The sequence below is a fragment of the Dyella terrae genome, from assembly GCF_022394535.1.
Taxonomy (GTDB): domain Bacteria; phylum Pseudomonadota; class Gammaproteobacteria; order Xanthomonadales; family Rhodanobacteraceae; genus Dyella.
In genome coordinates, this window is record NZ_CP089414.1 from 4,374,962 (window position 1) to 4,605,647 (window position 230,686).

The window sequence follows — 230,686 nt, forward strand, 5'->3', positions numbered from 1 at the left end:
ATGGCCATGATCAGCAGGCTCGATGCCTTGCCGGTCAGGGGGCCCATGCGCTCGATGCCCAGCGCGAAGATGGTCGGGAACATGATGGAGTTGAACAGGCCAATGGCGATCACGCTGACCATCGCCACGTTGCCCTGCGTGAGCATGGTGGTAAGCACCAGCAGGCCCGCGACGGCGGCAAAGGCGGCCAGCAGCTTACGGGGGTTGATGTAGACGAGTAGCGCCGAACCGGCCAGACGTCCCACCATCGCGCCACCCCAGTAGTACACGACGTGGTCTGCGGCGGTCTGTTCGCTCATGTGGCCGATTTCCGGCAGCGACAGGTAGTTCACCAGGAAGCTGCCAATGGAAACTTCCGCGCCGACGTAAAAGAAGATCGCGAGCACGCCGAACAACACATGGCTATGCCGCAGGGCATCCATCAGCGTGTGGTGCGAGGAGTCGGCCTGCTCGGTGGATTCGGTCAGCGGCGGCAGGCGGAACAACCACACGCCGACGGCAAGGACGATCAGTGCAACGCCCAGGCCGAGATAGGGCTTCTGCACCAACTGTGCCTGTTTCTGGCGGTAGTCGGTGAGCTGTTGCTGGGTTTCTGGCGAGAGGCTTGCGCGCACGCTGGTCAGTTGCGCGGCGTCATGCGTATCCAGTCGCGAGGACGCGAGCTTGTCCAGGGCGGTGGTGAGCGTTGCCGAGGGCAGTGCCGCGAGTTGCTGTGGCGACAGTGCGGACAGCGTGGCGAGCAGGGGAGCACCGGAGAGGCTGTCCAACACCTGCGCCATCGGTCCAGCGGGCAACTGGACGAAGCTCGCGGCTACGTCCTGAATCGGCAGGCGATCCAGCGCGGTGGCCGATGCATCGTTCAATGCGGCCACGAGCCGTTCCGGCGGCGCCTGGCGAATCGCGTCGATGGTCTGCACCGCCGGCGCGTTGTTGAGGGTCTGCACCAGTTGTGCGGTTTCCGGCGCGTTGCGTATGGCCGGCGGGATGACCACGGCCGCCGCGGAGAGAATCAGCAGGCCACCAAACTTCGGCCCAATGGTGGTGCCCAGCGAGTTCATCGCCTGCGCCAAGGTGAGTCGGCTTGAGCTGGTGCGCTCGGGGCCCAGTAGCGCCACGTAGGCGTTGGCGGCCACCTGCAGCACAGTGATGCCCGTGGCGAGCACGAACAGCGCGGCGAGAAAAGCGCCATACGAATGCAGCAACGCGGCTGGCCAGAAACCAAAAGCGCCTACCGCCGCGATCGCCAGTCCGGCCACGATGCCTTTCTTGTAGCCCAGCAAGGCGACCAGCCGACCTGCGGGCAGTGACATCAAGAAGTACGCACCGAAGAAGGTGAACTGCACGAGCATCGCCTGCGCGTAGTTCAACTCGAAAACGGTCTTCAGGTGAGGGATCAGGATGTCGTTGAGGACGGTCAGGAAACCCCACATGAAAAAGATCGTGGTGGTTACCGCCATGGCCATCGGGTAATCGGTATAGCGCGTCTTGCCTGAGGCCGGCGACGCAGTCGCCGACTGGATGGGTGGAGCTGCAAAGGCCATGCGTAATCCGAAAGGTCAGGAAAGAGGGCAGCTGCTTTCGCGCACGACCAGTTCAACTGGCGCGACGATGGTGCCCGAAGGCGCCTGCGGATCCCGCAGACGGGCGAGAAGCATGTCGGCCGCCTGCCTGCCCCGTGCGCGTGGCGCCGTGGATAGCGTGGTCAGCGTAGGCATGCTCATGGACGCTTCGGCGATGTCGTCGAAGCCGGTGACCGCGAAATCGCGGCCGGCTTGTCGCCCGTGCTGGTGCAGGCCGAGCATGAGGCCCAGCGCGACCGCGTCGTTGTAGCAGACGGCGGCGGTGGGCACCTTGCCCGCTCCCTGAAACAAGTCCCCGGCGGCGCGCGCGGCGTCCGTGCGCGTGGGCGTGCTTTGCACGCGCCAGTGTGCCTCGACCGTCAGGCCGGCAGCCTGCATGGCCTGGCGGTAGCCGGCATGGCGCTGGCGGGTGGAGCTGGCGTGGTCATGCCCGCCGAAAAAGGCGATGTGCCGGTGACCCTGGGCAATCAGATGCTCAGTGGCCTGGCGTGCGCCGCGCTCGTTGTCGAGCATCAGGCGGTCCCAGTGCGCGTATTCCGGCAGCTCGCCGCCGAGTTCGCGGTTGAACAGCACCACCGGCGTATGCGTGCCGACCGCGGCCAGCACCTTGCGCGCCTCGCTGTCTTCCGCGGGGGACAGGATGATGCCGCCGGGTCCGTGCTCGATCAGCGAGCCGAGCACGGCGTGCTCTCGCTCCGCGGAATCGCCGGTACTGCCCAGCAGGGTGACGAAACCGGCCGCGCCCAGCGTCTCGTCGACGCCAGCGGCGAATTCGGCGAAGAACGGGTTGGCCAGTTCGTTGATGACCAACGCCACGCTGGAGGACGTACGCCGCCGTAGGTTGGCTGCGGCCCGGTTGTAGACGTAGCCCTGCTTGCGCAGTTCTTCCTCTACCCTGGCCCGGGTGATCTTGTTGACCAGGGGACTGCCTCGCAGCACCAGTGAAACCGTGGCGCGAGACACGCCGCAGCCGGCTGCGATGTCGTTGAGAGTGATCTTTCTACCGACCGGGGTCTGGCTTTCCATCGCAGGCCTAGGTTAATTGGAACGATCTAAAGGTAGCTGCCTCCGCCATGGAACGGAACCGTTTTCGATGGCGCGACGCAGCATGCAACGATGCCTGCATGGATGTTAGCGTCAGGCGAAATTAGAACGATTCAAATCTACTACTTTGGGGAATTCTATGCGTTGCTCCTCTTTCCGCGCCTGCCTGCCGGGTTTACTGGCCGTCGCAGTGAGCTTTGCCCTGGCCGCGCCGGCCTCCGCATGGGCTGCCGAGGGGCATTCCGCCGACGTCGACCCCCGTATTGGCACGGGCGGCGACGGCCACACCTTCCCCGGCGCCACCGTCCCCTTCGGCATGATCCAGCTGTCGCCCGACACGGCCATGCCGGATTTCAAACATGCCTACAAGTACGCCGCCGGCTATCAGTACGGCGACAGCAGTTTGCTGGGCTTCTCCCACACGCATTTCTCCGGCTCCGGCCATTCGGACATGGGTGATGTGCTGGTCATGCCGATCGCTGGCGACGTCCGTCTTGAGCCGGGTGACCCGGCCAAGCCCGGCAGCGGCTACCGCTCGCGCTTCAGCCATGACACCGAAGTGGCCCAAGCGGGCTATTACGCCGTGACCCTGGGCGACTACGGCGTGCGCGCCGAGCTTACGTCCGGACGCCGCATCGGCTGGCACCGCTATACGTTCCCGGCCGGCAAGCCGGCGCACTTGTTGCTGGATCTGCGCCCAAGCATCTACGACTACCCCGGCAAGGTGCTGTGGTCCAGCTTGCGAGTGCAGGAGGACGGCACCGTCACCGGTTGCCGCACCACGCGCGGCTGGGCGCCGGGGCGCGAGCTTTGTTTTGCCATGCGCTTCTCGCAGCCGATGACCTCGCGCACGCTCTACAACCGCGAAACCGACGTGGTCTACAAGGGCTTCAAGGGCCCGGGCAACCAGCCGGAGGACCATGACGGCCAGAGCGGCCGCGCCCTGGAAGGCGTGTTCGACTTCGGCAACCTCAAGCAGCCGCTGGGCGTGAAGGTGGCGATTTCCTCAGTGAGCGAGGCCAACGCCATCGCCAACCTCGATGCCGAAGGCAAGGGCTGGGACTTCGATGCACGCCGCGCCGAAGCACGCGCGGATTGGGACAAAGCGTTGGCTTCCATCGACGTGGAAGGCAGCAAGGATCAGCGCGTAGGCTTCTACACCTCGCTCTATCATGCGCTTCTGTCGCCGACGTTGAGCATGGACGTCAACGGCCAGTTCCGCGGGCCGGACGGCGCGGTGCACGAGGCGGTCGACAAGAACGGCAAGTTCGAATTCCACTCCACCTGGTCGCTATGGGATGTCTATCGCGCCCAGCAACCGCTGATGGCACTGCTGATGCCCCAGCGCAGCACCGACTTCATCCGCTCGCTGATCGCCTCGCGCGAAGCCAGCCCGTTCGGCATTCTGCCGGTGTGGGCGTATCAGGGCATGGAGACGTGGTGCATGATCGGCTACCACGCCGTGCCGGTGATCGCCGATGCCTACGTCAAGGGTGTACGCGGTTTCGATGCGGACGCGGCGTTGAAGGCGATGGTCGCCAGCGCGACCTATGCGCCGTACGGTGACCTTGGCGATTACATGAAGCTCGGTTACGTGCCGATCGACAAGGAGCCGGAGGCCGCGTCCAAGACGCTCGAATACGCCTACGATGACTGGTCGCTTGCCCAGATGGCGAAGGCCATGGGCCGCAAGGACATCGCCGCCACCTTCGACAAGCGCGCCGGCAACTGGCGCAACGCGTACGACCCCAAGACCGGCTTCATGCGCGCACGCAAAACCGACGGCAGCTTCCGCGAGCCGTTCAATCCGGATGTGGCGGGTTACGGTAGCGACTACACCGAAGGCAACGCGTGGCAGTACTCCTGGTACGTGCCGCAGGACGTCGCCGCGCTGGTCAAGGCGATGGGCGGCGACCAGACCTTCGTCACCAAGCTGGACAGCGTGTTCGAGGCCAAGGTCGACAAGTCGCACTTCGCCAACGTGGAAGACATCACCGGCCTGATCGGCTGGTACGCGCACGGCAACGAGCCCAGTCACCATCTGGCGTATCTCTATGACTATGCCGGCGCGCCGTGGCAGACGCAGAAGCGCCTCAAGCAGATCATGGACAGCCAGTACGCCACGCGCCCGGATGGCCTGGCTGGCAATGATGACCTCGGCCAGATGTCGGCGTGGTACATCTTCACCGCGCTGGGTTTCTATCCGGTGACGCCAGCCAGCGACGAGTACGCCTTCGGCCGACCGTTCGTGTCACGGGCGATCTTGCATCTGCCCGGCGGCAAGACGTTCACCGTGACGGCCGAGCCGCTGGATGACGCGCATCCGTACGTGGGCTCGGTGACCCTCAACGGCAAACCGCTGAATCGCGTCTTCCTCCGGCATGGCGAAATCGTCGCCGGCGGCGAGCTGCACTTCACCATGCAGGCCGAGCCGAACCGGGCGTGGGGGCAGGGCGCGGATGCCAGGCCGTCATCGATGAGCACCTCTACGACCAAGGTCGCGGCTACTTCCGGGGAAAGTGGTAGCAAATCGTCCAGGTAAGTGGTGGTAAACGCCAGGGTGATTCTGCAACCATGCAGGACATGTTGCGCTCATCCTGGAAACTGGCGTCGACACAACGGCCCTCGATGAAGGACCGCATTGCCCTGCGCTGGCGCCTGGGCGGTTTGCTGGCCGCCGTGTTGGTGATCGTTGCGTTGCCGTATGTAGTCACGCGCTCCGGTGCCAGTCAGGCGATCCTGGCCAACGAGCGTGTGACGCATTCCAGTGAGGTGAAATCGCTCACCTACCGGATCGCCTATGTCACCCGGGACAGCGAAGCGGCAATCTACCGCCTTATCCATGGCGACCAGGATACGCAAGTGCGCAAGCGGGCGGAGCGGGCCGCGCACGAAACTCCCGGGCTGATGCAGCAATTGCGCGAGATGACGCGCGATAGCCCGGATCAGCAGGCGTTGATCGGCTCACTCAGTTCCGTGGTCAGCGGGCGGCTCGCACTCAGCGGGCAGGCCATCATGCGGCATGACCACGGCGATGAGACCGGCGCCACCGATGCCATGCGGGACTCCGGTACGCTGTTCCGGATGGACGGTCTGATCGACGAGATCGTGCACAACGAGGACGGCAACCTGATCAACCGCCGCGACGCGGCTAGCCGTGAATCGTTCAATAGCGAGCTGGCCCTGACCATCACCGCCATTGCGCAGGTGCTGCTGCTGGCCATTGTGGTCGTCGTGTCCGAGCGCCAGATCAGCCGCCGCCTGCGCGCCGAGGTGCGCGAGGGGCAGGCGGTACAGCGCTCGCAGCTCATCGTGCAGGCGGTGCGCGAACCGATCGCTCTGCTCGATGCCAGCCTCGGCACGCTGCTGGTGAATGCAGCATTCGGCGAGCTCTACGGCCTGCCGCCGGATTTCCGCCAATCGCTGCCGCTCACCGAGATCGGCGACGGAGCCTGGAAGGACAGCGCATTGCTGCAACGGCTCAACGACGTGCTGCTGCTGGATCGCGAGCTGTGGGACTACGAACTGATCCAGCGCACCGTGGACGGCGTGGACCGCCACGTGGTGATCAATGCACGCCGCCTGGAGCAGGACAGCGGCGGCGATCCAGTGCTGCTGCTCACCCTCAGCGACGTCACCGCGCGTGCACTGGTCGAGCAACAGGTGAAGGAACTGAACCGTCAGCTCGAAGGCAAGATCGAACAGGTGTCGGATGTGAACCGCGAGCTGGAAGCCTTCAGCTATTCGGTGTCGCATGACTTGCGTGCACCACTGCGCCATATCAGCGGCTTTGCCGGCAAGCTTCAGCAGCACCTGGGCGACAACGCGGACGAGCGCTCGCGCCACTACATCGAAGTGATCAACGATGCTGCCAAGCGCATGGCGCTGCTGATCGAGGACCTGCTGGTGTTCTCGCGCCTGGGTCGCGGCGCGCTGCGCCTGCAGCCGGTGGACATGCAATCGCTGGCGGATGAGGCGCGTGCGCTAGCCGAAACCGATGCCCATGGGCGCCACATCGTGTGGTCCATCGCGCCGTTGCCCATCGTCATCGGTGACGAAAACATGCTGCGCACCGTGTGGCAGAACCTGCTTGGCAACGCGGTGAAATACACAGGCAAGTGCGAGGTGGCGCGTATTGACGTGGACGTGCAGCGCCACCGCGATGGTAGTTACGAATTTGTGGTGAGCGACAATGGCGCCGGCTTTGATATGCAGTACGCGGGTAAACTGTTTGGTGTGTTCCAGCGACTGCACCGTGCCTCGGAGTTTCCGGGCAACGGCATCGGACTGGCCAACGTGCGTCGCATCGTGACGCGACACGGCGGACGCGTCTGGGCGGATGCTCAACCGGGGCAAGGAGCGCGTTTCCATTTCAGCCTGCCGTCTTCGGACCTCGCAGAGAGCTTCTCGCAGAGGCGCCCATGAAACATCGAGACTTCCGTACGATCCTGCTCGTCGAGGACAGCCTTGCCGACGCCGAAATGGCGCTCGATGCGCTGGCGGGTGCGCACCTGGCCAATCCCGTGGTACACGTCGAAGACGGTGTGGATTGCCTGGACTACCTTTACTGCCGTGGCGAGTGGGCAGGTCGCGAACCCGTCGACCCCGCCGTGGTGCTGCTGGATATCAAGATGCCGCGCATGAGTGGCATCGAAGTGTTGACGCAGCTACGGGCGGACGAGCGCTTTCGCCGGGTGCCGGTGGTGATCCTCTCCTCGTCGCGGGAAGAAAGCGATCTCGCGCGTAGCTGGGACATCGGTGCGAATGCGTATGTGATCAAGCCGGTCGACGTGGATCAGTTTTTTGAAGCGGTGCGAACCGTGGGGCAGTTCTGGGCCGTGCTCAACCAGGCACCGGACCACGGCTGAGAACAGCGAACGGGACGGCAAGCACCACAACGGGGTGGCTGAACGTGGAAAGGCAGCAGTGGGCGTTACCCCGAATCCGGGTGTTGCAGATCGAGGACAGCCAGCTTGATGCCGAGTTGGTGTTGTCCGAGCTGGACGCCGATCACATCGACTACGACGTGCGGCTGGTGGACGCTGAGCGCGATTACCTTTCCGCGTTGGAAGAATTCCAGCCGGATATCGTGCTATCGGACCTGAGCATGCCGGGTTTCTCCGGCCAGCGCGCGCTGGACATCCTGCGCGAGCGCGACACGGACCTGCCCTTTATCTTCGTCTCCGCGACGCTGGGTGAAGAGGCAGCTATCGAAGCACTGCGCAACGGTGCGACCGACTACATCCTCAAGCAAAATCCCGCGCGCCTGGCGTCTGCTGTGCGGCGAGCCATGCGTGAGGCCGAGGCGCAACGCTTGCGCCGCCGCGCGGAAACCGAGCTGATCCGCGCGCAACGCTTCGAGAGCCTGGCCATGCTGGCCGGTGGCCTCAGCCACGATTTGCGTAACCTGCTGCAGCCACTGCTGCTGGCGGGCGATAGTTTGCAGGACTATCAAGACGACCCGCGCCTCGCGCGTTTGGGCCACCTCGTGCGCGATTGCGGCAAGCGCGGCCTGGACATGGTGCAGTCCATGCTTTCGTTTGCACGCGGTGCACGGCGTGCCGAGCAGGTGCGCGTGGGTGCGCTGCTCGATGCGCTCGGTTTGCTGCTGCAAGGCAGCGTGCCTCGCAACGTGACGCTGGAGCTGAATGCCTACGACCCAGAGCTCACCTTCGACGGTAATCACACCGAACTGCAGCAATGCCTGCTCAACCTGAGCCTCAATGCCATCCAGGCCATGCCTGATGGCGGTGAGCTACGTATCTCGGCATCGCTGGCGTCCTTGCCGGAGAGTTTCTTCCAGCCAGATGAAGAAGCACGCGAAGGCAATTACCTATGCCTGACCGTCAGCGATACCGGCACCGGCATGGACGAGTCGGCCCTGCTGCACCTGTTCGAGCCGTTCTACACCACCAAGGAAAGCGGTACCGGCCTTGGTCTCGTGTCGTGCAAACGCCTCATCACCGCGCATGGCGGTGTGATGCGAGTGGATAGTCGGCCGGGAGTGGGCACGCGCTTCCACATGCATATCCCGTTGACACGGCAAGTCGTGGAGGTGGCCGGGGAACTGGATACCGTCAATCTCCAGGGCGAAGCCGAACGCGTGTTGGTGGTGGTGGAAGAGGCCGGCCAGCTATCGCTGTTGGTCGACACACTCGATTCCTGGGGTTACCAGGCCCACGCGAGCCAGAGTGGTACAGCGGCACTGCAATGGCTGGAGGCACAGGGCGTGCCCGACCTCGTGGTGCTCGATTCGGACATGAATCTGTTTACCGGCGTGCGCACGTTGTCAGCGCTGTTCGATCACGGTTATCGCGGCGCGGTGATTTTGCTGGCGCGGCCGGATGCGCCGCCAGATATGGATGAGTTGCCGGTGATGGAGCATTTGTATCTGGTGGATAAGCCGATCTCGACGGTGAGGTTGTTGAGGACGGTGAGGGAGGCGCTGGAGGAGAGTGCTTCAGGGTTGGGGCCGCTGGGGCCGGTGTAAGGGGAGCTGTTGCGGTGGGTTTTGCTTGGTTGATGGTGTGGTACGGGGTTGCAAGGGTTTTTGCTCCCGCTCCCCTGCGGGGAGAGGGTTGGGGTGAGGGGAGGGTGCTCGCCTCACTGTTTCATCTTTAGCCGTCACCCCGGCGGAGGCTGGGATCCAGAGCCCCTGTGTTTGATTGTCGCGTGGTCGCGAGCTGGCTCGCCTACGCGGCGGGCGTTTCGACCTTCTGCCGAAGGCCGAGTCACTTTTCTTTGCATGCCAAAGAAAAGTAACCCGAAGAAAGGGCACCCCCACTTGGCGCTGGCCGGTGAAGCCGGCCAGTTCGTGAGAGGCGGCCGGGCTTTTCGACAGGGCTCCTGCCCTGGCGAAAAGGGATCGGCATCCTTGCCGATCCCCCCTGCGGGCCTTCTCGTCCACCCCTCACCGCCGCACAGGGGGCCGAAGGTCAAAAGCGCCGAGCCGAAGGCTCGTGCAGCGGAGCTGCACATCGCGTCGGGGCAGGTCGCGCTGCTCCTGCCTTAGAGCGCAAAGTCGAGGCAGACTCCCCGGAAGGGAGAGGGAGCCGACGGCGACTGCACCCGTTCACCCATCTGACCAACCGCCAAAAACAAAAAAGGCCGGACAAAGTCCGGCCCTTCGCGTCATATCGACAACCCTCAGTCGATACCCAACTTCTTCAACTTGTAGCGCAGCGCCCGGAACGTAATCCCCAGCTTCTTCGCCGCCGCAGTCTTGTTGTACCGCGACTCCTCCAGCGCCTTGATGATCGCCGTGCGCTCCAGGTTGCTGATGTAATCGTCGAGACCGCCGCTGGCGGTGGGCGATGCAGCCGGGGGCGGTTCCGCGTGTGAAGCCATGCCGGTAGGTGCCGCGGCTGGAACCGCCTCGGTGTGGGAGCGCGGCATGCGCTGCGGCAGCATCAGGTCGCTGACGTCGACCTGGTCGCCGTCGCACATCGCCATCGCACGCTCCAGGATGTTCTCTCAGTTCACGCACGTTGCCGGGGAAGTCGTAGCTCTCTAGCGCCTGCTGCGCGGCCGGCAGCAGTTGGCCGGGTGCGCCGCCGCTCTTGGTGGCGAGTTGGCGCAGCACGAAGTTGGCCAGTTGGGGCACGTCACCGCGGCGTTCGCGCAACGGTGGCACGCGCAGTTCGATGACGTTGATGCGGTAGAACAAGTCCTGGCGGAACTGGCCCTGCTCGACCAGCGCGGCGAGATTCTTGTGAGTGGCCGAGAGGATGCGCACGTCGACGGGCACTTCCTCACGCGCGCCAATCGGGCGCACCGCCTTTTCCTGGATCGCACGCAGCAGTTTCACTTGCATGTGCAGTGGCAGTTCGGCCACTTCGTCGAGGAACAGCGTGCCGCCATGGGCGGCCTGGAACAGGCCTTCCTTGTCGCCCACCGCGCCGGTAAAGCTGCCTTTGCGGTGGCCGAAGAATTCGCTCTCCATCAGCTCGGACGGAATCGCGCCGCAGTTCACCGGCACGAACGGCCCGGTAGCGCGGGGACCCTGCTCGTGGATGAGGCGGGCGACCAGTTCCTTGCCCACGCCAGATTCACCGGCGATGTACACCGGCGCCTGATTGCGCGCGAGCTTGCCGATGGTGCTGCGCACTTGCTGCATGGCTGGCGAATCGCCGATCAGGCGCTCGTTGCCGTCCGGCTTGGCGGCGGCTTGGCCGCTGCGCTTCTCTTCGGCCAGACGCAGAGCGGTACGCACGAGGCGGCGCAGCATCTGGATGTCGACCGGCTTGGATACGAAGTCGAAGGCGCCCGCCTTGAGCGCGCTCACGGCCGCATCGACGTTGCCGTAGGCGGTGATCATGGCAACCGGCGTGTCCGGATGCTCGGCGGAAATCACCTCGACCACCTCATGGCCGGTGCCGTCGGGCAGCCGCATGTCGGTGAAGCACAGGTCATAGTGCTTTTCGGCGAGGGCGCGCCGTGCTTCCGTCACGGTGCCCACCGCATCGACCAGCAAATCCATGCGGCCGAGGGTGATGGTGAGGAGTTCGCGAATATCGCGTTCGTCGTCGATGACCAGGACGGTCTGTTGGCTCATGTCGTCAGTTTGCGCTGTGGACGAGGGCTAGGATAACCGTCGCCCAGGCAGGGGGCAAAGTTTTACTGCGGGGAGATCGGGTCACTTAGGCGCCAAATGGTGGTCGAAGAATCTCACGATGGTCTCGTAGGCGGCCCGCGACTCAGGCAGATCCGGATCCGAGAAGAACGAATGCCACATACCTTCCCACACATGCAGTTCCGTCGCTACGCCGGCTTGGCTCAACAAGGTCTGACTGCGGATCACCGAGCTCATGGCCATGTCGCGCGTACCGGTAATCAGCAAGGTAGGAGGGAACTTGGCCAGCAAGGTCGGCGAAAGCCCCGGGAACACCATGGGATCAGTGGCGCTGGCGCCTTTGAAGTAAGGCAGGTCACCCAGGTGAAGCGGATGGTCCGGCACGGGTGCGCCGTTGAGCAATGGTGCCACGTAGGCGGAGTCGCCCTCCATGTCCACCAGTGAGCCGCAGAAGGTGCCAATGGCGCCCGGTGCCGGGAGCTTGCGGTCGATCAGGCGCGCCACGGCCTCGCCGGTGAGTATGCCGCCGGCCGAGCAGCCGTAGATGCCGATGGCGCCGGGTTTGTACTGCTTGAGCAAGGCTTTATACACGGCCTCCACATCTTCGCTGGCGGCGGGGAAGGTGTGCTCGGGGCCTTGCCGGTAGTCGACGCTGATGACTTTGATGCGGCCAAGACTGGCGATGGGGATGGATTCCACCAGCCCGCCGCTGTGCGCGCCCCACAGGAAGGCGCCGCCGTGCAGGTTGATCAGTACGCGCTCGCGGTTCTTCGGCGAGATGCCCTGCGCCGGTTCCACCACATCGGTCACCACGCCCGCGATGGTTTCGCGATGCGTCTTCACCGGGTAGATCGCCATCATGCGCTGCGCACGATCGGTGTTCATGCGGTCATAGAACGCCCGGCTCTGCTCGATAGGGGCCGTGATCGGCGGCGCCTTGGACCCGGCGGCGAGCATCTTGGGAAAGAACGCGCGCGCTTCGGGCGATGCGGCCGACGAATAGGGCAAGGTCATGCTGCCAGCATGAATGCTGCCGTCGGCGGCGACCCCGGGTGCGGCGTCCTGAGCATGCAAGGTGCCGCAGAGCAGCGAGGCAGCCAGGGTGAGGCGGGCGAGGGTACGTGTGCTCACGGCGTCGTTTCCTTCTGGGCGGTGGGTGCGGCTTTCTTCGCGGTGCCGTCGAGCAATTCGTGTAGTTTCAGGTAGACGCCATTAGTCCAGCCGAAGCCCACCACGTTCTCGCTGTAGCCGGCGTTTACCTTCACGTCGGCATTGCCCAGCGCCATGTTGTATTTCTCGCGGATGGTGCCGTCGTCGGCCAAGCCTTGGTCCACCGTAGTGGCGAACTTGGCTGCGAGGCGCCGCGCATCGTCGTGGAAGCCGTAATCGTCGAGCCCCTTGATCGCGAGCCAGTTGGTCGGCGCCCAGCCGAATGGATCGTCCCACTGCACGGCCATGGGCCGGTTATCCATGCTCAATCCGCCCTTGCGTTCGAACACGCCGAGCTTGCCGCGCACCGCGGCTGCTTGTTGCGGCGAGGCGACGCCGGCCCATAGCGGGTAGTACGTCGTGACGTAGGGATATGGCGAGGGCTTGGCAGCCACGAAGTCGTAATCGCGGTACATGCCGTCCTTGTCGCTCCATAGGTACTTGTCCATGGCCGCCTTGCGCGCATCGGCCGCCTTTGCCCAGCGGTCGGCGTCGCCTGCCTTGCCAAGCTGCAGCGCAAAGTCGTGCAGGTCGCGCTCATAGCGATAGAGCAGGCTGTTGAGGCTGGCGTCGGCGTAGTGATGGGTGGAGCCGCCGAAGGGGCCAAAGTGCGAGTTGGTGTCGAAGCCCGATTCGCGCATGGCGCGGTCGCCGTGGAAATAGTCTGCCGTGAGGCGATAGCCATCGACCCATGCGCCTTCGCACACCTTGGAGGCGCGCACGTCGCAACTCGCTTCCTTCAGGCGCGCGGCTTCGGCGTCGTCGGGATGCTCGGAGCCTTTGATGAGATAGCCCGGATCGTCCTTCGGATGCGCGATCAGCCAGCGCATCACGCCCTTGTAGAACTCGCTGTCCTTGGCTTCCAGCACGGGGCCGTTGCCGAGGTCGTAGTAGCGGGCCAGGCCGGTGTTGCCTGCGCGATGCTCAGGGCGTGTCCAGATCTCGTAGTTACGCACGGCGAGTGGATAGGCCTTGGCGAGCCATTCGCGACGTGCGTCTGCGCTGGGGAAGCTGGCGGGGTCATCCAGTAGTGCGGCGATCATGGCCGTGAGGAAAGGGGGCTGCGATCGGCTGAGGTAGTAGGTGCGGTTGGCGTTGAGCACGCCGCCGTAGTGCGCCACTTCATAGAGCGCGTTGTCGACCATGTCCTTGGCCAGGTCCAACTTGTGATCAGCGACCAGCCCCAACAGGATGAAGTAGCTATCCCAGCCGTACATCTCGTTGAAGAAGCCGCCGGGCACCACGTAAGGGTGTGGCAGATACAGCAGGCCCTGCTGCGGCAGCTTCGTGGCGTCGATGTCACCTAGTTGTTCGACCTTGCGCGGCAGTGGCCGCACATCGACGTTGCAGCGCTTGCCGATGGCAGCCACGTTCGCCGGTACCGGCTCGCCGGCGGGGACGTAAAGCACCGGATGGCCAACCACCTTGGTGTCGGCCAGCGCGGCGCAGTCTTCCTGCGAGCGCGTGAGTGTCGTCCATGCTTTGTCGATATAGGTGCGCGTCTTCGCTGGATCGGGCGTGCCCGAGGCAACGGTCGTACTCGCAACGGCGCACGACAGCGCGATGGCCAGCCATCGGAAGTGAAGCGAATGGGCGTGTCGAGTCATGTCTGCTCCCGGGTCGATGCGTGATCGTTGGCGGTCGTCGCGGCGGCGTTCAAGCCCTGCCTTGCCGCCGATCCATGGCGCAAGCCCCGGGCATCGTGCCCGACGTGAAGCATTACTTCGTGGAAAGGCCCATCGCGGCAGGTTCAGCCGCGCCGACGCGATCCGTCTCGCGCTTGAAATAGAACAGCGTCACCAGCACCAGGCACATCGGTACCAGCGAAAAATAGAAAGCGTGGATGCCGCCGAAGCTTGAGAACACGATGGCGGTGATGCGTGAGCCCAGCGTGCCACCCAGCGCGGAGAAAATCACGATGAGGCCGGTCATCGCCGCGTGCGAAGGCTTGGGCAGCGAGCTGAGCGCCACCGAGTTGATGACCGGGTAGATCGGCGCCATCAGCAAGCCAATCAGCGGGATCAGGTACGCCGCGATGGGGGCGTTGAACCAGTTCACGTTCGCGCCGACGTGCACCTCGCGCGCCAGCGGCAGCACCAGCAAGATCAGTGCACCCATGCCGACCACGCACAAGTTCAGCAGCAGATGCCAGGACATGCGGCGCAGCAGTTGCCCCGCAACGATGCGTCCCAGCGCGGTGGCACCGGCGAGGATGCTCGCCATCTGGATGCTCATCGCGTTGGGTAGCTTGAGGATCTCGTTGTTGAAGGTCGGCAGCCAGGTGCTGAAGCTCTGCTCGATCAGCACGTAGAGGAAGGCGGAAAGCAGGAACACGTAAACCAGCGTGCGCATCAACAGGCGATACATGTCACGCATGGCCTGCCCGAGCGAGTGTGCCGTGCCGCCGTGCGCGGCGGATTCGTCCAGCGTGGCGCCCCACAGCAGCGCTATCGTGCCAAAGCACATCGCGGCCAGCACCCAGTAGACGTTGAACCAGGATGGGTTAGCCGGATCCGCGTGATCGATGAACGCACTGAAAAGCCAGCCGCTCGCCAGCACGCCCAGCATGAACAGGCCTTCGATGGTATTGGTGAGTCGGCCGTGTTCGGCCTTGTTGCTGGTGAGCAAGCCAATCGACGAGTAGACGGCCACCTTGGCTAGCGCGAACGACACGCCGATACAGGTGAACAGCAGCTCGGTGGTGTGGAAGCCGGGAAACAGCGGCATGAGCATGCAGGCGCTGCCGACGATGCACAACGACAGCATCATGGCCCGGCGATAGCCCAATTTGGGCAGGAAGGACGCCACCAGAAACGAGGTGATGGCAATCGGCAGGTCTTTAAAGAGTTCGAGCAGGCTTGCCTGCGGCTTGTCGATGCCAAACGTGTGGATGGACTGCAAGATGACCGTGCCCACACTGTTGAGCAGTATCGCGAACACCATGTAAATCGTCGCCAGCGCAACGATCATGCGGTAACGGCCCATCCCCACCTCCCACGTCCGGTTTGCAACCGATCCCCCCCGGAGTTGGTTCCGGGCCGCCGACCCACGTGCGGCCCGGAACCGGGGGGGAACACTACATCAGAACTTATACTTCACCTGGAAATTGACCTCGCGGCCTTCCATTGGGCGGGCCAGGATGACGCCATTGCTGCCCGCAGCCGTACCGAAGATGCGTGAGTTGCTCTCGGTGAGGCCCAGCTGGTTGGTCACGTTGGTGCCCTGCATGCGCAGTTCCCAGTTCTGCTGGATGTTGGCCACCACGCCGAAGTCCAGCGTGTAGTACGTGCCCAACTGCTGCAGGCCCGACTGATCCTGCGTATGCGGACCCACATAGGTGTAGGTCACGAACGCCATGATGTCGCCCCACGAGAATGGGATCTTGTAGCTCGGCGTGAACATATAGCGGTACTTCGGCTGGCGCTGCAGCTGTACGCCGTCGATGAAGGCGCAACCGTTGCCGGCGACCTGGTTCACGTACGGGATACAGGCCGAGTAGTGCGAGTAATGGCCGTCGAGATAGTTGGCCACCAACTGCAACTTCAGGTTGTCGATCGGTGTGACGGCACCGGCCAGGTTGACGCCCTTGGAGTCCGAGCCGTACAGCAGCGGCGTACCCACCGGCACACCTTCGCCGTTGGTCGGCTGGTAGGGCAGGCCGTTGAACTGGCGGTGATAGACGCTGATGTCCGCGTACAGGTACTTGGACTGGTACTTGAAGCCGCCTTCGAAGTTCTGGATCTTCTGCAGCGGCGGCGTATTGCCCGTGGTGTTGCCGCGCAGCGCGTTGTCGAAGTCGCCGAAGTGCGCACCCTTGTTGGCGCGGAAGTACACCGACATGTTGTCGGCCAGCTCGTAGTTCACACCGAACGTCCACGACGTATGCGTCTTGTTGTAGTCGGTGGTGGCGAACGTGCCATTGCAGACCGGCACGGCGTTGTCGTACAGCGTGAGCGGGTTACCGTCCAAGTTGACGTTGGTCAGATTGCACACGCGCAGCGAGGAATCCTGGTTCTCGACGCGCGCCGAGGCGTCGATCAGCCAGCGGTCGATGCGCCAGGAGTCGGACAGGTAGAACGCCTTGTTGGTCGAGCGGCCGCTCTCGGTGATGTTGTACGAGCCGTAGTCCAGCAGGCCCTGGTAGTCGGTGAGCTGGTAGGTCTGGCCGTTCTGCTGGTAGCTGACCTTGATCGGCTTGGCGTTCGGCGTGTTGGTCATCAGCATCTGGTTGCCGAGATTCCACGCGTCGTCGTCGGTGTAGTGCGCCAGATAGAGGCCGGCGGTCAGCGTGTTGCCCTCGAACAGCTCCTTGCTGATGCGGAAATCGTTGTTGATGTTCTTCAGGTGCTTGTGGATGTACCACCAGCCCTGGTGAATTACGCTCTGGTTCGGATCGACCGCACCGCCGCCGTTGACGTACGTTGCCGTGGCGGAGCCGGCCGGCAGCTTGAACCCGCCGAAGTCGGTGCCGAGGTTGTACAGCTCGTCGTTGAGCGAGGCCGGGTTGGTGCCCGAGAACAGCGCATTGGTGTTGACGTCGCCGCCGTCGATCAGGAACTTGTCCGACAGGTTCCAGCCGTCACCGAGGTCGTAGTCGAAGTTGAAGCCGAAGAAGCTGAACTTCGCACCGCGACCATTCGCCAGGTTGGCGCTGGTGCCGCCGCCCGGATAGCCCGGCAGGTTTACGTGCTGGATATCCTTGCTGTAGTACGTGCTGGTGAGCGGATCAAAGCCGGGATAGGCGCTGAAGTTGTCCGAGCCGCTCTGGATCAGCGGGATCGGCGTGATGAACTGGTTGCGGTCGTTGAGCTGGCGCGCATAGAACACCAGCGAGCCGTTATCCATGTCGTGCGATAGCGTGGCGGTGAACTGGCCGCCCTTGTCAGCCGAATAGCCCGGGCTGCGCACGCCGTCCGAATCGCGGTAGAATCCGCCGATGCTGCCGTACCACTTGTCGGCGATCTTGAAGCCGAGGAAGCCTTCGTAGCGCCACAGGCCTTCGTTGCTGTAGGTCACGCCGAAGCTGCCGCTGGGCACGTCGGTACCCTGCTTGAGGATGAAGTTGGCGGTGGCGCCCATCTGGCCGTCGCCGTACACCACCGACGGACCACCCTGCAGGATTTCCGCACGCTCAACGGTGTCGTCGAGGCGGAAGATCGAGGTGGTTTCGAAGAACGAAAGCGTGGGCATGCCGTACAGCGGCGAGCCCATCATCTGCGTGGTGAAGAACGGCGCGTCACCGCCACCGGGGAAGCCGGCGATTTCGATGTTGGCGCCGGTCTGGCCGCCGGTGGATTCCGGCCACATGCCTGGCGAGATCTTCAGCAGGTCCGCCGTGCTCTTGGGATTGGCTTCGCGGATCTGCTCGGCGTTGGCGCTGACGATCGAATAGCTGGCGTCGATCTTGCGGATACCGCCAGCGGAAGAGGTACCCGTGACCACGACCTGATCCAGCGTCTTGGCTGCTTTCTGATCGCCCTGTGCCGGAGCAGGCGCATTGTTCTGCTGGTTAGCCGGTGCTGCTGGCGCTGGTTGCGCTTGCGTCGCGTCCTGCGCCTGCGCCGCACTCACCGCCAAGGCGGTGACGATCGCAGCTGCCAGCAGCTGTCGAGTGATGCCTTGCTTGTTCATGTCGTGCCTCCCCGCCCGAAACCGGGCCACTTACGCGTTGATGTTTATGGCTTCGGCCGTGCCAGCCGTCGCACCGTTCTTGTTGTTCAGAAAATCACCGATACGAAACACGCTCAGACCTGGCAGCACGATGTCTGCCTCCCCTAGGTCTTCGCGCCGACCAATGCCGATGGCGACCATGCCCGCGGCGTGGATACTGGCGACGCCTGCCGCAGCGTCTTCGACGCCAAGGCAGGCTCCAGGGGCAACGCCGAGTCCTGCAGCGGCCGCCAGGAAAATTTCTGGATCTGGTTTGGAGCGGTCGATGCGCGCGGCATCGACGACGTAATCGAAGAGGCGGGCGATGCCGAGCCGTTCGAGCAGCAGCGGCGCGTTGCGGCTGGCCGAAGCCAGGCCGACACGCAGCCCCTTCGCGCGGACGGATTCCACCGCTTCCCGCGCACCGGGTAGCAACTGGTCCGGGCCAAACTGTTCGATGCGTTCGACGTAGTAGCTGTTCTTGCGCGCTTCGAGGGCACGCTTCTCATGCTCGACATAGGCACGCGGCGCACGTTCAAGCAGGATCTCAAGCGAGCCGCGGCGATCGACACCCTTCATGCGTTGGGCGATCTGCTCGTCGAACGGGGCGCTGATCTCGTGCGCGAGTTGTTCCCATGCGGCGCGGTGAACCACCGCGGTGTCCGCGATGACGCCATCCAGGTCGAAGATCACTGCCTGCAATGGTGCCTTGAGCGAAGTCGTTGCATGCGCCATGGCGCGCGACTCGCCGCCTGACAGCTGTATAGGCTGGCCGGCGTGGTGGAACGTCACCGAATCGCCGCGCGTGACGGTATAGCGCACGCCCTCCGCATCCACCTCCACACGAAGATGTGCATCGCGCCAGGTGATGCCGAAGCGGTAGCTGCGCCATGCGCCAGGCAATTGGGGGTGAAGATGCAATTGGCCATCGATCACGCGCATGCCGCCGTAACCCCAGGCAAGCGACAGCCAACTGCCTGCCATGGCCGCCATGTGCAGGCCGTGTGCCGCGTTGCCGTGCAGGTCGTCCAGGTCCACGCGCAATGTGTCCTGGAAATAGCGCAATGCTTTTTCCGTTTCGCCGACTTCAGCCGCCATCACACCAAAGGTGGAGGCCGATAGCGTGGAGTCGTGGACGGTCACGCCTTCGTAGTAGTCGAAATTGCGACGCTTGGCGGCAAGCGACACGTCGTCGCCCGCCAGCATCAGTGCCAGCAGGGTATCGGCCTGCTTGCACACCTGATGGCGATAAATGGTGAGCGGGTGCAACTCCAGCAGCAGTGGACGCTTGCCCTCGTCGGTGTTGCGGGCAGACATGCGCGGCTTGTCGAGGAAGGTGTCGTCCTGCGGGAAGACGCCCAGTTCCGCGTCTTCCGCGAGATACATCAGTTCGGCGGCGCGCTGCCACTGCATGATCTCGAACGGTTCCAGGTCAATGCGGTGCGCGATCTCCGCATAGAGGTCCGGCGCCGATTCGGACAGCCAATGCGCCACGGTCGCGGCATCGCGCAAATGCCGTTGCGCCATGCGATTGGTGTAATGGTTGTTGTCGACCAGCGCGGTGTATTCGTCGGGGCCGGTGACGTCGTGGATGCAGAACGCACCGCTACGACGGGGATTAAAGTGGCCGATGTCCAGCCACACCCGGGCAGTCTCGAACAGCATCTCCGCACCGGCATCACGCAGAAAGGCCTCGTCGCCCGTGGCATCCACGTAATGGCGGATCGCCCAGGCTACGGCCGCATTGATGTGGTACTGCGCCGAGCCGCTGGGAAAGTAAGCGGAGCATTCGTCGCCGCTGATGGTGCGCCATGCGTAGAGCGCGCCGCGTGCGTGGTTGAGCTCGCGTGCATGCGCACGGGCTCGAGCCAGCGTGCCATGGCGGTACATGAGCATGCTGCGCGCCACGTGCGGCGCGAGCGCGACCATTGCCGGCAGCATGAAGACTTCGGCGTCCCAGAAGTAGTGACCTTCATAGCCTTCGCCGGTCAGCCCCTTGGCCGCCGTGCTGCCTTGTCCGTCGCGGCTGCTGGACTGGAAGACATGGAAAAGGTTGAAGCGCAGCGCCTGCTCAGTGGCCGCATCGCCCTCGATCGACAGGTCGGCGTTCTGCCACAACTGGGCCAGCTCGCTGCTCTGGCGGGCGAGCAGTTCGTCGTGACCCAGCTCGTGCGCTTTGGTCAGTTCGCTGGCGGCATGCGCGATCAGCGCATCGTCGGTGTCGTGACCGCCGGGCTGCGTCCAGGCATAGGCGACGTATTTGTCGAGCGTGACCGCCTGTCCCGGCGACAGCTCGCCTTCGAACACCTGCATCACGCCGTGCTGTGCGAGGTTGGCAAGACGGAAGCGCAGGCTGTTGTCGACCACCGCGTGCTGCTGCATGCAGGCCACACGGATGTCGCTATGGGTGGTGCGCTGGAGCACGTGAGCCTGGGTGTCGCCGGCCAGCGCATCAGTGGTCACCAAGCCACCGTCGATTCGCGTGCCGATGCGTGGGTCGTCGCCCTGTTCGGCGGCGTTGCGCACGGTACTGATGGAGGACTCAAGCGTCACCGGGCCGGTGTAGTCGACCGAATGCACGCGATAGCGGATGGCCAGCAGGGCGGGGCGATCCAGGCTGACGATGCGCTCGGCTTCGATCAGCAAGGTGGCGCCTTCCGGCGAACGCCAGCGCAGTTGGCGCCGGTAGCAGCCGTTGCGCAGATCCAGCGCGCGTTCGAAATGCAGCCATTCCCCTTCGCTCAGGCGTACAGGGGTATCGCCTAACCGCAGGTGGATGCGCGTGCCGTCAGCAACCGGGATGCGTGTGTCGGTGTGGGCGGCGAAACCCGGGAAGCGCTCGTGGTACTCGATGGGCGTGCGTTCCCAGGCGCCGGCGAGGAAACAACCCTGACTGGCGCTGTCGCCTTCTTCCAGTCCGCCGCGCACGCCCAGGGCGCCATTGGACAGGGCGAACAGGCTTTCATCCTGAGCGAAGGCGGCGGGGTCGGCGTTGTGGCTGGTCACGACCCAGGCGTCGCGCAGGGCATGACCGTGGGGCGGCAAGATCTGCGCCGTTTCTCGATGATCCAACGTGTCCTCTCCCCACCTTTTGATGTTTCCGGTAGGCCGATAAATCGTGTGGGCCGACCGTAGGTTCTTATGTGGGGCGGAGCTTCGCAGCAATTGATATCGATATCAAGACATCGATATCAATTGCTGCGACACAACATAGTTGCGTATGATATCGATATCATGCACGGACGTTGTGCCATGAGACGTTGGCGACTTGCGGCACAAGCTTGCGGTATCGGGGCAATGGGCTTCCATTCGTGATTCCGTGCGGCGTTGGACGTTGAAGAGGCAAACCGCGACACTGTCCCGGTTTGCCAGGATTGGCCGGCGTGCGAAGCCCGCGCGACCGTTCACAAGACACCGGGGCCAAGTCTTGAGTCGTCACCAAAAGAACCGCCAGGGCGCCACGCCTTCCGTCAGTCTCACGATGGCGGATCTGGCGAAGGTGGCCGGGGTATCCAAGATCACCGTTTCGCGGGCGCTGAGCGACAGCCCGTTGGTCAATCACGAGACGCGTGAGCGCGTGCAGCAGCTCGCCCACGAGTTGGGCTACAAGCTCAATGTCAGCGCGCGCAACCTGCGCCTGCGCCGCAGCCATACGGTGGCGGTGATCGTGGAGATGAAACCCTCACACGATCGCACCATGTTCGATCCCTATCCGCTGGTCTTGCTGGGCGGTATTTCCCAGGAGCTGACAGCGCATGGCTTTAGCGTGCTGCTGACCACCCGCCAGGGCGCCACCGCCGCGGCCGTGCAGGCGGCGGACGGGCTGATCCTGCTGGGCCAGGGCTCGCGCCAGGACGCGGTGCGCCGATTCGACAAGCTGGGCTTGCCAATGGTGGTGTGGGGTGCGCCGGGCGACGAGCATGTCGTGGTGGGCAGCGACAACCGCCAGGGCGGCAACGCGGTGGCGGAACACTTCATCCGTCTCGGACGTCGTCATCCCGTGTTCGTCGGCAACCCCAACCATCCGGAAATCTTCGAGCGCCTCACTGGTTTCGTGGATGCGCTGGCCGCCCACGGCATCAAGCCGCTGCTGATTCGGCGCGATGAATTCACCCTGGCCTCCGGCATGGACGCCATGCATTCGCTGATGGATCGCGGCGTGCCGTTCGACGCTGTGTTCGCGTGCAGCGACTTGCTGGCGATGGGCGCCATCCGTGCACTCAATCAATTGGGGCGTGATGTGCCCGGTGATGTGTCTGTGGTGGGTTACGACGACATGCCGTTGGCTGCGAGTTTCCTGCCGCCGTTGAGTTCGGTACGACAGGACTGGCAGGAGGGCGGCACGCTGCTGGCGCGCAAGGTGTTGGCGATGATCAACGACGAGCCCGAGCAATCGGAAACTTTGCCGGTCGAGCTGATCGTTCGCGAAACCTGAGTTGCGGAGCGGCGATTTAGAGCCGCTAACAAAACGTAGCGAGCGGCCGTCAGGTGGGTGCGGACGGCGCGGAGGAGCCGGAGTGTACTTGTCGTACATGAGGATTCCGAGCACCGGCCGCGCCCGCCTGACGGTCGCGCAGTAGTTTTGTTAGCAGCTCTTAGCCAGTCGCCGCCGTGTCGCCCGTTGCCTTGCCCATCCGCGCCGGTGTCAGTACCAAGCGAAAACAACTGCCACCACCGGCGACGCGCACGTATTCCAGCGATGCCTGATTCGCTTCGCTCATCTGACGTGCCAGGTAGAGGCCCAGGCCCGTGCCGTACTCATGCGTGGTGTAGAACGGCTCGAAAATCTGCGCCGCGACCTTCGGTGCGATGCCCGGGCCGCGATCGATCACTTCCAGAATCGGCACGCCGTGCTCGCCATGGCGCGCCACCACCATCACGCGGGCGGGTTCGCCCGGCATGCGGCCGTAGCGCAGGGCGTTCTGCACGAGGTTCCACACCACCTGCTGCAACTGTTGAGGGTCGGCCACGGCCGCCACCGGCGTACTGGCCTGGATGACGCGCAGGGAGTCTTCGCCCAGGTCGTTGCCTTGGCGGTACTCGTCCACAAACTGATTGGCCCAGCTGCCGAGATCCAGCGTTTCCGGGCGTGAGCGCTCGCGCCGCGACAGTTGCAGGATGTTCTCAATGATCTCGTTCAAGCGCACGCAGTGGTTGTTGATGATCTCCACCATGCGTTGGTCGGTTGGCGGGAGGTCTTCCGACTCGGCCAGCAACTGCGCCGAGTAACGGATCGCGGCCAGCGGGTTGCGGATCTCATGCGCAATGGAGGCGGACAGGCGCCCGAGCGAGCTGAGTGTCAGCTCCTCGGCGCGGCGTGACACCAGCGAGGTGTCGTCCAGGAAGATCAGTACGTGCGAGTCGTCATTCGGCGCCAGTCGGCTGAAGCGAGGCACCACTTCGGGCACGCCGTCGGCCAATTGGGTGGCGGATTCGTCGAGCTTGCCGGAGGTTATCCAGTGGTACAGGCGGCGAGAGAGCTCCGATGCCACGCGGCCCAGGTCGCGTTGGTCAGCGGCAGGGTTGCCCAGCAACATCCACGCCGATTCGTTCATCTGATGGATGCGGTTGGCGTCATCCACCAGCAGCACACCGGTCTTCATGCGGCGGATGATCAGCTCGTTGACCTGCGCCAGGTTGGCCAGGTCCACGCCGCGCTGTTCGGCTAGCGCCTCGCTGGCGCGGATCTGCCGGCTTAGCACGTAGCACAGCACCGTGATGGCGAAGTAGGCGAGGCCGAACAGGCTCGATTCGAGCAGCTCCCGGTCCATGCCGGCCTGCCCGTGTTGCACTTCGAGGACCGAATGGCCGATCACGCCCAGGGTGGCCAGTGCCGCGAAGAAACAGGACAGGCGCAGCGGCAGGATCAGCGCGCCGGCCGCCAGGTTCACTGCCAGCATCATGGCGATGCCGATGCGGGCGTCGTGCATGGTGATGATGGCCAGCACTGCCGCGATGATGTCCACCACCAGGGAGGCCGACACTGTCCAGCGGATCCATGGGGTGGCTCGCCGGGTCAGCGATAGTGTGCCGAGCGCGAACAACAGGAACAGTACGGCCACACCCCGGGCCAGGCCGACATCGGCCAGTTTGGGCCAGCCGAGAGTGGTCGGGCTCAGGGCCAGGCCGGTGTAGACCAGGGCCTGGGCCAGGCGGAAACAATTGAGGAACAAAAGCTCATGGCGCGCCGCCTCAGGGGCTGGGCGGGCGGTGGGGTAGGCAGGCTGCACGGTGCTAGACACCTGGCGGGCTCTTATTGGTCTGAGGGCAGTCTGAACCAGTATAGACGGGCCTTTCACAGTCTGTGGGAGACGGCCGTCAACCGGCGTCGGAATCCCCCTCTGGTGGCCGGCCCCTTTCCATCGGGGGCCGCTGCTGCGAAAATACCGGGCCGTATTGCGCGGTTTTCGTCATGTCGACAGGCCTGACGGCGGCGCACTGCATCCGGCAGCGCAGCTTTACTCCGCCGTCGTTCCCCTGACCGTCAGGCCCCCACAGCCCGACGGCCACCATGTTTCCCCGTACCCTCGAGGTATCCATGAATTTCCACGAGTACCAGGCCAAAGAATTGTTCGCGAAGTACGGCATTGCCGTGCCCCCGGGCAAGGTCGCCAACTCTCCCGATGCCGCTGTCGACGCCGCCAAGCACCTTGGTGGCACGCAGTGGATGGTCAAGGCACAGATTCACGCAGGCGGCCGCGGCAAGGCCGGCGGCGTCAAGTTCTGCAAGAGCCTCGACGACGTGCGCGCAGCTGCCAAGGGCATGCTGGGCACCAACATGGAAACCTACCAGTCTGCCGGCCGTGCGCTGCCGGTGAACCTGGTGCTGGTCACCGACGCGACCAACATCGCCAAGGAACTGTACCTGTCGATTCTGACGGACCGTGACAGCAAGTCCATCTCGTTCATCGCCTCCAAGCACGGCGGCGTGGACATCGAGCAGGTCGCCAAGGACACCCCGGAAGACATCCACACCATCGTGGTGGACTTCGTGGAAGGTTTGCAGCCGTACCAGTGCCGCGAGCTCGGCTTCGCCATGGACCTCAATGCGAAGCAGGTCGGCCAGCTGACCAAGATCATGCTGGGCCTGTACAAGCTGTTCAACGAGAAGGACCTGGCCCTGGTCGAGCTGAACCCGCTCGCCATTCTCGAAGACGGCAACCTCGCCGCCCTCGACGGCAAGGTCAACTCCGACGACAACGCCGAATTCCGTCACCCGGATCTGGCCGCCATGCGCGACCTGACCCAGGAAGACGCGGCTGAGGCCGCTGCCGTGCAGCACAACCTCAACTACGTGACGATGGACGGCACCATCGGTTGCATGGTCAACGGCGCAGGCCTGGCCATGGCCACCATGGACGTGATCCAGCTGGCAGGCGGCGAGCCGGCCAACTTCCTCGACGTCGGCGGCGGCGCCACCAAGGAACGCGTCACCGAGGCGTTCAAGCTCATCCTCTCCTCCGACAAGGTGAAGGCCATTCTGGTCAACATCTTCGGCGGCATCGTGCGTTGCGACCTGATCGCCGAAGGCATCATCGCGGCCGTGAAGGAAGTGGGTCTGAAGATCCCCGTTGTGGTTCGCCTGCAGGGCACCAACGTGGAGCTGGGCCGCGAACTGCTCGCCAACTCCGGCCTGGCGATCACGCCGGCCGACGATCTCAACGATGCGGCGCAGAAAGCCGTGGCTGCGGCCAAGGCCTGAGGAGCAACTGAACCATGAGCGTTCTCGTCAATAAGAACACCAAGGTCCTCGTGCAGGGCTTCACCGGCCAGCAGGGCACCTTCCACGCGCAGCAGGCGCTGGACTACGGCACCAAGGTTGTAGGTGGCGTGACCCCGGGCAAGGGCGGCACCGAGCACATCGGCCTGCCGGTCTTCAACAGCATGTCCGAAGCCGTCGATCAGACCGGCGCCGATGCGTCTGTCATCTTCGTGCCGCCGCCGTTCGCGGCCGACTCGATCCTCGAAGCCATCGATGCCGGCATCAAGGTCATCGTGGCCATCACCGAGGGCATCCCGGTGCTGGACATGCTACGCGTGAAGAACGTGCTGGCACAGCATCCGGAAACCGTGCTGATCGGGCCGAACTGCCCCGGCATCATCACCCCGGGCGAGTGCAAGATCGGCATCATGCCGGGTCACATCCACATGCCGGGCAAGGTCGGTATCGTCTCGCGCTCCGGCACGCTGACGTACGAGTCGGTGTTCCAGACCACCAACGAAGGCCTGGGCCAGTCCACCGTGATCGGCATCGGCGGCGACCCGATCAACGGTCTGAGCTTCATCGACTGCCTGAAGATGTTCCAGGACGATCCGCAGACCGAAGGCATCATCATGGTCGGCGAAATCGGCGGAAGCGCTGAAGAAGACGCCGCCGAGTTCATCGGCGAATACGTCACCAAGCCGGTCGTGTCGTTCATCGCAGGTGCCTCGGCTCCTCCGGGCAAGCGCATGGGCCACGCAGGCGCCATCATCTCGGGCGGCAAGGGCACGGCAGCGGCGAAGTTCGCTGCGCTGGAGAAGGCCGGCGTCACCACGGTGAAGTCGCCGGCTGACCTCGGCAAGGCCCTCGCCGGTCTGATGAAGAAGTAATTCGGGTTTTTACAACCGATATGAAGAGGGCCGCAGCGATGCGGCCCTTTTTCTTTGCTTGGAAAAGTTGCGCTGCATGAGGATGTCCGCGTACCGCATTACCCGTCGCTTCTGTCATCGCGGCCACATGATCAGGCCGAGGAAGAAAGTGCCGGCCTTGCAGATTGATCTCATGGAAATGCACGGTTGATGCCTGGAAAATCGCTGTCTCCCTGATGGCTGCTGGTCTCGCGCGAGTTCGATGCGCGAGACATGGCCTTGCCTTTCGTTGGGACAAAGCAAATTCATTTGGAATTTCAGGCGTATGTTGCAAGGTTTTCGTTACTGGTTCCTGGCTCCAGCGTTCATGGTTGTGGGCCTCGTGTTTGCCTATATGGGCTATGTCCACGCGTCGCCTTTCTCGATGGCGAAACCGCGGATCCGCATAAGCACTTTTGGCCGGCAAAGACGAGCTGCAGTCGTGCTGTCCGTTTTCTTTGCTGATCACGCATGGCAAGCCGGACGGAGGCAATGACATGAAAACGCTGCGTGGAATTCTGATGGCTGGCCTCACCCTAACGGGGATGGCGTGGATGTCGGCAAGCGTTGCTACCGAGTTACCTGACAAGACGGCCGAGGGCTGGTATTGGAAACTTCAATCCGCGGGCAAAGCGAATTCGAGCAACGACTTTGAGGTCGCCGCCCGGCGCGGCGAACAACTCCTGGTGTGGGATGACGGCAAGCAGGCTCAATATGCCGACTATGTGATCTTGTTGGTGCCCGCTTCCTTCGAGCAGGTGCAGCCAGTCGTGCAGGCGGCATTGGCGCCGCTGGGAACATTCCGGAGCGATAGCGCAGGGTCAGTAGAGAATCTTTCAGCATCCTGGAAGAAGCTATGGATGTCTCGGCATCCCGAACTGAAAGCTTCCGCAAGCGATGTCCTGGGGCAGATCACGTACGCTTCGTGGAGTGCGCACCAGGTACGGAAGAGCGGCTTCGCCAACAGGCACACGAGCGAGCTCTACGTGGGTGTGGCGGATCGGACCATGGTGTTCGACCATCCTGCAACGATCGTCGTCCTGAGTCAGCGAGATGTACGACCCGATCCGGAATACAGCTTCTTCAAGGAGTGGCGCAGTGACATCGGGGGGGCTTGGCATGGACTCGGGAGCAGCAGGAGATGGAACGACCTATGTCGACGTTGTTCCGGGTCCGGTATTTACGGCACTGCAGAATGCCTTGACTGCGCTTCAGGTCGACCTGGAGATCGCAGCCATGCCCAGCGCCTGGCTGCAGGGCGAAGACCGTTACCCGATGCTACTGCCGCTGGTTGGGACCATTCATCGCGAATACGAATGACCTGCTGCTGCGCATGGATCGCATGACCGTTAGCGATGCTCGCGAAGTCCCTTGTGTGCGGCATCTAGCCGGGTGTTCGTTACCGTCGACAACGTGGTCGGATAGCTGGTAGGCGTATTGCTTGCCCTTGCCTTGCCATGGCCCCAGCGGTTCCACAGTGGCTTGACCGGGCGTGATCTCAGCAGCCGCTGACAAACGGTCGCAGCGGCATGATGGGCGCGAAGCGCTTTCCTTCCGGGATCGTCGTGTTTTGAAGAGCCTAATAGTGTTGCCGCAATCCACTGTGCGCTGCTGTCATCAGCGCCTTGGTGACTAAGGCCAGCGTGTTTGAGCGGATCGACCAATGCTGCCAATACAGCGGCACGTCGAGCCATCGCTTCGGAGCAATCGCTTTGAGCGTGCCTGCGGCGAAGTTCCTCTCCAGCATTGATTCGGGGGGCCATCGCCCAACCGAGTCCCAGTTCAGCGCCCTCCACGAAGGCCGTGGAGGAGGGCACGTAATGTCTGGGCGGTGCGAGCTTTGCCCGCGTGATGCTGTGCATGAAACGCCATTGCAGAGCGTCCTTGCGATTGAATACCAACATGGGCGCTCTGCCGAGCGAGGCTGCGCTCACGCCGTCGGCGAAATAGCGGTCGACGAAGGCGGGTGAAGCGACGGGCAGGTAGCGCATCACGCCGAGCTTCCTCACGCTGCAGCCTTGCACCGCTTTCGATTCGGCCGTGATGGCGCCGAGCACCGAGCCGTCGCGCAGAAAGTTGCTGGAATGGTCCTGGTCTTCCACGCGGATGTCGAACAGCAGTTGATGGCTGTCGTGGAGTTGCGCCAGTGCGGCGAGGAACCAGGTGGCCAGCGAGTCGGCATTGACGCCGATGGCGACCGTGGTGGGTCCGCTGTCATCCGGGCCGACGTGGAAGTCGTTCAACGTTTCCGCTTCCAGCAGCCGCATCTGCTGCACGGTACGCAGCAGCCGTTCGCCTGCTTCCGTGGCCTCGCAGGGGGAGCGTCGCAGGATGAGGATCTGGCCGAGGCGATCTTCGAGCGCCTTAATGCGTTGCGAGATTGCCGAGGGTGTAAGCGAGAGGCGCTGCGCCGCGCTGTCGAAGCTGCCTTCATCAAGCACGGCAGCAAAGGCAGCGAGCTGGGGATTGAGCAGGCTCATGGGTGTCTCCCGCCGCGCATGCGCGCGACACATTAGTTGAACTTAACCATCTTTAGGATAATTAGTTTTACTGAATAAGACGTCCACGCCAGAGTAGACGTCTTTTTCGAGGTCATCCCATGGATTTCACACCTTACCTGGCCGGCCTTGTCGCCGGGGCGGGCCTGATCATTGCGATCGGCGCGCAGAACGCGTTCGTGCTGCGGCAGGGCTTGCAGCGGCATTACATCGGCTCGGTGGTGGCCGTGTGCATTTTTGCGGACGTTGGCCTGATCCTGCTGGGCGTGGGCGGCATGGGGCTGGTGGTGAAAGAGCAGCCGGGCTTGATGCAGTGGTTGCGCTATGCCGGTGCCGCGTTCCTGGCGACGTATGGCCTGATGGCGTTGCGTCGCGCATGGCAGGGCGAGAGCGGGCTGCAGCCGGCGGGTGACGGCATGCTCAGTCGTGGTCGCGTCGTCGTTGCCTGCCTCGCGTTCACCTTACTCAACCCGCACGTGTATCTGGATACCGTAGTCCTGCTTGGCAGTCTATCCACCCATTACGAAGGCGATGCACGCTGGATCTTTGCTGCTGGCGCGTCCACCGCAAGCGTGGCGTGGTTTCTGTCGCTGGGCTATGGCGCGCGCCTGCTGTTGCCGGTGTTCCGCAGCCCGTTGGCATGGCGCGTGTTCGATGTAGCGATTGCCCTGTTCATGCTGACGCTGGCGGTGGTGGTGTTGCGGCAACCCCTGGGCTAAGCCGGGCGGCGGATCGACAAGAACCGGTCATCATGCGAGCGTATGGTCTTGCTCACGTTTCCGGGGGGGAATTCGCATGGCAGCACCGTCGTATCCGCCGTTCCTGTATCCGCCAGGTTCACCCTTGATGCATCCGCCGCTGGCACTCACGCAGGCCCGCATGTACGGGTTCTGGGTGCCAGGCAATGCACATGCTCTGCAAGCCAGCGTCGACGCTACGCTCAACGCGGGCGGCGGCGGACAGATGCCGTTCTTCGTGGTGTCGCCTTATGTGCTGATGACGTTCACGGATATCGCGCGCGCTTACAGCCTTTGGCCGGATGATCGGGCCAAGGGATGGGGGCGCGAGGTCGATATCGTGGCCTGGGTACTGGTCGCAGGCTTTCCGCCGGGGCAGGCGTTGCCCTCGTTTTATGCCTATCCGCTGCATATCTGGGTCGATGACTGCATGGCCTTGATCGTGGGGCGCGAGGTGTTCGGTTATCCGAAGTACCTGTGCAGCTACACCATGCCCGGGCCGAATGAGTCGCCGCTTGCGTTCACGCTGGCCGCCAAGGGTTTTCAGCCCTACGCGCCCGAGAGTGAGATGAGCGTGCATCCGCTGCTGGAAGTAACGGGTGAGGCGCTACTTGGTGGCGGGCGCCCCGTGGGCGATGTGCAGAGCTGGCGATGCGATCTGCTGGAAGGCCTCCATCAAGCGCCGGATTTCTGGTGCGGCGAATCCTCCTGGCGTGAATCGTTCGACCAATGGTTCATGCAGTTCCCGGCGATGTCGCAGATCTTCCTGAAGCAATTCCCCGATGCAGCGGGCGAGCGCGCGGTCTACCAAGCCATCGTGTCGGCTAATGCGCAGGTGGACTCCATCCATGGGCTGTGGCTGCTGGGTCACGATTACAGCCTCAATCTGCATGACTTCGCGAGCTTTCCGCTTGCGCAGACGCTGGGCTGGTCGCTGGGCGCGCAGAAGGCGTGGTTCGGTTATCGGATCGACTTCGATTTCCACGTCGAGCCCGGCGTGGAGCTGGTGAACAACACTCAGGCCACGGAGGCCCGCTGATGTCCACTCAACCACGTCGCATCGCCATCCTCGGTGGTGGCGTCGGCGCCATGACCGCTGCGTTCTGGCTGACCAACCGTGATGGTTGGCAGGACGACTATCAGATCGACGTCTATCAGATAGGCTGGCGACTCGGCGGCAAGGGGGCCAGCGGCCGCAATGCGGACATCGCCGAGCGCATCGAGGAGCACGGGCTGCACATATGGTTCGGCTTTTACGACAACGCTTTTCAGTTGATGCGTGAGGTCTACGCGAAGCTCGATCGCCCGCTGGGTAGTCCGCTGCGTACATGGGACGAGGCGTTCAAGAAGCACCGACTGGTGTGCCTGACCGAAGCCATCGACGATGCGTGGCGTGTCTGGTCCATCCTCACGCCGCTGATGCCGGGCGAGCCGGGTACGCCGCGTATCGAGGCAAATGTCTCCTCGGCGCTGGGGAGTTTGCTGGATCAACTGAGCGACTGGGCTGGTGCGTGGAACGCGACGGCAGCGAGGCCGCTGGTCGTGGATAACGTCGAGCCACAAGCCATCGCGATTGGTGTCTCGTCGAATGCGTTGTCTGATGCCCCTACGATCCTCGCGCGGGCTCGTGACGTCGCACACACTGGGGCGCTGGTCGGCCTCGACAGTCCGGCGCAGACGGTGCTGTCGCTGCTGCAACGGTTGCAGGTCGCGTTGCATGAGATAGGTGCGTGGTTGCAAGCGGCTGGATTGTGGCCTGATGACGTGCGACGCCTTTACCTGTGCATGGATCTGGCACTCGCCGCCGCCATCGGTATGGTCGCCGACGATGTCGTAGGCAAAGGTTTCGAGGTCATCAACAACGTCGACTTTTGCGCATGGCTGCTCTCGCATGGCGCGCAACCGGCCAGTGTGGACAGCGCGCCCGTGCGCGGTTTCTACGACCTGATCTTTGCCTATCGGGACGGTGACCCGGCGCGGCCGGAGATCGAGGCGGGCACCATGCTGCGCGGCATGCTGAAGGTGGGCCTCGGTTACCGTGGCGCCATCATGTACAAGATGCAGGCGGGCATGGGCGACGTTGTTTTCGCGCCCCTGCACGAATTGCTGGAACGGCGCGGTGTGCGTTTCCACTACTTCCACAAGTTGCTCGCGCTGCAGCCGGACGCAAGTGGTACCGCCGTGCAGGAAATGGTGTTGCAGGAGCAGGTCGCCCTGCGTGGCGATGTCACCGTCTATGAGCCACTCAGGGACGTAAAGGGATTGCCGTGCTGGCCGTCCGAGCCGCGTTACGAGCAGTTCGATGCGGAGCAGGCCGATGCGCTCAAGCGCTACCGCGTCAACCTGGAGTGTCATTGGTCGGATTGGCCGCAGCGCTATGAGGCACTGTTCCATCGGCCGCTGCCGGTGAAGACGTTGCTACGGGGCGTGGACTTCGATGACATCGTGTTTGGTCTCTCGGTAGCCAGCCTGCCCGTGGTGGCGCCTGCGCTGCTCGAGCGCAGTTCTGCGTTGCATCAATGTAGTGACCACGTAGCGGCGGTAGCAACGCAGGCGTATCAGGTATGGACCCGCCGTAGTCTGCAGGACATGGGCTGGAGCTGCGCCGTGGCGGATGGCGAAGAGCCTGTGCTGTCGGGATTCACTGAGCCGTTCGACACATGGGCATCGATGGATCAACTGCTGTGCCGGGAAACCTGGCCCGAGGGTGAGGAGCCGCTCAACGTCTCGTACTTCTGCAACGCCTTTGCGGTGAGTGACTATCCACCGAGCAGCGACCATGGCTTTCCTGCGCGGTGCGCCGACGTGGTGAAAGCATCGGCGATCCAACAGCTCAATCAGGATATCCGTGTGCTGTGGACGAACGTCAGCGTGCAGGGTTTTGATTGGACGTGGCTGGTCGATGCTGAGGGTGGCGAGGGCGTTCTGCGCTTTGATAGCCAGTACTGGCGCGCGAATGTCGATCCATCCGAACGCTACGTGCAGTCACTGGTCGGGACCACGGCGTTTCGCCTGCATGCGGATGAAAGCGGCTTTACCAATTTGTTCCTCGCGGGCGATTGGCTGAAGACCGGGTTGGACGCGGGCTGCGTGGAGGCGGCTGTCATGGGTGGCATGCAGGCGAGTCGCGCGATCAGTGGCTGGCCGACATCGATTCAGGGCGAGCACGGCTGGTAAGCGCCGCAGGGGCCCTGGCGACCTTGCGTTGTCAGGTCTCCGTTTCCACCTGCGTTTCGCGATCGCTGGCGGGTGGCGTGCGACGACCTGATTTGTGCTCGTACATGATGCGATCCGCCTCGCGCACGAGTTCGGCGAAATCGCCGCTGTCCAGCGTCTGCCCGGTGGGCGCGCCGCATACACCGAAACTCAGGCCGGCGCCCTGGAAACCGTAGGCCTGTAGTTGCTGGTCGAGTTTGCCCAGTGCCCGCGTGAGTCGGTGCAGGCTCAGTTCGTCGCCGAAGGCGATGACCGCGAATTCGTCGCCGCCAAGGCGATACGCATGGCCCTGGCAGGGCAATCGGCTCAGCCCGCGGCCTGCCGCCTGCAGCAACGCATCGCCGCGCTCGTGGCCTTCGTTGTCGTTGATCTGCTTGAGGCCGTCCAGGTCGATCATGGCGACCTGCCACGCGCCTTCCACGATGGGTGCCGGGGTGTGCTGGTGGCGGGTGATTTCTTCAATCTTCATGTTGAAGGCAAGACGGTTGCCGAGGCCGGTCAAGGTGTCCGTGGACGCGCGCGCAATGGCGTCGAGCATGCCCTGGCGGAATCGTTCGCGCGCCGCCTGCACCAGCTTCATGTGGTCGGCGAGCGCAAAGGCGAGCAGCATTGCCTCGGCGCTGTTTCCTATCAGGGTGAGCAGGTCGGCGTTGTCCAGCGGACTGGGCATCAAGCCGAAATTGACCGGCAGGATAATGGCGCCAGGAACAAGTACGCACACATAGGCAAGCACAAAAAAGCGCGCCTGACGGACGCCGCTGAGCAACGCCCAGATGCTCACGCTGACAGAGAACAGCACCACGGAAGTGACCGCGATGGTGGCGATCAGGAACGCCAGTGACGGCATCAGCAACGCCATCGGCACGGCCGGCGCGCAGGCGATGGCAATGCCATAGCCGATGCGCGCAGCAAGCGGCGCGTGGCGCTTGAGTTCGAGGAAACGGATGGTGAAGGGCGCATGCACCAGCGGCACCAGGATGAACCACAGCGTGAAATTCAGCGTGCCACCACCGATGCCCAACCAGTCATCCGGCAGGCCGAAGAAAGAAGCCCAGCCGGCCATCAGGATCAGCGACTGGCAGCCGTACAGCGTGTAACTCAGCACGCGCGTCCACAGGCCGACGAACAGAATGAATAAGCCCAGCCCGCCGAGTACACCCAGCGCCATCAGCATCAGCGCGGATTCGTTGGTAAGGCGGCGACGATGGGCATCGCGCGTCTGCAGGTCGATGCGCGGGAGCGCGGTGAAAAACGGTGTGGAGACGCGGATCACCACGGCATAGCGATGCCCCGCGCGGAGCGCCACAGGCACGGTGCCGCGCAGCATGAAATTGGTATCAATACCGCGCCCGGCCTCCAGCCGCTGGCGTGAGCCGTCATCGCCGAGAATCAGCAAACTGGCGCGCTGGTAGTAAGTGTTGCCGAAGGTTACGACCCAGTTGGGCGCGTCATCAGGTGTTTGCAGTGGTGCGACCAACCAGTAGTCGCCACCGAGCATGCTTACCGAGCCTAGTTGCTGGCGCGCAGCGAGCCACGTAGGAAGCTCGCCGTAGTCATGCGGGGGCAGGTCGCCGGAAAAGGCACGATAGGTCGTGACTGGCGGTTCCAGCGGCGGCTGGCCGAACAGGGACCAAGGCTGGGCAGCGTGTGCAACGGAAGTGCAGGCGCATACCAGCAGGAGCAGCGCGACCCACCGCCAAGCACCCGCGCGCAGGCGCACGGCAAAGGCTACCCCAATGGATCGCGAACGACGCAACGCTGTCCCCTGTCAGTTTGCGTCCGAGAATCGTAGCACCGCCCCTGAGCAACAAAGTGAAGGCCCGCTGGGGCTTCCGGCGGGTGCCCCGGGACGGTGCTCGGGTACAATTTCAGGCCCCAGGCAACGGATTCCGATGGCATGTCTTCCCTACGCTTCGCGCTTGCTCAGTTCGACTTCCCGGTAGGCGCGGTTGCGGCCAATGCGGCCAAGGTGGGCGACCTGCTGGCGCAGGCGCGCGATGGCGGCGCGGCGCTGGTGGCGTTCCCCGAATTGACCCTGAGCGGTTATCCGCCGGAAGACCTCTTGCTGCGACCGAGTTTCCTCGTCGCATGCCAGTGTGAGCTCAATGCGCTCGCGGGCGCCACCAACGGTGTGGCCGCGCTGGTGGGGCATCCGCACAGCGAAGGCGAGGTGTACAACGCAGCCAGCCTGCTGCGTGGCGGTGCCATCGAGCTGACCACGCACAAGCAGGCGTTGCCTAACTACGGCGTGTTCGATGACAAGCGCTATTTCCGCCCGGGTAGCGACAGTGCCGTGGCGATGATCGACGGCGTGCGCGTGGGCATGATGATCTGCGAAGACATTTGGGAGCCCGAGCCCGCCGCTAAGGCGGCCGCTGCTGGCGCCGAGCTGATCGTGGTGATCAACGCCTCGCCGTGGGACGACGCCAAGCAGTCCTCGCGCGAGGAAGTGTTGACCGCCCGCGCCCTGGAAACCGGCTGTGCCATCGCCTACGTCAACATGGTCGGTGGGCAGGACGAAGTGGTGTACGACGGCGGCTCCATGCTGGTAAATGCCGACGGTACCGTCGCTGCGCGTGCGCCGAGATTCGTCGACGCCATGCTCTGGGCCGAGTTCGATAGTGAAACGCGCACGTTGCTCGCGGACAACTGGCCGACGGTGCCCGATGCGTCCAATGAGGCGACCTTGTATGCGGCTTTGGTGCGCGGCATCCGCGATTACATCGACAAGAATGGTTTTTCTGGCGTGCTGCTGGGGCTGTCCGGTGGCATCGATTCGGCGCTGACGCTGGCGCTGGCCGTCGATGCGCTTGGCGCAGATCGCGTCACTGCTGTGATGATGCCCACGCGCTACACCTCCCAGCTGTCGCTGGACGGCGCGCGTGCGCAGGCCGAGCAGTTGGGCGTGGACTATCACATCATCAACATCGAACCGATGGTGGATGCCTTCCTCGGTGCGTTGGCTCCCGCCTTTGCAGGCAAGCCGGCCGACACCACGGAGGAAAACCTGCAGTCACGCACGCGCGGCGTGACCCTCATGGCCTTGTCCAACAAACATGGCCGCTTGCTGTTGGCCACGGGCAACAAGAGCGAGATGGCGGTGGGTTACGCCACGCTCTACGGCGATATGTGCGGTGCCTATGCACCGCTGAAGGACGTCTACAAGACCGTCGTCTACCGCTTGTCGCGCTGGCGCAACGAACATGCGGCGCGCGTAGGTGAGCCGGAGGCGATTCCATCCGCGGTGATTGAACGACCGCCGTCGGCGGAGCTGCGCGACAACCAGACCGACCAGGATTCGCTGCCTCCCTATGACGAGCTCGACGCCATCCTGACGCGCTTTATCGAAGGCGAGCAGTCGCAGGCGGAAATCGCTGCGCAGGGCTTCCATGCGGACACCGTGCGCCGTGTGGTGCGACTGGTGTTGCTGAACGAGTTCAAGCGCCGGCAGTCCGCACCGGGGCCACGCGTGACCACGCGTGCGTTCGGACGCGAGCGGCGGTATCCGATTACGTCCGGCTGGAAGTAACCAGCGGCGCTTCTGTAGGGGCACAAACAAAAAAGCCGGTGCTTGCGCACCGGCTTTTTTTCATGCCGCTCGGAAACCCGGGCGTTGGATCAATGGTGACCCGAGAACGGAATCGCCTTGCGCAGCAGGGACGGTGCATGCGGCCACTTCGGATCCTTCAGGTACGGGTGATCCGGGTAGTTCATGGCCAGCACCTGGCGCGTCTGGTCGGCGAGGTTCTTCTGGTCCATGCCGATGTAGCTACGGGTCAGGATGGCCAGCGCGTCGCCGGTCTGCGGTGCCTGCTGGTAGTGCTCGATGACGTACTGGGCACGGTCGGCCGAGGCCACGTAGGCCTTGTTGCGCAGGTAGTACTCGGCCACGTTGATCTCGAACTGCGCCAGCACGTTGCGCAGATAGATCATGCGCTGGCGCGCATCGGCGGTGTAAGCGCTGTCCGGGAAGCGGCGCGACAGCTCCGAGAAGTCGTCGAACGACTTCAGGTTGTAGCCTTGGTCACGACGCGATTGGGCCTGGTCGCCACGCTGCAGCAGACGCTCCATGGCGCCGCCGGTGCGATCAAAATTGATCAGACCGCGCAAGTAATAGGCATAATCCACATGCTTTTGGGTCGGATACGTCTTGATGAAGCGATTGATCGTGGAATAGGCGTCGTCCGGCTGGTTGTCCTTGTACTGCGAATAGGCCAAGTCGAGCTGGGCCTGCTCGTTGTAGTTACCGGACGGGAAACGAGCGATCAGTCGCTGGTACGCTTTGGCGGCTGCCGAATAATCGGCGTGCTCCATCGAGTCGTGCGCCTTCGCATACAGCTTGTCTACCGGCAGCGTATCGTTGGTCTCCCTCTTGTGGTGGAACATCGAGCAAGCGTTCATCGAAAGAGCGATGGCGAGCACGACAAAGACTTTGAAAGCCTGCAGCTTAGTTACGCGCATGAGAAGGGTTCAGATGTTTGAGCGAAAAGGGATGATAGCCGAAACCACCGGGTGCCCGGGGAGCCGGTCATGACGACGATCCGTCACGACGCCACGGTACCCCTGTCGGCCGCGGGTCGGAGGTTCGACCAAGCGTTGGCCGAGATGTTCCCGGACTATTCCAGATCACGCCTTACCGCGTGGATCAAGGCCGGTGCGGTGACGCTGGACGGTGCGCTCGCGCCGCCCCGGCAGTTGCTGCGTGGCGGGGAAAAAGTCCTGTTGGAAGCGGAACTTGAGACCGAAGTGGAGCTGGAGCCGGAGGCCATTGCCCTGGACATCGTCCACGAGGATCCGCACCTGCTGGTGGTGAACAAGCCGGCCGGGCTGGTGGTACATCCTGGCGCAGGAAATAGCGCCGGCACGATGCTGAACGCCCTGTTGCACCACAATTCGGAGCTGGCCCTGCTGCCCCGCGGCGGCATCGTCCACCGCCTGGACAAGGACACCTCGGGCTTGATGGTGGTGGCTAAGACCCTGCCGGCCCATACGGCGCTGGTGGACATGCTGTCCAGGCACGATGTGGAGCGGCAGTACGAGGCCGTGGTGCTGGGCACCCTGGTAGCCGGTGGCACGGTGGATGCCCCCATCGGCCGCCATATGGGCGACCGCCTGCGCCAAGCCGTGCGTGACGAGGAAGATGGCAAGCATGCGGTGACCCATTACCGCCTACGCGAGCGCTTCCGGGCCCACAGCCTGATTCAGTGCAGCCTGGAAACCGGCCGTACCCACCAGATCCGCGTCCATATGGCCCATATCAACCATCCGCTGGTGGGCGATCCGCTGTACGGCGGCGGGTTGAAGCTGCCCAAGCGGGCCACCCCTGAGCTGGTAGCCGCTTTGCGCGGCTTCCGCCGGCAGGCGCTGCATGCGGAGCGCTTGGCTTTCGAGCACCCGGTGACGCATGAGCCGATGTCCTTCAGTGTCGAGCGCCCAGCCGACCTGCAGGTCCTGATCGACGCCCTGCGTGTCGATACTGCCCAGGCGGATCCGGACGATTGGTCGTGAGCCCAGACGGGGCCTGGATCATCCCGGACTGGCCAGCGCCCGCTGGTGTTCGGGCAGCGGTCAGTACCCGCCAGGGCCCTGGTGTTTCGACAGGCCCTTGGGGGCGCTTCAATCTGGGAGCCCGTTGCGGCGATGTCCCCGAGGCGGTCGCCGCCAACCGGACCGCCGTGCGGTCGGCCTTGGGTCTGGGCCGCGATCCGCGCTGGCTGCAGCAGGTTCACGGCGTTGACGTCGCGGATGTGGACCGACTGACCGACGCGCAGGAGCCACGCGCCGACGCCGCGGTCACCGATCAGGCTGATCAGCCTTTGGCCATCCTGACCGCCGATTGCCTGCCGGTGTTGTTCTGCACCGCGGATGGTCAGAGCGTTGCCGCCGCCCATGCGGGCTGGCGGGGGCTGCAGGCCGGCGTGCTGGAGGCGACGGTGAATGCGTTGAAGGTGCCGCCCGCGCAGGTCATGGCGTGGCTGGGGCCCTGTATCGGCAAGGCCAGCTACGAGGTGGGTGGCGAGGTGCGTGACGCCTTCATGGCACTCGACGTCGACGCTGGCGAGGGTTTCGAGCCCACGCGTCCGGGGCATTGGTTGTGCGATCTCGCCTGGCTGGCACGGCGTCGACTGCAGGTCGCAGGGGTCCCCGCCATCTACGGTGGTGGCTTTGATACGCGCACCGATGACCGGTTCTATTCCTATCGCCGCGATGGCGCGCAGAGCGGGCGGTTCGCCAGTTTGATCTGGCGAGATGGCTGACACCGTCCCTGCTGATTCGCTCTAAGCGATATCAGCGCTATTTTCACGCCAGTGAGCCATCAGAATAAATCGCGACAGTTCGATCACTAAAATTAAAAAAGGAGCTTTTGATGACGATCCAACTGCACAACCCCGCTGGTATCGCGCCGCCGTTCTCCTGTTACAGCCATGGTGCTTCCGCACCGGCGGGAGCTCGCTGGCTGTATGTTTCCGGTCAGGTGGGCGTCACGCCTGATGGTGTCGTGCCGGATGATCCGGCACAGCAGATAGCGTTGGCCTGGGACAACCTGCTTGCGGTGTTGGCTGACGCGGGTATGCAGGTGACCGATCTGGTCAAGGTGGATGGCTTCATCACGCGGCCCGATCTCGTGCCCTTGTACCGCAAGGAGCGCGAGCGGCGGTTCGCAGGCCACGCCGCCGCGACAACCATGGTCATTGTTGCCGGCCTCGCTGAGCCAAACCTGCTGGTCGAAATCCAGGCTGTTGCCGCGCGCTGATCGTCGTGGCCATTCTCTTCCAGTGGCTATTCGGCTAACCGTCGCAGGAACGCATTACGCCATGCTGTGACGTCCTGCTTCTCCAGCACGTCCATCATGCGGCGCCAGCGGCGGCGACGTTCCTGCAGCGGCATTTCCAGCGCAACGCCCAGCGCTTCGGCCAACTCCTCTGTATCGGCGGGGTTCACCAAAAGGGCATCGCGCAGCTCCTCCGCGGCGCCGGCGAAACGCGAGAGCACCAGCACGCCAGGGTCTTCCGGGTCTTGGCTGGCGACATATTCCTTCGCCACCAGGTTCATGCCGTCGCGTAACGGCGTTACCAGCCCCACGCGGGCGCTGCGGTAGTAGCCGCTGAGCAGGCTGTGCGGGAACGAGTTGTTGACGTAGCGGATAGGCACCCAATCCGGCGCGGCATACATGCCGTTGATGTGGCCGGCCATGCGTTCGAGCTCGCGGCGGATCTGGCGATACTCCGGCACGCCGCCGCGGGAGGGCGGGGCGATCTGTAGAAAGGTGACTTTGCGATGCAGTTGCGGCGAGCGTTCCAGTAGCCGCGCGTAGGCGTGGAAGCGCTCGGGCAGGCCCTTGGAGTAGTCCAGGCGATCGACGCCGATGATCAACGCGCGGCCTTCCAGGCTTTGCCTGAGGTCGTGGATTTCCTCATGCTCGTCGGCGTGGCTGGCGGCTTCCGCGACTTCGGCGGTGTCGATGCCGATGGCGAATGCCTCGGCGCGAAAGAGCCGCCCTTCCGGCGTGCGGATGCGTCCATCGCGGCGCATGGTGGCGCCTACCTCGTGCAGAAAGTATTCCTCCAGCGCACGCCGGTCGCGCGGTGTGTGCAGACCGACGAGATCGTAGCTCGCCAGCGTTTCCAGCAATTCCATATGGTGCGGTAATGCAATCAGCAGGCCGGCGGCCGGAAGCGGCGTGTGCAGGAAGAAGCCGATGCGGTTGCGTACACCGCGCTCGCGCAGCATCGCGGCGAGCGGGATCAGGTGGTAGTCATTGATCCAGACCAGGTCGCTCGGTCGGATCAATGGCATCAGCCGTTCGGCGAACAGATTGTTGACACGCAGATAGCCGGCCAGATGCTTGCGGTCGTAGTCCACCAGATCGGGTCGGTAGTGCAGCAGCGGCCACAGCGTGCGATTGGCGAAGCCGTCGTAGAAGTCGTCGTGGTCGGCGCGGGAAAGGTCGATGGTCGCGTACTCCACCGGGCCATCCCTTTGTTTGTGCACCTCTTCGGCGGTCTGGCGGGCGATCTTGCCGCTCCAGCCAAACCACAATCCTCCGCGTTCCTGCAGAGCTGCTCGCATGGCGGAGGCGAGTCCTCCGGTGGCGGTCTGGTCGGGCAGTGCCACACGGTTGGAAACCACGATCAGTCGTTCCTGGCCGCCGTTTCCTTTTCCAGCCATCCTCACAGTGCGTCCTCCCAGCGCCGCGACAGGCGCATGGCGGCTTGGATCAGGCCCACCATTGAATAGGTTTGCGGGAAATTGCCCCAGTGCTCGCCGTTGGCCGGTGCGATGTCTTCCGACAGCAGGCCTAGCGAGTTTCGTTGCGAAAGCATGTGTTCGAACATGACGCGGGCGCGCTCCTTGCGACCCGTGGCGGCGAGCGCCTCGATGTACCAGAACGTGCAGATGTTGAAGCTCGTCTCCGGCGCGCCGAAATCGTCCGGCGCGATATAGCGGAACAGGTAGTCGCCGCGCCCCAGCGCCTCGCCGATGGCGTCCACAGTGGCGATAAAGCGTGGGTCCATCGCATCGATGAAGCCGATGTCGGCCAGTAGCAACAGACTCGCGTCCAGATGCTCCCCGTCGTAGGCGTCGACAAAGGTGCCGAGCTTGGTGTTCCACGTGCGCGCTTCGATCCGGGCATGTAGCGCCACTGCCTCGTCGTGCCAGTGACGGGCACGCTCGTCCAGGCCGAGCTCCGTGGCGATGTGCGCCAGGCGATCGCACGCAGCCCAGCACATGGCGGCGGAATAGGTGTGCACGGCTGAGCGGCCGCGGTACTCCCACAATCCTGCGTCGGGCGTTTCGGCCACGCGCAGTGCCATTTCGCCCATGCGCTCCAGTCGGCGGAAGGTGAGCTCGTCGCCGGGGTGTTCCAGGCGGCGGTCGAAGAACACCTGAGACGAAGCGAGTACCACTGAGCCGTAAACGTCGTTCTGGCGTTGGCGCCACGCGTCGTTGCCCACGCGCACCGGCCCCATGCCGCGATAGCCGGCCAGGCTGTCGACCTGGGTTTCCGGCAGTTCGTGCTCGAAGGTGATACCGAACACGGGGCCGATTTCGTTGTCGCCGTCGGAGGCGACCAGGTTGAAGACGTAGCGGATGTACTCCTCCATGCTGCGGGTCGCACCCAGCCGGTTGAGTGCACGCACGGTGAAGGCGGCGTCGCGGAGCCAGCAGTAGCGGTAGTCCCAGTTGCGCCCGGAACCTGCCGACTCGGGGATGGAGGTGGTGAGCGCGGCGACGATGGCGCCGGTCGCTTCGTACTGGCATAGCTTCAGCGTGATGGCGGCGCGGATGATCGGTTCCTGCCATTCGTAGGGCACCGAAAGGTTGCGCACCCATTCGCGCCAGTAAGCCAGCGTGCGTTCCAGCGTGTGGTGGATGAAATCCGCCGGGCTGTGCGTGAGGGTTTCATCGGGGCCGAAGACGAAATGCGCCGGCTTTTCCAGGAAGAATGGCAGTCCGCGTTCGATCATGATGGACGCCACATCGCTGGTCAGGCGCTGTACGACGCCATCGAGCAGGAAGCGGATGTGGTTGCTGCCGGATGTTGTCTGCGGCTCATCACTGCCGTACTTGCAGAGCGGTCGCAGCAGCACGCGGATACGCGGCGAACCGCCGATAGGCCTTACGCGGCGCGCCACTAGCACGGGATGGTAGAAGCGCCCGCGCGAACGAAAACGGGGCATGTAATCCACGATCTCCACGCCTGCACCATGTTGGTCGTACAGGCGTGTCACCAGTACGGCGGTGTTCGGCATGTAGTGTTGCTCCGAGCGGTCGAGATCTTCCAGCTCGATCGTCCAGTCGCCACCTTCACGTTGTGGCGACAACAGCGCGCAGAAGCTCGCGTCGCCGTCGAAGCGCGGCAGGCAACACCAGACGATGCGACCGCGCCCGTCGATTAGCGCGGCAACGCTGCCGTTGCCGATGACACCCAGTTCCAGACTGGACAGGGTGTCAGTGCTTTCCTCCTGAGGAGTGGGCATGTGAGAGTGCTCCATGCTTGAGCGCGTGCAGCACGCGGAAGAGCCAGGCCCGCGCAGCAGCGGGGTCCGACAGGGAATAGCGGGCAAGGCTCGGTTCGCGGGAACCCACGCGAATGCTCAGTCCGCCCTCGAGATTGGCCATGGCAAAACCATGCTCATCCGTCAGGTCGTCGCCGACATACACGGGCTGGCGCTCGCGGAACGGCCACGCAGACATCAGGGCGGCGACGGCCGAACCCTTGTCCATGCCTTCGGGCTTCAGCTCGATCACCATGTTGCCCGGCTGCATTTCATAGCCGGCCAACGACGGCAGCACGCCTTGCACCTGTTCACGCAGACGTTCGAACAACTGCGGCGACGTGCGGCAATGCAGGGCGACCGCCATGCCCTTGTCTTCCATCATGACGCCGGGCAGGGCAGCGGCAACGGTGCCGGCGATGTCCCGCACCAACGAGCGACGGCTGGCGCCAATGTGCACGCCGCGATAGCGACCGTCGGCGCCCCGCAGTTCCAGGCCATGCAAGCCGGCCATGGCCCAGGGCGGATGGCCAAACAGATCGTCCAGATCGTCCAGGCTGCGACCGCTCACCAAGGCCAGCGCGCCATCGAGCGCGCCGTAGAGGTCTTCGATGAGTTCACGCAGGCGCGAATGCACGCAGACCTGGTCGGGATGGTCGACAAAGTCGAGCAGCGTACCGTCGACATCGAGAAACAATGCCCAGCGATCATCCACGCCTGGCAGGGGCGGAGCCGGGAGGGGCGGTTGGGCGGACATGGCGGCTAAGGGCACGAGGGATGGCACGTGCAGCAGCCTATCAAGGCGAATGTGAAGGCAAGCTATGGATGTGCCCAACAACGACTGAAGAAACGACGTACACCTGACGTTGACGTGGCTTGAATCATGCGCGGGCGAGCCGCATCTCTTTGCCCAGTGGCGGCGGGGCCGCCAGATCCTATTGATCGAGGGGAAATCCCATGAGGATGGACAAACTCACGTCGCGTTTTCAGCAGGCGTTGGCCGACGCCCAATCGCTTGCTGTCGGACGCGACAACAACATGCTTGAACCGGTGCATGTCATGGCCGCATTGCTCGACCAGCAAGGTGGTTCAACGGCACCGTTGCTGACGCAGGCGCACGTCAACGTGCCAGCGCTACGCCAGCGCGTGAACGAAATGGTGGATCGCCTGCCGCGCGTCAGCGGGCAGGAGGGCAATGTGCACGTCGGCAACGAGCTGACGCGTTTGCTCAACCTTACCGACAAGTTGGCGCAGCAGCGGGGCGACCAGTTCATTGCCAGCGAACTGTTCGTGTTGGCGGCGGTGGAAGACAAGGGCGAGCTAGGCGCCGCGCTCAAGGCCGCTGGCGCGACCAAGGCAAACGTCGAGACCGCCATCGAGAAGATTCGAGGTGGCGAAAAAGTGCAGAGCGAAAACGCCGAAGACCAGCGTCAGGCGCTGGAGAAATACTGCGTCGACCTGACAGCGCGCGCGGAGAGCGGCAAGCTCGATCCGGTGATTGGTCGCGACGAGGAAATCCGCCGCACGATTCAGGTGCTGCAGCGTCGCACCAAGAACAACCCCGTGCTGATCGGCGAGCCGGGCGTGGGCAAGACAGCGATTGTCGAAGGGCTGGCGCAGCGCATCATCAAGGGCGAGGTACCCGAAGGCCTGCGCGATCGTCGCGTGCTGGCACTCGATATGGGCGCGCTGATCGCTGGCGCCAAGTTCCGTGGTGAATTCGAGGAACGCCTCAAGGCGGTGCTCAACGATCTATCCAAGAGCGAAGGCCAGATCATCCTGTTCATCGACGAGCTGCACACCATGGTTGGTGCGGGCAAGGCCGATGGTGCGATGGATGCAGGCAACATGCTCAAGCCTGCGCTCGCGCGTGGTGAACTGCATTGCATTGGCGCCACCACGCTCGACGAATACCGCAAGTACATCGAGAAGGACGCCGCGCTGGAGCGCCGCTTCCAGAAGGTCTACGTGGGCGAGCCCAGCGTGGAAGACACTATCGCCATTCTGCGCGGCCTGAAGGAGCGCTACGCCGTGCACCACGGCGTGGAGATCACCGATCCTGCCATCGTTGCCGCGGCCACGCTGTCCAATCGCTACATCCCTGATCGCCAGCTGCCGGACAAGGCCATCGACCTGATGGACGAGGCGGCGTCACGCATCCGCATGGAGATCGACTCCAAGCCCGAAGAGCTTGACCGCCTGGAGCGCCGCCTGATCCAGCTGAAGATCCAGCGCGAAATGCTGAAGAAGGAAACCGACGACGCGTCGAAGAAGCGCCTTGCCGATCTCGATACGGACATCCAGAAACTGGAGCGGGAGTTCTCCGACCTCAACGAGATCTGGAAGTCCGAAAAGGCTGCGCTGCAGGGCGCGACCAAGGTAAAGGAGCAGATCGAGGCCGCCCGCGTGGAGCTGGAATCCGCGCAGCGTCACCAGGACTACGCCAAGATGAGTGAGATCCAGTACGGCAAGCTGCCGGAACTGGAGAAGCAGCTCGCCGCCGCGCAGGCCGCCGAGAAGCAGGACTTCAAACTCGTGCAGGATCGCGTCACCGAGGAAGAAATTGCCGAGGTGGTGTCGCGCTGGACAGGCATTCCCGTCAATAAGATGCTGGAAGGCGAGCGCGACAAGCTGCTGCACATGGAAGACGCGCTGCACAAGCGCGTGGTCGGTCAGGACGAAGCGGTGCGTGCGGTGTCCGATGCGATCCGTCGTGCGCGTGCGGGCCTGTCCGATCCCAATCGTCCCAACGGCTCGTTCCTGTTCCTCGGCCCCACCGGCGTGGGTAAGACGGAGCTATGCAAGGCGCTCGCCGAATTCATGTTCGACACGCAGGATGCGATGGTGCGCATCGACATGAGTGAGTTTATGGAGAAGCATTCCGTGAGCCGCCTGATCGGCGCACCTCCGGGCTACGTGGGTTACGAGGAGGGCGGCTACCTCACTGAGGCGGTGCGTCGCCGTCCGTACAGCGTGATCCTGCTGGACGAGGTGGAGAAAGCGCACCCGGACGTATTCAATATCCTGCTGCAAGTGCTCGACGACGGCCGGCTTACCGACGGCCAGGGGCGCACGGTGGACTTCCGCAACACCGTGATCGTGATGACCTCGAACCTTGGCTCGCAGATGATCCAGGAGCACTCGGGCGATTCGGAAGCCGATTACCTGCAGATGAAGGCGGCGGTGTTGGGCGTGGTGCAAGCGCACTTCCGTCCGGAGTTCATCAATCGCCTCGACGAGTTGGTGGTGTTCCGCCCGCTGGAGAAGAAACAGATCCGCAAGATCGCCCTGATCCAGCTCACCTACCTGGAGAAGCGCTTGGCTGAGCGCGAGCTGCGCATGGAGATCAGCGAGAAGGCGCTGGACGTGCTGGCCAATGTGGGCTTCGATCCTGTGTACGGTGCACGTCCGTTGAAGCGGGCGATCCAGCAGCAGTTGGAGAATCCGCTGGCGAGGGAGATTCTGGAAGGGAAGTTTGTTGCTGGTGCGACGATTGTGGTGGATGCGGAGCAGGGGCATTTGACGTTCCGCAAGCAGTAACGTTGGGGTTTAAACATGGCGCCCGTTCTGTGGATGCAGGGCGGGCGTTTTCTTTTTCTGGGTTGGTGTCGATCTCGCGAGACTCTGCTCCCTCTCCCCTTCGGGGAGAGGGTTGGGTGCCCGCCTTATGGTTTCGATGAAATCGTCATCCCGGCGCAGGCCGGGATCCAGTTTCTGTATCGCTTGGTTGTCGCGACCTGGCTCGCCTGCGGCGGGCTTTCGCCCTCCTACCGGAGGCCGAGTCACTTTTCTTTGCTTGCCCAAAGAAAAGTAACCCGAAGAAAGGGCACCCCCACTTGGCGCTGGCCGGTGAAGCCGGCCAGTCCGTGAGGGGTGGCCGGGCTTTTCGACAGGGCCTCCTGCCCTGGCGAAAAGGGATCGGCATCCGTGCCGATCCCCCCTGCGGGCCTTCTCGTCCACCCCTCACCGCCGCACAGGGGGCCCGAAGGTCAAAAGCGCCGAGCCGAAGGCTCGTGCAGCGGAGCTGCACATCGCACTCGCAGGTCGCGTTGCGCCTGTTCTAGTGCTGAAAGCCAAGGCAGAAGAGAAAGACGATGCCGTTACGTGGCGAGTTCTCCATAGCGGTCGGGAAGCGTAGCGAAGCCTGCTTTAAGTCCTCTCCGCGACGGTGCGTTGCGAAGCGCGCCCACGCGTTCGGGCTTATCCCGTCGACATGCTGCGGGCGTTGGCCTGTCAGGCCATTTCTTTGGGTTACTTTTCTTTGGGCCAACAAAGAAAAGTGACTCGAGCGTCCCACGGGACTAGCTTCGCGTCCTCGGCAGACGATCGAAACGCCCGCTGCGTAAGCGGCCAGATCGCGGTTACGCACGAGGCGACAGCCGACCACTGACGACACTGGATCCCTGCCTTCGCAGGGATGACGGCATAAACGAAACGTCGAAGCGAGCACCCACCCCTCACCCCAAAAGGGAGAGGGAGCAGAACTGAGGCGCTATGCGCACTCCCAGCCTGCCCAAGCGACGACCTCAACAACGCAGCGAGACCAGCTCCAGCTCCCCCATCCCGCAATGCCACAGCCATCCATCCCCCCCATCCGAAGACCAGCGACAACACCACCAACCTCCAGCACAGTCCCCACCTTCCCCCGTCTGCTACCATTCGCCCCGCCTGAGGTGACCATCGGCCAACCAGCCGATAGTTGAAACGGGAATCCGGTGCGGCGCCAAAGTGCCTATTCCGGAGCTGCCCCCGCAACGGTAGGCGAGTGCGATCCAGGGGATCGACGGAGCGACAGGAAGCCACTGTGCCGAGCGCATGGGAAGGCGTCGTTCTGGAAGACACATGTCTTCACCCGCGAGCCCGGAGACCGGCCTCGAGGTATGACCAGACTGGCGGTGGGCCATGTTGGGGAGCCGTGCATGCTGCACGGGTGCCTAGCCTTCTTCCGCCTGCTCTTTTTTTCATGCAATCCGCGCGGGCAGGCGCGGTTGAGGAGCTGTGTTTTGGCCATCCGAATTTCCACGATCCGTCGTTCCGTGCTGGCGACGGCGCTGTTGAGCGTCATTTTTCCTGCGTTCGCTGACGACACGACCAACCTGGACGGCGTCGTTGTCACCGCTACGCGCACCGAACAGACCCAAAACCAGACACTGTCGGCCGTCACTGTGATTGATCGCGCCGATATCGAGCGTCTGCAGCCGGCGTCGCTGGGCGACTTGCTGCGCGGTACGCCGGGCATGCAGATCGCCAACAACGGTGGCCCGGGCAAGTCCACCAGTGCGTTCCTGCGTGGTACCGAGGCGGACCACGTGCTGGTGATGATCGACGGCGTCAAGATCGGCTCGGCCACACTGGGCCAGGCGGCGCTGCAGGACATTCCAGTCGATCAGATCGAGCGCATCGAAATCGTGCGCGGCCCGTTCTCCAGTCTTTACGGCTCGGAAGCGATCGGCGGCGTGATCCAGATCTTCACCCGTCGCCCGGAAGGTGCTTTCGTGCCGTCCTTCAGCCTGGGCATAGGCAGCTACCGTGACCTCAACGGTTCGGCGGGTTTCGCTGGTAAGAGCGGCGATGGCTGGTATTCGCTGGAGGTGTCGCACGACCAGACCCACGGCATCAATTCGTGCCGTATCGGTGCGGCCGAAGTGGGCGCTGCGTGCTTCGCCGACCAGCCGGACAAGGACGGCTATCGCAATACCGCGCTGACTCTGCAGGGTGGTTACAAGTTCGATGAGCAGTGGGATGCGGACGTGCGCCTGTTCCGCAGCGAAGGTCACAATTGGTATGACGGCAATTACACCGACTCCGACAAGAGCGCCACGCAGGTGGTGGGTGGCCGCGTGCACTATCGCCCGGCCAGCAACGTCAAGCTGACGCTCAGCCTCGGCACCAGCGACGATTTCGAGAAGGATTATCTCCAGGGTGCGTACGTCAGTCGCTTCGACACGCATCGCGACCTCGGCACAGCGCAGGCGGACATTGGCTTCTGGGGCGGCCTGCTCAGCACGGGCTTCGACTGGCAGCGCGATCAGGTGGACAGCACGGCGGGTTACATCAACCCATTCACGCAGGCTCCAATCGACAGCCGCATCAACCGCGGCGTGTTCGCGCAGTGGCAGCAGACCTTCGGCAGCCAGTCGGTGCAGGCCAGCGTGCGCCACGACGACAACAGTCAGTTCGGCAGCAAGAACACCGGCAGCCTGCTGTGGGGTTGGGACTTCACCCAGACCCTGCGCCTCACCGCCAGCTACGGCACGGCGTTCAAGGCGCCGACCTTCAATGACCTGTACTACCCGTATTACGGCAACCCGGACCTCAAGCCGGAAACGGCGCACAACATTGAGCTCGGTCTGCGCGGTAGCTACGGCTGGGGTTACTGGTCGTTGAATGCGTTCCGCAACAACGTGAACAATCTCATCACCTACGACGCTGCTACCCAGGCGGCAGCCAACGTGGACAAAGCACGTATCCGTGGCGCGGAAGGCCTGGTGAGCGGCCATGTCGCCGGCTGGCTGGTGACGGGTACGGCCACTTGGCTGGATCCGCGTGATGAATCCACGGCCTACGAAGGCAACCTGTTGCCGCGCCGTGCGCGCCAGACGGGTAATGTCGATATTGATCGCACCTTCGGCGATTTCAGCGTGGGTGGTACCTGGTTCGTGTCGGGTCGCCGTTACGACGATCTGGCCAACCAGCACCCGCTGGGCGCCTATGCGATCACCAATCTGCGCGTGGCCTACGCCATCTCTCGGGACTTCAAGCTACAGCTGGCGCTCAATAATGCGTTCGCCAAGAACTACGAGACCGCCTGGTACTTCAACCAGCCGGGTCGTAACTACATGTTGACCCTGCGTTATCAGCCTGCGCAGTAAGCCTTGACACCGGGCCCCGCATGGGGCCCGGTGCTGTTCCACGATGCATCGATCAGGAGAGCTTCCGTGAAAGCACTGTCGGTTTCCCGTTTCAACGCGCTCTGGCTGGTGCTGATGGCGGTGATGATCGCCACCCGCTTCAAGCACTTCGGCGATGTGCTGCACCTGCCCGATGCGTCGATGGCGGTATTCTTTCTCGGTGGTCTGTACTTGCGTCACCACTGGACCTTCGTGGTGATGGTGCTGCTTGCGGTCGCGCTGGACTGGGTGTCCATCAGCTTCGCGGGAGTGAGTGATTTCTGCATCACTCTCGCTTACTCGTTCCTGCCGTTGGCGTACGCGGTGCTGTGGTACGCAGGCCGTTGGTACGCACCACACATGGATCGACGCATGCTGTCGCTACTGGGTGCATTCGGCGTATCGCTTGTCGCTGCCGTGTTGTCGTTTGCCATCTCCAACGGCTCGTTCTATTGGCTGGGCGGCCGCTATGCGCAGCCGCACATGACCGAATACGTGTCGCGCTTGTGGCTGTGGGGGCCGCTGTTCGTGCGTACCACCCTCATTTACGTGGCTGTGGCGCTGGTGCTGCATGCGCTGATCGAGCGGCTCGCGTCGTCTTCCTCTGAACACGGGAACGCAAAGATATGAACGAGCACCACGACGCATCGACCCCAGAAGAGCGCCACCGCGAGCGCATGCAGCGGAAGAAGGAGCTGGTGGATCGCAAGATCGCCCGCGCCACCATCGAACGCGGCGTGTTGGTAGTGAACACGGGCAACGGCAAGGGCAAGAGTTCATCTGGCTTTGGCATGCTGGCGCGTTCGCTGGGGCACGGCTTCCGTTGCGGCGTAGTGCAGTTCATCAAGGGCAGCTTTTCCACCGGCGAAGAAGCGTTCTTTCGTCGCTTCCCGGAGGAGCTCGATTACCACGTGATGGGCGAAGGCTATACGTGGGAAACGCAGGACAAGGCGCGCGACATCCAGGCGGCGGAAGCGGCCTGGGCCGTGGCGGCAGGGATGCTCGCTGATCCCTCGTACGACTTCGTGCTGCTCGACGAGCTCAATATCGCGCTGGTGAAAGGCTACGTCGATGTGGCGAAAGTATGCGATGCGTTGCGGGCGAGGCCACCGCAGCAGCACGTAGTGATCACCGGGCGTGGCGCGCCGGACGCGCTGGTCGAACTGGCTGATACAGTGACGGAAATGCGCGTGGTAAAGCACGCGTTCCAGGCGGGCATCAAGGCACAGAAGGGCATTGAGCTCTGACGCGCCGTCCGGGCGTGTCGAGTGGGTAACGATCAGGAGTCATCGATGAGCGGCCAAAGCGTCTCGTGTCCGGCATTGCTGGTGTCTGCACCGGCGTCGGGGCAGGGCAAGACCTCGGTGACGGCAGCCCTGGCGCGCTGGCATACCCGCAACGGCAAGCGGGTGCGTGTGTTCAAGACGGGGCCGGATTTCCTCGACCCGATGGTGTTGGAGCGGGCGAGCGGCACACCGGTGTACCAGCTCGATCTGTGGATGAATGGCGAGGATGATGTGCGTGCGCGGCTGCATGAAGCGGCTGGCGCGGCGGACCTGATCCTTATCGAAGGCGTGATGGGCCTGTTCGATGGCGGCCTGTCCAGCGCCGATCTCGCGCAGCGCTTCGATGTGCCCGTGCTGGCCGTGATCGACGGATCCGCCATGGCGCAGACGTTCGGCGCGCTCGCGCTCGGGTTGGCGCGTTATCGCGAAGGCCTGCGCGTGCATGGCGTGGCCGCCAACCGGGTGGGCAGTGCATACCACGCACAATTGCTTGCCGGCAGCCTGCCGGGCGATTTGCATTGGCTCGGAGCATTGCCGCGTGACGCGGCGATGGCGCTGCCGGAGCGACACCTAGGCCTGGTGGCCGCCGCGGAGCTGAGTGATATCGATGCGCGGCTGGACGCACTGGCCGACGCATGGGCGGCGCATGCCTCCGCCGAACTCCCTCCACCAGTGTCGTTTCCAACCGCCTCGCGCTCTGCCGTGCCGAAGACGTTGCATGGAGTCCGCATTGCTGTTGCACGCGATGCAGCCTTCTGTTTCCTCTATCCGGCCAATCTCGACTTGTTGCGCGAGGCCGGTGCGGAGTTGCGGTTCTTCTCGCCACTGGCGGGCGAGGCGTTGCCTGCTTGCGATGCGGCATGGTTGCCGGGGGGGCTACCCCGAGCTGCACTTGCTGACGCTTTCGCAACAGGACGCCTTGCGTCACGAGCTGCACGCACACGTGGAGGCCGGCCGCCCATTGCTTGCTGAATGTGGCGGCATGCTCTACACGCTCGAATCGCTGGCGAGTGTCGACGGCTCCGCGTTCCCCATGGCGGGGTTGTTGCGGGGGCGTGCGCAGATGCAGTCGCGTCTGGGCGGTCTTGGTATGCAATGCGTGGCACTGCCTGAGGGCGAGCTGCGCGGGCATACCTTCCACTACGCCTTGGCGCAGATCGACGAAACACCTCTGGCCATGGCGAGTAATCCCGACGGCGGACCGAGCAGAGAAGGTGTGTATCGGCGCAAGCGTTTTACGGCGAGCTTCATGCACCTCTACTTTCCTTCCAATCCTGACGCAGCAGTAGCCTTGTTCCGACCATGATGACCGCGCTGGCCATGGTGTTGGCGGTACTGCTGGATGCGTGGCTCGGCGAACCACGGCGATGGCATCCGCTGGTGTGGTTTGGACGTCTGTCACGTTTCATCGAATCTCGCTGCCACGCCGATCGGCGCATCGCCGGTGTTCTGGCGTGGGCGTTGGCCGTACTTCCGCTGACAGCGGTGACATGGTGGCTGGATGTCTGGTTTCTGCATGGGGCCTCGTGGCTGTCGTTCGCTTTCGAGGTGTTCGTGCTCTATCTCGTCATCGGTTTGCGTAGCCTTGCCGATCACGCCATGCCTGTCGCACGTGCGCTTATCGATGGCGACCTCGTTGGCGCCCGCGCTGCGGTGGGGCGCATGGTGAGCCGGGATACCGGTGTACTGGACGATGCGCAGGTTGCCGCGGCGGCGACGGAATCGGTGCTGGAGAACGGCAACGACGCGGTGTTCGGCGCGCTGTTCTGGTTTGCCGTGCTCGGCGCGCCCGGTGCTGTGCTTTACCGGTTGGCCAATACGCTGGATGCGATGTGGGGTTATCGCATCGCACGTTACGAGCGCTTCGGCTGGGCCGCGGCGCGCATCGATGACGTACTCAATTTTCTTCCGGCGCGGCTCACCGCGTTGAGCTATGTGCTGCTGGGTGATGCGACGCGTGCATGGCGCTGCTGGCGTACGCAGGCACCGCAATGGGATAGCCCCAATGCCGGGCCGGTGATGGCGTCGGGCGCAGGTGCGCTCGGGGTGTGCCTCGGCGGTGCGGCGCCTTACGACGGGGTGTGGGAACTGCGTCCAGCGCTTGGTGAGGGTGAGCCGCCTGACGCGCATGCCATCGTGCGCGCGTTGCGGCTGGTTCGGCGCAGCGTTGCCTTGTGGCTGGGCGTGATGGTGCTGCCAGGACTCGTGCGATGGGGCGCTGGCCATGCTTGAGCATGGCGGACGCCTGCTGCAAGCGGCCCGTACCTACGGCATCCCACCAGATCGCTGGCTGGATCTTTCCACCGGCATCAGCCCGTTTGCATGGCCTGTGCCGTCGGTGCCCGCTTCGGTGTGGCAGCGTCTGCCCGAAGACGATGACGGACTGGTGGAGATCGCCTGTGCGTATTACGGCGCGTTGCACGTACTGCCTGTCGCCGGTTCGCAGGCCGCCATCCAGGCCTTGCCCGTGTTGCGTCCGCCGTCGCGTGTGGGCGTGATTGCGCCCGGCTACAACGAACATGCGCATGCGTGGCGCCGTGCCGGTCACATGGTGGATACGCTGCCTGCAAGCGCCTTGCTGGCTGACGTGTCGCGTTTCGATGTGATCGTGCTGATCCATCCGAACAATCCCGGAGGCGATCGGTTCGATCCGGCGGCCTTGCGCGCCTGTCATCAGGCGCTGGCATCGCGTGGTGGCTGGCTGATCGTCGATGAGGCTTTTATGGACGCGACGCCGGGCGAGAGCTTGTGCGGCGAGACGTGGCGCGAGGGTCTGATCGTGCTGCGCTCCGCAGGCAAGTTTTTCGGGATGGCCGGTGCGCGCGCGGGATTCGTCGCGGCGCACCCCGAGTTGCTCGAGGCGTTGCGCGACCGGCTGGGTCCATGGACGCTCAGCGGGCCGACGCGTTTCGTGTTGAAGCAGGCGCTTGCCGATGTGGCCTGGCATGGCGAGGCACGCGAGTGGTTGCGCTCGGCCAGCGATCGCCTGGCGTCGATGCTGTCGCGTTATGAGATGGTGCCCACCGCAGGCTGCGCCTTCTTCCAGTGGTGGCAGAGCATGGGTGCAGAATCCGTGCACGTGGCTTTTGCGCGGCAGGGCATCCTGACCCGGCTGTTCTCGACACCGGCCAGCCTGCGTTTTGGCCTGCCCGCCGATGCCGAGGCTTTCCAGCGACTCGACGAGGCGCTGCAATCACTCAAGCGGGAGAAGCCGTCGCTATGACTGCCGGTGTGCTGATGGTGCAGGGCTGCACGTCCGATGCGGGCAAGAGCACGCTGGTCGCGGGCCTGTGTCGATGGCTGTATCGGCGCGGCGTGTCGGTGGCGCCGTTCAAACCGCAGAACATGGCGCTCAATTCCGCGGTGACGGTGGATGGCGGAGAGATCGGTCGCGCCCAGGCCGTGCAGGCGCAGGCTGCAGGTTTGCTCCCGCATACCGACTTCAATCCCGTGCTGCTCAAGCCCAACAGCGATATTGGTGCGCAGGTGATCGTGCATGGGCATGCCATAGCCACTATGGATGCGCGCCACTATCACGACTACAAGCGCATCGCGATGGACGCCGTACTGGCCTCGCACCAGCGGCTGGTGGATCGCTACCAGGCGGTGATCGTCGAGGGCGCCGGCAGTCCCGCCGAGATCAACCTGCGCGATCGCGATATCGCCAACATGGGCTACGCAGAAGCGGTGGACTGCCCGGTCATCCTTATCGCTGACATCGATCGCGGCGGCGTGTTTGCACACCTGGTCGGCACGCTGGCGCTGCTCTCGGAAAGCGAGCGGGCACGTGTGGGCGGCTTCGTGATCAATCGCTTCCGTGGCGACATCGCCTTGCTGCAGCCAGGGCTGGATTGGCTGGAGCGGGAGACCGGCAAGCCGGTGCTGGGCGTGTTGCCCTATCTGCATGGCCTGCAATTAGAGGCCGAGGACGCCCTGCCACGCGAAGCCGCCGTCAAGGCGAACGCCCGGCTGCGCGTGGTAGTGCCGGTCTTGCCGCGCATCAGCAACCACACCGATTTTGATGCGCTGCGTGCGCATCCGGATGTCGAGTTTCAGTTCGTGGGTGCGAATGAATCGCATCCAGCGGCGGATTTGATCGTGTTACCCGGCTCCAAGAACACGCGCGCCGATCTTGCGTGGCTGCGTGAGCACGGGTGGGACGAAACGCTGGCGAGACATCTGCGCTATGGCGGCAAGGTGATTGGCATCTGTGGTGGCTTCCAGATGCTGGGGCGATTCGTGCATGATCCACAGGGTATCGAGAGCACGCCGGGCTCGAGCAATGGACTGGGTTGGTTGCAGATGGAGACCACGCTGGAAGCACGCAAGCAATTGCGGCGCGTGGAGGGAAAGCTAGTCCTGGAGGGTGCAAAGGTGAGTGGCTATGAAATCCACTGCGGCGTCAGTCGCGGCGAGGCGCTAAGCCGACCGGCGAGCGTCCTCGGCTCGGGCGAACTTGACGGTGCGCTGACGGATGACGGCCAGATCCTCGGCACCTACCTCCACGGGCTGTTCGACGAGCCGCAAGCGCTTGCGGCGCTGCTCAGCTGGGCGGGCCTGCGGGATGCCGCTCCACTGGACATGCATAGGCTGCGCGAGGCGAGCATCGACCGCGTGGCTGACGCCGTGGAGGCTCATCTGGACACGACGGCCTTGTGGCAATGGCTGCAGCCTTCAGGGGAGCCCTTGCCATGCGTACGTTGATTCTTCGGGGCGCCCGTTCCGGCAAGAGCGCGCTGGCTGAGCGTATGGCTACCGCATCGGGGCACGAGGTGGTCTATATCGCGACGGCGCAGGCGCACGACGCGGAAATGGCCGCGCGTATCGCGCACCACCGCGCACAGCGTCCCGCGCACTGGCTGAGCGTCGAAGAACCCCTGGCGCTGGCGGCCGCGCTGGAGGCGCATGCGCGCCCAGGCCGCTGTGTGCTGGTGGACTGCCTCACGCTGTGGCTCAGTAATCTGCTGGGTGACGCCGATAGCGAACGTTTCAAACAAGAGCACGATGCATTGCTGCACCTGCTGCCTTCGTTGAAGGGGCAGGTGCTGATGGTCAGTAACGAAGTGGGGCTGGGCGTGGTTCCCATGGGCGAGCTATCACGCCGTTTCGTCGATGAAGCCGGTCGTTTGCACCAGGCGCTCGCCGCCCAGTGCGAAAGGGTGCTGTTCGTGGCCGCCGGATTGCCGTTGCCCCTCAAAGGAAGCCTTGCATGAGCCAAGACTGGCTGACCGAACCGTGCTTTGCCATTGATGAGGCGAGCCGTCAGCGCGCGCTGGAACATCAGTCGCAGCTAACCAAGCCGCCGGGTTCGCTGGGCACGCTGGAGACCCTGGCCGTACGCCTGGCCGGCATGCAGCATGTGGTGACGCCTTCGGTGCAGTCGGTGTGGATCAGCGTGTTCGCGGGCGACCATGGCGTGGCGGCCGAAGGCGTGTCCGCGTTTCCTCAGGTGGTCACGGGGGAGATGATCCGCAACTTCGCCAATGGTGGCGCGGCCATCAGCGTGCTCGCGCGCAGCCTTGGCGCCATGCTTGAAGTGGTGAACCTGGGCACGGTGAACGATCCAGGCGAGCTGCCCCATGTGCGCCGCGCGGTTATTGCCTCGCAGACGCACAACTTTTGCGAGCGCCCTGCCATGAGCGCGGTGCAGTTGGAGCTCGCGTTGCGTGCCGGCGTCGAGAGCGCACAGGCAGCGCAGGACGCTGGGGCAAAACTGTTTATCGGCGGCGAGATGGGCATCGCCAATACCACCTCTGCCGCGGCACTGGCCTGCGGCCTGCTGGGCGATTCCCCGGGTGCGCTGGCCGGCGCCGGCACGGGCCTCGACGCCAAGGGCATCCAGCACAAAGTGACGGTGATCGAGCGTGCGCTGGCGCTTTATCCGTCGGACGATGACGACGCGTTAGCCTGGCTGGGGCGCGTGGGCGGCTTCGAGATCGCCGCATTGTGTGGCGCGTACATCAGTGCGGCGCAGCGGGGTATTCCCGTGCTGATCGATGGCTTCATCACCACCGCCGCGGCGCTGGCGGCGGTACGCATCAATCCGTCGTGCCGCGCGTGGATGTTCTTCGCGCATCGTTCGCGCGAGCGCGGCCATGCGCGCCTGCTGTCCGTGCTGGAGGCCGATCCCTTGCTCGACCTTGGCCTGCGTCTGGGCGAGGGCAGTGGTGCGGCGATGGCGGTGCCGCTGATGCGGCTGGCCTGCGACCTGCACTCCCGCATGGCGACCTTCGCACAGGCGGGGGTGAGCGGCACATGATCGGCAAACATGTCGGTATCGATCTGTTGCGGCATGGCGATACGGGGCAGCGAAGTTATCGGGGTCAACTCGACGATCCGCTCAGTGCGCTCGGCTGGAGTCAGCTGCGGGCGGCCATCTTTGGGCGCAGTTGGGATGCCATCGTGACTTCGCCGTTACGTCGCTGCGCGGAGTTTGCGCAGGATTTGGCGCGAGCGCGCCGCGTGCCGTTGCGCGTCGATCCGCGCCTGGTCGAATACCACTTTGGTAAATGGCAGGGCGTGCCCATCGAGACCCTGGCGAAAGACCAGGGTGACGCGCTGGGCCGTTTCTGGAGCGATCCGGTGGCGCATCCACCGCCGGGTGGTGAGGCGTTCGCCGACTTCCGCGATCGCCTGTGCGCGGGTTTGAACGACGTGGCTGAGGCGGCGCAGACGCAGCGTGTTTTGGTGGTGACGCATGGCGGAGTGATCCGCTTGCTGCGTTGTGAAGCGGAAGGCCGTGATTTCGGCGAGATGGCCAACATCGACGTGCCGCATGCATCACTGCATCCACTGCACTGGGCCGCGCCATCCGGGGCGCAGGCTAGCGCCTGATGCGCGGTTTGTTCGCCGCCATCGGCTTCCTCACGCGCGTGCCGGTGCCGGCGCGCGTGTTTGATGGTACGGCTTCGCCGTCGGCGCAACTGGCGTGGTACCCGGTCGTTGGCTTGTTGATCGGTGGCGTGCTGTGGTGCCTGGGCTGGTTGTTGTCCGGGGCGCCGCCGTTGCTGGCAGCCGGCCTGCTGCTTGCCGCCTGGGTGGTGCTTACCGGAGCGTTGCATCTGGATGGCCTGGCCGACAGTGCGGACGCATGGGTTGGTGGTCTGGGCGACCGCGAGCGCACGCTGACCATCATGAAGGACCCGCGCAGTGGCCCGATCGGCGTCACGGCCGTCGTGTTGGTTCTGCTGTTGAAGTTCGCCGCGCTGGCGAGTCTTCCGCATCCTTCGGCGGCTTTGTGGCTGGCGCCGCTGCTGGGGCGTGCCGCGCTGACGCTGGCCTTCATGACGACGCCCTATGTGCGCAGCGGTGGGTTGGGTAGCGGCCTCGTCGGTGAGTCGCGGGGTGCCTGCACGCTGGCTGTGTTGTTGACGGTGGTGTGCTGCCTGCTTGCCGGCTGGCTTGGCTTGCGCGCACTTATCGTCGCCGGGGTGGTTTTTACCTGGTGGCGATGGGCGTGCTGGCGTCGCCTCGGCGGCATGACCGGGGACACCTGCGGAGCGCTCGCCGAATTGAGTGAAATGGCCGTGCTGGTGGCGTTGGCGCTCTAGGTATCTGCGCAAATCGTTGAATTCGAGCCGTTCGCCTCGATAATGGTGGGCTGTCGCCGGTAAGTGATCTGGCGCGCGGCGACCGAGCCTCCGGAGTTTCCATGCCTGTTTACGAATTTGAATGCAGCAGCTGCGGCCATCGTTTCGACCGCCTGCAAAAGATGTCCGATCCCGATCCGTCGGTGTGCCCTGCCTGTGATGTGGCCGAAGTGAAGCGCCGCCTGAGCGCGCCGGGTTTCCGTCTGGCCGGCAGCGGCTGGTATGAGACCGACTTCAAGAAGGACGGCGACAAGAAGCGCAACCTGGCTGGCGACGGCGGGGCAGCTTCGTCGGGGTCGTCCGGCTCTTCCGGTTCGTCGAGCTCGTCCAGCTCATCAAGTTCCTCTGGCACATCCAGTTCTTCAGGGTCATCCAGCTCATCCAGCGATAGCTGATCGGGCGATCTGCCTGAACGGCGGATAGCCGTCCGGCATGTTTTTGCGATAAGTCGCAAGATATTCAAATCCGGTTGAAGATCCGCCCACTAGCGTGATGCCCCATCACAGCAAGGAGTGGGTGGATGTTCCGGACAAGAACGGGCTTGATGGGCGTGGCGGCGGGCCTGTTGGCCGGCCTGATGTGGGTATCCGCACCGGCCGTGCATGCACAGGGGCGGGACTCGATACGTTGCGGCAGCAACGACGGGCGTTTTCAACGTTGCCAGGTGCCCTGGCGCGACGCCGAGATCATCCGGCAGGAATCGAACAGCCCGTGCACGCGCGGCCAGACCTGGGGCGTCGATCGCGGCGGCCTGTGGGTGGATCGCGGTTGCCGTGGACAGTTCGTCGAGATGGGCCGGGGCGGCGGCTATCGCCCACCGGATGGTGGCTACTACCCGCCGGATGACGGTCGCTACCCGCCGCCGGGCTATCCGCCGCCGGGTTACCGTCCGCCGGACAACGGCTGGCGGCCGGGCCCTGACTGGGATCGCGAGATCCGCTTTCAATGCGAGAGCAATAGCCACGAGTACCAGTTCTGCCAGGTAGACGTGGGCGGGCGCGGTGACGTGCGCCTGGTGAGGCAGCTTTCCGGCACCGGTTGCCAGGAGGGTTACAACTGGGGCTGGAATCGCGCTGGCGTGTGGGTTTCCAAGGGCTGCCGCGGCCTGTTCTCGGTCAATCGTCGCTGGTAAGCGGCTAAAAACGGGCATCGGACGCGGTTGCACGCCGCGTTCGATGGCCGCCCCTGGGCATGCCGGTGTTAACATTCCGGGTCTTCTTGTCCACGCATCACGCCGCCCAGACGGCCCGGAGTTCCAAGCGCATGCGCACGCATTTTTGCGGCCTCATCGATGAGGCACTGGTCGGTCAGACCGTCACCCTGTGTGGCTGGGTCAATACGATTCGCAAGCAAAGTCACGTGGCTTTTATCGACCTGCGCGACCATGAGGGCCTGGCCCAGGTGGTGATCGAACGCGAGAACGACGAAGCTTTTACCCTGGCGGACCAGATCGGCAACGAATACTGCCTGCGCGTCACCGGCACCATTCGCAAGCGCCTGTCGGTGAACGACAAGTTGCGTACCGGTACGGTGGAACTGTTGGCCGACAAGGTCGAGATTCTCAACGCCGCGAAGGATCTGCCGTTCGCGATGCACGAGAACCCCAACGAGGACATGCGGATGACTTACCGCTACCTCGACCTGCGCCGCCCCGACATGCAGAAGATGTTGCGCACGCGCATCAAGCTGGTGCAGGCGCTGCGCCGTTACCTCGACGCACGTGGCTTCCAGGACGTCGAAACGCCCATCCTCACCAAGGCCACGCCGGAAGGTGCGCGCGACTACCTCGTGCCCAGCCGTGTGCATCCGGGTCAGTTCTACGCGCTGCCGCAGTCGCCGCAGCTGTTCAAGCAGATCCTGATGATGGCCGGCTTCGATCGCTACTATCAGATCGCTCGCTGCTTCCGTGACGAAGATTTGCGCGCCGACCGCCAGCCGGAATTCACCCAGCTCGACCTCGAGTTCGCCTTCGTCGAAGAAAAGGACGTGCAGGATTTTGTCGAGGCGCTGATCCGCCACGTGTTCAAGGAAGTGGTGAACGTCGAGCTCGACGAGGCGTTCCCGCGCATGACCTGGGCCGAAGCCATGCGTCGTTTTGGCTCGGACAAGCCGGACCTGCGCATCGCGCTGGAGCTGGTGGATGTGGCCGATGCGCTGAAGCACGTCGAATTCAAGGTGTTCGCCGAACCGGCCAACGCCCCGAACTGCCGCGTTGCGGCGCTGCGGGTGCCGGACGGCGCCAACCTGAGCCGCAAGGACATCGACGGGCTCACCGAGTACGTCGCCAGGTACGGCGCGAAGGGTCTGGCCTGGATCAAGGTGGACGATCTCGCCAAGGGCCGTGACGGCGTCAACTCGCCGGTTGCCAAGTTCCTCGACGACAAAGCGTTGGACGCGGTGCTCAAGGCTACGGGTGCGCAGTCGGGCGATATCGTGTTCGTGGGCGCCGGCACGTGGAAGGTCGTCACTGACTTCATGGGCGCGCTGCGCCTGAAGGTCGGCAAGGATCGCGGCCTGGTCGAAAACACCTGGAAGCCGCTGTGGGTCACCGACTTCCCGATGTTCGAGTACGACGAGGAAGAAAAGCGTTTCGTCGCGCTGCATCATCCGTTCACTGCGCCGAAGGTCGATGACATCGCCGACCTGCGCGCCAATGCTGCCATCGCGGTGAGCCGCGGTTACGACATGGTGCTCAACGGCAACGAGATCGGTGGCGGCTCCATCCGTATCCACCGCCCGGAGATGCAGAGCACGGTGTTCGATCTGCTGGGCATCGGTCCGGAAGAGGCCGAAGCCAAGTTCGGCTTCCTGCTCAAGGCGCTGAAGTTCGGCGCGCCGCCGCACGGTGGCTTGGCCTTCGGCATCGACCGCATTGCGGCGCTGATGGCGGGCACGGAATCGATTCGCGACGTGATCGCCTTCCCCAAGACCACCAGTGCGCAGGATCTGATGACGGATGCACCGTCGACGGTCAGCGACGCGCAGCTGAAGGAGTTGCACGTGAAGGTGGCGGCGGAATCCAAGTCGGCTTGATCAAGGCATGGGTGACGTGCGAGTCGCACGTACCTGACCCGCTAGTCGCGGGTCTGCGTCGCGGTCGCGCCGCAACTTTTCTTGCAGAATGGACTCTTCAGAATGACCGGGTTTTCAAGCCCGGTCATTTCTTCCTCCATCGATGAATGCCCCGCACACCCCATGACCGATCACGTCATTCTCCTGCACGGCCTGTGGATGCGCGGCTTTGCGCTCCTCATGCTGCACCGGCGGATGATGGAGGCCGGCTTCCGTGTTCATCGCTACGACTACATGAGCGTGGCTGCCACCCAGTCGCGCATCCTGGGCAGCCTGCAGTCGCGCGTCCAGGAACTCAGGGCAGGACGGACACACCGTGCATCTGGTGGGCCACAGCCTTGGTGGCCTGCTGGCCTTGCGCGCCTGTGCGGAGGGCGAACTGCCTCCCGGGCGCGTGGTCTGCCTCGGCTCGCCGCTCAAAGGCAGTGCGGCTGCGCGCCGTTTTGCCGGGATGGGGCGCGGCGGTGAGGTCTTGCTTGGGCACAACCGCGAATTGCTGGAATACGGTTTCGACCGCTGGGACGGTGAGCGCGAGGTTGGCGTGATCGCCGGCCGGGTGCCGTTGGGCCTGGGGGCGATGATGGGCCAGTTCGACAGCGACAATGACGGTTGCGTTACGGTGGACGAGACCTGCTTGCCGGGCATTGCCGATCACTGTGCCATCGAGACCAACCATACGGGCCTGCTGTTTTCGCAAGAGGCAGCGCGACAGGTCACGCAGTTCCTCCATAAGGGCTGTTTTGACCACCCGGAAGCCTGAGAAGGCCGCCATCTGGCGTGCTTTGGGATGGCGCTTGCCCGTCTGACACCCTGAAGCGATAGAATTCGCGGCTTGTCCGTCCACCAGCTTTGCAGGAAGTGTCATGGGTAGAGGCCCGTCCATCGAAGGTCGCAAGAACGCCGAAGACGCCAAGCGCGCCAAAGTGTTCACCAAGCTGATCCGCGAAATCACCGTCGCCACTCGCGCCGGTGTGCCCGACCCATCGCTCAATCCGCGCCTGCGTTCGGCCGTGGACAAGGCGTTGTCGGCCAATATGCCCAAGGACACCATTGAGCGCGCGGTCAAGCGCGGCTCGGGCGCCGACGGCGGCGCGGCGATGGAAGAACTGCGCTACGAGGGCTACGGCCCGGGCGGTATCGCGCTGATCATCGACTGTTTTACCGATAACCCGACCCGTACTGTCGCCGATGTGCGCCACGCGCTGACCAAGCATGGTGGCAACCTGGGCACCTCCGGCTCGGTGGCTTTCCAGTTTGCTCGTCTGGGTGAGTTGGCGTTCGCCACCAACGGCGACGAGGCCGCCGAGGAAAAGGTGCTGGAAGCCGCACTTGAAGCCGGCGCCGACGACGTGGTGAACGAAAACGGCGAAAGCACTGTGCTGTGCGCGCCAGAAAACTTCGAAGCCGTGCAGCACGCGCTGACCGCTGCGGGTTTGAATGCGCAGCATGCTGGCGTAGGCATGCGCCCCAGCAACCGCGTGCCGGTGCCGGAAGAGGCACTGGAGCCGCTGCTCGACCTGCTGGAAAAGCTGGACGGGCTGGATGACGTCAGCGACGTCTCACACAACGCATTGCTGCCGGCCGAGGCCGCCAGCTAAATCACCGAGCCGTCCAGGCCCGGTGATACTTCGTCCATGACCCGCATCATCGGCATCGACCCGGGCAGCCAGCGCACGGGTGTCGGCATCATCGATGTCGACGCCAGCGGCAAGCTGTCCCATGTTTTCCATGGCGCGCTGGTGGTGGCTGGCGAGGCCACCTTTCCGCTGCGCCTGAAACGCATATTTGACGAGCTGTGTGACATCATCGCCGCCCATCGACCGGACGAGTGTGGCGTGGAGCGCGTATTCATGGCGCGCAACCCGGACTCGGCATTGAAGCTGGGGCAGGCGAGGGGCGCCGCGATATGCGCGGTGGTCAGCCAGGGGATCGCGGTGCACGAGTACGCAGCGACGGAAGTCAAACAGGCGGTGGTCGGCAGCGGCCGCGGCGACAAGACCCAGGTTCAGCACATGATTGGTGTCCTGCTTGGACTCAAGGGCCCGTTGCAGGCCGACGCGGCGGACGCACTCGCCATCGCGGTGACTCACGCCCACACCCGCGCAAGCCTTGCGCGCGTGGGCATTCCCCGTACCGCCTGGAGGCGTCGATGATTGGTCGTTTGCGTGGCACCCTCATTTCCAAGCAGCCGCCGTGGCTGATGGTGGAAGTGGGTGGGGTGGGCTATGAGCTCGAAGCGCCCATGTCTACCATTTACGACCTGCCGCCCACCGGCAAGGAAGTCATCCTGCTCACGCATTACGCTGTAAAGGAAGACAGCGTGGCGTTGTACGGCTTCATGCACGAAGCCGAGCGCAGCTTGTTTCGCAACTTGCAGAAGGTCAGCGGCATCGGCGCGAAGATCGCGCTCGCCGTGTTGTCGGGCGTGGCCACGAATGATTTTGCACGCCTGGTGCAGGCTGGCGATGTGGTGGCCCTGACCAAGATTCCGGGTATCGGCAAGAAGACGGCCGAACGCATGGTGGTGGAGCTGCGCGATCGCGTGGACGGGCTGGCTACCACCTTGCCCGGCGCTCACCCCATGACAAACGGCGCGCCGCTTGACCCGGCTGGCGAAGCCACCGTGGCGCTGCAGCAGTTGGGCTACAAGCCGGCGGAAGTGACCCGTCTGGTGCAAAAAGTCGCCGCCGAAGGCGACACCGCCGAAGCTATCATCCGCAAGGCGCTGCGCGCCGCACTAGGGAATTAAGACGTGACCCCGGATTCCGCACAAGGCATGTCCGACGCTGAAACCAAACGGCGCCTGGCCGCGCTCGCGCTCGGCGCGATCGGCGTGGTGTACGGCGACATTGGTACCAGCCCGCTGTACACATTGCAGACCACGCTCAGCCACGACGGCATGAAGCCGACACCGGAGAGCATCTACGGCGTGCTGTCGCTCATCTTCTGGGCGCAGATCATCGTGGTGTCGCTGAAGTATGTGGTCTTCATCATGCGCGCCGACAACAAGGGCGAGGGCGGCATCATGGCGCTGCTCGCGCTGGCACTGCGCAGCGTGCGTGGCGATGCGCGTCAGCGCTGGCTGCTCGCCATCATCGGCATCTTCGGCGCCTCGCTGTTCTACGGCGACGGCGTCATCACACCAGCGATCTCGGTGCTGTCGGCGGTGGAAGGCGTCAAGGTTGCCGCCCCGAACCTTGGTCACTGGGTGGTACCAGTCACGGCCGTCATCCTGTTCTTCCTGTTTGCGCTGCAGCGCCATGGCACGGAGCGTGTAGGCAAGTTGTTCGGCCCGGTGATGGTGGTGTGGTTCATCGTGATCGCGTTGCTTGGCCTGCGCATGGTCGCTCACAACCCGCATGTGCTCTGGGCGATCAATCCCTACTACGGGGTGAAGTTCTTCTTTACCCATGGGCTGCAGGCGTTCATTGCGCTCGGCGGCGTGGTGCTGGCATTGACCGGTGCAGAGGCGCTGTACGCGGACATGGGGCATTTCGGCAAGCGGCCGATCCGTCTCGCGTGGTTCAGCTTTGTGCTGCCCGCCTTGGTGCTCAATTATTTCGGTCAGGGTGCGCTGCTGCTCGACCACCCGGAAGCGATCGATAGCCCGTTCTTCAAGCTCACGCCCGAGCCGCTGCTGTATCCCATGATTGGCCTGGCAACCATTGCCACGGTCATTGCCTCCCAGGCCGTCATCTCCGGCGCGTTCTCCATGACTCGCGAGGCGATGTCGCTGGGCTACTCGATGCGCATGCCGGTGGTGCATACCTCGCGCGAGATGTCCGGCCAGATCTTTGTGCCGTGGGTGAACAACTTCCTGCTCATCATGGTGCTGGTGGCGGTGGTTGGCTTCCGCAGCTCGGATAACCTGAGCGCGGCCTACGGTATTGCGGTGACGGGCACGATGACCATCACCACCATCCTCGCGCTGATCGTGGCTCGTCGCCAATGGCACTGGAATCGCCTCACTGTCATCGTTGCGGGCGTGTTGCTGCTCGCCATTGACCTGTCGTTCCTGGGCGCCAACCTGATCAAGATCGAGTACGGCGGTTGGTTCCCGTTGGTGCTCGGCGTTGGCATCTTTATCGTGATGACCACCTGGCGTCGCGGTCGCGAGTTGGTGGTGCGCGAGATCAAGCAATCCGGCCTGGCGCTGGAGCCCTTCATCGAGAACATTGCCGAGCATCCGCCGCTGCGGGTGCCAGGTACGGCTGTGTTTCTTACCGCCAACCAACATGCTGTGCCACATGCGTTGCTGCACAACCTCAAGCACAACAAGGTGCTGCACGAGCGCAATGTGCTGCTGACCGTGGAAATGCTGGAGACGCCGACGGCCGATCCGGGTGAGCGCATCGAGATCACTGAACTTGGCGGCGATTTCTACGGCCTGGCGTTGCGCTTCGGCTTTGCGGAAGATCCGAATATCCCAAGCGCGCTGACCAAGTGTTCCAAGAAGGGTCTGCCGTTCGACATGATGGATACCACCTTCTTCCTGTCGCGCGAGAACATCATTGCGGATGCAAAGCGACCGGGCATGGCGTTGTGGCGCGACAAGCTGTTCGCCTTCATGGCTCGCAATGCGCTGCCTGCGACGGCGTTCTTCCAGATACCGGGCAATCGTCTGATCGAGTTGGGCGCCCAGGTAGAAATCTGATGAAAAAGGCGTCTTCGGACGCCTTTTTCTTTGCAGGGCAAGGCGGGACGGGCTTTTTTCCATGCCTGCGTCATCGTGCTCTGCCATAATTTCGCCTATGACCGAACACCGCATCGTCACCGCCGCCGCCCAGATGGACGACGAGGCCCTGGAAGCCTCGATCCGTCCCAAGCGGCTGGCCGAGTACCTGGGCCAGCAGGCGGTGCGCGAGCAGCTGTCGATCTACATCGAGGCCGCCAAAAAGCGTGGCGGCGCACTGGACCACGTGCTGATCTTTGGCCCTCCGGGCCTGGGCAAGACCACGCTCAGTCATGTGATCGCCAACGAGCTGGGCGTCAACCTGCGTTCCACCTCTGGCCCCGTGCTTGAAAGGGCAGGGGACTTGGCCGCGCTGCTGACCAATCTCGAGCCGCACGACGTGCTGTTCGTGGACGAGATCCATCGCCTTTCACCCGTGGTGGAGGAAGTGCTCTACCCGGCGATGGAAGACTTCCAGATCGACATCATGATCGGCGAGGGCCCCGCGGCACGCTCGATCAAGCTGGACCTGCCACCCTTTACCCTGATCGGTGCTACCACGCGCGCCGGCCTGCTGACGGCGCCGCTGCGTGACCGCTTCGGTATCGTGCAGCGTCTGGAGTTTTATTCGCCCGACGAGCTCACCGCCATCGTGCGTCGCTCGGCGCGCATCATGGGTATTCCCTGTGAGCTTGAGGGCGCGCAGGAAATAGCCCGCCGTTCGCGTGGCACGCCACGCATCGCCAACCGCCTGCTGCGTCGCGTGCGTGATTACGCCGAGGTGCGGGCGGATGGTCAGATCACCCATGACGCCGCGCGTGCGGCGACGAACATGCTCAAGGTCGACGCCGAAGGGTTCGACGAGCTGGATCGTCGCCTGCTGTCCATCATCATTGAAAACTTCGATGGTGGCCCGGTGGGCGTCGAGTCGCTCGCGGCTGCCCTCAGCGAAGACCGCGGCACCCTCGAGGACGTGGTCGAGCCCTACCTGATCCAGCAAGGCTTCCTGGTGCGTACCGCGCGCGGTCGCATGGCCAGCGCCAAGGCTTGGCGTCACCTGGGCCTGACCCCGCCGCCGCGGCAACCCGTGGCCGCCGACCTTTTCATCGGCGATAACTCCGATGTCTGACGCTATGCCAGCCAACGCCGGCAACCCGTTCCAGTGGCCGGTGCGCGTCTACTGGGAAGATACCGACGCGGGCGGGGTGGTCTACCACGCCAGCTATCTGCGTTTCATGGAGCGTGCCCGCAGCGAATGGCTGCGCGCCATGGGTATCAACCAATCCCTGGTCAAGGAAAGCTCGGGGTTGGCCTTCCTGGTCCGGGAAATGCAGATCGATTTCCTCAGGGCGGCCCTGCTGGATGATGAACTGTCGGTAAGCGTGGAAATCAAAGAACGGCGGGCAGCCAGTATCCTTTTCGCCCAGACGATCCGCCGGGCGGACGGTGCGGAGCTGATCCGCGCGAAAGTACGCGTGGCGTGCGTCGACATCCACCGCATGCGTCCGGTGCAGATTCCGGCCGACCTCATCCCCGGCCTTCCCCCTAAAAATTAAGCACGTGCGCTGGAGAACCTTCAAGCAATGAACGGTGGACTGAACATTTTCAAACTGATCGCGGAAGCGAGCGTTCTGGTACAGGCCGTCCTGCTGGTCTTGCTGGTGTTCTCCTTCCTCTCCTGGGTGATCATCATCCGCAAACACCAGCAGCTGAAGAAGGCGATGGAAGAGGCGGAGGGCTTCGAGGAGCGCTTCTGGTCCGGCGCCGATCTCGCCCAGCTGTTCCGCGAAGTCAGCAACCGCGGCGCGGAAAACGGCGGCATGGAGAACGTGTTCGAGTCGGGTTTCCGCGAGTTCGTGCGTCAACGTCAGCGCCGCGTGCATGACCTGCGCATCGTCATCGAAGGCTCCGAGCGCGCCATGCGCGTGGCTGGTACCCGCGAGATTGGTCGCTTGGAGCGCAACCTGGAATTCCTCGCCAACGTGGGCTCGATCAGCCCGTACGTCGGCCTGTTCGGCACCGTCATCGGCATCATGGGCGCCTTCCAGGGCCTGGGTGAAATGAAGGACGTGACCATCGCTGTGGTCGCCCCGCACATTTCCGAAGCGCTGATTGCGACCGCCATGGGTCTGTTCGCGGCCATTCCGGCGGTGTGGGCGTACAACCGTTTCGCCAACAAGGTTGAGCGCGTCGCCTCGCGCTACGAAGTGTTCCAGGAAGAGTTCTCTTCGGTGCTGCAGCGCCAGATCCAGACCGACGAAGCGGCCTGAGCAGAGGAGCTAAGCGATGCGTAGCTCTATGCGCCACAAGCGCTTCAAGCTGAAATCCGAGATCAACGTCGTTCCCTACATCGACGTGATGCTGGTGCTGTTGATCATCTTCATGGTCACCGCGCCCATGATCAACAAGAACGTCGACGTCAATCTGCCGCAAGCGAACGCGAAGTCGCTGCAGGACAAGAAAGATCCGGTGATCGTCGTGGTCGACCAGAACGGCCAGTTGTACCTGACCATGGGCACGGAGAAGCGTCAGCCCGTCGATGCCGCCACCATGCAGACCAAGGTTGGCGCGTTCGTGAAGGCCAACCCGGAGGTCAGCGTGCTCGTGGCTGGCGATCGTGATGGCAAGTACGAAGGCGTGTACCAGGTGCTGGCCCAGTTGCAGCAGGCCGGCGTGGCCAAGGTCGGTCTGATGAGCGCGCCGGAGTCGGGCACCAAGAAATGAGGGCCGACTCCCCCAAGGGCACGTCCAAGGCGGTTGTCCTTTCCGCCGTTCTCCATCTAGGCATCGTGGGCTTCCTGGCCCTCGCGGTGGTGCCGTGCTCGTTCTACGAAAGCCTGTTCGAGACGCTGCACCTGCCGGCCGACTGGAACCCGATCACCTGCACCAAGCCGGTGTCCCTGCAGGGTGAAATCATCGAGGCCGAGCTGGTGGGTGTCACCGGCGCGCCGCCCCCGAAGTCGGCGAAGGTCAATAAGCCCGTACCGGTCACCGTGCCGCCGCCGCCGAGCGTGCCGCCACCGCCCTCGGAAGAAACGCCGAAGATCAAGACCTTGCCGCCTCCGCCTGAGCATCCGGATACGAAGGATCAGGAAAAGGTCGTGGCCGAAGGTATCCAGAAGGCAGAGGACGCCAAGAAGGAACAGGAAGAGAAGCAGCGCCAGCGCGCCGCCGAATTGGACGCCCAGGCGGCCAAGCACAAGGAAGAAGAGCAGAAGAAGGTCGACGAACTGTTCGCCAAGATGGACGCGGCCGACAAATCCGTGAAGCAGGCGCAAAGCAAGGCCAACCAGGCCAAGCAGCAGATGCAAGATCTGAAGAACGCGCAGGACAACGGCGTCGACAACGTGCCTTATGCAGCCCAGAAGCAGACCGGCAGCAATGGTCCAGACGCCGGGTTGCGCGCGCAATATCTCGCGGCGATTCAGAATTCGCTCAAACAGAACTGGGTCGGCCCGGATAACATGCCGACCAATCAGCAATGCCTGCTGCATATCGTGCAGTTGCCGGGTGGTCAGGTCGTCAGTGCCAAGGTCGACTCGAGCTGCCCGTTTGACGACGCAGGCCGCAAATCCGTCGAAGACGCGGCCATGAGGGCCAACGAGTTGCCATACAAGGGATTTGAAAGTGTCTTTAGCCGCACTGTTGATATGTACTTCAAGCCATAGGTGATGACCTGATGAAAAAGACTTCCCGTTATCTGGTCCTCTTGCTTGGCATCCTGGGCCTGCTGTTCGCGGGTCTGGTATCCGCGCAGACCTCCACCCTCACCGGCACAGTGGAAGGCGTGACCAAGTCGGCCACGCCGATTGTCGTCGTGCCGTTCGCGCAGGCGGGTGGGGCACCGCTGCCCACCGACATCGCCGATGTCATGCGCAACGACTTCAACCGTTCCGGCAAATTCCGCTCGCTCGCCAAGAGCGAAATCGTGGAAACGCCGTCGAAGGGTGCGGACATTAACTTCGCCACCTGGCGCCTGCTCAAGCAGGACTACATCACCGTGGGCCGCATTAGTGATGCTGGCGGCGGCATGATGCGCATCGAGTACGAGCTATGGGACGTCAACCGTCAGCAGAGCCTGCTTGCCCAGGCGTATACCGCACCGGCCGGTGACCTGCGCGGCGTAGCCCATCAGATTGCCGATGCGATCTACGAAAAAATCACCGGCGTGCGTGGCGCGTTCTGGACCCGCATCGCGTACATCACCGCCGTGGGCCTGGGCAATAACACCACCTACTCGCTGATAGTGGCCGACTCGGACGGTTACAACCCGCAGGTCGTGGCCCGTTCGCGCGAGTCGCTGTTGTCCCCCTCCTGGTCGCCGGACGGTCGCAAGATCGCCTACGTGTCGTTCGAAAGCGGCAACTCGGCCATCTACGTGCAGGACATCACCACCGGTTCGCGCCAACTGGTCTCGGCCCGCGCCAAGGGCATCAATGGTGCGCCGAACTTCTCCCCGGACGGCTCGAAGCTGGCGTTGGCCCTTTCCTATCAGGGCAACCCCGAGATCTATTCGATGGACCTGGGCTCCCGTGCGGAGACCCGCCTGACTAACAACCTGGCCATCGACACCGAGCCGCGTTGGACCCCGGACGGCCAGAGCATCATCTTTACCTCGGACCGTGGCGGTAAGCCCCAGCTCTACCAGATGTCGGCGGGCGGCGGCGGTGCCGAACGCATCACCTTCCAGGGCCAGTTCAACGCCAACGCCTCGATCAGCTACGACGGCAAGCAGATCGCGATGGTGCAGGGCAACGGGAACGTGTATCGTATTGCTATCATGGATCGCAGTCTGGGTGGGCAGGTGCGCTTCATCTCGCCGGGTCCGATCGACGAAACACCGAGTTTCGCGCCGAACGCGAGTATGTTGCTGTACGCCGCATCCGAAGGAAGACGTGGCGTGCTGTACGCAGTGTCCGCAGATGGTCTCGTCCGTCAGCGCTTGGTACTGGCCGACGGTGACGTTCGCGAACCGGCTTGGGGTCCCTATCGTCAGCGATAAGCAGTTCATGTCGAGGCGCGAAAGCGTCACGGCAATGTGATCCGAGCGTGAAGGTTTAGGCCTCACGCCGGATCAAACAGCTTGCCCGCCGCGGCAATCCGTCGCGGTAGGCGGGGCAGGCGGTTGCGAGACAGCGCACTGCCGGCAGCAAAATGTCAAAATAACAGCCGGTTCACCGGCGAACACTGTCCCGAAACCGCAATCATCATTGACTGTCGGAACTCAAACCTGTTTGAAGGAACGTCCACCATGAATAAGACCGTTCGCGTCGCCCTGGTCGCCCTGCTCTGCGTTGGCGCGGCCGCATGCTCGAAGAAGCAGGAAGTCAAGCCGCAGCCGCAGCCGGAAGCGCCGATGACCACCCCGGCTCCGTCGACCGCTGGCAAGTACACCCCGGCTGATCTCGATACCGATGCCTGCCTGCGTCAGCGCGTTGTGTACTTCGATTTCGACAAGGACGAAATCAAGCCGGAGTTCCAGCAGATCATGGCGTGCCACGCCAAGTACCTGCAGGATCGCCCGATGGCGCAGATCCGTCTGGAAGGTAATGCTGACGAGCGCGGCACCCGCGAGTACAACCTCGGCCTCGGCGAGCGCCGTGGTAACGCGGTGTCCAGCGCCCTGCAGTCGAACGGCGGCTCGGCCAGCCAGATCAACGTGATCTCGTATGGCAAAGAAAAGCCGGTGTGCCGTGAGCACAACGAAGACTGCTGGAGCAAGAACCGTCGCGTCGAGATCGTCTACACGGCGAAGTAATGAAGAAGCGACTGGCTAATAGCTTCACGGCCAGGATGGGCATGGCGGGCGCAATCGCGTCCGCCATGCTTTTTAGTATCCCGGTCCACGCACAGGATTCCCGCCTCAGCCTCGCCGACCGCGTGTCGCGGCTAGAGCAGCAGGCGCAGAATCAGAACGGCACCACGCTGGTCAACCAAGTGCAGGCGCTGCAGTCACAAGTGCAGCAGATGCAGGGCCAGATCGAGGAACTGCAGCACCAGTTGCAGGAAGCCAACGACAAGAACAAAGCGCAATCCACGGATTTTGATTCGCGTCTGGGCCGCCTTGAAAGCGGTGCCGGTGCTGCGGGCGCCAATCCGGGGAATGCCGTTGCGCCGAATACCCCTGCACCCACAGTCATTGCCGCCCCGGTTGCTCCGCCGCCGCCAGCGGCAGGCACAGGCAAGGCTGCTGCAGGTGCGCCACCGGTTGCGACGGGCAAGGGCGCCGCGGGTGCCAACAATGCCACGGCGCAGGCCGCCTACGACGACGCCTTCAAGTCGCTGCGTGCTGGCGACTACGTGAAGTCCTCGCGTGATTTTCGCAATTTCATCCAGCAGTATCCGGACAGCTCGCTGCTGCCGAATGCGTTCTACTGGCTGGGCGAGTCGTATTACGCCACCAGCAATTACCAGGTGGCGATGGAAGCGTTCCAGCATCTGGTCAGCCAATTCCCGCAGAGCGAGAAGGTGCCCGACGCGCTGCTCAAGGTGGGCTACAGCCAGATCGAACTCAAGCAGCTCGATGCCGGTAAGACCACGCTGAAGAACGTGACTGCGAAGTACCCCGGCTCCCGGGCTGCAGGCCTAGCCCAGGAGCGCTTGCGCCGCCTGCAGGCCCAGCCGGCCAACTGAGGCTGTTGTCGTGACTGGCAGTAACACGAACGTGGCTCCCACCACGTCGACGCAGGCGCCCGCTGAGCGCCTGCGCATTACCGAGATCTTCCACTCCATCCAGGGCGAGGCGGATGCCATCGGCTGGCGCACTGTCTTCGTGCGTTTGACCGGCTGCCCGCTGCGTTGCGTGTGGTGCGATACCGAATATTCTTTCTACGGTGGCGACTGGCGCGCGATCGACGACATCGTGGCCGACGTGGCCTCGCATGGCGCCAAGCACGTGTGTGTGACGGGCGGCGAGCCGCTGGCGCAGAAGCGCTGTCTGATCCTGTTGAAGCGGTTGTGCGACGCCGGCTACGACGTATCGCTGGAAACCTCCGGTGCGCTGGACGTGTCGCCGGTGGATCCACGCGTTCGCAAAGTGATGGACCTCAAGGCCCCGGATTCGGGCGAGGCCGCTCGCAACCTGTGGTCGAACCTCGAGCATCTGTTGCCGCATGATCAGGTGAAGATCGTCATCGCCAGCCGCGCGGATTACGAATGGGCGCGCGACGTCGTCGCCGAACACCGGATCACCGAGCGCTGCATGGTGTTGTTTTCACCCGTGCACGGCGCCATCAAGCCCTGTGAGCTGGCGGAATGGATCATTGAGGACAAGCTCGACGTGCGTTTCCAACTGCAGCTCCACAAACTGCTGTGGAACGACGAGCCGGGGCACTGACGCGCATCTGCGCGCAGCACGAGGCTGCTTGGCCCCGTCGCTGACGTCCCCCTAGAATTTCCGCGTGCCGGCCTGTGTTGCTGGTGGCGCTTGTCGGCCGGATCACCGGCCTGAACCTTTGAGTGGAAGTCATCCCATGTCTGAAACCTCTCCCCGCAAGGCCGTCGTGCTCGTTTCCGGCGGCATGGACTCGGCGGTCACCATCGCCATCGCCCGCGAACAGGGCTATCAGGTGCATGCGCTTAGCGTGGCCTATGGCCAGCGGCACAACGCCGAGTTGGCGGCTTCTGAGCGGGTGTCCGGCCTACTGGGCGCCGTCGAGCACAAGACGGTGTTCGTGGATCTGCGCACCATCGGTGGTTCCGCGCTCACCGCGGACATCGACGTGCCGCTCGATCAGACGGGCGAGCAGGGCATCCCGGTGACCTACGTGCCTGCCCGCAACACCATCATGCTGTCCATCGCCCTGGGCTGGGCTGAAGTGCTGGGTTCCGCCGATATCTGGTGCGGTGTGAACGCGGTGGACTATTCGGGCTATCCCGACTGCCGTCCCGCCTTCATCGAGGCCTTTGAGCAGCTGGCGAACGTCGCGACCAAGGCCGGTGTGGAAGGGGCGGGCATCCGCATCCATGCGCCGCTGATGCGCATGAGCAAGGCTGATATTGCCCGCGAAGGTCAGCGACTGGGCGTGGATTTCTCCGAGACGGTCAGCTGCTATCAGGCGGATGCCGAGGGCCGCGCCTGTGGCCACTGCGACGCCTGCCACCTCAGGGCCCAGGGATTCAGCGCCGCCGGCCTGCCCGATCCCACGCGCTATGCCTGAACGGGCCTCGCTTGTGCCGTGAGCCTCCAGCCCATAAAATATCGGGCTAGCTTTTGAAGTGTGGGCCGTTAGCTCAGTTGGTAGAGCAGTAGACTTTTAATCTATTGGTCGATGGTTCGAATCCATCACGGCCCACCAAATAAACGAAAAGACCCGCGGAAACGCGGGTCTTTTTTTGTTTCGAGATAGTGTGGGCGTAGCTCAGCTCGCTTGCCGCCAGGTGGCGGGCGCCTGTTTCTGCGGGCTGGTGGAGTGGCGTTCCATGACCGGCATGCGTGGCAGGTCGAACCAGAAGGTGCTGCCGCGTCCGGGTTCCGAGCGCAGGCCGATGCGAGTGCCCAGCAATCGGGCGAGGCGTTCAGCGATGGCGAGGCCAAGCCCGTAACCGCCGCGCCGTTCGCTTTCACCGGCCTGCAATTGCACGAATTCCTCGAAGATGCGCTGCTGGTGGATCACGGCGATGCCTGTGCCGTTATCCCGCACTTCAATACGGATGGATTGGCCGCGGCGGCGCGCGGCGATAAGTACGCGTCCTGCCGGGGCATTGGCAATGGCGTTGCTGGCCAACTGATAGAGCAGGCTGGCTGCGACGTCTGCGTCACCGTGCAACTGGTGACGGCTGCCTCGCCATGTGAGCGTGACTTGCTGCTGCACGGCTTCGTGATTGAGCGAGGTGCGATCGCGCATGAACAGCTCGGCGGCGGTGAAGCCGACGGGTTTCACTGCGATCACGCCGGCGTCGAGCCGGGAGATTTCCAGAAGCGCATCCAGCAGGCGCGTCATCGATGCAATGCTGCCGCGCATCTGCTGGAACAGTGACTGCTGCTCCTGGCTGGCATTCTGGTCGAGGCCAGCGGCGAACAGTTCCAGCGCCTGCAGCGGCTGCCGGAAATGATGGCTGACCAGGGCGATAAACTGCGATTTGCTGCGCGTGGCGGCCTGGCTCTGGCGCAGGCGATCCAGCGCCTCCACGGCGTTGTCGTGCTGCATCGCGCTCCAGTCGCGGCGTTGCTCCTCCTGCAGTTCGGAAAGACGTTGCAGGCTCTTGCGCAATTCAATGAACTCGGTGGCGGCCGGCGTATTGTCGAGCTGCGGGTGTCGTGCATTGACCAACTCGTGCACCGCATAGCGCACCTGTGACAGCGGCTCGAGCACGCGATGGCGAATGGATACACGCGCCAGCCAGGCGAGCACCAGTACACCTGTCGCGCATAGCGCGCCTAGCAACCAGACCATGGCCTGTGCCTGGTGCAGGGGGTGCGTATCCACCTGCATGCTCACCCATGACGAGGCGCTGCCATGGGGTTGAACCTCACTGCGGTAGGTAGCGCCGTTGCCGGCGGTGCCGCTGCTCCACAGGGTGCCGTCCGAACCGTGCCACTCCACCCGCACGACCCGATCTTCCTTGCCCTCCTGCAGGGTCCGGTCCAGCGCGGCCTGGGATGGGGCGCCGCTGGTGGCATCCAGTTCGCCCGCAAGCCGTGCCAGCCGCAGGCTGGCCGTGGCATCGACGCGTTCGGCCAGGTTGTGGGTCTGCTGCACGCACAGCGCCAGGATCAGCGCCAGGGCGGCGATGGTGCTGGGCAAAACCACATCGATGAACAGGCGGGGCAACACATGTGCGCGCGGTTCCATGCGTCATCCCTCCCCGACACAGCCGCACGCCGGCGGCAGGGGCGTACATCGCTCCTGGGGCCTTCGGTGCTGGCACATGCAGATTGAAGACATGATGGCGCGGAATTCCGGCAGTCAGGGGATGAAAAAAACCATGAGGCGCGCCGCAGCGCGGAGTCGCCCTGATTGGCACTGTAAAGAAACGCTGCGAACCCTTCGATACCCACTTCGTTCTAGCGCGAGGCGCCATAGTGCGAATGGTCTATGGGGCCCTGAACGAGGGGGCATGTTGCGATGCGAAATGCGCCGGCATGACGCCGGACGCATTTGGCGCTACCTTGCCACCCGCATGCCCACCCCTGGGCGAATTGGAGAACCCCATGTCCTCACGTTGTCGCTGGTTGGTCGCCGTTTCCTTGCTGGGTATGGCCAGTGTCGTTCTGGCGCAGGATATCCCCGCCAACATGCCCAAGCGCAAACCGGGTCTGTGGGACATGCAGACCTCCGGCATGGGCGGCCAGCCCCAGACCACCAAGTTCTGCCTTGACGCGGACACCGACACGGCGATGTACAAGATGGGCACGCACATGAGCGGCCAGATGTGCAGCAAGTTCAAGATCGACGTGCAGGGCAGCAACAAGGTCGTGACGGACGCTGTCTGCAAGATCAATACGCCCAACGGTGCGGTCAACATGACCAGCCATAGCGAAACCACCTACCAGGGTGACAGCGCCTATTCGACCCAGGGCCACATCACCTACGACCCCGCCATCATGGGCCACGCCGACATGACCGTGACCAGCACGGGCCGCTGGGTGGGGCAGTGCGCGGCTGGCCAGAAGCCGGGTGACATGATCATGGCCAACGGCCAGACCCTCAACATCAAGGACATGCCGGGCCACTAAGGGGCGCGACAGTCACGGAGAGCTGGGCGCCATCAACTGGCGCACCAGCGCCTCGTGCTCGGCATCGATCTTCTTGAGGCGAGCCTGCATGGCGGCGTCGCTGACCCATTGCGCACTATAAGCGCGCCGGCGGTCGAGGTTGAATTCGATATCGGCGAAAGGCACTAGCGTCTCGTTGCCGGTGGGTGTGAAGCCGCTGATGTCGTGGATGAGGTGCAGCTTCGCCAGCTCCGCCTGGGCGTTCTTGCCCTTGGCATACGAGGTGAGCGCTGCGGCGACACGCTGGCGCAGGTCGGCGGGAAGGTCCGTGCGGATCACCACCACGGCATGGGGAATCAGGCTGGACGTCCATAGCACGCGCAGGCGTGCGTACTGGTCGGGAAACCGTTCCGCGAATCGTTCGAGATCAGCGGTATTGTTGGTGGCGACGTCGGCCTCGTTGTTGGCGACGGCGAGTGCATTGTTCTGGTGGTTGTCGACGGTGACGTTGGCAAAGAAGGTGTCCGAATCCAGCCGGCGGTTGGCGAACACCTGGGTTTCGGGCACGAGATAGCCGGAGACCGACAACACTTCCCCGCGTGCATAGCGCAGCTTGCCCGGCTGCTTGAACAGGTCGTCCAGGCTGCGCAGCGGCGAGTCCCTGGGCACGAGCAGCACCGAGTAGTAGCCACGCGAGCCGTTGCTGCGCGTGAGCTGGGCGATCACCTGCATGCGATCGTGGATCACCGCGTCCAACGCGAGTCGGCCGGAGACAAAGGCGAAGTCCACGCGCTCCTCGGCCATGGCCTCGCCCAGTCCTTCATACGTGCTTACCGACAGGCTGCGGATGGGCAGGTGCAGCGTGTGGCTGAGGTCGTCGAGCATCGGGCGCCAGGCGGCCAACGACTCGGAGGGGCCGCCGATGGGCAGGATGCCGAAGGTCAGCCCGTTGATGTGCCCGGTGGCATGCGCCGGATCGGCCCAGGCGGACGTACCGCCAAGCAGAGTGAGCAGGAGCAACACCGCGACCCGCGCGCAGGCCAAGCGCACGCGGTTGGCGTTTCTGCGATAGCTTGCGATCCTTTCCTTCGACACGGCGTGATCCCCGAATAGATCAGAGCATCCCGGCGAACATGGGCTGGCGCTAGCGATAGTCCGTAAGGTGGAAGTACCCGGTCAGAGGCCGCTGATGCGTCGCGAAGCGACCACGGCTTCGACCCGGTTGCGTACATTGAGCGCCCGGAAAATGGCAGCAAGGTGAATTTTCACCGTGCCCTCGCTGATGCCGAGATCCCGTGCGATGAGCTTGTTTGGCTTGCCTTGCGAAAGCAGGCGCAGCACATCGATCTGCCGCTCCGTGAGCAACTTGCGGAGCCGTTCTTCCAGAGAGTCGGCAGCGCTGGACGCTGTTTGTGCGGCCACGGCAGCGGGTGCGGAGACCGGTCCATCGGCGCGCTCCTGCAAGAGCAGCGGAGGCACGTAGACGCCGCCCGACAGCACCAAGCGTACGGCGGATAGCATGATATCCGGCGAATAGGCCTTGGGAATGAAGCCCTGCACGCCCATGGCCAGCAGGCTTTTCATCAGCGCGCCGTCTTCGGAACCGGAGAGCACCATCACGGGAACCTGCGGGAGGTGCTCGATCACCTCGGCCAGATGCTCGCTGCCCTGCACGCCGGGCATGGCCAAGTCGATGAGCGCGAGGGATAGCGACGAGGCCTCCGGCGCATGAATCGCTGCGCGAAGTTCCGCCATGTCCATGGCAGTGACAAAGGACGTATCCGGCCCAAGCTCGGTCAGCTTGAGCTTGACACCTTCGACAATCAGTCGATGGTCGTCTGCGATCAATATACGCATGTCGTTCCCCATGGCGCCCGCGGCTCTTCCATTGCCGCACATCCGGCCTGCGCAACATAGCCCCACGCTGTGTGCGCGGCAACCTCAAAGAGCGTACGAACGACATAGTCTCAACGAGATATGGCCGGCCTGACGGTCGATCGCGAAAATTTACTTACCGCGATGGGGGTGTTGCTCAACGGGCGTCGTGCTTCGGTGAAGGTGAAAAACGGGTGGAGCGTGCAGGCTGACCTGTCGCATACCGAACACCGATTATCCCGGCACGATATGCGCGTTGCGCCACGTGCGACCGACCGGCCTGTGCCGGCGGCGTACTGCACTTAGCCCCTTTCCAACGTTTTGGAGCCTCTGGCATGCCGGGCATGATGCTCGTGCCGGTCGGTGGTTTGCCATGGATGGCCTCTTCTCCCCCGCACGGAGCGGGTTCCCCATTTCCATGCGGGTTGGCGCCCGCATGCTCCCAGGTCGGCACGACGGCGTATATCGTCGTAGACTTCGGCGGGCATCCCCGATCGGCACAGGGAGTTCCGCTCGGGGCCATGGAGCAACATGCAACAGGCTTTGACGGCTATCGACGCCATGCGGCTGCTGGAATGTTTCGCACCTTTGTTCGCCTATGGCTTACTGATCGACGAGCAGGCGGCAAGCCAGAATCTCTCTGACGACGAATGGCCGTCCGTACACGCTCGCGCACTCGCGCTGGTGGACCAGGGGCGTGGCGCGGCCTTCGCACGCGGCAAGCCGTTGGCCGAAGTGGAGTTGGCGGCGTTCGCCGCCGTGGCTTGGCTGGACGAGATCGCGGCCCGGCGCGGCGGATGGGGCAGTGGGGTTGGCCCGTTGCAGCAGGTGCTATTCCGCACGGGAAGTGCGGCCACGGAATTCTTCGATCAGCTCGGCCGGCTGGACAGCGGCGAGGAAGAAGTGCGCGAGGTCTTCAGCATGGCCCTGCTGCTCGGGTTCTCTGGCCAGTACTACTACGAACAAGGTGACGGCGGCGAACTCGGCCGCATCAAGGCGCTGTATTGCCCGGCGGGCGCGAATGCACTGGTCGTGTTGCAATCGCTACAGCGCGAGTCGGTGACGCCGCAGCCCTACATGACGCCAGGGTCGCCAGTGCTGCGCCTGCCGGGAACCTGGCTGGGGCGCCGGCTGGCGCAACTGGTGGCCACGCTCGTCGTGTTGTTGGTATTCGTCGCTTTCGTGGCGCCTGTTTTCAGCCAGGGTGTATCGGAGCAGGCATGGTTCATGGGCGGCATCATCGTGGCCGTCCTCGGTGTGGTCGGCTGGATAGGCGCGCTTGCCTGGCAATCGCTGGTGATGATGCGGGCGCATACACGCGTGGCGGACAGCACCGACTCCGGCTATGGCATCGGCAGTTTTTCCGCCGCGGTGAAGGATGCCGCTCGCCGTCTGCGCGGCGCGATTCTCCATCCGTTTCGTCGCAGCGGCCGGTGGCGTCAGTTGTCCCGCCATCCCTGGTTGCTGTTCGTTGGCGACAGCGCCGCCGACGTACGCTCGTTGTTGCAGGCCGCTGCTGCTTCACCCCACGCGCGCGAACTGTCGCGCGCCAATGACACGCGACCGTGGCATTGGTGGGTGTTTCGCTCGCTGGTGGCGATCGAGCCTGGCCCGCGCCTGTCTTCTCCCCATGCGGCCATCGGCGACGGTGATGCGCCCTGGTCGAAGGCTCTGTTGCTGCTGGCGAAGGAGCGTCGCAAGTTGCCGCTGGATGGTTTGGTCATCTGCATGGCGGCACAGAGCCTGCGCGAATCGGAGGCTGCTGTCGCTATATACGCGGATCGCCTGCATCGACTGGCGGTCGAGGCCACGCGGCGTCTCCAACTGCAGCTTCCGGTCTACGTGGTGGTGACCGGCCTCGAGGCATTGCCTGGTCATGCTGCCTTTCGTTCCATGCTGCCTGCTTCGGTATTCCGTCGCGTGCTTGGATGGCGGCATGCCAGCTCTGTGCGTGATGGTGTGCTGGATGGACGCATGGAGGTGCAAGCAGACGCGGTGACTGAGCGACTGATATCCGCGGCGCTCGCCGTGCTGGCGATGGAGCGTGATCCGCACAAGCGGCGCGAGGCGTTTGCCTTCCTGCAGTCGCTGCATGGCGTGCAGCGTGGGCTACGCGGCTTCGTCGAGCGCTTGCAGGCCAACGAAGCCGGCGGCGAGCGTCGCCTGCACTGGCAGGGCCTGTACGTTACGGGCGGCTCGCGCAACGACGCACCGGGCGGCGATTTCGTCGACGATCTCTTCAATCGCTTCCTGCCGGCTGACCGCGTGCTTGCCCGGCGCGTCGCTCCGAAAAGCTGAGCCGGTCAGGCTGTGGCGCGTGATCCGCTCCAGGCATCCATCAGCGCTTCGCGCAACTGCTCCGGCGACACGGGTTTGTAAAGCACGGGAATGCGCGCCGCCATGATTTCACGCAGCCGGTCGCTGCGCGTTTCGCCGGTGATGAGCAGGCGCGGGAAGGGCGGATTGCCGTCGATCTGGTAATGCGCGTCCAGGGCGGCGAGCACATCAAGGCCGCTTTCACCGTCACGCAGACGCAGGTCGGAGATCACTATATCCGGCGGTTCATTCCATTCCTCCGCCGCCTGTAGCGCCTGTATGCGATCCTCCGCGACCGCTACTTTGCATCCCCAACTGGTAAGCAGATAGCGAATGCCGGAAAGGATGGCGGGTTCGTCATCGATCACCAGCACACGCATGCCGGACACGTCGGGCGACGATGGCGTGGCAGTTGCCGCCACGATTTGCTGCGCGGGGACTTCCGGCAGGTGAAAACTGAACACGCTGCCACGCCGCGGTTTGGACTTCAGCTGCACGCGCGTGTCGAGCAGTTCGGCCAGTCGCTGCACCGTGGCCAGGCCCAAGCCTAGGCCCCGGCGCCGGCTGACATCGTGTTCGTTGCCGTGGCACTCCACGCGGTAGAACTCATCGAACACGCGTACCTGGTGCTCCGGCGCGATGCCGATGCCGGTATCCCATATGTCCACCCGCACCGTGCCGTCTTCGCGGCGGCGCGCCACCACCAGCACGCCGCCTCGGCTGGTATAGCGCAAGGCGTTGCTCACCAGGTTGTTGAGAATGCGCGAGAGCATCGTGCGGTCGCTGCGCACCCACAGGTCGGTCGTGCGCATGATCAGGCGCAGGCCATGCTGCTCGGCGATCATGCGGAAATTGCGGCTGACTTCCTGGAAGACTTGATCCAGTGGGAACTCGGCGATCTCGATCTGCATGGCGCCGGTTTCCAGGCGTGACAGGTCAAGCAGTTCGCTGAAGAGGTGGTCCAGTGCTTCCACGCACTCCTGGATATGCGCGATGCGATCCAGGCGGATAGGGTCGCGTTCGTCCTCAGCGAGCGCCGAGGAGAACAGCGTCAAGGCATAGAGCGGCTGGCGCAGGTCGTGCGATGCGGCGGCGAGGAAGCGTGCCTTGGCGACGCTTGCAGCTTCGAGCGCGGCATTCTTGCGCGCTAGTTCAACGGTGGCATGTTCGATCTCGCTCTCCATGCCGCGCTGCACGTCGAACAAGGCCATCGCCGCGCTGTTGAAGCCTCGTTGCAGTTCGCCAATCTCGGTCAGGTCAGTGACTTCCACTTCGACGTGGCGGTCGCCGCGACCGAGCTGGTGCACGGCGTCCACGAGCCGCCGTAGCGGGGCGCTGATCCAGCGAGCGGCCTGCCAGGCAATGATCGCCGCCAAGAGCAGGCTGATCGCCAGCGCCACCATGGCGTGACGCAGGCTGGCCTGCTGCATGGCGATGGCGTCGCGCAGGCTGACGTCCACCACGACGGACCCCAGCACGGGTTGGCCCGGGCGATCCGTATCCACGACGTCACGTACCACAGTCAGGCTTTCGCTGTTGTCGGCGCCGCTGCGTCCCAGGCTGTCAGCCAGGATTTCGCCATCAGCGGCGCGGATCTGCACGCGGGCGACGTGGGGCAGGTCACCGATGGATTCAGCGATACGTACGAGTTCGCGTCGTTGCATGTCACGCAGCGGCGCGGCAGTGACGGAAGCCGCCTGGGTCGCAATGGCATCGGCGGTGTTTTGCGCCATGCCGCGCAGGGTCATCAACTGCTGCGGCGCAAGCATCGCGACCAGCAGTGTTGCTGTCGCCAGGGTGGGCACGAGGGCGACGAGCGCAAGCCGCTGCATCAGCGACGTGCGACGCCACCATTGCACCGTACGGGAATTGGCCCCTGTACCCATTGGATCCCCTGAGGATGCTCTGATCTATTCAACGTGGGTGTCACCGGTTCTATTTGCCTGCCGCTGTGTGCTGCGTTGGTGAAGGCAGGCTGGTGGCCTGTCGATACAGCGCGGCGCGCAGCGGCAGGCAAACAGAGCCGGCCCTGCGGGTGATGTCCAGAAAGCCCCCATGCCGCAGTGCGCAACTTGCCCAGGCAACCAGCCTGGGCTGCGTCACGCCCTGCACCCTGCGGGCTTTCTGGACATCATGCCACCCGCGTTGAATAGATCAGAGCATCCCTTACACCCATCAAGCGTCAGGCGTGGTCAGCCTAGCGCGATTCACCGGGCCAGGCAGCAGGCCGACTGGTGTAGCCCGTCGGCTAGGGCGATGGGCTCAATCCTGCGAATGAGCCGGTGCGTTGCCTAAAGCGTTCCGATGCCGACGACGCACAATACGCTCCACCAGCAGCGGGAGCAGGGCCAGCAGCGCGATGGCGGAGATCGGCATCCATACGCGGGGTTGCATCAGCAGGCCCAGCCCGAAGTGCCCATGGCTTTGCGCCAGCGCGTCCCCAAGACCTGCACCGATCGATGTCTCGAAGATCAGGGAGACCGTGCCGCCCAGCCAACTGGCGCCCAGGAATAGCCACAGCGGGCAACGTAGCCAGGCCAGTGCCACCGTGATGAGGCCGAACGGCGCCACAGGCACGAAGCGCAGGAACATGGTGTAGGCCACCGGATGCCGCTCAAAGCCGTGATGTAGTTTGTCCACCAGGGCAGGAGGGTGCTTGCTGCCCGCGCCGAAGGCGTAGCGGCTGGCCAGGAACAGGATCAGCGTGCCCAGCGTCAGCCCGATGGACGAGTAGATGCTGCCTTCCACCACCCCGAAAGCAAAGCCGCCGGCCATGATGATGATGACGGTGCCCGGCACGCCGGTGGACATGGCTAGCGTCAGCAGGCCGATGAAGGTGATCCGGCTAAGCCACGGGGCGGTGGCGATGTTGGCGCGCATCTGGGCCTGATGCTGCACCAATTGCTCGGGGTGCAGGCGATCCATCAGGCCTGAGCTGAACAAAGCGATGCCGGCGATGACCAGCAGAATCAGCGGCAGGGCGGCACGCAGGCGGCTCAATAGTGCTGTCCGCTCTGGCCATAGGCCGCCAGCACGCCGCGCGCCTGCTCGCGCAGGATGTCGCGCCGCACAGCAATGCCGCGCTTCTCGAGTTCGCCGATCCAGTCTGCGGGCAGCGGACCTTCGTCAAACTCCGTGAGTTCTTCCACGTCCTCGGCGCGCGCGCCGATCAGCAGTTCATCCACGCCGGCCCATACGGTGGCGCCGTAGCACTGGCAGCACGGCTGCGCGCTGGTGGCCAGGGAGTAGTGGCCACCGTCCGCATTGAGGCGGAACGCTGCGAGGCGCTGTTGGGCGCTCATGTAGGCCATCATTTCCGCGTGCGCGACGGAGCACGTCTGCGGCACCACGCGATTGACGCCCACGGACACGACGCGTCCCTGTCCATCGAACACCGCCGCACCGAACGGGCCGCCGTGGCTCCGCTCGACGTTCAGGCGTGAAAGTTCGATAGCGAGAGCCACGCGTTCCTCGTCAGTGACGTAGCGCTTGTTGGTGTCGACCACATCGCCGATCCACGGCGGCAGGGTCAGGTGAATTTGTTGAGGGAGCATGCAGCCTTCCTTGTGATGCAGATGTCAGCCGGCCTGCTTGGTCCACGCGTCACGCAGCGTGACAGTGCGGTTGAAAACAGGCTTGCCGGCGGTGTGATCGATACGGTCGGCGACAAAATAACCCAGGCGCTCGAACTGGAATCGCTGTTCCGGGTCGACGTTTGCCGCTGCCGGCTCCAGCCATGCCGTGACGATGCGCTTGGCCTCCGGGTTGATGTGCTCTATCCACGTCTTGCCGTCGGTCTCGTCGTCCGGGTCCGGCACATTGAACAGGCGGTCGTACACGCGCACTTCGGTGGACACGCCATGCTTGGCGCTGACCCAGTGAATGGTGCCCTTCACTTTGCGATCGGCGCCCGGCATACCCTGGCGCGATTCGAGATCCAGCGAGCAGCGCAGTTCGATGACGTTGCCGTCGGCATCCTTCACCATCTCCTCGCACTTCGCGATGCCGACGCCACGCAGGCGTACTTCGCCTTCGGGCTTGAGACGATGAAAGCCCTTCGGCGGCACTTCGGCGAAATCCTCGCGCTCAATCCACAGCTCGCGCGAGAACGGCACGCTGCGCGTGCCGAAGCTCTCGTCCTTCGGATGATTGGAGAACGTGAGCTGTTCTTCGTGGCCTTCCGGCAGGTTGGTGATCACCAACTTGAGCGGATCGAGCACAGCCATGCGGCGCGGCGCGGAAGCGTCGAGATCTTCGCGCACGCAGTTCTCAAGAATCGAGTAATCGATGATGCTGTTCTGCTTGCTCACACCCAGTCGTTCGATGAGCAGGCGCAGGCCACCAGGCGTGAAGCCACGGCGACGCAGGCCGCGCAGCGTGTTCATGCGCGGATCGTCCCAGCCGTCCACCAGATTCTCGTTCACCAACTGCGCGAGCTTGCGCTTGCTGGTAATCGAGTAGGAGAGGTTGAGGCGCGAGAACTCGATCTGTCGCGGCTTGGCCGGTTCCGTGCGGAAACCGCCTTCGCGCAGGTGCGTCCACAGCTCCGGATGATTGACCAGGTCGACCTTGTCGACGAACCAGTCGTACAGCGGGCGATGGTCTTCGAATTCCAGCGTGCACAGCGAGTGCGTGATGCCTTCCAGCGCGTCAGACAAGCAGTGCGCGTAGTCGTACATCGGATAGATCGGCCAGGCGTCGCCGGTGTTCTGATGGGTCACTTTGCGGATGCGATAGATGGCCGGGTCGCGCATGTTCATGTTGCCCGACGTCATGTCGATCTTCGCGCGCAGTGTCTTGGCGCCGTCGGCGAATTCGCCCGCGCGCATACGCTGAAACAGATCGAGGTTCTCCTCCGCGCTGCGATCGCGGAACGGCGAGTTGCGGCCGGCTTCAGTGAGGGTGCCGCGATAGGCGCGCATGTCTTCCGGGCTCAGGTCATCCACATAGGCCACGCCATCCTTGATCAGCTTGACGGCAGCGTCGTAGAACACCTCGAAATAGTCGGAGGCGTGGCGCAGGTCGTGCCACTCGTAGCCGAGCCAGCGCACGTCGTCCTTGATGCCCTCGACGAACTCCGGGTCTTCCTTGCCGGGATTGGTGTCGTCCAGGCGCAGGTTGCACCAGCCGGTGAACTCGCGGGCGATGCCGAAGTTCAGGCAGATCGCCTTGGCGTGGCCAATGTGCAGGTAGCCGTTGGGCTCGGGCGGGAAGCGCGTGCGGATGGCGTGATGCTTACCGGTAGCCAGGTCCTCGCGGATGATCTGGCGGATGAAATCCCTTTGAACATCGGCGCGTTGTCCGTCGGCCTGCGGGGCAGCGGGCGAGGCGATGGGTTCAACGGCGGCGTTTTCGGTAGACATCGGAGCTAGGCTCGTGCGCGGTAGTGGAAACAGGTGAGTTTACCCTTTCCTTAGGTGGGGGTGTCCCGTCGACTTTTCAGTTGTCTGATCGGGCAGGAACTGGACGGCAAATGGCTGCGAACGGCTGTCTTCACCCCGACAACACACCTCAAACAAGAACTTGCCCATGTGCCTCCGTGGAGCTAGCTTGAGCCCATGCGCATCGCCTACCGAGCCGAAAGCCTGATCGACGCCCATCTGGTCAAGGATGCGCTGGAGCGCGCTGAGATCCCGGCCTTCGTCTCAGGCGAGTATCTGACCGGGGCCGTGGGGCAACTGCCCGCCCTGGACTACGTTGCCGTGTTGGTTCCGGAGTCCAGCCTGGCTGCGGCGGAGCAGGTCGTGCGCGAGGTCGAGCAGGATCTCCGGGAGGCCCGGCTGGCGCTCAACGATCCCGACGAAGATCCCGACGCGCTGCAACCGGCCTTTTGCTGAGTAACGTCGCCCGGTAGCTATCCCCCCCTGCATGGATCCATGCCCGTCGCCGGTACGTCCGGGGATGCGCGTTATCCTGCCGCATTGTCCTCGACTTATCGGAGCACCGACTTTGGACGCCTCACTGCAACCGATTGCCTCGCTTATCCGCGCCGTTCCGGATTTCCCTAAGCCGGGGGTGATGTTTCGCGACATCACGCCTTTGCTGGCCGATGCGGGCGGTTTCGCGCGATGCATCGACGCGCTGGCCGAGCCTTGGCAGGGCAGTGGGGTGCAGGCTGTGTGTGGCATCGAATCGCGCGGGTTCATCTTCGGCGCTGCGTTGGCGCAGAAGCTGCACGCCGGCTTTGTCCCGCTGCGCAAACCCAACAAACTCCCGCCGCCGGTTGTGTCGGTGGATTACCAGCTCGAATACGGCATGGATCGCCTGGAGGCGCGCAATGACGCGTTGCGGCCCGGTGAAAGGGTATTGATCGTCGATGACGTACTGGCGACAGGCGGAACGCTCGCCGCCGCGCGCGCACTGGTGCTCAAACTGGGCGCGCAGTTGGTGGGCGCGAGCGTGGTGATCGAACTGGCCGAACTGCAGGGGCGCGAACGCTGGCAGCAGGACAGTACACCGCTGCACGCCTTGCTGCGTTACTAACGCAAGAGGCTCCACGCCTCGTTGGTTTGCTCGCGGGCCGCCATCGCGGGCAAGTCGAACCGCCACGGGGGGCGCATGCTCGGTACAGGCACCTTCAAGCAACGGATGCCGCAGCACGCCGATGCGTTGCCCGGCCGTGCCCATTCCATCGTGCCCTCCGCGTCGCATCATGTGCTGCACACATCGTTGCAACCCGAGGCCTTTCCGGGGGCACACGTGCTTGTCGTCGGCATGGGGTGCTTCTGGGGTGCGGAGCGCCTGTTCTGGACCGTCCCCGGCGTGTTGAGCACGTCAGCCGGTTATGCGGGTGGCTATACCGCCCATCCTACTTACGACGACGTGTGCTCGGGGCGAACCGGGCACGCCGAGGTGGTGCGTGTGGTGTACGACCCACATAACGTCGATCGCGACGCCTTGCTACGCGTGTTCTGGGAAAACCACGATCCCACGCAAGGCATGCGCCAGGGCAAAGACGTGGGTACGCCCTACCGTTCCGCTATTTACGTCAGCGACGTGCGGGAGTTGGCCGACGCCGAAGCGTCGGCACAGCGCTTTCAGAGAGAGTTGGCGCGTGCCGGTTACGGCCTGATCACCACGGAAATCGCGCTGACTAGCCCGTTCTATTTTGCCGAAGATCAGCATCAGCAGTATCTATCCAAGCACCCGGAGGGTGACTGCGGGCTGGGCGGTACCGGCGTGACGTATCCCAGGCTCTAGGCGATGGCGGCGGGCACCTGTCGTGTTACTGCGCAGGTTCCACGCTTTCCACGTAAACCAGCTCACAGGCGCCATCGCCGGTGTCGTCGCGCGTCATTGACGTGTGCCAGCGCCAGCCGCCGGGCCGGCTGGCATCGACCAGAAAGCCTTCCAGGTGGATGACTTCACCGGAGCGCACGCGCTCCAGCTCGCGACGCGCAGCGTCATCGGCAGGAATCATGTGCATGTTGGCGCTGGACTGCTCGATCTCGCGTCGTGGAATGGGAAAGTGATCCACGTGCCAGTGATAGAACCGGTTCTCCTGGCTGATCTGCACTTGCGATAGCACCGCGCTGTCGGACATACGCCCCCAGCCCAGCGCCAGATCAAGCGGAGCAAGTGAGGCGCCGGCGTCGAAGTGGTAATCCTCGCGAGACAGTACGCGCGCGGTGAGCTCGAAACGGGCACGCGTGACCAGCGTGATATCACCGCGTTGGAGAGTGGTGCCTTCGTCCAGGTCGACCTGCGTGGGCGCATCCGGCGCGAGCACACCGGGACCATGCGCGATCGGGCGGTGGTGCCACCAGTGCACGCCGCCCAGCAGGGCGATCAGCAGCAACCCGATCAGGACAACGCGCTGCATGGACCCGTCAGCGCCCCGATGAGCGTGCAGGCTTGGCGTCGGTGATATTCGGCTGCAGCAGCCCGGCGGGCAAGTCGCGGATCACCTCCGCAAAACGCTGCAGGAACGTCCCCATCGACGAGCTCTTGCGCCAGGCCAGGGCGATACGGCGGCTGGGCGGATGGCCGGCGAATTCCAGCAGGTGCACGTTGTCCGTACGGGCCACCGGCGGCTTGATGGCGAGTGTCGGCAAGAGCGTAATGCCCACGTTTGCCGCCACCATCTGGCGCAGCGTTTCCAGGCTGGTGGCGCGAAAGCCCGAGCGCTCGCCCGCGCCGGCAAGCTGACAGACTTCCAGCGCCTGGTCACGCATGCAATGGCCGTCTTCGAGCAACAGCAGGCTCTCGTCTTCCAAGTCGTCGAGCTTCAGCCGCTTCTGCTTGTGCGCGAGAGGGTGATTCTCCGGCACGGCAAGCACGAAGGGCTCTTCGAACAGGAATTCCGTGTGCAGACTTTCTTCGTGCAGCGGCAGTGCGAGGATGCCCACGTCCAACGAACCTTCGCGCAGCAGGCGGATGACCTGTTCGGTCTTTTCTTCGACCAACAGCAGCTCGAGCCTGGGGAACTGCTTGCGGACCTGCGGCACCAGATGCGGCAACAGATAAGGCCCCAGCGTAGGGAAAATCCCCAGGCGCAACGTGCCCGATTCCGGATCGCGCGTGCGTTGCGCAATCGCCTTGATCTCTTCGATCTCCGACAGCACGCCGCGCGCGCGGCGGGCGATCTCGCGTCCCGTTTCCGTCAGCAGCACCTTGCGCGGCGTGCGCTCGACCAGCGCCACGCCCAATTCGTCTTCCAGCTTCTTGATCTGGGTGGACAACGTAGGCTGGCTGACGAAGCTCGCTTCGGCTGCGCGGCCGAAATGGCGGTGTTCGGCCAGAGCCACGAGGTAGTGCAGGTCGCGCAGGTTCATGGGTGGAACCTTCCATCAGATTGATAGTTGATACCTATCATCATGGGGCTATTCATCGATCAGGGCAATGTAAAGCGGTTGGCGTGCTCAGCCGGGTCGCAAAAGGGCGCGCTCATGCCTTCTGGCACTGTGTCCAAAGTCATGGCTGCACCTAGCGTGGAGGTTTGTCTTTCCCCAGGGGAGCTCCCTCGCATGCGTCGTTTCGTCCGCCCACTCGTTCTCACCGCGCTGGCCGCCTGCTGTGGCGCCGCCCTGGCCGCTCCCGCCGCCGATGATCAGCCCCACGGCCGGTTGCCGGGTTGGGCGCAGCCCGAGTCCTATCAGCTCGACTTCAAAGTCGATCCGCGCCAGCAGGATTTCTCCGGCACCACCGTCATCAAGGTCAAGCTGACGCAGGCGTCGGATCATCTGTGGCTGCATGGGCGCGAGCTGAAGATCGGCAAGGTCACCGTTACCGACGCAGCGGGCAAGGCACACGCGGCGAAGTACGTGGAAGTGGCCCCGCAGGAAGGCGTGGTGCGCATCGATTTCGGCAGCACGCTCAAGCCGCAGGAGCTGACGCTCGCCTTTGACTACACCGCGCCGCTCAACCAGCAGTTGCAGGGTTTGTACAAGGTCAGCCACGAGGGCCAGCCCTACGCGATGACGCAGATGGAACCCATCAGCGCGCGCTTCGCTTTTCCGGGCTTCGACGAGCCCGGCTTCAAGACGCCGTTCGACATTCGCCTGACCATTCCCGACGACGAAGTGGGCGTAGCCAACACCAAGCAGGTGAAGGAAGAAGCCGCCGGCAAGGGCTGGAAGAAGCTCACCTTCTCCACCACCAAGCCGCTGCCGACCTACCTTGTCGCCTTTGGCGTGGGTCCGTGGGACGTGGTGAAGGGCCCCGACATTTCGCCGACCGCGTACCGCACCGATACGCTGGAATTGCGTGGTATCGCCGCCAAGGGCGAAGGCCATCGCATGCAGCACGTGCTGGGTGAAACGCCGAGCATCATCCACACGCTAGAGGACTACTACGGCTTCGGTTATCCGTGGGACAAGCTCGACCTGCTCGCCGCACCGGATTTCTCCGCAGGCGCGATGGAAAACCCCGGCCTGGTCACCTTCCGCGACTGGCTGCTGTTGATCGATCCGGATTCCTCGGCCAGCTACGTGCGCGGCTCGTTCAACGTCACTGCACATGAGCTGGCGCACCAGTGGACGGGCGATACCGTCACGCTCGCCTGGTGGGACGACCTGTGGCTCAACGAAGCCTTCGCCACCTGGATGCAGCAGAAGGTGACGCAGAAAGTACATCCGGAATACCGCGCTGACCTCGACCGCGTGCGCGGTGCGCAGGGTGCGATGAACGGCGACAGCCTGGTTACCACGCGCAAGATCCGCCAGCCGATCACCGGCAACGGTGACATCGAAACCGCGTTCGACGGCATCACCTATCAGAAGGGCGCCGCCGTGCTCGGCATGTTCGAAGGCTACGTGGGTGAAACCACGTTCCAGAAGGGCATGCGCGCGTACATCCAGGATCACAAGTTTGGCAACGCCACCGCTGATGACCTGATCGACGCCATCGCGAAAGCCGCCGACAAGGGCGACGACTTCAAGCAGGCTTTCAAGAGCTTCCTCAACCAGCCGGGCGTGCCCTACGTGCAGACCGAGCTGAGCCAGGACGGTGGCAAGACCGTGCTCAAGCTCAGCCAGAGTCGCTACCTGCCGGTGGGCAGCAAGGGCGATACGAGCCAAGTATGGGGCGTGCCGATGTGCGTGCGTTACGGCACGGCCAACGGCAGCAAGGTGAGCTGCGAGCTGCTCGACAAGGCCACCGGTTCCATGGTGCTCACGGACGCGAGCAAGGGCACGTGGGTGCTGCCCAACGCCAATGGCAGCGGCTACTACCGCTTCGCCATGGCGAAGAGCGACCTCACCAACCTCGGCAAGCAGATCGGCAAGCTCGACGACGCCGAACAGCTCGCCTACGCCGACGCTGTCTACGCCAGCTTCAAGCACGGTGACCTCGATGCGGGCGACATGCTCGTCGCGCTCAAGCCGCTGACGGCGTCCAAGACGCGCGAAGTGGCTGTCGCGCCGCTGGGCAGCTTCAACTGGATCTACCGCAACCTTGCACAGACCGATGCGCAGCGCGCCAAGCTCACCGCATGGGCCAAGGCCGCCTACCTGCCGCGCATGACCCAGCTCGGCTATCACCGCAAGGCGAACGAGGCCGACAGCGACTCCCTGCTGCGCAACACCCTCGCCGACGAACTCGCGTTGGTGGTCAAGCTGCCGGAAGTGCGCGCCGAACTGCTCAAGCAGGGTGACGCCGCACTGAAGCGCAAGGCCGATGGCCGCCTCGACCTCGCCGCCGCCGACCCTGACCTGATCGGCAGCGCGCTTGCCGTGGCCGTGCAGGAGCGTGGTAAGCCGGCGGTGGACGCACTCATCGCCGAACTGCCGCAGACCAGCGACCCGGCGCAGCGCAACGCCATCCTCGACGGTCTCTCGGAAGCGAACGATCCGGCACTGACCCTGCAGGTGCGCAACTTCGCCCTCGACAAGAAGGTGAAGGTGGGTGAGATGGGCATGCTGCTGCGCGGCGGCCGCGATACCCGCACCGAACGCGATGCGGCATGGCAGTGGGCTACCACCAACTACGACAAGATCGTGGATCGCACCGGCAGCTTCTCCGGCGGCAGGCTTCCCGATCTCGTCGGCGGTGGCGGTTGCTCGCAGGACGAAGCCGACCGCCTGCAGGCCTTCTTCAAGGACCGCGCGAAGCAGGTGAGCGGCGCCGAGCGCGGCCTCGCACAGGCAAGCGAAACCACCGTGCTCTGCCACGCGCTAGTACAGAAGCAGGACGCCGCAGCGATCCTGCGTTGAGTTAAGGGCTCCTCAAAGGCAGTGGAACCCCCCCGGCCGGGCGACGCAAGTCGCCCGGTTTTTTTATGCGAGCTCAACCCTTTTTCCCTCTGACACCGTTGCACTAAGACAAGGCCGCTTTTCGCGACCTTTCGCCGGCCCCTACACTGGGACGGCCCACCCGGGTAGTCAGGGAGAAAGACATGCGTCGTCCGTGGGGTTGGTTGTGGCCGTTGATGCTGTTGATGGCGCCAGTGCTGGCGCAGGACGTACCGCCGGCACTAAAGGATTGGCAAGACTGGGTACTGCATGAGGCGCCGCTCCATGCCTGCCCAGTACTGGTGACGAATGGCAAGACCATGGGCGCAAAGGAATGCACGTGGCCAGGCCGGCTGGCGCTCGATGCCGGCAAGGACGGGGCACGCTTCGTGCTGGACGTGCACGTGGATGCTCGCAGTTGGGTCAACCTGCCAGGCGACGGCCGGAACTGGCCGCAACAGGTCACGGCTGGTAGCAAACCGCTGGTTGTGCTCGACCACTTCGGAACGCCCTCGCTGCAACTGGAGCCGGGTGACTACAGTGTGCACGGCGTGTTGCCATGGGACAGCCGTCCGGCGCGCCTGCGCGTACCCGGCTCCATCGGTCTGGTGACGCTCACGCTCGACGGGAGTCCAGTGGCGCGCATCGAGCGCGACGCGGACCAGCTCACACTGGGCGAAGCCGCCGCCGCGCAACGCGCGGCCGACGCATTGTCGTTGCGTGTCTTCCGCAAGCTGACAGACGGCATGCCTGCCATGCTGGAAACGCAGTTGCAGTTCAACGTGACCGGCAGCGCGCGCGAGCAGTTGATCGGGCCCGTGCTGCCCAAGGGATTCACCGCCACATCCCTGCAGGGCGGATTGCCCGCACGGTTGGAGAATGACGGACGGCTGCGCGTGCAATTGCGCCCCGGCCATTGGGTGATCTCGCTGGGCGCGCGCGGTGGCGATGTGCTCGAGCATATGGGCGTGACCCTTCCGGGCGATCCCTGGCCGAAGCAGGAGATCTGGAGCTATGCCGACGCCCCGACCCTGCGCACTACGCGCGTGGAAGGGCAGGCCGTCGACGCCGGGCAGGCTGACGTGCCATCCGACTGGAACGACCTGCCCGCCTATGCGCTCGATAACGCGAACGGCCTTTCGGTCGAGCAGGGCACGCGCGGTGGCGAAGGCGGGAAGGGCGACCAGCTCGCTTTGAATCGCGATCTGTGGCTGGATTTCGACGGGCGCGGATTCAGTGCCGAGGACAGGCTCAGTGGAACCCTCACGCGCAGCCAGCGCCTGGATGTCGCTGCGCCCTGGCAATTGCTGAATGCATCACAAGGTGAGCTTCCGATGCTCATCACCGAGGGCGACAAACACACCAGCGGAGTTGAGGTGCGCGATACCAACCTCGAGCTGTCCGCAGGCCTGCGTATGCCTCGCTCCGGGGAGATGCCGAGCGGCGGTTGGCAGTTGCCGCTGGAACGCATTGTGGCGACGCTGCATCTCCCCTACGGTTACCGGCTGATTGGTGCGCCGGGCGCGGATAGCTCGCCCGATTCGTGGATCGCCAGATGGAGTCTGCTCGATCTGTTCGTGGTGGCGTTGATTGCCTTGCTGGCCGGCCGTTTCCTGGGCTGGCCATGGGTGCTGGTCGCGGTGGTGTTCCTCGCGTTGTCCTTGCACGAAAGCGGTGCGCCGCGCTGGACGCTCGCGGTGTCATTGGCGCTGGCGCTATTGATGCGCGCCTTACCGGAGGGCCGCTTGCGGCTTGTTTCACGCCTCGGCGCGGGCGCGTTGTTGTTGCTGGCGACCCTATGGTCGCTGCCGTTTGCTGCGACGCAGATGAGCTACGCCTTGCATCCACAACTGGAGGGCAGCACGCAGTTACCTGTGGAGCAGGAAAACTCAGAGCTGAAGCAGGAGGTTAAGGCAATGCCGGCACCTGCGCCGGCCGTGGAAGAGGCATCGACGAATGCTGCACCGATGCCGCCACCGCCGGCACCGCCAGCGGACGTGGTGGCTGATCAGCCCGTGGCGGGCTATGCGGCGCCGAAGGAGAAGAAGCTGGAGACCGTGACAGTGACAGGCAGCGCCATGCCTGCCTCCATGACCATCGGCCAGGAAATGGATGCTCATAACCCGTTGCAGGCGGGGCGCGGCACACCGCACTGGGATGTCGGCAATAACTATCATCTCGAATGGTCGGGGCCGGTCACGATGGAGCAGAACACGCGACTCGTGATCGCACCCGCGTGGCTTGTGCGGATTCTGCGCGTGATCATGCTGGCCGTGTTGGTGGGTTTGTTCGCGCGACTGGCTCGAGCCTTGTTGAATCCGATACAGGCGCGCTGGCCCGGCTGGGGCCTGCGTGGCGGCACGGCAGCATTACTTGCGCTGGCCTTGTTGCCACATGGCGCCCACGCGCAGAACACACCAAGCGAGCAGATGCTCAATCAGCTCCGCGCGCGATTGACCGAGGCACCCACTTGCACGCCCGATTGCGCGACAGTGGTGCTGGCCCAGCTCCAGGTGGGTGATGACAACGTGGCAGTGGATCTGGAAGTGCATGCGGGCACTCCGATTGCTGTGCCGTTGCCGCAGGGTGACGATGCGCTGGCGTTGCTTGCCGTGTCGCTGGATGGGCGCGACGCCACACTTTCCCGCAAGCCAGATGCCACCTTGGTCAGGATCGATCGCGGTGTGCATCACATCACCTTGCGTTATCGCGTGTCGGCGGTTGATACCGCCAGCCTGCACTTCGCCCTGGTTCCGCAGCGCGTGGTGTTCCATGGCGATGGCTGGGCACCGAATGGCCTGGACGAAGGTCACCTGCTGGGCGATAGCCTTGCGCTCAATCGCGTACGCAGCGCTAGCGGTGGCGGCGCGCTGACAACGGTGGAACAGATTTTCCCGCCCTATGTGAAGTTGACCCGCACGTTGCAGCTAGGCAACGAATGGACGGTCACCAACACGGTCGAGCGTATCGCGCCACTTGACGGTGGCTTCAGTCTGGATCTGCCTTTGCTGCCGGGCGAGCATCCCTTGGGGGACAACGCACGCGTGCACGATGGGCGCATCGGCGTTACCTTCAGCGGTGGGCAGAACGAAGTGCGATGGATAAGCCGGCTCGATCACAGCGACAAGCTTGTGCTCCAGGCACCGGCGCTCGCCGAGCGGGCGGAGCAGTGGGTGCTGCAGTCTGCGCCCATCTGGCACTTCGACGCCAAAGGCGTACCAGGCACTCTCAGTGTCAATGGCCTGACCTACCAGCCGTTGCCGGGCGAGAGTCTGCAGGTCGGCATAGACAAGCCGAAAGCCGCGGCAGGCGACAGCCTGGCTTTTGACGAGGTGGGCGTGAACAGTCACGTAGGCGACCGCGCGACCGAAACCGAACTGTCGCTTGTGCTCCGCAGTACACGCGGCGGCGAGCACCAGATCGGCGTGCCAGCGGGAACGGAGTTGCTGGAAGCCCAGCGTGATGATGCCGCCATCAGCGTTGCCATCCGCGATGGCAAGATCAGCCTGCCGGTCCTGCCTGGGGTGCATCACTATGCGCTGCGCGTACGCGAGCCGCACGGCGTGTCGCTGTTCTCGCGCACGCCGGCATTCACCCTCAACGCACCAGCGGCGAACATCAACTTGAACCAGCTCATGCCGGAGAGTCGCTGGGTGTTGTGGATATGGGGGCCGACGTCTGGGCCGGCTGTCATGTACTGGTCGCAGCTGATTGTGCTGCTGTTCGCCGCGTGGCTGCTGGCGCGTTACGCACCGACGCCACTGAAGTGGTATCAGTGGCTACTGCTTGGCCTGGGCTTCTCCGCGTTTGCCTGGGGTGCCTATGCGATGGTGGTGGCTTGGCTGATCGTGCTCGGGCTGCGCGCGCGCTATACCCTGCCGACGCGCTACAGCGCCCTATTCAACATCTCGCAGGTGGCGCTGGCGCTAGTCACCCTCATTGCCATCGCGGTACTGGTTTCCGCAGTTCCCAAGGGCTTGCTGGGATTGCCCGACATGCATGTGGCCGGCAACCCATTTGACGCGTGGAACCTCCATTGGTTCGCCGACCAGGCTGACGGCGCGTTGCCGCAGGGGGGGCGTGTTGAGCGTCTCGCTGTGGGTCTACAAGATCGCCATGCTGCTGTGGGCCTTGTGGCTGGCGAATGCGCTGATTGGGTGGATACGTTGGGGTTTCGAGGCATGGAGCCAGGGCGGCTATTGGCGCAAGGGTAAGCCAAAGATGGCAGAGCCACCGCCGGTGTCTGAAGCTGCGGAGTAAAAAGAAGGGCGCCGCAGGGCGCCCTTCTTTCTTGCGGGGATGGATCGAATCAGGCGTCGTCCGCCACCTTCAACACCAGCTTGCCGGTGTGACTGCCATCGAACAGACGGTTGAGTACGAGCGGTGCGTTTTCCAGGCCATCCGCCACGGTTTCGCCGGCTTTCACCTTGCCGCTTATGACCCAACCGACCAGGTCCTGCACGGCACGTGCCTGGTCCTTGTAGTCGAAGGCGAGAAAGCCGCGCACGGTGAGGCGCTTGACGATGATCACGCCGTAATCGTCGGAAGACTTGCTGCCGCTCGCATAGTTGGCGATGAGTCCGCACAGCGCGACGCGGCCGCCATTGACCATGCGTGACAACACTGCACGCATCACGGGGCCGCCGACATTCTCGAAGTTCACGTGTACGCCATCGGGTGTCGCTTCGGCGAGTTTCTGCTTGAAGTCGTCGGCCTTGTAATCGACGGCGGCATCGAAGCCGAGATCATCGACCAGATGGCGACACTTCTCTGCACCGCCTGCGATGCCCACGACGCGCGCGCCGCGCAGCTTGCCGATCTGCCCCGCGATAGAACCCACCGAACCGGCGGCTGCCGACACGACGAGTGTTTCACCGGCTTCGACGGGGGCAATTTCGGTGAGGCCGTAATACGCCGTGATGCCACTGAAACCGCAGGCGCCCAGCAGCGTGGGCAGCGCGACGGGCGGCTTAGGTGGCAGCTTCACCCAGTAACCCATCTTCTTCTCGTCGATCAGGGCGTAGTCCTGCCAACCCACCAGACCTTGCACGAGATCACCCACCGCATAGTGCGTCGACTTCGACGCCACCACACGGCCGATGCCTATGCCACGCATCACTTCACCAATGGCGACGGGCGGCATGTATTGCGGAATATCGCTCATCCACACGCGATTGGTGGGATCCATGGAGATGTACAGCACGCGCACCAGCGCCTGGCCGTCAGCCAGTTCGGCTACGGGCGTTTCGCGCAGGTCGAAGTTATCCAGGCTGACAAGCCCTTCTGGGCGGGTTTTCAGCAGCAGTTGGCGATTCATGACGCTCATGGTGTTCTCCGGATCAGACGGCGCGCGCGCCGCCGTCAATGACGAGTTCCGCCGCGGTGACGAAGCGGCTTTCATCGGAAGCAAGATAGAGCACGGCGTAGGCGATATCGTCCGGGTCGCCCAGGCGGTGCATGGGAATGCCGCGTGTGAGTTTCTTCGTGGCCTCTTCTTCGCCCAGCTTGTCGAAGAACGGCTTGACGATGCCGGTGCGGATAAAGGCGGGATGGATCGAGTTACAACGCACGTCGATCCGCTGCCGCGTGCAGTCCATCGCTACCGATTTGCTCAGGCTTGCGACGGCGGCTTTCGAGGTGTTGTACGCGGTGTAGTCCGGATCGATTTTGAAAGCGGCGAGTGACGAGATATTCACGATGGAGGCGGGCTGGGCGTCGCGTAGATAGGGCAGGGCGTGCTTGCAGCCCAGCATCACACTGTCCACGTTGACTGCCATTACCCGATGCCATTCCTTCAGCTCGATGCGCTCCACACCGCCGAGCGAGCCGATACCGGCGTTGTTGACGAGTACGGACAGGCCGCCCATGGCTTTTGCCGCATCGGCCAGCGTGCGCTGCCAGGTGGCCTCGTCGCTCACATCCTGCACGGCAGACCACGCCACCGTGGCGCCGTTCTCGCGGTTGATTTCAGCGGCGACGGCAGCCACGCCATCGCCGTCGATATCGGTGAGGAACACCTTGGCGCCATGACGCGCAAGCATGCGGGCGGATGCAGCGCCAAGGCCACCCGCGGCGCCGGTGACGAATGCGCGCTTGCCAGCGACGCGTGGAGCAAGAGTTGACGCCATGCCATGTTCTCCGGGATCAGACACTGAGATAGCCGCCATCGACGTTCAAGATCGCGCCGGTGGTGTACGACGCGGCGTCGGATGCCAGGTACAGCGCTGCACCCGCCATTTCCGAGGGTTGCGCTACGCGGCGCATTGGCACGTGTGCCAGCGCCTGCTTGAGGATGGCTGGCGTATTGACCAGCACCGAGGCAAATTTGGTATCGGTCAGGCCCGGAAGCAGTGCGTTGCAACGCACGCCTTGTTCGGCGCATTCGACGGCAAACGCCTTGGTCATGGAGATCACGGCGGCCTTGGTGATCGAGTAGATGCCTTGCTGGAACCCCGGCACCACGCCGTTCACCGATGCCACGTTGACGATGGAGCCACCACCGCTTTTCGCCATGAGCTTCGCGCCATAGGAGGACATGTAGAAGTAGCCGCGAATGTTCACATCCACCGTCTTCTGGAACACCGATGGGTCCGTGTCGGTGATGTGGCCGAAATAGGGATTGGTGGCCGCGTTGTTGACCAGGATGTCGAGGCGGCCATGCTTGACTTCGACCTGTGCATAGAGCGATTCGATCTGTTCCATCTCGCCGATATGGCAGGCGATGGCCTCGGCCGAGCCGCCTTCGGCAACAATGCCGTCGACCACGGCCTGGCAGTCGGCCTGCTTGCGGCTGGAGACGATGACGTGGGCGCCGTGCGTGGCGAGCAGCTTGGCGATCTCGGCGCCGATGCCACGGCTGGCGCCGGTGACGATGGCGATCTTGCCGGTAAGGTCGAAAGTGACGGGTTTGCTCATGGATAGCAGAGTCCGGTGGAGTGGAAGTTCGGCACGGTCATATGGGCTTCAAGTGGCGGCTTGGGATGCGGCCTTACCGCAACGTCACCAGTTGTTCGTCGCGCACGCGTTCAAGATGTGGCCACGCGTTGTAGGTCATCAGGCTTGGCCCGCGCGAGCCTAGCCGGAGCCGCGTCACGCCCGTGTTCACGAGCGACCAGCTGAGTTCAAACGCCTTCGACGGATGCGCTTGCAGCAGGGCGCTGGCCATGACGGCAATGGGGCCGCCCGAGGTGAACGCCCAGATCGTGTTCGCGTCGCTTTCGGTCAGTTTCCGCAGAGCATCCAGTACGCGCTGGCGGAAGCTGTCCCAGCTTTGGATGTAGTCCGCGTCGTGTTCGCCGCTGGTCCATCGATCGAGTGCATCGACGAACAGTTGCTGGAAGGAACGATAGGGATCAGCTTCCCGCTTCATGGCGTCACGCAGCGCGCCGGGCGCAGCGAGTTCGGGCCGCAGACGGGCCAGCAGTTCGAGATGATCGACTTCGTCCAGGCCGGGCATCACGATGGGTTCTGCGTCCACGCCTGCGGCTTGTAGGCAAGGTATCGCCGTGTCGCGATGACGGACGCGTGGCCCCATGGTGACGAGGTCGGGTTTGGCGCCGCACTCGGCAAACCATTTGCCCAGCAGTGTGGTTTGCCGTTCGCCCAGTGGCGACAACTGGTCGTAGTCCTCGGCATGGAAGCTGGCCTGTCCGTGCCGGATCAACAGTAGTTCGCGCATGCATCAGTCCTTGGCGCGCATCAGTCGGCGGCAACGCATGCCCATGTACTTCGCTGCATCACCGAAACCCGCAAATTGCGGGTTGGTGGTCTGACCCAGCGCGTAGCGGCGATAGATCTGCTGGATGATCACCATCAGGCGGAACAGGCCGAAGACTTCGTAGAAGCGCCAGCACGAGACATCGATGCCAGTGCGTTCGCCGTAGTAATCCACTACCTCGCGACGGGTGAGCATGCCCGCTTCGTGCGTGGGTTGGCGGCGGAATGACTGGAACACCGGATCGTCGTCCGCTTGCACCCAGTAAGCGAGCGAACTGCCCAGATCCATCAATGGATCGCCGATGGTTGCCAGTTCCCAGTCGAGCACACCGACGATATCGAGCGGGTTGTCCGCCGCGAGCACGACGTTGTCGAAGCGGAAGTCGTTGTGGATGACGCAACTGCCGTTGTCGTGTGCTGGCTGCTGGGCGTCAAGCCAGGCGATAACGTCGTCGCAGGGGTCTGAGCCTTCCGTTGCGGCCTGTCGCCAGCGTTCGCTCCAGCCGGCGAGCTGTCGAGCGATATAGCCCTCGCCTTTGCCGAAGTCCTTGAGCTCCGGTTGCGTGGCATCGACCTGATGCAGTTCGATCAGTCGGTCGATAAAGCCTATGCACAGCGCACGCACACCCTCGCGGTCGAGGCCTAACTCGTGCGGTAGGTCACGGCGCAGGATGGTGCCATTCAATCGCTCCATCACGTAGAAATCCTGCCCGATCACGCTCTCGTCGTCGCAGCGCGCGAGGATGGCCGGTACGTAGGGATAGCTGGCCTCGAGGGCGCCCATGATGCGTGCTTCACGCATCATGTCGTGCGCGGACTTTGCCTTGGCACCGCGCGGCGGGCGACGCAACACGAGTTCGCGATGGGGGTAGTGCAGGAGATAAGTGAGGTTGGATGCCCCGCCGGGGAACTGCTTCACGGCGGGCGTGCCCTCCAGCCCGGCGATGTGCTGCTTCAGGAAAGCATCAACATGGGCGACATCGAAAGCATCTTCGTCGCGCACGGCGCGTGCCTGATCGGGGATAGCCGTCATGCGTGATTCTCCGTGGACAACTGCGCTTTGGCTTCGAGTTTGGCGACCACGGCGCGATGGACTTCGTCAGGACCATCGGCCAGACGCAGCACGCGTGCATAGGCGTAGAGCCGCGCCAGCGGGAAGTCGTCGGTGAGCCCGGCGCCGCCATGGATCTGGATGGCCGCCTCGGCGGCTTGCTGAGCGACGGAGGGCACCACAACCTTGATCTGCGAGATCAGGCTGAGCGCGGCCTTGGGGCCGTATTGGTCCAACGTCCAGGCAGTTTTCAGCGTAAGCAGCCGTGCTTGCTCGATGGCCATGCGCAGGTTGGCGACGATGTCGGCGTTGCCGCCTAGCTTGATCAGGGGCTGCCCGAATGCCACGCGCGACTGCGCGCGTTTGCATAGCAACGACAACGCCCGTTCGGCCGCGCCGAGTGCGCGCATGCAGTGGTGCACGCGCCCCGGACCCAGCCGCCCCTGTGCGATCTCGAAGCCGCGCCCAGGGCCCAGGATCACGTTGGACGCGGGCAACCGTACGTTGGCGAAATGCAGCTCGCCATGGCCGGATGGCTCGTCGTAGTCGTGGAACACCGGAAGCATGCGCTCGATGTGCACACCCGGCGCGTCGAGGGGGCAGATCACCATGCTGTGGCGCTGGTGCGGTTCGGCGTCCGGGTCGCTCAGCCCCATGAAGATCACGAAGCGGCAGTGCGGATGACCAAGGCCGGTCGTCCACCACTTGCGGCCGTTCAGCACGATCTCGTCGCCTTCCAGCATGGCGGTTGCCCGCATGTTGGTGGCGTCGGAGGAGGCCACCTCAGGCTCCGTCATGGCGAACCCTGAGCGGATGTCGCCACGCAGCAAGGGCTCCAGCCATTGCTCGTGTTGTTGGGCAGAGCCATAGCGATGCAGTACCTCCATGTTGCCGGTGTCTGGCGCGCTGCAGTTGAACACCTCGGGCGCGATAAACGAATGGCCCATGATTTCCGCGAGCGGCGCGTATTCCACGTTGCTCAGGCCGGGGCCACCTTCCAGATCGGGCAGGAACAGGTTCCACAGACCGGCGTCGCGCGCTCGCGTCTTCAACTGCTCCATCACAGCCGGCTGCCGCCATTGGCGATGATCGGTGCCACCGGCAAGTTGCGAGGTGTAGACCGACTCGGCGGGGAGCACTTCCTCGCGCATGAAACGTTCCAGGCGTTCGGCAATGACGCGGGTGCGTTCGGAAGGGGCGAAATCCATGGTGGGTCTCCTTGAGGACGCTCTGATCTATTCAACGCGGGTGGCATGACGTCCAGAAAGCCCGCAGGGTGTGGGGCGTGACACAGCCCAGGCTGGTTGCCTGGGCAAGTTGCGCACCGCACCCTGCGGGCTTTCTGGACGTCACCCGCAGGGCCGGCTCTGTTTGCCTGCCGCTGCGCGCCGCGCTGTCTCGACAGGCCACCAGCCTGCCTTCAACAGCGCAACACGCAGCGGCAGGCAAACAGAACCGGTGACACCCACGTTGAATAGATCAGAGCGTCCTTAACTTCCCATGGAGCGTACGCTTCAGACAGCTGATAATTGAAATGAATATGCTTTATGGGTTGGCATTAGTCTGATGAATGGGTGGGAAGTTATGGAACGTGATGGCCGCATCGACCTGAATCTGTTCCGCGTCCTGGACGCGATCTACACGCAGGGCGGCGTCAGCGCAGCGGCACGCGTGCTACACCTGACCCAGCCGGCGGTGACGCATGCCTTGCGTCGCCTGCGCGACCAACTGGGCGATCCATTGTTCGTCCGGCAGGGCAATCGCCTGCTGCCCACGGATAAAGTGCGAGCGATGATGCCCGCGGTGCAGGCGCACCTGAAAGGGTTGCTGGCCAGTACGCATGCGCAGCCCGTATTCGACCCGTCGCAGTTGCAGATGGAATTCGTCATCGGTTTTCGCGACATCCTCGAGTCGATTGCGCTGCCGCGATTGATGGCGAGTATCGGGAGCGAAGCACCAGGCGTGCGTGTGGTGAGCCGGCGCGTGGCGGCCGAAGATGTGGAACGCGACCTGGGCACGGGTGCGCTGGACTTGGCGGTAGATCGCCCCTTGCGCGCAGGGGAACGCATCTCACATCGGCGCCTGCTGGATGAGACGCTGGCGGTGGTGATGCGACGCGATCACCCACTGGCGAATCAACTGCGACGAAGCGACTACCTGGCGGCGCAGCACGTCACCGTGTCGCCGCTGGGCGAATCGAGCGCGCTGGATACCTTGCTGGGCCAGAACGGCATGTTCCGCGAGGTGCGCATGGTGGCGCAGCACTACTTTTCGGCATGTCAGATCGCTGCCGCCAGCGACCTGCTGCTGACCGTGCCCAAGGCGTACGCTGACCATCTCGCGGCGCTGCTGCCCATCGCGTTGCAGCCGTTGCCGGTTCGTATCCGTGCCATTCCCATCCTTGCCTGTTGGCACGATTCCAAGGACGACGACCAGCCCCATCGCTGGTTTCGTGAACGTCTCGTCAAGTCGATCACCGGCGCGATGCAATCGACGCCGCGATGACTTGCGGGTGCCACGGCAGCGGGCGCAGGATGAGCAGTACGGCGCGGCGCCTTCCCTGCGACCCGCGCTGATCTGACTCCAGGACACGCCCGGCGGCTTTCCGCCGGGCGGTCCCCATGACGAGGTGTCCTTGCATGTCCGAGCAGTTGCCAGCCCCTGAGGTCGTCTACGACCCGACGGATCCGATGAATCGCAAGGAGCAGATGTTCCCGCGCCTTGACCCCTCCATGGTCCGGCGCATCGCCGCCTACGGGCAGGAGGAACACGTACCGGCTGGCACGGTGCTGTTCGAGCGCGGCCAGCGCGGCGTCGACTTCTTCCTTGTGCTGGACGGCATCGTCGAGATCTTCGATGTCGACAAGTACGGTCAGTCCAATGTCTTCACGATGTACTCGTCGCGGCAGTTCAGCGGCGAGATGAACATGTTCAACCGCCGCGCAGTGATGGCGTCCGCGCGTGTGGCCATGGACAGCCACATACTGCGCGTGCACTCGGATGATTTTCGCCGCATGGTGGCCGCGGAAGCGGACATCAGCGAAATCATCATGCGTGCCTTCATCCTGCGGCGCGTGGGTTTGATCCGCGCTGGCTTCGGCGGCGTGGTGCTGGTTGGGCCGGGGCACAGTGCCGATACCTTGCGGCTGGAGCGCTTCCTTGTGCGCAACGGCTATCCCCATCGCCTGATCGACACGGAGAGCGAGCCCGAAGCCGACGGCTTTATCGAGTGTTTCCAACTCGCCCACGAGCAGCTTCCCGTGGTGATTTGCCCGGAGCGCTGCTTCCTGCAAAACCCGACCACCGCGGAGCTTGCCGACGAACTGGGGATTACCGAAACCATCGATCCGGATTTTGTCTATGACGTAGTGGTGGCCGGTGCGGGCCCCGCGGGGCTGGCCGCTGCCGTATACGCGGCGTCGGAAGGGCTATCGACCCTGGTGGTAGAAGGCGTTGCGCCGGGCGGGCAGGCGGGCACCTCGTCCAGAATCGAGAACTACCTGGGCTTTCCCACCGGCATCTCGGGACAGGCGCTGGCGGGGCGCGCGCAGGCGCAGGCGCAGAAGTTCGGCGCGCGGCTGGCGATTTCGCGACAGGCCTCCGGTATCGACTGCTCGGTGCAGCCGTATCGCATCGCCCTGGACGACGGCCAGAGCGTGCAGGCGCGCGTCGTGATCGTGGCGACGGGTGCGCGGTATCGCAAGCTGGATGTTCCTGGCTATGCACAGTTCGAAGGCGCGGGCATCCACTACGCCTGTACGGCGATGGAGGGCCAACTGTGCAAGGGGGGGCGAAGTGGTGGTGGTCGGCGGCGGCAACTCGGCGGGGCAGGCGGCGGTATTTCTGTCGCGCATCGCCTCGCATGTGCATGTGTTGGTCCGATCGTCAGGATTGGCGGCCACCATGTCCGATTACCTTGTGCAGCGTATCCTGCGCTCTTCGTCGATCAGCTTGCATACGCACAGTGAGATCGTCGGGCTTGAAGGAGAGGGGCGCCTGAGCCAGGTGACATGGCAGCAGCGCGACACTGGCGAGCTGACCACGCGCCACGTCAACAACGTCTTCGTGATGATCGGCGCGGAACCCAATACGGATTGGCTGAAGGATTGCCTGGCGCTGGATGACAAAGGCTTCGTACTCACCGGCCGCTGTACTCAGGGCCATTTGCTCGAATCGCCTTATGCCACCACCAAGCCCGGCATCTTTGCGGTGGGCGACGTGCGTTCCGGCTCGGTCAAGCGCGTGGCGTCGAGCGTGGGCGAAGGTTCGGTGGTGGTCCAGGCGGTCCATCACTATCTGGTGCCGACGCCGGTTTGAGCGTGTGCCCAAGGACGGCAAGGGGTATGTCCAGGCCCTACACTGTGGCTTTCTATCAGCGGAAAGCAGCGATGTCGCTTCAGTCGTGTCCATCGGTTCTCGTTTGCCGTGCAGGGCGCCGCGCGCATGGCTGAAGTGCGTGAGGCCATCCTGGACGCTGCGCGTGTACTGGGCGATCGACTGGAGGCGGAGTTGCTGCTCGTCCACGTTCTGGACAAGCCGCGTAGCTGGTTGATTGCGCATGCCGACGATGTATTGGATGAAGCCCAGTCTTCCGCTTTTTCCGAGCTGGTAGAGCGCCGTCGCGGCGGCGAACCGGTGGCGTATATCACCGGGCATCGCGGCTTCTGGACGCTGGAGCTGGAGGTCACACCTGCCACGCTGATTCCGCGCCCCGAAACCGAACTGTTAGTGGAACTCGCGCTGGCGCGGATGACGCCGCGCGCACGTGTCGTGGACCTGGGCACAGGCAGTGGCGCCATTGCGTTGTCCATTGCGCGCGAAAGCCCTGCGGCCAGCGTCGTCGCCACTGACGCGAGTGCCGACGCGCTCGCCGTGGCGCAGCGCAACGGTGAGCGTCACGGCATTCGCAACGTGCGTTTTGTGCAGGGCGATTGGCTCGCGCCATTGGCTGGCGAGCACTTCGAGTTGATCGTATCCAACCCGCCCTACATCGAGGCGGACGACCCTCATTTGGGACAGGGCGATCTTCGCTTTGAGCCGTCGTCCGCGTTGGCGTCCGGTGTGGATGGTCTGGAGGATATTCGCCGCATCGTCGCGCAGGCGCGTGATCATCTGGCGCCGGACGGGTGGCTGTTGATGGAGCATGGCTGGAATCAGGGCGCTGCCGTGCGCGAGATACTTTCGTCGGCGGGCTATCACGACGTTCTTACCGTGCAGGATCTGGAGCAGCGCGATCGCGTGAGTGGTGGCGTCTGGGGACGTGACGTCTAAGAGCCGGTTCAAAATCTCCAGGCTTGTTGCTCGTCATTCCGGCGTAGGCCGGAATCCAGTGGCCCTGCCGCATGGTTTTCGCGAAACAGCCAAACGCTTTGATGGCACGCGACAATCGACTGCGTTCGACACTGGATTCCGGCCTACGCCGGAATGACGGTGAGGAAAAATGGGCCCTCGGTCGAGACCATAAGCAGGCTCTAAGCAAACAAAAACGCCGCGCTAAGCGCGGCGTTTTCGCAGTACTTCAGGATTCTGGCAAATCAGGCCGTGACCTGACTGCGCGTTTCCACCTGCGGAAAACGGGCATGGATGGCGCTGCGAATGCTGGGCAGGTCCAGACCGGCCATGGTGAGCACTTGCTCGCGGCTGCCGTGCTCCAGGTATACGTCCGGCAGGCCCAGGTGCAGGATCGGCTTGACGATGCCGTGCGCAGCCAGGCACTCCGCCACGCCACTGCCCGCACCGCCGGCGACGGCGTTGTCTTCCAGCGTGACGAACGCATCGTGTGTACGCGCCAGCTCGAGGATCATCGCCTCATCCAAGGGCTTCACGAAGCGCATGTTCACCAGCGTGGCATCCATCTCGGCGGCGATTTCCGCGGCCGGGGCGAGCATGGCGCCGAAGCTCAGTAGGGCGAGACCATGGCCGCGACGGCGCAGCTCGGCCTTGCCGATGGGCAATGTTTCCAGCTCCTGCTGTAGCGGCACACCGGGGCCGGTACCGCGCGGATAGCGGATGGCTGCCGGGCCAGGATGCTCGAAGCCTGTGGTGAGCATCATGCGGCACTCGTTCTCGTCCGACGGCGCCATGATCACCATGTTCGGCAGGCAGCGCAGGTAGGTGAGGTCGAAGCTGCCGGAATGTGTCGCGCCGTCCGGGCCGACCACGCCGGCGCGGTCGATGGCAAATGTCACGTCCAGGTTCTGGATCGATACGTCGTGGATGGCCTGGTCAAAGGCACGCTGCAGGAAGGTGGAGTAGATCGCCACCACCGGCTTGGCGCCTTCGCAGGCCATGCCGGCGGCCAGCGTCACCGCGTGCTGCTCGGCAATCGCCACGTCGAAGTAGCGCTGCGGGTATTCCTTGGAGAAGCGCACCAGGCCCGAGCCTTCGCGCATCGCCGGGGTGATGCCCAGCAGGCGCTCGTCGGCGGCCGCCTGGTCGCACAGCCAGTCGCTGAAAATGTCGGTGTAGGTCGGCTTGGACGGGCCGGACTTTTTCGTCAGGCCGGCCTGCGGATCGAACGGACCCACCGCGTGGTATTCGATCTGCGCCTGTTCGGCGGGAGCGTAACCCTTGCCCTTGGTGGTGATCACGTGCAGCAGTTGCGGGCCGGGCAGACCCTTCACCGTACGCAACGCAGCGAGCAATTGCGGGATGTTGTGGCCGTCGATCGGGCCGGTGTAGTGGAAGCCCAGTTCCTCGAACAGCGTGCTGGGCACGATCATGCCCTTGGCATGTTCCTCCCAGCGCTTGAAGAAGCGGCCGAAGAACGATTGCCGGGGAATCGCCTTTTTCGCGCGCTCGCGCAGCGCGTTGAGGCGACGGCTGGACATGGCGCGTGCGGCCATCTTGGTCAGCGCGCCGACGTTCTCGCTGATCGACATGCCGTTGTCGTTGAACACGACCAGCATGTCCGGCTCTACGTCGCCGCCGTGGTTGAGCGCTTCGAAGGCCATGCCGGCGGTCATCGCGCCATCGCCGATCACGGCGACAACCTTGCGGTGGTCGCCCTTGCGCTGCGCGGCGATGGCCATGCCGAGCGCGGCCGAGATCGAGGTGGACGAATGGCCCACGCCGAAGGTGTCGTACTCGCTTTCCTCACGACGTGGGAACGGCGCCAGGCCATCCTTTTTCTTGATCGTCGTGATGCGGTCACGGCGACCGGTGAGAATCTTGTGCGGGTAGCACTGGTGGCCCACGTCCCACACCAGGCGGTCGTGCGGCGTATCGAATACGTGGTGCAAGGCCACCGTCAGTTCCACCACGCCCAGCCCGGCGCCGAAATGGCCGCCAGAACTGGCAACGGCTTCAATCAGGTACTGGCGCAGCTCTTCGGCGACGGCCGGAAGGTCGTCGTCGGCAACTTTGCGCAGGTCGGCTGGCGTCTCGATGGGCGCCAGATGGGGGTAGCGGGACAGGTCGTTCATTTGCGTATTGTTGGCCCTGTCAGGAAGCGGAGCAAGGGCGGCCGGATGAAAACTTGCGGACCCGTTCGTGCCGTGGCGCCGACATGGTTGTGGGAGTGCTTCATCACGATGGTTCAGCCAGGGCCCTCACGCAAGTGAGGGCAAGGCTTTCGTCTACTTGCAGCTCAGGTGGATTGCCGCTCGCCTGCCGATGGGCGGGGCGGCTGCGGTATCGGTGAGTATCGTCGCGCGGTGATACGCAGGACGTGTCGCGGTCAGGTCATATGCTCGCGGCGGTCGCGCGGCAGATGGTTGACCAGGAATTCCATCTGGTCGGCCAGGATGTTGCGGTTGGACAGGATCAGGTGCTCCACCCAGCTTGGGCGGTAGGGCACCGCCAGCAGCGGCATGTTGGCTTGCTGGGGCGTGCGGTTGCTCTTCCGCAGGTTGCAGGCGAGGCAGGCGCTGACCACGTTCTCCCAGGTGTCCTTGCCATGCTTGGAAATAGGCAGGACATGGTCGCGAGTCAGATCGCCCCGGCTGAAGCGCTGCCCGCAATACATGCACAGATAGCGGTCGCGCGCGAAGAGGGCGCTATTGGTCAATGCGGGCGAGGGGTCGATCGCATGGTCGCGGCAGTGGCCGGTGCTGGCGACGATGGGGTGCAGCGAAAGCATGCTTTGCAGGCCGCTCAGACGGTTCTGCCCGCCGTGGACGGTGATGCAGGGATCGCCCAGCGTCCAGGCGACGGCGTCGCGGACGTAGAGGCAAACCGCTTCCTGCCAGCTGATCCAGTCAAGAATTCGGCCGGCGGCATCCAACGACAGCACGCGGGTCGAATGTAGGTCGACAACGCGGCTAGGTACTTCCATCAGCATGCAAAACCGTCCTTCAACCCAGGGGAATGAACGTGCGGGCGCAGCAAATGCTCGTAACAAGGCCGAGGATAGACCAAATCCATGACAGAACACACGCAAATGACTGTCGGGGCAGGAGATAGGGACAGACTTTCGGGTGTTCTCGCGCCAGCGGGAGCGCTGATATAGTGGTCGTTCATCTGTAGACCCGAGGCCGGGTTTGGGAGGGGGAGCCTAGGTGGCTACCCCGGCGCGGCTGGGCAGAGGTAGTCAACGTGGCTGAAGTACTTTTCTACGAGCGTCCTGTTCCGCTCAACCGCACGGAACATAAGGATCTGCGCATCAAGCCGATCCCGAACCTGAAGTTCGCGAGCACCGTGCATTCGGTGCCGCTGACCGGTGTCGAGTTTCCTGCAGCCGCGCGCGACTTGCCGATCCTGTTCGGCGGCCTGACGGTCGACAGCGCCGGTCCGCTGGCCCTGCTTGGCCTGCGCGAGAACGAGAACCTGTTTATCAATGCCGATGGCCACTGGGAAGCGAATGCGTACATCCCGGCCTTCGTGCGCCGCTATCCGTTCGTGTTGGCCGAAAAGCCGGCTGGCGCGGAAGGCGACGATTTCACCGTGTTCCTCGACGAAGCCTATGAAGGTTTCAACACGGCCGAAGGCGAAGCCCTCTTCAAGGACGACGGCAGCGAAACCGAAGTGCTGAACAACGCCGTGCGTTTCCTCGGCGAATACCAGCAGCACGTGTCGCGCACGCAGTGGTTCATGGAGCAGCTGCGTAAGCACAACCTGCTTGAGCCGCGGAACATCCGCCTCGAGAAGGACGGCAAGAGCATCAACCTCAATGGCCTGTTCGTGGTCAACGAGGAAAAGCTGCGCCAGCTCGACGAGAAGACCGCCCTCGAATTCCTGCGTGAAGGCGTGTACGGCTGGATCTACGCACACCTGTTGTCGCTGGCCAACATTGATCGCGTGTCGCAGCGCCTTAGCGAGCGCGAGCAGAGCCTGGAAGCGATCCCCGCTTTGAAGAACTGATGGTCTTGACGCCACGGCGCCGACAGGTGCCGTGGCGTCCTTCGCCGGCGCGCCAGCGTCGGGCGGCTCCCTTCCCCCATGGTCCGGCAGGCCCGGACATCCTCACGTCGCCCACGCAGGGGCGAGCGATATGCTTGAACGTGGCGCCGGGTGTGCACTGTCATGGGTGCAATCCTCCATGCCGGGGCAAGCATGTCCGAGCAGAACAAACGCGTAGTGTTGTCCTATGTCGACGCGTTCAATCGCGCCGACCTCGATGGTGTGTGCGCCATGTTTGCGCCAGACGCGCTGATCTACGGAGCGCTGGGTTGGGGCGGCCTCGAGCGGGCGCGCCCGGTATGGGATCAGCTGATGCGTTGCTTTCAGATGAGCCTGGAAGTGGATGCGGTTGCCGCCGAAGGTGATCATGTGGTGGTGCGTTACACCGAGCGTGGCCGCTCGGTGCAGTCGTTTCTCGGCGGCCCCGTCACCGGCAGGGACTATGAGTTGCCGACCATGGAATGGTTCGTGGTGAAAGAAGGCCACATCGAACGCCGTTGGGGCGTTCGCGATACAGCGGCGATGTTTCGACAGATGGGATTACCGCTGCCTTGAACGCGGCCATTTAGTCCTCGTAAGTGAGGTGGGGGCGCCAATCGGCGCCACGGCCTTCGGGCAAGCAGTCCAGCACGTTCCACAACGGCCAGATCGGATCGACATGGCGTTGGTCCTGGCCTTCCTCGGCGGGTGCGAACATCAACTCACTGCACCAGGTGTGGTGGATCTGCCCATCGCGCCGCAGGAAGACGTTGAGTGCGGGTAGCTGGCTGCCATCCGCGGTCTCGCCGTGATAGTCCGCGTTGTACGTGTTGTGCGCGGACGACAGCAGGTGCAGGTAGCGCCAGCCGCGTTCGCGTGCGAAATGGCGGATGCGTTGGATAGGCGATTTGGCAACTACTGCCACGTTCACGCGTTGGCGCAGGTGTGGCATCTCGCCGTCGAGCGCATCGAGGATCGACGAGCACGACGGGCATGGCGCCGACATCGCCGGGCCAAACATGAAGCTATAGATGGCCAGTGTGTCCTTGCCCTCGGCGAATAGATCCGACAGGCGCGTCTGGCGCTCGATATCGGTGTCTAGCGGCGTGTCGCCTTCGTCGTCGAAGTGATAGTCCACCGGAATCACGCCGCCCAGGGGTAGCGCGCGCCGCAGGGCGGCGGTGGCTTCGGTCTGCCTGCGCAGCTCCATTTCGGCTCGCAGCAGCCGGTTCCGTGCGACGCGATAGGCATGGGTTTCGCCGGGAAATCGCACGTTGTGCAATGACTCAGTCATGACTGTCTCCCGTCATGCGGTGGCCGCGCTCCGTGCGGCCGAAGATGTGTCTCAACGTACAGGCTTGGCCAGTCGCAACAGGTCCGCGGCGTAGCCCGCGCTTTCGTAGACGGCCCGTGCGCGTTCGTTACCTGGAAACACGGCCAGCGTTACCAACTGGCAGCGATGTTCGCGCGCCCAGCTTTCCGTGTGATCGAGCAGCGCCCGACCTACGCCGCGCCCTTCGTAAGCTTGGGCGACGGCAAGATCCGAGATATGGCAGTTGCTGCGGCCGGTGAAGTAGTCCTGCGTCTTTTGCAGATGGACGAAGCCGACCGGCTCGCCATCATCATCCTCGGCCACGAACAGAAAGCTGTTCGCCGGTTGTTCGTCCAGATGGCGGCGGAGCTCGTTGCGAATGCCTTCGATGCACTCGTGGCGTCGTCGCCACGGCGGCAGGGTGAAATCCACGAAGCGGGGCACCAGGCTGAGAATGAAGTCGTCGTCGTCCTCGGCCAGACGAATCATGTACGTGGCATCGCTCATGCGGAAACAGCCGGCTTAGTGAGAGAAGTTTGTCGTTTCTACACCCAGTTGCAGAGCAGTGGTAGTCCCGGAGACGCGAAAAATGTTGGGCGCGGGGAGTGCTTGCCCCAAAGAAAAAGGCCCCTCCGTCAGGAGGGGCCTTTTCGGTGCATCACATCACGCAATGGCGGGGAGGGTATCCACGCCGGCCTCAATGGCGGCCTTGTGGGTCAGGCTGCGCGGCAGGATGCGGGCGAAGTAGAACTTTGCCGTGTCGCGCTTGGCCTGCTTGAACGCTTCCTGCTGGCTGCTGTTGGCCAGCGCGGCCACGTTGCGGGCCCACATGTAGGCGAGGGTGACGTAACCGGAGTAGTACAGGTAGTCCATCGCGGCGGCGCCCAGCTCTTCCGGGTTGGCCAGTACGCGCTGGGCCAGGGCCAGGGTGAGGTCCGCCCATTCCTTGGTCTGCTTGGCGAGCGGAGCGATCAGGCTGGCCATGGCAGCGTCCTGCGCGTGCTGCTGGCAGAAGGCCTGGATTTCCTGCAGAAACACCTTGAAGCCAACGCCCTGCAACTGGAGGATCTTGCGGCCCAGCAGATCGGCGGCCTGGATGCCGGTGGTGCCTTCGTACAGCGTGATGATGCGGGCGTCGCGCACGAACTGTTCCACGCCGTTCTCACCGATGTAGCCGTGGCCGCCGTACACCTGCAGCGCTTCCTTGGTGCATTCCTGCGCCAGTTCGGTGACCACGCCCTTGGCGATCGGGATCAGGAACGCGACCAGATCGCTGGCCTGCTTGCGGGCTGCTTCATCGGCACCGCGCGCTTCCACGTCGGTCTGCAGCGCGGTGTAGAACAGCAGCGTGCGCGAGCCTTCGACAAAGGCGCGCTGAGTGAGCAGCATGCGGCGCACGTCCGGCTGCACCAGCAGATTGTCGGCTGGCTTCTCCGGGAATTTCGGGCCCGACAGCGAACGACCCTGCAGGCGCTCGCGCGCATAGTTCAGGCTGTTCTGCAGCGCGCGCTCGGACAGCGCCAGACCCTGCACGCCCACGCCCAGGCGCGCGGCATTCATCATGGTGAACATGGCGGCCAGGCCCTTGTGCGGCGCGCCGATCAGGTAGCCCTCGGCGGCGTCGAAGTTCATCACGCAGGTAGCCGAGCCCTTCAGGCCCATCTTGTGCTCGATGGCGCCGGCCGCGACCGCGTTGCGCGCGCCCAGCGAGCCGTCGGCGTTCACCTTGAACTTCGGCACGATGAACATGGAGATGCCACGGCTACCGGCCGGCGCATCGGGCAGGCGAGCCAGCACGAGATGGATGATGTTTTCGGCCAGGTCATGCTCGCCGGCGCTGATGAAGATCTTGGTGCCGGTGATCTTGTAGCTGCCATTCTCACCGGGTTCGGCGCGGGTCTTCAGCAGGCCGAGGTCCGAGCCGGCCTGCGGCTCGGTCAGGCACATGGTGCCCGTCCAGCGGCCTTCGACGATCGGCTTGAGGTAGGTGTTCTGCTGCTCCTCGGTGCCGTGCAGCTCCATCGCGTGGCAAGCGCCTTCGGACAGCAGCGGGTACAGGCTCCACGACAGGTTGCCGGACTGGAAAATCTCGGTGGTCGCCGTACCCATCAGGTTCGGCAGCGCCTGGCCGCCGAAGTGCTCAGGCTGGGTCAGGCCGGTCCAGCCGCCTTCCGCAAACGCCTTGAAGGCTTCCTTGAAACCCTTCGGCGTAGTCACCGCGTGGGTGTCCTTGTCGAAATGGCAGCCTTCCTCGTCGCCGCTGGCGTTGAACGGTGCCAGCACTGCTTCGCTCAGGCGACCGGCTTCCTCCAGCACGGCGTCCAGCAGGTCACGAGTGTGGCCATCGCCACCCTGCAGCTTGGTGAGCACGGCTTCTGCGCCCAGCACGTCGAAGAGGGCAAAACGCTGGTCGTCGAGGGGAGCCTTGTAGATCGTCATGGCGAAGTTCCTTCGTGGGTCATGCAGGCGCTGGGGTCAGCGCCAGGTATTGGGAATTCCCGGCACCGGCGACAGCCAGTCATTGCCGTGGAAACTGAAATCGCGGACTTCCTTTTCCTGCTCGGGCTTGGCGTTTGCGCTGCCGATCACGCTGTAGGGCACGCTGCCTGCGCTGCCTTTCACGGCAGCCGCCTTGATCGCTGCCGTCATGTCGGGGGTGGGCAGGATGTCGATCTGGGTCACGTCAGCCGCAAAGGCCGGGATATCGAGGTCGAAGCGGGTGTGCAGGCGCACCGGCACGCTGTCCCCGACCTTCAGCTGGCCGTCGATGGAGTGGAAATCCATCGAGCCGTAGCTGTTGTTCTGAATGCGCAAGGTCATGCGCCACTGGCCGTCGGGCCGGGTGGTCATTTCCTGGATGCTGACGGTTGGCGGGAACACGCTCTTCTTCGGCGGCCCGCAGGCCACCAGGCCCGCCACCAGCACGAGTAGCGCCAAACCACCGAGCAGTCGTTTCATGGATGCACCTCAAACGATTGTTTGAATATTAGCAGGAGGACGCCAGCGTCTGTCCACGGGGCAGATGCCGACACCGAGATCTCAACGTGTATGCGATCACGCCTGCGTGACAGAGTTCTGTTTGGGCAGGAGGTTCCCATTGCGCAGCGCAGCAGGCATCATCGCGGGCTCGTTCCCTACAGCATGCTGCTCATGACCCGACGTATCGTTGCCCGCCGTTCCCCCATCCATGGCAATGGCGTGTTCGCCGTTACCCCGATCAAGAAGGGTGAGGAAATCATCGAGTACAAGGGCACGCTGACGACCCATGACGAAGCGGACGTCATGTATGGCGATGGCGGCGAGACGGGGCATACGTTTCTGTTCACGCTCAACGACGAGTACTTGATCGACGCCAACCGCAAGGGCAACACGGCGCGCTGGATCAACCACAGCTGCGATCCGAACTGCCAGGCGGTGATCGAAGAAAGCGCCAATGGCAATCCGCGCAAAGATCGCGTGCTGATCGAAGCCATCCGCAACATCAAGCCCGGCGAAGAGCTGACCTACGACTACGGCATCACGCTGGACATGCCGCACACCGCGCGCCTGAAAAAGCTGTGGAAGTGCCTGTGCGGGTCGAAGAACTGCACAGGCACGTTGTTGAAGGCGAAGCGCTGAGGCGTGTCATCGTCGCCCTGTAGGAGCGCACGCCTGCGCTCCTACAGACGCTCCACGGCGCATCGCCGTGTACGTCAGGCATCGTCGGGATAATCGATCCCGACCACCTCGACATTGAGATCCCCTGCTGGCCTTTGCCAAACCACCTCGTCGCCCACGCGCGCGCCGAGCAGAGCCTTGGCCACAGGCGAGACATAGCTGACTCGCCCGTGTTCCACGTCGGCTTCGTCTTCGCCGACGATGCGGTAGCGGGCTTGTCCCTCGTTGCTGTCGACGGTCACCAGCGCGCCGAAGGCGACACGTTCACGCGATTGCTGAGCCGGGTCCACCTCGATGGCGCTGCCCACGCGTGCGTTGATCCATTTGAGCTCACGTTCTACCTCGGCCAGTTCGCGTTGCTGCAGCAGCGTGTCCGTTGCCGTGCGCAACGCGTCGCGTCGCTCTCGTAGCGCCACGAGTCGCTCACGCAGCTGCACGATGCCGCGTGGCGTCACGTAGTTGGGGTGTTCGCTCAGCGGGATATCCGGCAGCCGTTCGCCGACGGATTCGTCCGCATCCTTCACGAAGGAGCGGCTCATCGCATGCCTCCAGCGCGCCGTCGTTTCGGCGCGTCTACGCGGAAATACATGGCGGCGTGTCTGCCGCGCCTCAAGTGCAGGCGCACGGGCGCGACGCCGGTCGCACCCGTTCAGGCGATGGACGAACCGGATCAGTCGTCGTCAACGTGAGGCTTCCATGCTTCGCTAAGCTGCTTCTGCACCGGCGCAGGCACGGGCTCGTAGTGGCTCAAGTCCAGACTGTAGCGGCCGCGCCCTCCGGTCATTGCCTTGAGCTCAGTGGGATAGTCGGTCAGCTCCGCCAGTGGCGCCTGCGCCTTGATGACGATTTCGCCGCCACGCAGGGAGTCGGTGCCCATGATGCGTGCGCGCTTGCCTGCCAGCCCACCGGTCACATCGCCCACGTTGGCCTCGGGTATGGCCACCTCCACATCAACGATAGGCTCCAGCACGACCGGCCTGGCCTTGCCTACGGCGTCGAGAAAAGCCTTCTTGCCTGCGCTGATAAAGGCGACTTCCTTGGAGTCGACCGGGTGGTACTTGCCGTCGTAGACAGTGACGCGTACGTCCTGAATCGGATAGCCCGCAACCGCGCCCGCTTCCAAGGCCTGCCGGACACCCTTCTCGATGGCCGGCAAGAACTGGCCGGGAATGACGCCACCCTTCACCGCATCGACGAATTCGAAACCCGCGCCGCGATCCAGCGGCTCCACGCGCAAGAAGACCTCGCCGAACTGCCCAGCACCGCCCGTCTGCTTCTTGTGGCGGTGATGGCCTTCCGCACGCCCCGCAACGGTTTCTCGATAGGCGATGCGCGGCGGATGCGTGGTCACTTCGACGCTGTAACGGTCCTTCATGCGTTCGAGCATGATCTTCAGGTGCAGGTCGGACAGGCCGCGCACCACGGTTTCGTTGAGTTCCTTGTGGTGCTCCAGGCGAAAGCAGGGGTCTTCCTCTGCCAACCGACCGATGGCCTGCGAGAGCTTCTGTTCCTGCCCCTTGTGCTTGGGTTCCAGCGCCAAGCCAAACATGGGTTGCGGGAAGCGCACGGGCGCCAGGTGAATTCGATCCTCGTCGTGTGAATCGTGCAGCACGGCGTCGAAATGGATCTCCTCCACTTTCGCCACCGCGGCGATGTCGCCGGGAATGGCTTGATCGATTTCCTCATGCGTCTTGCCGCGCAATCGGAACAGATGCCCCACCTTGAACGGCTTCTTGGTGTCGTCGATGAACAACTGCGTGTCGCGTCGCACGGTGCCTTGCCATACGCGGAACACGCCGAGCTTGCCCACGAATGGGTCGTTGACGATCTTGAATACGTCCGCGATGACGTGTTGCGACGGATCGGCGTTGACGGTGATCTCTTCGCCATCGCCATTGAGAAACGGCGGCGGGTTGCCTTCGGCTGGATTGGGCAGCAGACGGTCCGCTAGTTCCAGGAATTCCTTTATGCCCGCACCGGTGCGGGCGCTCACGAAACAGATGGGCACGAGGTGACCTTCGCGCAGGCATTGCTCGAAGGCGTCGTGCAATTCCTGCGGGCTCAGTTCCCCTTCGCCCGAGTCGAGGTAGTGGCCCATCACGGTTTCGTTGATCTCTACCACCTGGTCGAGAATGCGCTGGTGCGCTTCGGTCAGCGATGAGATGTCAGTGGCGCCTTCGCTATGGAAGAAACAGTCGAGCACCTGCTTTCCGCCATCGGCAGGCAGATTCACCGGCAAGCACTGCGTGCCGAATTCCTCGCGCAGCGCGTCGACCAGCCCGGCTAGCCGTGCACCTTCGGTGTCGATCTTGTTGATCACCAGCACACGCGCCAGCTTGCGTTCGGCTGCGCGCTCCATCATGCGGCGCGTGCCGTACTCAATGCCGTTAGCGGCGTTGATCACGATGGCCACGGTTTCCACGGCGGCGAAGGCGGACAGCGTGGGGCCGCGGAAATCTGCGTAGCCCGCGGTGTCGATCAGGTTGATGTGGCTCTTGTCGAACGGAATGCCGGCGATGGCCGTGTCGATCGAATGGCGGCGGGCCTTCTCCTGCTCGTCAGTGTCGGACTGCGTGGAGCCGCGCTCTACCGAACCTTGGTTCTGGATGACGCCGCCCGTGTGCAGCAGTGCTTCGAACAGCGTGGTCTTACCGACGCCGGCATGTCCGGCGAGCGCGATGTTGCGGATGTTTTCCGTGGTGTACGACACGATGCGACCCTCCCATGGCTGGGCGCGGAATCGTGCCGACGTGACCTGCGGCGCCGCACGAAGCCGCGCAAGCGGCTGACGATGGCGGGCCGTCATGGTCGTCCAGGCGTGCAGGACGCGGGGGCGGTCATGGCGGGTACGGCCGGGGTGGCCGTTTGTGTAGATTTTCGCGATCGGCCGCCTGGGTCAAGTTGCAGTGCGGTGGAAGGGGAACCCTTAAGGCTGGCGCTTGTCTGCAGAGGTCTCCACCCCGCATGGTGGGTCGCATCCGACCTGCGCATACCCCCGAGTTGAGAAGAGAATCCCCCCCATCGAGCACACCGAGCAGGTCGAACACCATCGCTGGACGCCACCGGACACCACGTCGCGTGGGCTGGCGCCACTCGATGGACCCACGCGCGCGTTGCTGCATCAGTTGCGCTGGCGAAAAGCCCCACCTAACCGTGGGCGTCGCTGGCTGGCTTTGGGCATCGTGCTGGCGTTGCATGTGCTGTTCGGATGGTTTACCTGGCATGAAATGCAGGTGAGGAAGGCGTCTGAAATCGCCCGCTATGAGCGTGCGGGCGCACTGCAGGTGCGTCTGATACCGCGTGCGGTAACCCCTTCCGGCCCGCCTGCGCCGGCGGAGTTGGTGCCGCCGCCACCACCGGAACCTGCACCGCCACCGCGCCCGGTCAACCGGCCGGTGATACATGAGCCGCCGGCGAAGAACGCTATGACGGTGAGCCTGCCGCCCGAACCACCCGCGCCTGCGACGTCCAGCCCGCCCGCGCCGCAGCCCACTCTTTACAACCCGAACGGGCAGGCCGCATTGCCTGCCGCGGCGAGCACCGCACCATCCGTTCCGGAAGCGGGCTACGTGCAGAAGATGCCGCAGGGTGATTCGACGATCATGCAGCACTCCACGTCGGTGCCGTACAAGGCCACGCGGTTCGACAAGGATTGGGAGAAGACCAGCGGCAACGTCGTCCAGGATGCGCTCAAGCGGGCCAAGGATGACACCACCGTAAAGCACACCTTCCACGTCGCGCCCGGTGTGCGCATCCACTGCTCGATCTCCTTCGCCGCGCTTTCCGGTGGCTGTGGCGGCGATCCACCGGCACCACCGCCGCCCAATGACGGCGATATACGTATGAGCATGGCGCCCGCCAATCAGCTGGCGCCGGGTTCGCCTGCGCCCAAGGTGCCGAGCGTGGAGGAGTGCATTGCCATCTATCGCGCCGAAAAGCCTTTGCCCTATGGCTGCCCCGTCGATACGCCGACGCGTTCGGTCGATGCGGAAATGCAGGAGCGCGCGGCGCATCCGGCAAATCAGGAGAGTCACTAAACCGGACTTCTCAGAATGGCGGTGTCGCCCGTTACACTTCCGCCATGGAGAGGGAATCCGCAGGCCGCCTGACCGTGTCATTACCATCGCCCAGGTCGGCGGCGGAGAGTGCGGCCGTCTATCGTCGGCGTCGTGCTGAGCGTCCCCGCGATCGGTGGTTGCGCATTCTGGCGCTGGCCAGCGCGCTGCTGGTGCACCTCGTGTTTCTGTTTGGCGCCGTCCTTGGTTCGGCCTACGAGATGGAAGAGGTCAACGACGAATCGCCGCCGCTGGTCGTGCGCCTCATCGAAAAGCCCAAGGAGGAACCGCCTCCGCCGCCGCCCGTGCGCGGTACGCCGCCGAAGCAGGTGGGGCCGGTGCACAAGGGCAATGCGAGCAATGTGCCGCACACGGCACGCCAGAGCCGGTCCTCCACGCGCACCAGCAACGACTTGTCGCCCGTCCCCGTGCCTGCGATGCAGACGCCGGTGGTGACCGATATGCCCAAGGCGACGGCACCGAAGCCGGAGATCACCGCCGCGCCGCTGCCGCCGGTGACCGTGCCCAAGCCTGCGCCGGCCGAACAGTTGCAACCCGTGCCCGTTGCGCCGGAGCCGCCGCAGGTGGCTATGGAAACGCCCGCCATCGAAAAGCCGGTGCCGCCGACGTTCCAGCCCGAGCCGGTGCGCAAGCCCCAGGCAGAGGGCAACCAACCCATGCCGCCACCGGCGTCGCTGGCCATTCCGGAGGTGCCTGCGCAGTCGGCCCCCGTCGTGACACCGCCGACTATCGCGATGGAAAAGGCCGTGCCGACGGAAGCGCGTCCGAGCATCGCGCCGGTGTCACGCCCGGAAGCACCTGCCTCGCCCGCTGAGCCCGAACTGCAGGCCGTGCCCCTGCCAGCACAGGCCGCACCGACCGTGAATCTGCAGCCGCAGCCGACCCCGATTGCACCGGTGGTGCCGAAAGAGCAGCCGACCATTGAGTCGCCTGCCATCCGCGTGGCGGAAGAGCCTCAGTTGGAAGCGGTGCCGTTGCCGCCCAATCCTCAGCCGACCGTCGAGCATCCACAAGCCCCACATCTGGATGTCGTTGCGCCCAAGGCCGTTGCCTTGGACAACAAGCCGTCCATCGAGCGACCGCAGTTGTCGGAGACGCCGGCGGAGTCGACGCTAACACAGAGCGCAGCGTCCGCATCGAGCGCGCAGGCATCGTCCCAGAGCGCATCGAGCGCGCAGGCGAACACGGCAAGTAATGAGTCCAGTCCAACGTCCAGTGGAAGCGGTGAAAGCAGCGCGCCGAACGCAACGCCGCAAGGCAGCCGCAGCGGCACGCCAGGGCAGCCCAACGGCGTGAGCCAGTCGCCCGGCATTGCGGGCGGCAAGGGCCTCAATCTTTCGCTGCCGCCGGGCAATGGGAATGGCAACGGACAAGGTGGCAAAGGGCAGGGCGAGCAAGAGGGCGCGTTGGGTACCTACGTGCAGCTCAAGCCGCACGGCAATACCGAGGTCATGTCGCACGGCACGCCCAACATCGGCTACCAATCGACCCGCTTCGAAAAGGACTGGACGCCCGAAGGCGAGAGCTCCATCGACACGGCGCTTCGTCATGCTGTCGAGAAGACCACGATGCGGCACACCTTCCACCTGCCACGCGGCGTGCGCGTGGAGTGCGTGGTAATGCCGTTGTTCCCCATGGCGCTGTTTGGTTGCGGCAACGGGGATGCACCGCCGCAGCCGGTGGACGATGTCGTCTACGACAAGATGAAACTCGCGCCGACCAATCCGCTGGTTCCGCCTGCGTCTGTCAGTGCTGCACCTACGATGGCGACAGTGAAACTAGACAATGCGGCTCAGTGTGCGGCAGCACGTGTTGCAGGCGGTCCGCTACCGCCGGGTTGTCCGGCGGATACCATCACGATTCCCACCGGGCCTGCGCGCAGCAGTACGACGTGGGTTCCGGCGAGCGACCAGTTTCACTGACGCCATCGACATGCGCTGTTGTCTTACGTAGTTCGTCGGCAGTCGCCGCGGTAGAAGTTCGCTGGCGGCCCCTGTCGTCAATGATCAGGCTTTGGGCTTATTTGTTCGAGAGCCCACCTAGTGAAGAACCATCTGATCGCCCTTCTGCTGCTAGCCAGTCTGACGTCTGCGAGCACCGTCGCGCATGCCAGCGATGAACTGAGCTGCAAGCTCCGTTTCGACCTGAGCAGTTGGTCGTTGATCTACAAGCACGTGAGTGGCAAGGGCATGGTTACGTGCAACAACGGGCAGTCGATGAGAGTGAAGTTGGAGGCCCGTGGCGGCGGACTTTCGGTGGGCAGCTCGCGGGTCGATGACGGCAATGGCGAATTCACCGCCCTGCATTCGATCAACGAAGTGCCCGGAACCTACGCCGACGTCAATGCGCATTCGGTCTTCAAGAGTGGTGATGCGCAGGTGCTTACCAAGGGAGTGGTGTCGCTGGCCATTGCCGGCGTCGGGCACGGCTTGGAAATGGGCATCACCGTGGGTGAGCTGACCATCAGCAAGGACGAATAGGCGCGCCACGAACACGCGCGATGGCATGCGTGCCTTTCGCGTGGCACGCGGATATGAGCGGTGTTAGGTAGATCTACCTAAGCGTTGCTCGAAGATTTTCGCTATCGAGCCTCCGTATCGCACCGCATGCTCACATGGCGCCGCGCAGCGATGACAAAAGCACTCCCCCTTCGAGGTATTTATGCAAGCAGTACGCTGGTCCTGTCTGGTGCTCGTGCTTGGTCTGGTCATGAACGACCCCGGCCAAGCCCAGCAGAACACCCCCGCCACATCCTCCTCGTCGCAGGCCACGGGCGACTCCCGTGCATGGCCGCACAGTTTCGACATCGATGGCACGCATCTTGTGCTCCATCATCCGCAGCTCGAAAGTTGGAATGGCAACCAGCTCAAGGGGCGTCTCGCCGTTTCGGTGAAAACCGGTACGCAGGTGGGTGCGGACGGCAAGTCGCATGATGTGCTGGACTACGGCGTGGCATGGTTCACTGCGCGCACCGTAGTCGACAAGACGCTGCGTCAGGTGACGCTGTCGAACGTCACCATCGACAAGGTGTCGTTCCCCACCGCGACGGACCAGCAGGCGCGCTATCAATCGTTGCTTCAGAACATCTCCCGTCGCGGCAATCAGGTGGCCGACCTGGACACCATGGAGGCATCGCTGGCGATCAGTCGTGCGCAAGGCGAGGTGAAGAACGTCGCCGTGAGCAACGATCCACCGCAGATCATCTTTTCCTTCAAGCCCGCCTTGCTGGTGCTCATCGACGGCACGCCGGTAACGCGTCCCACCGGTAAGGGCGGCGTGACCCGCATCGTCAACACCCGCTCCCTGCTGTTGCAGGACAATGGCCATTACTACTTTTTGTTCGCCAGCCATTGGATGAGGTCAGCGGCGCTGGATGGCCCGTGGACGCCGATGAAAGCACCTCCTTCGTCGGTGCTACAGGCCGCCGAAGCCGCCGAGAAGGCCAAGCAGGTCGATACGCTGGACAACCCGTCCGATGCGCTCAAGCAGGCGCTTGCTTCGGGCCAGTTGCCGGACATCGTGGTGCGCACGCAGCCGTCCGAGCTGATCATGGTGGACGGTGATCCGCAGTTCGAGACCATCCCAGGCACGCAGCTCGCATATGTCACGAATACGTCGGAGGATGTCTTTGTCGACCAGACCCAGGACTCCACCTGGTACGTGCTGATCTCGGGTCGCTGGTTCACCGCCAATTCGACCAATGGCCCCTGGCGTTACGTGGCAGGCAAGGAGCTGCCTGCGGATTTCGCCAAGATTCCGACCGACAGTCCCAAGAGTGCGGTGCTCGCATCCGTGCCGGGAACGCCCGAGGCGCGCGAGTCGCTGATCGCCAACAGCATTCCCCAGACGGCGACGGTGAACACGCGCTCCACGCAGTTGCATCTGTCGTATGACGGCCCGCCGCAATTCAAGCCGATCGACGGCACCTCGCTGTCGTATGCATGGAATACACCGGTGCCAGTGATACGCGTCAGCCCGGATGCGTATTACGCCGTGCAGAACGGTGTGTGGTTCACCGCGGCAACGGCGAACGGGCCGTGGTCGGTGGCGTTGGATGTGCCATCGGTGATTTATTCCATTCCGCCAAATTCGCCCCTGCACTACGTCACCTATGTGTACGTCTACGGCCACGCTGACGATCAGGTCTACGTGGGCTGACTCACCGGGCTACTACGGCACGGTGAGCAGCGACGGCGTGGTCGTCTACGGCACGGGTTACGGATGCAACTCCTGGGTGGGTGACGTGTGGTACGGCTGTCCGGCCACCTACGGATTCGACGTGTCCTTCGGTTGGACGCCGTGGGCTGGCTGGGCGTTCGGTTATGCCTGGGGCGCGGCGTGGGCATCGGCTTGGTATGGTCCGTGGTGGGGACCGTGGGGCAATTGGGACGGCGGTTTCTATCCCGGCTACTGGGGCGGCGCCATCTCAGCGGCGAACGTGTACGGCCGCTGGGGCAACAGCGTAGTCGCGGGGCGCGGCGCGGCATGGTCCAACCCGTGGACGGGCAACTATGGCGAAGCCGGGCGCGGCGGCTACTACAACACTGCAACGGGCGGTCATGGTTACGGTTATGCGGGGCGCAACACCAACGCTTACACGGGTATCACAACGGGGCAGGCGGGTGGCGTTCGCTACAACCCGCAGACCGGCCGTGTCGTGGCCGGGCAGGGCGGCGCTGCGGTGAATACATACACGGGCAATGCAGTAGCGGGCGGACAGCACACGGCCGTGAATACGAACACTGGTCGTGTCACGCAAGCCGGTGGTGTGGCGGGTCGCACCAATGAGGGTGCGGGTGCGGCGGGTGCGTTCAACACCCAGGGCGCCGGCGGTGATGCACGTGGCGCGGGTTATGCGAACTACAACCGTGAGACGGGGCAAGTGAACCACGGGGGCGTGGTCAACACGGACGATCATGTCTATGCGGGACACGACGGCAACGTCTACCGATACGATCCGGGCCAGGGCTGGCAGAAGGCAGGCCAAGGCGGCAACTTCGATCACGTCGCCACGCCGGATAGCGTCAATACTGAGCAAGACCGGATGGCGCGCGATCGGGGCGGGGATGGTCAATCGTTCGATCGCTCACAGCATCAGCAGTTCGACCGAGGCAACTACGACAATCGTTTCCACGGCCAGATGGGTGGCTTCCGCCCATCCTTCGGCGGAGGCCACTTCGGCGGCGGTTTCCATGGAGGAGGGTTCCGGCGCTAAGCCGGAACCCCTGGGCGGCATCCTGTGCCTAGCGCAGGATGCCGTCAGTCTTGAGTTTCGGAATCAGCGTCTGTGCCAATTCAGTCGTGGCCTTTGGGATGTTCTTGGTGCCAATGCCCTGCGTGGTCACGGTCCAGATGAGCTTCTCGGAACGTGGATCCCACACGCTGGTTTCCAGCGTCACCACATCGTACTGCTGCACATCGGGCACCGAAGCCCACGCGCCGCCATACCAGCCATAGAAGCCGCCATACATTGGACCGCTGGGCGTCACGCTCACCTTCTGCTCCACGCGCTGCACACGTGTCACGAGCACAACCTGCGCGCCGCTGGATTTGACCAAATCACGCAGCCCGATGGCGCCGGTGGTGCCAGCGGGGATCTGCGTGTAGCTCGGTGCGGCCTGTATGCCTGCCGCCTGCAATTGCTGCGAGAAGGTGTCTTCGAAGACGTGGCGCATCGTGTCACTGCGAGAGATGCCCACAACCACCACGTTGGTAGCCGGCGGTCCCGGCCATGCCGGGTCGCGCCACTGATTAGTAATGCTGACGCTGGAACAGGCACACAGCACAAGACCGGCGGCGATGGCGAACAGACGCAACGCTTTCATGGCGATGGCTCCCTGGTGAAAGGCCCACCCCGACGGGTGGGCGGCAACAGGGATTGTGCGGCGACGATCGTGGAGACTTCGCGATAACCGCGAAATCACCTCAAGGTGATGGCCGCAGCAACGAGCCGAACGTCAGATAGACCGAACTGTGGCCGCCCTGGGCGTAGCCGTAGCCCAGGAACAAGGGACCGAGCGGGGTCTGGATACCCAGGAACATGCTGCCGGCGTAGATCAGCGAATCAAACCGCACCTGACTCTTGCTCTGCCAGGTATTACCGGCCTCCAGGCTGGCGCCGATATAGACGGGAGTTGAGAAGATCGCGTCCATCTGCCCTGTGCGCCGGTACAGCACGGCGCGGCCAAGGAAGGATTGATCACCGTGCAGAGATCTCTCCGGATAGCCCGACAGGTTCAGGAACCCACCCAGGAAGCTCTGCGCTTCGAAGAACTGGTCCATCTGCTTGTCATGGTCCAGCGCGCTGCTTGCCCACATGCCAAGCAACAGGTGGTAGCGGGTCTCGGCCAGTCCGAAATCCGGTACCCAGTCGGCCTTCAGTTGCGCCACGTCGCCCGTCTGGTTGCCGCCCAGCCAAGGACGGTACATGTTGTAGGAGAAGTTGACGCGGGCGCCCTTTGACGGGAACTGCGCATCGTCCAGGCTATCCCAGTCCATGCCGACCTTGGCGAGGCTGTACTGCTGTTGTTCGCTGAAGAAAGCTTCCGGATTGCCGATGCGCAGATCGCCCTTGTCAGTGCCACGCGTATACGAGGCGAGTACACGCCAGTAGGGCAGTGGCGACCAGCCCGTTTCGAAACCTAGGTAATTGCGTTTGACGCGGTATTCGGCCAGTTGCTTGGAACCATCCGGCGTGAAGACGGGGAAATCTTCGTTGCGCACCAGGCCGTAGGGCATCACATACGTCGATGCGCCCTGGCCGAACGGCTGGTAGAACTCGGAGGCCAAGCCACCGATGCGACCCATCCATAGCGTGCTGCGCCATTCGGCACCAAGTTTGTTGATATTGGTGGCGTTGACTTCGCCGGAAATGAGGTACTCGCTGCGCCCGGCGAAATCATCATCCAATTCGAAACCCAGCTTTCCATAGACAGGCCCCCAGGGCTTGTCGCGTGGAATGATCAGCAGGCCACGATTGCCGTTGTCATCCTGAAGGCGATAGTCGATCTGCTGGTAATTGCCTTGTCCATAGATGCTGCCGATCTGCGCTTCCAGCTTGGTCGGATCGAAAGGTTTGTCCACGTCTTTCGCCAAACGTTCGCCGACATACTGAGCGGTGTCGGTGTGGGTGCTATCCACCTTGAGGAAAGCCACCAGGCCAGGATCGAAGTTGCGGACACGATGTTGCGCGATGAATGCCGACCATTGCTCCGGGCTGACCGACAACGCTTTCAGGCGTGGCAGCGCGGCCTCGGCAGCGGCCTTGCCAATAGCGATGGCTTCTGCGCCACGGTTGAATTCCGCCGCACTCATGTTGCCCAGCGCTGGGGTGATCAGGATGTCGTCAGGGCTCAGCGTATCCAGCTGTCGCTGGGTCTTCTCTTCCATGAGTGCGCTGACCATTTGGTTGAGCACAGCCACTGGATTGCTCAGTTCCGCCTTCGTCGCGAGGGGGGAGCCGACGTTGACGACGATGAGTTGCTGCGCACCCATGTTGCGGGCGACGTCGATGGGCACGTTGTCCATCAGGCCGCCGTCGACCAGTAACTGGTCATCGATGCTGGTGGGCGCAAAGGCACCGGGCACCGACATGCTCGAGCGAATCGAGAGCGCAAGGTCGCCGGAGCCGAACACGACGGGCTTCCCGGCCACAATGTCTGTGGCCACAGCCCGGAACGGGATCGACAGCTGGTCGAAATCGTGGACGTTCCAGGTGGAAATCAGCAGGCGGCGCAGCAGCAGTAGCAGCTTTTGTCCCTGCACCACGCCGGCGGGCGTGATGATGCGGCCATTCTTGTAGCCGACTTCGAAGTTAAGCAGATAGCGATAGTCGGCATCCTTGCGCCGCATGGGCAATTCCAGGCGCGCAGGGTTATCCGAAAACAGGTCGCTCCAGTCCAGCGTGGTAACGATCTGGTGCAGTTCCTCCGGTGTGTAACCCGCCGCGTACATGCCGCCGACGATGGATCCCATGCTTGTGCCGGAGATGCGACAAACGGGTATGTGTTCGCGTTCGAGGACTTCGAGTACGCCGATGTGCGCCGCGCCGCGTGCGCCACCGCCGCCGAGGACGAGGCCGATGCAACGAGGAGTGGAGGCGGCTGGCGCAGATTGCCCCAAGGCGGGCACGGCGATGCACAGAGACAGCAGCACGACCAACGCGAACGCGCAACGCATCACCACCCCCAGTCAAGAGAACGGCGTTACCGTGGGGTAGCGCCGAAGTCAGGGCATCCTAAGTCAGAAAGCGGATCTGTGCGTCGGTGAAATTACTCAAGCGCGCCGACATGACGCCGCATCAAACGCCTATACGATTTCGTCACAAAGCTGTCTGCATGTGAGGAACGATAGGGCACTCCAGGCATGAGTGCCCAAAGAGAAACGGGGCCGAGCCGGCCCCGTCTGTTACAGCATGCGCAGCATTTCTTTCAGCAGCGGCAGGCGCCGCACGCGCACCGCACTTACGCGGAACACGGCGTTGGCGAGGGCCGGTGCCGCCGTCGGCATGCCAAGGAAGCTCGCACCGGTCGGGGCGCGGTCGCCGGGCACGAGGATCACGTCGGTGGTGTCGGGCAGCTGTGCCATGCTCGCCAGCGGATAGTCTTTCCAATTGTGCTGCTGGACCTGGCTGTCCTTGTAGCTCACCGAAAGGTTGAGCGCTGTGGACAATGCGTCGAGCGTGGCGCCAGCGACCTGGCCTTCGAGACCGGTCGGGTTGACCACGCGGCCGACGTCGACCGCGCACACCACGCGTTCGATGTTGAGCTTGTCGCCTTGCAGCGATGCCTCCACGGCATGCGCCACGTAGGCACCGTCAACGTGCCAGCAGGCGATGCCAAGACCGTTCACCGTGCGCAGCCAGTTCTTCCACTCGATGCGATCGGCCACCAGCTTAAGCACGTTGATCAGGCGACCAGTGTCGAGCGTGCGCCCATCACCCAACGGGATCATGCGCGGCTCACCGATCAGGCGCAGCCGGGTGACCAGCGGGTCTTCCTTGAGCGAGTGGGCGATCTCGTCGACAAAGCTCTCGACGGCGAAGGCGTTGCTTATGTGAGACGTGCCACGCGAGGGGCCGCGCAACATCGCCGAAGGCAGGGAATACCAGTCGCTGCGCAGGTTGGGCACGAGCCCCGCCGGCAACTGATGGGCGTCCACTTCAGACGTCCACAGGCGATTGTCGGGCACGCCACGCTGCGCCAGTGCCGAGGCGCTGGCCATGCGCTGATTCCAGGTGAGAATCTGGCGCTTGCCATCCAACGCCGCGCTGAACTTGTGCACAGTGGCGGAGCGGTAGTAGTCCTGCGTCAGGTCTTCGTCACGCGTCCACATCAGCTTGACCGGCTTCTCCACCGCCTTGGCGAGCATGACGGCTTCGGCGACGTAGTCGTGGTCCAGGCGGCGGCCATAGCCACCGCCGACACGCGGCACGCGGATGTCGATCTGCGCGGGCGACAGGCCCGTAAGGCGCTGGACGACCGCCCATGCCTGCTGTGGCGCCTGCGTGGGCACGACGAGGACAGCACGGTCCTTGTCGATCTTCACCACGCAGTTCATGGGTTCAGGTGTGGCATGGGCGAGCCATGGCTGCACGTAGGTGGCTTCGATGCGCCGCGCCGCTTTCTTCGCAGCACTATCGACATCGCCGTCGTTGCGCACACGTGCGGCCGGTTGGGCGTCCTTGTCGTTGACCACGTCGGCAGCCTGTTGCTCGAACCAGGCGCTGTTTTCGCTTTGTGCGCCGGGCTTCCAGTGCAACTTCAGCTTGGCGCGGCCCTGCAAGGCGGCCCAGGTATTTTCAGCGAGCACGGCCACGGCGGGCGAACGCACGGTCTGGCCGAGTGGAACGCCCGCTTCGGGCTTGATCTGTACCACCTTGACCACGCCCTTCACGGCGAGCGTGTCGGTGGTGTCCAGGCTGTCCACGCTGCCATCGGGCCATGGGCAATGCGACAGCACGGCCACCAGCGCTTCCGCCACGTAGGTGTCGAGCGCATAGGCGGTCTGACCGGTGACGATGGCGCGTGCGTTGATGTCGCCGGCAGGCTGACCAATCAGGGTGTAGTGGTCGGGCGTCTTCGGCTGCACGGGTGAATCGGGCGGCTGGATCTTCGCCGCGGCATCGACCAGGGTGCCGTAGCCAAAACGGCGGCCGTCCGGCGCGACGACGCTGCCTTCCTCGCAACGCAGGCGATCGGCGGGCACGCCAAGGCGACGCGCGGCGGCCTGCATCAGCAGCCAGCGTGCGAGCGCACCAGCGCCGCGCAGGTCGGCCCATGCGGCCGGGATGGAGTCGCCCAGACCGCTGGTCTGGTGGCCATACACCCAACGCGGCTTGCCGTTGTCGTCGTCCACACCAAGGCCGAGCGGCACCACGCTGACGCGCGTCCAGTCGGCATCCAGCTCGTCGGCGATGATGCGAGCGAGCGAGGTGGAGGTGCCGGTGCCGGTGTCCGGATCACGAATACCGATGACCACATTGCCGTCCGCGTCGATACGGACGTACGCGCCGAGGCCATAGAGCGTATCGCCCAGCATCGATGGCGGAATCGGCGCGTCGGCTGCCTCCGCAAACGGAATGCCGACGATCAGTGCGCCGGCCGCACCGGCGAGCACCTTGAGGAAATGGCGGCGCGAAAGCGGCATCTTGGATTCGTTGGCGTCGCTCATGCCTGGGCTCCCTTGGCGGCGCGCTTGATGGCGAGACGCACGCGGGTCTGGCAGCCGCAGCGGCAGAGATTGGGCAACTGGTCGATATCGTTGTCGCTCGGTTGCGGATGGCGATTGAGTAGATCGAGCGAAGCCATCAGCCAGCCTGGTGTGCAATAGCCGCAGCCGATGGCGTCTTCGTCGACGAAGGCCTGCTGCAGCGGATGGAGCTTGCCGTCGGCGGCGGCGAGGCCTTCGACGGTGGTCACCTTTTTGCCGGCCAACTTGACGACCGGCAGGCTGGTGGCTGACGCGAGCTTGCCGTCGACCAGCACGAGGTCATAGCCACCCTCGCCATGCTCGCCGCTGTACTTGGTGCCGGTGAGGCGCAGCACATCGCGCAGATACCACAGCAAGGGCATCTGGTCGTCGCCGGTGTGGCGATAGCTCCTGCCATTGATCTCCAGGTCGACTCCCTCGCGCACCTTCTCGGGCACGACGGTGTTGCTTGTTCCGGGTGTCGGCATCTGGTCTTGCGCGTTCGCCATCGGTTCGGAGCTCCTTCGGAATCCACTCATTGTGGCATTGCAGCGCGGTCCTTAGGAGGCAGCCCGGCTGAACAGGCGTCGCCACACCAGGTAGACCGGGATGCCCGCGGCCATGATCAGCAGGCCGATACCGGTGTTTTCGGGGCTGTTCTGCAGGCTCTGTACCACCACCAGGCCCACCGTGCCGATGAAGATCAGCGGAAGCACCGGGTAGCCGGGTACGCGGAAACTGGCCTGGTTACCCTCGCGCCGGCGATACCAGAACAGCGTGGCGACACCCACCGCGCAGGCGAGCCAGTCGCCAAAGGTGGCGTAATCGAGCAGTTGGCCGTAGCTGCCGGATAGCACCAGCACAATGGCCCAGCCCGAGAGCAGCAACAGGGCGACGTTGGGCGTGCGGTGCACCGGGTGCAGGCGCGCGACGCTGCGGAAGAACAGGCCATCGTCGCCCATCACCTGCAGCACGCGTGCACCGGATACCAGGGTGATGTTGCAGAAGCCGAGCGTGGAAATCGCAATGCCGATGGCCATGACCTTGGCGCCCATGCTGCCGAACACGCGCTGCATCACGTCGGCTGCCGGGGTGTGGCTGGCGGCGAGACCGTCATGGCCAAGTACGGCGAGGTAGGCGAGGTTCACCAGCGCATATGCGGTGATCACCAGCACCATGCCGATAAAGAGCGCCCGGGGCAGGGTGCGCTGGGGTTCGGCCACTTCACCCGCGAGATTGTTGAGGTAAGTGAAGCCGGAATACGCAAACAGCACCGGCAGGGCTGCACCCATGAAACCGACGCCGGCGAATGCAGGATCCGGGGCCAGTACATCCTTACTGCCGGCACCGGCGAGGAATAGCCCGCACACCACCAGCGCTGCGACAGCCAGCAGCTTCAGCACGGTGAACAGGTTATGCACTTGTGCGCCGAGCTTCAGGCCGAACAGATTGATCAGCGCCACGAAAGCCAGGGCGCCTGCGGCCAGCGGCGTGATCATGCTGGTCGGCAACCCGAATACCGCGGCGGCATAGCTGGCGAAGATGGTGGCCACCGCCGCGCTGGAGCCCGAATAGATCACCAGCAGCATGGTCCAGCCGAACAGGAACCCGGCCAACGGCCCGAAGGCCTCGCGCAGGTAGACGTAGCTGCCGCCCGCATGGGGGCGACGGGCACCCAGTTCGGCGTAACACAGGGCGCCGATAAGGGTCAGCACGCCTGCGCCCACCCACACCAGCAGCAGAGCTAACCCGGATTCCGTGCGCCCTGCGGCGATATAGGGATTCAGGAAGATGCCGCCGCCGATCAGTCCACCGACCACGATCAGGGCTGCATCCCACGGGCGGAGACGACGGACGTAGCCGCCGGACGTCGAGATGTCGCTCATGAATGCTTCGCTGCGGGAAAGTGCAGCGAGCATGGCAACTGGGGCCTCCCGCAGCAAGCCCTCTCGGTTTGTGTTGGCCCACGCAGGATCACCATCAATAAGTCACGGTGGCGATGACGGTGTCGCTGTAAAGGCCGGGCGGCACCGACGCCGGAGCCATCAGACTGGCGTAAATCGTCAGGTTCTGTGCTGAGCCGGTACCGATGCCGGACGCGGTGCTCGTACCCGCCGAGCCATCGCCCCAGGGGCGCGAACGCGCGGCATCGGTATACAAGGCGTAGGTCAGTGTTTCACTGCCGCCGTTTCGGGTGAGTTTGCGTGCCCCGACATTGGCGCCGGCCCCTTGCCCCGCGTCGAGCGATACGCTGTATGAGGTAGTGCTGGGACAGGTGACGGTGATGGTGCCATTGCTGGTCACCGGTGCGGTGATCTGGCCAACCTGGCCGAAATCGATAGTCGTGGCGGATATCTGGCAGTCGGACACGACTTTGGCCGTGACCGCGAACGGGAATGTCCCCGATCCCGTAAACGAGGTGCTGCAGGCCGGTGGATTCGACGTAAAGCCGGAGACGGTAATCAAGGTGTCGACAGTAGCAAACGTGGTCGTATAGGTGCCGGGTGCAGCCGGCTGATTGCCCGTAATCTTCGCGTAGTAGGGCAGCACGGCGAAGCCGGCCCCGGAGGACAGCGGAATATCAACGATGTTTGGCTGGGGATTGGAGTCAGAAAAAGAGGTCCATGGTTTGGTATATGTGGCATCCGTATAGATGCTCCAGTGCAATACCGCACCGGAGGGACCCGGCAAGGTGCGATCGCTCCATGTGCCCGAATTGCTGGGTAGCCCGATATTCGCGCATGCGCGGACGTACGGCGTGGCGAATCCAGAACAGGAGATATTGAGGCTGCCAGAAACGGTAGAGCCATCCTTCGCGCTGACCGAACCGAAATTGACGTTAGCTAACGTACCGCTGCAGCTTTGTGCTGCCGCGCTGCCGCTCCCCAGCACCAGCCACAGCAACCCCAGCAGGATAGGCAACCACACCCATTTCGCGCGGTTGGGCCTCGGGCCGACCTGATCGACGGAATCGTCGACTTCAGTGGACGTCGAAGAAAATGGGCGGTTGCACATGGGCGTCACCGTAGGGCGATGGGAACGAAACAGGTCGCCATGGCCGGCATTCATGGTGTGCCCCCTGGCTTGCAGGTATAGGGACCCATGGTTTGCATGGTGTTCTTCGTACTGAACTCGATGTGCGCCATGCATAGAATGTCGCCCACCTTCGCCGAAATAACATTGCCGCCCGGCTGCAAGTGTGGGAAGAACACCTGGCCGTCGTAGCCCAGCGTATAAGTCGCGGTATCGCCTTGAAGGGTGATGGCTGTGCCCACCGGCAAGGGGCGGCCTTGCTCATCCTGCAATACCACCACAGCCCCCTGATAGCGACTAACGGGAAAGCGCGCCAATACGCCGGAACGTCCACGCGGAACGACGTCCAGATGATCGGTTTCCACCTCCGCATCCACGGGCAGGTTCAGGGTATCGATGGCCAAATGGTTGGCGTTGTACGACAGCAGATCCGGAATAAGCAGATGCCCGCCGCTACTCGTGTCGCCGACCACGCGATTTTCTCGCAGCACCGGCACGTCGGGCGTGCCATTTGTGGTCACGACGGCGAAGGCATCGCTGATGGGGCGCGACGCCAACAACGCGCCATCCATCAATACCAACGAACCCGTCGCGTACAGCGAGCGCGTGGTGAAGCTGCTGCCCGCTGCCGTGGATGAATGCTCGACCTGCGCCGATACGTCGCCATAGCTCCCCTGGTAGTCCAGGCGGCCCAGGTCGTGGCGGTAGCCTGCGTTGCCACCGTCGGCGAGCACGTTCCAGCCGAAGCCGCCCTTGTCGTAATCGATCGATTGACTGGCCGATGCCGCCAGCGTGTTTGCGTCGCCATAGCGGCTTGCACTCAGCGAGACGCTGATGCGGTGGTCCAGGTTCACAATGACGCCTAGATACAGGCCGAGCGACTGCGCCTGGTCGCGGTCGCGGAAGGCATTGGCAAACAGGCTCACACGGCTGCCGAAGCTGGCGTTGTAGCCTAGTGACAGGATGCGCGATCCACCCAGGATCGAGGCGTCCTGTCGCGCATAGGTGAGTGACACACTTTGACGTGGCGTCAATGCCACACTGACGGAGGCATGCAACTGACGCTTGGGTAACGTGACGCCGCGAACGCTGCCCAGATCAAGGTAGTCGCCATAGGTCCGCATGCCTTGCAGGTCGAAGCTGACGATGGGCGAGATGTATTGATAACCAAAGCTTGCCTGCTCGCCAGAACTGTCGCCGCGATGCACCGTGTACGAACCGTTGAGCACGCCGAAGCGCCCCAGCGCAACAAGGCCCCCCCGCGCCGATGTTGTGCAATCCGCTCATCATTTCCATGTGCGCTTCGGCAGTGAACGCGTTGTCGACGCCGTACCGCCACGTGCCATTCGCGGCCGGCTTGGAAATGTAGTCGAACGAGCGACTGCCGTAGTCCATGCGCGGATAACCCATTTCGAACGACCATTCCGAGAGGCCTTGACTCAAAAGTCGTGGGTCAACATAAAGCGCTTGATTGACGTTCACTTCGCGGCCCAGCGCGTCGCGATAAACCAGCGTGGCGTGGCCTGCGCCCGTGAGTGACGGTGGCGTATCGATCAGGAACGGTCCGCCGTTGGCCAGGCCCGAAAATTGGCGCAATCCATTGATGTACAGATCCACGGTGGTCGGTACCACCGCGCTCCCACCGAGCGCGGGAACGGGAAAGGTCACCAGGTCTGGCCGGACGGTGAAGTTGTACGCGATGCCGAAACCACCCAACCGTATCGATCGCGACCATGGCAATGACGACGACACCTGATCGCCTGCGGTATAGGTGATGAGCGACGTCGTGGACGCATAGTTCCAGTACGTATCCTGGCGCAGGTATCGGCTTTGGCCGCCTTCCACAGTGGTGTAGCCCGAGTTGACGAAATCGCCGATGGGCGAGAACAGGCGCAGTTCGGTGCCCACGGCTAAAGTACGATTTAGCGCGTTATAGGCTGCCGTTGCCTCGCTTTCGCTGAGAGGTGGACTACTGCCATAACTACCTTCGCCCTGCGCGGGCGCGAGCAGGCGTTGAGCGTCATTGCGCTGGACATAGCTGATGCGCGTGCCCTGCGCGTTCACGGCATAGTTCAGCAAAAGGCCTGTGCCGGAGGTTGGTGAGGGGGGTGGCGCGCGGTAACCCAGTTGCTCTGGTTGCAGTTGACTATCCGGCAACTTGAAGTCGATGCGCTGTGCTTGCGCGTCGTAGTGGTATGTCAAATCTGGAATGGCATCGAGCGCCACGCAGTTGCGGTTGCTGGTGACGAGACGTTCGGTTCGCACGCCGAGTTCGCGCAACTCGTCGACACTCACGCAAAAGCCGCCGGCGACACGGTCTACGCGCACGATCAGTTGCTGGTCCCGTCCGTTAACGGATGCCGCAAGGTAATAGGTGCCACTTATCGAATCAGGCGACGACGTCTGCGCGAACACGGACGTCGCCGGCTCCAGGCCGAACACGCTGCACAGGCCGCACGTCACTCCCCAGCGGCGAAGCACGGAGGCCATCGTAGATTCCATGGATAGGCAAGCCTCCACATCGCGGCCTCCACTGCATGACCGACGTGGGTGAGGCTGCCGATGTTTTGGTTGGCCTTGCGGGTCAAGTTACGCGGTGGCTAGAGGGTGACGTCGAACGGCTGCCCATTGAAACTGGCCGTGACACGGCTCGGTTTCGCGGCAGTCCCTGCGCTTGGCGGCAAGGGAATGGTCCACTGCATACTCTTGCCGGGGAGTACGTAGCCAAGCAGGCCGTTGGTGAGAGGACTGCTGCGTCCGCCCTCGTAGCCCAGCGTAACGTTGGTTGCCTGTGCATGGGCCTGGCCGGTGTTCTGCGCCGTCAGTACCAGGTTGCTGCCCTGCACTTGCGCGGCGATATGCATTTGAATCGCGCCGGTCTGGTTTGCAGGCTGGACGAAAACAGGGAGCGAGTAGCGCATCTTTACCTGCACGCCTACTTGTTGCGTCGAGGTTTTGTCGGGGATTTCATCGACCACCACCCGGTAGGTTTCCTCGCGTGTCACAGGCGACTTGTCCACACGTACCACGCGAATGGACTGGTTCTGCCCCGGTGCCAACGCAGCCATGGGCGGGCTGGCTACCAAGGTGCTCGTCTCAGTGAGTTCATCGTGATTCTGTGCCTGGTCCCAAGCGAACACGCGGACCTGCGCATTCACCTTCACACCACCTTCGTTGCTGATGGTGATGACTGCGGCGTTCTGGCCGGGCGCAAGAATGATCGTGGTGGGCTTGACGTGAAGCGTTACCGTTTCGGCGGCCATGGTCGCCGTTGTCGTGCAGGCGAAGGCACTGATTACACCGAAAGCAAGCGTAAGGGCTTTCATGGGCTTCTCCATGAGAACGTGGTCGGGGAACTGCGCTGTGCCACGCGCATCAGTAGGTGATGGATGCCGTCACCGTGCTTGAGTACAGGCCGACCGGTGGCGTCGACTGCGGCGGCAGGCGCGCGTAGATGGTGTACAGGGTGTTGCTGCCCGTGCCTGTGCCACCCTGCGTGTCGGTGCCTGGTGTCATCCCCCATTGGGTGCGCCCGCTGTCGCTATACAGCTGGTACTGCAAAGTGTTGGCGCCCTGGGCCATCAGGCGATTGCTCACCGTTGACCCCACTGCCGATCCGGCATCCAGCGACAGCGTATAGCTCGTGCCGGGTGTGCAGCTGACGGTAATCGAGCCGGTGATGTCGAGGTTGGCCGTCATAACACCGACGCTGCCAAAATTGATATCGGGCACGCTGATAATGGAGCAATCGCTGATGACGGTGGCCATGACTTTGAACGTCGCCGTCTTGGTGGCACCGTGCGCAGGCGGCGTTAGCGTGGCTGCCAGCGAGATGATAGTGGCGGTGATGATCGTACGAATGCTGGACATGGTGGTGGCTCCTTGGCAGACAACGAAATAGCGCGTTGGTAGACACTCAGAAGACGATGGTGGTCGTCTCCGTCGCAAGGCCGCTTCTGAAGGGTTGGGTATCGCCGTTTACGCACGCTGGCGTGGCGGAGGCAGCATCAATGCCGAAAGACGGCGCAATCGAGCGATGCTTTCCGGCTGACGGCGAGTGCTGGGAGCTGATGCATCGCCTGTTTGCGAAGCATTGCGAGTAAAAAATGTTGGTGATGACACATGCGGCGACGGCCGTCATGCGTACGGCGAAAGACAGCGTTTGCACCATGACCGCAGCTGTGCTCGCCCGGAGCAAGACCGCTTCGCTGATCAGGCTTATGCCGATCAATCGGTGCGCCATGTCACCCCTTTGCGATCGTATTTTCTTTAGCTATCGAACGGCTAAATGCCGACCCCTTGGCAGATATAAGATCTGAGGCGTGCTGGAAACGTGAAGCACGTCATAGCAGCATTCGGACGGCTAAAGCGCTTAAGCAAGGCGCGCCGACGCGGTTGGCGTCGGCGCGCCTTGGTGGCTCAGAACACAGTAAGGAATAGCGCCAGGTTGGTCACGTTGAGCGTGCCGATGCCCGCGCCAGGCTCGTACCCAGGTACGCCCTGGTAGAACCAGTTGTCGCCCGCCTTGATGTCATTGAAGGGCGAGAACGGTCCGTAGCTGAAGATGTTCTGGAATGCGTAGATTTGCGGATTCCACAGACCGACGCGACCATACGTTGCCTGCTTCAGCAGGGCGCTGATGCCGTTGAGCTGAGGCGCCACGAAGCTGGTGCCACCTTCGCCGGTCAGCAGGCCGCTGCCATCCGTCGACGACACGAAGCTGTAGCCCGTCTCCGGATCGGCATTGAGCGAGATGTCCGGTACGTTGCGACCTTTGAAGTTCGCCGGCAGCGTGTAGTTGAAGCCGTTGGCCGGCTGGTACAGGGTCTGCTGCTTCTCGCTCTTGCGGATGCCTGAGGTAAACGCCTGGTAGCGCGGCCGTGACCAGAACACGCTCACGCCACCACCGCCGCCCGTCGAGAACACTTCGCTGGTGATATCCGCGCCGAAGTTGGTCTTGAAGTAGCTGACGATGTAATCCCAGCCCCAGATGCGCTCCTTGTCGAGCGTGGCCTTGGGGCCGCCGCTGAAGCTATAGGTGAAGGGTACGGTGGTGCCGCCGGCCGTGGTGATGAGCGGATCGGAGCCTGGTGCGTCCGCCGTCAGCGGCGGCGGTACGGCGTCGGTCGGCAAGCCACCCAGGGCGCGCACGGTGTCGTAAGCGCCGGAATCGCCTGCCGTCGCGAACATCGAGATGCCCTGTGCGGCCGCTTCCAGGAACACCTGATGGAAGGCGCGCAGCTCGTCGGTGTAATCCACGCCGCCATTCAACTGCGGGAAGTAGAAGATCTCCGGCTCACCCCAGCTCACCGACAGGCTGTCGACCTTGTTGTCGGACACGGCTTGGTTGAACACGTCGAAGAAGCCGGAGTCGGTGTTTGGCGCGTCATAGACGATGATGTCCGCCCACGGCGCCAAGCCACCTGACTGCTCCACGTCCAGCGAGGTTTCGCCCGAGCCCGCGGCGGAGCCGAGCACGCCGCCACCGTCCACGTGTACCTGGGTGATGCGGTTAGGTTTGACCGGGAGCCCGATGGTGCTCCAGTACGTATATGCGTCGGCCGGCACGAAATCCGCCAGCGTGGCGATACCGATGGTGGAGCCCTTGCCGTTCACGCCCGCTTTGTAGAGCGGGTTGATGTTGTAGCGGTTGGCCACATCACCCACGGTAAACGAGCCGGGTGTGCAGGTCGCCGTCGGGTTGCCGGTGCAGGGTGTTGTCGCTGGCGCGGTGGCCGCGGCCGTCCTGGCCATGGGGCTCATGGTGGAGGCGGAAGCGGGAGCCGACGGCTTGAACGCCGACACACGACGCGAGTGATAACGCGCCTCAGTGCTGAGGCCGGAAGCGACGATCAGCGTGCTCGACAGGGACGAGGGCAGCGTTGGCGTGGCGTTCGGTCGATGGAACGTGGTGCCATCGGCATTGCGATAATCGTGAATAGACGTCTGGAAGGCCTTATTGAACTGGCCAACCGTGCCGCTCACCTTGATGGCCAAATGGTTGGGCAGCAGTTCCACCTGCTGCAAACCTTGCTGCTTGGCGAATGCCTGCACCTTGGCGATGTCGTCGGCCGACGCGCCGAAGCGGTCCGCGAACTGCGCCGTGGTGAGGAAGCGGCGGAAGGAGGGATTACCCTGGGTGACCGTGCTGTAGACGAAATTCTCTAACGCGTCCTGATTGCGAAGTCCCAGCACAAGCGTGACGTTGACCGTCTCGTTCGTGTTGCTGGGTCCAAGGTCTGCTGATGACGAATTGCCCGCGGCCATCGCCACTGAGGTGGCGCCGCCGAAGAACAGTAAGCCGAGAGAGGCTGCGAGCGACTTGCGTTGCAACGTCGAGAGCATTGTGTTTTCTCCAGGGTGGAAAGGGCCCTGACCGCGGCGCTGTGACGACGGCCCTGTGCGTCGGCACGCTTTTCGGCATGGCCATAGAAGGACGACATTGGACTCCCCAAAACCCAGTGCGCCCCCTGGAAATACATCCGCACTGGCGTTTCGAACTTAGCGCCGTCGACGTCATTCCGTGAAGTGTCCAGCGATTCGTAGGAATTGGCGAAAGCCGCACGGCAGCTCAATGTGGGCCGCAAAAAAATACGCCTACACCTTTTGGCCTATATGCCTGTCTTAGCCGGAAAGAACGCCCGTTTGAAGCCGAAGGGGCGTCTGCGCGTCTGAATCGCAGCTAACGTCAAGCCCTGGTCTGTCAGGAACTAGCCCGATATCGTGAAGTCCTTCGAATCGACGGGGCTGAGACGCAACAATCTGCGCCGTTGTGCGCCACAGGCGCGCCCAACCCATTGCACAAGGAAGAGTCGTTCATGAAAAGCATCAAGTTAGCCGCGGCTGCCGTGGTCTTCACTGTTGTCCCGGTTTTGGCAGAAGCGCAGGACGGGCAATTCTTCGTCAACGGAAGTGCCGGTCAATCCAACTACAGCGTTTCCGGGTGGAGTGGTGGTCATCGGGACAACACGGACACCCAGGGTGCGTTGCGCTTTGGCTACCTCTGGCACGCCGGTGCACTCGATTACGGGGTAGAGACGGGGTACGCCAATCTGGGCGAAGTGACGGCGCACGGGAGTTATAGCTACCTGGATGTCAGCGGCTCGCCGTCACAGGTCAACTATCGCCAGTCGTTGTCCACCAAAGGCTGGTTGCTCGGTGGCAACCTCAAGTACAACTTTGGATCGTCCTGGTACCTGTCAGCGCGCGGTGGTTGGTTCCGGGCCAAGACCACCGGTACGGTCGACTCCACAGGTTTCAGCGGGGCGCGCTACTCCCAGACAGACACCCGCGGGTATGTGGGTGTGGGCGCTGGCTACAACTTCTCCAAGTCCTGGAGCCTGGGAGTGGGCTACGACTATTACGACCTGGGCGGCAGGTACTCGGACGCGCACGTTAATACGTACTCGGCTACTGCTGAGTTTCGCTTCTAACCTCGGGCGGCCGCGTGAGCGGCCGTCTTTTGGGCCGGAGAGCCATTTGCGGCACAATGAAAGGGTTGTGCGTCGTGGACAGCCCTGTTTTCGACGCCCCGATCCCCCGGAGTCGAAGCCATCGCCATGACCACCATCAAGCAAGACGACCTGATTCAGTCCGTAGCGGACGCCCTGCAGTACATCAGCTACTACCACCCCGTCGACTACATCACCAACCTCGCCGCCGCCTACGAGCGCGAGGAGTCGCCGGCGGCCAAGGACGCGATGGCGCAGATCCTGATCAACTCGCGCATGGCCGCCGAAGGCCACCGTCCGCTCTGCCAGGACACCGGCATCGTCACCGTCTTCCTCAAGGTCGGCATGAACGTCCGCTGGGACGCCACCATGTCGTTGGACGATATGGTCAACGAGGGCGTGCGCCGCGCCTACAACGACCCGGACAACAAGCTGCGCGCCAGTGTGCTGGCCGATCCGGCTGGCAAGCGGACCAATACCAAGGACAACACGCCGGCCGTCATCAACGTCTCCATCGTGCCGGGCGACACCGTCGAGGTGATCGTCGCCGCCAAGGGCGGCGGTTCGGAGGCCAAGTCCAAGTTCGCCATGCTCAACCCGTCCGACTCCATCGTGGACTGGGTGCTCAAGACCGTGCCGACCATGGGCGCGGGCTGGTGCCCGCCGGGCATGCTGGGTATTGGCATCGGCGGCACCGCCGAAAAGGCGATGCTGCTGGCCAAGGAATCGTTGATGGAGCACATCGACATCCAGGAGCTCATCGCTCGTGGCCCGCAGAACCGCGCGGAAGAGTTGCGCATCGAGCTGTACGAGAAGGTCAACGCGCTGGGCATCGGCGCGCAAGGCCTGGGTGGGCTCACCACCGTGCTCGACATCAAGATCAAGGATTACCCGACCCACGCGGCCAACCTGCCGGTGGCGATGATCCCCAACTGCGCGGCCACCCGCCATGCGCACTTCACGCTGGATGGTTCGGGCCCGGTCGCGCTCGATCCGCCGTCGCTGGAGCATTGGCCGAAGCTCACGTATGACTCCAGCAAGGGGCGTCGCGTGAACCTCGACACCGTCACCCGCGAGGACGTCGCAAGCTGGAAGCCGGGCGAGGTGCTGCTGCTCAATGGCAAGCTGCTCACCGGCCGCGACGCCGCGCATAAGCGTATGGTCGACATGCTCAACAAGGGCGAGCCGCTGCCGGTCGACTTCAAGAACCGCTTCATCTACTACGTCGGCCCGGTTGATCCCGTGCGCGACGAAGTCGTGGGTCCGGCCGGCCCGACCACGGCCACCCGCATGGACAAGTTCACCGAGCAGGTGCTGGCGCAGACCGGCCTGCTGGGCATGGTCGGCAAGGCCGAGCGCGGCCCGACCGCCATCGAGGCGATCAAGAAGCACCAGTCGGTGTATTTGATGGCCGTGGGTGGCGCCGCCTATCTTGTGTCCAAGGCGATCAAGGCCTCGCGTGTCGTGGGCTTTGCCGACCTGGGCATGGAAGCCATCTATGAGTTCGAAGTGCAGGACATGCCGGTGACCGTGGCGGTCGATTCGGCTGGCACCTCCGTGCACCAGACGGGCCCGAAGGAATGGCAGGCGCGTATTGGCAAAATCCCTGTGGTTGTCGCGTAAGAACCACACTTCTCCTTCTCCCCTCCGGGGAGAGGGAGCTATTCGTGCTATCCCATACGCTCCCGCATTTAGCCATCCAAACGCCCATCGCGGCCCAGCGGTTGCATTCCACCTGCTGCGGCGCAACACTGGCCAGATTGTTTTCCCCAACCACCAACGTAGGTACTCGTGAACCCGCAAAGCCCCGCGTCGCTTTCTGCTGACGCATCCTGGATCGTGATGAAGTTTGGCGGCACCAGTGTCGCTACCCTGCCACGCTGGCAGAACATCCGTGAGCTCGTTGCCAGCCGCCGCGCCGAAGGCGCCCGCGTGCTGGTGGTCGTGTCCGCGCTCACCGGCATCACCGACGCACTCAAACAAATGTGCGCGCAGGAAGACAAGGGCAAACGCATCGAGGCTGCCAAGGCGATCGCACAGCGTCATTACGACCTGCTCGATCACATGCAGCTGGTGGTTCCGGATACCCTCGGCGCTCGGCTTTCCGAGCTGGCAAAGCTGGCCGATGAAGGCCCCTCGCTGCTCGGCGAACTGGCCTGGTCGGCGCTGGTGCAGGCGCACGGTGAGCTGATGTCCAGCGCGCTCGGCGCGGCGTTCCTTTCCCACAGCGGCTTGAGCACGCAGTGGGTGGACGCGCGGGATTGCCTCTCGGCGATTGCGCTGCCCAACCAGAACGAGCGCACCAAGCTGCTCTCCGCCATGGTCGAGGCCAAACCGGATCCGGCATTGAACGCGCGCCTCGCCGCGCTGGGCGATGTCTTCATCACCCAGGGCTTCATCGCGCGTGAATCGCAGGGGCGCACGGTGCTGCTCGGCCGCGGCGGTTCGGATACCTCGGCCTCGTACTTCGGCGCGTTGCTGAAGGCGCAGCGCGTGGAAATCTGGACCGACGTGGCGGGCATGTTCACCGCCAACCCCCGCCAGGTGCCCAGCGCCCGCCTGCTACAGCGACTGGATTACGAAGAGGCCCAGGAAATCGCCTCCACTGGCGCCAAGGTGCTGCATCCGCGTTGCCTTTCGCCACTGCGCGAGCCGCGTGTCCCTTTGTTGATCAAGGACACCAACCGGCCTGAGCTGGAAGGCACGCTGATCGGCCCGGAAGTCCGTGAGCATGCGCCCAGCGTCAAGGCGATCAGTGCGCGCAAGGGCATCACGCTGGTGTCGATGGAATCGGTGGGCATGTGGCAGCAGGTCGGTTTCCTCGCTGACGTGTTTGCGCAGTTCAAGCAGCACGGCCTGTCAGTGGACATGATCGGCTCCGCCGAGACCAACGTGACGGTGTCGCTGGACCCCACCGAAAACCTGCTCGACTCCGATGCGCTCGCCGCGTTGGCCAGCGACCTGGCCAAGGTGTGTCGGGTGAAAGTGATCGCGCCGTGCGCGGCGATAACGCTGGTCGGTCGCGGCATGCGTTCGATGCTGCATACGCTGTCCGCTGTGCTGGCTGAATTCGGCCAGTTGCGCGTGCACATGATTTCGCAGTCGTCCAACAACCTCAATCTCACCTTCGTGGTGGATGAGAATGTGGTCGACGAACTGTTGCCGCATCTGCATGAGCTGCTGATCACGGCGGGCGCATTGCGTACTGACGACAGCGCCCTGTTCGGTCCAAGTTGGCAGGCGCTGTATGGTACCGGCGAGATATTGCCGCCGGCTGCGTCGTGGTGGCGCGAGGAGCGTCGTGCCGATTTGCTGAAGATCGGTGCGGGCGCCACGCCGCGCTACGTCTACCACCTGCCCACGGTGCGCCAACAGGCACGTGAGCTGAAAACGCTGGCCGCGGTGGATCGTCTGCACTACGCGGTGAAGGCCAATACGCATCCGGCCATTCTCAAGGCGCTGGCCGAAGAGGGCTTTGGCTTTGAGTGCGTGTCGCCGGGCGAACTGAAAGCCGTCATGGCCGTAGTGCCCGAGTCGGCACCACTGTTGTTCACGCCCAACTTTGCACCGAAGGAAGATTACGCGTGGGCACTCACCACGCGCGCCACGCTGTCACTGGATTCGCTCTATCAGTTGGAACAGTGGGGCGAGCTTTTCCGCGGCAGGGAAGTGGTGCTTCGTCTCGACCTCGGTCGCGGCCTGGGCCATCACGAGAAGGTGCGCACAGGCGGCAGTGGCAGCAAGTTTGGCCTGCCGGTGGAACAGCTGGACGCGTTCCTGCGCCTTGCCGATACACACGGTGTTACCGTGCGCGGCCTGCATGCGCACCTTGGCTCCGGCATCCTCGATGACGCGCATTGGGGCGAGGTCTACGGTCAACTGGCCAGCCTGGCCGAACGCATCGGTAGCGTCACTTTCCTGGATATCGGCGGTGGCCTTGGCGTGCCGTCGCATCCGGGCGAGGCGCGGCTCGATATCGGAGCACTCGACAAAGTGTTGCGCGACGTCAAGGCGGCCTATCCGCACTACAAACTGTGGATGGAGCCCGGTCGCTACCTCGTGGCCGATGCCGGCGTGCTGATCACCAAGGTCACCCAGACTAAGGGCAAAGGTAACGGCCAGATCCGCTACCTTGGCGTGGATACCGGCATGAACAGCCTGATCCGCCCCGCGCTGTACGAGGCCTGGCACGAGATTGTGAACCTCACGCGTTTGGACGAGCCCGCCACCTCGCTGTTCCAGGTGGTTGGCCCGATTTGCGAAAGCGGCGACGTGTTGGGTACCGACCGCCGCCTGCCGGAGCCGCAGGAAGGCGACGTCGTACTTGTGGCTCAGGCGGGCGCGTACGGCAAGGTAATGTCCTCGCCGTACAACCTGCGGGATGAGGCGGAAGAGATCATCCTGGAGTAAGCCTCGTGCTCCCTTGCCGTTGCGGGCGAGGGAGTTTTTGATCGTCATTCCGGCATTGGCCGGAATTCAGTAACGACAAGGCGTGATCCTTGTCGCTCGTACTGGCACTACGGCGCTGGATTCCGGCCTGCGCCGGAATGACGAGTATTAGACGGCGAGGTTCATTGCCTGTTTACGGCTTCTTTGATGGAGCCGGTACGCCGAAAGTATGGCGATTAGATGATTCATAGTGAGCGCGGCGTCCTTGAGCCTGAATCGGTGGGCTACAGACGCGGCGTTTCTGGAACAATGGCGTACTAGAAGAATCTCGATGGGATGCTCGAGGTCGTTCGGGAGGCTTTGGCCGACCCTGACCCTGCACCCTGATCCCCTCCAGGGGGAGTAGCGTCGACGGAGACTTGAGCGTGACCACCAACATCAACCCCCGCCTGACTCAGGTATTCCGCTTCGTGCGGTGCAGCTACGCCGATGGCGTGGCTGAGCTGGTCTACGCATTCGACCACGGCGAGGAGCTGGTCGAGCGCGTGCGTTTTCCGAACGCACCTGCGCTGCCGGTCAGCCATCAGGCTGCGTTCGACCAAGCGTTGAAGATGCTGCATCTCATCGCGGGTGTGAGCTACTACAAGGCCGGTGTGCCGCCGCGTATCGACGTGGCCGCCGGCCCTCTGGACGACGCCACGGCTGACCTGCTCGATGCGCTGTATCTGCATGGCCTCGCCGAGTTTGCCTATCGCAATGGGCTGGATCTGCGTGGTCGGATCAACTTCCCGCGCGGCGGTGCAGTGCTGCCCGAGGCCAAGGCACTGGGCCTACCGCATCGCACGCTTGTACCCATCGGCGGCGGCAAGGATTCGCTGGTCGCGGTGGAAGCGATCAAGTCCATCAGCGGTGACGCGACGGCCGTATGGGTCGGCAATTCGCCGCTGATCGCCGCCTGTGCCGAGCGCACCGGTCTGCCCATGCTCAACATCCAGCGCGAACTGGCGCCCGGCCTGTTCGAGCTCAATCGCCTTGGCGCGTGGAACGGCCATATCCCGGTGACGGCGGTCAATTCCGCCATCCTCGCGGTGGCGGCGATCCTCTACGGTTTCGACAGCATTGCTTTCGCCAACGAGAGTTCCGCTTCCGCCGCCACGTTGGAATATGAAGGCCAGCAGGTGAACCACCAGTGGAGCAAGGGCTACACCTTCGAGCAGTTGCTCAGTGACTGGCTGCATCAGCACGTCGCGGCTGATCTCGATTACTGCTCCCTGCTGCGGCCGTTCTCCGAACTGGCCGTGACCCGCGCGTTCTCGAAGCTGACGCCGTATTTCGACGTGTTCTCCAGCTGCAACCGCAACTTCAAGATTCTTGGCCCCAAGCCGGCGGATCGCTGGTGCGGTCAGTGCCCGAAGTGCCACTTCGTGTTCCTGGCGCTGGCGCCATTCCTTGCCAAGCCGCGCCTGCTGTCGATCTTCGGCCGCAATCTGCTGGACGACGAGAACCTCGCGCCCGGTTTCGATGCGTTGCTCGAGTATCAGAACCACAAGCCGTTCGAGTGCGTGGGCGAGGGCGCCGAAGCGCGTGCGGCGATGTATGCACTGAGCCAGCGTTCGGAATGGCAGGAAGATACGCTGGTGGCACGTTTTATCCGTGACATCCTTCCGCAGCTCGACGTGAGCGAGTTGGCGCTGGAGCCGTGGCTGGAGCCATCCACTGAACAACGCATTCCCAAGCGTCTGCAGCCGGCGCTGGCGTTCTTCGCGTGACCCATTCGTCGCCGTTGCGTATCGCCGATCTCGCCGGCAAGCGAGTGGCGATCTGGGGATTCGGGCGCGAGGGCAAGGCGGCTATCGCCGCCATTCGCTCACGTCTCCCCGCGTTGCCGCTGACGTTGTTCTGCAGTGATGCGGAGGTCGCTGCCGCGAAGGCGTTCGATGCGACGCTGACGGTGCGCGGTGAAGAGCCCGACGCGGCGGCACTTGCCGTGTTCGATGTGGTAGTGAAGTCCCCCCGGCATTTCAGCGTACAAGCCCGCACTGCTGGCTGCGCGCGAGGCTGGCATCCGCGTGACGTCGGGAACCGCTCTATGGTTTGCGGAGAAACCGGACGCGCGCGTCGTCGCCGTGACGGGCACCAAGGGCAAGAGCACGACGACGGCCCTGCTTGCGCATCTCGCGCGCAGCCTAGGCGTGCGTACCGCGCTGGCAGGCAATATCGGCATGCCACTGCTGGAATTGGTCGATGAGTCCGCCGATCTCTGGGCTATCGAGCTGTCGAGTTTTCAGACAGGCGAGGCCGGTCCGGTGGAGCTCGGTGTCATCACCAGCCTCTACGAAGAACACCTCGACTGGCACGGTACGCGTGAGCGCTACATCGAAGACAAGCTCAAGCTCAGCGACGTATCGAAGCAGTTGTTGGTCAATACCACGCAACCGGCGCTGCTCGAGCGCACATCGGGTCATCCCCATCGCGTCGTGTTCGGCAATCCAGAGGGCTGGCATGTTGCGGACGGTTTCATTTGTCGTGGCACGCAGCGGGTGTTCGATGTGGCCAAGCTGCGCGCACCGGGCGAGCACAACGCGCTCAATGCCTGTGCGGCGCTTGCGACGCTGGAAACCATGGGCTTCGATGCACTGCAAGCCGCACCGTCGCTTGCGACCTTCCGCCCGTTGCCGCATCGATTGCAACCGCTGGGTGAACACGATGGTTTCCACTGGATCAACGACTCCATCAGCACCATGCCCCAGGCTGCACTGGCTGCACTGAGATAGCCTGAAGGGACAGGTCGTGACCCTCATCGTGGGCGGGCATGATCGTGGGCTGGACTGGAGCGAGTTCGTTACGGCGATGAAGGGGCAAGCGCCGCATGCACTCCTGGCGCAAGGCGCCAATGGTCCGCGCATCGCGCGAGCGTTGCGTGAGGCCGCTGTGGCAGTGGAAGAGGTAAGCGATCTTGCAGCGGCCGTTGCACGCGCACGGGCATTGACGCCTGCCGGGGGAACCATCTTGTTGTCACCCGGTGCTCCCAGCTTCGACCAGTTCCACGACTATGCCGATCGCGGTCGCCAATTCGCTGAGATGGCGGGTTTTGATGCGCATGAGATCGTTGGCATCGAAGGGCTCGGTGTGAGCTGAGTGGGTTGCACGTGCGTGGCCGTGCACCACGCGCTTGAACCGATGAAATATGAAATGACCTGCACAAACTGCGCGGAGCTGACCACGTGCTTGAGATCCGACGAGATGACCTGACGAGCCGTGAAGTGGCGGCCCTGTTGCAAGAACATCTCGATGAGATGGCCGAATACTCGCCACCGGAAAGCATTCACGCGCTCGATCTGGATAGGCTCCGTCGACCGGAAATTACCTTCTGGACAGTTTGGCAGAACGGCGGCCTGATGGGCTGCGGCGCCATCCGTGAACTCGATCCCACGCATGGCGAGATCAAATCCATGCGAACGTCGTACCGGCATCGCCGCAAGGGTGTGGCTGCGGTGATGTTGCAGCACATCCTCGATGAAGCCGCGCAGCGCGGCTATCAACGCCTGAGTCTGGAAACCGGCTCGCCTGCTGCCTTTGAGCCGGCGAGGCAGTTGTATGCGCGGTTTGGCTTCACGTATTGCGGGCCGTTCGGGGATTACGTGGAGGACTCGTACAGCGTGTTCATGACGCGTGTGATCCAGCGTAGCTAGCGGGACCGGAACCGCTCACACACAGGACATCACGCATTCGGAGTTACAAAAAAGCCACGCTTCTTGCGAAGCGTGGCTTTTCGTTTTCGTCGCGTCGGTAACCTGTTACCAGATCTTCACGCGATCCGCCGGAGCGAGATACAGCGTTTCCCCCGGCTTGGGCTGGAACGCGTCGTACCAGCCGTCGAGATTACGTACGGTCTGCGCGCGGAAGCGGCCAGGCGAATGCTCGTTGCCGATCACGCGCTGGCGCATGGCGGCGTCGCGGACCTTCTCGCGCCAGCTCTGGCCGAAGGCGAGGAAGAAGCGCTGGTCGCCCGTCAGGCCATCGACTACCGGAGCCGGCTTGCCGCCAAGGGACTTGTGATAGGCGATGTACGCGACGGTCAGGCCCGATACGTCGGCGATGTTCTCGCCCAGCGTCTGCTGGCCGTTCACATGCAGGCCCGGCAATGCCTCATACGCGTTGTACTGCGCGACCAGCTTGTCGCCGGCGGCCTTGAAGTGCGCTTGGTCTTCCGGCGTCCACCAGTTGGCCAGATTGCCCTGCGCGTCGAACTCGGCGCCGAGGTTATCGAAGCTGTGGCTGATCTCGTGTCCGATCACTGCACCGATGGAACCGTAGTTCGCTGCGGCGTCGGCCTTCGGATCGAAGAACGGCGCTTCGAGGATGGCAGCGGGGAAGTTCAGCGCATTCTGCAGCGGCAGGTTCACTGCGTTGACCGTCTGCGGTGTCATCCACCATTCGCCGCGATCCACGGGCTGGCCGAGCTTGGCGAGCTGATGGTCGTACTCGTACTTTTCGGCGCGCTGCTGGTTGCCCAGCGCGTCATCGGCGCGGATGTCGAGCTTGGTGTAATCACGCCATGTTTCCGGGTAGCCCACGCTCACTCGGATGCTGGCGATCTTGGCCTTGGCCTTCTGGCGGGTGGCCGGCGTCATCCAATCGAGACGGTCCACACGCTCGTCGAACGCGGCGAGTATGTTCTTCACCATCTGCTCGACCTGCTGCTTGGACGAGGCGGGGAAGTACTCCTTCACGTAGATCTGGCCGACCGCGTCGCCCAGTGCGCCGTTGGTGCTGGCCACGGCGCGCTTCCAGCGATCACGTTGCTTGGGCGTACCGGACAGGGTCTGGCCGTAGAAGCCGAAGCTGAGATCGGCATACGCCTTGGGCAGCAGCGACGCGCTCTCGTTGAGTTCGTGGAAGGTGAGGTAATCCTTCCATGCCTGCAGCGGCTCGCTGGCGGTCAGCGCGGAGAGTGCCTCGATGGCCGGCACCTGCCATACGTCGACGATCTTCTGCTGATCGAGGCCCGCTGCCTTGAAGTAGGCTGCCCAGTCCAGGCCCGGCGCGTTCTTGGCGAACGAGGCCAGTGTCCACGGGTTGTTTGCCTTGTGGATGTCCTGGCTGTCGACGATATCGACCTGGGCCTTGGCGATCTTGGTTTCGAGATCGAGGATGGTCTTGGCCTTCGCGTCGGCATCGGCCACGCCGGCCTGCTTCAGCAGGGCAGTGATGTATGCCTGGTACTTGCCGCGCGTTTCCACCATCGCCTTGTCGTCGGACAGGTAATAGTCGCGCGTGGGCATGCCCAGGCCGCCCTGCAACAGGTACGGGATGTTGCGCGAGGCGTCTTGTAGGCCGTGCGAAATGAACAGGCCAAACAGGTGCTCGGTGTGGAAGTTGGTGGCATTCACCGGATCCACGTCGGCACGCAGGCCATCACCCAGCACGCGGGCGAGGTCGGCCTTGCTGTTGATGGCGTCGATGGCCTTCAGTTCGGGCTGCAGCGGTTCGAGGCCGCGCTTCTCGATAGTGCCTTCGTCCATAAACGCAGCGTAGTAATCGGCAATCTTGCGCTCGTTGCTGCCCGCTGCCGGCTTGCTCTTGCCCGCCGCCTGGATCAGGTCAGCGTTGCGCTTCTCGGCCTTCTGGAACACTTCCAGAAAGATGCCCGTGCTGGAACGGTCGGCAGGAATCTCGGCCGTCTTCTTCCAGTTGCCGCTGGCGTAGTTGTCGAAGTCATTGCCCGGCAACACGCTGTGGTCGATGCCAGCCAAGTCGATGCCGCTGGCGCTGCGCGCCGCCGTGTGGGCCGGGGCCGGCTGGGTCGCCGTGCCCGCTGCGGCGCAGGTGGTGGCCATGGCAGCCGCCGTGAAAATCCAACGAAGTTGCCGCATGGGCGGTCTCCTGGGTGGGGAAAATAACAACGATAGTCCCAATGGGCACCCGGCAGGGCATGACCTTTGGCCTAGGAATGGAGTTTCCAGCACTGCAAGAACTTGCTGGCGATGGGTTATTCTTTGCGTTCCCCCTGGGCCCACTGGGCCCTGACACCAGCCAAGGAAGGCCGCTCATGGCGAACTCCGGTTCGATCGTCAATTCGCACGTGCTCGCGCAAGTGGCGCAGTGGCGAGATGCTTTTGCGTCGGCAGAGCCGTTTCGTCATGTGATCATCGACGACTTCCTCGAGCCTGCGTTTGTGGAAGCCCTGCTGACCCAGTTTCCCGATTTCGAACAGGGAAACTATGTGGGCGACGACGGTCGCCCCGGCGGAAAATCCACGATGGACCGCGTGCGTGGCCTCGGGGACGCCTACCGGCGCCTCGATGAGGTGATCCAGACGCGGCAGTTTCTTGATTTCGTCGGCAATATCACGGCTATCCCGGACCTGATCTACGACCCGTTCTATCTTGGCGGCGGGACGCATGAGAACCGCCATGGGCAGGGTCTGCAGGCGCATATCGATTTCAACTATCACCCCAGTGAACGCTGGCATCGCCGGCTCAATCTCATCGTGTACCTCAATCACGAATGGGACGAGGGCTGGGGCGGCATGTTTGATCTTTACCGCGATCCCTATGCGGACCCTGCACCCTTGGTTCGCGTGGCGCCGCTGTTCAATCGTTGCGTGACCTTCGAGACCAACGAACATAGCTGGCATGGCTTTGACACGATCCTCCTGCCGGAGGACAGGCGTGACCTCAGCCGTAAATCGATCGCCTTGTACTTCTACAGCGCGGAACGCCCTGCTGTGGAAACGGCGGGCCGCCACACCACGCACTATGTCAACGCGCAATTGCCAGAGCACCTGCTGCCGGGCCATACGCTAGCTGACTCCGACGTGTCGACGCTCAAGCTGCTGATTGCACAACGCGACGAACAATTGCGAGGGCTCTACGCAGAGAACTCGAAGCTTTTGCAGGCTCAGGACCAAGGCTTTGGCGGTCACTTGCTGTATCTGCTCAAGCGCTTGTACGTGCGCTATCGCCGCTGATTCCGGGGAGACGGTGTCTCCCTTGCTCCGATGGACTCAGCGCTCGATGCGGTAGTTGAGCGACGCACGATTGAAGTCCGTTGCGCTCTGCGCCTCGAAATTCCAGCGCGCGTTGAAGTGGTAGCGCAGGGTAATGACCTGGCCTGGATCGAACAGGCCCACGCCATAGCTGATGTACAGACGCGGCGAGAGGTATTTGCCCATCGTGAAGGCGGAGCTGCCGTTGAGCGCATCGCTGCTGCTGACGCCGACATCGTCAAGGCCCAGGCGCGAGCCGATGCTCTTGGCGAGCAGGTTGCCGGTAGCCGAACCCAGCGCTTGTGCCGCCGCGCCCACCATGTTGCCTTCACCACCCTTCACCTGCGACAGCGGCTTGCCAGTGATCAGATAGGAGAGGGCATCGGACTGTTCCATCGGTGGCTGCGAGAACACCGTAAGCACTGGGCGCTGCGCGGTGCCCGCGATATTGAGGCCAACCTGTTGACCATCGTCGATGGTGGCGTTGGGGTTGAGCTTGCGAATCGCGCGGATGTTCAGGCCGGGGTTGTCGATGGGCGTGCTGGCGAACAGCAGCTGGCCGCGATCGATCTGCAGGTTCTGCCCGTACGCTTTATAGGTGCCACTCACGTCGATCTGGCCCTGGCCGGTGGTCGCGCGACCAGGGCGTTCACTGACCACCAGTTGGCCTTGCAGGCGGCCGTCGAGTCCCATGCCTACGAGGTGGGTCTTGTTGCCTAAGTTGACCGTCACCGTGGCGGAAAGCGGCATCTGGCTGACGGCTTCCTGCGGCTGCTTGTCGTCCACCACCACCACGTCGGGTGACGCCTTGGTGGCTCCCGCACCGGGTAGCTTGTCGAGATTCACGTCGGCGTTGTCGAGCGCGACGCTACCAGTGATGTCCAGACCCTTGTCGTTGTGGGTTACCGCGAGATCTGGAGAGATCGCGACCTTCGCGGCAGGGATGTCGACCGCCCGGAAGTTGCTGCCCTTGACGGTCAGCACACTCTGCGCGTCCGCGCCAAGCGACGCCGTACCCGCCAAGACAACGTTGCCATCACCGGAATGCAGCGTGCCGTCGATGCGGAAATGCTGTGCATCGGTGGTGCCGATACTCACGTGCCCCTGGCTCAGTTTCAGCCCCATCGCGGGGATCTCTGCCGCGAAATCCGTCAGGTTGGCCTGGCCGCTGATGGCGGGAGCAGACAGTGTGCCGGCGAGATTGAAGTCGCCGTTCATAGCGCCCTTGGGGTTCACCACTTCGGTGGTGAAGATCTCCAGCAGGCGAAGATTGCTCACATGGATGCCGACGTGACCGCCGAGCGATTGCTGCGCGCCGCTAATGGTGACGTTGCCGTCCACGCGACCCGTGTTGGTCAGTCCTGCGTGCAGTTCGATCTGCTGGCTGGACGGACTGAGCTGAGCGGTGAGTGCCAGATTGTCGTAAGTGACGAGCGGCTGGTCGGTGCGGTCGGCGTAGGCGACAGAGCCGTGGGGCGAGGTGATCGACGCGTTGCCGGTGAGCGCACCTGCCGTATTGCGGCGAATGCTGCCGTTGCCGTCGAGCGAACCCTCCACGCGCATGGGCACTTTGCTGGTGCTCACCGCGCTCATGATCAACGCAATGGGCAGGCCGTGCAGCCGATAGCTGGCATCGAGATTGCCGGCCTTGTCCTGCTTGGCAGCGGCGCACAGCAGCGGCTCGCCGGCAGTGAGGCACAGCTCGGACAGGTTGAGTGCGCCGTCGTTATACGAGAGCTGCGTTGACTGTTGCAGTCGCCAGCGAGGCAGGCCAGCGAGATCGATGTTGAGCGTGGACAACGAGCCGTTCCATGCCGAACCCTTGAGGCCGCCGCTCAGCGCCAGATCGGTGGAGAGTGGCGAGCCATGCGCGGCCAAGGTGAGGTTGTGCCGCTCCGCCGTGCCATCGCCGCGCACGCTGACCTGCGTGAAGGCCAACCCGCCAGCATTGACGCCGCCTGCCTGCAGATCCAACTTGCCGCCCGGATGGCTGATATCGGGCACGTTGGCGAGCAGGTGGAGCGTATCCACATGCTGCTCGGCATAGTTCAGCGTGTTGCCCTGCAGGTTGCTGTCGACGGCAAGCTTGGGATACGTGCCGCGTACCTGGACGGTGCCCTGCAGCTTGCCTGCCGCCTCAGGCAGCCAGTCGCCCAGCGAGGCGATGGCAAGCTTGATAGTGACGTCGTTGGCCTTGCCGGGCTTTGCATCGATAAGGGCGTCACTGCCGCCGGAAACGAGATGCAGCTTGCCATCCACCACGCCCTCGGGCGGCAGATGCAGCTTGCCGTCGCCGTGCACGGTGCGGTCGCGCAGATGGCCGTCGAGCTTGCGGATCTCCAGTGTGACGTCCGGATGGTCTTGCGGTAGCGTGCCTTGCGAGGCGATGTCGAAATCCAGTGAGCCGTTCCACTTCGCCAGCAGATGTCCGGGGTCGAATTTGTTGGCGACGGCTTCGAGCTGCCAGCCCAACGCCGGCTGCAGCGTCAGCGTGCCCTTGGCCTGCAAGTCGCCCTGCGGTTGCTTGACGGTCAAGGCGTGCAGGTTGATGAGCTTCTGCGTACCGTCGAGATCCAGAGTGACGTCTGCAAGCTTTCCTTCCGGGCCCAGTGCAAGCGCGCTTTCCGCATGGAACTGCTCGGCTGAACCCTTGGCGGTGAGCGTGCCATGGCTCATCAGGGGTTGCCCCGCCAACTCCTGCGGAAGCACGACATCCTTCCAGTCGAGCGTAAGGTCGGCGCTCAACGGCTTGGCCGAGAGCTGCACCACGCCATGCGCGTTGACGCTGCCCTGGAACTGCGGGGAGGCGATGCCGAGCTGGTCCAGTGTCAGCGTGTTGAGGTCGTCGCTGAAGCGCGCGCTCAGCGGCTGCAGTTTCACCTGGTAGTCGTTGAGTCCCAGTTGTCCGGTGACGGTGCCGCTGCGGCGATCACCCTTGCCGGTGAGTGCGACGGACAGGCCCGTGAGCGAGCTATCACCGAGGAACGGCTTGGGATCGAAGCGCGGTGCGTCAAGCGTTGCATTCCACGCGTAATCGCCAGCTTGGGCCATATCCAACTGCAGGCGGGCGGGCATGGGTAGCGTGAGCTGAAGATCCAGGTGTGCGTGCTTGCCATCGCCGTGCGCGGCCAGCTCGCCGGCATACTCGGTGCCGCCGGCTGTCCAGGCGAAGTTGGCCTTGCTGTCGCCGCGGTAGGTGCTACCGACGACGATGTTGCCAGTGAGATCGGCATGCCCATCCGGCGCGCGCAAAGCGAGTTGCCGCAATTCGATGCCGCTGCGGCTCGTCCAACTGCCAGCGAGGTCGAGCGAATCGGAGGCGAACACGGGTTGCCCCGCCTGCGTGATCTTCACCGTACCCACGTGCGCGCGGTCGAGCACCATGTCGAGCGGGGGCTGCCACGAGAAACTGCTTTGGCTTTCCGACTGGTCGGGCTCGCTCGGCGGCAACGCAACGTCCACGCCATCGACGTTGAGGTCGAGCACATGCAGTCGCTTGCGCAGCAGGGCAGGTACGCGCAAGTCCAGATGGGCCTTGGCTACCTTGACGTCCAACCCTTTGCCGTCCGCGTAGCGCAGGCCGGTGAGATCAAGCGGACCCACCAGGCGTCCATCGGCTGATTGCACGGTGAGCTGGCCGTTGGTAAAGCCCTCCGCGCGCGCCAGCGCAAAGCGCAGGCCCGACGATGTGCCCAGCAACCACGCAAGAAAGGCAAACAGCACGAGCAGCAGTGCGAGCAACGAAAACAGCGTCCAGCGCAGCCAGCGGCGGCGTGGGCGAGGTGCGGGAGCGGGGGCGTTGGTATCGATCATGGCGTTGCTCACAGATCCGGGCCGATCACGACGTGCAGTTCCACGCCGTGGTCATCCGCGTTGTGCACCGGCGTGCCCAGATCCACCCGGATCATACCCACGGGCGAGAGCCAGCGAACGCCCAGGCCCGCGCCGATCTTCGGACGATAGTCGGTACCGTTGAACGCATTGCCCGCGTCCACGAAGGCCGCCATGCCCCATTGGCGGGTGAAGTAGTGTTCGACCTCGGTGCTGCCCACCAGCAGATTCTTGCCGCCAATCACGCGCCCATAGGAGTTCTCGGGGCCGATGCTCTGATAGCCGTAGCCGCGCACCGAGCGGTCACCGCCGGCGAAGAAGCGCAATTGCGGCGGTAGGTCATCGAAGTTGTTGGTCCAGGTAGCACCGGCCGATGCGCGCAGGATGAGGCGGTTGTTGCCCCAGAACGAGTTGATCCATTTGCCATCGGCGATGACCTGGCTGAAGCTGGCATCGGACAGCAGCGAACCGACGGTACTGCGGGCGGTGAAGGTCAGCGCCCAGCCGTTGCGCACGAAGATGGGGTTGTCGCCGGATTTACGCGACAGCGTCGCCTCCGGATAGAACAGGTTGCTCCGACCGTGTTCGAGCCCCGGCGTGCTGTCCGATTCGCCGGCCTTTTGGCCCACCGTGAATGTGCCGTCCAAAGCATGCACGCCGATAGTGCGTACCCAGCCGTACCATTCACGCGTTTCGTTGGCCACGAGCTCCAGTGTCTTGGACTTGGAGGTATCCGTGTTGGAGTCGCGATACGTGGCACCGTAATTGAAGCTGCGCTGATTCGGGCCGGGCATGGGCACCGTGTACAACGTCGACACGGTCTTGAGCTTCTGCGCGAGGATGATCTCGTTCTTCCACTTGTGGCCGCTGCGGTTCACCCAGCGCCGTTCCATGCTGGCGCGCGCGCCGACGCCCGTGTCGGTGCCGATGAACGGGCCGCCGCTGTAGATGGTGCGCTTGGCCGGTGACAGCTCCACTTTTACGTCGACTACGCCGTTCTTCTTGTCATCGATGTCGGGCAGTACGTTCACTACGGAGAAGTAATCCGCTCCGTTCAACGCCTGCTGAAGCTGCAACAGCTTGTCCTGCGCGAAGTAGTCGCCGGACTTGAAAGGCACGTAGCGCTGCAGGAAGCCATCCTTGAACTGCGAGCCGTCGAAATGCACGTCGCCGAACTTGTAGCGCGAGCCGGCATCCCACGCGAGCTGAATCACGGCGCTGCGCTCGCCGCGATTCACTTCCACACGATGAGTAACGAGCTTGGCGTCAAGGAAGCCATTGGCAGTGAGCGCTCCGCTGAGCGCATCGCGCGAGGAGTCGTACTCGCCATCGTTAAGCGTCTGGCCCTTGAGGTTCTCGATGGCGCGCTGAGCACGGCGGATGGCCGGGATCTTCGCTGCGGCAGGGTCGAGCTTGATGTTCACCGTCGTCACCGTCACCGGCGTTCCGGGTGAGACATGCAACGTAACGCGCCAGTTCTCACCTACCGGGTCGAGCTGGCCCTGCACCTTGGCCTCGTAATAGCCATAGGGCTGCAGTGCCGTCTTGGCCTGGTCGAGCGATTGCTCGTACAGGCGGCGCACCTGCGCCTCGGTCACGTCGCGATTGGCGTACTGCGAGATATCGACGCCGGAGCTCACCGCGAGTTTGAGTGGGTCGTCCACGCCGTCCACCACCACCTGCACACCTGCGTGCGCCAGCCACGGGGCCAGCAGCAAGGGCAGCAGTATCAGGCGTCGGAGTCGGCGCATGCGGTCCTTAGGTTCCATCCTGGAAAGTCGGCTGCACGTACCGATGACACGTGCAGCCCAAGCTTAGCCCATCGACCGGGGCGGACTCATGAACGTCGTGTCGACTTGAGGATGATCTGATCCTTCTCGCACGACTATCGCCATCTCTGACTATGCAGCGTTGCGCAGTATCTCGCCCCGCGTTCGCGGGGCTTTTCGGGCATCAAACGACATGCGTCGAACAGGTCGACGCATGCCTCAGCCGGCCTTGTCGCCGGCCTTGTGAGCGATCCATGCACCAATGACGGCCGACACGTACGGAATGGACTGGGCGCCGAGGATGAACATCCACAGCGTGCCTTCCACGTAGTGCGTGCCGAAGCGCTCGCCCATGCCGATGATGCAGCAGACCAGCGCGATGGCCATGAGGAGTTCCTCACGCACCGGCGCGAACGCTGCAAAATTGCTGCCGCCCAGGCGCCGGCTCTTGGCCGTGACCACGAACGAGGTCTTCTCGCGCGTCAGGCCATGCAAGATGCCACGTGCAATGGCATGCGACAGGCTCATGCTGGCCAGCGATGCCATCAGCGTGTCGTACCAACTGCATGGGACGCGGGCGCGATACAGCACGATGCCGAAGATGGCCTTGGCGAAGAAGAAGCCGATCACGGGAATCAGGAACAACTGCATCGGCAGGGCGAACACGGTCGGGAAAGCCACCATGCCGGCGGTCCAGAAGATCGCCATCATGGTGAAGATCAAGTGCAGCGCGTCCGCGAACCAGCTGAACCAACCGGTGAGGAAGTGGAAGCGCTGGCCGCCGGAGAGCGGGCCCCTCTTGGTCATCCAGTCCCAGCGGCCCTTGAGGATCTGCATGGCGCCGAAGGCCCAGCGGTAACGCTGGCTCTTGTACGCCTTGAAGTCCGCGGGGGTGAGGCCCTTGCCCATCAGCTCGTCGACGTAGACGAGCTCGTAGCCGGCGTGCATCAGGCGTAGGCCGAGCTCGGCGTCTTCGCAGATGGTCCATTCCGACCAGCCGCCGGTGCCTTCCAGCGCCGAGCGACGCACCATGGTCATGGTGCCGTGCTGGATGATGGCGTTGCGCTCGTTGCGATGGTGCATACCGATGCGGAAGAAGCCGTCGTATTCCCACGCGGTCATGCGGCGGAAGCGGTTGTGCTCGAAGTCGCGATGCGCCTGCGGGCACTGCACCACGGCCACCTTCGGGTCGTGGAAGTAACCGGTCAGCGAGGCCAGCCAGTCTTCGCGCACCACGTAGTCGGCGTCGATCACCGCCACCACGTCGGCGCGCGTGTCGGTTTCCTTCAGGCCGAAGTTGAGTGCGCCCGCCTTGAAGCCCGGCCACGGTTCGAGGTGGAAGAAGCGGAACTTCGAGCCCAGCTTCTCGCAGTACTCCTGCACCGGCTTCCAGATCGCCGGGTCCTTGGTGTTGTTGTCGATCACCAGGACTTCGAAATTCTCGTACTTGAGCTCGGCCAGCGAGTCGAGGGTGACGAACACCATTTCCGGCGGCTCGTTGTAGCAAGCCAGATGGATCGATACGAACGGCTGCTTTTCCACCGGATCAGGCGGCAGCAGGCCGGCATGCCGCACCCAGCCGCGGCGCCACAGCACTTCGGTGAACTCGAAGCCGTTGATCAGCAGGATGGCGAGAATGGCGATCTGGGCCGGGAACAGCAGCACCAGCATCGTCCAGTCGATCCAGCTCAGGTAGAAATTGAACGGCAATGTGGCCGACCACACGATCAGGCCACACGCCAGCTGGATCAGCGCGCAGAAGAAGAGGCGGCCCATCAGCTTGAAGCGGCTGTAGCGGCTGGCGAACCAGATCATCGGCAGCAGCGCGAGCAGGCTCGCGGCCAGCGCCTTCCACGGCCACATGACGTCCTCGGTCACCGGGCCAGTGAACGGGAATTTCTGCTGGCGATCGGCGTTGAACATGCCCCAGTACGCTTCGGTGCGACCCGACAACGCTTCCTTCCAGGGCTGGTCGAACGCCTCCATCACGTAGTAGTCGATGTTCTCGCGCTTGGCCACGTTGAACCACGTGCGCAGGAAGATCGCTTCGTTGGAGACGGACGGGTCCGCGTACTTGAAGCGGTCGCCGTTGGACGGCCAGCCGACTTCGCCGATGACGATGGGCTTGCCGGGATACATCTGCTTGAGCGCTTCGTAGCTACCCAGCACATCGGCCACCGCCGGGAAGGCGTCCAGGCCCTTGCCCTGGCCCGTGACTGGGATACCGTTCCAGTAAGGGAACAGATGCACGGTGATGAAGTCCACGTGCTCGGCGAGTTCGGGATATTTTTGCCAGGTGCCGATCGGCTCGGCGATGGTCACGGGCTGATGGATGGCCGCGCGCACGCGATCAGCGTAGGCCATCAGCTGTTCGGGCGGGACGTCGTTGCGGTACAACACCTCGTTGCCCACGACCACGCGGTTGATCGAGTTGGGATAACGCCGCGCCTGGGCGATCAGCGTCTCGACTTCCTTCTCGTTGTTGTCCAAGCGACGGTCGATCCACGCACCGGCCATCACCTGCAAGCCTTCTTTCTCGGCCAGGCGATAGACCTGAGGATTCTCCAGGGTGGAGTAAGTGCGGATGCGCGAGGTATAGCGCTTGAGCAGTTTCAGGTCGCCGTCGATTTCATCGTCGGAGGGGAAATCGTTCTTCAGCGGGTTCTGGTAGCGCTGGAATGCCGACAGCGCGAAGCCGCCAATCGGGCCTTTCCAGTCTTCCGGGCCGTTGGGCAGATTGCTCCACCACCAGAGGCCGATGTTCATGGCCGCCACGATCAGGGCGAGCAAGAGAGCTGCGAGCAACGGGTGCCGGCTGTCGTGGTTTGAGTCTGTCTTCATATTCCAAGTGCCTCGCGCCGGGAGCTGTTTGCGCGCAGGGCAAGGAAGAGCGAGGGAGTGTACGTCGGTACACGACCGAGTGATGACGCCGGCCTGTGGGCAAACAGACCCGGCCCGAAGGGTTGCGCTTGAGCGGTCGTCAGGGCGCCGCGCGCGGCTTGACCTGCCAGCCAGGCAGGCGCAGCGCCACGCACTGCGCCCTGGCGACCGCTCAAGCGCAACGCGAGGTACTTGGAATATGAAGACAGACTCTTTGTGGCGCTCAAAACGATCCCCGTGGCTGCCTCACACGAGGCCGAAAAGCCCGCTGAGCTTAACCATGGAGCGCTTTTCGCTCAATAAAGACGGTGTCGCATGGTCAGCCCGAGGTCAGGCCCTAGGCAGTTCGCACGGGGAAACAGGCGGGTTGTTCAAATGTCGTGATGACGCCGGGCGAGCAGCGACTGCTCTACATCTCGCCCGGCAAATCACCGGTCCCGCGGCTCTGCAGGTCGAGGCTGATGCTTATTTAAGCAGCGAGCGCAGCATCCAGGCGGTCTTCTCATGCTCCTTCAGGCGGCCGGTCACCATGTCGGCGGTGCCTTCGTCGCCGACGCCATCGGCTACCTTGATGGTCTGGCGGGCCGTATGGGCAGCCAATTCATGGCCTTCGACCAACTGACTGACCATGTCCTTCCAGTCGGGAACGCCTACTTCTTCTTTGATCGAGGTGAGCTTGCCGAACTGGCTGTAGGAGCCGGGGGCGAATACGTCCAATGTACGGATGCGCTCGGCTACCTCGTCGGCGGCCAGCCACAACTCGTTGTACTGGGTCTCGAACATCGAATGCAGGCTGTTGAAGTGCGGCCCGGTGATATTCCAGTGGAAGCTGTGGGTCTTCAGGTAAAGCGAATAGGTATCCGCCAGCAGCTTGGACAGGTGTTCGCCGATCTGTTCCCGGTCCTTTTTGGCGATGCCGATGGAAATGCTCATGACGTATTCCTTGAGAGGGTGGGGATGGAACTTGCAGCCAGACTAGTGAGCGGGCGCCATGCGGTGAAATGAATCCTTCCGATGTCGGCGATAGCTCAGGGCTATCGGCACCGGCATGTCGGGCTACTCAAGAACTGGGGATGTCGGGGGCGCGGCACCGACCTTGGCGCGTCTACCTGCCGCTCCGCGGGCCCGGTCGGGAATGAGGAAACAGCGCTTGCGAAGCCTTCACCGGTTATCATGTGCGGTTCGATGACCCCGACTGCATCCCACGCCGCCTCCACCGACGCGCGTCTGCGTTCGCTGCGCCAAGCGCTCGACGACGTTTCCAGCCGCGACTTCGGCCGTTTGCTCGGCCGGTGGCGTGAGCTCACGCGCCGCTTCGATGAGAAGAAGCTGGCAGCGCTGACCACGGACATCGAGGCCTCCACGGCCAGGCGCAGGGCACGCGCCGACGCCAAGCCGGCGATCCGCCTCGACGAGTCGTTGCCCATCACCGCGCGCGCCGACGAGATCGTCGAGCTGATCCGCAAACACCAAGTAGTGGTGATCGCCGGCGAGACCGGCTCGGGCAAGACCACTCAGTTGCCCAAGTTATGTCTGGCCGCCGGACGTGGCGAAGCGGGCATGATCGGCTGTACCCAACCGCGCCGGTTGGCGGCCCGCTCCGTGGCACGCCGCGTCGCCGAGGAGCTGGCGACGCCGTTGGGTGAGCAGGTGGGTTTCCAGGTGCGCTTCAACGACCAGGTCTCCGATCGCACCCTGATCAAGTTCATGACCGACGGCATCCTGCTCGCCGAAACCCAGGGCGACCCGTGGCTGAGCGCGTACGACACCATCATCATCGACGAGGCGCATGAGCGTAGCCTCAACATCGACTTCCTGCTGGGCTACCTGAAGCGGTTGGTAGCGAAGCGTCCGTCGCTCAAGATCATCGTCACCTCCGCCACCATCGACACCGCGCGCTTTGCTGAGCATTTCAGCGGCGCTCCCATCGTTTCGGTGGAGGGGCGTACGTATCCTGTGGAAGTGCGTTGGCGCTCTGTCGACGACGTTGCGGCGCGACGTGGGCAGAGGGCGGGCGACCTGCAACAGGGGGGGGGCGGATCATGTGGCGGCAGTGCTGGACGAGATCACGCACGACGATCCGCGTGGCGACGTGTTGATCTTCTTGCCCGGTGAGCGCGAGATCCGCGACGCGCATCTGCTGCTGTCACGACGCCTGTATCGCGAGACCGAAGTGCTGCCGCTGTATGCGCGGCTTTCGGCGGGCGACCAGGATCGCGTGTTCAAGCCTGGTCCCAAGCGGCGCATCGTACTTGCCACCAATGTGGCGGAAACCTCGCTGACGGTGCCGCGCATCCGCTACGTCGTCGATTCCGGACAGGCCCGTGTCAAGCGCTACAGCCAGCGCAGCCAGCTCGAACGCCTGCACATCGAGCCCGTATCGAAAGCGGCGGCTGACCAGCGCAAGGGGCGCTGTGGTCGCGTCGGCCCAGGTATCTGCTATCGCCTGTACGACGAGGCGGATTACGAAAGCCGCGCTGCCTACACCGATCCCGAGTTGCTGCGCTCGTCGCTGGCCAACGTCATCCTGCGCATGCTGTCGTTGCAGTTGGGCGAGGTGGACGAATTCCCCTTCCTCGATGCGCCCGATCCGCGCGTGGTCGCCGACGGCTATCGGCGCCTGGCGGAAATCTCCGCCATCGACGATGCGAGAAAGCTCACTGCCATCGGCCGCACCGTCGCCAAATTGCCGATCGACGTGCAGCTCGCACGCATGTTGGTGGAGGCACAGGAGCGCCATAGCCTGCGTGAGCTGCTCGCCATTGTGTCGTTCCTCAGCATCCAGGATCCGCGCGAGCGCCCGGCGGACGCCCGCCAGCAAGCCGACGCCGCGCATGCCGCGTTTGCCGATCCAAAATCCGATTTCGTCGGCGTGCTCAACCTTTGGCGCGAGTACGGCAAGGCGCACGAGGATCTGACCCAGTCGAAACTGCGCGACTGGTGTTCGCGCCACTTCCTCAGCTTCATGCGTATGCGTGAATGGCGCGAGCTGCATCGGCAGTTGTTGCTGGTGGTGCAGGAGCTGGGGTGGAAGCTCGACGTAGCACTGCCTCCCTCTCCCCTCCGGGGAGAGGGTCGGGGTGAGGGGGCAACCTCGCGACAGTCTGCCAAAGGGCCGGCTGTCGCGAGCGAAAAGAAGCGAGACAGGCAGGGTTCCCGCGAGCACCCGACCTTTACCCCCTCTTCGGGGCTCAGCCCAGCCCTCTCCCCGGAGCGGAGAGGGAGTGACGGCGACGAGGCGGCGAAACACTACGAAGCCATCCACCGCAGCCTCCTCGCCGGCTTGCCTACCCAGGTGGGTCACAAGGACGAGAAGGGCGTCTATCGCAGTACGCGCGAACGCCGCTTCCAGGTATTCCCTGGCTCGGCGCTGTCCAAAGTGCCACCCAACTGGATCTTTGCCGCGCAGATCCTCGATATCGGTGGCCGTGTGTGGGGCATGATGTGCGCTCGCATGGAGCCGCTGTGGATCGAACAGCAGGCCGCGCACTTGCTGCGTTCTTCCTGTCGGGATCCCCATTGGTCGCGCAAGCGTGGGCATGTCGTTGCGTACGAACAGGTCAGCCTGTTTGGCCTCACCCTGGTCGAGCGTCGCCCGGTGACGTTCCAGAAGCAGGATCCCGCACTCGCGCATGAAATCTTCCTGCGTGAAGCCCTCACGCGCGGCGACATCGATGCGCGCGCCGACTTTATACGCGCCAATCAGCGCGTGCTGGAAGATGCACGCGGTATCGAAGCCAAGCAGCGCCGCGAAGGTCTGCTGCGCAGCGAGGACGAGCTGGTCCGTTTCTTCGAAGGCAAGCTGCCGCAGGACATCGCCGACAGTCGCGCACTCGATGCGTGGTATCGCAAGGCGCGTCCGGCTGAACAGGCGGCGCTGCGTTGGTCGCTGGATGACGTCATGAGCGGCGGCGCGGGACTGGATCCGAAAGCTTTCCCTGCGTCGCTGGAAGTTGCACCGCAGAAGTATCGCCTCGAATACCGATTCGTCCCCGGCGACGATGCGGATGGCGTCACCTTGCACCTGCCACTCGCCATGTTGAACGCGTTGCCCGCGGCACGCTGCGAATGGCTGGTGCCGGGATTGCTGGCGGAAAAGGTGGCCGAACTGATTCGTGGTCTGCCCAAGGCGCTGCGACGCAACTTCGTGCCCGCGCCGGATTTCGCGCGTGCCTTCGTGGAAGCCGAGGCGCCCCGGGACGAGTCGCTGACTCGGGCGCTTGCCGTTTTCCTTAAGCGAGCTACGGGCGTGGATATCGCTGCCGCGGAATTCGATGCGGTGGAGCTGCCCGCGCACTTCCGCATGCGCTATCGACTGCACGACGAGAACGGAAAGACGTTGGCCACGGGCCGCGACTTGGCCGCGATACGCGCGCAGTGGGAAGGGCAGGCGCGCGAAGCGTTCTCGCGCAAGACGGACATCGAGCTGACTCGCGAAGACATCGCCAGCTGGGATTTCGAGGCGATCCCGGCACAAGTACGCTCTGCGGGTGGCTTGCTGGCGTTTCCTGCGCTGGTCGATCTGGGTGATGGGGTGGCGCTGCGCGTATTCGAGCGCAGCGACGAGGCGCGCGAGGCGCACGTGCTTGGCGTGGTCCGTTTGTTGCGCAACGCGCTCGCCAGCGACATGAAGCAGGCGCGTCGACGTTTGCCGGTTGGCAATCCGTTGGCGCTCAAATATGCCCCCCCTGGGCGGCGTGGATGGTCTTCGCGAGGATCTCGTGGAAGGCGGCTTCCAGGATCTGCTTGAGCGCCATGCGCTGGACGTGCGTACCGCAGGGGCCTTTGAGGCATTGCATACGCAGGCTGCGCGCGAACTGTTCGGTGCGGCGGTAGAGCGGCTGAAACTCGCCGAGCCCATCATCGAGGCTCAGGCCGAGCTCAAGCCGTGGCTGCAGCCGCCGCTGATGGGGTTTGCACGCGCCAGTTACGACGATCTGCGCGAACAACTGGATGCGCTGCTTACGTCAGGCTTCCTTCGCGAGCTGCCGACGTCGCGGCTCGCGCACTATCCGCGTTACCTGAAGGCCATGCGTCTGCGCGCCGAACGCTTGCAGCAGGACCCTGCCAAAGACCAGCAGCGCATGTTGCAGGTGCTGCCGTTCTGGCGGGATTACCTCAAGCATCGCGCGGCAGGAACCGGCGACCTGGATGAATTGCGCTGGCTGATCGAGGAATGGCGCGTGTCGTTATTCGCGCAGGAATTGAAGACGCCGGAGCCGGTGTCGGCCAAGCGCCTGACTCGCGCGCTGGAAAACCTTGCCTGACACGCGCGTGCTTTCTGCAGGAGCGCACGGTTGCGATCCTGCAGAAAGAGGCTTACGAGTTACTTCACGCGGCGAACGGTAGCGTTGTCGCTGCAGTCGTCCACAGCCATCATCCAGTTACCCATCAGCGAGCGACGGATGGTCACCTTCGGGTTGTCGGCGGTCGAGCAGGCAATCTTGGTGCCATCGGCCTGTTGCCACACCTGACCGTTGTCGAGGGTGAACTGGCTATTGCCACCAAAGCCGATGAAGTGTCCCTGGATATGGGCACTGATCGGACCCGCCTTTTCGCTAGTGGGATAGAACACCGGCTTGCCGCTTTCGTCGACCACCTTGGTGACGGTCTTGCCGTGGCCGCTTAGCCAGGCGTCAAGATTCTTGAGCTCGTCCGGCGAAAGCTTGTCCAGGCCGGCTGCCTTGAACTCATCCGGTGTCATGCGCTGCTGCAGCGGCACGTACTGGTCGGCGGCAAAAGACACCGCGGGAACGGCTAGGGCGACACTCATCAGCAACGGCAGCAGGCGGGCCAGACGCATGGGGCAATCCTCTCGAGTACCTAGGGAATAGAACATCGCGGGCGCAGCATACACGGCATGAACCATGGGTTCATACGCGGGGCAGGCGTAGGCTGCGGGCAGGCCCTAGAATAGACCTATGGTTCAAGCCGCCCTCAACGCAAGCTCGGGTCTCGCCGAGTGGCGCGAACGCGCCGGCAGCGTGCCGCCCTTGTTGGGCGAGGCGCTGGATACGTGCGCGCTGTTGCCGATGAGCCAGGCCGAGTGCGTCGACGTGTTGGAACTGCTGGCCATGCTTGGCTGCGACAGCCAGACCCAGACGGCCGCCTTGTGGTTCGAGGTGTCGCGTATCGATCCCGCGCTCTGGGCACTGCGCGAGCCGCAATTACCACCGGAACTGCAGCGGCTCGTCGGCGGCCAGGTTGCGGCGGAGCGCGTATGGGCGCTGCACGCCCAGCATGGCGCCGACCACGGTGCGGAGGGTTTGCGCCGCCTGTTGCTGGCGATCATCCGCGACCTGCGTGTGGTATTCATCCTGCTGGCCCGGCAGTTGGCGCGCATGCGTGCAGCCAGCACCCTGCCGGATGCCGAGCGACAGGCGCTTGCACGGCTTACGCGGGACATTCACGCGCCGCTGGCCAACCGCCTGGGCATCTGGCAACTCAAGTGGGAGCTGGAAGACCTCGGCTTCCGCTACCTGCAGCCGGAAACCTACAAGCGCATCGCGCGTCTGCTCGATGAGCGCCGCGTGGATCGCGAAGAGTTCATCCGCGAGTCGCTGTCCACGTTGCACAGCGCGCTGGAGGCGGCGGGTATCCGTGCGGATCTGGCCGGGCGTCCGAAGCACATCTATTCGATCTGGAAGAAGATGCAGCGCAAGGCGCTGGAGTTCTCCGATCTCTACGACATCCGCGCCGTGCGTGTGTTGGTCGACTCCATCGGCGACTGCTATGGCGCGCTTGGTGTGGTGCACACGCTGTGGCCGCATCTGCCGGGCGAGTTCGACGACTACATCGCGCGCCCCAAGGGCAACGACTATCGCTCGCTGCACACGGCGGTGATCGGTCCGCGCGGCAAGACGCTGGAAGTGCAGATTCGCACGCACGAGATGCACCGCATCAACGAACTGGGCGTGGCCGCTCACTGGCGCTACAAGGAAGGCGGTGCGGGCGACAGCGAGTTCGAGGCGAAGATCGCCTGGATGCGCCGCTTGTTGGAGCCGCGTCCGGACAGCGAGGGCGATCTCGCCGCCGAACTGCAGACCGAGCTGCTCGAGGATCGCGTCTACGTACTCACGCCGAAAGGCGAGGTGGTGGATTTGCCGCGCGGCTCCACCGTGCTGGATTTCGCTTACCACGTGCACACCGAAGTGGGTCACCGTTGCCGAGGCGCCAAGGTCAACGGGCGCATTGTGCCGTTGACCTTCCAGCCGGCGAGCGGCGATCGCATAGAGGTGCTTACCGCGAAGGCGGCCGAACCCAGCCGGGATTGGCTGTCCGCGCATCATGGCTACCTGCATACCTCGCGTGCGAAGGAAAAAGTACGCACGTGGTTCCGCCGCATCGCCCACGACGCCAACGTCGCCGCGGGTCGCGCGATCTTCGAAAAGGAGATCAAACGGCTGGCGCTGGCGGCGGCCGATATCGGCAAGCTACCCGCGCATTTCCACCTGAAGACGCACGACGAGTTGCTCGTCGCGTTGGCTCTCGGTGAAGTCGCGCCGGGCCAGATCGCCCGAGCACTGCAGGAAGCCACAGCGCCGGCACCGTTACCCTCTTCACTACCCGCAAGCGCAGCGCAGGCGCGGCAGGCGGTGCGCGATCAAAGTGCGCTCAGCATCGAAGGCATTGGCAACCTGCTCACTACGCTGGCGCGTTGCTGCCAGCCCTTGCCGGGTGACCCCGTGCGCGGTTTCGTCACGCGCGGTCGAGGTGTGTCGGTGCATCGCGCCGATTGCCCCAGTCTGGCGCGTCTCGCCCGGCGCGACCCGGACCGCGTGATCGAAGTGGAGTGGGGCAAGGCGGCTGCGCAGGCCTACGAGGTGGACATCGAGCTGCGTGGCTACGACCGCAAGGGCTTGCAGAAGGACGTGACCAGTCTGATCAGCAACATGGGCACGCACATCATTGCCTCGTCCAGCCGGGTATTCGCGCAGACAGGCGAGGTGGAAATGCGCTTTAGCCTGCGTGTGCGCGATTTCGAACAACTCTCGGGCTTGCTGAGCCGGCTGGTGGCGCTACCCAACGTGGTCGATGCGCGACGCGTCGGCGGTGCCTGAACGTCGAGCGTTATGGCCCGGGTGGCGGGCCGGCGCGATGTTAAGCTGCCGATGGTAGATCTCACTCTCGTGAACCCATGAACGGACGCAAAGACCACAACGACCGCGGGTCGGCCGGACGCACCGAGCCCACCCTTGGCAATCTCGATAACCTGGATGGCGAGAAGCCCCAGTCCAGGGAGGACGTGGGTCTGCCCAAATTCTCGCTCGATCCGGACATGGTGCGGCCCGCTCCGCCGCCGCCGCAACGCCGGTCCAAGCGTCGCGGCTGGCTGGTGCCGGTCGCATTGCTTGTAGTTATTGGCGTAGGCACGTCGCTGTGGGTTGGTCAGGACAAGCTGCGCGGCCTGGTGCCGAACACCGAACTGGACGGCATCCTGGGACGCGCCGAAACCGCCTTGCAGCAAGGGCACCTTGACGGCACCGACGGTAGCAGCGCACGCGAGCTGTTCGAGGCTGCGCGCGCCCTTCAGCCGGACAACGACCGCGCTCGTGACGGTTTGCGTAACGTGGGGCAGGCAGAGATTGCCCGCGCCGACGCGGCTTTGCAGGCGCACAAGCTCGACGAAGCCGACCAAGCGCTCACTGCCGCACGCGAACTGCTGGGTGGCGGTAGTGATGTGGATCGCCTGACCCAGGCGGTGGCCGCGGCGCGCAATGGTGCCGTGCCGACCGATCACTTGATCGAGCAGGCCGACCAGGCCTTCGATGCCGGTAAGCTTGATGGCGACGGTGGTGCCGGCGATCTTTATCGTCGCGTGTTGGCGGCCGATCCCAACAACGCCGTGGCCAAGCATGGCCTGGACAAGGTGGGCGATGCCCTCGCCGCACAAGTACACAAAGCACTCGATGCGGGTGATCGCACCACAGCCTCGTCGCTGGTCGATCGTCTGGCCGTGCTGCTGCCGAACTATGCGGAACTCCCTGCCTTGCGTGCAGCGCTGGTGCAGGTGAGCCAGCAGGACAACGGTGCGCTCGCCGATGCGATCAAGCAGGGGCAGGATGCGTTGCGCGAAGGTCGTGTCACCGGCCAGGGCGATGACACGGCACAGGCGCGTTTCAAGGCAGCACTGGCGATTGATCCGGACAATGCCGATGCGAAGGCCGGCATGGGGCAGGTGGCGCAGGCCTTGATCGTGCAGGCCAATGCGGCGCTGGACCATGGCGACAACGCGCATGCCCGCGAACTGCTCGATCAGGCGATTGCGATCGCCCCGCACTCGGCGGATCTGGCTGCCGCGCGTGCGCGACTGGGCGAGGGCCGTAAGTCCAATGCCACTCAGGTGGCCAACGACATCGCCAGTGATGTTCCGGCGGAGGGCAACGGCGACGACCTGCAGCATCCGCCGCTCACGTCGCAACAAAGCGCCGAACTGGCGCGCACCATCCAGCGTGCGGATACCGCCGCTCGCCAAGGCAACCTGATGCTGCCGCCGGGCGACAGTGCTTACGACTTGTACCGGCAGGCGCTGGCGATGGACGGCAACAACCCGGTGGCACGCCAGGGGTTGGAGTCATTGCCCGGGCTGGCCATCAACCAATTCAACCAGTCGCTCGCCAGCGGCAATCTTTCGGCGGCCGGCAATCGCCTCGCCGATCTCGCGGATCTGTCACCGGGCAACACAAACCAGGGTGTGCTGCGCGATCGCTTGGCGGGCGCATGGATGGATCAGGCAGAGCAGCAACTGCAGAACGGCGATCGCGCCAGTGCGGCGCAATCGCTGGACAGCGCACGCAAGCTGGCGCCCGGCAATCCGCGTCTCGCGTCGTTGATGGCGCGACTGCAGTCGGGCGGTTAAGGGTGCAAGCATGACCGTGTTGGTTTTTGGGGCCAGCAGCCAGATTGGCCATTTCCTGCTGCCCAGGCTGCGCGCGCGCGGCGAGTCGGTGATGGCGCTCAGTCGCAAAGCCCGTCCGGGCCAAGCCGGCATCCATTGGCTGCAGGGGGAACTCCCCGGGCAGGTACCTGCGGTAGGGCAACCCACCGCAGTGATCAGTTTCGGCCCGCTCAAATCCTTCGCGGAATGGCTGGCGTCGGCAGGGTTGCCTGCTTCGACGCGCGTCATCGCCACCAGTTCGATGAGCGCTGAGTCCAAGCAGGCCTCGGATGTGCCGGCTGAGCGCGTGTTATCGCAGACATTGCGCGATGGCGAAGCCGCTATCGCCGCAGCCTGTGATCGGCAGGGCATGCCGTGGACCATCTTTCGGCCCACCATCATTTATGGCGCCGGCATCGATAAAAGCCTGACGCCTATCGCGCACCGTGCCAGCCGCCTGCACGTGTTCCCGCTACCGGCGGGGCGTGGCCTGCGCCAGCCGGTGCATGCGGACGATATTGCTGCCGCCGTGGTGGCCGCGCTGGATCATCCCGAGTCGGCAGGCCGCGTCCTGCCGCTGGGCGGTGGCGAACGGCTCACTGCCGGCGAGATGTTTGCGCGCGTGCGCCGCAGCTTGTCCACACCAACGCTGCCGGTGCCGATTCCGGCCGCGTTGTTGCGACTGGGTCGGGGCGTCGTCCCACGCCTGCGAGGGCCGCTGACCCGCCTGGAAGCCGACCTGATCGCCGATAACAGCGAGCTGCAACGGTTGCTAGGCGTCTCACCGCGTCCATTCAGGCCCGACGCCAGCTGCTGGATGCCCCAGCCGCCACTGTAGGCCTGATATTCCGACGGGCGCCTCCCCTGCGCCCGATCCGCGCCATAAACCCCGGCATGCGTTCAGATGCCCGCCGGGAAGCAAGCCCTATGATCCCGGGGTCTTCCCGTTCAGGATTCTCCTTACTTGGACTTCATGACCCGCCTTCGCTCGATCTTCAGTGCCGTCTGGCCCTGGATCCGCATTCCGTTCTGGGTCTGCATGGGAGTGCTGTTCGGCTTCGTGCTGCCGTACTCGCTGGTGCTCAACAAGCGTGTGCAGGATCGTTTCAACGATCTGGTGTTTGCCGTGCCTACGCGCATCTACGCGCGACCGCTGCCGCTGGCGGTTGGTACGCCGATGACGCCGGGCACGCTGGAGCTGGAGCTGACCTTTGCCGGCTATGGCAACGATGGCCGCGCCGACGTCGCCGGCACTTGGTCCAAGCAGGGCAGCACCTACACCATCTCCTCGCGTGGCTATGCCGGACCGGACGGCGGTGAACTGCCCAAGCGGATTCGCGTTGCGCTGGGCAAGGGGCAGGTGGCCAGCGTGAAAGACGCGGTCACCGGCAAGCCGATCGAGCTGGCTCACATCGATCCCGCGCGCATCGCCACGGTGTACGGCTCGCAGCAGGAAGAACGCCGCATCGTGCGCCTGGCCGACGTGCCGCCGCTGTTGCTGTCGGGTCTGCAGGCGGTGGAAGACCGCGACTTCAAGCATCACTTCGGCATCGACATCTCGGCCATCATCCGCGCTACGTTCGCCAACCTGCGCGCTGGCCATACGGTGCAGGGCGGCTCCACGCTCACCCAGCAGCTAGTGCGCAACCTGTTCCTTGATCGCGAGCAGCATTACTCGCGCAAGTTCAACGAAGCGCTGATGTCGATCCTCATCGAGATGCACTACGACAAGAGCCGCATCCTTGAGGCCTACGTCAACGAAGTATTCCTCGGCCAGCAGGGCAGCCAGGCGGTGCACGGCTTTGCCGCGGCTTCGGAGTTCTACTTCGGTCGCCGCATGGAAGACCTCAAGCCGCAGGAAATGGCCTTGCTGATCGGCCTGGTGAAGGGGCCGAGCTACTACGACCCGCGCCGCTATCCAGACCGCGCGTTGTCGCGACGCAACCTGGTGCTCGATCAGTTTGTGGATACCGGCCTGATCACGCCGGAACAGGCCACGGCCCTCAAGGCGACGCCGCTGGGCATCGTCACCAACGGCCAGCTGCCGCACAACCGCTTCCCGGCCTTCATGGAACTGGTGCGTGCGCAGATCACTGGCGATTTCGACGACGAAACCCTGTCCAGGGGCAATCTGAGCATCTTCACCACGCTCGACCCGGCGGCGCAGTTGTATGCCGAACAGGCCATCACCACGACCACCAGCGGCTTGGGCAAGCGTGGCGAAGCGGCACAAGCCGCGGCGGTGGTGACCGAAGCACAGACTGGCGCCGTGCTCGCCATCGTCGGCAGCAAGATTCCTGGTGACCAGGGCTTCAACCGTGCGCTGGATGCGCGGCGCCAGATCGGCTCGCTGGTGAAGCCGCTGGTGTACCTCGTTGCCTTGACCAACCCCGAGCGTTGGAACCTTGGCAGTCCGGTAGAGGATTCGCCGATCAGCATGCGCCAGCCCGATGGCAGCTACTGGACGCCCAAGAACGACGAGGGCGATGTACACGGCGCGGTGCCGATGGTCGATGCGCTGGTGCATTCGTGGAACCTCGCGACGATCAATCTCGGCATGAGCGTGGGCGTGTCGCGTATCAAGGCCTTCCTCGAATCGTTCGGCTTGACCGACGTGAATCCGAGTCCTTCGCTGTTGATCGGTGCGGTGGATATGTCGCCGCTGCAGGCGACGCAGCTCTACCAGTACATTGCCGCCGATGGCCATGCTTTGCCGCTGCTGGCAGTGCGCGGCGTGGTGGATGCGAACGGGCAGACCGTCAAGCGCTACGAAGTAAAGACGGGTGCGGGCGAGTACCAGCCGGCAGTGCGTCTGGTGACGTGGGCTATGCAGCAGGTGGCGCGCTCGGGTACGGCGGCGTCGATCGGCAGTTCCGGGCTGTCCTACCTCAACGCGGCAGGCAAGACCGGCACCAGCAACGACATGCGTGACAGCTGGTTCGCGGGCTTCACCGGCGATCACCTCGCGGTGTTCTGGATGGGCCGCGACGACAACAAGCCGAGTGGTCTGTACGGTGCGACGGGCAGCCTCCGCGCATGGCAGGAGTTGTTCAAGAAGCTGCCGACGCGTCCGCTGTCGGCGGCCCCGGGCGAGGGCCTGGAAATGGCCTGGATCAATACGTCTGACGGCAAGCGCTCGGAAGTGGGCTGCGAGGGAGCGCGTCAGGTGCCGGTCGTGGCCGGTACACTGTCTCAGGATGCCGAAGGCTGCTTCTGGCAGCATGTCGGCAATTTCTTCAGTGGCGGTGACGCGTCTCCCGCGCCGGCTTCTTCCGCCCCCATCCGGGATTGATCATGCTTCGTCGTAGCCTTCGCCTTTCCGCCGTTCCTGTGTCGTTCGCCGTGCTGTTGCTGGCGGCGTGCACCCAGCCCGCCGCACCGTCGCAGGCCACGCGCCCCACCGTGTCCGACGAGCAGATGCTGGCGGCGATTCATGCGGCCGGTGACAAAGAGAGGTCGGTGATCGACGTGAACCCGTTGCGCGATCCGGGCGTGGCGGCTTTGCAGGATGCCGCCGAAGGTGACCTGCGCGTGGGCAAGTACAACGACGCAGCCGCCAAGCTGGATCAGGCGTTGAAGATCAGCCCCGATTCGCCGGACCTGCTGCAGGATCGCGCTGAGCTCGCGATTCGCTTGAAGGATTACGCGGGCGCTGAGAAGTTCGCGCATCGCTCGTGGGAGCTTGGCCCCAAGCTTGGGCCGTTGTGCGCTCGTAATTGGCAGACCATCGCCGAGTTGCGCCAGCGTGCCGGTGATGATGCCGCTGCGGCGACCGCGACCAAGGGCGTGGCGGAGTGCCATAAGGAAGGCATGCAGCGCTACTGAGCCCTGCATGGCCTGGCAGGAGCGCACATATGCGCTCCTGCACAGAAGAGGGCGGCCGGATCACCGCCGCCGCTCCTCCATCAATCCCACCAGATTCCCATCTGGATCCCGCAGGAAGGCCAGCCATAAGGTGTGGTCGGACAGTTCCGCTGTCGCCTGCGGTTCGCGTTCGCCTACGGCGCCGCGATCGAGCAGGGTGCGGAAGTGGTGCTCGATGTCCCCGACCTTGAAGTACAGCACGGAATTGCCGCCCACGCTGCCGGCGCCCTGTGGCGTGGACAGCATCAGGCGTACGCCGCCGGCGTCGAGAAACGCCAGGTTTGTGGCCGGACGGAACAGGAAAGGCAGTTCGAGGATGTCGCGGTAGAACGCAAGCGCGGCGTCGACGTCACTGACGGTGACGGCGATCTGGCCAATGCCGCTGACCTGTGAAGACATGGCAAGGCTCCACGATGGAGGTCCGCTGAGTCTATGACATTCGCGGTCGAGCCCGGCGTCGGCGATACTTTGCGGATGATCGATCACGAGGATGTCGCCGCGCTGCTGGGCACGGAAGGCCCGTTTGCCCGCGAGCTGCCCAATTTCGCCCCGCGCGCCGCCCAACAGGCGATGGCGCGCGCAGTGCAGCACGCCATCGCCGAGCGCGAAACGTTGATTGCGGAAGCCGGTACGGGTACCGGCAAGACCTTTGCCTATCTCGTGCCCGCGCTGCTGTCGGGCGAACGCGTGATCGTCTCCACGGGTACCAAGGCGCTGCAGGACCAGTTGTACTTCCGCGACCTGCCGCGCGTGCGTTCGGTGCTGGATACGCGCCTCAAGATGGCGCTGCTCAAGGGGCGCTCCAATTACCTATGCCTTTACCGCCTGGACCAGACCGTGCGCGAGGGCGCCACGTTCGACCGTACGCAGGCATCGCAGCTGGCGGCGGTACGCGCGTGGTCAGCGCGCACGCGCCGCGGTGACCGGATGGAATTGGCGGAAGTCCCCGAGGAATCGCCGCTGTGGCCGCGCGTCACTTCCACGCCGGAAAACTGCCTGGGTGTGGAATGCCCGTTCTACGACGATTGCCATGTGATCAAGGCGCGTCGCGAAGCGCAGGAAGCCGACCTTGTCGTGGTGAACCATCACCTGCTGTTCGCCGATCTCGCGCTCAAGCAAGAAGGTTTCGGCGAGATCCTGCCGGGCGCCAGTGCGTTCATTCTCGACGAGGCGCACCAGATTCCCGAGCTGGCCGGGCAGTTCTTCTCGCAAAGCATCAGCGCACGTCAGCTCACCGATCTGGCGCAGGACAGCCTGGCCGAATGCAACGGCGTCACCGGTGCGATCGGCCTAGTGCTGGAGCCTGTTGAAGCCATGCAGGACGCTGTGCGCAAGCTGCGTCTGGCGATGGATGCCTTGCCCGAACGTGGCCCGTTCCATCAGTTGGAAAGCAAGCGTGATATCGGCGATGCGTTGCATGAGCTTCGCGAAGTGCTGGCCGCGCTCACTGACGTGCTTGCTTCGCAGGCCGAACGGTCGCGCGGCTTCGCCAATGCGCATGAACGCGCTGCGTTGATCAGTGAGCGGCTCGACCGCATCGCTGAGCGCGGCAGCGAACGCGATGTGCGCTGGTATGAACTATTTCCGCGTGGCTTTGCACTGCATGCGACGCCGCTGGATCTGGCGGCGCCCTTGCGCGCGATGCGCGCGCAGACACAGGCCGCGTGGATCTATACCTCGGCCACGCTGTCGGTGTCATCCAGCTTCGATCACTTCGCGCGCCAGTTGGGATTGGACGAACCGCAGACGCTGCAGGTCGAGAGTCCCTTCGACTACGAAAAGCAGGCGTTGTGCTATCTGCCTGCCGGATTGCCCGACCCGTCCGCACGCGACTACACCGATCGTGTCATCGAATCCGTGCTGCCGGTGTTGCATGCCTCGCATGGCCGCGCCTTCTTGCTGTTTACGTCGCATCGCGCCCTGCGCCGTGCCGCCGAGTTGCTGCAGGAACGCGTGCCCTGGCCGCTGTTCGTGCAGGGCAGTGCGCCGCGTCATCGGCTATTGGACGAGTTCCGCCACAGCGGCCACGGCGTGTTGCTCGGCGCGGCCAGCTTTTGGGAAGGGGTAGATGTGGCGGGCGAAGCGCTCAGCGTGGTGGTGATCGACAAACTGCCGTTCGCGTCGCCTGACGATCCCGTGCTGCAGGCCCGTCTGGAAGCGCTGGAACAGTCGGGCATCAACCCGTTTATGGGCTGGCAGGTGCCCAGCGCTGTCATTGCGCTGAAACAAGGCGCCGGGCGCCTGATCCGTGATGTGCATGATCGTGGCGTGCTGGTGCTGTGCGATCCGCGCCTCACCACCAAGGGCTATGGACGCCTGTTCCTCAAAAGCCTGCCTGCCATGCCGCGAACGAAGGAGCTGGCTGAGGTGCAGGCATTCTTCGACGACGAAGTATCCGCCACCGCGTAGGTGATACAGGCACTGGTTTTTGTCACTTGCCGGGACGACCATAGAACGTCCATACCGGAGGAGTGACGAACATGGCCAAGGTCATCGGTTTCGGAGGCATCTTCTTCAAGGCACGCGATCCCAGCGCACTCGCAGAATGGTATGCGCAGCATCTGGGGTTGCCGGTCGAAGCGTGGGGCGGCGCCCGCTTCGACGATGAGCCGCGGCAGCCCGGCTACACCATGTGGTCGCCGTTCGCCGCCGACACCAAGTATTTCGCGCCCAGCACCCAGCCGTACATGATCAACTTTCGCGTGGATGACCTGGACGGCCTGCTCGCCCGGCTGCGGGACGCTGGCGTGACGGTGGACGATCGGGTGGAAGACAGCGAGTACGGTCGCTTCGGTTGGGCCATGGATCCGGAAGGCACTCGCATCGAACTTTGGCAGCCACCGTCCTGACGATTACGCGTCCGGTCGCGCAGCAAGCTCGCGCAACACCTGTGCCGTGTTTTCGTTGGCTGGCACAAAGGCTTCCAGCGCAAGTTCGGCAAGCGTGACATCCATCGGCGTGCCGAACACCGTGGTCGTGCTCAACATCGATAGCACCGTGTCGCCCATGGCCAGTTCCATGGGAACGGCGATATCACCGCGGATGATGTCGTGGGGTGCCGTATCGCCGCCGGGATAACCCTGCAGTTCGTGCAACAGGGAAACCAGTCCGGGATCGTTCGTGGCATCGATCTGATGGCGCAGTCGATCCAACAGATGTGCGCGCCAGATCGGCAGATTGCGGATGAAGGGCGCCAATCCGTCGGGATGCAGGCTCACGCGCAGCACGTTGATGGGCGGCTTCAGCCATTGCGGCACGAGTCCCATGAGCAGACGTTGCGTGGCCTGATTGCTTTCGATCAGGTTCCAGTGCCGGTCGATGGCCAGGGCGGGATAGGGTTCCAGTCCCTTGAGTAGCAGACGGATCGAGCCCAACACCGTGGCGAACTCAGGATCGGCGATGCCGCGTTCGAGATAGGCCGGCGCAAAGCCGGCGGCTACCAGCAGCTGGTTGCGCTCGCGCAGTGGAATGTCCAGGTATTCGCACAGGCGCATGATCATGTCGCGACTCGGTTGCGAGCGGCCTGATTCCATAAAGCTCAGATGCCGCGTGGAGACTTCCGCGCCGCTGGCGAGATCAAGCTGGCTCAAGCGACGATGGCGTCGCCATTCGCGCAGCAGATCGCCTACGGGACGTTGCTTGGCTGCCACGGCATGCATGCGTTTGTCCTTATGGATTAGCTTGGTTCATCGTCGACCAGCCGCATCGATGATTTCATGATGCGGCGGTCTCGCCGTGCGGCAAAAGTCATGCACTGGCATGGGGGCTAATGAACGCCTGCATGTCTTCGAGCAGGCGGCGCTTGTGGGTATGGAACATGCCGTGCGGCGCGTCGGCGTATTCAAGCATCGTGCATCCCTTGACCCGGCTGGCAATCGCTCGGCCGCCGGTGACAGGCTCGCTAGCGTCACGTAGCCCGTGGATGACCAGCATGGGCACGTCGATGCCAGGCAGTTCATCACGCATGTCGGTGCTTACGCGTAGGCGGAAACATCCGGTGGCGGCGTGCAGCGATGTGTTCAACATCATGTCCACGGTGCGTCGGATCATGCCTTCCGAGGTGCCGGTTTCGGCAGGCAGATAGAAGTCGTCCGCGCCGTCGGCGAGCCATTGGGCGTAGTCCTCGCGGATGGCGGCAAGCGCCGGCTCGAAGAAGGAGAGAGGTAGCTGCTTACCGTCAGCGTCGAGATAGCACGGCGCCGTTGGCGAGAGCAGGATGACGCGCGCGATTCGCTCACTGCCATGCCGCGACAGCAGGCGGATGCATTCGGCCGTTCCCATGGAGTGAGCGACCAGGGTCAGCTCGCGCAAATCGAGACGTTCGATCAGTGCAGCCAGATCGTCGGTGAGACGGTCATAGTCGTAACCATTGCCGGGGCGGTCGGAGCGCCCGTGGCCGCGGCGATCCATGGCAATGGTGCGCATGCCCAGTGCATTGAAGTGCAGCATGTGTGGCGCCCACATCTGTGAATCCAGCGCCCACGAATGGACGAACAGCACGGGTTTGCCATGACCCCAATCCTCGTAGGCCAGGGTGACGCCATCGTTGGTGGTGAAAGTAGGCATGTCGATATCTCCGGAGGGCGCGGGCGGCATTGACCGCCCGCGCAAATGGGTTAGATGGTCTGGGGAACCTTGTCGAGGAAGCCGAACACCTGACGGATGCGGCCGTCTTCCAGCGAGGCCACGTCGAAGCCGATCACCAGGGGCTCGACCGCGCCGGGCGAGGCGAGATGCCATTGGAAGCGCGCAGTGTCGTGGTGGGCATCGACCGTTCCCGCCAAGGCGAAGCGGTGGCCCGGGAACATGTTCTGCACAGCAGCGACGGTGGCGTCGATCGCTTCCCAGCCTTTGGCGTCCACCATCGGGTCGGTGTAGCGCGCGTGTTCGGCATAGGTGTCTTCGATCAGGCTGCGGCGGCGCAGGGCATCGGTTTCGTTCCAGCTGGCGATGTAGCGTTCGGCGAGGGTGTGGGCTTGCGTGGTCATGGTGGCTTGCTCCGTTCGTTGGTGTGGGCTCAGCTTGCGGCCCGCCCTGCACGGAAGCGATTACCTGCCGGGTAATGACTTGCGCCCCGGTTTTGCCACAACTCGCTACCGGATTGGCCGCGCGTGGCCGCAGGGTTCGCACGCGCAGCGGTTGTCATGCAGGCTCCGATACAAGGGAATCTGTCATGGGTCATTGGATGAAGGGATGGACCGCCAAGGTGCTTGGCGTGGGCCTGCTGGCGCTACTGATGTTGATTCCGCTATGGCGAGTGCAGTCGCTAGTGGAAGAGCGGCAAGGCATGCGGCAGGCCGCCATCGACCAGATCGCGCAGGGTTGGGGCGGCGAGCAGGTGCTGGGCGGCTTGGTGCTTGCTGTGCCATCGCATCAGATGACAACGCTTCCTTCCGGCGAAGCGCGCGACATGACGGATACGACGTACGTGCTGCCGGATGCGCTGAGCGTGGATGCCGGCATGGCGGTGGACAAGCGCCGCTACGGTATTTACGACGCGCCAGTGTTTGCCTCGACCGTGCAACTGGATGGTCGCTTTACCGCCGAAGACATCGCGCCGGCGCGCCAGATGGACGGCTCCCGCTGGGAGGATGGCAAGGCCGAGCTGCGCCTTGCGGTAGGTGATCTGCGTGGCTTGCAGGAAGTGAGCGAGTTGCGCATTAACGGCAAGACGCAGCGCTTCCAATCATCCGCCGCAACGTTTGGCGGTTCCTCGTCCATGGTGATCGTGCCGATCGATCTGACGGCCGTGGGCGACCAGCCGGTGGAGTTTTCGGTGAAGCTGCGTCTTGCTGGCACGCAGTCGCTGCAATGGCTTCCGTTGGCGCGCACTACGGATGTGAAGCTGCATGCGCCGTGGCCGGACCCTAGCTTTATCGGCGCCGCGCTGCCGGTCGAACGAGCCGTCAATGCCGATGGTTTCTCCGCACGCTGGCATATGCTCGATCTCAACCGCAAATTTGGCCAGACGTGGCATGCGAGTGACGTGCGCGTCGACACGGCCGTGCACGATGCGGCGTTTGGCGTGGCGCTGTTCCAACCCGTCGATGTGTATCAACGCAACGTGCGCGCAGGGAAGTACGGCGTGTTGTTCATCACCATGACGTTCGTCGCGTTCTTCCTGTTCGAAGTGCTCAAGCGCCTGCGCGTGCACCCCGTGCAATACCTGCTGGTGGGCGCGGCGCTCGCCTCGTTCTACGTGCTGTTGCTGGCGCTGTCCGAACAGATCGGCTTCGGACCTGCTTACGCCGTGGCGGCGGCCTCGGTTGTACTCATCATTGGCGGCTATGCCGGGGCCGTGCTGGGCGCGCGCCGAGCCGGCATGTGGCTGGGCGTGGCGCTGGCACTGGTCTACGCCATGCTCTACGTGGTGCTGGCCGCCGAGCAGTACGCCTTGCTTATCGGCGCCATCGTGCTGGTGCTCACCGTGGCCCTGCTGATGTATCTGACCCGCCGCATCGACTGGTATGCCAGCATGCCGGCGGCGGCCGGGCCGGCTATCATGGAGCAGCCATGAAATTGCTCGCGATCGAAACCTCTACCGAAGCCTGCTCCGTCGCGTTGATCCGCGGCGACGAAGTGATCGCGCGCAGCGAGATCGCTCCACGCCGACATGCCGAACTGGTGTTGCCGATGGCCGACGCGCTGCTGGCGGAGGCCGGGCTGGGGCGCCACGCGCTCGACGTGATCGCCGTGGGCCGCGGCCCCGGCGCCTTCACCGGCGTGCGCCTGGGCATTTCGCTGGCGCAGGGCATGGCGCTGGCGTTGGACGTGCCCGTAGTGACAGTGTCGTCGCTGGCAGCCTTGGCGCTGGAAGCACCGGAAGACGATGCTGACATCCTGGCTGTCATCGATGCCCGTATGGGCGAGATCTATGCCGCCAGTTACCGTCGTGACGATAACGGCGGACTCGTCGTGCTCGACGAGGAACGTGTATGCACCCCGGGCGCACTGAGCCTTTCGCCGTCCACTGCGTGGCACGTGGTGGGTACTGGCTGGACGACCTACGAAGACGTTCTGCGTCCGCGCCTCACCGGGGCGCTGCGTTCCGCCGAGGGCGCGCGCTACCCGCAGGCGCGCCACGTTGCTGAGCTGGCTGCTCGCGAGTTCTTCGCGGGCCACGCTCACGCACCGGAGCACGCCCTGCCGGTCTACCTGCGCGATAAGGTCGCCCTGACGCTGGTGGAGCAGGGCAAGGCCTGACCGCGGGCTATCGGTTCAGGCGCTGTGCGCAGCCCGCGTGGCGGCGTGCTTCAGGTCCGCGTCCTGCTTGCGGGACTCGTACTGAATGCTCTGCGCGTTCTTGATGGCGGGCAGCAATCCGGGGAAGCGCTGTTCGATTTCCGTGCAACGCGTGGTGTTGAGCATTTCCACGCCACGACGCTCGCTGCGGATCAGGCCGGCTTCACGCAGTGCGCGGAAGTGCTGGGACAGGGTCGACTTGGGAATGCAGCGATCCTCCATCTTGAGGAAGGCCGAGCAGGTGTTGGCGCTGTCTGCACAGGACAACTGCCAGTAGATGGTCGCGCGCACGGGATCGGACAAGGCATGCAGGATGCCTTCTACGGTCACGTCGTCGAGGGAGGGGTGGGTCAGGGGCCTCATATGGTTATTTTAGCAGCACTTGAAAACTAGTTCATAAGTTCGTATGTTGCGAACTATGGGAGTTAAGAGCTCCCAGGTCCTCTTTCTCCCCAACTGAACAGGTTCCCGTCATGAGCAAGCTCAAAGGTAAAGTGGCTGTCGTTACTGGCGCATCCAAGGGCATCGGCGCGGCCATCGCCAAGGCCCTGGCCGCCGAAGGCGCCTCCGTGGTCGTCAACTACGCCTCCAGCAAGGCTGGGGCAGAGGCCGTGGTGGCTGAGATCACCAAGGCGGGCGGCAAGGCCGTCGCCGTAGGCGGCGACGTTTCCAAGGCGGCGGACGCCAAGGCGCTTGCCGATGCGGCGGTGTCCAGCTTCGGCCGCCTCGACATCCTGGTGAATAACTCCGGCGTCTACGAGTTCGGCGCGCTTGACGCCATCACCGAGGAACACTTCCACAAGCAGTTCAACGTCAACGTGCTCGGCTTGTTGCTGACCACGCAGGCGGCAGCGCGCCACATGAACGACGGCGGCAGCGTGATCAATATCAGCTCGCTGGTCACGCGCATCGTCCCGGCGGAAAGCGCGGTATACACGGGCACCAAGGGCGCAGTGGACGCCATCACCGGCGTGCTGGCCCGTGAATTGGGCCCGCGCAAGATCCGCGTCAATGCGGTGAACCCGGGCATGGTGGAAACCGAGGGCACCCACGCAGCCGGTTTCATCGGTTCGGACTTCCACCAGGGCGCTATCGCACAGACGCCGCTGGGCCGCATCGGTCAGCCGGACGACATCGCCTCCATCGTGACCTTCCTGGCCTCTAACGATTCTTACTGGCTGACCGGCGAACAGCTCTACGCCGGCGGCGGCATGCGCTGATCCGACAAAGCTGGACCTTGTTGCGCACCCCGGTGTGGGCCGGGGTGCGCCTTTTTGCATGCGCAGGATTGACGATACTGCGACGATGATCGGCCTTCCTTTTCATGTGGCGAAGGGCCCATGTCCAGTCAGCCTGATAACGGCATCATCCAACTTCGCTCGGCCTTCGATGTGACCACAACCATCGACAGGATCCGGCAGGCGCTCGAATCGCACGGCATCACCGTGTTTGCGCACATCGATTTCAGTGGTGACGCCGCGCGCGCCGGGCTAGCCATGCAGGGCGAACAGATGTTGATCTTTGGCAACCCCAAAGCCGGTACCCCGCTGATGCAACAGGTTCCGCTCGCCGGATTGGATCTGCCGCTGAAAGTGCTCGTATGGGACGACGGTCGGGGCGCGACATGCGTTGCCTGCAATGCGCCGGAGTACATCATTGCCCGGCACGGTTTGCCTGAAGCGATGACCGCCCATCTGGCGGGACCGTTGCCGCTCCTGAAGCAGGCGGTGGCAGGCTGAGCCGCTTGGTCAATCCAGGCGTTCGACAAAGCGGACGTTAGCGATCCAGTTCGCCTGTCGCCTTGCGAGTTTCGAGCCCACATCCTCTTCACTGAAGCTCGCCGACCGATGATGCAACAGGGCGGGATCCACATTGCCTAGCGTGTTGACGTTGACCACGGCATAGAGGCGATCGTCGACCGTGCAGGTCACCAGCGGAACCACGCCACATTGGCGGCAGATGTGGAAATTCGCGGTGCTTGTGCCAAATGCGTAGTGGTTCACCGCCGCCGGGTCGCGCACGCTGATGCGCAGGAGCCCATCAGGTACGGACGTCCATACCGCACCATGCTTCGTGCAAAAGGAACAATCGCAAGCACGCGCCGGGATCTCTGTGGGATCGGGTTCCCAGTCGAGCGTATAGGCGATGTTTCCGCAGTGGCATTGTCCGTGGAACTGCATATCGGCATCCGTCGTCGATGGTGCTGGCGACAGCAAGCGTAATCGATCAGGCGCCTTACAGCTGTCCGATCACCAACTGCACCAGCAGGCTGCTCACCGACACCGCGGCCCACACGCCCAGGCCCAACAGGATCGGACGTGCACCGGTCGACGCCATCTTGCGCAGGTTGGCGGAAAGGCCAATGGCCGTCAGGGCCACGATGATCAGAAACTCTGCGGCCATATGCAGCATCGGCTGGATAGCGACAGGAATAAGGCCCGCGGTGCGCACGCCGGAAGCCACCAAGAACCACAAGATAAACCAGGGGAAGATGCGGGCCAGGCTGAAATCACTGGCGCCCTGCTTCTTCTGCTTCCACGCAGTGGCGAAGGCGAGGATCAGGCAGATCGGGATGATCAGCGTGGCGCGGGTGAGCTTGACGATGGTGGCGTAGTCGCCAGCCTGCTTGCTGAAGCTGTAACCCGCGGCCACTACCGACGAGGTGTCGTTGATGGCCGTACCGGCCCATAGGCCAAAGCCAAGGTCCGACAGGTGCAGCACATGGCCGAGCAGGGGGAACAGCAGCACAGCGACGAGGTTGAACAGGAAAATGGTAGAGATCGCGAACGCCGTGTCGTGTTCGTCCGGCTTGATGATGGGCGTCACCGCCGCAATCGCCGAACCGCCGCAGATTGCCGTGCCTACGCCGATCAGGATCTTCAGCTTGTCGTCCACCTTGAGCATGCGGCCAAGTAGCCACGCGGTGAGGAAGGCCACCGTCATGGTCACCAACGTGACCGACAGCGATTCGAGGCCGGTCTTGGCCACTTGGTCCAGGCTCAGGCCAAAGCCCAGCGCGATGATCGACCACTGCAATACCTGCTTGCCGGCGAACTGGATGCCGGGCGTGAACGTGCCGCCGGGCGCGGCCGTGTTGCGTACCAGGATACCCAGCACGATGCCGAATACCGGACCACCGATCAGTGGCGCGACCTTACCCAGCCCCAGCGCCACGAGCGCGATGACCACGGAAAGCAGCAGGCCGGGAAGGCGCTGGGAAAGGGTGGGGGCGGCGGGGCTGGCGACGGCGGTGGCGTTCATAGCGTTCTCCTGCAATGCCGCCATTGTCCGTTTCGTCGATCATCAAGAAAATTTTGAATTATTGATGATTGTTATAAGATAAATTGATGATCAACATCAGCCCGCGCCAGTTGGAGGTGTTCGTGCAGATCGCACGCCTCGGCAGCGTGCGCGCGGCGGCCGAAGCCCTGCACCTCACCCAGCCCGCCGCCAGCATGGCGCTGGCGGAGATGGAGCGGCAGTTGGATGCTGCCGTCTTCGCCCGCGAGCGCGGGCGCCTGCGCCTCAACACGCGTGGCCGGGAATTGCTGCCGCTCGCGCAGGAGTTGCTGGAGCGTTATGCCGAGTTTGGCCGCGTGGGCAGTGGCGGCGTTGATGAACTGGGTGGCGAGCTGCGGATTGGGGCGAGCAATACCGTGGGCAACTATCGCGTGGGCGAACTGTTGGGCGAGTTCGTGCGCGCGCATCCTCACGTGTCGGTGCGTCTTCGCGTGTCCAACACGGCAGAGATCGTGGCGGCCATGCTCGATCACGTACTGGAGCTGGGCTGCGTTGAAGGGCCGGTTGCGCACCCTTCACTGGAAGTGCGTCCCTGGCGCGATGACGCCCTGGTGGTGTGCACCTCGCCCGATCATCCGCTCGCGCGTAAACGGCGACTGGAACCCAAGGACTTTGCCGGCGCGCGTTGGGTGTTGCGCGAGCCGGGGTCAGCCACGCGCAGCCTGAGCGAGCGAGCGCTGGCGTCCTTACCCGCCGGGGATACCGTGCTGGAACTGGATCAGGCCGAGGCGATCAAGCAGGCGGTGATTGCCGGTCTCGGTATTGCGTGCCTGCCTGAGGTGGCCGTGATCGATGCCGTCGCCGCCGGACGATTGAAAGTGCTGCATACGCCGTTCCTCGACCTGCATCGCAAGCTGTCGCTGCTATTGCATCGGCAGCGCTATCGCGGGGCGTTGATCGAGGCATTCCTCGCCAGCGCGGGTTGACCGATCCCGCGGCGAAAAAATCAGCCGAGGATCTCGGCCAATAGCGCCTCGGCTTCTTCGTGCGTACGCGAGCGGAGGATGCGCGGCGCCTGCGAACGAAGCAAGCCATGGTCGAGATCGATAAGGCGGTCGCGAACGTGCAGCAGCTGGCTTGGGTGCATGCTGAACTCGCACAGGCCCAAGGCCAGCAGCAAGGCAGTGAAGTTGGTGTCGCCGCCGATTTCGCCGCATAGGCTTACCGGCTTCTTCGCCCGGCGTCCTTCTGTGATCACGTAGGCGAGCAGGCGCAACAACGCCGGCTGCAGCGGGTTGTAGATGTTGTCCAGTGCATCGTTGCCACGGTCGGCGGCCAGCACGTACTGCGCAAGGTCGTTCGTGCCGATGGCAAGGAAGTCGGCGTGCTCGAGCAGCGCGCGCACGTTGATGGCGGCGGCCGGTACTTCGATCATTGCGCCGAGCTGCAATTTTTCCGGCAGATCGATGTTCTCGCGCTTCAGGTCCTGGCGGGCCAGCTTGAACAGCGTACGCACGGCGATCAGTTCGTCCGGTTGCGTCACCATCGGCACCAACACGCGCACCGGGCCGTAACAGGCGGCGCGCAGGATGGCGCGGATCTGCGTGGTGAACACGGCGGGATAGCGCAGCGACAGGCGTACGCCACGTACGCCCAGCGCGGGGTTGTCTTCGCCGCGTATCACCAAGCCCGCGGCATCGGCCTTGTCGGCGCCGAGGTCAAGCGTGCGAATGGTGACGGGCAGGCCACCCATGCCGAGCACCAGATCGCGATAGGCGATGAACTGCTCGTCTTCGGTAGGCAGTCCCTTTTGGCGCAGGAACAGGAATTCGGTGCGGTACAGGCCGACGCCGTCCGCGCCGCGCGCACGCGCCATGGCGATATCAGGCGGCATTTCCGCGTTGGCATACAGGCGTATGTCGACGCCGTCGCGCGTGCGCGTGGGTGCGTTGGCCAGTGTCGCGAGGCGGCGGCCTTCCAGCGCGGCTTCACGCTGCCACGCGCGGTAGCGGGCGAGATCCTGCGCGGTGGGATGCACCACGGCTTCGCCGCGTTCCGCATCGAGCAGGATCAAGTCATCGTCGTGGATGGTCGACAGCGCATCGCGCGCACCGACCAGCATCGGCAGGTCGAGGCTGCGCGCAAGAATGGCGCTGTGCGAATACGGGCTACCGGAACTGGCGACCACGCCGAGCAGGCCACTGCCGGCAAGGTGGGCCATGTCGGCGGGGGCGATGGTGTCGGCGATGAGGATCTCGCCCACGCGCGCCGCCAGCTTGCGCTCTTCACGGCTGGTCTGGCGTTGCAGAGCGGAGATGACGCGGCTGATGACCTGGTCGACGTCTTCCTTGCGCGAGCGCAGGTAAGGATCGTCCATCGCTTCGAACACGGCCGCGAGGCGATCGCGCTGCTTCTTCAGTGCGGCGCCCGGACGGTAGTGGCCGATGCGCACCAGATCGTCGAGTCCGCGCAGCAGTTCCGGGTCGTCGAGCAGCAGGCTATGCGCGTCGATGAACTCGTTCACTTCGCGAGCGAGTGCACCGTGCAGCTTGCCGCGAAGTTCGCGCAATTCTTGGCGAGCTGTATCAAGCGCGCGATGAAGGCGCTCCAACTCGACGTCTACTTCGTCTTCGGCGAGCGGGCGGGTATCGACCAGATAACGGCTAGGCTGCACCAAGCGGGCACGGCCGAGGGCCATGCCTTTTGCTGCGGGGGTGCCTGTCAGTATCTGTCTCATATCGGCCTTCCATGGTGGAACGGCCGAGCTGGCCGCGCGTGACGCCGGCATCCCGCCAACGCGTGGATTCCTGATAAGAAAAGATGGCACGACGTAGCCAACCGGGCCGTGAATACGGCCTCAGGGTGACGCATGCATGTCATCTTTTCTCTGCCCACTCAGGCTCCTTCGTCGAACTTGCGATCGAACAGGGCGGCGACGGCATCGACGGCGGACTGCTCGTCCGGCCCTTCGGCGCGAACCGTCAGCGGCGTGCCGATACCGGCTGCCAACATCATGACGCCCATGATGCTCTGCGCGTTGACTTCGCGGCCCTTGCTCACCAGCCACACGGTGGATTTGAAACCCTGCACCAGCTGCACGAGCTTGGCTGAAGCCCGGGCATGCAGCCCCAATTTGTTGGAGACGACAATTTCTTTTTCAAGCATGGTCGATGAAGATCCCTCCGCGGCCCCCGCTGGCGGCAATCTCCGCCAACTCATCCAACGGTTTTTCTGCGTAATTGAGTACGCGCAGCAGCATCGGGAGGTTGAGTCCTGACACGCAGCGCAACCGCACGCCGAGTGAGCTCAGCGACAGCCCGATGTTGCAGGGCGTGGCGCCGTACAAATCGGCGAGCACCAGCACGCCGTTGCCCTCGTCGAGCTCCCGCGCGTGTTTGGCCGTGAGCGTACGCATCACGTCCGGATCCGCCTGCGGCGGAACTTCGACAGCTTCCACCCGCAGGGGCAGCTTGGGTAGCACGTGGTGAGCGGCAGAGATCAGCGCCTGGCCGACCGCCTCGTGCGTCATCAACAGCACGCCGACGCTCATGACGGCGTGCCGGTCCGATGAAGTGCTTTGGACAGCATGGCTATCACTCGAGTTCACGATGGAAGGTAAGCACGCCGCTACGCAGCGTGCGGTAATGGGCGGCCAGTTTTTCAACGAGGTACACCGAACGGTGTCGGCCGCCGGTGCAACCGATGGCGATGGTGACGTAGCTGCGGTCGTCGGCTTCGAAACGCGGCAACCACGTATCCAGCCAGCGCGCTGTGTCGGCGAAGTACTCGGCGACCATCGGTTGCGTATCCAGGTAGTCGCGCACGGCTGCGTCCTTGCCCGAGAGCGGGCGCAGCCTGGGATCCCAATGGGGGTTTGGCAGGCAGCGCGCGTCGAACACGAAGTCCGCGTCCAGGGGCAGGCCTCGGCGGAAGGCGAACGACTGGAACATCAGCGTCAGCCCTTCGGTAGCTTCGGCATAACCCGTCGCAATGAGTCGACGCAGCTGATGCACGTTCAGATCGCTGGAGTCGATGACCTTGTCGGCAATGGCCGACAGCGGGCGCAACAAGCGTCGTTCTTCGGCGATCGCGTCGGCGAGTGACAGGCCGCGGAAGGAGAGTGGGTGGCGACGTCGCGTTTCCGAATAACGCTTGATCAGCACGTCGTCGCGGCAATCCAGGAAAATCAGATGCGTGTGTACGCCGACAGCGGCCAGCTCCGACAGCATGGCGGGCATACGCTGCAGGTCTTCACCCGGGTTGCGCACGTCCACACCAACCGCGACGTTGCGGCGCTTGCCTTCCACATTGAGGCTCACCGCCGCAACGAGTTGTGGCAGCAGGACGGTGGGCAGGTTGTCGACGCAGTAGAAGTCCAGATCTTCCAGCGCGCGCAGCGCCACGGTCTTGCCGCCACCGGACATGCCGGTGAGTACGATCAGGTGGATGGCGTCAGGGTGCCGGATAGTCGTCTCTGTCATGGGTCACCAGGGAGGCAGTCGACGCATCTGGTGCGCCTGGCGGTCGATGAAGGTCTGGGCGGGGTCGATGCCCTTGCTCTTGAGCACGTGGTTGCGCACGGCCGCCTCGACCAGCACGGCAAGGTTACGACCAGGGGCTACGGGAATGGTGATCATGGGCACCGGCACCTCGAAGATCTCGCGGTGGCCGATGTCGCCGGTAAGGCGTGTGAGTCCATCGGTATCTTCCCCATCGCGCAGTGGTTTGAGGTGCACCACGAGGCGAAGGTATTTGGAAGGCTTGACCGCGGTGTGACCAAACATCTCGCGCACGTTCAGTACACCCAGGCCACGAACCTCCAGCAGGTCCTGCAACAGTTCGGGGCAGGTGCCGTCGATCACGTCCGGTGCGATCAGGGTGAATTCGGTGGCATCGTCGGCCACCAGACGGTGGCCACGGCTGATCAGGTCCAGCGCAAGTTCGCTTTTGCCTGATCCTGATTCGCCGGTGATCAGCACGCCGATGGAAAACACCTCGAGGAACACGCCGTGCAGAGTGATCTTGGGCGCGAGAATGCGTGCCAGGTGGTACTGCATCCAGGTCAGCAGCTCGTGGCCGCGCTTGGAGCTGATCCACAAAGGCGTGTTGGTTTCTTCCGCCACCTCGCGCAGGTCGGTGGGGATGGGCTGATCCTTGGTGACGATCATCGCCACGGGCTGATAGGCGGCGATCTTGTTGATCGCTTCCCAGCGTTGGCGCGAATCCAGGCTGTCGAGGAAATTCAGTTCCTCGGTGCCGATGATCTGGATCTTGTTGGGATAGATGACGTTGAGATAGCCAATCAACGACGGGCGGCGCGTGGTGGTCGCAGCCTGCTCCAGCACGCGCGACTCGCCGCGCATGCCGGAAACCCAGCGCAAAGCCATGCGCTCGTGAACACTGTCGTAGAGTTGTCGGGCGGTCAGCCGGTCCAAGCCATGTCCTTTCTGCAGCCAAAAGAAGGGGGCTGCACGGACATTGTGCCAGTTCGCGCCGTCGGGCGCCTTGGATCGGGGGATTCGGAGGGAGAGGGCCCGCCCGGAGCACGGGCGGGCCGGGGCGGTCAGCCGTACAGGCGCTCGTCGCGGACGGCGCGCTGATGCTTATCGCTGATCTTCTCGCGGTGCTTGCGCAGCTGTGTCACCAGCTTGTCGAAGAGGACATCAATGGAGACGTACATGTCGTTCTCAAGCGCTTCGGCGTGCAGGGTGCTGCCCGTGACGCAGAGCGTGCCTTCAGCTCGCTGCTGCAGTTTGTTCACGGAAAGAACGATGCTCAGGCTGAGAATTCGTTCGTCGAGGCGGGTAAGGCGGTCGAGCCGGCTGTTCACGTGATCCCGAAGGGCCGGGGTGACTTCAATCTGCTGACCGCTGAGCTGAACTTGCATGTTGCGCCTCCTTCAGTACTGCCGCAGGTGCGGCTGGGGTCGATGCACCGGTCGCTTATGTCGTGGCCGACACACCTTTTGAAAGCCCTAGTTTTCCGATGGGATTTCCGGCCTCCTCACCAAGTCGGGAAAGTCACTATGCACCTCTGAAGCTTTCTTCGCGTTAGAAAGACCTTCACGGCCCTGACATGACAGGTTCCCTTCGGATCGTCTTACCTCTGATTATGGGGACGCCTTTTTTGCCGCCAAGTTCCCGAGGCGCTTTGCCACAGTGGACGGGCAGGCCCGTTCAGCCAGCGCGCTGGCGCTCGCTGGAGCTGGGAATGCGCATGGCTTCGCGGTATTTGGCGACAGTGCGTCGGGCAACCTGAATGCCCTTGCGGTGCAGTTCCTCCGCGATAGCCTGGTCGGACAGCGGCTTGCGCGGGTCCTCGGCATCGACCAGCTTGCGGAGCATGGCCTGGATGGCGGTGGCCGACGCACTGCCACCGTCTTCGGTGGACACGCCGCTGGAAAAGAAGTGCTTGAGCTCGAACGTGCCCCGCGGCGTATGGATGTACTTGCGGGTAGTTACACGTGAAATCGTTGATTCGTGCATGCCCACTTCCTCGGCGACTTCGCGCAGCACCAGCGGGTGCATGGCTTCAGGGCCGTAGTCGAGGAAGGCGCTTTGGCGACGCACGATGGCTTCGGCCACCTTGAGCAGCGTTTCGGCGCGTGATTCCAGGCTCTTGATAAGCCAGCGTGCCTCCTGCAGCTGCCCGCGCATCCAACTTGCGTCGGTACCGCGGGCCTGCGCGATCAGGCCGCAGTAATGCTGGTTAAGGCCCAGGCGGGGCTGGCAATCGGGGTTGAGACTGACACGCCAGCGGCCGACATCTTTGCGGGCGTAAACGTCGGGTGCGACGTACTCCACGGGCGTGACGTCGAGCGCAGCGCCGGGACGCGGGTCAAGGCTGCGGATCAGCAGGGCGGCGGCGGCGGTGTCGTCCTCGTTCGCGCGTAGCTTGCGGGCAAGGCGCGCGATGTCGTTGCGGGCGAGCAGTTCGAGTTCGGCATCCACGATGCGTAAGGCGAGCTCGCGCTGAGGCGTGTCGGGGGCGAACTGCTGAAGTTGCACGGTAAGGCAATCACGCAGATCGACGCTTGCGACACCCGTGGGGTCGAAACGCTGCAGCATGTGCCGCACGTATTCCACTTCCGCCTGCGTCGCTCTAAGGTCGGCCGGCAGGGCCGCGGTGAGCGACTCCATGCTCTCGGTGAGATAGCCGTCCGGATTGAGTGCATCGATGAGCACGGCCGCAATGGTGCGGTCGCGTGCACTCATGTGCGTGAGGTTGAGTTGCCAGAGCAGGTGTTCCTGCAGCGTTTCCGCTGCGGCGCTCTGCGGCTCGAAACCGTCCTCGTCGGGATTGCTGTTGCGCGAGGAGCCGCTGCTGGCGGAAAAGTCGATGGGGTCGTCGCTGCCACCATCGACATAGGCGTCGCCCCATTCGGGGGCCTCTGCATCGTCAACGGTATCGCTGCTGGTCGAGCTCGCCGAACTCGTCGGGAGCGGCTCCATCGGCTCGCGCTCTTCGCCGTCCAGCTCGTCCGGATTGTCATCCGAAAATTCGAGCAGCGGATTGCTTTCGGCGATCTGCCTCAGTTCGGCCTCCAGCTCAAGCTGCGACAGTTGCAGCAGACGGATAGCCTGCTGCAACTGGGGGGTCAGCGTGAGCTGTTGATTGAGGCGAAACTGCAGTCCGGGTTTCATGCCAAGCGGTCGGGATGAATGTGAAGGTCATCCTAACTCTTGCCCCCGGGGTCGGCCATAGGTCGAAGGCGGAATCGCGTACTACCTCAGGTTTATCTCCGAGGTTTGGGCGTGGGTATGCCCTGTTCCGCAACCGTTACAGGCGGAACTCGCGGCCGAGGTAAACCTCGCGGACCTTCTCGTCAGCAAGAATGTGCGCAGGCGTGCCGCGGGAGAGCACTTCGCCATCATTGAGGATGTACGCGCGGTCGCAGATGCCGAGCGTTTCGCGCACATTGTGGTCGGTGATGAGCACGCCGATGCCGCGCTCCTTGAGGTGGCGCACGATGCGCTGGATTTCGCCCACTGAAATGGGGTCCACGCCTGCAAACGGTTCGTCCAGCAGCATGTAGCGCGGGTGCGCTGCGAGCGCGCGCGCGATTTCCACGCGTCGGCGCTCGCCGCCGGAAAGGCTGATGCCCTTCTGGTCCGCGATGTGCGAGATCTTCAGTTCGTCCAGCAGGCTTTCCAGCTCGTTGGCGCGGCGCTTTTCGTCCCAGCCTTCGCGAAGCTCGAGCACCGCCTTGATGTTGTCGGACACGGTAAGGCGGCGGAACACTGAAGCTTCCTGCGGCAGGTACCCAATACCGAGCTTGGCGCGCTGGTGCATGGGCAGGCCAGTGATGTCCTGCTTGTCGAGCTTGATCACGCCAGCATCGGCTTCGATCAAGCCCACCACCATGTAGAAGCAGGTGGTCTTGCCCGCGCCGTTGGGGCCGAGCAGGCCGACCACTTCACCCTCGCGAATGGAGAAGGCGAAGTCACGCACGACCTGACGTGCCTTGAAACTTTTTTGCAGACCTTCAGCAGAAAGCATCGATCAGTGGGCCTCGGCCGGCTTGGGTGCGGCGGCGGGTGCAGCAGCAGGTGGTGTAGCGGGCGCGGCGTTGGGGTGGCAGGCTGGAGCAGCCACCTGACCGGCGGGCGGCGGTGTGGTGCCGGGCTTTGCCTTGGGCAGAATGACGCCGTGCACCAGACCGTCACCGCCGGCTTCGCCGGTGATCAGCGAGGTTTGCGTGTTATAGGTGAGCTTGTCGCCATGAAACTCGCCACGGCCCTGCTGGCGCACCACGGCATTGCCGGTGAGCACCGCGATGCCGTTGATGTTGTCGTAATCCAGCTGGATGGCATCACCCTGCATCAGATTGCCGCAGTCATCCAACTGCTCGATATGCGCAAGGACGCCAGGACTGCTCGTCACCACGGCACGCGATACCTGTGTGTCGTTATCCAGATAAAGCTTGGCTACGGCACCGGTCATCTTCATCGTGCCCTGCGTGGCCACGACGTTGCCGGTCAGCGTGGTGACCGTGTTGGGCGCGTTGAATCCGTCCATGGTCTTGGACGAGAAGTTCATCGGCTGATTGCGGTCATCCTGCTTGGCCAGCGCCGGCTGCAGGACGAGCAGCCCCAGAACCAGCAGGGCGAGGTGCAGCTTGAGACTTCTTGGGTCGCGGCGGAAACGAGCCGGTGACTTCATCGAACAGCTCCAGATGATTGGTGTTGAGGTTGGCACGCATGCCCACCCCGTTAAGTGTACGTGGGCCTTGCTTCATATGCGCTGGGGCGTCGGTCACCATGAGGTTGTCCTTAGGCCAGGCGGTGACGTCGGTGGTGTGCATTTCCGTCATGGGGGTGTCCGCGAAGGCGGCTCGGTGCATGTAGACCGGGCCCTGCAGCTTCAGCAGGGTGCCGCTCTTGTCGACCCAGGCATAGAGCGACTTGCCCAGCCACGGCGGCACGCCGGGGTCGTTGGAGGGCATCGTGAAATCGGGAGTGTTGATGTAGAGCGAATCGTCGTTCTCCCTTCGCTCCAGGTGCGGCGCCACCATCTGGAAGCTGGGCAGCCCGTCGACGTCGTACGACCACAGTTTGAAGTTGGTGAGGATGTAACCCGAGCGCGGAGGCCCCACGAAGTCGCTGACCTTGGGCGATGGGGCAATCCACTGCTGCAGCATGTAGGCCGCGCCGGTGGCGATAGCCATTACCACCGTGGCCACGGGCAGGCTCCGGTCGCGCAGGTAAGTGCGCAAACTCACTGCCAGCGCTCCCGTTCGGCGGCCGCTTTGCCCTGAGCGTGCAGGACCATGTCACAGACTTCGCGCGCCGCACCCATGCCGCCACCCAGGTGGGTGCGCCAATGGGACTGTTCGGCCACCCAGGGGTGGGCGTTCGCCACAGCCACGGCCAGGCCGACCATGCGCATCGGCGGCAGGTCAGGCAGGTCGTCACCGACAAAGGCCGCCTGTTCTGGCGTCAGGTTCAGTGCCTCCAGCAATTGCTCGAGGCTGGCGCGCTTGTCGCCCTGGCCCTGGTAAACGTGGGCGATGTCCAACTCCTCGGCACGCAGCGCCACCGGGTGGCTGATGCGGGCGGAGATGATTGCGACCTGCACGCCGTTGGCCATCAAGCGCTTCAGGCCCAGGCCGTCGTGCACGTGGAAAACCTTGGTTTCGTGGCCGTCTTCGGCGTACCACAGGCGGCCGTCGGTCAGGGTGCCGTCCACGTCGAACACGACGAGGCGGATCTTGGCGGCGCGGGCAAGGACGTCTGCGGGGATATCAGCCAGATACATGGGCGGGGTCGGCAATGAGGCGAAGGGAGGGCGATACCGTCAAACGCCGGGCGGGCCGGACGGTGGACGCCGTAAAGGAAAGCAGCCGAACCTTTCGATCAGACCACACGGGCGCGGAGCAGATCGTGAATGTTCAGGGCGCCGACTACCTGCTGCTGGTCGTTGACCACCAGTAGCGCGTGGATCTGGTGCTTTTCCATCAACTGGGCGGCCTCGATGGCGAGCTTGTCAGCACCGATGGTCTTGGGGCCGCGGGTCATCAGTTCCGCTACGGTCGCGCCGCGTAGGTCGAGATCATCGTCGTCAAGCGCGCGACGGAGGTCACCGTCGGTGAACACACCCAGCAGGTGGCGGTCCGCGTCGACCACGGCGGTCATGCCCAAGTGCTTGCGGGTCATTTCCATCAGTGCCTGTGTGAGCGAGGCATTGGGTGCTACGGCTGGGATGCCTTCGCCGGTGTGCATGACATCGCTGATGTGCAGCAGCAGGCGACGTCCCAGGCTGCCCGCCGGATGCGAGCGGGCGAAGTCTTCCGACGTGAAGCCGCGCGCTTCCAGCAAGGCGATGGCGAGGGCGTCACCCATCACCAGCGCTGCCGTGGTGCTGGCGGTGGGGGCCAGGCCCAGCGGGCATGCTTCGGCGGCAATGCTGGCGTCCAAGTGCACGCTCGCCTGGTCGGCCAGCGAGGAGTTGGCGTTGCCGGTAATGGCGACCAGGGGGATACCCTGACGCTTGATCACCGGCAGGATGAACAGGACTTCGTCGGTTTCGCCCGAGTTGGACAGCGCAAGCACCACGTCCTGCGGCAGGATCATGCCGAGATCACCGTGGCTGGCCTCGCCTGGATGGACGAAGAAGGCCGGCGTGCCGGTGGATGCCAGGGTGGCCGCGATCTTGCGGGCGACGTGGCCCGACTTGCCCATGCCAGTGACCACTACGCGACCGGCGCAGCCCATGATCAGGCGGCAGGCCTCCACAAACTCGGGGCCGACACGCGGTTCGAGCGCGCGGATGGCGGCAGCCTCGGTGGCGATCACGGTGCGGGCGCTCTGCACAATGGCATCAGCATTGATCGCGTGCTGTTTGGCTGGGGCGACGTGGGCGTTCATGCGTCCTCGAAAGTCTGCCGGATTTCCGCCATGACCCTGAACGGGCTGTCCATGGGTGGAAAATTCCGATTAATCATTATGTTATGCGAAATGGACGGCTTGAAGGAGGCGGGCGCCATCATCACGTGTCGTTTCTGCGACAGAGGTTTTCCATTAACATGGCATATTCGCATTTTAACGTCATAGTCGGTGACATTGGATTCGGTTCCTGTCCGGATCGATGGCACTGACCCCTATCTGTAAGTGGAAAAACCATGGACGCTGCCACCATCCAGGCAATGATCGAACAAGGCCTGCCTGGTGCGCAGGCTGCTGTGAGCGGCGACGACGGCGTGCATTTCGAAGCCGAAGTGGTGGCGGAGCAGTTCGCGGGCAAGTTGCCGCTGGCCCGGCACCGCCTGGTTTACGCGACCTTGGGGGATCTCATGGGCGGTGCGATCCACGCGCTGGCTCTGAAGACGCTGACTCCTGCGGAGGTCGCGGCGCGCCGTTGAGGCTGCGCAGCGCCCCGTGCAATCGATTCGTAAGGATATTTAATGGCCAAGATCCTGATCAGTGGCGGCGAGCCGCTCCACGGTGAGGTGGGTATTTCCGGCGCCAAGAACGCCGTGCTGCCGATCCTCGCTTCCTGTTTGTTGGCCGATGAGCCGGTGGCCATCAGCAACGTGCCCCACCTGCACGACGTGACCACCTTTATTGAACTGCTCGGCCAGATGGGCACGCAGCTGGTGCTGGACGACCGCATGAAGATGCACGTCGACCCGCGTTCCACGGACAAGTATTTCGCCCCGTACGACCTGGTGCGCACCATGCGTGCGTCCATCCTCGTGCTCGGCCCGCTGGTGGCTCGCTTCGGCGAGGCGGAAGTGTCGCTGCCTGGCGGTTGCGCGATCGGTTCGCGCCCGGTTGATCAGCATATCCGCGGCCTGCAGGCGCTGGGTGCCGAGGTGGTCGTGGAAAACGGCTACATCAAGGCCAAGGCCAAGCGCCTGAAGGGCGCCCGGATCTCCATGGACATGGTGACCGTCACCGGCACCGAGAACATCATGATGGCCGCTGCGCTCGCGCAGGGCACCACCATCATCGAGAACGCGGCACAGGAACCGGAAGTGGTCGACCTGGCGCATTGCCTGATCGCCATGGGTGCGCAGATCGAAGGCGCCGGCACCTCGACGCTCATCATCCACGGCGTCGAGCGCTTGCACGGCGCTGAGTACGAAGTGCTGCCCGATCGCATCGAGACTGGTACGTTCCTGGTCGGCGCTGCCATGACCGGCGGTAAGGTGCGTGCCCGCAACGCTCGCGCCGATACGCTGGATGCCGTGCTGGCCAAGCTGGAAGAGGCTGGTGCGCAAATTTCCACTGGCGCGGACTGGATCGAGTTGGACATGCGTGGCCGCCGCCCGAAGGCGGTGAACATCACCACCGCGCCGTACCCGGCGTTTCCGACCGACATGCAGGCGCAGTTCACCGCACTCAACTGCGTAGCCGAAGGTGTGGGCGTGATCACCGAAACGGTGTTCGAGAACCGCTTCATGCATGCGCTGGAACTGCAGCGCCTGGGCGCGGACATCCGCCTGGAAGGCAACACGGCCATCATCAAGGGCGTGGAAAAGATGAGTGGCGCGCCGATCATGGCGACGGACCTGCGTGCCTCCGCCTGTCTGGTGCTTGCAGGTCTGGTGGCCGAGGGCGATACCACCGTTGATCGCGTGTATCACATTGATCGCGGCTACGAGAACATCGAAGAGAAGCTGGGCGTACTGGGCGCAAAGATTCGTCGACTGCCGTCCTAAGCGACAACGCACTGCCCAAGAAAAAGGCCGCGCAAGCGGCCTTTTTCGTTTCGCAGGAGGACCGTTGCCGGATTACGGCTGCTTGTAGCTCACTAGTTGCAACTCGAGGTTACCGCCGTCGCTTTGCGTCAGCTTCACCGGCACCGGGTACTTCTGCGGGGCATACCACGCGCTGAAGACGTTCTCGTCGCCGCTGCGGACCACGCGTTCTGTCTGGAAGCTGCCAGCAGGCACCTTGACGGTGTCTTTGCCGGTCACCTTGAACTCTTGTGTTTCCACATTGCGCTTCACCGCCACAGGCAGTGCCACGGACTGTTTGCCGGTGCGCAGGGCCAGGCCAATGGCGTACGGCGTGGTGTTGCGATCCACCATGCCGGGCGCGCTTGGGTACGTCATCGGGCCCTTGCCTTCGTCGACCGTCACCTGACCGCCGGTCCAGTTGACCTCGGTATGGCGCTGCTTCTTCTTGAAGCCAGCGTCCATGTTGTAGTCGTAGCTGACTGTTTCAGGGGCGTCGTTGTTCCAGCGGAATTTGGTGGTTTCCGAGGAATTGGCGCCCAGGGCGGCGGCGATGCCTGCCGTGCCCTTGATCTGGTTGCTGTAGACCCATTGCTCGTTGCCGGTGGACTTGAGCGTGATCACTGCTTCGCCGATGACCTGTCCACCCTGCGATACCTGGTAGGTCGCCGTGAACGGAGCCGGTGCGGGCGCGGCGGCGAAGGCGGCCGTGGTGGAGAGCGCCAGCGCAAGGCCGGCGGCGAACATGCGAAGGGAGTTGGATGCAGTCATGGGGACCAAAGTCTACGTGTTCATCCTGAACGACTTGTAGAGACGCGTCGGACGCTCAGTCAACCAATGTGCCGTTGCGCAGTTGCAGCGGCGCACTGATTAACGCGCCGTCCAGTGCTACTCGATCGGGCGCAATCAGGTCCAGGCGCTGTTCGGCCATGAGCGTCAGCACGGCAGGTAACAACTGATGCTCGTAGGCGAGCAGGCGCTGGGCGAGTTGATGTTCGTCGTCACCCGGCTGGATCGTTATGCGGGCCTGAGCGATCACTGGGCCACCGTCCAGTTCGGCCGTCACGTAGTGCACGCTGGCGCCGTGTTCGGCATCACCGGCCTCAAGCGCGCGCCGGTGCGTATGCAGGCCACGATACTTGGGTAGCAGGGACGGATGGATGTTGATCATCCGCCCGACCCATGGCGCCAGTGCTTCGCCGTCGATAATGCGCATGAAGCCGGCCAGCACGAGTACCTGCGCGCCGCTGGCATCGAGCTGGCGGAACAGTTCGAAGTCAAAATCGCGACGCTTGGCGAATGCCTTGGGATCCAGCGTGAACGTGGGAATGCCCACGTCTTTCGCCAATTGCAATGCACCAGCGTGGGCTTTGTCGCTACCGACCACAACGAAGTCGATGGGCAGTTGTCCCGCGTCGCGCGCGGCGATCAGGGCTTGCAGATTGCTGCCGCGCCCAGAGGCGAGCACGGCCACGCGAAGACGCTGAGTTGTCACAGGCTTAGCCGATGTGGACGCGCTCGTCGCCCTGGGCAGGAACGATTTCACCGATCACCGAGCTCTTCAGGCCGTGCTTGGCGAGCAGTTCGCTGGCGGCGCTCACGGCGTCGCGCGGCAGGATGACGGTGAAGCCCACGCCGCAATTGAACGTGCGCCACATTTCCTCACGCGCCACGTTGCCTTCGCGCATCAGCCACTCGAACACGGGCGGCAACACGATGGCGGAGGCGTCGATGGCGATACCGAGGTTTTCCGGCACCACGCGGATGATGTTTTCCTTCAGGCCGCCACCGGTGATGTGTGCCATGCCATGCACCGGCTGATTCTTCAGCAGGTCGAGCATCGGCTTCACATAGATGGTGGTGGGCGCCATCAGGGCATCGGCCAGCGTGACGCCACCGAGGTCGAGGTCCAGCGGGTTGCCAGCGCGCTCGAGGATCTTGCGGATCAGCGAGTAGCCGTTGGAGTGCGGGCCGGAAGATGCCACGCCCAGGATTACGTCACCGGCGACGATCTTCTCGCCACTGAGCAACTGCGACTTCTCCACCGCACCAACGGTAAAGCCGCCCAGGTCGTATTCGCCCGGCGGATACATGTCCGGCATTTCTGCTGTCTCGCCGCCGATCAGTGCGCAGCCAGCCAGTTCGCAACCCTTGGCGATGCCGCCGACCACGGCCACGGTGGTGTCCACGTCCAGCTTGCCGGTGGCGAAGTAGTCGAGGAAGAACAGCGGCTCGGCGCCCTGAACCAGCACGTCATTGACGCACATGCCCACCAGATCGATGCCGATGGTGTCGTGGCGGCCCAACTGCTGGGCGAGCTTCAGCTTGGTGCCCACGCCATCGGTACCCGAGACCAGCACCGGCTCTTTGTATTTGCCGGACAGATCGAACAGACCGCCAAAACCGCCCAGGCCACCCATGACTTCGGGGCGGGAGGTGCGCTTGACCAGCGGCTTGATGCGTTCGACAACAGCATTGCCTGCGTCGATATCGACGCCAGCGGCGCGGTAGGTGAGGGCGTCGGACATGGGGGTAACCCGGCGTTGGGAAACGTCGGATTGTAGCAGTGTAGGTGGCCACTTTCCCGAGCCCGGACCCTGAACCGGGATGTCTTCGATGGACGCTGCCGGGCGGATTGGGCAGACTTCCTGCGTTCCCCACCGGATATCGCTCCCCATGCGTCTGTCCCGCCTGCTGCTCATCTGTTTCTTGCTGGGCCTCGCCCCGCTGCTGTCCGTGCATGCGCAGGGGCAGGTGTCGCCCTATACCGTGGTTGTTTCCGTGGCGGATACCAGCGACACCGCCCGCAACGCCGCCTTTGGCGACGCCCTGGCCCAGGTGCTGGCCCGTACGTCGGGTGGACAGGACCTGAGCAGCAAGCCCGGTTATGCCGACGTGCTCAAGGGGGCGTCCGGTATCGTCCAGCAGTACCAGTACCAGCGGGCCACCACGGGCATGGCCCTGCAGGTGACCTTCGATCAGGCCGCTGTGCAGCGCGCGGTGGCCCAGATGGGCGTGGCCAGTAGCGGTTCGCGTCCGCCGGTGTTGCTGGTCGTGCGCGACGAGGATGGCAGCGTACTCACGCACGACGCCTTGGCGACCCTGACGCAGACGCTGGCCGCCAAGGGCTATAGCACGGTGCTGGCCGACCCCGCGAAGACCGGGGACACCCCGAACCTGACCAGTGCGGAGCCCGACCAGGTCGCCGCGTTGGCTCGTCAGTACAAGACCGGCCTGATCCTGCTGGGCCAGATGCATGGCAATACCGCCGACTGGGCGCTGGTATCGGGCGGCCCGCAGCAGAAGTGGACCACGCAGGGCGCCAATGCCGCCGCCGTGCAGACCGATGCCGGCAACGGCTTGGTCGACCGACTTGGCAAACAGTTGAACGTGATCGGTTCGGCCACGGTCGACGGCAAGCTCTGGGTGTCGCAGGTTAATTCGGCCATGGATTACGCCAACCTCGTAGCCGTGCTTCGCGACGATCCGAATGTCCGTCAGGTCACCACGTTGAGCGCACAGGGCGATGGCATGCTGTTCGCGATCAAGGCGGCCTTGCCGATGGATGCGCTGGCGAACAGCCTTGCGGCAGGCGGACGCTTGCTGCGTGGGGATTCGCACAGTGATGCTGACGCCAGCTTGCGCTGGGTCCGCTGATCACGCGCCGCGAACGGCGTGTCATCCGTGTGCCGGTTAGATCCGGCACACGGCTTTTGTTTCCGACCTCATGGGATGAGCCATGTCGATGACAGCAGACAGCTCCCGCCGTTGGCAGATGCTCGCGATTGCTGCGGCTATTTTTTACGTGTTCTGGCTGCTCGCGCCGGTGCTGATGCCGTTTGCCTTCGCTGCCATGCTTGCCTACCTGGGCGACCCGCTGGCCGACCGCCTGCAGCGATTTGGCATGGGGCGCACGCTGGCGGTGAGCATCGTGTTCATCGTGCTGCTGCTGTTGACGATCGGTGCGCTACTGCTGCTGATTCCGCTGATCTCGCGCCAGGTCGAGAACCTGGTGTTGAACATTCCGCACTACGTCGATTGGGCCCGGACTACCGCGCTACCGTGGCTGCAGGCCAAGTTGCATCTGGACCCGAGCGCGTTCGACACCGACCGTTTGGTGCAGCAGATCAAGGACCACCTGGGTTCGATCGGCAATGCCGCGTCCGTGCTGCTCGGCAAGATCTCCCGCTCCAGCGTCGGCGTAGTGATGTGGCTGACCAACGTGGTGTTGATCCCGGTGGTGGCGTTCTATCTGCTGCGCGACTGGGACCGGCTGGTGGCCTGGGTCGACAGCATGTTGCCGCGCTCCGTCGAGCCCACCATCGCCCATCTCGCGCGCGAGTCGGACAACGTGCTGGGTGCGTTTGTGCGTGGCCAGTTGCTGGTGATGCTGGCGCTGGGCGTCTTCTACGGCGGCGCCTTGACGCTGATGGGGCTGTCGGTCGGCCCGCTGATCGGTATGATCGCCGGCCTGCTCAGCTTTGTGCCGTACCTTGGCTTCATCGTGGGCTTTGGCTCTGCGCTAATCGCCGCGATGGTGCAGTACGGCGATTGGACCCACGTGCTGATGGTGGTGGGCATCTTTACCGCCGGCCAGTTGTTGGAAGGCTATGTGCTGGTTCCCCAACTGGTGGGCGACAAGATCGGCCTGCATCCGGTCGCGGTGATTTTCGCCGTGTTGGCAGGCGGTTACCTGTTCGGTTTCCTTGGCGTGCTGTTGGCTCTACCGGCCGCGTCGGTGATCCTGGTACTGCTGCGTTATCTGGCAGAGCGTTACCGGCAGAGCGATTTGTATAAAGAGGAGGGCGAGGGCGATCCCTTGCTCACCGAAGTGGATGTGGTGGTTGAGACCTCTGCCGGGGAGGTGAAAACCCGGACGACCGTCGATCAAGAAGGCAGCAAGAAGGACGCAGTACCCCCTCCATGATTCCGCAGTTGCCGCTCGCCTTGCGCTGGCCCCGCCGCCAGCGTTTCGAAGACTTCCATCCCGGTAGCAACGTTGTGACGCTGACTGCCGTGGAGCAGGTCGCCTACGTGCCGGGCACGCCGTGGCTGTATCTGGCTGGTCCTGCCGGTAGCGGCAAGAGCCATTTGCTGGTGGCGTCCTGTCAGGCAGCTGTCCAGGGTGGTCGCACGGTGCAGTACCTGCCTTTGGCAAGTATGGGCAATAAGGCGGCCGCCATCCGTGGCGTGGCAGGTAGTGAGTTCCTTGCACTGGACGACCTCGGCGCCATTGCCGGCGATCGTGAGGCCGAGCACGCCCTGTTCGACGTTTACAACCGGGCCAAGGCCGAAGGCGCTGCGTTGCTGTTTTCCGCCGAAGCGTTGCCGACCCAATTGGGTCTTGGTCTGCCTGACCTCCGCTCGCGCCTTGGGGCTTTGCAGCAGGTGTTGCTCAAGCCACTGGACGATGCCGAGCGCCGTGCAGTGCTTCGCCAAGAGGCAACTACTCGCGGTATCGAGCTGGACGACACGGTGCTGGACTGGCTGTTCACCCGCTATAAGCGTGATCTCGGTGCATTGCTCGACCTGCTGGACCGCATGGACCAGGCATCGCTGGCGGCAAAGCGACGCATCACGGTGCCATTCCTGCGTGAGTTCCTGCGCGACACCGAACCGGGCACTTGAAACCTCTTCTAACGCTGGCAGGCATAAAAAAGGCGCCCTAGGGGCGCCTTTTTTTCGAGCGACCTGTGTTTCTTCAGGCCATCAACAACCGCGGTGTGGCATTGGCACCGATCGCATCGACCATCGCCTGCGCCACATTGAGGTTGCCGGCAACGATGTTGCCGCTTTCCGGGATGCCGTCGCGACCGGCGAAGTCGCAGTAGCGACCACCCGCCTCACGCACCAGCAGAACGCCGGCGGCCATGTCCCACGGCTTCAGGCCGATCTCGAAGAAACCGTCGTAGCGGCCGGCGGCCACGTAGGCCAGGTCCAGGGCAGCGGAGCCGGAACGACGGATGTCCTCGGCCTGGCCGAGCATGGCACGCGTCATATCGAGCTGAGCATCCAGGTGCGAACGCTGACGGTACGGGAAGCCGGTGGCGATCATTGAGCCGCCCAGGTTGTCGCGCTTGCCTACGCGGATGCGTCGGTCGTTGAGGTAGGCACCGTCACCCTTGCTGGCGGTGAATAGCTCATCGCGCAGCGGGTCGAACACCACCGCGTACATCGGCTCGCCCTTGTCGAGCAGGGCGATGGAGACGCAGAAATGCGGAATGCCGCGCAGGTAGTTGTGCGTGCCGTCGAGCGGGTCGATCACCCAGGTCAGCGGACCCTTGCCAATGGCGCCGCTTTCCTCAGCGAGGAAGCCGTGCGTCGGGTAGGCGCGCTTGAGTTCCTTGACGATTTCGGCTTCGGCCAGGCGGTCCACTTCCGAGGCGAAGTCCATGCGCTGCTTCTCGACGATGTTGAGTCCGTCGATGCGATTCATGTAGCGCAGGATGATGTTTCCTGCGGAGCGCGCGGCGCGCACCGCGACGTTGACGGCGGGTCTTGGCATGGCTTCGGCTTTCAAAAGAACGGGGTTTCGGCGGCAAAGTCTAGCAGAGACGGCGGGCCGGGTCAGGCCGGCCAGGCGGGTGCGGAACGGGTCGGGTTTGACAGGACGGCCGGACATTTCCAAGCTTTGCGCCCGTTTCACAAGTTTCCCGGTCCCCATGAGCGCTGATTCCGACCTCGCCGCCCGCATCCGCTACGTGCTGGTGCGCACCTCGCATCCCGGCAATATCGGTAGCGCAGCCCGCGCCATCCGCACCATGGGCTTCGACCGAATGGCGCTGGTGGCGCCGCATCGTTTCCCTGACCCGGAAGCCTCGGCGCTCGCTGCGGGCGCGGACGACGTGCTCGAGAACGCCATGGTGACGGAAGGCCTGGTCGACGCGCTGGCGGGTACCAGTCTGGCGCTGGGGCTTTCGGCCCGTCGCCGCGGCGTGGACCTGGAGGAGATCACCCCGCGCGAGGCGGCCACCCGGGCGTTGGCTGCCGCTGCGCGCGGCGAACAGGTGGCGCTGGTGTTTGGCAACGAACGCACGGGGCTGGAGAACGAGGAGCTTGCGCGCTGTCACGCCATGGTGCGCATTCCCAGCGTGGATGATTTCAGCTCGCTCAATCTCTCGCAGGCTGTGCAGGTGATGGCCTACGAGCTGCGCGTGGCGTCGCTGGGCGACGTCGCCGCGCCGACGCGCGCCGATGCCGAACCGCCGGCCGATGCGGCGCAGATGGAACGCTTCTTCGAGCATCTGGCGCAGATGCTGGACGACATCGAATTCCATAAGGGCCGCGCACCGACCACCATCATGTTGCGCCTGCGCAAACTGTTCCAGCGGGCGCAGCCCGATGAGCGCGAACTGCGCGTGATGCATGGCATCTTCGCCGACGCACAGCGCATGGCGCAGATCGCCAGTGGCAAGGACAAGTCATCGAAGAGCGAGTGACGCATCGCTCGCCGCCGGCGCTAGGCGTGCGTCCGGTGGTCAGAATCCGTCTTCGTCTACGTCGATCTTCGGCTGTGGCGTGATCAGCAGTTTGTCGATGCGCGCGCCATCCAGGTCCACGACTTCCACCCGAAAGCCGCGCCAGTCGAAGGTTTCGCCGGCCTGAGGGATATGCCCCAGTACCGCCATCACCATGCCGGCGGCCGTGCGGTACTCGTGCTCTTCCTCGCCGGGCAGTGCATCGACCTTCAGCAGTTCTCGCAGGTCGTCGGTCGATAGCGAGCCGTCCAGCAGCCAACTCCCGTCGTCGCGGAGGGTAATCAGCGGGCTTTCTGCCTTGTCGTTGCTGCCCAACTGAGTGGCACCCACGATGGCGGCGAGCAAGTCGTTGAGCGTCACCAGGCCCACGATATCGCCGTATTCGTCGACGACCAGCGCAAGCTGGGTTTCCGCGTCGCGGAACTCTTCCAGCAGGTCGAGTGCACGCGCCGTGGCGGGCACGTACAGCGGTTTGGACAGCTGTCCGAAGATGTCCGGTTTGCCCTCGGCGAAACCGCGCAGCAGGCGCTTCACTTCCACCACGCCGGGAATGTCGCTTTCGTCCTGGCGGTAAACCGGATAGCGGGAATACGGTGTCGTGCGCAGGATTTCCGCGTTCTCTTCGAACGGTGCCGCGGCATCCAGCCAGACAATGCGCGTGCGCGGCGTCATCACGCTGTCCACTGCACGGTCACCCAATCGCAGTACGCGATTGACCATGTTGTGCTCGTCGCGATCGAGTATGCCGTGTTCGGCACTTTCTGCGACCAGTAGCCGAATTTCTTCTTCAGTCGCGACGTCGCTACCGCGTCCTTTGACATTCAGCATCCGCAGCAGGAGGCCGCTGGTGACATTGAGCAGCCATACGAACGGGGCCGCGATGCGCGACAGCACCATCATCGGCATAGATACATAGCCGGAGATCAGCTCCGGCGCGGAGAGCGCGAGTCGTTTGGGCACCAGTTCGCCGATCACGATCTGGATAAAGGAGATCAACCCGAAGCCGAGCACCAAGCCGATGACTTTGGCGTAGGGCTCCATCCAGGCTGCCCGGCCGCCGTGGATGGCAGTGGCGATGTGGTCGCCCAGCGCATCGCCGGCGAGGGCACCGGTGACCAGAATCACTAGGGTCATGCCCACCTGCACAGTGGATAGGAAGCGCTCGGGCGCTTCGGCGTTGCGCAGGGCCATGCGGGCCCTGCGGCTGTCACCGCGGGCCATATGCTTCAGGCGCGTCTTGCGCGAGGCAACCAGGGCCATCTCCGACAGCGCGAAGAAGCCGTTGCACAGAGACAGCAGGACGACAGTGGCGATTTCGGTCAGCATCGGGGCCGCCGGCCGGGAGTAAGGTCGCGAATGGACATGAGACGCAGTGTAAAGCCTAAGCCGGACCAGGTTCGTGACAGCCCCTTGGAGTCCGAGAGCCCTCCCCATGGGCTGGGTTGGGGCCTTGATGCGGCGCGGCAGGGGCCTCCTGTAACATACGCGTCATTTTCCGCCCTCCGCACCCCAGGCAATAACCGCATGTTTTCATTGCAAACGATTTTCGGCAAAGGCGACAAGTTCTATGGCCTGCTCGAGCAGAGCGCCGAAGCAGCGCAGGAAAGCGCCAAGGCGCTACACGACCTGGTGACGCGCAAGGATCACGCACCCGTGATGGCCGCCTTTGCCGCTGCGCGTGCCAGGGAGAAGGCGCTGGCGGGGCAGATCAGCGAGGAACTGGTGAATACCTTCGTCACTGCGCTCGACCGCGAAGATATCGAGGCGCTCAACTCGGCGCTCTACAAGATCCCCAAGACCATCGAGAAGTTCGCCGAGCGCTACGAGATCGTCTCCGACCGCATGAATGATGTGGATTTCGGCGCCCGTGCACTGGTGCTAGAGCGCGCCACGGCGGTGGTCTCGGAGATGATCGGCGAACTGCGCCGTGGCTTGCGTATCGACCCAGTAAAGAAGCTGCAGGACCGCCTGCAGACGCTGGAGTCGGAAGGTGACCGCATGTTGCTCTCGCCGTATCGCACGCTGTACGTGGAAGGTGGTGATGCCATGCGTGCGATGTTGGCGAAGGATTTGTTCGAGCTGCTGGAAAAGGCCATCGATAAGTGCCGCGATGTCGGTAACACCGTTTATTCGATCGTCTTGAAGAACTCCTGAGGCCGGCACGATGACGTTCTCCCTTTCGTGCCGCCCGGCGTCGTTCCGGGCCGTTGCCGAGGTGCGCGCATGAGCATTGGCCTCGCCATTGCGGTAGTGCTGATCGCGCTGGCATTCACCTACATCAATGGCTTCCACGACACCGCCAACTCCATCGCTACGGTCGTGGCGACCAAGGTGTTGACGCCTGGGCAGGCGGTGATGATGGCGGCGATCACTAACCTGATCGGCGCGCTTTGGGGCACGGCTGTCGCCAAGACCATCGCGGCTGGCTTGCTCAACAGCCATGTGGTCGATGCGGGTCCCAAGCTGCTGATTTGCGCTTTGCTTGCGGCAACTGTGTGGAACCTCATTACGTGGTGGCGTGGCCTGCCGTCCAGTTCCAGTCATGCCCTGATCGGTGCGCTGGTGGGTGCGGCTATCGCGGCATCCGGAGACAACTTTGCTTCGGTGATCTGGTCCCAGGGCGGCGACCATTGGTGGAATGGTTCGGGCGTCATTCCAAAAGTGATCGTGCCGATGGTCATTTCTCCGCTGGGTGGCTTCGTTATCGGTTTCACTGTGATGGGTTTGCTCTATGCGTTGCTGAGCTGGTTCGCGAGTCGCGTAGGGTTTTTGCGCCGTTTTGGCCGCACGCCTTTTGTGAACAGCTTCTTTGGCAAGGCGCAGATTCTGTCGGCAGGTGCGATGGGTCTGGCACATGGCTCCAATGACGGTCAGAAGAGCATGGGCATCATCGCCCTGGCATTGGCCGGCGCTACCGCCGCCGGGCAGTTCGAAGGCATTCCCGATTGGTTGGGCTTCCTGCGTATTCAGGGCACGGCAGGGGGTGGTTTCGACGTGCCGATGTGGGTGGCTGTGGTGTGCGCATTGACGATGGCCGCCGGTACTGCGGGCGGCGGTTGGCGCATCATCAAAACGTTGGGTCACAACATGGTGAAGCTGCATCCGATCAACGGGTTCGCAGCCGAAACCAGCTCAGCCACGGTCATTCTTATGGCCACGCACTTTGGCATTCCGGTATCGACCACGCACAACGTGTCGGCGTCGATCATGGGTGTGGGCGCGGCAAAGCGCTGGAACGCCATCCGTTGGTCGGTGGTGGAGCGCATGGTGTGGGCGTGGATCCTCACCCTACCGATCACTGCACTGTTGGCCTACGGCCTGGTGCGGCTGTCTGCACTCTTCTGAGCCAGCTCTGGCAGGGGCGCAGCCTATGCGCTCCTGCTTCCGGGATTTACAGCGCGTCGCCGCCAGCGGCGACGATGCGCTCCAGCTGATCCCCCAGTTCACCCAGCTCTTCGATCAGTCGCTTCAGCTCCGCGACGTCCAGCAGTTCATACGGCCGGTTCTCGCACAGGTGCAGGTACGGTGAGCCGTCCAGGTCGGCCACGGCAAGAAACCCCTTACGCTGTTCCCAGTTGAAACGCAGACAACGGCGCGGATCGGCCCCTGCCAGCGGGCCGACAGGTGTGGAAATGCGCAAGTAGCGTCGCCCCGATTCGTCTTCGAGTTCTGCGAGATAGATGCCCTGGTGCCGGTCGTGCGGCAGGCTCAGGTCGAAACTGATGAGATAGGGATCGTTGTGGCGCAGCGCGTGCATGCTGCCGATATGGGAACGCACGGCTTCGAAGTGATGCATGGTGCGATCTCCTTGGCAGGCGAATCCGGCCTCGCTACTGTGCCACGACCCAGTGTAAAGAGCCTGTTGAAGATCATGGACAAACCCATGAACGAAGCGCACGCACGCATTTTTGCGGCCATTGCCGCCATTCCACGTGGCCGTGTGGCCAGCTATGGCGCCATCGCCGCACGCGCGGGCTTGCCCGGGCGGGCCAGGCTGGTCGGTCGGGCCTTGGGTGAAGTACCCGAAGGTATGGAGCTTCCGTGGTTTCGCGTGATCCGCTCCAGCGGGCAGATCGCGTTTCCGGCGGGAAGCCGGGATTTTCGAGAACAAAGCCGGCGTTTGAAAGCGGAAGGTGTCGAGGTTAAGAACGGCCGCGTGCCGCTTGCCACTTTCGGCCTGGACGCGGACCTCGATCGCGCGCTCTGGGGTATGCCGGGCTGAGGGAAAGGTAGGCCACACCCGTTTTGTGGATGTTATGAACGCGGTCGGGCCGAGAACCTCAGGCTGTGCGACGCATCCGACATTGAACAGGCTCTTGGTGGCAAGGGACATTTGTTAGCATTCACCGATGCTTCCCTCGCCCCTGAGATATTCTTCACAGCGTTTTTGGCTACACCCAGTTCCGCGATCAGCAGCAGGCCATCGTCGACCAGTTGATCGATGGCGGGGATGCGTTGGTGCTCATGCCCACGGGTGGCGGCAAGTCGCTCTGCTACCAGATTCCAGCCCTTGTACGACAGGGCACGGGCATCGTGGTGTCTCCCCTGATTGCGTTGATGCAGGACCAGGTGGATGCATTGCGCGAAGCGGGCGTCGCCGCGGCCTATCTCAACTCGAGCCTGAGTGCGGATGACCAGCGGGAAGTAGAGCGTCGTCTGCTCGAGGGTGAGCTGAACCTGCTCTATGTCGCCCCGGAGCGCCTGCTCAGCTCACGCTTCCTGGGCCTGCTCGAACGCACGGAAGTGGCGCTGTTCGCGATCGACGAAGCGCACTGCGTTTCCCAATGGGGCCACGACTTCCGGCCTGAATATCGTGAGTTGGCGGTGCTGCACCAGCGCTTTCCTCAAGTGCCGCGCATTGCGTTGACCGCGACCGCGGACGAGCGCACGCGCGAGGAAATCGTGGAGCGCCTCGCCTTGCAGAAGGCGCGTCAGTTCGTTTCCAGTTTTGATCGGCCGAACATCCGCTATCAGGTCGGGCAGCGCCACAACGCGCGTCGTCAGCTGATGGAGTTCCTTGAGCGGCATCGTGGCGAGACCGGCATCGTGTACGCACTCAGTCGCCGCAAGGTGGACGAAACGGCTGCGTGGCTGTCTGAAGCCAGCATCGAGGCGTTGCCGTACCACGCTGGACTCGATGCGGCCACGCGCAATGCCAACCAGCGCCGTTTCCTGCGCGAGGACGGCGTGGTGATGGTGGCCACGGTGGCGTTTGGCATGGGTATCGACAAGCCCGACGTGCGTTTCGTGGCGCATCTCGACCTGCCTCGAAGCATGGAAGGCTATTACCAGGAAACCGGGCGCGCCGGTCGCGATGGGCTGCCATCCGACGCCTGGATGATCTACGGTCTGTCGGACGTGGTGACGATGAGTCAGATGATTGCCCAGTCCGAGTCGGCCGATGAGCGCAAGCGCGTCGAGCGCCAAAAGCTGGAAGCGCAGTTGGCCTATGCGGAGACCACGCAATGTCGCCGCGAACTGTTGCTCGCCGCCTTTGGCGAATCGTTCCACGGGCCGTGCGGTAGTTGCGACAATTGCGTTGAGCCACCCAAGACGTGGGACGCCACCGTGCCCGCGCAGAAGGCGCTTTCCGCCGTCTATCGCAGCGGGCAGCGCTTCGGCTCGGGGCATGTCATCGGCATTCTTCGTGGCGACGACAGCAGCCGTATGGGCGAGTTGGGCCATGACCGCCTGTCCACCTTCGGCATCGGCGCCGATATGGACGAAAAGCAATGGCGCTCGGTATTCCGGCAACTGCTGGCCATGGGCTTGCTCGAAGCGGATGCCGAAGGGTTCGGCACGCTGCGTCTGACCAAGACGAGCCGCGACGTGCTGGTGGGCAACCGTCAGGTCCGGCTGCGTGAAGACGCCACACCCACAAGGGCATCACGCAAGCGCCGGGACAGCAAGGTAGTCACGGGTAGCAGCTTGGGTGTGGAGGCTTACGAACAGCCGCTGTGGGACGAGCTGAAAAAGTTGCGTACACAGTTGGCCAAGCAGCACGGCGTGCCGCCGTATGTGATTTTCCATGATGCGACCTTGCTCGCGATGCTGCGCGCCTTGCCTTCGAACGAGACGGAGCTGGCGTCGATCAGTGGCGTAGGCGAGGCCAAGCTAAAGCGCTATGGACGGGACTTCTTGGCGGTGATCAACGCGCAGGAGTGAGCGCTCCACCTTTGTGGGTCATGGCGGTTCAGCCTGCCAGCTGCCAATGTGTTCCTTCAGCCGACACACGCGAATGTGCCAAGGCGAGTTCCGGAATGAAACGCCACTGCGCCAGTTCGCCCGGCAGGCGCGCCTGAGGACAAGCCATGCGTGTGGCGATCAGGGCGGCTTCGGCGGTTTCGTGACGGCCGATTTCCTGCTCTTGGCATAGGGCTCGCCACTGGCGGCCGTGACGGATGATGCGGAACAGGCCGGATTTCGACGGATGAACGTATTGCGCCAGCATGGGGTCGGACAATCTTCTTTCGACAGATGCTGCATAGCCTGCCTGCGGCGGATGACTCCTCTGTGATTCCGTCGCGACGGTTCTGTGGCGGCCATGCTGCGTTTCCATGGCGCTTGTCACCTATATCGTTACTACGTGAAAACGCGGTTCAGCGAAAGAGAAAGGTCCATGTTCCCCGGGGCGACTTGCGTCAGGCGGTTTGTCTCAGGGATGCGATTGGTCAGGGGCGCTGCCGGGCGACGCGGAATCGCGAAGCGCATCGGGCAGGTGCCATCGAAAGAGCTCACGATCGCCCAAGGCCCAAACGTCGCCTCCCTGCCACGAGAACGCCAAGGCGTGCACATCGCTTTTCGAGGGTGATGCATCGAGTTGAACAGGTGTCCGCGCCTGCGCGATATCCCACATGACCAAGCGGGGGCCGCTATGCCTGGGGCCGTTGGAGCCGAGCACCAGGTATCGCCCGTGGGCAGACCGCGCCGCCGCGGCCAGCACATCCATGGGGCCGAGCAACGCAGACAGCACATGGCCGTCGTTGAGGTCGACAACGTGCATGCCGACGATGCGGCCATGGGGCGCCACGGTGCCGCGCAGCGACGACGGCAGTTGACTGTCATCGTCCGGCGTCAGGACGAAGCCCGTGGCGATCCAGCCGGCTTCAGGGGAGCCTAAGGGCGTGGGTACCCATTGAGCGACGCCGGTGGCGTCCTGGGGATCGGGCGTACCGAAACGCTGTGGCAGCGCCAGTGCGCGCAGTACGCGGCCGGTCGATGCATCGAGTTCGGCTATGCCTGGCTGATCTTCCACCCAGAAAACCTTGGCATCGCGCCAGCGGACCGGCCAGATCAGCGTGTTGCCCTTCATGCGCACGCTCATCATCGACTGGCGTGCCGAGGCAAAGGCAGTGTGGAAGGGCCACGTATCGTCGGTGGACGATGGCGGCGTGTCCGGTCGCATGACAGTGAAGTACTCGTGCCCGAGTTTGTTCTTGTCGTCGCCTGCGCCACCGATAAGGCTGTCGTAGTCATGGCGGAAAAAGGTGGGAAGTTGATCGCCTGCCAATTCCCAGCGAGGGTTCTGCAGATCACTGCGCTCGATGCCGCTCCAGTTCACCGTGTGGCGGATGAGGCGATGCGCGTCGACGTCATAGGCGATCAGCGCGCGAGGTGTGTTGCTTTCAGCGGCGCCGTCGAACCAGGCCGTGCGTCCATCGGCGCTGAGTGAGAGGCGGTTTGTCCCCTCGGCGCCACGCCAGACGTTCTCGACTTTCCATTCGCCGTTCGCCTCGTGAAAACGCCATACATGCTGCCACCAGCCGCTGTCGTCGGACATTTGTGCACTCACGAGCAGGTCGCCATCGGGCAGCGTCAGCAGGTCGTGGGGGTAGAGCAGCGAACGGGGGCTGGTGACCAGTGTGTCCCAGCGTATCGCCTGTGCCTTGATGATCGGGCCGTCGGTGGTTGGGGCGCGGAGTACCAGGGGATGTACTGCGTCGGATGGCTCGACGGGCTTCACCCATGCCAGCGGTGTGCTCGCGATCTCCATGTTGTTGGGAAGACTCGCCAGGGCATCGCGCACGGCGAGGAAAACTGGCGCGGGTACGATGCCGTCGCTGACGACGCGGGCCGGTGGTGAACTCAGCACGTTGAAGTTGGCCAGTTGCTTGAACAGGCCGGCATTCGGATTGGGATAGTTGTCGTCGCGAGAGATATCCACCACGGTGGCCGGGTGCCCGAACATCGCAGTGACATCCAAGAGCCTGATGGTCAGCGTGCTGTCGTGTTTGTCAGAGAGGACGCGGCTGCGCTTCAGCGTGGCATACCAGCTGGCGTAGGTGACGCGAAATACATCGAGGCTCATGCGGTTCTGCGGCACGGAATCCACGCGGGCGCGCTCTTGTGCAAGCCGTTGAGTCATCTCTGCCGGCGTGATGACTCCTTGCGATACCGCGAGTTGCAGGCGAGGCAACGTGAAGTGATCCACCAGGGCGTCGCGCAGATCCGGGCGGCGTGACAACAGCACCCGATCCCAGCCTTCGGGCAAGTAGGCGAGGGGGCCGTTTTCGGCTTCCGCGGTGAACGTGCCAAACGAACTCAGCGCCCGTTGCACGATGGGCTGGACGCTGTCGTAAGGGGCGTCGACCAGCAGCAGAACCTCACCGGCGACCCGGGTGTCTTTGGCGCTGTCCCACACCAGAATCTGCTCTTTCCGCCGCGCGGCTACCGTGGCGTTGTCGCTGAAGTCAGCGGCCGGTGCGATGCGCCAGTGCAGGCCTTCCACGGTCGTTTGCGGCGCGGTGGTTGCAACAGCCTCGTGTGCAGCGGCCATCGCAAACAGCCCAGCTAGCGTCCTTGCCATGCGCTTCATCGTTCCGAGCTCCTAATCCGTGGCTTCCTGAAACGCGAACGGCCCGCATCGCTGCGGGCCGTCGCGATAGTCCCTTGCGGGCTATGTTACTTGCGCTGCGCAGCCGTGGCGTCGCGGGCGGCGCGGAACTCGGAATCCTTGCTCCAATCCGGCCAGGTGTCGGAATTGGCCAGGTCGCTGCCGAGCTTGTAGAGGATCTGCAGGTCGCGGGCCATGCCGGTGAACGGCCAATCGGCCTGCCACTCGTCCGACGGCTGGTGGTAGTGCTTGGCGACGTACTCATCCTCGGCGGCCTTGCCGGCTGCGAGACCGCCATCCACCCAGTCATTGCCCGAGCCGAACGAGATCGCCGGCACGCCGCGCTTGGCGAAGGAGAAGTGATCGGAGCGGAAGAAGTGACCGGCTTCCGGCTTCGGATCTGGCGAGTACACCAGGTTCCACTGCTTGGCGGTGGTGGTCAGTTCGTCGAGCAGGTCGAGCTTGGCGCTGCCGGAAATGGTGAAGTTGCGCGCCGGGCCGTGTGGGTCGAGCGCATCCATGTTGATGTCGGCCACGGTGGTGGCGAGCGGGTAGAGCGGCTTGGAGGCGTAGTACTCCGAGCCCAGCAGACCCTTCTCCTCGGCGGTGACGTTGAGGAACACCACCGAACGCTCGGGCTTGGGCTGGCTGGCGAAGGCGCGGGCCAGTTCGATCAGCCCAGCGGTGCCAGTCGCGTTGTCCACGGCGCCGTTGTAGATCTTGTCACCCTTGGCGTCGGGCGCGCCGATGCCCAGGTGATCCCAGTGCGCGCTATAGATCACCGTCTCGTTCGGGCGCTTGGTGCCTTCGATACGCGCCACGATGTTGTGCGAGGTGATGACCTTGGCGTTGATTTTGTAGTTGGCCGAGAAGGTCTCGCCCTTCAGCACCACCGGCTTGAACTCGCGCGTCTGCGCCTGCTTCTTCAGTGCCTCGAAATCCAGGCCGGCGGACTTGAATAGATCCACCGCCACGTCACGCTGGATCCACGCTTCCACCGGCGTATGCACGCTGGCGGGATGGTCGCGCACCACGTCGAACTGGGTGTTGGTGTTGGAGTTGGCCACCGTTGCCCAGCCATAGGAGGCCGGCGCGGTCTCGTGAATGATCAGCATGCCAGCAGCGCCCTGGCGTGCGGCTTCTTCGTACTTGTAGGTCCAGCGGCCGTAGTAGGTCATGGCCTTGCCGCCGAAGTCGCCGACGCCGGTTTCGAAATCCGGGTCGTTGATCAGCACCACGGCGATCTTGCCGTGCAGGTCTACGCCCTTGAAGTCGTCCCAATTGCGCTCCGGCGCCTTGACGCCGTAGCCGACGAACACCAGCGGTGCGTCCTTGATCGATACGGCCTTGGAGCCATCAAGCGCCGAGCGTATGGCGATTTCCTTGCCCTGCGTCAGCGGCTCGTTCTTGCCGTTGACGGTGAACGACAGCGACGGCGTACCGGCGATGTCCGATTGCAGCAACGGCACCGCCTGCGTCCATTCACGCTTGCCGTTCTTCAAGTCACCACCCGGCTGTACGCCGGCCGCCTTGAACTGGGCGATGACGTAGTCGATGGTCTTGGTTTCGGCTGGCGTGGCCGGGCCACGACCTTCGAAGGCGTCGGACGAAAGCGTCTTGACGTCCTCAGACAGGCGATGCGGGTCGATCGTAGGGGTAGTCGGTGCGTCGGCGGCGAACAGCGCTGACGTCACGGACAGGGCGAGCAGGGATAGGGCCAATCGCTTCATGGACAACACCTAGCGTGGAAACGAGTCTCGATAGTAGAGACGGCCGCGGCCGTCGGTCCATAGCTGGTCATGGGAGCGCGAGAGGCGGATGGTTTGAGGTGATTAAGAAAAACCCTCAAAAACAGGCCTCCGATGGCCTTGATCGTGACTTTCTTCACCCCGTTGAGGCCAATTTTGAAAAAAAACTGCATTTTTTCCGTCTTGCAGCTTGGCGTAACGGGCTGGCATGCCATACATTCCGCATGCCGAGAGGCATCAAACACCACCTCATATCGATTACCACGGGGAAATGTATGGCGAAGGCAAAAGCAGTAGCAAAGAAGAAGGCCGCACCGAAGGCAGCTCCGAAGGCCGCCAAGGCGGTCGTGCATAAGCCGATCAAAGACGCACTGGGCAAGTCCGGCCTGGTCGCTCACACCGCTGAAATCAGCGGCGTGGTCGCCAAGGACGTGCGCGCCGTGCTGGCCTCTCTCGAGGGTGCCGTGACCGGTTCGGTGCACAAGAAGGGTGCCGGCCACTTCACGCTGCCGGGCCTGCTGAAGATCACCGCCGTGAACGTTCCGGCCAAGCCGAAGCGCAAGGGCGTCAACCCCTTCACCAAGGAAGAGCAGTGGTTCGCTGCGAAGCCCGCCACGGTGAAGCTGAAGATCCGCGCGCTGAAGAAGCTCAAGGACGCCGCTCTCTGAGCGTGACGTTGCACTAGAGCTTGTACGTCAGGTGCGGCCTTCGGGCCGCACCTGAGTTTTAGGGAAGCGATTTGCGGCGGGTTTTCCGGCTGATTGCCTCCGAAGCATCAATGCCTGTCGGTGCCGATGACCCGACCCGTTTGCGGATCCAATTGCAGAGCTACGCTCTTGCCTGCCGGGTTATCCGCCCTGGCCATCCACACGCCATTCTTGTAGTCGACGTCGCGCACGTGGGTGTAGCCCTGCGTCGACAGCTGCGCCCTGATGTCCGCTTCGCTCAGACGCGGCACCTGCTTGTCGGGAAATACCTCGCCCGTTCGTGGATCGATGCGGAGATCCACGCTTCGGTCATCGGCGCTGCGAGCCTTGGCTGTCCACATGCCCTCATGGAACGCCAGGTCGTGCACCTTGCGATAGCCCTGCTGTTCGAGCTGGGCTTGTACCTGATGCTCGGTCAGCGCCTCCTGTGCCATAGCGATACCAGTGAAACCCAGGGCGACGGTGATGGTCAGGGAAGCGAGCTTCTTCATGGGACATACCTCGTTACTTGGGGAGTCCGAGTGTTGGTTCCGCAAAAACAACTTGCGGTGAACACTTCCGGACCGCCGGCTGAACCAGGGCATGGCCGGGCCACACGTTTTGTTGAGGCTGGCGGGTTCATGCTTTCGTCGTGCGTCAAGTTCATAGTGGCTGTCGGCGCCACGGTGGCGCCTGAGCGAGGCCGTCGCCGGAGGGCGCGGCGGCGCAATCGAAAAAGATCACCCAAAGAGGGCATGACATGGCTACCCCGAGCGATCTTCCGTTGAGCCTGTACAAGGCCAACACCGAGTTTCAGCTGCGCGTGAACAAGTTGGTGATGGAGAACTGGAAGAAGTGGCTGGAGCTGTCCACCCGTGCGATGGACGACGGTATCGCCGAACAGCAGGCGCGGGTCGAACACCTGATCAAGGCGCAGGATTGGGCGGCGCTGGCGTCGATGCCGGCCGATACCTTCTGGCGTCAACTGCAGCAGCGCATGGGCGATGCCAGCGTCACCAACCAGATCGCCGCCAACGTGCAGGCGCATTTCGCCAAGGGGCTGCAGGACGCTGTCCAGGCGTGGCAGAAGGATACCGCCCGCGCGTTGGGTAGCGTGGGTGACACGGGACTGTCCGAGCCGTGGAAGGACATCCTGTCTCCGTGGGGCAAGTTCCATCCGACGACCTGATATGTCCTTCGGCGCCCGGTGAGTCGTCCCGGGCGCCACGTCGCGTCCTCTCCGCGAGCCTTGCCTCGCCCCTGTCGTTTCGCGAACCGTCCCGCTCCGTTCTGCACATTCCATCGCGTTAGTCGCCACAGTGGCCGTGTTCAACTGCGCCGCTGCTTGCGTAACGAGGTCATGCAAGTCCGGATCGTGTCCAACGGGCAGGGACACATGGAATTTGGGTTTTCCAAAGAAACCCGGTGTTCCCCGTCTTGTCACACAGGTTTAGTTAGCTAGGGGACTTCGCCCGACGACGATGGCGTATGCCGTGTCGCGGGCTTGGGTGGCGAACGGTTAAAGCGTGGGCTGGCCATGGCTCAGCAGGGGCTGGTCTGCAACATGTCGGTCGATAACGGAGACGGTGTGCGGGGAGCGCGTAACAAGGGCAGGGCATGGCGCGGTGCATCGCCTTGGGGCGGCTCGGTGGCGGGCTTGTCTGTCCGGCGCATGGATGCATGGTGCGCGCAGCTGCCGCAGCCATCAGCGGTTGATCGCTGATGCGCTACGCGGTGTATTTCTGTCCGGCACCGGCGAGCGCACTGGCGGCCCTCGGGCGTGACTGGTTGAGCGGAGAATTGGCCGCCCATGGCGTTCCTGGCATTCCGCTTACCCGTTGGAACGCGATGCTGACCGAGGTACGGCGTTACGGCTGGCATGCAACCTTGCGATCACCGTTCACGTTGTCGCCCGATGTCGACCTCAACGATTTGCGCCAGGTGCTGCAGGTGGTTGCGCGGTCGCATGCGCCGATCAACCTGCCGCTGCGTTGCGCCCGCCTTGCTGGCTTTCCGGCACTTCGCCCCGCGAGTGACTGCAGGGCGGTGAATGCACTGGCTGCTGCTTGTGTTGAAGCGGTCGAGCCGCTGCGGTTGCCGCTGGCGGAGACTGATTTCCAGCGTCGTGCCTCCGGGCTCGATGCCATCGAAACCCACTATCTAGGCCGTTACGGGTATCCCTACGTGTTTGAACGCTATCGTTTTCACATGACGCTGTCGGCTCCCGCTTCCGTGGAGGAAGAGCGAGCACTGCAGCGCTGGCTGTCGCTGCGTGCGTCGATGCTGCCGACGGCACGCCTCGACGCACTGACCCTCTGCATCGAATCATCGCCGGGTGCGGCCTTCGAACCATTAGAGCGAATTGCGCTGCAAAAGGTCTCCGCTGCCTGATGGTTGCACGCGGGTGTAGCTCGGCGCGGGACCCGTGAGTTCGGCCTACATGCCGTAGAAGCGCCACTATGACTCACGCCCGCTTGACGGGCAGGCGAGGAATCTCGAATCGAGGCTGGAAGCGATCGAGCTACGCGAGATTTCCGGGCGTGGCGGGTACAGCGGGTCGGCTTTCCTGGTGGCATGTCCTGGGAGCGCGCCATGAAAAAGACCGTGTGGATCGTGGTCGCCAACCGGGGGGGTTGCGCGGCTGTTCCAAGCCCGTCAGGCGACGGGGCCATTGGAGGAATTGGAAGCGTTCATTCATCCTGAGGCGAGGCTCCGCGACCGGGATCTAGTGTCCGACCGACCGGGGCGTGGCTTCGAGCGATCCGGCCCTGGGAGTCACGCTGAGGAGCCTGACAGCACGGTGGCCGAGGTGGAAACCGGTAACTTTGCGTTGGAGCTTTCCAGATTCCTGCTCAAAGGGCGCAACGAGGGTCGGTTCGATGCATTGATCCTGATTGCCGCGCCGGCATTCCTGGGCTCGCTTCGGGATCGTCTGGATGACCAAATAAGGGATCGGATCTTGCTGGAGGTTGCCAAGAATCTGGTCCACCTGGACGCCTTCGGCGTGAGGGGGTATCTGCCTGAGCGCCTCTATTCGTCGGTGGATACCCGCGGATAGGGCGTCTCGCTTATGCGTGAGTCAACGGCCGCCATAGCATCGTTATATTTCACGCTTGCAGATCATCGACAGCAGGATGGAACATGGTCACGGCCCGATGCCGAAATGTTTGACCCATTACACATTTGCAGTGATGGGCTGCGCTACGATAATGCAGTTAGCTAGCCGGGGCGTACTACTTCGCCTTCACGTTCCGCCCGATGTCATCGGCCGCTTGCGCCAATAAGCCCGGCGCAAGCGAGGGGAATACCAAACAGGGGGATGCCATGCTGGACGCACCGTGGACTCATCCGTGGTTCCGCCGCATCGGCATGGCCGTTTCGTATGGGGTGCTGATCTATCTGGTTCGCCAGGTTGCGATCACGCACTTCGTGTTGCTGACCGGCGTGCATTTCACCGTGCTCTTGCTCACGCGTTATCGTGATTGGCCGGTGTTGGTGGCGGGTGAAGTGGCGGTACTGGTCCCCGTTACTATCGAGTGCGTCAACCAGTGGGGCTGGGGAATTCCCTGGGCCATCTTCAATGTCATTCCAGCCATTGTGATTATGGCGCCTGTCGTGTGGTTGGTGCGCGAGCGCTGGCCGATCATGATCTCGCGCCACGCACTGAACATGGGCGCTTTGCTCGGCTGTGCGTTAGTGCTGTCATTCCTCATGACGGGCTACAACATTGCTTCCATGATGGTCATGCACTTGCCGCCGGGCTATGTCGCGCATTTCGACAAGCTGGGCGTTGAATGGGTGCTGGGCAATTACCTGGGCATTCTTGCAGTGACGCCCACTGTGTTGTTCGCCTATCAATTGTTCAAGGGTGCTGGCTGGCGCGAGCTGGGGGCACGTTTGCTCGATAACCGCGCGGTGCTCGACAGTATTTTCTTGGTTGTCCCTGCGCTGGTGTTGCTGGTGTGGATCGGACTGGAGTCCGCCCATGTTCGTCAGATCGCGCAGGTCGCCATGTTCCTTCCCATTGTCTGGCTGGCCATGCGCCACGGCTGGCAAGGAGCGGCGATCGGCGGTACCGCGGCCAGCTTGGCCGTGATGGCGCTGATGCCGGCCACCTACGACCAGCAGACCATGCAGGCAGAGGCCATCGTCGCCTTCGCCATTTCGTCCATGTTGCTGCTGGGAGCGCGCATTGGCGCCCTGAATCAGCATGCCGAACAAGAGCGTATGGACGTCCGCATGGCGCTGGCGCTTGCTCAGCGCAACGTCCACATTGGCGAGATGCAGTTGCGCACGACATCGCTGGCGCTTGAGCAGATTCGCGAGACTGTCCAGGCCAGCTTCGCGATGATGATGTCGCGTATCCGTCACTTGCAGCCGACGATCGAGGACCGCAGCTATCACCGTCAGGCCCTGGTCGCGCAAGACCAGCTGTTCCGCTTGGCGGATAGCCTCTATCCGGTGTCCTGGCGTGAACGTGGTTTGCCCGCGGCGCTGCGCGAGGGTGCCATCCCTCGTGCGCTTGACGAAACCGGTGTGGGTTATGGGTGCGATCTGCGTGGCCCATTAAGCCGGTTGTCGCAAACGCTGCACTTGGCGATCTATCGCCTGGTCGTCGAGGTGGTGGCCGATGCCTGTACCAAGCGAAACATCAGTGAGATTGCCGTGCGCGTCCGTTGTGGCGAAAAGGCCGGCCGACGCTGGGCGCTAGTGAGCATCAATCTCCGTGACCGGGCCGAAGCGGCTTCCCATGTACGCTGGGATGAACTTCTTCCGCGTGTGATGCGATCCACCAGCGGCATGGGGTGGTCCGGCATCCGTGATCGTGCGATGACCTTTGAAGGTGACGCGCGTGAGCACCTGCTCGCCAATGGGCGCCGCATCAGCCTGCTACTGCTCGATCCGATCACGATCAGCGGCGTTTGATGCGCCGCTGATCGTTGTTCCTGCTGCTTACTGGATGTGCGTGCTGCACGTTGCCGGATCGCCCGAGCAAGCGGCGGCTGCCCTGAGCTGCATCGTGCCATCGCTCAATGGGGTGGCCGTCACCGTCGTCGCACTGTCCTGATACACCGTCGTGGGTGTGCTGGTCGGCGTTGCTGTGGTCGACACAGCAGGAGCCTGCTGCGGAGTGGCGACCAGTTGCGAGAAAAGGCCGACCGGCAAGGTGATGAACTGTCCGTTTGCCGAGCCCACGGCGCCGAGCACGTTGCCGTTCAGATCGTTGATCTGGACGAACTGAATGCCGCCGAGCGTAAAAGTGTAGGCATGGAAGCTGGGACTGCTGCTGACGTCCGAAGCGTTAGGCCAGGATTGGCCAAGGCCGGAAGCGGGCGGCTGGTCGGCGAAGGCGGCCCCCGACAAGGCGAGAGCCAGCACGCCAAAAAGGCATGCGCGGGACGAGAGGGCTTTCAACATAACGGACCCCTTTGCTGGTGATGTGCTCAGGTATTGAGCATCGGCTCGAATGTATCACCAACTTCGTCACAGACCTTGTGACTGGTGGCCTAAAAAGGGCCCCATTTGCCGGAAACGCGTAAACAAAAATTGCGATTTATGCCAAGCACTGGCTTTGACAAAAACTGCTAATGAAAAGGGTGTCTGGTTTATCGATTTATCCTTGGCATCGGGGTCCATGGATATTGGGGGCGCATGTCTGGAAAGACGGTTGAAGAGATATATGAAGTGGCGTGGTGGCAAGAAGCGGATCACGCAGGCGTACCAGATATGAAGGCTCGGGTTTTCGGAGGTTGTACTACACGCTATGCCGTGTGTTGATTAACGACCAGGTGCAGCTGAATGCTATTTCGCTCACGCATGTTGGCGCGAGTAGATATCGGTCGCGGGGATATTTCTTTCGAGTGAAAGTATCCGGCTGCAAAATCCCATTGCACTCCAAAACCCATGCTTGGCTTTGAATGGATACATTGGATATTAGCGACCGATTTTCTCCAGACCTTCAGAGCGAAGTGCTTGCTCGACAAGGCGAGAAGGCATGACGAATGCAGAGAGAGGCAGCCTGCGCATAAGGACGTGGGTGTGATTCGTTCGTGCAAAACAAGAAAGCCCGCTTCTTGCGAAGCGGGCTCTTGAAAACATGGTGGCCGGGGACGGAATCGAACCGCCGACACGGGGATTTTCAATCCCCTGCTCTACCAACTGAGCTACCCGGCCGAAATGCCTGCAAGCATCAGAGATGCTGCGTGGAGCTGCGTATTAAATCGGAAGCAGGCCGATTCGTCAAGACTCCGTACCCGGGGCGACATAGCCTTCCGGCTGTATCACGTCACCGCCAAACAGGAATTTCTCCATTTCGGCGCTCAGAAACTGGCGCGCCTTGGGTTCCAGCGGATTGAGGCGGTACTCATTGAGCAGCATGGTCTGGTGGGCTAGCCATTGCTGCCACGCTTCCTTGGAGATTTCGGCGTAGATACGTTGCCCCAGCGGACCGGGCCAGGGGGCGAAGTCCAGGCCTTCGGCATCGTGGCCGAGCTTGGCGCAGTGAACGATACGACTCATGCGATACGGCTCATGGTTGGGTTCATAGATTCTGTAGCAGCGTGCGAACGGGAGCGGGTAGGCCAAGTGCGACGCGCTCGCTGGCGCTGCACCAGCGCAGGCTGGAATTATCGGCTATGCGCTGGTGTGCTGTCGCCTCGTCGAACAGCAAGGGTTCGACGTTGAGGCGGTAGTGGCTGAAGACGTGGACGAAGGGCGGCAGCGATTGCGCATCGTCGATCTTCGCGAGCAACTCGGCCGCGCGCCAGGCGTGGTCGTGGTCGCTCGCTTCCGGAAGACTCCACAGGCCCGACCATACGCCTTGCGGGCCACGTCGCTCGAGCAGTACGCGTCCTTGGGCGTCGCGCAGGATCAGCATCACCGTGGCACGCGTAGGCACTGTTTTGCTGGGTTTGGCGGTGGGCAATTGAGCGGTAAGGTCGTCGCGCTTGGCAACGCAATCGCTCGCGAGTGGGCAGGCATCGCATCGCGGTTTTGAGCGCACGCATAGCGTAGCGCCAAGATCCATGATGGCTTGCGTGTAGTCGGCCGTGCGCTCGGCGGGCGTCAGTGCGTCGGCATGCTGCCAAAGCACTTTTTCCACGGCGCTTTGTCCGGGATGTCCATGAATGCCGAGATATCGGGTAAGGACGCGCTTCACGTTTCCATCGAGGATGGGAAAGCGCAGTCCGTGTGCTTGCGCAAGAATCGCCCCTGCCGTCGAACGCCCGATGCCCGGGAGATCCGCCAATGCCTCGAAATCGCGCGGCAATTCTCCGTGGTGTTTTTCTACGCAGATCTGCGCCGCGCGTTGCAGGAATCGCGCACGGCGGTAGTAGCCAAGGCCAGACCACAGCGCGAGTACAGTGTCTTCCTCGGCAGCGGCAAGATCACGTAGCGTCGGCAACGCAGTGACGAAGCGCTGGAAATACGGAATGACCGTTGCCACCTGCGTCTGCTGCAGCATCACCTCCGACAGCCACACGCGATACGCGTCACGCGGATGCTGCCAAGGCAGATCCCTGCGCCCGTGTTCGTCGAACCAGGCCAGGAGTGCGATAGCAAATGGATTCATGGCGACTTGCGTGAGGGCGCGGTTTTGGATGGCGCGGGTTTGGCGCTGGCCGGCTGGGCGGGCGGCGGTGCGCTGGACGAGGAGGCTGGCACATTGGTGCCGGCCTGGATGGTGAGACCTTCGATACTGACGCCGCCGGTATCGATGTTGGCGATTTCCGCGTGACCGTTGCCGGGAGGTACGGCAAGGCGTGGGCCGTCGTCGTGATCCAGTTGCGACCACCATGCGGCCAGGGCCAGGGGTGGAATCTGCAGATCGGCGTGGTTTTCAGGGCCATCGAGTTTCACCGCTAGCATCAGCGGGTTGCTCTGGTCGGCGGGCGTCAATGCGACGGATACGTTGTATTGCTCCGTATCCGCGTGATCGAGCTTGCCGACCAACTGTGCTGAAGCATCCGCCGCGCCATGCCAGCGTGCGCTGCCGATGAGACGCAGCGTCAGCGCAGTGCTGTGCGTAAGAGTCAGTCCGATGTTATCCAGCAGGAGGGTGCCGCCCTTGATGCTGGGCGTGACTGACAGACGCAACTGTGTGGGTATGCCCTGTGCGTCCTTCGCTGTGATGGTGAGCGGGAAGGGATGGTTGGCTGCAAGGCGCCCTGCGTCCAGTTCCACGTCACCCAGCAGCATCTGGTTGCCGCGCACGAGGCTACCGCGCGTGATGTGTATGCCGGCGTCGATGCTGGGAATAGAGGAGGGCGCAGATGCCGGTCCGGAAGGCAGGTCGTCCAGCCAGGATTGCAGTGCGTCCAGGTCCACGCGTGGCGAGTCGATCCGCATCTGTGAGATCACCGTGTCTCCATGGACCAGCGTGCGCCATGGCAAGGCGAGCGTGCCACGCGCGGCGAGCAGGATCGGCATGTTTGCGTTCTGCGCGCTCAGCGTGATGCCTTCCAGTTCTAATGCTGGGCGAGGGAACAGTGCCGGCGTGGCGGGACTGGCCAGGCTCAGCTCAAGGCCGGCGTCGCGGGCCTGCTTCTGCAGCATGGCCGTAATGCGCTCCGGCTGAAGCAGCACGTGCACTGCAATGAGTGCGACAGCAACAAGCAGCAGCGTAGCGCTGCTCAGAATAATCAAGGAGAGGCGGAGCCAGCGCGGCACCGGTCGGCTCCCCTCAGCCCTGGCTCAGCGAGGCGGGAAGCAGGCCATCGACATAAGCCTCGGCGTCGAACACGCGCAGATCCGTCGCGGCTTCGCCGAGGCCCACGTAGCGGATCGGCAGGCCGAACTCACGTGCCAGTGCGAACACCACTCCACCCTTGGCTGTGCCGTCGAGTTTGGTAACGACCAGGCCGCTCACGCCCACGATCTGGCGGAACTGACGCACTTGGCTCACAGCGTTCTGGCCGGTGTTGCCGTCGATGACCATCAGCACCTCGTGCGGTGCGTCAGCGTCGAGCTTCTTGAGCACGCGAGCGATCTTGCCCAGCTCGTCCATCAGACCACCCTGCGTGTGCAGGCGGCCGGCGGTGTCGGCGATCAATACGTCGGCGTTACGCGAGCGAGCGGCCTGGAGCGCATCGAAGATCACGCTGGCGGAGTCGGCATCCTGGCCCTGCGAAATCACCGGCACGTCGTTGCGCGCGCCCCAGGTCTTGAGCTGTTCTACCGCAGCGGCGCGGAAGGTATCACCCGCAGCGAGCAGAACCTGATGCCCTTCGTCGCGATAGCGACGAGCAAGCTTGCCGATGGTGGTGGTCTTGCCAACGCCGTTGATGCCCACGGTGAGGATCACGAATGGCTTGACGCCATCCACGGCCAGCGGTTTTTCCACCGGGCGAAGCAGGGTGATCAGCTCCTGGCGCAGAGCGGTCAGCAGCGCACCGGCGTCAGCGAATTCGCGCTTGTGCATGCGCTTGCGCAGGTCTTCCACCAGCGCCGTGCTTGCCTCGACACCTACGTCGGCGGTGATGAGTGTGGTTTCAAGCTCGTCCAGCAGATCGTCGTCGAGCTTGGGGTGACGCGTGAATAGCGAGGACAGTCCGCGTGCGAACGCGCTGCCGGACAGGCGCTCACGCCAGCTGCGCTTGGACGGTGCGGCCGCCTCGGCTACGGCGGCAAGTTCGGTGGCTTCGTCCTCGACCAGCTCCTCGGGGGCGGTCGGGGCTTCGGTCAGCGCTTCGTCCAGTGCGGGACTGGCATGATCAAGCGAAGTGGCATCCGTGTCGTGCGCAAAACCCGCAGCTGGGGCGCTCTCCGCCGCAGGTGCGGTCGGCTGGCCCGGTGGGGTCTCGGCGGGTTTCTTCTTCCAGAACTTGAGCATTGCGGCGGCGATTCAAAGACAATGACCGGCATGCTACCACCCCCATCCAAACTCACTGCTGAGTCCTGCTGTCGATGAAGGCGGCGTCCGGACGCGTCCGCATTATCGGCGGACACTTGCGCAATTCGCGCCTCGACGTTCCCGATCTCCCGGGTTTGCGGCCCACGCCCGAGCGCGTGCGCGAGACCCTGTTCAACTGGCTGGCTCAGGTGATTGCCGGTGCGCGGTGCCTGGATCTGTGCGCGGGTACCGGCGCGCTGGGCATCGAGGCTCTTTCTCGCGGTGCAGCCGGTGTGCAGTTCGTTGAGCGCGACGCCAAAGTGGCCCAGGCCCTGCGGGCCAACCTGGTCCGGTTGAAAGTGGAAGGTGGACAGGTGGCTGCGATCGATGCTCAGGCCTACTTGCAAGGGTCGCCCCAACCGTTTGGGTTGGTGTTCCTCGATCCACCGTTTGCACTCGATCTGTGGACATCGCTGGCGCGACGGCTGGAGGAGGGCGGCTGGCTTACGCCGTCGGCGTGGATTTACGTGGAATCGCCCCGTCAGGCGGTGCTCTCGCTGCCGGCCCAATGGGTGCCGCACCGGGAGGGGGTGGCTGGCGACGTGCGTTACGCGCTCTATCGCCGCACTTCCTGACCGTCGCGTATGGATAGGGGCGACGTTCACAGGCTCTAGGCGGGCGCGGCGAACGGGCCTAAGCTAGCCGCCCCTCCGCTGACAGTGCCTCGTCACGTGAACAAGCCGCCGGTCAACCAGCGTCTCGCCGTCTATCCGGGTACCTTCGACCCGATCACCAATGGTCATGCAGATCTGGTGGCGCGCGCAGCGCCGCTGTTCGAACGCATCATCGTCGCGGTGGCAGAAAGCCCCAACAAGGGTCCAGGTTTCAGCCTCAACGAGCGCATTGCGTTGGCGAGGCTGGCCTTGGCTGACCTCAAGAATGTCGAGGTACGCGGTTTCGATGGCTTGCTTGCGCACTTCATTGAGGAAGTGGGTGCGGGCGTCATCATCCGCGGGCTGCGCGCCGTTTCGGATTTCGAGTACGAGTTCCAGCTGGCTAGCATGAACCGCCATCTGATTCCGCAGGCCGAAACCCTGTTCCTGACGCCCGCCGAGCAGTACAGCTTCATCTCGTCCACGCTGGTGCGTGAGATTGGACGTTTGGGTGGCGATATCACGGGTTTTGTACACCCGGCCGTGCAACAGGCCATGCGCCAGCGCTGGCGTTGAGCTCGCTTTTGCCCGAGTAGCGACGGCTGGCCGTGGCTGAGTGAGGCGCCCGAGGTACACAGTGACGCCGTACGCGGGCCAGTGTCAGGCCGGGGCGGGCTCGTGTATCCTCGCGGGCATCCTGCGGACAGGACAGTCGCTCGCCGCGGGCCAGGGGTACGCAAGGTTCACGTGGTCGCCCGGCTGCCATGGAACCCGAGCTGGGCTCCCGGTCCAATAAGGCCCTGTCGCATGACGGGCCGGTAGGTCAGTCATCCAATGGATCCCGTGCCCCGATTCCACCATCCAAGGTGACCACCATGTACAAGTACGCTCTCCTCGCCGCCCTCGCGATCACCGGCCTCGCCGCTTGCAGCCAGCAGGACGAATCCGCTCAGCAGCAGCCGACCGAACAGGCCGCCGCGGTGACCAAGCCGACCGATCCGAACGATTCCAAGGCGTGGAACGCCTACCTCGGCCAGATCGTCCAGAAGAACATGCAGGGCATGACGGCTGACCGTCCGTTCCCGTACCTGGTGCCGGCCGGCGACAGCGACGACGCCAACGCGCTGCGCCAGCGTCAGCTCGAGCAGGTGCAGGACACCGTCGCCCGCGGCGTGCTGCCGGGCAACATGCTGGTGTTCGCTGGCCCGGATTCGGGCAAGACCTCTGAATTCGTGAGCGACGCCTTCAAGGACGCCAAGGCGGGTTCGTTCAAGGACGTGATCGTGCTGGTGATCGGTGATGCCGCCGACAAGGACAAGGTGTCCGCCGTCCTGCAGCCGACCGGCGCCACCGTTCGTTACGTGAACTGGTAAGTCCCGGTTTACGAAGTTATTTCGAAGCCCGCGGCACGCAAGTGCCGCGGGCTTTTGTTTTTCCAGAGCGCATCCATCTTGGTGTTTCTTGCGGCGCATCACCGGCGCCCAGCATGTAAACTCAACGAATGTCCCTGAAAATCCTCGATACCTGCGTCAATTGCGACGTCTGCGAACCAGCTTGTCCGAACAAGGCCATCTCGCTGGGCGAGGAGTACTACGTGATTGATCCGTCGCTGTGCACCGAGTGCATCGGTCACTACGACGAACCGCAGTGCGTGGATGTATGCCCGGTCGAGTGCATCATCATCGACCCCGCGCACACCGAGACGCACGATCAGCTTGAACTCAAGTACCGCCACCTGATGGCGCTGGGTGGTGATGCCCCGGCGTCAGCGGTCGATGCATCCACAAAGGACGACGCATGAAGCATCCGTTGAACTGGCGCGTGACGCTGCTGGCCCTGCTTGTCTCCTCCAGCGTTGCCTACGCCGACAACCGCCCCGCTAACGCTCCCGCACCTGCCAACTCCCCGCACCTCATCACGCAGCGTCCCGGCCATGCCGGCATCGCCAGCGCGAATTTCCATGCGACCGACGCCGGCCTGGAAGTGCTCGCCAAGGGCGGCAATGCGTTCGACGCAGCGATTGCCGTGGCATCCACGTTATCCATCGTCGAGCCGGAAAGCTCGGGCATCGGCGGCGGCTTTATGGCGGTGCTGCATCGCGCATCCGATGGCAAGGACATCTTCATCGACGCGCGTGAAACCGCGCCGGCCGCAGTGAATACCAAGGACTACCTCGACAAGAACGGCGAGCCCAATCGCGATACCGCGCTTAACGGGCCGCTTTCCGCAGGCATCCCTGGCGAACCCGCCGGTCTTGCGTGGCTGGCTAAGCACTACGGCAAGCTGCCGTTGAAGGATTCGCTGACGCCGGCCATCCGCCTGGCGCGCGACGGCTTCCAGCCGGACGGTCGCCTCATCAACGCCATTAGCGAGCGCCAGGAAGACATCGGCCGCTGGCCGGCCTCCGTCGCCAAGTACCTCCCCAATGGCAAGCCGCCGGTCGCCGGGCAGACCTGGCGCGATCCGGACCAGGCCCGCACCCTGGAGATCCTGGGTGAGCAGGGCGCGGACGGTTTCTATCGCGGTGAGGTTGGCAAGAAGCTGGTGGACGCCGTGCGCTCCGCCGGCGGCAACTGGACGGCAAAGGACCTGGAGAGCTACCAGATCAAGGAGCGTGCGCCGATTGTCGTGGACTACCGCGGCTATCGCGTGGTCACCGCGCCGCCGGCTTCGTCGGGTGGCGTGGCGGTGGCGGAGATCCTGAACATCCTTTCCGGCTACGACCTGGCCAAGCTGGACGAGGCCCAC

At 63.6% G+C, this 230,686-nt stretch carries 190 protein-coding genes, 2 tRNA genes, 1 other RNA gene, 5 pseudogenes and 1 riboswitch (2 of these 199 cut by a window edge); of the genes and pseudogenes, 106 read left to right on the forward strand and 92 right to left on the reverse strand.

Annotated features, from left to right (window positions below; genetic code table 11):
* Together DYST_RS24390 and DYST_RS19260 are read right to left on the reverse strand one after the other, a co-directional pair.
* Positions 1-1,541 carry the 5' portion of a sugar MFS transporter gene (locus DYST_RS24390; RefSeq protein ID WP_102302860.1) on the reverse strand. The gene continues 163 nt to the left of window position 1, outside the view, so only the first 1,541 of its 1,704 coding nucleotides appear in the window; it begins with the start codon at positions 1,539-1,541; the stop codon falls past the left edge of the window.
* 15 nt (positions 1,542-1,556) lie between these two features.
* Positions 1,557-2,606 (reverse strand): LacI family DNA-binding transcriptional regulator, encoded by a 1,050-nt coding sequence (locus DYST_RS19260; protein ID WP_239947628.1) that lies wholly within the window; start codon positions 2,604-2,606, stop codon positions 1,557-1,559.
* A gap of 157 nt (positions 2,607-2,763) precedes the next feature.
* Between DYST_RS19260 and DYST_RS19265 the strand changes: the two genes are divergently transcribed.
* The 4 genes from DYST_RS19265 to DYST_RS19280 all read left to right on the forward strand — a co-directional run bounded on the left by DYST_RS19265 (position 2,764) and on the right by DYST_RS19280 (position 9,114).
* The gene (locus tag DYST_RS19265) at positions 2,764-5,166 is read left to right on the forward strand and encodes a GH92 family glycosyl hydrolase (protein WP_239947630.1); all 2,403 of its coding nucleotides are present in this window, start codon (positions 2,764-2,766) and stop codon (positions 5,164-5,166) included.
* 86 nt (positions 5,167-5,252) lie between these two features.
* Complete coding sequence (locus DYST_RS19270; protein ID WP_239952158.1) at positions 5,253-7,049, forward strand: sensor histidine kinase; 1,797 nt, start codon at positions 5,253-5,255, stop codon at positions 7,047-7,049.
* Positions 7,046-7,492, forward strand: coding sequence for a response regulator (locus tag DYST_RS19275; RefSeq protein ID WP_102302856.1), 447 nt, complete (start codon positions 7,046-7,048; stop codon positions 7,490-7,492). Before DYST_RS19270 ends, DYST_RS19275 begins: the two co-directional genes overlap by 4 nt.
* 80 nt (positions 7,493-7,572) lie before the next feature.
* Complete coding sequence (locus tag DYST_RS19280) at positions 7,573-9,114, forward strand: hybrid sensor histidine kinase/response regulator (RefSeq protein ID WP_239947632.1); 1,542 nt, start codon at positions 7,573-7,575, stop codon at positions 9,112-9,114.
* Positions 9,115-9,770: 656 nt separating this feature from the next.
* On the opposite strand, the pseudogene DYST_RS19285 reads toward DYST_RS19280, so the two are convergent.
* The 6 genes and pseudogenes from DYST_RS19285 to pgmB all read right to left on the reverse strand — a co-directional run bounded on the left by DYST_RS19285 (position 9,771) and on the right by pgmB (position 21,126).
* Positions 9,771-11,178 (reverse strand): annotated as a pseudogene (locus DYST_RS19285) (sigma-54-dependent transcriptional regulator).
* An 81-nt stretch (positions 11,179-11,259) separates the two neighbouring features.
* Positions 11,260-12,327: an alpha/beta hydrolase gene (locus DYST_RS19290; protein WP_239947633.1), complete on the reverse strand. Its 1,068-nt coding sequence runs from the start codon at positions 12,325-12,327 to the stop codon at positions 11,260-11,262.
* Positions 12,324-14,012 carry a trehalase family glycosidase gene (locus tag DYST_RS19295; protein ID WP_239947635.1) on the reverse strand — a complete coding sequence of 563 codons (1,689 nt, stop codon included), beginning with the start codon at positions 14,010-14,012 and terminating at the stop codon, positions 12,324-12,326. Before DYST_RS19295 ends, DYST_RS19290 begins: the two co-directional genes overlap by 4 nt.
* Before the next feature lie 112 nt (positions 14,013-14,124).
* Positions 14,125-15,390, reverse strand: coding sequence for an MFS transporter (locus tag DYST_RS19300; RefSeq protein WP_239947637.1), 1,266 nt, complete (start codon positions 15,388-15,390; stop codon positions 14,125-14,127).
* Positions 15,391-15,486: 96 nt separating this feature from the next.
* Positions 15,487-18,036, reverse strand: coding sequence for a TonB-dependent receptor (locus tag DYST_RS19305; protein ID WP_239947638.1), 2,550 nt, complete (start codon positions 18,034-18,036; stop codon positions 15,487-15,489).
* A 30-nt stretch (positions 18,037-18,066) separates the two neighbouring features.
* Positions 18,067-21,126: a beta-phosphoglucomutase gene (pgmB, locus tag DYST_RS19310; protein ID WP_239947640.1), complete on the reverse strand. Its 3,060-nt coding sequence runs from the start codon at positions 21,124-21,126 to the stop codon at positions 18,067-18,069.
* A 409-nt stretch (positions 21,127-21,535) separates the two neighbouring features.
* Between pgmB and DYST_RS19315 the strand changes: the two genes are divergently transcribed.
* Entirely contained in the window at positions 21,536-22,489 is a 954-nt protein-coding gene (locus DYST_RS19315) for a LacI family DNA-binding transcriptional regulator (RefSeq protein WP_102302849.1), read from the forward strand.
* 23 nt (positions 22,490-22,512) lie between these two features.
* On the opposite strand, the gene DYST_RS19320 is transcribed toward DYST_RS19315, so the two are convergent.
* Together DYST_RS19320 and DYST_RS19325 are read right to left on the reverse strand one after the other, a co-directional pair.
* Positions 22,513-22,588, reverse strand: a non-coding RNA gene (locus DYST_RS19320) — sX9 sRNA.
* 61 nt (positions 22,589-22,649) lie between these two features.
* Positions 22,650-24,296 carry a sensor histidine kinase gene (locus tag DYST_RS19325; protein ID WP_199178948.1) on the reverse strand — a complete coding sequence of 549 codons (1,647 nt, stop codon included), beginning with the start codon at positions 24,294-24,296 and terminating at the stop codon, positions 22,650-22,652.
* Between the two features lie 296 nt (positions 24,297-24,592).
* Here DYST_RS19325 and sucC point away from each other — a divergent pair, with 296 nt between their 5' ends.
* The 3 genes from sucC (at position 24,593) to DYST_RS19340 (ending at position 28,010) form a co-directional block, all read left to right on the forward strand.
* Positions 24,593-25,756 (forward strand): ADP-forming succinate--CoA ligase subunit beta, encoded by a 1,164-nt coding sequence (gene sucC / locus DYST_RS19330; RefSeq protein WP_102302847.1) that lies wholly within the window; start codon positions 24,593-24,595, stop codon positions 25,754-25,756.
* Positions 25,757-25,770: 14 nt separating this feature from the next.
* Positions 25,771-26,646: a succinate--CoA ligase subunit alpha gene (gene sucD / locus DYST_RS19335; RefSeq protein ID WP_102302846.1), complete on the forward strand. Its 876-nt coding sequence runs from the start codon at positions 25,771-25,773 to the stop codon at positions 26,644-26,646.
* Between the two features lie 515 nt (positions 26,647-27,161).
* Positions 27,162-28,010 (forward strand): hypothetical protein, encoded by an 849-nt coding sequence (locus DYST_RS19340; RefSeq protein WP_239947642.1) that lies wholly within the window; start codon positions 27,162-27,164, stop codon positions 28,008-28,010.
* A 233-nt stretch (positions 28,011-28,243) separates the two neighbouring features.
* On the opposite strand, the pseudogene DYST_RS19345 reads toward DYST_RS19340, so the two are convergent.
* Positions 28,244-29,144: pseudogene (locus DYST_RS19345) on the reverse strand (LysR family transcriptional regulator ArgP).
* Positions 29,145-29,263: 119 nt separating this feature from the next.
* Between DYST_RS19345 and DYST_RS19350 the strand changes: the two are divergent.
* From DYST_RS19350 to DYST_RS19360, 3 genes are all read left to right on the forward strand, one after another.
* On the forward strand, positions 29,264-29,881 hold the full coding sequence (locus DYST_RS19350; protein ID WP_239947644.1) for a LysE/ArgO family amino acid transporter: 618 nt from the start codon (positions 29,264-29,266) through the stop codon (positions 29,879-29,881).
* 76 nt (positions 29,882-29,957) lie between these two features.
* Positions 29,958-30,938, forward strand: coding sequence for an acetoacetate decarboxylase family protein (locus tag DYST_RS19355; protein WP_239947646.1), 981 nt, complete (start codon positions 29,958-29,960; stop codon positions 30,936-30,938).
* Complete coding sequence (locus tag DYST_RS19360) at positions 30,938-33,076, forward strand: NAD(P)-binding protein (RefSeq protein WP_239947649.1); 2,139 nt, start codon at positions 30,938-30,940, stop codon at positions 33,074-33,076. The genes DYST_RS19355 and DYST_RS19360 overlap by 1 nt, the downstream gene beginning before the upstream one ends.
* Before the next feature lie 31 nt (positions 33,077-33,107).
* Here the strand turns inward: DYST_RS19360 and DYST_RS19365 are convergent, their stop codons facing one another.
* On the reverse strand, positions 33,108-34,871 hold the full coding sequence (locus tag DYST_RS19365; protein WP_239947650.1) for a sensor domain-containing diguanylate cyclase: 1,764 nt from the start codon (positions 34,869-34,871) through the stop codon (positions 33,108-33,110).
* Between the two features lie 141 nt (positions 34,872-35,012).
* Between DYST_RS19365 and DYST_RS19370 the strand changes: the two genes are divergently transcribed.
* Entirely contained in the window at positions 35,013-36,644 is a 1,632-nt protein-coding gene (locus DYST_RS19370) for an NAD+ synthase (RefSeq protein WP_239947652.1), read from the forward strand.
* A gap of 89 nt (positions 36,645-36,733) precedes the next feature.
* On the opposite strand, the gene DYST_RS19375 is transcribed toward DYST_RS19370, so the two are convergent.
* Entirely contained in the window at positions 36,734-37,576 is an 843-nt protein-coding gene (locus tag DYST_RS19375; protein ID WP_102302837.1) for an outer membrane protein assembly factor BamD, read from the reverse strand.
* 69 nt (positions 37,577-37,645) lie between these two features.
* Between DYST_RS19375 and rluD the strand changes: the two genes are divergently transcribed.
* From rluD to DYST_RS19390, 3 genes are all read left to right on the forward strand, one after another.
* Positions 37,646-38,623, forward strand: a complete 978-nt coding sequence (rluD, locus tag DYST_RS19380; RefSeq protein ID WP_102302836.1) for a 23S rRNA pseudouridine(1911/1915/1917) synthase RluD — start codon at positions 37,646-37,648, stop codon at positions 38,621-38,623.
* Positions 38,620-39,372, forward strand: coding sequence for a peptidoglycan editing factor PgeF (pgeF, locus tag DYST_RS19385; RefSeq protein ID WP_239947654.1), 753 nt, complete (start codon positions 38,620-38,622; stop codon positions 39,370-39,372). The genes rluD and pgeF overlap by 4 nt, the downstream gene beginning before the upstream one ends.
* Positions 39,373-39,482: 110 nt before the next feature.
* The gene (locus DYST_RS19390) at positions 39,483-39,869 is read left to right on the forward strand and encodes a RidA family protein (protein ID WP_239947656.1); all 387 of its coding nucleotides are present in this window, start codon (positions 39,483-39,485) and stop codon (positions 39,867-39,869) included.
* 26 nt (positions 39,870-39,895) lie between these two features.
* Here DYST_RS19390 and otsA read toward each other — a convergent pair whose 3' ends face one another.
* Genes otsA through otsB form a run of 3 tightly spaced genes read right to left on the reverse strand, consistent with a single transcriptional unit; the run spans position 39,896 to position 43,873 of the window.
* Positions 39,896-41,284: an alpha,alpha-trehalose-phosphate synthase (UDP-forming) gene (gene otsA, locus DYST_RS19395; RefSeq protein ID WP_239947658.1), complete on the reverse strand. Its 1,389-nt coding sequence runs from the start codon at positions 41,282-41,284 to the stop codon at positions 39,896-39,898.
* Positions 41,285-41,286: 2 nt separating this feature from the next.
* Complete coding sequence (locus DYST_RS19400) at positions 41,287-43,098, reverse strand: glycoside hydrolase family 15 protein (RefSeq protein ID WP_239947660.1); 1,812 nt, start codon at positions 43,096-43,098, stop codon at positions 41,287-41,289.
* Positions 43,070-43,873: a trehalose-phosphatase gene (gene otsB, locus DYST_RS19405; protein WP_239947671.1), complete on the reverse strand. Its 804-nt coding sequence runs from the start codon at positions 43,871-43,873 to the stop codon at positions 43,070-43,072. Before otsB ends, DYST_RS19400 begins: the two co-directional genes overlap by 29 nt.
* 200 nt (positions 43,874-44,073) lie before the next feature.
* On the opposite strand from otsB, the gene clpB reads away from it, so the two are divergent.
* The 32 genes from clpB to DYST_RS19560 all read left to right on the forward strand — a co-directional run bounded on the left by clpB (position 44,074) and on the right by DYST_RS19560 (position 74,922).
* A complete protein-coding gene (gene clpB, locus DYST_RS19410; RefSeq protein ID WP_239947673.1) occupies positions 44,074-46,656 on the forward strand; it encodes an ATP-dependent chaperone ClpB in 2,583 nt (860 codons plus the stop codon).
* A gap of 1,114 nt (positions 46,657-47,770) precedes the next feature.
* Positions 47,771-48,006: riboswitch (cobalamin riboswitch) on the forward strand.
* A gap of 29 nt (positions 48,007-48,035) precedes the next feature.
* The gene (gene btuB, locus DYST_RS19415) at positions 48,036-49,988 is read left to right on the forward strand and encodes a TonB-dependent vitamin B12 receptor (RefSeq protein WP_239947675.1); all 1,953 of its coding nucleotides are present in this window, start codon (positions 48,036-48,038) and stop codon (positions 49,986-49,988) included.
* Between the two features lie 66 nt (positions 49,989-50,054).
* The gene (locus DYST_RS19420) at positions 50,055-50,636 is read left to right on the forward strand and encodes a hypothetical protein (RefSeq protein WP_239947677.1); all 582 of its coding nucleotides are present in this window, start codon (positions 50,055-50,057) and stop codon (positions 50,634-50,636) included.
* Positions 50,633-51,253, forward strand: a complete 621-nt coding sequence (gene cobO / locus DYST_RS19425; protein WP_239947679.1) for a cob(I)yrinic acid a,c-diamide adenosyltransferase — start codon at positions 50,633-50,635, stop codon at positions 51,251-51,253. The genes DYST_RS19420 and cobO overlap by 4 nt, the downstream gene beginning before the upstream one ends.
* A gap of 45 nt (positions 51,254-51,298) precedes the next feature.
* Entirely contained in the window at positions 51,299-52,264 is a 966-nt protein-coding gene (locus DYST_RS19430; RefSeq protein ID WP_275666874.1) for a cobyrinate a,c-diamide synthase, read from the forward strand.
* On the forward strand, positions 52,146-52,598 hold the full coding sequence (locus tag DYST_RS24080) for a hypothetical protein (protein ID WP_275666875.1): 453 nt from the start codon (positions 52,146-52,148) through the stop codon (positions 52,596-52,598). Before DYST_RS19430 ends, DYST_RS24080 begins: the two co-directional genes overlap by 119 nt.
* Positions 52,598-53,524, forward strand: a complete 927-nt coding sequence (gene cbiB, locus DYST_RS19435) for an adenosylcobinamide-phosphate synthase CbiB (protein WP_428993996.1) — start codon at positions 52,598-52,600, stop codon at positions 53,522-53,524. The genes DYST_RS24080 and cbiB overlap by 1 nt, the downstream gene beginning before the upstream one ends.
* On the forward strand, positions 53,517-54,515 hold the full coding sequence (gene cobD, locus DYST_RS19440) for a threonine-phosphate decarboxylase CobD (protein ID WP_239947682.1): 999 nt from the start codon (positions 53,517-53,519) through the stop codon (positions 54,513-54,515). Before cbiB ends, cobD begins: the two co-directional genes overlap by 8 nt.
* A complete protein-coding gene (locus tag DYST_RS19445; protein ID WP_239947684.1) occupies positions 54,512-55,996 on the forward strand; it encodes a cobyric acid synthase in 1,485 nt (494 codons plus the stop codon). Before cobD ends, DYST_RS19445 begins: the two co-directional genes overlap by 4 nt.
* Complete coding sequence (cobU, locus tag DYST_RS19450; RefSeq protein ID WP_239947685.1) at positions 55,984-56,505, forward strand: bifunctional adenosylcobinamide kinase/adenosylcobinamide-phosphate guanylyltransferase; 522 nt, start codon at positions 55,984-55,986, stop codon at positions 56,503-56,505. Before DYST_RS19445 ends, cobU begins: the two co-directional genes overlap by 13 nt.
* Positions 56,502-57,551 (forward strand): nicotinate-nucleotide--dimethylbenzimidazole phosphoribosyltransferase, encoded by a 1,050-nt coding sequence (gene cobT, locus DYST_RS19455; protein WP_102300857.1) that lies wholly within the window; start codon positions 56,502-56,504, stop codon positions 57,549-57,551. Before cobU ends, cobT begins: the two co-directional genes overlap by 4 nt.
* Entirely contained in the window at positions 57,548-58,126 is a 579-nt protein-coding gene (locus tag DYST_RS19460; RefSeq protein WP_102300856.1) for a histidine phosphatase family protein, read from the forward strand. The genes cobT and DYST_RS19460 overlap by 4 nt, the downstream gene beginning before the upstream one ends.
* Positions 58,123-58,842 (forward strand): adenosylcobinamide-GDP ribazoletransferase, encoded by a 720-nt coding sequence (locus DYST_RS19465; protein WP_239952159.1) that lies wholly within the window; start codon positions 58,123-58,125, stop codon positions 58,840-58,842. The genes DYST_RS19460 and DYST_RS19465 overlap by 4 nt, the downstream gene beginning before the upstream one ends.
* Positions 58,843-58,943: 101 nt before the next feature.
* Complete coding sequence (locus DYST_RS19470) at positions 58,944-59,276, forward strand: FmdB family zinc ribbon protein (RefSeq protein WP_239947687.1); 333 nt, start codon at positions 58,944-58,946, stop codon at positions 59,274-59,276.
* Positions 59,277-59,401: 125 nt separating this feature from the next.
* Positions 59,402-60,013, forward strand: a complete 612-nt coding sequence (locus DYST_RS19475; protein ID WP_239947689.1) for a DUF3011 domain-containing protein — start codon at positions 59,402-59,404, stop codon at positions 60,011-60,013.
* 131 nt (positions 60,014-60,144) lie between these two features.
* Positions 60,145-61,914: an aspartate--tRNA ligase gene (gene aspS, locus DYST_RS19480; RefSeq protein WP_239947691.1), complete on the forward strand. Its 1,770-nt coding sequence runs from the start codon at positions 60,145-60,147 to the stop codon at positions 61,912-61,914.
* Between the two features lie 355 nt (positions 61,915-62,269).
* Positions 62,270-62,713: a hypothetical protein gene (locus tag DYST_RS19485; RefSeq protein WP_343214840.1), complete on the forward strand. Its 444-nt coding sequence runs from the start codon at positions 62,270-62,272 to the stop codon at positions 62,711-62,713.
* Positions 62,714-62,816: 103 nt separating this feature from the next.
* A complete protein-coding gene (locus DYST_RS19490) occupies positions 62,817-63,551 on the forward strand; it encodes a YebC/PmpR family DNA-binding transcriptional regulator (RefSeq protein ID WP_102300852.1) in 735 nt (244 codons plus the stop codon).
* Positions 63,552-63,587: 36 nt separating this feature from the next.
* Entirely contained in the window at positions 63,588-64,106 is a 519-nt protein-coding gene (gene ruvC, locus DYST_RS19495) for a crossover junction endodeoxyribonuclease RuvC (RefSeq protein WP_102300851.1), read from the forward strand.
* A complete protein-coding gene (ruvA, locus tag DYST_RS19500) occupies positions 64,103-64,702 on the forward strand; it encodes a Holliday junction branch migration protein RuvA (RefSeq protein ID WP_102300850.1) in 600 nt (199 codons plus the stop codon). Before ruvC ends, ruvA begins: the two co-directional genes overlap by 4 nt.
* 27 nt (positions 64,703-64,729) lie before the next feature.
* Positions 64,730-66,607, forward strand: a complete 1,878-nt coding sequence (locus tag DYST_RS19505; RefSeq protein ID WP_102300849.1) for a potassium transporter Kup — start codon at positions 64,730-64,732, stop codon at positions 66,605-66,607.
* Between the two features lie 97 nt (positions 66,608-66,704).
* Positions 66,705-67,754, forward strand: coding sequence for a Holliday junction branch migration DNA helicase RuvB (ruvB, locus tag DYST_RS19510; RefSeq protein ID WP_239947696.1), 1,050 nt, complete (start codon positions 66,705-66,707; stop codon positions 67,752-67,754).
* Positions 67,755-67,758: 4 nt separating this feature from the next.
* Positions 67,759-68,181 (forward strand): tol-pal system-associated acyl-CoA thioesterase, encoded by a 423-nt coding sequence (gene ybgC, locus DYST_RS19515; protein ID WP_428993997.1) that lies wholly within the window; start codon positions 67,759-67,761, stop codon positions 68,179-68,181.
* 27 nt (positions 68,182-68,208) lie between these two features.
* Entirely contained in the window at positions 68,209-68,895 is a 687-nt protein-coding gene (gene tolQ, locus DYST_RS19520; RefSeq protein WP_102300846.1) for a protein TolQ, read from the forward strand.
* Positions 68,896-68,911: 16 nt separating this feature from the next.
* Positions 68,912-69,349, forward strand: coding sequence for a protein TolR (gene tolR, locus DYST_RS19525; protein WP_102300845.1), 438 nt, complete (start codon positions 68,912-68,914; stop codon positions 69,347-69,349).
* Entirely contained in the window at positions 69,346-70,293 is a 948-nt protein-coding gene (locus tag DYST_RS19530; RefSeq protein WP_102300844.1) for a cell envelope integrity protein TolA, read from the forward strand. Before tolR ends, DYST_RS19530 begins: the two co-directional genes overlap by 4 nt.
* An 11-nt stretch (positions 70,294-70,304) precedes the next feature.
* Complete coding sequence (gene tolB / locus DYST_RS19535) at positions 70,305-71,627, forward strand: Tol-Pal system beta propeller repeat protein TolB (RefSeq protein ID WP_239947703.1); 1,323 nt, start codon at positions 70,305-70,307, stop codon at positions 71,625-71,627.
* A 249-nt stretch (positions 71,628-71,876) separates the two neighbouring features.
* On the forward strand, positions 71,877-72,383 hold the full coding sequence (gene pal, locus DYST_RS19540; RefSeq protein WP_074550438.1) for a peptidoglycan-associated lipoprotein Pal: 507 nt from the start codon (positions 71,877-71,879) through the stop codon (positions 72,381-72,383).
* Entirely contained in the window at positions 72,383-73,258 is an 876-nt protein-coding gene (gene ybgF, locus DYST_RS19545) for a tol-pal system protein YbgF (RefSeq protein WP_239947704.1), read from the forward strand. Before pal ends, ybgF begins: the two co-directional genes overlap by 1 nt.
* A gap of 10 nt (positions 73,259-73,268) precedes the next feature.
* Positions 73,269-73,961, forward strand: a complete 693-nt coding sequence (queE, locus tag DYST_RS19550; RefSeq protein ID WP_239947705.1) for a 7-carboxy-7-deazaguanine synthase QueE — start codon at positions 73,269-73,271, stop codon at positions 73,959-73,961.
* 136 nt (positions 73,962-74,097) lie between these two features.
* Entirely contained in the window at positions 74,098-74,784 is a 687-nt protein-coding gene (gene queC / locus DYST_RS19555; protein WP_239947712.1) for a 7-cyano-7-deazaguanine synthase QueC, read from the forward strand.
* A 62-nt stretch (positions 74,785-74,846) separates the two neighbouring features.
* Positions 74,847-74,922, forward strand: a tRNA-Lys gene (locus tag DYST_RS19560).
* Positions 74,923-74,985: 63 nt separating this feature from the next.
* On the opposite strand, the gene DYST_RS19565 is transcribed toward DYST_RS19560, so the two are convergent.
* Positions 74,986-76,419 carry a sensor histidine kinase gene (locus tag DYST_RS19565; protein ID WP_239947714.1) on the reverse strand — a complete coding sequence of 478 codons (1,434 nt, stop codon included), beginning with the start codon at positions 76,417-76,419 and terminating at the stop codon, positions 74,986-74,988.
* Positions 76,420-76,778: 359 nt separating this feature from the next.
* Between DYST_RS19565 and DYST_RS19570 the strand changes: the two genes are divergently transcribed.
* On the forward strand, positions 76,779-77,303 hold the full coding sequence (locus DYST_RS19570) for a DUF3617 domain-containing protein (RefSeq protein ID WP_158241220.1): 525 nt from the start codon (positions 76,779-76,781) through the stop codon (positions 77,301-77,303).
* A gap of 12 nt (positions 77,304-77,315) precedes the next feature.
* On the opposite strand, the gene phnD is transcribed toward DYST_RS19570, so the two are convergent.
* Together phnD and DYST_RS19580 are read right to left on the reverse strand one after the other, a co-directional pair.
* Positions 77,316-78,377, reverse strand: a complete 1,062-nt coding sequence (gene phnD, locus DYST_RS19575) for a phosphate/phosphite/phosphonate ABC transporter substrate-binding protein (RefSeq protein WP_239947715.1) — start codon at positions 78,375-78,377, stop codon at positions 77,316-77,318.
* A gap of 81 nt (positions 78,378-78,458) precedes the next feature.
* Complete coding sequence (locus DYST_RS19580; RefSeq protein WP_239947716.1) at positions 78,459-79,139, reverse strand: LuxR C-terminal-related transcriptional regulator; 681 nt, start codon at positions 79,137-79,139, stop codon at positions 78,459-78,461.
* A gap of 549 nt (positions 79,140-79,688) precedes the next feature.
* Between DYST_RS19580 and DYST_RS19585 the strand changes: the two genes are divergently transcribed.
* Positions 79,689-81,455: a type VI secretion protein IcmF/TssM N-terminal domain-containing protein gene (locus DYST_RS19585; RefSeq protein WP_239947717.1), complete on the forward strand. Its 1,767-nt coding sequence runs from the start codon at positions 79,689-79,691 to the stop codon at positions 81,453-81,455.
* A 5-nt stretch (positions 81,456-81,460) separates the two neighbouring features.
* On the opposite strand, the gene DYST_RS19590 is transcribed toward DYST_RS19585, so the two are convergent.
* The 4 genes from DYST_RS19590 to DYST_RS19605 form a co-directional block, all read right to left on the reverse strand.
* Positions 81,461-83,359, reverse strand: coding sequence for a hybrid sensor histidine kinase/response regulator (locus DYST_RS19590; RefSeq protein ID WP_102300837.1), 1,899 nt, complete (start codon positions 83,357-83,359; stop codon positions 81,461-81,463).
* Between the two features lie 376 nt (positions 83,360-83,735).
* Positions 83,736-84,473 (reverse strand): TVP38/TMEM64 family protein, encoded by a 738-nt coding sequence (locus DYST_RS19595; protein ID WP_239947723.1) that lies wholly within the window; start codon positions 84,471-84,473, stop codon positions 83,736-83,738.
* The gene (locus DYST_RS19600; protein WP_239947725.1) at positions 84,470-85,027 is read right to left on the reverse strand and encodes a deaminase; all 558 of its coding nucleotides are present in this window, start codon (positions 85,025-85,027) and stop codon (positions 84,470-84,472) included. Before DYST_RS19600 ends, DYST_RS19595 begins: the two co-directional genes overlap by 4 nt.
* A gap of 24 nt (positions 85,028-85,051) precedes the next feature.
* On the reverse strand, positions 85,052-86,836 hold the full coding sequence (locus tag DYST_RS19605) for a glutamine--tRNA ligase/YqeY domain fusion protein (protein WP_239947727.1): 1,785 nt from the start codon (positions 86,834-86,836) through the stop codon (positions 85,052-85,054).
* A 195-nt stretch (positions 86,837-87,031) separates the two neighbouring features.
* On the opposite strand from DYST_RS19605, the gene DYST_RS19610 reads away from it, so the two are divergent.
* The 3 genes from DYST_RS19610 to msrA all read left to right on the forward strand — a co-directional run bounded on the left by DYST_RS19610 (position 87,032) and on the right by msrA (position 88,673).
* Positions 87,032-87,310 (forward strand): DUF2007 domain-containing protein, encoded by a 279-nt coding sequence (locus tag DYST_RS19610; protein ID WP_102300833.1) that lies wholly within the window; start codon positions 87,032-87,034, stop codon positions 87,308-87,310.
* Positions 87,311-87,434: 124 nt separating this feature from the next.
* Positions 87,435-87,956, forward strand: a complete 522-nt coding sequence (locus DYST_RS19615) for an adenine phosphoribosyltransferase (protein WP_102301089.1) — start codon at positions 87,435-87,437, stop codon at positions 87,954-87,956.
* A gap of 75 nt (positions 87,957-88,031) precedes the next feature.
* On the forward strand, positions 88,032-88,673 hold the full coding sequence (gene msrA / locus DYST_RS19620) for a peptide-methionine (S)-S-oxide reductase MsrA (protein WP_239947728.1): 642 nt from the start codon (positions 88,032-88,034) through the stop codon (positions 88,671-88,673).
* A gap of 25 nt (positions 88,674-88,698) precedes the next feature.
* Here the strand turns inward: msrA and DYST_RS19625 are convergent, their stop codons facing one another.
* Both DYST_RS19625 and oxyR read right to left on the reverse strand, forming a co-directional pair.
* The gene (locus tag DYST_RS19625; RefSeq protein WP_239947730.1) at positions 88,699-89,295 is read right to left on the reverse strand and encodes a hypothetical protein; all 597 of its coding nucleotides are present in this window, start codon (positions 89,293-89,295) and stop codon (positions 88,699-88,701) included.
* Positions 89,296-89,302: 7 nt separating this feature from the next.
* Positions 89,303-90,247, reverse strand: a complete 945-nt coding sequence (gene oxyR / locus DYST_RS19630; protein ID WP_102300831.1) for a DNA-binding transcriptional regulator OxyR — start codon at positions 90,245-90,247, stop codon at positions 89,303-89,305.
* Between the two features lie 192 nt (positions 90,248-90,439).
* On the opposite strand from oxyR, the gene DYST_RS19635 reads away from it, so the two are divergent.
* Both DYST_RS19635 and DYST_RS19640 read left to right on the forward strand, forming a co-directional pair.
* Entirely contained in the window at positions 90,440-93,124 is a 2,685-nt protein-coding gene (locus DYST_RS19635) for a M1 family metallopeptidase (RefSeq protein ID WP_239947732.1), read from the forward strand.
* Positions 93,125-93,306: 182 nt separating this feature from the next.
* A complete protein-coding gene (locus tag DYST_RS19640) occupies positions 93,307-97,356 on the forward strand; it encodes a hypothetical protein (RefSeq protein WP_239947734.1) in 4,050 nt (1,349 codons plus the stop codon).
* A gap of 95 nt (positions 97,357-97,451) precedes the next feature.
* On the opposite strand, the gene DYST_RS19645 is transcribed toward DYST_RS19640, so the two are convergent.
* The 6 genes from DYST_RS19645 to DYST_RS19670 form a co-directional block, all read right to left on the reverse strand.
* A complete protein-coding gene (locus DYST_RS19645; protein ID WP_102301087.1) occupies positions 97,452-98,468 on the reverse strand; it encodes an NADP-dependent oxidoreductase in 1,017 nt (338 codons plus the stop codon).
* 13 nt (positions 98,469-98,481) lie between these two features.
* Positions 98,482-99,270, reverse strand: coding sequence for an SDR family oxidoreductase (locus tag DYST_RS19650; RefSeq protein WP_239947736.1), 789 nt, complete (start codon positions 99,268-99,270; stop codon positions 98,482-98,484).
* 16 nt (positions 99,271-99,286) lie between these two features.
* On the reverse strand, positions 99,287-100,057 hold the full coding sequence (locus DYST_RS19655; RefSeq protein ID WP_239947738.1) for an SDR family oxidoreductase: 771 nt from the start codon (positions 100,055-100,057) through the stop codon (positions 99,287-99,289).
* A 73-nt stretch (positions 100,058-100,130) separates the two neighbouring features.
* Entirely contained in the window at positions 100,131-100,820 is a 690-nt protein-coding gene (locus DYST_RS19660; RefSeq protein WP_239947740.1) for a histidine phosphatase family protein, read from the reverse strand.
* 3 nt (positions 100,821-100,823) lie between these two features.
* The gene (locus DYST_RS19665) at positions 100,824-101,891 is read right to left on the reverse strand and encodes a phosphotransferase family protein (protein WP_239947742.1); all 1,068 of its coding nucleotides are present in this window, start codon (positions 101,889-101,891) and stop codon (positions 100,824-100,826) included.
* A complete protein-coding gene (locus tag DYST_RS19670) occupies positions 101,888-103,117 on the reverse strand; it encodes an acyl-CoA dehydrogenase family protein (RefSeq protein ID WP_239947744.1) in 1,230 nt (409 codons plus the stop codon). The genes DYST_RS19665 and DYST_RS19670 overlap by 4 nt, the downstream gene beginning before the upstream one ends.
* A 376-nt stretch (positions 103,118-103,493) precedes the next feature.
* Here DYST_RS19670 and DYST_RS19675 point away from each other — a divergent pair, with 376 nt between their 5' ends.
* The 4 genes and pseudogenes from DYST_RS19675 (at position 103,494) to prmC (ending at position 107,180) form a co-directional block, all read left to right on the forward strand.
* Positions 103,494-104,414: a LysR family transcriptional regulator gene (locus tag DYST_RS19675; RefSeq protein WP_239947745.1), complete on the forward strand. Its 921-nt coding sequence runs from the start codon at positions 103,494-103,496 to the stop codon at positions 104,412-104,414.
* A gap of 227 nt (positions 104,415-104,641) precedes the next feature.
* Positions 104,642-105,601: pseudogene (locus DYST_RS24085) on the forward strand (cyclic nucleotide-binding domain-containing protein); the annotation flags it as partial.
* 28 nt (positions 105,602-105,629) lie between these two features.
* On the forward strand, positions 105,630-106,226 hold the full coding sequence (locus DYST_RS24090) for an NAD(P)/FAD-dependent oxidoreductase (protein WP_275666876.1): 597 nt from the start codon (positions 105,630-105,632) through the stop codon (positions 106,224-106,226).
* 126 nt (positions 106,227-106,352) lie between these two features.
* Positions 106,353-107,180, forward strand: coding sequence for a peptide chain release factor N(5)-glutamine methyltransferase (gene prmC, locus DYST_RS19685; protein ID WP_239947747.1), 828 nt, complete (start codon positions 106,353-106,355; stop codon positions 107,178-107,180).
* A gap of 263 nt (positions 107,181-107,443) precedes the next feature.
* Here prmC and dxs read toward each other — a convergent pair whose 3' ends face one another.
* Both dxs and DYST_RS19695 read right to left on the reverse strand, forming a co-directional pair.
* Positions 107,444-109,333: a 1-deoxy-D-xylulose-5-phosphate synthase gene (dxs, locus tag DYST_RS19690; RefSeq protein WP_239947749.1), complete on the reverse strand. Its 1,890-nt coding sequence runs from the start codon at positions 109,331-109,333 to the stop codon at positions 107,444-107,446.
* Positions 109,334-109,587: 254 nt separating this feature from the next.
* Positions 109,588-110,190 carry an HNH endonuclease gene (locus DYST_RS19695; protein WP_102300821.1) on the reverse strand — a complete coding sequence of 201 codons (603 nt, stop codon included), beginning with the start codon at positions 110,188-110,190 and terminating at the stop codon, positions 109,588-109,590.
* A 254-nt stretch (positions 110,191-110,444) separates the two neighbouring features.
* On the opposite strand from DYST_RS19695, the gene DYST_RS19700 reads away from it, so the two are divergent.
* Together DYST_RS19700 and DYST_RS19705 are read left to right on the forward strand one after the other, a co-directional pair.
* On the forward strand, positions 110,445-111,209 hold the full coding sequence (locus tag DYST_RS19700) for a SapC family protein (protein ID WP_102300820.1): 765 nt from the start codon (positions 110,445-110,447) through the stop codon (positions 111,207-111,209).
* A 192-nt stretch (positions 111,210-111,401) separates the two neighbouring features.
* Positions 111,402-111,803: an ester cyclase gene (locus tag DYST_RS19705; protein WP_102301085.1), complete on the forward strand. Its 402-nt coding sequence runs from the start codon at positions 111,402-111,404 to the stop codon at positions 111,801-111,803.
* Positions 111,804-111,813: 10 nt separating this feature from the next.
* On the opposite strand, the gene DYST_RS19710 is transcribed toward DYST_RS19705, so the two are convergent.
* The 4 genes from DYST_RS19710 to DYST_RS19725 form a co-directional block, all read right to left on the reverse strand.
* Entirely contained in the window at positions 111,814-112,521 is a 708-nt protein-coding gene (locus tag DYST_RS19710; RefSeq protein ID WP_239947751.1) for a DUF899 family protein, read from the reverse strand.
* A gap of 51 nt (positions 112,522-112,572) precedes the next feature.
* Entirely contained in the window at positions 112,573-113,046 is a 474-nt protein-coding gene (locus DYST_RS19715) for a GNAT family N-acetyltransferase (protein ID WP_102300818.1), read from the reverse strand.
* A gap of 156 nt (positions 113,047-113,202) precedes the next feature.
* Positions 113,203-114,978 carry an acyl-CoA dehydrogenase C-terminal domain-containing protein gene (locus DYST_RS19720; protein WP_239947753.1) on the reverse strand — a complete coding sequence of 592 codons (1,776 nt, stop codon included), beginning with the start codon at positions 114,976-114,978 and terminating at the stop codon, positions 113,203-113,205.
* 36 nt (positions 114,979-115,014) lie between these two features.
* Complete coding sequence (locus tag DYST_RS19725; RefSeq protein WP_102300816.1) at positions 115,015-115,497, reverse strand: hypothetical protein; 483 nt, start codon at positions 115,495-115,497, stop codon at positions 115,015-115,017.
* 192 nt (positions 115,498-115,689) lie between these two features.
* Here DYST_RS19725 and DYST_RS19730 point away from each other — a divergent pair, with 192 nt between their 5' ends.
* Positions 115,690-116,157 carry an SET domain-containing protein gene (locus DYST_RS19730; protein ID WP_102301084.1) on the forward strand — a complete coding sequence of 156 codons (468 nt, stop codon included), beginning with the start codon at positions 115,690-115,692 and terminating at the stop codon, positions 116,155-116,157.
* Between the two features lie 74 nt (positions 116,158-116,231).
* Here the strand turns inward: DYST_RS19730 and DYST_RS19735 are convergent, their stop codons facing one another.
* Together DYST_RS19735 and fusA are read right to left on the reverse strand one after the other, a co-directional pair.
* Positions 116,232-116,735 carry a GreA/GreB family elongation factor gene (locus DYST_RS19735; RefSeq protein WP_102300815.1) on the reverse strand — a complete coding sequence of 168 codons (504 nt, stop codon included), beginning with the start codon at positions 116,733-116,735 and terminating at the stop codon, positions 116,232-116,234.
* Positions 116,736-116,866: 131 nt separating this feature from the next.
* On the reverse strand, positions 116,867-118,906 hold the full coding sequence (fusA, locus tag DYST_RS19740) for an elongation factor G (protein WP_239952160.1): 2,040 nt from the start codon (positions 118,904-118,906) through the stop codon (positions 116,867-116,869).
* A 229-nt stretch (positions 118,907-119,135) separates the two neighbouring features.
* Here fusA and DYST_RS24095 point away from each other — a divergent pair, with 229 nt between their 5' ends.
* The 5 genes from DYST_RS24095 to DYST_RS19770 all read left to right on the forward strand — a co-directional run bounded on the left by DYST_RS24095 (position 119,136) and on the right by DYST_RS19770 (position 125,487).
* Positions 119,136-120,233, forward strand: a complete 1,098-nt coding sequence (locus tag DYST_RS24095; RefSeq protein ID WP_275666877.1) for a hypothetical protein — start codon at positions 119,136-119,138, stop codon at positions 120,231-120,233.
* A gap of 158 nt (positions 120,234-120,391) precedes the next feature.
* Positions 120,392-122,194, forward strand: coding sequence for a hypothetical protein (locus DYST_RS19755; RefSeq protein WP_239947757.1), 1,803 nt, complete (start codon positions 120,392-120,394; stop codon positions 122,192-122,194).
* Between the two features lie 120 nt (positions 122,195-122,314).
* Entirely contained in the window at positions 122,315-122,752 is a 438-nt protein-coding gene (locus DYST_RS19760) for a hypothetical protein (protein WP_239947758.1), read from the forward strand.
* Positions 122,753-122,933: 181 nt separating this feature from the next.
* Positions 122,934-124,430, forward strand: coding sequence for a hypothetical protein (locus DYST_RS19765; protein ID WP_239947759.1), 1,497 nt, complete (start codon positions 122,934-122,936; stop codon positions 124,428-124,430).
* Positions 124,384-125,487, forward strand: a complete 1,104-nt coding sequence (locus tag DYST_RS19770; protein WP_239947760.1) for a hypothetical protein — start codon at positions 124,384-124,386, stop codon at positions 125,485-125,487. The genes DYST_RS19765 and DYST_RS19770 overlap by 47 nt, the downstream gene beginning before the upstream one ends.
* Before the next feature lie 28 nt (positions 125,488-125,515).
* Here the strand turns inward: DYST_RS19770 and DYST_RS19775 are convergent, their stop codons facing one another.
* The 12 genes from DYST_RS19775 to DYST_RS19830 form a co-directional block, all read right to left on the reverse strand.
* A complete protein-coding gene (locus DYST_RS19775) occupies positions 125,516-126,097 on the reverse strand; it encodes a hypothetical protein (RefSeq protein ID WP_239947761.1) in 582 nt (193 codons plus the stop codon).
* Between the two features lie 100 nt (positions 126,098-126,197).
* Positions 126,198-128,450 (reverse strand): patatin-like phospholipase family protein, encoded by a 2,253-nt coding sequence (locus tag DYST_RS19780; protein ID WP_239947762.1) that lies wholly within the window; start codon positions 128,448-128,450, stop codon positions 126,198-126,200.
* 228 nt (positions 128,451-128,678) lie between these two features.
* Positions 128,679-130,943, reverse strand: coding sequence for a xanthine dehydrogenase family protein molybdopterin-binding subunit (locus tag DYST_RS19785; RefSeq protein ID WP_239947763.1), 2,265 nt, complete (start codon positions 130,941-130,943; stop codon positions 128,679-128,681).
* A complete protein-coding gene (locus tag DYST_RS19790; RefSeq protein ID WP_239947765.1) occupies positions 130,940-131,470 on the reverse strand; it encodes a (2Fe-2S)-binding protein in 531 nt (176 codons plus the stop codon). The genes DYST_RS19785 and DYST_RS19790 overlap by 4 nt, the downstream gene beginning before the upstream one ends.
* A 51-nt stretch (positions 131,471-131,521) precedes the next feature.
* Positions 131,522-132,847: an APC family permease gene (locus DYST_RS19795; RefSeq protein WP_239947767.1), complete on the reverse strand. Its 1,326-nt coding sequence runs from the start codon at positions 132,845-132,847 to the stop codon at positions 131,522-131,524.
* A 94-nt stretch (positions 132,848-132,941) separates the two neighbouring features.
* A complete protein-coding gene (locus DYST_RS19800) occupies positions 132,942-134,030 on the reverse strand; it encodes a Csu type fimbrial protein (protein ID WP_239947769.1) in 1,089 nt (362 codons plus the stop codon).
* Entirely contained in the window at positions 134,027-135,118 is a 1,092-nt protein-coding gene (locus DYST_RS19805; protein ID WP_239952161.1) for a fimbria/pilus outer membrane usher protein, read from the reverse strand. Before DYST_RS19805 ends, DYST_RS19800 begins: the two co-directional genes overlap by 4 nt.
* On the reverse strand, positions 135,093-136,484 hold the full coding sequence (locus DYST_RS19810; RefSeq protein ID WP_239947770.1) for a FimD/PapC N-terminal domain-containing protein: 1,392 nt from the start codon (positions 136,482-136,484) through the stop codon (positions 135,093-135,095). Before DYST_RS19810 ends, DYST_RS19805 begins: the two co-directional genes overlap by 26 nt.
* Before the next feature lie 110 nt (positions 136,485-136,594).
* Complete coding sequence (locus DYST_RS19815; RefSeq protein ID WP_239947772.1) at positions 136,595-137,320, reverse strand: fimbrial biogenesis chaperone; 726 nt, start codon at positions 137,318-137,320, stop codon at positions 136,595-136,597.
* Between the two features lie 49 nt (positions 137,321-137,369).
* A complete protein-coding gene (locus DYST_RS19820) occupies positions 137,370-137,864 on the reverse strand; it encodes a Csu type fimbrial protein (RefSeq protein WP_239947774.1) in 495 nt (164 codons plus the stop codon).
* A gap of 46 nt (positions 137,865-137,910) precedes the next feature.
* Complete coding sequence (locus DYST_RS19825; protein WP_239947776.1) at positions 137,911-138,237, reverse strand: hypothetical protein; 327 nt, start codon at positions 138,235-138,237, stop codon at positions 137,911-137,913.
* A gap of 176 nt (positions 138,238-138,413) precedes the next feature.
* Positions 138,414-140,339: a S53 family peptidase gene (locus tag DYST_RS19830; protein WP_239947778.1), complete on the reverse strand. Its 1,926-nt coding sequence runs from the start codon at positions 140,337-140,339 to the stop codon at positions 138,414-138,416.
* A gap of 473 nt (positions 140,340-140,812) precedes the next feature.
* Here DYST_RS19830 and DYST_RS19835 point away from each other — a divergent pair, with 473 nt between their 5' ends.
* The 6 genes and pseudogenes from DYST_RS19835 to DYST_RS19860 all read left to right on the forward strand — a co-directional run bounded on the left by DYST_RS19835 (position 140,813) and on the right by DYST_RS19860 (position 149,526).
* Positions 140,813-141,427 carry an outer membrane protein gene (locus DYST_RS19835; protein WP_239947779.1) on the forward strand — a complete coding sequence of 205 codons (615 nt, stop codon included), beginning with the start codon at positions 140,813-140,815 and terminating at the stop codon, positions 141,425-141,427.
* 126 nt (positions 141,428-141,553) lie between these two features.
* On the forward strand, positions 141,554-143,068 hold the full coding sequence (locus DYST_RS19840; RefSeq protein WP_239947781.1) for a fumarate hydratase: 1,515 nt from the start codon (positions 141,554-141,556) through the stop codon (positions 143,066-143,068).
* Positions 143,069-143,236: 168 nt separating this feature from the next.
* Entirely contained in the window at positions 143,237-145,855 is a 2,619-nt protein-coding gene (locus DYST_RS19845) for a bifunctional aspartate kinase/diaminopimelate decarboxylase (RefSeq protein WP_275666878.1), read from the forward strand.
* 404 nt (positions 145,856-146,259) lie between these two features.
* Complete coding sequence (gene murL, locus DYST_RS19850) at positions 146,260-147,603, forward strand: UDP-N-acetyl-alpha-D-muramoyl-L-alanyl-L-glutamate epimerase (RefSeq protein ID WP_239947783.1); 1,344 nt, start codon at positions 146,260-146,262, stop codon at positions 147,601-147,603.
* A 14-nt stretch (positions 147,604-147,617) separates the two neighbouring features.
* Positions 147,618-148,972: pseudogene (gene murD, locus DYST_RS19855) on the forward strand (UDP-N-acetylmuramoyl-L-alanine--D-glutamate ligase).
* 86 nt (positions 148,973-149,058) lie between these two features.
* The gene (locus DYST_RS19860; RefSeq protein ID WP_239947785.1) at positions 149,059-149,526 is read left to right on the forward strand and encodes a GNAT family N-acetyltransferase; all 468 of its coding nucleotides are present in this window, start codon (positions 149,059-149,061) and stop codon (positions 149,524-149,526) included.
* A gap of 105 nt (positions 149,527-149,631) precedes the next feature.
* Here DYST_RS19860 and DYST_RS19865 read toward each other — a convergent pair whose 3' ends face one another.
* Entirely contained in the window at positions 149,632-151,710 is a 2,079-nt protein-coding gene (locus tag DYST_RS19865; protein ID WP_239947786.1) for a M13 family metallopeptidase, read from the reverse strand.
* A gap of 176 nt (positions 151,711-151,886) precedes the next feature.
* On the opposite strand from DYST_RS19865, the gene DYST_RS19870 reads away from it, so the two are divergent.
* The gene (locus DYST_RS19870; protein WP_239947788.1) at positions 151,887-152,807 is read left to right on the forward strand and encodes a 2OG-Fe(II) oxygenase; all 921 of its coding nucleotides are present in this window, start codon (positions 151,887-151,889) and stop codon (positions 152,805-152,807) included.
* 36 nt (positions 152,808-152,843) lie between these two features.
* On the opposite strand, the gene DYST_RS19875 is transcribed toward DYST_RS19870, so the two are convergent.
* From DYST_RS19875 to DYST_RS19890, 4 genes are all read right to left on the reverse strand, one after another.
* Complete coding sequence (locus DYST_RS19875; protein WP_239947790.1) at positions 152,844-156,638, reverse strand: translocation/assembly module TamB domain-containing protein; 3,795 nt, start codon at positions 156,636-156,638, stop codon at positions 152,844-152,846.
* Between the two features lie 8 nt (positions 156,639-156,646).
* Positions 156,647-158,407 (reverse strand): autotransporter assembly complex protein TamA, encoded by a 1,761-nt coding sequence (locus DYST_RS19880; protein WP_239947792.1) that lies wholly within the window; start codon positions 158,405-158,407, stop codon positions 156,647-156,649.
* A 237-nt stretch (positions 158,408-158,644) separates the two neighbouring features.
* Entirely contained in the window at positions 158,645-161,266 is a 2,622-nt protein-coding gene (locus DYST_RS19885) for a glycosyltransferase family 2 protein (protein WP_239947796.1), read from the reverse strand.
* A gap of 504 nt (positions 161,267-161,770) precedes the next feature.
* On the reverse strand, positions 161,771-162,238 hold the full coding sequence (locus DYST_RS19890; protein ID WP_239947798.1) for a Dps family protein: 468 nt from the start codon (positions 162,236-162,238) through the stop codon (positions 161,771-161,773).
* Positions 162,239-162,478: 240 nt separating this feature from the next.
* On the opposite strand from DYST_RS19890, the pseudogene hrpA reads away from it, so the two are divergent.
* Positions 162,479-166,572 (forward strand): annotated as a pseudogene (gene hrpA / locus DYST_RS19895) (ATP-dependent RNA helicase HrpA).
* A 59-nt stretch (positions 166,573-166,631) separates the two neighbouring features.
* Here the strand turns inward: hrpA and DYST_RS19900 are convergent.
* A complete protein-coding gene (locus DYST_RS19900) occupies positions 166,632-167,108 on the reverse strand; it encodes a hypothetical protein (protein ID WP_239947800.1) in 477 nt (158 codons plus the stop codon).
* Between the two features lie 118 nt (positions 167,109-167,226).
* Between DYST_RS19900 and DYST_RS19905 the strand changes: the two genes are divergently transcribed.
* The 5 genes from DYST_RS19905 to DYST_RS19925 all read left to right on the forward strand — a co-directional run bounded on the left by DYST_RS19905 (position 167,227) and on the right by DYST_RS19925 (position 175,007).
* Positions 167,227-169,365 carry a bifunctional (p)ppGpp synthetase/guanosine-3',5'-bis(diphosphate) 3'-pyrophosphohydrolase gene (locus DYST_RS19905; protein ID WP_239947802.1) on the forward strand — a complete coding sequence of 713 codons (2,139 nt, stop codon included), beginning with the start codon at positions 167,227-167,229 and terminating at the stop codon, positions 169,363-169,365.
* Between the two features lie 77 nt (positions 169,366-169,442).
* The gene (locus DYST_RS19910; protein ID WP_239947803.1) at positions 169,443-171,164 is read left to right on the forward strand and encodes a hypothetical protein; all 1,722 of its coding nucleotides are present in this window, start codon (positions 169,443-169,445) and stop codon (positions 171,162-171,164) included.
* Positions 171,165-171,174: 10 nt separating this feature from the next.
* Entirely contained in the window at positions 171,175-172,020 is an 846-nt protein-coding gene (locus tag DYST_RS19915; protein WP_239947804.1) for an SDR family oxidoreductase, read from the forward strand.
* A gap of 126 nt (positions 172,021-172,146) precedes the next feature.
* Positions 172,147-174,474 carry a penicillin-binding protein 1B gene (gene mrcB / locus DYST_RS19920; RefSeq protein ID WP_428993929.1) on the forward strand — a complete coding sequence of 776 codons (2,328 nt, stop codon included), beginning with the start codon at positions 172,147-172,149 and terminating at the stop codon, positions 174,472-174,474.
* 2 nt (positions 174,475-174,476) lie between these two features.
* Positions 174,477-175,007: a tetratricopeptide repeat protein gene (locus tag DYST_RS19925; RefSeq protein WP_428993930.1), complete on the forward strand. Its 531-nt coding sequence runs from the start codon at positions 174,477-174,479 to the stop codon at positions 175,005-175,007.
* A 60-nt stretch (positions 175,008-175,067) separates the two neighbouring features.
* Here DYST_RS19925 and DYST_RS19930 read toward each other — a convergent pair whose 3' ends face one another.
* Positions 175,068-175,445 carry a VOC family protein gene (locus tag DYST_RS19930; RefSeq protein WP_239947810.1) on the reverse strand — a complete coding sequence of 126 codons (378 nt, stop codon included), beginning with the start codon at positions 175,443-175,445 and terminating at the stop codon, positions 175,068-175,070.
* 75 nt (positions 175,446-175,520) lie between these two features.
* Between DYST_RS19930 and DYST_RS19935 the strand changes: the two genes are divergently transcribed.
* Complete coding sequence (locus DYST_RS19935; protein ID WP_239952163.1) at positions 175,521-177,455, forward strand: ATP-dependent DNA helicase; 1,935 nt, start codon at positions 175,521-175,523, stop codon at positions 177,453-177,455.
* A 71-nt stretch (positions 177,456-177,526) separates the two neighbouring features.
* Positions 177,527-177,895: a VOC family protein gene (locus DYST_RS19940; protein ID WP_102300788.1), complete on the forward strand. Its 369-nt coding sequence runs from the start codon at positions 177,527-177,529 to the stop codon at positions 177,893-177,895.
* A 3-nt stretch (positions 177,896-177,898) separates the two neighbouring features.
* On the opposite strand, the gene DYST_RS19945 is transcribed toward DYST_RS19940, so the two are convergent.
* The 3 genes from DYST_RS19945 to DYST_RS19955 all read right to left on the reverse strand — a co-directional run bounded on the left by DYST_RS19945 (position 177,899) and on the right by DYST_RS19955 (position 180,034).
* Positions 177,899-178,705 (reverse strand): helix-turn-helix domain-containing protein, encoded by an 807-nt coding sequence (locus DYST_RS19945; protein WP_239947811.1) that lies wholly within the window; start codon positions 178,703-178,705, stop codon positions 177,899-177,901.
* A gap of 88 nt (positions 178,706-178,793) precedes the next feature.
* A complete protein-coding gene (locus DYST_RS19950) occupies positions 178,794-179,612 on the reverse strand; it encodes an alpha/beta fold hydrolase (protein ID WP_239947813.1) in 819 nt (272 codons plus the stop codon).
* Between the two features lie 50 nt (positions 179,613-179,662).
* The gene (locus tag DYST_RS19955; RefSeq protein ID WP_239947815.1) at positions 179,663-180,034 is read right to left on the reverse strand and encodes a nuclear transport factor 2 family protein; all 372 of its coding nucleotides are present in this window, start codon (positions 180,032-180,034) and stop codon (positions 179,663-179,665) included.
* Between the two features lie 185 nt (positions 180,035-180,219).
* Between DYST_RS19955 and creD the strand changes: the two genes are divergently transcribed.
* The gene (gene creD / locus DYST_RS19960; protein ID WP_239947816.1) at positions 180,220-181,563 is read left to right on the forward strand and encodes a cell envelope integrity protein CreD; all 1,344 of its coding nucleotides are present in this window, start codon (positions 180,220-180,222) and stop codon (positions 181,561-181,563) included.
* On the forward strand, positions 181,560-182,249 hold the full coding sequence (gene tsaB / locus DYST_RS19965) for a tRNA (adenosine(37)-N6)-threonylcarbamoyltransferase complex dimerization subunit type 1 TsaB (protein WP_239947818.1): 690 nt from the start codon (positions 181,560-181,562) through the stop codon (positions 182,247-182,249). Before creD ends, tsaB begins: the two co-directional genes overlap by 4 nt.
* Before the next feature lie 15 nt (positions 182,250-182,264).
* Here tsaB and DYST_RS19970 read toward each other — a convergent pair whose 3' ends face one another.
* Positions 182,265-182,651, reverse strand: a complete 387-nt coding sequence (locus DYST_RS19970; RefSeq protein WP_239947826.1) for a winged helix-turn-helix domain-containing protein — start codon at positions 182,649-182,651, stop codon at positions 182,265-182,267.
* A 110-nt stretch (positions 182,652-182,761) separates the two neighbouring features.
* Between DYST_RS19970 and DYST_RS19975 the strand changes: the two genes are divergently transcribed.
* Positions 182,762-183,508 carry a glucose 1-dehydrogenase gene (locus DYST_RS19975; RefSeq protein ID WP_239947828.1) on the forward strand — a complete coding sequence of 249 codons (747 nt, stop codon included), beginning with the start codon at positions 182,762-182,764 and terminating at the stop codon, positions 183,506-183,508.
* A gap of 120 nt (positions 183,509-183,628) precedes the next feature.
* Positions 183,629-184,027 carry a DUF302 domain-containing protein gene (locus tag DYST_RS19980; protein WP_239947830.1) on the forward strand — a complete coding sequence of 133 codons (399 nt, stop codon included), beginning with the start codon at positions 183,629-183,631 and terminating at the stop codon, positions 184,025-184,027.
* A 9-nt stretch (positions 184,028-184,036) separates the two neighbouring features.
* Here the strand turns inward: DYST_RS19980 and DYST_RS19985 are convergent, their stop codons facing one another.
* Together DYST_RS19985 and DYST_RS19990 are read right to left on the reverse strand one after the other, a co-directional pair.
* Positions 184,037-184,468 carry a GFA family protein gene (locus tag DYST_RS19985; RefSeq protein WP_102300779.1) on the reverse strand — a complete coding sequence of 144 codons (432 nt, stop codon included), beginning with the start codon at positions 184,466-184,468 and terminating at the stop codon, positions 184,037-184,039.
* 55 nt (positions 184,469-184,523) lie between these two features.
* Positions 184,524-185,549 (reverse strand): YeiH family protein, encoded by a 1,026-nt coding sequence (locus DYST_RS19990; protein ID WP_239947832.1) that lies wholly within the window; start codon positions 185,547-185,549, stop codon positions 184,524-184,526.
* Positions 185,550-185,635: 86 nt separating this feature from the next.
* On the opposite strand from DYST_RS19990, the gene DYST_RS19995 reads away from it, so the two are divergent.
* Positions 185,636-186,514 carry a LysR family transcriptional regulator gene (locus DYST_RS19995; protein ID WP_239947833.1) on the forward strand — a complete coding sequence of 293 codons (879 nt, stop codon included), beginning with the start codon at positions 185,636-185,638 and terminating at the stop codon, positions 186,512-186,514.
* A gap of 20 nt (positions 186,515-186,534) precedes the next feature.
* Here the strand turns inward: DYST_RS19995 and ptsP are convergent, their stop codons facing one another.
* The 12 genes from ptsP to DYST_RS20055 all read right to left on the reverse strand — a co-directional run bounded on the left by ptsP (position 186,535) and on the right by DYST_RS20055 (position 196,894).
* A complete protein-coding gene (gene ptsP / locus DYST_RS20000; protein WP_102300777.1) occupies positions 186,535-188,265 on the reverse strand; it encodes a phosphoenolpyruvate--protein phosphotransferase in 1,731 nt (576 codons plus the stop codon).
* A 158-nt stretch (positions 188,266-188,423) separates the two neighbouring features.
* Complete coding sequence (locus tag DYST_RS20005) at positions 188,424-188,693, reverse strand: HPr family phosphocarrier protein (RefSeq protein WP_102300776.1); 270 nt, start codon at positions 188,691-188,693, stop codon at positions 188,424-188,426.
* Positions 188,686-189,078, reverse strand: coding sequence for a PTS sugar transporter subunit IIA (locus DYST_RS20010; RefSeq protein ID WP_199044965.1), 393 nt, complete (start codon positions 189,076-189,078; stop codon positions 188,686-188,688). The genes DYST_RS20005 and DYST_RS20010 overlap by 8 nt, the downstream gene beginning before the upstream one ends.
* 43 nt (positions 189,079-189,121) lie before the next feature.
* Positions 189,122-190,009, reverse strand: a complete 888-nt coding sequence (gene rapZ / locus DYST_RS20015; RefSeq protein ID WP_102300774.1) for an RNase adapter RapZ — start codon at positions 190,007-190,009, stop codon at positions 189,122-189,124.
* 3 nt (positions 190,010-190,012) lie between these two features.
* A complete protein-coding gene (hprK, locus tag DYST_RS20020) occupies positions 190,013-190,963 on the reverse strand; it encodes an HPr(Ser) kinase/phosphatase (RefSeq protein ID WP_102300773.1) in 951 nt (316 codons plus the stop codon).
* Positions 190,964-191,091: 128 nt separating this feature from the next.
* The gene (gene hpf, locus DYST_RS20025; protein ID WP_102300772.1) at positions 191,092-191,415 is read right to left on the reverse strand and encodes a ribosome hibernation-promoting factor, HPF/YfiA family; all 324 of its coding nucleotides are present in this window, start codon (positions 191,413-191,415) and stop codon (positions 191,092-191,094) included.
* Between the two features lie 289 nt (positions 191,416-191,704).
* Complete coding sequence (locus DYST_RS20030) at positions 191,705-193,171, reverse strand: RNA polymerase factor sigma-54 (RefSeq protein ID WP_239947834.1); 1,467 nt, start codon at positions 193,169-193,171, stop codon at positions 191,705-191,707.
* Positions 193,172-193,307: 136 nt separating this feature from the next.
* Complete coding sequence (lptB, locus tag DYST_RS20035; RefSeq protein WP_239947835.1) at positions 193,308-194,027, reverse strand: LPS export ABC transporter ATP-binding protein; 720 nt, start codon at positions 194,025-194,027, stop codon at positions 193,308-193,310.
* Between the two features lie 3 nt (positions 194,028-194,030).
* A complete protein-coding gene (lptA, locus tag DYST_RS20040; RefSeq protein ID WP_239947836.1) occupies positions 194,031-194,690 on the reverse strand; it encodes a lipopolysaccharide transport periplasmic protein LptA in 660 nt (219 codons plus the stop codon).
* The gene (lptC, locus tag DYST_RS20045) at positions 194,581-195,210 is read right to left on the reverse strand and encodes an LPS export ABC transporter periplasmic protein LptC (protein ID WP_343214841.1); all 630 of its coding nucleotides are present in this window, start codon (positions 195,208-195,210) and stop codon (positions 194,581-194,583) included. The genes lptA and lptC overlap by 110 nt, the downstream gene beginning before the upstream one ends.
* A gap of 35 nt (positions 195,211-195,245) precedes the next feature.
* Positions 195,246-195,785 carry a KdsC family phosphatase gene (locus tag DYST_RS20050; RefSeq protein ID WP_239947838.1) on the reverse strand — a complete coding sequence of 180 codons (540 nt, stop codon included), beginning with the start codon at positions 195,783-195,785 and terminating at the stop codon, positions 195,246-195,248.
* Between the two features lie 98 nt (positions 195,786-195,883).
* Positions 195,884-196,894, reverse strand: coding sequence for a KpsF/GutQ family sugar-phosphate isomerase (locus DYST_RS20055; RefSeq protein ID WP_239947839.1), 1,011 nt, complete (start codon positions 196,892-196,894; stop codon positions 195,884-195,886).
* Between the two features lie 254 nt (positions 196,895-197,148).
* Between DYST_RS20055 and DYST_RS20060 the strand changes: the two genes are divergently transcribed.
* Positions 197,149-197,388, forward strand: a complete 240-nt coding sequence (locus DYST_RS20060; RefSeq protein WP_102300766.1) for a BolA family protein — start codon at positions 197,149-197,151, stop codon at positions 197,386-197,388.
* A gap of 42 nt (positions 197,389-197,430) precedes the next feature.
* Positions 197,431-198,690 (forward strand): UDP-N-acetylglucosamine 1-carboxyvinyltransferase, encoded by a 1,260-nt coding sequence (gene murA / locus DYST_RS20065; protein ID WP_102300765.1) that lies wholly within the window; start codon positions 197,431-197,433, stop codon positions 198,688-198,690.
* Positions 198,691-198,762: 72 nt separating this feature from the next.
* On the opposite strand, the gene DYST_RS20070 is transcribed toward murA, so the two are convergent.
* The 3 genes from DYST_RS20070 to purM are packed head-to-tail and all read right to left on the reverse strand — an operon-like array spanning position 198,763 to position 201,236.
* The gene (locus DYST_RS20070) at positions 198,763-199,479 is read right to left on the reverse strand and encodes a DUF3108 domain-containing protein (RefSeq protein ID WP_199178849.1); all 717 of its coding nucleotides are present in this window, start codon (positions 199,477-199,479) and stop codon (positions 198,763-198,765) included.
* A 55-nt stretch (positions 199,480-199,534) separates the two neighbouring features.
* The gene (purN, locus tag DYST_RS20075) at positions 199,535-200,203 is read right to left on the reverse strand and encodes a phosphoribosylglycinamide formyltransferase (RefSeq protein WP_239947840.1); all 669 of its coding nucleotides are present in this window, start codon (positions 200,201-200,203) and stop codon (positions 199,535-199,537) included.
* 4 nt (positions 200,204-200,207) lie between these two features.
* The gene (gene purM, locus DYST_RS20080) at positions 200,208-201,236 is read right to left on the reverse strand and encodes a phosphoribosylformylglycinamidine cyclo-ligase (RefSeq protein ID WP_102300763.1); all 1,029 of its coding nucleotides are present in this window, start codon (positions 201,234-201,236) and stop codon (positions 200,208-200,210) included.
* Positions 201,237-201,384: 148 nt separating this feature from the next.
* Here purM and DYST_RS20085 point away from each other — a divergent pair, with 148 nt between their 5' ends.
* The 3 genes from DYST_RS20085 to hda all read left to right on the forward strand — a co-directional run bounded on the left by DYST_RS20085 (position 201,385) and on the right by hda (position 204,336).
* The gene (locus DYST_RS20085) at positions 201,385-202,365 is read left to right on the forward strand and encodes a DUF2066 domain-containing protein (protein ID WP_239947848.1); all 981 of its coding nucleotides are present in this window, start codon (positions 201,385-201,387) and stop codon (positions 202,363-202,365) included.
* A gap of 88 nt (positions 202,366-202,453) precedes the next feature.
* The gene (locus DYST_RS20090) at positions 202,454-203,635 is read left to right on the forward strand and encodes an AI-2E family transporter (RefSeq protein WP_428993998.1); all 1,182 of its coding nucleotides are present in this window, start codon (positions 202,454-202,456) and stop codon (positions 203,633-203,635) included.
* The gene (hda, locus tag DYST_RS20095; protein WP_239947850.1) at positions 203,632-204,336 is read left to right on the forward strand and encodes a DnaA regulatory inactivator Hda; all 705 of its coding nucleotides are present in this window, start codon (positions 203,632-203,634) and stop codon (positions 204,334-204,336) included. The genes DYST_RS20090 and hda overlap by 4 nt, the downstream gene beginning before the upstream one ends.
* 73 nt (positions 204,337-204,409) lie before the next feature.
* Here the strand turns inward: hda and DYST_RS20100 are convergent, their stop codons facing one another.
* Positions 204,410-205,213, reverse strand: coding sequence for an inositol monophosphatase family protein (locus DYST_RS20100; RefSeq protein ID WP_102300759.1), 804 nt, complete (start codon positions 205,211-205,213; stop codon positions 204,410-204,412).
* Positions 205,214-205,370: 157 nt separating this feature from the next.
* Between DYST_RS20100 and DYST_RS20105 the strand changes: the two genes are divergently transcribed.
* On the forward strand, positions 205,371-206,147 hold the full coding sequence (locus tag DYST_RS20105) for an RNA methyltransferase (protein WP_239947852.1): 777 nt from the start codon (positions 205,371-205,373) through the stop codon (positions 206,145-206,147).
* A gap of 39 nt (positions 206,148-206,186) precedes the next feature.
* On the opposite strand, the gene DYST_RS20110 is transcribed toward DYST_RS20105, so the two are convergent.
* Positions 206,187-207,512: a hemolysin family protein gene (locus DYST_RS20110; protein WP_102300757.1), complete on the reverse strand. Its 1,326-nt coding sequence runs from the start codon at positions 207,510-207,512 to the stop codon at positions 206,187-206,189.
* A gap of 198 nt (positions 207,513-207,710) precedes the next feature.
* Between DYST_RS20110 and DYST_RS20115 the strand changes: the two genes are divergently transcribed.
* A complete protein-coding gene (locus DYST_RS20115) occupies positions 207,711-208,340 on the forward strand; it encodes a DUF47 domain-containing protein (RefSeq protein WP_102300756.1) in 630 nt (209 codons plus the stop codon).
* A gap of 69 nt (positions 208,341-208,409) precedes the next feature.
* A complete protein-coding gene (locus DYST_RS20120; RefSeq protein WP_199178848.1) occupies positions 208,410-209,531 on the forward strand; it encodes an inorganic phosphate transporter in 1,122 nt (373 codons plus the stop codon).
* 46 nt (positions 209,532-209,577) lie between these two features.
* Here DYST_RS20120 and DYST_RS20125 read toward each other — a convergent pair whose 3' ends face one another.
* Positions 209,578-209,982 carry a hypothetical protein gene (locus DYST_RS20125; protein WP_102300755.1) on the reverse strand — a complete coding sequence of 135 codons (405 nt, stop codon included), beginning with the start codon at positions 209,980-209,982 and terminating at the stop codon, positions 209,578-209,580.
* Between the two features lie 87 nt (positions 209,983-210,069).
* On the opposite strand from DYST_RS20125, the gene DYST_RS20130 reads away from it, so the two are divergent.
* Positions 210,070-210,408, forward strand: coding sequence for an MGMT family protein (locus DYST_RS20130; RefSeq protein WP_239947854.1), 339 nt, complete (start codon positions 210,070-210,072; stop codon positions 210,406-210,408).
* A 149-nt stretch (positions 210,409-210,557) separates the two neighbouring features.
* Positions 210,558-212,351 (forward strand): DNA helicase RecQ, encoded by a 1,794-nt coding sequence (recQ, locus tag DYST_RS20135; protein ID WP_239952164.1) that lies wholly within the window; start codon positions 210,558-210,560, stop codon positions 212,349-212,351.
* A 28-nt stretch (positions 212,352-212,379) separates the two neighbouring features.
* Here recQ and DYST_RS20140 read toward each other — a convergent pair whose 3' ends face one another.
* The 3 genes from DYST_RS20140 to DYST_RS20150 form a co-directional block, all read right to left on the reverse strand.
* Entirely contained in the window at positions 212,380-212,649 is a 270-nt protein-coding gene (locus DYST_RS20140) for a hypothetical protein (RefSeq protein ID WP_239947856.1), read from the reverse strand.
* 192 nt (positions 212,650-212,841) lie between these two features.
* A complete protein-coding gene (locus tag DYST_RS20145) occupies positions 212,842-214,992 on the reverse strand; it encodes a hypothetical protein (RefSeq protein WP_239947858.1) in 2,151 nt (716 codons plus the stop codon).
* 95 nt (positions 214,993-215,087) lie between these two features.
* A complete protein-coding gene (locus tag DYST_RS20150) occupies positions 215,088-216,749 on the reverse strand; it encodes a M28 family metallopeptidase (RefSeq protein WP_239947860.1) in 1,662 nt (553 codons plus the stop codon).
* A 293-nt stretch (positions 216,750-217,042) separates the two neighbouring features.
* On the opposite strand from DYST_RS20150, the gene DYST_RS20155 reads away from it, so the two are divergent.
* Positions 217,043-217,435, forward strand: coding sequence for an HU family DNA-binding protein (locus tag DYST_RS20155; RefSeq protein ID WP_239952165.1), 393 nt, complete (start codon positions 217,043-217,045; stop codon positions 217,433-217,435).
* A gap of 107 nt (positions 217,436-217,542) precedes the next feature.
* Here the strand turns inward: DYST_RS20155 and DYST_RS20160 are convergent, their stop codons facing one another.
* Positions 217,543-217,965 (reverse strand): PepSY domain-containing protein, encoded by a 423-nt coding sequence (locus tag DYST_RS20160; RefSeq protein WP_102300748.1) that lies wholly within the window; start codon positions 217,963-217,965, stop codon positions 217,543-217,545.
* A 248-nt stretch (positions 217,966-218,213) separates the two neighbouring features.
* On the opposite strand from DYST_RS20160, the gene DYST_RS20165 reads away from it, so the two are divergent.
* The 4 genes from DYST_RS20165 (at position 218,214) to DYST_RS20180 (ending at position 222,379) form a co-directional block, all read left to right on the forward strand.
* Complete coding sequence (locus DYST_RS20165; RefSeq protein WP_239947868.1) at positions 218,214-218,642, forward strand: phasin family protein; 429 nt, start codon at positions 218,214-218,216, stop codon at positions 218,640-218,642.
* A gap of 533 nt (positions 218,643-219,175) precedes the next feature.
* Entirely contained in the window at positions 219,176-219,844 is a 669-nt protein-coding gene (locus tag DYST_RS20170; RefSeq protein ID WP_239947877.1) for a DUF1045 domain-containing protein, read from the forward strand.
* 250 nt (positions 219,845-220,094) lie between these two features.
* The gene (locus DYST_RS20175) at positions 220,095-220,511 is read left to right on the forward strand and encodes a host attachment protein (protein ID WP_275666981.1); all 417 of its coding nucleotides are present in this window, start codon (positions 220,095-220,097) and stop codon (positions 220,509-220,511) included.
* A 266-nt stretch (positions 220,512-220,777) separates the two neighbouring features.
* Positions 220,778-222,379: an MASE1 domain-containing protein gene (locus DYST_RS20180; RefSeq protein ID WP_102300744.1), complete on the forward strand. Its 1,602-nt coding sequence runs from the start codon at positions 220,778-220,780 to the stop codon at positions 222,377-222,379.
* 27 nt (positions 222,380-222,406) lie between these two features.
* Here the strand turns inward: DYST_RS20180 and DYST_RS20185 are convergent, their stop codons facing one another.
* From DYST_RS20185 to ftsY, 6 genes are all read right to left on the reverse strand, one after another.
* On the reverse strand, positions 222,407-222,871 hold the full coding sequence (locus DYST_RS20185) for a hypothetical protein (RefSeq protein WP_233202230.1): 465 nt from the start codon (positions 222,869-222,871) through the stop codon (positions 222,407-222,409).
* A gap of 680 nt (positions 222,872-223,551) precedes the next feature.
* Positions 223,552-223,627, reverse strand: a tRNA-Phe gene (locus DYST_RS20190).
* A gap of 66 nt (positions 223,628-223,693) precedes the next feature.
* The gene (locus DYST_RS20195) at positions 223,694-223,972 is read right to left on the reverse strand and encodes an oxidative damage protection protein (RefSeq protein ID WP_102300743.1); all 279 of its coding nucleotides are present in this window, start codon (positions 223,970-223,972) and stop codon (positions 223,694-223,696) included.
* Positions 223,973-223,994: 22 nt separating this feature from the next.
* On the reverse strand, positions 223,995-225,026 hold the full coding sequence (gene mutY / locus DYST_RS20200) for an A/G-specific adenine glycosylase (protein ID WP_239947888.1): 1,032 nt from the start codon (positions 225,024-225,026) through the stop codon (positions 223,995-223,997).
* A complete protein-coding gene (locus DYST_RS20205; protein WP_239947890.1) occupies positions 225,023-226,123 on the reverse strand; it encodes an AsmA family protein in 1,101 nt (366 codons plus the stop codon). Before DYST_RS20205 ends, mutY begins: the two co-directional genes overlap by 4 nt.
* Before the next feature lie 13 nt (positions 226,124-226,136).
* Entirely contained in the window at positions 226,137-227,285 is a 1,149-nt protein-coding gene (ftsY, locus tag DYST_RS20210; RefSeq protein WP_239947899.1) for a signal recognition particle-docking protein FtsY, read from the reverse strand.
* 74 nt (positions 227,286-227,359) lie between these two features.
* Here ftsY and rsmD point away from each other — a divergent pair, with 74 nt between their 5' ends.
* The 5 genes from rsmD to ggt form a co-directional block, all read left to right on the forward strand.
* Positions 227,360-227,920 carry a 16S rRNA (guanine(966)-N(2))-methyltransferase RsmD gene (rsmD, locus tag DYST_RS20215; RefSeq protein ID WP_239947901.1) on the forward strand — a complete coding sequence of 187 codons (561 nt, stop codon included), beginning with the start codon at positions 227,360-227,362 and terminating at the stop codon, positions 227,918-227,920.
* Between the two features lie 96 nt (positions 227,921-228,016).
* Positions 228,017-228,514: a pantetheine-phosphate adenylyltransferase gene (coaD, locus tag DYST_RS20220; protein WP_102300738.1), complete on the forward strand. Its 498-nt coding sequence runs from the start codon at positions 228,017-228,019 to the stop codon at positions 228,512-228,514.
* A gap of 299 nt (positions 228,515-228,813) precedes the next feature.
* Positions 228,814-229,311, forward strand: coding sequence for a hypothetical protein (locus DYST_RS20225; protein ID WP_102301069.1), 498 nt, complete (start codon positions 228,814-228,816; stop codon positions 229,309-229,311).
* Between the two features lie 128 nt (positions 229,312-229,439).
* On the forward strand, positions 229,440-229,739 hold the full coding sequence (locus tag DYST_RS20230) for a YfhL family 4Fe-4S dicluster ferredoxin (protein WP_102300737.1): 300 nt from the start codon (positions 229,440-229,442) through the stop codon (positions 229,737-229,739).
* On the forward strand, positions 229,736-230,686 hold the 5' portion of the coding sequence (ggt, locus tag DYST_RS20235) for a gamma-glutamyltransferase (protein ID WP_239947903.1). It continues 777 nt past the right edge of the window; 951 of the gene's 1,728 nt are visible here — the first part of the coding sequence; its start codon is at positions 229,736-229,738; its stop codon lies off the right edge, out of view. The genes DYST_RS20230 and ggt overlap by 4 nt, the downstream gene beginning before the upstream one ends.

Coding starts and splice junctions, on each gene's coding strand:
- DYST_RS19260 (WP_239947628.1), bottom strand. CDS start 2,606: ATGGAAAGCCAGACCCCGGTCGGTAGAAAGATCACTCTCAACGACATC.
- DYST_RS19265 (WP_239947630.1), top strand. CDS start 2,764: ATGCGTTGCTCCTCTTTCCGCGCCTGCCTGCCGGGTTTACTGGCCGTC.
- DYST_RS19270 (WP_239952158.1), top strand. CDS start 5,253: ATGAAGGACCGCATTGCCCTGCGCTGGCGCCTGGGCGGTTTGCTGGCC.
- DYST_RS19275 (WP_102302856.1), top strand. CDS start 7,046: ATGAAACATCGAGACTTCCGTACGATCCTGCTCGTCGAGGACAGCCTT.
- DYST_RS19295 (WP_239947635.1), bottom strand. CDS start 14,012: ATGACTCGACACGCCCATTCGCTTCACTTCCGATGGCTGGCCATCGCG.
- DYST_RS19300 (WP_239947637.1), bottom strand. CDS start 15,390: ATGGGCCGTTACCGCATGATCGTTGCGCTGGCGACGATTTACATGGTG.
- DYST_RS19305 (WP_239947638.1), bottom strand. CDS start 18,036: ATGAACAAGCAAGGCATCACTCGACAGCTGCTGGCAGCTGCGATCGTC.
- DYST_RS19315 (WP_102302849.1), top strand. CDS start 21,536: ATGGCGGATCTGGCGAAGGTGGCCGGGGTATCCAAGATCACCGTTTCG.
- sucC (WP_102302847.1), top strand. CDS start 24,593: ATGAATTTCCACGAGTACCAGGCCAAAGAATTGTTCGCGAAGTACGGC.
- sucD (WP_102302846.1), top strand. CDS start 25,771: ATGAGCGTTCTCGTCAATAAGAACACCAAGGTCCTCGTGCAGGGCTTC.
- DYST_RS19340 (WP_239947642.1), top strand. CDS start 27,162: ATGAAAACGCTGCGTGGAATTCTGATGGCTGGCCTCACCCTAACGGGG.
- DYST_RS19350 (WP_239947644.1), top strand. CDS start 29,264: ATGGATTTCACACCTTACCTGGCCGGCCTTGTCGCCGGGGCGGGCCTG.
- DYST_RS19355 (WP_239947646.1), top strand. CDS start 29,958: ATGGCAGCACCGTCGTATCCGCCGTTCCTGTATCCGCCAGGTTCACCC.
- DYST_RS19360 (WP_239947649.1), top strand. CDS start 30,938: ATGTCCACTCAACCACGTCGCATCGCCATCCTCGGTGGTGGCGTCGGC.
- DYST_RS19370 (WP_239947652.1), top strand. CDS start 35,013: ATGTCTTCCCTACGCTTCGCGCTTGCTCAGTTCGACTTCCCGGTAGGC.
- DYST_RS19375 (WP_102302837.1), bottom strand. CDS start 37,576: ATGCGCGTAACTAAGCTGCAGGCTTTCAAAGTCTTTGTCGTGCTCGCC.
- rluD (WP_102302836.1), top strand. CDS start 37,646: ATGACGACGATCCGTCACGACGCCACGGTACCCCTGTCGGCCGCGGGT.
- DYST_RS19390 (WP_239947656.1), top strand. CDS start 39,483: ATGACGATCCAACTGCACAACCCCGCTGGTATCGCGCCGCCGTTCTCC.
- otsA (WP_239947658.1), bottom strand. CDS start 41,284: ATGGCTGGAAAAGGAAACGGCGGCCAGGAACGACTGATCGTGGTTTCC.
- DYST_RS19400 (WP_239947660.1), bottom strand. CDS start 43,098: ATGCCCACTCCTCAGGAGGAAAGCACTGACACCCTGTCCAGTCTGGAA.
- otsB (WP_239947671.1), bottom strand. CDS start 43,873: ATGTCCGCCCAACCGCCCCTCCCGGCTCCGCCCCTGCCAGGCGTGGAT.
- clpB (WP_239947673.1), top strand. CDS start 44,074: ATGAGGATGGACAAACTCACGTCGCGTTTTCAGCAGGCGTTGGCCGAC.
- btuB (WP_239947675.1), top strand. CDS start 48,036: ATGCTGCACGGGTGCCTAGCCTTCTTCCGCCTGCTCTTTTTTTCATGC.
- cobO (WP_239947679.1), top strand. CDS start 50,633: ATGAACGAGCACCACGACGCATCGACCCCAGAAGAGCGCCACCGCGAG.
- DYST_RS19430 (WP_275666874.1), top strand. CDS start 51,299: ATGAGCGGCCAAAGCGTCTCGTGTCCGGCATTGCTGGTGTCTGCACCG.
- DYST_RS24080 (WP_275666875.1), top strand. CDS start 52,146: ATGCGGCATGGTTGCCGGGGGGGCTACCCCGAGCTGCACTTGCTGACG.
- cbiB (WP_428993996.1), top strand. CDS start 52,598: ATGACCGCGCTGGCCATGGTGTTGGCGGTACTGCTGGATGCGTGGCTC.
- cobD (WP_239947682.1), top strand. CDS start 53,517: ATGCTTGAGCATGGCGGACGCCTGCTGCAAGCGGCCCGTACCTACGGC.
- DYST_RS19445 (WP_239947684.1), top strand. CDS start 54,512: ATGACTGCCGGTGTGCTGATGGTGCAGGGCTGCACGTCCGATGCGGGC.
- cobU (WP_239947685.1), top strand. CDS start 55,984: ATGCGTACGTTGATTCTTCGGGGCGCCCGTTCCGGCAAGAGCGCGCTG.
- cobT (WP_102300857.1), top strand. CDS start 56,502: ATGAGCCAAGACTGGCTGACCGAACCGTGCTTTGCCATTGATGAGGCG.
- DYST_RS19460 (WP_102300856.1), top strand. CDS start 57,548: ATGATCGGCAAACATGTCGGTATCGATCTGTTGCGGCATGGCGATACG.
- DYST_RS19470 (WP_239947687.1), top strand. CDS start 58,944: ATGCCTGTTTACGAATTTGAATGCAGCAGCTGCGGCCATCGTTTCGAC.
- DYST_RS19475 (WP_239947689.1), top strand. CDS start 59,402: ATGTTCCGGACAAGAACGGGCTTGATGGGCGTGGCGGCGGGCCTGTTG.
- aspS (WP_239947691.1), top strand. CDS start 60,145: ATGCGCACGCATTTTTGCGGCCTCATCGATGAGGCACTGGTCGGTCAG.
- DYST_RS19490 (WP_102300852.1), top strand. CDS start 62,817: ATGGGTAGAGGCCCGTCCATCGAAGGTCGCAAGAACGCCGAAGACGCC.
- ruvC (WP_102300851.1), top strand. CDS start 63,588: ATGACCCGCATCATCGGCATCGACCCGGGCAGCCAGCGCACGGGTGTC.
- ruvA (WP_102300850.1), top strand. CDS start 64,103: ATGATTGGTCGTTTGCGTGGCACCCTCATTTCCAAGCAGCCGCCGTGG.
- DYST_RS19505 (WP_102300849.1), top strand. CDS start 64,730: ATGTCCGACGCTGAAACCAAACGGCGCCTGGCCGCGCTCGCGCTCGGC.
- ruvB (WP_239947696.1), top strand. CDS start 66,705: ATGACCGAACACCGCATCGTCACCGCCGCCGCCCAGATGGACGACGAG.
- ybgC (WP_428993997.1), top strand. CDS start 67,759: ATGCCAGCCAACGCCGGCAACCCGTTCCAGTGGCCGGTGCGCGTCTAC.
- tolQ (WP_102300846.1), top strand. CDS start 68,209: ATGAACGGTGGACTGAACATTTTCAAACTGATCGCGGAAGCGAGCGTT.
- tolR (WP_102300845.1), top strand. CDS start 68,912: ATGCGTAGCTCTATGCGCCACAAGCGCTTCAAGCTGAAATCCGAGATC.
- DYST_RS19530 (WP_102300844.1), top strand. CDS start 69,346: ATGAGGGCCGACTCCCCCAAGGGCACGTCCAAGGCGGTTGTCCTTTCC.
- tolB (WP_239947703.1), top strand. CDS start 70,305: ATGAAAAAGACTTCCCGTTATCTGGTCCTCTTGCTTGGCATCCTGGGC.
- pal (WP_074550438.1), top strand. CDS start 71,877: ATGAATAAGACCGTTCGCGTCGCCCTGGTCGCCCTGCTCTGCGTTGGC.
- ybgF (WP_239947704.1), top strand. CDS start 72,383: ATGAAGAAGCGACTGGCTAATAGCTTCACGGCCAGGATGGGCATGGCG.
- queC (WP_239947712.1), top strand. CDS start 74,098: ATGTCTGAAACCTCTCCCCGCAAGGCCGTCGTGCTCGTTTCCGGCGGC.
- DYST_RS19565 (WP_239947714.1), bottom strand. CDS start 76,419: ATGGAACCGCGCGCACATGTGTTGCCCCGCCTGTTCATCGATGTGGTT.
- DYST_RS19570 (WP_158241220.1), top strand. CDS start 76,779: ATGTCCTCACGTTGTCGCTGGTTGGTCGCCGTTTCCTTGCTGGGTATG.
- DYST_RS19580 (WP_239947716.1), bottom strand. CDS start 79,139: ATGCGTATATTGATCGCAGACGACCATCGACTGATTGTCGAAGGTGTC.
- DYST_RS19585 (WP_239947717.1), top strand. CDS start 79,689: ATGCAACAGGCTTTGACGGCTATCGACGCCATGCGGCTGCTGGAATGT.
- DYST_RS19590 (WP_102300837.1), bottom strand. CDS start 83,359: ATGGGTACAGGGGCCAATTCCCGTACGGTGCAATGGTGGCGTCGCACG.
- DYST_RS19600 (WP_239947725.1), bottom strand. CDS start 85,027: ATGCTCCCTCAACAAATTCACCTGACCCTGCCGCCGTGGATCGGCGAT.
- DYST_RS19605 (WP_239947727.1), bottom strand. CDS start 86,836: ATGTCTACCGAAAACGCCGCCGTTGAACCCATCGCCTCGCCCGCTGCC.
- DYST_RS19610 (WP_102300833.1), top strand. CDS start 87,032: ATGCGCATCGCCTACCGAGCCGAAAGCCTGATCGACGCCCATCTGGTC.
- msrA (WP_239947728.1), top strand. CDS start 88,032: ATGCTCGGTACAGGCACCTTCAAGCAACGGATGCCGCAGCACGCCGAT.
- DYST_RS19625 (WP_239947730.1), bottom strand. CDS start 89,295: ATGCAGCGCGTTGTCCTGATCGGGTTGCTGCTGATCGCCCTGCTGGGC.
- oxyR (WP_102300831.1), bottom strand. CDS start 90,247: ATGAACCTGCGCGACCTGCACTACCTCGTGGCTCTGGCCGAACACCGC.
- DYST_RS19635 (WP_239947732.1), top strand. CDS start 90,440: ATGCGTCGTTTCGTCCGCCCACTCGTTCTCACCGCGCTGGCCGCCTGC.
- DYST_RS19640 (WP_239947734.1), top strand. CDS start 93,307: ATGCGTCGTCCGTGGGGTTGGTTGTGGCCGTTGATGCTGTTGATGGCG.
- DYST_RS19645 (WP_102301087.1), bottom strand. CDS start 98,468: ATGAGCGTCATGAATCGCCAACTGCTGCTGAAAACCCGCCCAGAAGGG.
- DYST_RS19650 (WP_239947736.1), bottom strand. CDS start 99,270: ATGGCGTCAACTCTTGCTCCACGCGTCGCTGGCAAGCGCGCATTCGTC.
- DYST_RS19655 (WP_239947738.1), bottom strand. CDS start 100,057: ATGAGCAAACCCGTCACTTTCGACCTTACCGGCAAGATCGCCATCGTC.
- DYST_RS19660 (WP_239947740.1), bottom strand. CDS start 100,820: ATGCGCGAACTACTGTTGATCCGGCACGGACAGGCCAGCTTCCATGCC.
- DYST_RS19665 (WP_239947742.1), bottom strand. CDS start 101,891: ATGACGGCTATCCCCGATCAGGCACGCGCCGTGCGCGACGAAGATGCT.
- DYST_RS19670 (WP_239947744.1), bottom strand. CDS start 103,117: ATGGATTTCGCCCCTTCCGAACGCACCCGCGTCATTGCCGAACGCCTG.
- DYST_RS19675 (WP_239947745.1), top strand. CDS start 103,494: ATGGAACGTGATGGCCGCATCGACCTGAATCTGTTCCGCGTCCTGGAC.
- DYST_RS24090 (WP_275666876.1), top strand. CDS start 105,630: ATGCACAGTTCGAAGGCGCGGGCATCCACTACGCCTGTACGGCGATGG.
- prmC (WP_239947747.1), top strand. CDS start 106,353: ATGGCTGAAGTGCGTGAGGCCATCCTGGACGCTGCGCGTGTACTGGGC.
- dxs (WP_239947749.1), bottom strand. CDS start 109,333: ATGAACGACCTGTCCCGCTACCCCCATCTGGCGCCCATCGAGACGCCA.
- DYST_RS19695 (WP_102300821.1), bottom strand. CDS start 110,190: ATGCTGATGGAAGTACCTAGCCGCGTTGTCGACCTACATTCGACCCGC.
- DYST_RS19705 (WP_102301085.1), top strand. CDS start 111,402: ATGTCCGAGCAGAACAAACGCGTAGTGTTGTCCTATGTCGACGCGTTC.
- DYST_RS19710 (WP_239947751.1), bottom strand. CDS start 112,521: ATGACTGAGTCATTGCACAACGTGCGATTTCCCGGCGAAACCCATGCC.
- DYST_RS19715 (WP_102300818.1), bottom strand. CDS start 113,046: ATGAGCGATGCCACGTACATGATTCGTCTGGCCGAGGACGACGACGAC.
- DYST_RS19720 (WP_239947753.1), bottom strand. CDS start 114,978: ATGACGATCTACAAGGCTCCCCTCGACGACCAGCGTTTTGCCCTCTTC.
- DYST_RS19725 (WP_102300816.1), bottom strand. CDS start 115,497: ATGAAACGACTGCTCGGTGGTTTGGCGCTACTCGTGCTGGTGGCGGGC.
- DYST_RS19730 (WP_102301084.1), top strand. CDS start 115,690: ATGACCCGACGTATCGTTGCCCGCCGTTCCCCCATCCATGGCAATGGC.
- DYST_RS19735 (WP_102300815.1), bottom strand. CDS start 116,735: ATGAGCCGCTCCTTCGTGAAGGATGCGGACGAATCCGTCGGCGAACGG.
- DYST_RS19765 (WP_239947759.1), top strand. CDS start 122,934: ATGCAAGCAGTACGCTGGTCCTGTCTGGTGCTCGTGCTTGGTCTGGTC.
- DYST_RS19770 (WP_239947760.1), top strand. CDS start 124,384: ATGTGTACGTCTACGGCCACGCTGACGATCAGGTCTACGTGGGCTGAC.
- DYST_RS19775 (WP_239947761.1), bottom strand. CDS start 126,097: ATGAAAGCGTTGCGTCTGTTCGCCATCGCCGCCGGTCTTGTGCTGTGT.
- DYST_RS19780 (WP_239947762.1), bottom strand. CDS start 128,450: ATGCGTTGCGCGTTCGCGTTGGTCGTGCTGCTGTCTCTGTGCATCGCC.
- DYST_RS19785 (WP_239947763.1), bottom strand. CDS start 130,943: ATGAGCGACGCCAACGAATCCAAGATGCCGCTTTCGCGCCGCCATTTC.
- DYST_RS19790 (WP_239947765.1), bottom strand. CDS start 131,470: ATGGCGAACGCGCAAGACCAGATGCCGACACCCGGAACAAGCAACACC.
- DYST_RS19795 (WP_239947767.1), bottom strand. CDS start 132,847: ATGAGCGACATCTCGACGTCCGGCGGCTACGTCCGTCGTCTCCGCCCG.
- DYST_RS19800 (WP_239947769.1), bottom strand. CDS start 134,030: ATGAATGCCGGCCATGGCGACCTGTTTCGTTCCCATCGCCCTACGGTG.
- DYST_RS19805 (WP_239952161.1), bottom strand. CDS start 135,118: ATGCGGACCTATGGCGACTACCTTGATCTGGGCAGCGTTCGCGGCGTC.
- DYST_RS19810 (WP_239947770.1), bottom strand. CDS start 136,484: ATGGCCTCCGTGCTTCGCCGCTGGGGAGTGACGTGCGGCCTGTGCAGC.
- DYST_RS19815 (WP_239947772.1), bottom strand. CDS start 137,320: ATGAAAGCCCTTACGCTTGCTTTCGGTGTAATCAGTGCCTTCGCCTGC.
- DYST_RS19820 (WP_239947774.1), bottom strand. CDS start 137,864: ATGTCCAGCATTCGTACGATCATCACCGCCACTATCATCTCGCTGGCA.
- DYST_RS19825 (WP_239947776.1), bottom strand. CDS start 138,237: ATGGCGCACCGATTGATCGGCATAAGCCTGATCAGCGAAGCGGTCTTG.
- DYST_RS19830 (WP_239947778.1), bottom strand. CDS start 140,339: ATGCTCTCGACGTTGCAACGCAAGTCGCTCGCAGCCTCTCTCGGCTTA.
- DYST_RS19835 (WP_239947779.1), top strand. CDS start 140,813: ATGAAAAGCATCAAGTTAGCCGCGGCTGCCGTGGTCTTCACTGTTGTC.
- DYST_RS19840 (WP_239947781.1), top strand. CDS start 141,554: ATGACCACCATCAAGCAAGACGACCTGATTCAGTCCGTAGCGGACGCC.
- DYST_RS19865 (WP_239947786.1), bottom strand. CDS start 151,710: ATGCGGCAACTTCGTTGGATTTTCACGGCGGCTGCCATGGCCACCACC.
- DYST_RS19870 (WP_239947788.1), top strand. CDS start 151,887: ATGGCGAACTCCGGTTCGATCGTCAATTCGCACGTGCTCGCGCAAGTG.
- DYST_RS19875 (WP_239947790.1), bottom strand. CDS start 156,638: ATGATCGATACCAACGCCCCCGCTCCCGCACCTCGCCCACGCCGCCGC.
- DYST_RS19880 (WP_239947792.1), bottom strand. CDS start 158,407: ATGCGCCGACTCCGACGCCTGATACTGCTGCCCTTGCTGCTGGCCCCG.
- DYST_RS19885 (WP_239947796.1), bottom strand. CDS start 161,266: ATGAAGACAGACTCAAACCACGACAGCCGGCACCCGTTGCTCGCAGCT.
- DYST_RS19890 (WP_239947798.1), bottom strand. CDS start 162,238: ATGAGCATTTCCATCGGCATCGCCAAAAAGGACCGGGAACAGATCGGC.
- DYST_RS19900 (WP_239947800.1), bottom strand. CDS start 167,108: ATGCGTCTGGCCCGCCTGCTGCCGTTGCTGATGAGTGTCGCCCTAGCC.
- DYST_RS19905 (WP_239947802.1), top strand. CDS start 167,227: ATGGTTCAAGCCGCCCTCAACGCAAGCTCGGGTCTCGCCGAGTGGCGC.
- DYST_RS19910 (WP_239947803.1), top strand. CDS start 169,443: ATGAACGGACGCAAAGACCACAACGACCGCGGGTCGGCCGGACGCACC.
- DYST_RS19915 (WP_239947804.1), top strand. CDS start 171,175: ATGACCGTGTTGGTTTTTGGGGCCAGCAGCCAGATTGGCCATTTCCTG.
- DYST_RS19925 (WP_428993930.1), top strand. CDS start 174,477: ATGCTTCGTCGTAGCCTTCGCCTTTCCGCCGTTCCTGTGTCGTTCGCC.
- DYST_RS19930 (WP_239947810.1), bottom strand. CDS start 175,445: ATGTCTTCACAGGTCAGCGGCATTGGCCAGATCGCCGTCACCGTCAGT.
- DYST_RS19935 (WP_239952163.1), top strand. CDS start 175,521: ATGATCGATCACGAGGATGTCGCCGCGCTGCTGGGCACGGAAGGCCCG.
- DYST_RS19940 (WP_102300788.1), top strand. CDS start 177,527: ATGGCCAAGGTCATCGGTTTCGGAGGCATCTTCTTCAAGGCACGCGAT.
- DYST_RS19945 (WP_239947811.1), bottom strand. CDS start 178,705: ATGCATGCCGTGGCAGCCAAGCAACGTCCCGTAGGCGATCTGCTGCGC.
- DYST_RS19950 (WP_239947813.1), bottom strand. CDS start 179,612: ATGCCTACTTTCACCACCAACGATGGCGTCACCCTGGCCTACGAGGAT.
- DYST_RS19955 (WP_239947815.1), bottom strand. CDS start 180,034: ATGACCACGCAAGCCCACACCCTCGCCGAACGCTACATCGCCAGCTGG.
- creD (WP_239947816.1), top strand. CDS start 180,220: ATGGGTCATTGGATGAAGGGATGGACCGCCAAGGTGCTTGGCGTGGGC.
- tsaB (WP_239947818.1), top strand. CDS start 181,560: ATGAAATTGCTCGCGATCGAAACCTCTACCGAAGCCTGCTCCGTCGCG.
- DYST_RS19970 (WP_239947826.1), bottom strand. CDS start 182,651: ATGAGGCCCCTGACCCACCCCTCCCTCGACGACGTGACCGTAGAAGGC.
- DYST_RS19975 (WP_239947828.1), top strand. CDS start 182,762: ATGAGCAAGCTCAAAGGTAAAGTGGCTGTCGTTACTGGCGCATCCAAG.
- DYST_RS19980 (WP_239947830.1), top strand. CDS start 183,629: ATGTCCAGTCAGCCTGATAACGGCATCATCCAACTTCGCTCGGCCTTC.
- DYST_RS19985 (WP_102300779.1), bottom strand. CDS start 184,468: ATGCAGTTCCACGGACAATGCCACTGCGGAAACATCGCCTATACGCTC.
- DYST_RS19990 (WP_239947832.1), bottom strand. CDS start 185,549: ATGAACGCCACCGCCGTCGCCAGCCCCGCCGCCCCCACCCTTTCCCAG.
- DYST_RS19995 (WP_239947833.1), top strand. CDS start 185,636: ATGATCAACATCAGCCCGCGCCAGTTGGAGGTGTTCGTGCAGATCGCA.
- ptsP (WP_102300777.1), bottom strand. CDS start 188,265: ATGAGACAGATACTGACAGGCACCCCCGCAGCAAAAGGCATGGCCCTC.
- DYST_RS20005 (WP_102300776.1), bottom strand. CDS start 188,693: ATGCTTGAAAAAGAAATTGTCGTCTCCAACAAATTGGGGCTGCATGCC.
- DYST_RS20010 (WP_199044965.1), bottom strand. CDS start 189,078: ATGAGCGTCGGCGTGCTGTTGATGACGCACGAGGCGGTCGGCCAGGCG.
- rapZ (WP_102300774.1), bottom strand. CDS start 190,009: ATGACAGAGACGACTATCCGGCACCCTGACGCCATCCACCTGATCGTA.
- hpf (WP_102300772.1), bottom strand. CDS start 191,415: ATGCAAGTTCAGCTCAGCGGTCAGCAGATTGAAGTCACCCCGGCCCTT.
- DYST_RS20030 (WP_239947834.1), bottom strand. CDS start 193,171: ATGAAACCCGGACTGCAGTTTCGCCTCAATCAACAGCTCACGCTGACC.
- lptB (WP_239947835.1), bottom strand. CDS start 194,027: ATGCTTTCTGCTGAAGGTCTGCAAAAAAGTTTCAAGGCACGTCAGGTC.
- lptA (WP_239947836.1), bottom strand. CDS start 194,690: ATGAAGTCACCGGCTCGTTTCCGCCGCGACCCAAGAAGTCTCAAGCTG.
- DYST_RS20050 (WP_239947838.1), bottom strand. CDS start 195,785: ATGTATCTGGCTGATATCCCCGCAGACGTCCTTGCCCGCGCCGCCAAG.
- DYST_RS20055 (WP_239947839.1), bottom strand. CDS start 196,894: ATGAACGCCCACGTCGCCCCAGCCAAACAGCACGCGATCAATGCTGAT.
- DYST_RS20060 (WP_102300766.1), top strand. CDS start 197,149: ATGGACGCTGCCACCATCCAGGCAATGATCGAACAAGGCCTGCCTGGT.
- murA (WP_102300765.1), top strand. CDS start 197,431: ATGGCCAAGATCCTGATCAGTGGCGGCGAGCCGCTCCACGGTGAGGTG.
- DYST_RS20070 (WP_199178849.1), bottom strand. CDS start 199,479: ATGACTGCATCCAACTCCCTTCGCATGTTCGCCGCCGGCCTTGCGCTG.
- purM (WP_102300763.1), bottom strand. CDS start 201,236: ATGTCCGACGCCCTCACCTACCGCGCCGCTGGCGTCGATATCGACGCA.
- DYST_RS20085 (WP_239947848.1), top strand. CDS start 201,385: ATGCGTCTGTCCCGCCTGCTGCTCATCTGTTTCTTGCTGGGCCTCGCC.
- DYST_RS20090 (WP_428993998.1), top strand. CDS start 202,454: ATGACAGCAGACAGCTCCCGCCGTTGGCAGATGCTCGCGATTGCTGCG.
- hda (WP_239947850.1), top strand. CDS start 203,632: ATGATTCCGCAGTTGCCGCTCGCCTTGCGCTGGCCCCGCCGCCAGCGT.
- DYST_RS20100 (WP_102300759.1), bottom strand. CDS start 205,213: ATGCCAAGACCCGCCGTCAACGTCGCGGTGCGCGCCGCGCGCTCCGCA.
- DYST_RS20105 (WP_239947852.1), top strand. CDS start 205,371: ATGAGCGCTGATTCCGACCTCGCCGCCCGCATCCGCTACGTGCTGGTG.
- DYST_RS20110 (WP_102300757.1), bottom strand. CDS start 207,512: ATGCTGACCGAAATCGCCACTGTCGTCCTGCTGTCTCTGTGCAACGGC.
- DYST_RS20115 (WP_102300756.1), top strand. CDS start 207,711: ATGTTTTCATTGCAAACGATTTTCGGCAAAGGCGACAAGTTCTATGGC.
- DYST_RS20120 (WP_199178848.1), top strand. CDS start 208,410: ATGAGCATTGGCCTCGCCATTGCGGTAGTGCTGATCGCGCTGGCATTC.
- DYST_RS20125 (WP_102300755.1), bottom strand. CDS start 209,982: ATGCATCACTTCGAAGCCGTGCGTTCCCATATCGGCAGCATGCACGCG.
- DYST_RS20130 (WP_239947854.1), top strand. CDS start 210,070: ATGAACGAAGCGCACGCACGCATTTTTGCGGCCATTGCCGCCATTCCA.
- DYST_RS20145 (WP_239947858.1), bottom strand. CDS start 214,992: ATGGCAAGGACGCTAGCTGGGCTGTTTGCGATGGCCGCTGCACACGAG.
- DYST_RS20150 (WP_239947860.1), bottom strand. CDS start 216,749: ATGAAGCGATTGGCCCTATCCCTGCTCGCCCTGTCCGTGACGTCAGCG.
- DYST_RS20155 (WP_239952165.1), top strand. CDS start 217,043: ATGGCGAAGGCAAAAGCAGTAGCAAAGAAGAAGGCCGCACCGAAGGCA.
- DYST_RS20160 (WP_102300748.1), bottom strand. CDS start 217,965: ATGAAGAAGCTCGCTTCCCTGACCATCACCGTCGCCCTGGGTTTCACT.
- DYST_RS20165 (WP_239947868.1), top strand. CDS start 218,214: ATGGCTACCCCGAGCGATCTTCCGTTGAGCCTGTACAAGGCCAACACC.
- DYST_RS20170 (WP_239947877.1), top strand. CDS start 219,176: ATGCGCTACGCGGTGTATTTCTGTCCGGCACCGGCGAGCGCACTGGCG.
- DYST_RS20180 (WP_102300744.1), top strand. CDS start 220,778: ATGCTGGACGCACCGTGGACTCATCCGTGGTTCCGCCGCATCGGCATG.
- DYST_RS20185 (WP_233202230.1), bottom strand. CDS start 222,871: ATGTTGAAAGCCCTCTCGTCCCGCGCATGCCTTTTTGGCGTGCTGGCT.
- DYST_RS20195 (WP_102300743.1), bottom strand. CDS start 223,972: ATGAGTCGTATCGTTCACTGCGCCAAGCTCGGCCACGATGCCGAAGGC.
- mutY (WP_239947888.1), bottom strand. CDS start 225,026: ATGAATCCATTTGCTATCGCACTCCTGGCCTGGTTCGACGAACACGGG.
- ftsY (WP_239947899.1), bottom strand. CDS start 227,285: ATGCTCAAGTTCTGGAAGAAGAAACCCGCCGAGACCCCACCGGGCCAG.
- rsmD (WP_239947901.1), top strand. CDS start 227,360: ATGAAGGCGGCGTCCGGACGCGTCCGCATTATCGGCGGACACTTGCGC.
- DYST_RS20225 (WP_102301069.1), top strand. CDS start 228,814: ATGTACAAGTACGCTCTCCTCGCCGCCCTCGCGATCACCGGCCTCGCC.
- DYST_RS20230 (WP_102300737.1), top strand. CDS start 229,440: ATGTCCCTGAAAATCCTCGATACCTGCGTCAATTGCGACGTCTGCGAA.